The sequence below is a fragment of the Arsenophonus endosymbiont of Apis mellifera genome (assembly GCF_903968575.1).
Lineage (GTDB): Bacteria > Pseudomonadota > Gammaproteobacteria > Enterobacterales > Enterobacteriaceae > Arsenophonus > Arsenophonus apicola.
Genome location: NZ_CAJCFU010000049.1, coordinates 1 through 230,686, shown reverse-complemented (window position 1 = coordinate 230,686; position 230,686 = coordinate 1). Strand labels below are relative to the sequence as shown.

General features: G+C 36.2%; 199 protein-coding genes, 1 tRNA gene, 2 rRNA genes, 1 other RNA gene and 6 pseudogenes (1 of these 209 cut by a window edge). 97 read left to right on the top strand and 112 right to left on the bottom strand.

Annotated features, from left to right (window positions below; translation table 11 throughout):
* The 6 genes from uvrA to H1X92_RS07160 form a co-directional block, all read left to right on the top strand.
* A protein-coding gene (gene uvrA / locus H1X92_RS07185; protein ID WP_180559500.1) for an excinuclease ABC subunit UvrA crosses the window boundary here: on the top strand, positions 1–1,878 show its 3' portion. 957 nt of this gene lie to the left of the window's left edge; only the last 1,878 of its 2,835 coding nucleotides appear in the window; its start codon lies off the left edge, out of view; it ends in the stop codon at positions 1,876–1,878.
* A gap of 508 nt (positions 1,879–2,386) precedes the next feature.
* Positions 2,387–2,872 carry a phenolic acid decarboxylase gene (locus tag H1X92_RS07180; protein ID WP_180559499.1) on the top strand — a complete coding sequence of 162 codons (486 nt, stop codon included), beginning with the start codon at positions 2,387–2,389 and terminating at the stop codon, positions 2,870–2,872.
* A gap of 630 nt (positions 2,873–3,502) precedes the next feature.
* Complete coding sequence (locus H1X92_RS07175) at positions 3,503–4,249, top strand: hypothetical protein (protein ID WP_180559498.1); 747 nt, start codon at positions 3,503–3,505, stop codon at positions 4,247–4,249.
* Positions 4,250–4,470: 221 nt separating this feature from the next.
* A complete protein-coding gene (locus tag H1X92_RS07170; protein ID WP_180559497.1) occupies positions 4,471–4,854 on the top strand; it encodes a hypothetical protein in 384 nt (127 codons plus the stop codon).
* Between the two features lie 60 nt (positions 4,855–4,914).
* Positions 4,915–5,274 carry a hypothetical protein gene (locus tag H1X92_RS07165; protein ID WP_180559496.1) on the top strand — a complete coding sequence of 120 codons (360 nt, stop codon included), beginning with the start codon at positions 4,915–4,917 and terminating at the stop codon, positions 5,272–5,274.
* A gap of 276 nt (positions 5,275–5,550) precedes the next feature.
* On the top strand, positions 5,551–6,561 hold the full coding sequence (locus tag H1X92_RS07160; protein WP_180559495.1) for a calcium-binding protein: 1,011 nt from the start codon (positions 5,551–5,553) through the stop codon (positions 6,559–6,561).
* Positions 6,562–7,082: 521 nt separating this feature from the next.
* On the opposite strand, the gene H1X92_RS07155 is transcribed toward H1X92_RS07160, so the two are convergent.
* The 4 genes and pseudogenes from H1X92_RS07155 to dnaB form a co-directional block, all read right to left on the bottom strand.
* Positions 7,083–8,306, bottom strand: coding sequence for a filamentous hemagglutinin N-terminal domain-containing protein (locus H1X92_RS07155; protein WP_180559494.1), 1,224 nt, complete (start codon positions 8,304–8,306; stop codon positions 7,083–7,085).
* A gap of 288 nt (positions 8,307–8,594) precedes the next feature.
* Positions 8,595–9,790 (bottom strand): annotated as a pseudogene (locus H1X92_RS07150) (amino acid aminotransferase).
* A gap of 57 nt (positions 9,791–9,847) precedes the next feature.
* Positions 9,848–10,933, bottom strand: coding sequence for an alanine racemase (alr, locus tag H1X92_RS07145; RefSeq protein WP_180559493.1), 1,086 nt, complete (start codon positions 10,931–10,933; stop codon positions 9,848–9,850).
* A 31-nt stretch (positions 10,934–10,964) separates the two neighbouring features.
* On the bottom strand, positions 10,965–12,374 hold the full coding sequence (gene dnaB, locus H1X92_RS07140; RefSeq protein WP_180559492.1) for a replicative DNA helicase: 1,410 nt from the start codon (positions 12,372–12,374) through the stop codon (positions 10,965–10,967).
* Between the two features lie 346 nt (positions 12,375–12,720).
* On the opposite strand from dnaB, the gene H1X92_RS16080 reads away from it, so the two are divergent.
* Complete coding sequence (locus H1X92_RS16080) at positions 12,721–12,849, top strand: hypothetical protein (protein WP_255498984.1); 129 nt, start codon at positions 12,721–12,723, stop codon at positions 12,847–12,849.
* Between the two features lie 239 nt (positions 12,850–13,088).
* Here H1X92_RS16080 and dusA read toward each other — a convergent pair whose 3' ends face one another.
* On the bottom strand, positions 13,089–14,123 hold the full coding sequence (dusA, locus tag H1X92_RS07135; RefSeq protein WP_180559491.1) for a tRNA dihydrouridine(20/20a) synthase DusA: 1,035 nt from the start codon (positions 14,121–14,123) through the stop codon (positions 13,089–13,091).
* Positions 14,124–14,604: 481 nt separating this feature from the next.
* Between dusA and H1X92_RS07130 the strand changes: the two genes are divergently transcribed.
* Positions 14,605–14,742, top strand: a complete 138-nt coding sequence (locus H1X92_RS07130) for a pentapeptide repeat-containing protein (protein WP_180559490.1) — start codon at positions 14,605–14,607, stop codon at positions 14,740–14,742.
* Between the two features lie 1,068 nt (positions 14,743–15,810).
* Here the strand turns inward: H1X92_RS07130 and H1X92_RS07125 are convergent.
* The 3 genes from H1X92_RS07125 to H1X92_RS07115 all read right to left on the bottom strand — a co-directional run bounded on the left by H1X92_RS07125 (position 15,811) and on the right by H1X92_RS07115 (position 17,900).
* Positions 15,811–16,308 carry an RloB domain-containing protein gene (locus H1X92_RS07125; RefSeq protein ID WP_180559489.1) on the bottom strand — a complete coding sequence of 166 codons (498 nt, stop codon included), beginning with the start codon at positions 16,306–16,308 and terminating at the stop codon, positions 15,811–15,813.
* 7 nt (positions 16,309–16,315) lie between these two features.
* Entirely contained in the window at positions 16,316–17,554 is a 1,239-nt protein-coding gene (locus H1X92_RS07120; RefSeq protein ID WP_180559488.1) for an AAA family ATPase, read from the bottom strand.
* Between the two features lie 163 nt (positions 17,555–17,717).
* Complete coding sequence (locus H1X92_RS07115; protein WP_180559487.1) at positions 17,718–17,900, bottom strand: hypothetical protein; 183 nt, start codon at positions 17,898–17,900, stop codon at positions 17,718–17,720.
* Between the two features lie 437 nt (positions 17,901–18,337).
* On the opposite strand from H1X92_RS07115, the gene H1X92_RS07110 reads away from it, so the two are divergent.
* Positions 18,338–19,060 carry an alpha/beta fold hydrolase gene (locus H1X92_RS07110; RefSeq protein ID WP_180559486.1) on the top strand — a complete coding sequence of 241 codons (723 nt, stop codon included), beginning with the start codon at positions 18,338–18,340 and terminating at the stop codon, positions 19,058–19,060.
* An 88-nt stretch (positions 19,061–19,148) separates the two neighbouring features.
* Here the strand turns inward: H1X92_RS07110 and H1X92_RS07105 are convergent, their stop codons facing one another.
* Positions 19,149–19,358: a hypothetical protein gene (locus tag H1X92_RS07105; RefSeq protein WP_180559485.1), complete on the bottom strand. Its 210-nt coding sequence runs from the start codon at positions 19,356–19,358 to the stop codon at positions 19,149–19,151.
* A gap of 406 nt (positions 19,359–19,764) precedes the next feature.
* Here H1X92_RS07105 and H1X92_RS07100 point away from each other — a divergent pair, with 406 nt between their 5' ends.
* The 3 genes from H1X92_RS07100 (at position 19,765) to H1X92_RS07090 (ending at position 21,739) form a co-directional block, all read left to right on the top strand.
* Complete coding sequence (locus H1X92_RS07100; RefSeq protein ID WP_180559484.1) at positions 19,765–20,025, top strand: hypothetical protein; 261 nt, start codon at positions 19,765–19,767, stop codon at positions 20,023–20,025.
* A 257-nt stretch (positions 20,026–20,282) separates the two neighbouring features.
* Positions 20,283–20,552 carry a hypothetical protein gene (locus tag H1X92_RS07095; protein WP_180559483.1) on the top strand — a complete coding sequence of 90 codons (270 nt, stop codon included), beginning with the start codon at positions 20,283–20,285 and terminating at the stop codon, positions 20,550–20,552.
* A gap of 950 nt (positions 20,553–21,502) precedes the next feature.
* Entirely contained in the window at positions 21,503–21,739 is a 237-nt protein-coding gene (locus H1X92_RS07090) for a hypothetical protein (RefSeq protein WP_180559482.1), read from the top strand.
* Here H1X92_RS07090 and H1X92_RS07085 read toward each other — a convergent pair.
* Positions 21,706–22,791: an LLM class flavin-dependent oxidoreductase gene (locus H1X92_RS07085; RefSeq protein WP_180559481.1), complete on the bottom strand. Its 1,086-nt coding sequence runs from the start codon at positions 22,789–22,791 to the stop codon at positions 21,706–21,708. The two genes, H1X92_RS07090 and H1X92_RS07085, sit on opposite strands and share 34 nt — an antisense overlap.
* A 331-nt stretch (positions 22,792–23,122) precedes the next feature.
* Positions 23,123–24,241: an LLM class flavin-dependent oxidoreductase gene (locus H1X92_RS07080; protein WP_180559480.1), complete on the bottom strand. Its 1,119-nt coding sequence runs from the start codon at positions 24,239–24,241 to the stop codon at positions 23,123–23,125.
* Between the two features lie 298 nt (positions 24,242–24,539).
* Here H1X92_RS07080 and H1X92_RS07075 point away from each other — a divergent pair, with 298 nt between their 5' ends.
* The 3 genes from H1X92_RS07075 to H1X92_RS07065 all read left to right on the top strand — a co-directional run bounded on the left by H1X92_RS07075 (position 24,540) and on the right by H1X92_RS07065 (position 26,896).
* Entirely contained in the window at positions 24,540–24,776 is a 237-nt protein-coding gene (locus H1X92_RS07075; protein WP_180559479.1) for a hypothetical protein, read from the top strand.
* Positions 24,777–25,440: 664 nt separating this feature from the next.
* On the top strand, positions 25,441–25,797 hold the full coding sequence (locus H1X92_RS07070; RefSeq protein WP_180559478.1) for a hypothetical protein: 357 nt from the start codon (positions 25,441–25,443) through the stop codon (positions 25,795–25,797).
* Between the two features lie 424 nt (positions 25,798–26,221).
* A complete protein-coding gene (locus H1X92_RS07065) occupies positions 26,222–26,896 on the top strand; it encodes a PipA/GogA/GtgA family type III secretion system effector (protein ID WP_180559477.1) in 675 nt (224 codons plus the stop codon).
* 148 nt (positions 26,897–27,044) lie between these two features.
* Here H1X92_RS07065 and H1X92_RS07060 read toward each other — a convergent pair whose 3' ends face one another.
* Positions 27,045–27,671, bottom strand: a complete 627-nt coding sequence (locus tag H1X92_RS07060) for a beta/gamma crystallin domain-containing protein (RefSeq protein ID WP_180559476.1) — start codon at positions 27,669–27,671, stop codon at positions 27,045–27,047.
* 480 nt (positions 27,672–28,151) lie between these two features.
* Here H1X92_RS07060 and H1X92_RS07055 point away from each other — a divergent pair, with 480 nt between their 5' ends.
* Both H1X92_RS07055 and H1X92_RS07050 read left to right on the top strand, forming a co-directional pair.
* Positions 28,152–28,385: a putative hemolysin gene (locus tag H1X92_RS07055; protein ID WP_180559475.1), complete on the top strand. Its 234-nt coding sequence runs from the start codon at positions 28,152–28,154 to the stop codon at positions 28,383–28,385.
* Positions 28,386–28,690: 305 nt separating this feature from the next.
* Entirely contained in the window at positions 28,691–29,110 is a 420-nt protein-coding gene (locus H1X92_RS07050) for a hypothetical protein (protein ID WP_180559474.1), read from the top strand.
* A gap of 612 nt (positions 29,111–29,722) precedes the next feature.
* Here the strand turns inward: H1X92_RS07050 and H1X92_RS07045 are convergent.
* From H1X92_RS07045 to H1X92_RS07035, 3 genes are all read right to left on the bottom strand, one after another.
* On the bottom strand, positions 29,723–29,932 hold the full coding sequence (locus H1X92_RS07045) for a hypothetical protein (protein ID WP_180559473.1): 210 nt from the start codon (positions 29,930–29,932) through the stop codon (positions 29,723–29,725).
* A gap of 257 nt (positions 29,933–30,189) precedes the next feature.
* Positions 30,190–30,420: a sulfurtransferase TusA family protein gene (locus H1X92_RS07040; RefSeq protein ID WP_180559472.1), complete on the bottom strand. Its 231-nt coding sequence runs from the start codon at positions 30,418–30,420 to the stop codon at positions 30,190–30,192.
* Positions 30,421–30,423: 3 nt separating this feature from the next.
* Positions 30,424–31,476, bottom strand: a complete 1,053-nt coding sequence (locus H1X92_RS07035) for a YeeE/YedE family protein (protein WP_180559471.1) — start codon at positions 31,474–31,476, stop codon at positions 30,424–30,426.
* Between the two features lie 309 nt (positions 31,477–31,785).
* Between H1X92_RS07035 and H1X92_RS07030 the strand changes: the two genes are divergently transcribed.
* On the top strand, positions 31,786–32,706 hold the full coding sequence (locus H1X92_RS07030; protein WP_180559470.1) for a LysR family transcriptional regulator: 921 nt from the start codon (positions 31,786–31,788) through the stop codon (positions 32,704–32,706).
* Positions 32,707–32,755: 49 nt separating this feature from the next.
* Here the strand turns inward: H1X92_RS07030 and H1X92_RS07025 are convergent, their stop codons facing one another.
* The 6 genes from H1X92_RS07025 to efp all read right to left on the bottom strand — a co-directional run bounded on the left by H1X92_RS07025 (position 32,756) and on the right by efp (position 39,487).
* Complete coding sequence (locus H1X92_RS07025; RefSeq protein WP_180559469.1) at positions 32,756–33,355, bottom strand: FMN-dependent NADH-azoreductase; 600 nt, start codon at positions 33,353–33,355, stop codon at positions 32,756–32,758.
* A 237-nt stretch (positions 33,356–33,592) separates the two neighbouring features.
* Positions 33,593–34,105: an Hsp20 family protein gene (locus H1X92_RS07020; RefSeq protein ID WP_180559468.1), complete on the bottom strand. Its 513-nt coding sequence runs from the start codon at positions 34,103–34,105 to the stop codon at positions 33,593–33,595.
* Positions 34,106–34,586: 481 nt separating this feature from the next.
* Positions 34,587–34,901 (bottom strand): quaternary ammonium compound efflux SMR transporter SugE, encoded by a 315-nt coding sequence (gene sugE / locus H1X92_RS07015; RefSeq protein ID WP_180559539.1) that lies wholly within the window; start codon positions 34,899–34,901, stop codon positions 34,587–34,589.
* 822 nt (positions 34,902–35,723) lie between these two features.
* Complete coding sequence (locus H1X92_RS07010) at positions 35,724–37,907, bottom strand: protein-tyrosine phosphatase family protein (RefSeq protein WP_180559467.1); 2,184 nt, start codon at positions 37,905–37,907, stop codon at positions 35,724–35,726.
* 30 nt (positions 37,908–37,937) lie between these two features.
* Entirely contained in the window at positions 37,938–38,333 is a 396-nt protein-coding gene (locus tag H1X92_RS07005) for a CesT family type III secretion system chaperone (protein WP_180559466.1), read from the bottom strand.
* 587 nt (positions 38,334–38,920) lie between these two features.
* Complete coding sequence (gene efp / locus H1X92_RS07000; RefSeq protein ID WP_180559465.1) at positions 38,921–39,487, bottom strand: elongation factor P; 567 nt, start codon at positions 39,485–39,487, stop codon at positions 38,921–38,923.
* 44 nt (positions 39,488–39,531) lie between these two features.
* Here efp and epmB point away from each other — a divergent pair, with 44 nt between their 5' ends.
* Positions 39,532–40,554 carry an EF-P beta-lysylation protein EpmB gene (gene epmB / locus H1X92_RS06995; protein WP_180559464.1) on the top strand — a complete coding sequence of 341 codons (1,023 nt, stop codon included), beginning with the start codon at positions 39,532–39,534 and terminating at the stop codon, positions 40,552–40,554.
* A 62-nt stretch (positions 40,555–40,616) separates the two neighbouring features.
* Here epmB and H1X92_RS06990 read toward each other — a convergent pair whose 3' ends face one another.
* From H1X92_RS06990 to H1X92_RS06975, 4 genes are all read right to left on the bottom strand, one after another.
* Positions 40,617–40,958, bottom strand: a complete 342-nt coding sequence (locus tag H1X92_RS06990) for a DUF4156 domain-containing protein (protein ID WP_180559463.1) — start codon at positions 40,956–40,958, stop codon at positions 40,617–40,619.
* 366 nt (positions 40,959–41,324) lie between these two features.
* Positions 41,325–42,971 carry a chaperonin GroEL gene (groL, locus tag H1X92_RS06985; RefSeq protein WP_180559462.1) on the bottom strand — a complete coding sequence of 549 codons (1,647 nt, stop codon included), beginning with the start codon at positions 42,969–42,971 and terminating at the stop codon, positions 41,325–41,327.
* Between the two features lie 47 nt (positions 42,972–43,018).
* Positions 43,019–43,312, bottom strand: a complete 294-nt coding sequence (locus H1X92_RS06980; protein ID WP_032116137.1) for a co-chaperone GroES — start codon at positions 43,310–43,312, stop codon at positions 43,019–43,021.
* Positions 43,313–43,508: 196 nt separating this feature from the next.
* A complete protein-coding gene (locus H1X92_RS06975) occupies positions 43,509–43,988 on the bottom strand; it encodes an FxsA family protein (RefSeq protein ID WP_180559461.1) in 480 nt (159 codons plus the stop codon).
* A 381-nt stretch (positions 43,989–44,369) separates the two neighbouring features.
* Here H1X92_RS06975 and aspA point away from each other — a divergent pair, with 381 nt between their 5' ends.
* The 5 genes from aspA (at position 44,370) to H1X92_RS06950 (ending at position 49,946) form a co-directional block, all read left to right on the top strand.
* On the top strand, positions 44,370–45,794 hold the full coding sequence (aspA, locus tag H1X92_RS06970) for an aspartate ammonia-lyase (protein WP_180559460.1): 1,425 nt from the start codon (positions 44,370–44,372) through the stop codon (positions 45,792–45,794).
* Positions 45,795–45,928: 134 nt separating this feature from the next.
* A complete protein-coding gene (locus H1X92_RS06965) occupies positions 45,929–47,245 on the top strand; it encodes an anaerobic C4-dicarboxylate transporter (protein ID WP_180559459.1) in 1,317 nt (438 codons plus the stop codon).
* 165 nt (positions 47,246–47,410) lie between these two features.
* Positions 47,411–49,171: a protein-disulfide reductase DsbD gene (locus tag H1X92_RS06960; RefSeq protein WP_180559458.1), complete on the top strand. Its 1,761-nt coding sequence runs from the start codon at positions 47,411–47,413 to the stop codon at positions 49,169–49,171.
* 2 nt (positions 49,172–49,173) lie between these two features.
* Positions 49,174–49,746 carry a division control transcriptional repressor DicD gene (gene dicD, locus H1X92_RS06955; protein WP_180559457.1) on the top strand — a complete coding sequence of 191 codons (573 nt, stop codon included), beginning with the start codon at positions 49,174–49,176 and terminating at the stop codon, positions 49,744–49,746.
* A gap of 124 nt (positions 49,747–49,870) precedes the next feature.
* Positions 49,871–49,946: transfer RNA gene (locus tag H1X92_RS06950), tRNA-Phe, on the top strand.
* Between the two features lie 458 nt (positions 49,947–50,404).
* On the opposite strand, the gene H1X92_RS06945 is transcribed toward H1X92_RS06950, so the two are convergent.
* The 18 genes and pseudogenes from H1X92_RS06945 to treB all read right to left on the bottom strand — a co-directional run bounded on the left by H1X92_RS06945 (position 50,405) and on the right by treB (position 80,480).
* Positions 50,405–55,567: a S8 family serine peptidase gene (locus H1X92_RS06945; RefSeq protein WP_233458140.1), complete on the bottom strand. Its 5,163-nt coding sequence runs from the start codon at positions 55,565–55,567 to the stop codon at positions 50,405–50,407.
* A 457-nt stretch (positions 55,568–56,024) separates the two neighbouring features.
* Positions 56,025–56,498, bottom strand: a pseudogene (locus H1X92_RS06940) (DUF5625 family protein).
* A gap of 822 nt (positions 56,499–57,320) precedes the next feature.
* Positions 57,321–57,512: a hypothetical protein gene (locus tag H1X92_RS06935; protein ID WP_180559455.1), complete on the bottom strand. Its 192-nt coding sequence runs from the start codon at positions 57,510–57,512 to the stop codon at positions 57,321–57,323.
* Positions 57,513–57,543: 31 nt separating this feature from the next.
* Complete coding sequence (locus tag H1X92_RS06930) at positions 57,544–57,912, bottom strand: DUF5625 family protein (RefSeq protein ID WP_370520677.1); 369 nt, start codon at positions 57,910–57,912, stop codon at positions 57,544–57,546.
* Positions 57,913–58,853: 941 nt separating this feature from the next.
* Positions 58,854–60,716, bottom strand: a complete 1,863-nt coding sequence (locus H1X92_RS06925) for a glycoside hydrolase family 3 protein (RefSeq protein WP_180559454.1) — start codon at positions 60,714–60,716, stop codon at positions 58,854–58,856.
* A gap of 160 nt (positions 60,717–60,876) precedes the next feature.
* On the bottom strand, positions 60,877–63,267 hold the full coding sequence (locus tag H1X92_RS06920) for a GNAT family N-acetyltransferase (RefSeq protein WP_180559453.1): 2,391 nt from the start codon (positions 63,265–63,267) through the stop codon (positions 60,877–60,879).
* Complete coding sequence (locus H1X92_RS06915; RefSeq protein WP_180559452.1) at positions 63,267–64,568, bottom strand: lysine N(6)-hydroxylase/L-ornithine N(5)-oxygenase family protein; 1,302 nt, start codon at positions 64,566–64,568, stop codon at positions 63,267–63,269. The genes H1X92_RS06920 and H1X92_RS06915 overlap by 1 nt, the downstream gene beginning before the upstream one ends.
* Positions 64,569–64,647: 79 nt before the next feature.
* The gene (locus tag H1X92_RS06910) at positions 64,648–66,141 is read right to left on the bottom strand and encodes a pyridoxal phosphate-dependent decarboxylase family protein (RefSeq protein ID WP_370520676.1); all 1,494 of its coding nucleotides are present in this window, start codon (positions 66,139–66,141) and stop codon (positions 64,648–64,650) included.
* 206 nt (positions 66,142–66,347) lie between these two features.
* On the bottom strand, positions 66,348–67,121 hold the full coding sequence (gene fhuF, locus H1X92_RS06905) for a siderophore-iron reductase FhuF (RefSeq protein ID WP_180559450.1): 774 nt from the start codon (positions 67,119–67,121) through the stop codon (positions 66,348–66,350).
* Positions 67,122–67,177: 56 nt separating this feature from the next.
* The gene (locus tag H1X92_RS06900; protein ID WP_180559449.1) at positions 67,178–67,993 is read right to left on the bottom strand and encodes an ABC transporter ATP-binding protein; all 816 of its coding nucleotides are present in this window, start codon (positions 67,991–67,993) and stop codon (positions 67,178–67,180) included.
* Positions 67,993–69,039, bottom strand: a complete 1,047-nt coding sequence (locus H1X92_RS06895) for a FecCD family ABC transporter permease (RefSeq protein ID WP_180559448.1) — start codon at positions 69,037–69,039, stop codon at positions 67,993–67,995. The genes H1X92_RS06900 and H1X92_RS06895 overlap by 1 nt, the downstream gene beginning before the upstream one ends.
* A 3-nt stretch (positions 69,040–69,042) precedes the next feature.
* Complete coding sequence (locus H1X92_RS06890) at positions 69,043–70,053, bottom strand: FecCD family ABC transporter permease (protein WP_180559447.1); 1,011 nt, start codon at positions 70,051–70,053, stop codon at positions 69,043–69,045.
* Entirely contained in the window at positions 70,040–71,083 is a 1,044-nt protein-coding gene (locus H1X92_RS06885; RefSeq protein ID WP_225505979.1) for an iron-siderophore ABC transporter substrate-binding protein, read from the bottom strand. Before H1X92_RS06885 ends, H1X92_RS06890 begins: the two co-directional genes overlap by 14 nt.
* Positions 71,084–71,112: 29 nt before the next feature.
* Positions 71,113–73,314, bottom strand: coding sequence for a TonB-dependent siderophore receptor (locus H1X92_RS06880; RefSeq protein WP_180559446.1), 2,202 nt, complete (start codon positions 73,312–73,314; stop codon positions 71,113–71,115).
* 38 nt (positions 73,315–73,352) lie between these two features.
* Positions 73,353–75,185, bottom strand: a complete 1,833-nt coding sequence (locus H1X92_RS06875; protein WP_180559445.1) for an IucA/IucC family protein — start codon at positions 75,183–75,185, stop codon at positions 73,353–73,355.
* A 443-nt stretch (positions 75,186–75,628) separates the two neighbouring features.
* A complete protein-coding gene (gene pgmB, locus H1X92_RS06870) occupies positions 75,629–76,279 on the bottom strand; it encodes a beta-phosphoglucomutase (protein ID WP_180559444.1) in 651 nt (216 codons plus the stop codon).
* Positions 76,276–79,005 (bottom strand): glycoside hydrolase family 65 protein, encoded by a 2,730-nt coding sequence (locus H1X92_RS06865; RefSeq protein ID WP_180559443.1) that lies wholly within the window; start codon positions 79,003–79,005, stop codon positions 76,276–76,278. The genes pgmB and H1X92_RS06865 overlap by 4 nt, the downstream gene beginning before the upstream one ends.
* A gap of 41 nt (positions 79,006–79,046) precedes the next feature.
* A complete protein-coding gene (treB, locus tag H1X92_RS06860; RefSeq protein WP_180559442.1) occupies positions 79,047–80,480 on the bottom strand; it encodes a PTS trehalose transporter subunit IIBC in 1,434 nt (477 codons plus the stop codon).
* A 743-nt stretch (positions 80,481–81,223) separates the two neighbouring features.
* Between treB and H1X92_RS06855 the strand changes: the two genes are divergently transcribed.
* The 4 genes from H1X92_RS06855 to H1X92_RS06840 all read left to right on the top strand — a co-directional run bounded on the left by H1X92_RS06855 (position 81,224) and on the right by H1X92_RS06840 (position 86,388).
* Entirely contained in the window at positions 81,224–82,597 is a 1,374-nt protein-coding gene (locus H1X92_RS06855) for a glycosyl transferase family 2 (protein WP_180559441.1), read from the top strand.
* Between the two features lie 40 nt (positions 82,598–82,637).
* Complete coding sequence (locus H1X92_RS06850; RefSeq protein WP_180559440.1) at positions 82,638–83,912, top strand: glycosyltransferase; 1,275 nt, start codon at positions 82,638–82,640, stop codon at positions 83,910–83,912.
* Positions 83,912–85,336, top strand: a complete 1,425-nt coding sequence (locus H1X92_RS06845) for a radical SAM protein (protein ID WP_180559439.1) — start codon at positions 83,912–83,914, stop codon at positions 85,334–85,336. The genes H1X92_RS06850 and H1X92_RS06845 overlap by 1 nt, the downstream gene beginning before the upstream one ends.
* Positions 85,337–85,578: 242 nt before the next feature.
* Positions 85,579–86,388: a hypothetical protein gene (locus tag H1X92_RS06840; protein ID WP_180559438.1), complete on the top strand. Its 810-nt coding sequence runs from the start codon at positions 85,579–85,581 to the stop codon at positions 86,386–86,388.
* 707 nt (positions 86,389–87,095) lie between these two features.
* Here the strand turns inward: H1X92_RS06840 and H1X92_RS06835 are convergent.
* On the bottom strand, positions 87,096–87,971 hold the full coding sequence (locus H1X92_RS06835; RefSeq protein WP_180559437.1) for a LysR family transcriptional regulator: 876 nt from the start codon (positions 87,969–87,971) through the stop codon (positions 87,096–87,098).
* A 1,586-nt stretch (positions 87,972–89,557) separates the two neighbouring features.
* On the opposite strand from H1X92_RS06835, the gene H1X92_RS06830 reads away from it, so the two are divergent.
* On the top strand, positions 89,558–91,579 hold the full coding sequence (locus tag H1X92_RS06830; protein ID WP_180559436.1) for an NADPH-dependent 2,4-dienoyl-CoA reductase: 2,022 nt from the start codon (positions 89,558–89,560) through the stop codon (positions 91,577–91,579).
* A gap of 337 nt (positions 91,580–91,916) precedes the next feature.
* Here the strand turns inward: H1X92_RS06830 and H1X92_RS06825 are convergent, their stop codons facing one another.
* Positions 91,917–92,873 carry a TerC family protein gene (locus tag H1X92_RS06825; protein WP_180559435.1) on the bottom strand — a complete coding sequence of 319 codons (957 nt, stop codon included), beginning with the start codon at positions 92,871–92,873 and terminating at the stop codon, positions 91,917–91,919.
* A gap of 531 nt (positions 92,874–93,404) precedes the next feature.
* Here H1X92_RS06825 and H1X92_RS06820 point away from each other — a divergent pair.
* The 5 genes from H1X92_RS06820 (at position 93,405) to H1X92_RS06800 (ending at position 95,905) form a co-directional block, all read left to right on the top strand.
* Positions 93,405–94,070, top strand: a complete 666-nt coding sequence (locus tag H1X92_RS06820; RefSeq protein WP_180559434.1) for a DedA family protein — start codon at positions 93,405–93,407, stop codon at positions 94,068–94,070.
* A 224-nt stretch (positions 94,071–94,294) separates the two neighbouring features.
* Complete coding sequence (locus tag H1X92_RS06815) at positions 94,295–94,591, top strand: DUF883 family protein (RefSeq protein WP_180559433.1); 297 nt, start codon at positions 94,295–94,297, stop codon at positions 94,589–94,591.
* A 1-nt stretch (position 94,592) separates the two neighbouring features.
* Positions 94,593–95,000, top strand: coding sequence for a phage holin family protein (locus tag H1X92_RS06810; protein ID WP_180559432.1), 408 nt, complete (start codon positions 94,593–94,595; stop codon positions 94,998–95,000).
* Positions 94,987–95,283 (top strand): YqjK-like family protein, encoded by a 297-nt coding sequence (locus H1X92_RS06805; protein WP_180559431.1) that lies wholly within the window; start codon positions 94,987–94,989, stop codon positions 95,281–95,283. Before H1X92_RS06810 ends, H1X92_RS06805 begins: the two co-directional genes overlap by 14 nt.
* A gap of 226 nt (positions 95,284–95,509) precedes the next feature.
* The gene (locus H1X92_RS06800) at positions 95,510–95,905 is read left to right on the top strand and encodes a DoxX family protein (protein ID WP_180559430.1); all 396 of its coding nucleotides are present in this window, start codon (positions 95,510–95,512) and stop codon (positions 95,903–95,905) included.
* Between the two features lie 58 nt (positions 95,906–95,963).
* Here H1X92_RS06800 and H1X92_RS06795 read toward each other — a convergent pair whose 3' ends face one another.
* Positions 95,964–96,881 carry a LysR family transcriptional regulator gene (locus H1X92_RS06795; protein ID WP_180559429.1) on the bottom strand — a complete coding sequence of 306 codons (918 nt, stop codon included), beginning with the start codon at positions 96,879–96,881 and terminating at the stop codon, positions 95,964–95,966.
* A gap of 113 nt (positions 96,882–96,994) precedes the next feature.
* Here H1X92_RS06795 and H1X92_RS06790 point away from each other — a divergent pair, with 113 nt between their 5' ends.
* The 11 genes from H1X92_RS06790 to dagF all read left to right on the top strand — a co-directional run bounded on the left by H1X92_RS06790 (position 96,995) and on the right by dagF (position 105,818).
* Positions 96,995–97,696 carry a pirin family protein gene (locus tag H1X92_RS06790; RefSeq protein WP_180559428.1) on the top strand — a complete coding sequence of 234 codons (702 nt, stop codon included), beginning with the start codon at positions 96,995–96,997 and terminating at the stop codon, positions 97,694–97,696.
* A 197-nt stretch (positions 97,697–97,893) separates the two neighbouring features.
* The gene (locus H1X92_RS15860) at positions 97,894–98,523 is read left to right on the top strand and encodes a BglG family transcription antiterminator (RefSeq protein WP_225506115.1); all 630 of its coding nucleotides are present in this window, start codon (positions 97,894–97,896) and stop codon (positions 98,521–98,523) included.
* A gap of 51 nt (positions 98,524–98,574) precedes the next feature.
* Entirely contained in the window at positions 98,575–99,828 is a 1,254-nt protein-coding gene (locus H1X92_RS15855) for a BglG family transcription antiterminator (RefSeq protein ID WP_233458139.1), read from the top strand.
* A 488-nt stretch (positions 99,829–100,316) separates the two neighbouring features.
* Complete coding sequence (locus H1X92_RS06780; protein ID WP_180559427.1) at positions 100,317–100,655, top strand: transcriptional antiterminator; 339 nt, start codon at positions 100,317–100,319, stop codon at positions 100,653–100,655.
* Positions 100,656–100,675: 20 nt separating this feature from the next.
* Positions 100,676–101,041 carry an SFCGS family glycine-rich protein gene (locus H1X92_RS06775; protein ID WP_026821393.1) on the top strand — a complete coding sequence of 122 codons (366 nt, stop codon included), beginning with the start codon at positions 100,676–100,678 and terminating at the stop codon, positions 101,039–101,041.
* On the top strand, positions 101,041–101,337 hold the full coding sequence (locus H1X92_RS06770) for a DUF4312 family protein (RefSeq protein ID WP_180559537.1): 297 nt from the start codon (positions 101,041–101,043) through the stop codon (positions 101,335–101,337). Before H1X92_RS06775 ends, H1X92_RS06770 begins: the two co-directional genes overlap by 1 nt.
* A 27-nt stretch (positions 101,338–101,364) precedes the next feature.
* Positions 101,365–102,156 carry a DUF4311 domain-containing protein gene (locus H1X92_RS06765; protein WP_180559426.1) on the top strand — a complete coding sequence of 264 codons (792 nt, stop codon included), beginning with the start codon at positions 101,365–101,367 and terminating at the stop codon, positions 102,154–102,156.
* Between the two features lie 2 nt (positions 102,157–102,158).
* On the top strand, positions 102,159–102,809 hold the full coding sequence (locus tag H1X92_RS06760; protein WP_180559425.1) for a DUF4310 family protein: 651 nt from the start codon (positions 102,159–102,161) through the stop codon (positions 102,807–102,809).
* A 27-nt stretch (positions 102,810–102,836) separates the two neighbouring features.
* Positions 102,837–103,976 (top strand): amidohydrolase/deacetylase family metallohydrolase, encoded by a 1,140-nt coding sequence (locus tag H1X92_RS06755; protein ID WP_180559424.1) that lies wholly within the window; start codon positions 102,837–102,839, stop codon positions 103,974–103,976.
* On the top strand, positions 103,960–105,075 hold the full coding sequence (locus H1X92_RS06750; RefSeq protein ID WP_180559423.1) for a DgaE family pyridoxal phosphate-dependent ammonia lyase: 1,116 nt from the start codon (positions 103,960–103,962) through the stop codon (positions 105,073–105,075). Before H1X92_RS06755 ends, H1X92_RS06750 begins: the two co-directional genes overlap by 17 nt.
* Positions 105,075–105,818 (top strand): 2-dehydro-3-deoxy-phosphogluconate aldolase, encoded by a 744-nt coding sequence (gene dagF / locus H1X92_RS06745; RefSeq protein WP_180559422.1) that lies wholly within the window; start codon positions 105,075–105,077, stop codon positions 105,816–105,818. The genes H1X92_RS06750 and dagF overlap by 1 nt, the downstream gene beginning before the upstream one ends.
* A gap of 103 nt (positions 105,819–105,921) precedes the next feature.
* On the opposite strand, the gene rnpB is transcribed toward dagF, so the two are convergent.
* Together rnpB and rsmI are read right to left on the bottom strand one after the other, a co-directional pair.
* Positions 105,922–106,296, bottom strand: an RNA gene (gene rnpB / locus H1X92_RS06740) — RNase P RNA component class A.
* A 67-nt stretch (positions 106,297–106,363) separates the two neighbouring features.
* Entirely contained in the window at positions 106,364–107,260 is an 897-nt protein-coding gene (rsmI, locus tag H1X92_RS06735; RefSeq protein ID WP_180559421.1) for a 16S rRNA (cytidine(1402)-2'-O)-methyltransferase, read from the bottom strand.
* A 59-nt stretch (positions 107,261–107,319) separates the two neighbouring features.
* Between rsmI and H1X92_RS06730 the strand changes: the two genes are divergently transcribed.
* From H1X92_RS06730 to dolP, 4 genes are all read left to right on the top strand, one after another.
* The gene (locus tag H1X92_RS06730) at positions 107,320–109,008 is read left to right on the top strand and encodes a penicillin-binding protein activator (protein WP_180559420.1); all 1,689 of its coding nucleotides are present in this window, start codon (positions 107,320–107,322) and stop codon (positions 109,006–109,008) included.
* Between the two features lie 112 nt (positions 109,009–109,120).
* Positions 109,121–109,501, top strand: a complete 381-nt coding sequence (locus tag H1X92_RS06725; RefSeq protein ID WP_180559419.1) for a YraN family protein — start codon at positions 109,121–109,123, stop codon at positions 109,499–109,501.
* A 22-nt stretch (positions 109,502–109,523) separates the two neighbouring features.
* Positions 109,524–110,114, top strand: a complete 591-nt coding sequence (gene diaA, locus H1X92_RS06720) for a DnaA initiator-associating protein DiaA (protein ID WP_026821383.1) — start codon at positions 109,524–109,526, stop codon at positions 110,112–110,114.
* Positions 110,115–110,123: 9 nt separating this feature from the next.
* Positions 110,124–110,699: a division/outer membrane stress-associated lipid-binding lipoprotein gene (gene dolP / locus H1X92_RS06715; RefSeq protein ID WP_180559418.1), complete on the top strand. Its 576-nt coding sequence runs from the start codon at positions 110,124–110,126 to the stop codon at positions 110,697–110,699.
* Between the two features lie 639 nt (positions 110,700–111,338).
* Here dolP and mtgA read toward each other — a convergent pair.
* The 8 genes from mtgA to zapE all read right to left on the bottom strand — a co-directional run bounded on the left by mtgA (position 111,339) and on the right by zapE (position 119,261).
* Positions 111,339–112,079 (bottom strand): monofunctional biosynthetic peptidoglycan transglycosylase, encoded by a 741-nt coding sequence (gene mtgA, locus H1X92_RS06710; RefSeq protein WP_225506148.1) that lies wholly within the window; start codon positions 112,077–112,079, stop codon positions 111,339–111,341.
* Positions 112,060–112,716: an isoprenoid biosynthesis glyoxalase ElbB gene (elbB, locus tag H1X92_RS06705; protein WP_180559417.1), complete on the bottom strand. Its 657-nt coding sequence runs from the start codon at positions 112,714–112,716 to the stop codon at positions 112,060–112,062. The genes mtgA and elbB overlap by 20 nt, the downstream gene beginning before the upstream one ends.
* Before the next feature lie 240 nt (positions 112,717–112,956).
* A complete protein-coding gene (arcB, locus tag H1X92_RS06700; RefSeq protein WP_180559416.1) occupies positions 112,957–115,290 on the bottom strand; it encodes an aerobic respiration two-component sensor histidine kinase ArcB in 2,334 nt (777 codons plus the stop codon).
* A gap of 233 nt (positions 115,291–115,523) precedes the next feature.
* Positions 115,524–116,015 carry a ClpXP protease specificity-enhancing factor gene (sspB, locus tag H1X92_RS06695; RefSeq protein WP_180559415.1) on the bottom strand — a complete coding sequence of 164 codons (492 nt, stop codon included), beginning with the start codon at positions 116,013–116,015 and terminating at the stop codon, positions 115,524–115,526.
* Between the two features lie 6 nt (positions 116,016–116,021).
* Positions 116,022–116,663 carry a stringent starvation protein SspA gene (gene sspA / locus H1X92_RS06690; protein ID WP_180559414.1) on the bottom strand — a complete coding sequence of 214 codons (642 nt, stop codon included), beginning with the start codon at positions 116,661–116,663 and terminating at the stop codon, positions 116,022–116,024.
* A 396-nt stretch (positions 116,664–117,059) separates the two neighbouring features.
* On the bottom strand, positions 117,060–117,452 hold the full coding sequence (gene rpsI / locus H1X92_RS06685) for a 30S ribosomal protein S9 (RefSeq protein WP_026821376.1): 393 nt from the start codon (positions 117,450–117,452) through the stop codon (positions 117,060–117,062).
* An 18-nt stretch (positions 117,453–117,470) separates the two neighbouring features.
* On the bottom strand, positions 117,471–117,899 hold the full coding sequence (rplM, locus tag H1X92_RS06680) for a 50S ribosomal protein L13 (RefSeq protein WP_180559413.1): 429 nt from the start codon (positions 117,897–117,899) through the stop codon (positions 117,471–117,473).
* 249 nt (positions 117,900–118,148) lie between these two features.
* Positions 118,149–119,261: a cell division protein ZapE gene (zapE, locus tag H1X92_RS06675; RefSeq protein WP_180559412.1), complete on the bottom strand. Its 1,113-nt coding sequence runs from the start codon at positions 119,259–119,261 to the stop codon at positions 118,149–118,151.
* 223 nt (positions 119,262–119,484) lie between these two features.
* On the opposite strand from zapE, the gene zapG reads away from it, so the two are divergent.
* The 3 genes from zapG (at position 119,485) to degS (ending at position 122,723) form a co-directional block, all read left to right on the top strand.
* A complete protein-coding gene (gene zapG / locus H1X92_RS06670) occupies positions 119,485–119,889 on the top strand; it encodes a Z-ring associated protein ZapG (RefSeq protein ID WP_180559411.1) in 405 nt (134 codons plus the stop codon).
* Between the two features lie 244 nt (positions 119,890–120,133).
* Positions 120,134–121,552, top strand: coding sequence for a Do family serine endopeptidase (locus H1X92_RS06665; RefSeq protein WP_180559535.1), 1,419 nt, complete (start codon positions 120,134–120,136; stop codon positions 121,550–121,552).
* Between the two features lie 97 nt (positions 121,553–121,649).
* Positions 121,650–122,723, top strand: a complete 1,074-nt coding sequence (degS, locus tag H1X92_RS06660) for an outer membrane-stress sensor serine endopeptidase DegS (RefSeq protein WP_180559410.1) — start codon at positions 121,650–121,652, stop codon at positions 122,721–122,723.
* Between the two features lie 55 nt (positions 122,724–122,778).
* Here the strand turns inward: degS and murA are convergent, their stop codons facing one another.
* The 7 genes from murA to mlaF all read right to left on the bottom strand — a co-directional run bounded on the left by murA (position 122,779) and on the right by mlaF (position 127,577).
* Positions 122,779–124,044, bottom strand: coding sequence for a UDP-N-acetylglucosamine 1-carboxyvinyltransferase (gene murA, locus H1X92_RS06655; RefSeq protein WP_180559409.1), 1,266 nt, complete (start codon positions 124,042–124,044; stop codon positions 122,779–122,781).
* 51 nt (positions 124,045–124,095) lie between these two features.
* On the bottom strand, positions 124,096–124,350 hold the full coding sequence (ibaG, locus tag H1X92_RS06650; RefSeq protein ID WP_180559408.1) for a BolA family iron metabolism protein IbaG: 255 nt from the start codon (positions 124,348–124,350) through the stop codon (positions 124,096–124,098).
* Between the two features lie 147 nt (positions 124,351–124,497).
* Positions 124,498–124,782 carry a lipid asymmetry maintenance protein MlaB gene (gene mlaB, locus H1X92_RS06645; protein WP_180559407.1) on the bottom strand — a complete coding sequence of 95 codons (285 nt, stop codon included), beginning with the start codon at positions 124,780–124,782 and terminating at the stop codon, positions 124,498–124,500.
* The gene (mlaC, locus tag H1X92_RS06640; protein ID WP_180559406.1) at positions 124,779–125,411 is read right to left on the bottom strand and encodes a phospholipid-binding protein MlaC; all 633 of its coding nucleotides are present in this window, start codon (positions 125,409–125,411) and stop codon (positions 124,779–124,781) included. The genes mlaB and mlaC overlap by 4 nt, the downstream gene beginning before the upstream one ends.
* Positions 125,412–125,446: 35 nt before the next feature.
* Positions 125,447–125,980, bottom strand: coding sequence for an outer membrane lipid asymmetry maintenance protein MlaD (gene mlaD / locus H1X92_RS06635; RefSeq protein ID WP_180559405.1), 534 nt, complete (start codon positions 125,978–125,980; stop codon positions 125,447–125,449).
* Positions 125,981–125,983: 3 nt separating this feature from the next.
* The gene (gene mlaE, locus H1X92_RS06630) at positions 125,984–126,766 is read right to left on the bottom strand and encodes a lipid asymmetry maintenance ABC transporter permease subunit MlaE (RefSeq protein WP_180559534.1); all 783 of its coding nucleotides are present in this window, start codon (positions 126,764–126,766) and stop codon (positions 125,984–125,986) included.
* Between the two features lie 7 nt (positions 126,767–126,773).
* On the bottom strand, positions 126,774–127,577 hold the full coding sequence (gene mlaF, locus H1X92_RS06625; RefSeq protein WP_180559404.1) for a phospholipid ABC transporter ATP-binding protein MlaF: 804 nt from the start codon (positions 127,575–127,577) through the stop codon (positions 126,774–126,776).
* 305 nt (positions 127,578–127,882) lie between these two features.
* On the opposite strand from mlaF, the gene kdsD reads away from it, so the two are divergent.
* The 10 genes from kdsD to npr all read left to right on the top strand — a co-directional run bounded on the left by kdsD (position 127,883) and on the right by npr (position 134,915).
* Positions 127,883–128,851 (top strand): arabinose-5-phosphate isomerase KdsD, encoded by a 969-nt coding sequence (kdsD, locus tag H1X92_RS06620; RefSeq protein ID WP_180559403.1) that lies wholly within the window; start codon positions 127,883–127,885, stop codon positions 128,849–128,851.
* A gap of 16 nt (positions 128,852–128,867) precedes the next feature.
* Positions 128,868–129,431, top strand: coding sequence for a 3-deoxy-manno-octulosonate-8-phosphatase KdsC (gene kdsC, locus H1X92_RS06615; protein ID WP_180559402.1), 564 nt, complete (start codon positions 128,868–128,870; stop codon positions 129,429–129,431).
* Between the two features lie 16 nt (positions 129,432–129,447).
* Positions 129,448–130,038: an LPS export ABC transporter periplasmic protein LptC gene (gene lptC / locus H1X92_RS06610; RefSeq protein WP_180559401.1), complete on the top strand. Its 591-nt coding sequence runs from the start codon at positions 129,448–129,450 to the stop codon at positions 130,036–130,038.
* A gap of 1 nt (position 130,039) precedes the next feature.
* Complete coding sequence (gene lptA / locus H1X92_RS06605; protein WP_180559400.1) at positions 130,040–130,594, top strand: lipopolysaccharide ABC transporter substrate-binding protein LptA; 555 nt, start codon at positions 130,040–130,042, stop codon at positions 130,592–130,594.
* A 5-nt stretch (positions 130,595–130,599) separates the two neighbouring features.
* Positions 130,600–131,325: an LPS export ABC transporter ATP-binding protein gene (gene lptB, locus H1X92_RS06600; RefSeq protein ID WP_180559399.1), complete on the top strand. Its 726-nt coding sequence runs from the start codon at positions 130,600–130,602 to the stop codon at positions 131,323–131,325.
* A 62-nt stretch (positions 131,326–131,387) separates the two neighbouring features.
* Complete coding sequence (gene rpoN, locus H1X92_RS06595) at positions 131,388–132,827, top strand: RNA polymerase factor sigma-54 (protein WP_180559398.1); 1,440 nt, start codon at positions 131,388–131,390, stop codon at positions 132,825–132,827.
* A 22-nt stretch (positions 132,828–132,849) separates the two neighbouring features.
* Positions 132,850–133,137 (top strand): ribosome hibernation promoting factor, encoded by a 288-nt coding sequence (gene hpf, locus H1X92_RS06590; protein WP_180559397.1) that lies wholly within the window; start codon positions 132,850–132,852, stop codon positions 133,135–133,137.
* Between the two features lie 119 nt (positions 133,138–133,256).
* Positions 133,257–133,724 carry a PTS IIA-like nitrogen regulatory protein PtsN gene (gene ptsN / locus H1X92_RS06585; protein ID WP_180559396.1) on the top strand — a complete coding sequence of 156 codons (468 nt, stop codon included), beginning with the start codon at positions 133,257–133,259 and terminating at the stop codon, positions 133,722–133,724.
* A 67-nt stretch (positions 133,725–133,791) separates the two neighbouring features.
* Complete coding sequence (gene rapZ / locus H1X92_RS06580) at positions 133,792–134,646, top strand: RNase adapter RapZ (RefSeq protein ID WP_180559395.1); 855 nt, start codon at positions 133,792–133,794, stop codon at positions 134,644–134,646.
* Positions 134,643–134,915 (top strand): PTS phosphocarrier protein NPr, encoded by a 273-nt coding sequence (gene npr, locus H1X92_RS06575; RefSeq protein ID WP_180559394.1) that lies wholly within the window; start codon positions 134,643–134,645, stop codon positions 134,913–134,915. Before rapZ ends, npr begins: the two co-directional genes overlap by 4 nt.
* A 299-nt stretch (positions 134,916–135,214) precedes the next feature.
* On the opposite strand, the gene pmbA is transcribed toward npr, so the two are convergent.
* Positions 135,215–136,555, bottom strand: coding sequence for a metalloprotease PmbA (gene pmbA / locus H1X92_RS06570; RefSeq protein WP_180559393.1), 1,341 nt, complete (start codon positions 136,553–136,555; stop codon positions 135,215–135,217).
* Positions 136,556–136,737: 182 nt separating this feature from the next.
* On the opposite strand from pmbA, the gene yjgA reads away from it, so the two are divergent.
* Positions 136,738–137,277 (top strand): ribosome biogenesis factor YjgA, encoded by a 540-nt coding sequence (yjgA, locus tag H1X92_RS06565; RefSeq protein ID WP_180559392.1) that lies wholly within the window; start codon positions 136,738–136,740, stop codon positions 137,275–137,277.
* On the opposite strand, the gene H1X92_RS06560 is transcribed toward yjgA, so the two are convergent.
* The 10 genes from H1X92_RS06560 to mreB form a co-directional block, all read right to left on the bottom strand.
* A complete protein-coding gene (locus tag H1X92_RS06560; RefSeq protein ID WP_225506170.1) occupies positions 137,274–137,564 on the bottom strand; it encodes a barstar family protein in 291 nt (96 codons plus the stop codon). The genes yjgA and H1X92_RS06560 overlap by 4 nt on opposite strands.
* Positions 137,565–138,026, bottom strand: a complete 462-nt coding sequence (locus H1X92_RS06555) for a ribonuclease domain-containing protein (RefSeq protein ID WP_180559391.1) — start codon at positions 138,024–138,026, stop codon at positions 137,565–137,567.
* A 20-nt stretch (positions 138,027–138,046) separates the two neighbouring features.
* Positions 138,047–139,492 (bottom strand): metalloprotease TldD, encoded by a 1,446-nt coding sequence (gene tldD / locus H1X92_RS06550; RefSeq protein WP_180559390.1) that lies wholly within the window; start codon positions 139,490–139,492, stop codon positions 138,047–138,049.
* A 15-nt stretch (positions 139,493–139,507) separates the two neighbouring features.
* Positions 139,508–140,365, bottom strand: coding sequence for a carbon-nitrogen hydrolase family protein (locus H1X92_RS06545; RefSeq protein WP_180559389.1), 858 nt, complete (start codon positions 140,363–140,365; stop codon positions 139,508–139,510).
* Complete coding sequence (yhdP, locus tag H1X92_RS06540) at positions 140,355–144,176, bottom strand: AsmA2 domain-containing protein YhdP (RefSeq protein ID WP_180559388.1); 3,822 nt, start codon at positions 144,174–144,176, stop codon at positions 140,355–140,357. The genes H1X92_RS06545 and yhdP overlap by 11 nt, the downstream gene beginning before the upstream one ends.
* Before the next feature lie 54 nt (positions 144,177–144,230).
* Positions 144,231–145,700: a ribonuclease G gene (gene rng, locus H1X92_RS06535; RefSeq protein ID WP_180559387.1), complete on the bottom strand. Its 1,470-nt coding sequence runs from the start codon at positions 145,698–145,700 to the stop codon at positions 144,231–144,233.
* Entirely contained in the window at positions 145,690–146,286 is a 597-nt protein-coding gene (locus tag H1X92_RS06530) for a Maf family protein (RefSeq protein WP_180559386.1), read from the bottom strand. Before H1X92_RS06530 ends, rng begins: the two co-directional genes overlap by 11 nt.
* Before the next feature lie 42 nt (positions 146,287–146,328).
* Entirely contained in the window at positions 146,329–146,817 is a 489-nt protein-coding gene (mreD, locus tag H1X92_RS06525; RefSeq protein WP_180559385.1) for a rod shape-determining protein MreD, read from the bottom strand.
* A 42-nt stretch (positions 146,818–146,859) separates the two neighbouring features.
* The gene (gene mreC / locus H1X92_RS06520; RefSeq protein WP_180559384.1) at positions 146,860–147,849 is read right to left on the bottom strand and encodes a rod shape-determining protein MreC; all 990 of its coding nucleotides are present in this window, start codon (positions 147,847–147,849) and stop codon (positions 146,860–146,862) included.
* Between the two features lie 103 nt (positions 147,850–147,952).
* Positions 147,953–148,996, bottom strand: coding sequence for a rod shape-determining protein MreB (mreB, locus tag H1X92_RS06515; RefSeq protein WP_180559383.1), 1,044 nt, complete (start codon positions 148,994–148,996; stop codon positions 147,953–147,955).
* Positions 148,997–149,620: 624 nt separating this feature from the next.
* Between mreB and acuI the strand changes: the two are divergent.
* The 12 genes and pseudogenes from acuI (at position 149,621) to H1X92_RS15840 (ending at position 159,678) form a co-directional block, all read left to right on the top strand.
* Positions 149,621–150,597 (top strand): annotated as a pseudogene (acuI, locus tag H1X92_RS06510) (acrylyl-CoA reductase (NADPH)).
* Positions 150,598–150,783: 186 nt separating this feature from the next.
* Entirely contained in the window at positions 150,784–151,281 is a 498-nt protein-coding gene (gene aroQ, locus H1X92_RS06505; RefSeq protein WP_180559382.1) for a type II 3-dehydroquinate dehydratase, read from the top strand.
* A gap of 17 nt (positions 151,282–151,298) precedes the next feature.
* A complete protein-coding gene (gene accB, locus H1X92_RS06500) occupies positions 151,299–151,769 on the top strand; it encodes an acetyl-CoA carboxylase biotin carboxyl carrier protein (protein ID WP_180559381.1) in 471 nt (156 codons plus the stop codon).
* A gap of 10 nt (positions 151,770–151,779) precedes the next feature.
* Complete coding sequence (gene accC / locus H1X92_RS06495) at positions 151,780–153,126, top strand: acetyl-CoA carboxylase biotin carboxylase subunit (RefSeq protein ID WP_180559532.1); 1,347 nt, start codon at positions 151,780–151,782, stop codon at positions 153,124–153,126.
* 126 nt (positions 153,127–153,252) lie between these two features.
* The gene (locus tag H1X92_RS06490) at positions 153,253–153,495 is read left to right on the top strand and encodes a YhdT family protein (RefSeq protein WP_180559380.1); all 243 of its coding nucleotides are present in this window, start codon (positions 153,253–153,255) and stop codon (positions 153,493–153,495) included.
* A complete protein-coding gene (gene panF, locus H1X92_RS06485) occupies positions 153,485–154,927 on the top strand; it encodes a sodium/pantothenate symporter (RefSeq protein WP_180559379.1) in 1,443 nt (480 codons plus the stop codon). The genes H1X92_RS06490 and panF overlap by 11 nt, the downstream gene beginning before the upstream one ends.
* A gap of 31 nt (positions 154,928–154,958) precedes the next feature.
* The gene (gene prmA / locus H1X92_RS06480; RefSeq protein ID WP_180559378.1) at positions 154,959–155,846 is read left to right on the top strand and encodes a 50S ribosomal protein L11 methyltransferase; all 888 of its coding nucleotides are present in this window, start codon (positions 154,959–154,961) and stop codon (positions 155,844–155,846) included.
* Positions 155,847–156,267: 421 nt separating this feature from the next.
* Positions 156,268–157,293: a tRNA dihydrouridine synthase DusB gene (gene dusB / locus H1X92_RS06475; RefSeq protein ID WP_180559531.1), complete on the top strand. Its 1,026-nt coding sequence runs from the start codon at positions 156,268–156,270 to the stop codon at positions 157,291–157,293.
* On the top strand, positions 157,260–157,556 hold the full coding sequence (fis, locus tag H1X92_RS06470; RefSeq protein ID WP_032115641.1) for a DNA-binding transcriptional regulator Fis: 297 nt from the start codon (positions 157,260–157,262) through the stop codon (positions 157,554–157,556). Before dusB ends, fis begins: the two co-directional genes overlap by 34 nt.
* Positions 157,557–158,387: 831 nt before the next feature.
* On the top strand, positions 158,388–158,777 hold the full coding sequence (locus tag H1X92_RS15850) for a hypothetical protein (protein WP_225506177.1): 390 nt from the start codon (positions 158,388–158,390) through the stop codon (positions 158,775–158,777).
* Between the two features lie 71 nt (positions 158,778–158,848).
* Positions 158,849–159,064 carry a hypothetical protein gene (locus H1X92_RS15845; RefSeq protein WP_233458138.1) on the top strand — a complete coding sequence of 72 codons (216 nt, stop codon included), beginning with the start codon at positions 158,849–158,851 and terminating at the stop codon, positions 159,062–159,064.
* Positions 159,061–159,678, top strand: coding sequence for a reverse transcriptase domain-containing protein (locus H1X92_RS15840; protein ID WP_233458137.1), 618 nt, complete (start codon positions 159,061–159,063; stop codon positions 159,676–159,678). The genes H1X92_RS15845 and H1X92_RS15840 overlap by 4 nt, the downstream gene beginning before the upstream one ends.
* Positions 159,679–159,931: 253 nt before the next feature.
* Here the strand turns inward: H1X92_RS15840 and H1X92_RS06460 are convergent, their stop codons facing one another.
* The 6 genes from H1X92_RS06460 to ftsY all read right to left on the bottom strand — a co-directional run bounded on the left by H1X92_RS06460 (position 159,932) and on the right by ftsY (position 166,290).
* A complete protein-coding gene (locus H1X92_RS06460; protein ID WP_310740133.1) occupies positions 159,932–161,503 on the bottom strand; it encodes an AAA family ATPase in 1,572 nt (523 codons plus the stop codon).
* A gap of 272 nt (positions 161,504–161,775) precedes the next feature.
* Positions 161,776–161,961 (bottom strand): AlbA family DNA-binding domain-containing protein, encoded by a 186-nt coding sequence (locus H1X92_RS16230; protein WP_310740135.1) that lies wholly within the window; start codon positions 161,959–161,961, stop codon positions 161,776–161,778.
* A 376-nt stretch (positions 161,962–162,337) separates the two neighbouring features.
* Positions 162,338–163,195 carry an RNA polymerase sigma factor RpoH gene (gene rpoH / locus H1X92_RS06455; protein WP_180559377.1) on the bottom strand — a complete coding sequence of 286 codons (858 nt, stop codon included), beginning with the start codon at positions 163,193–163,195 and terminating at the stop codon, positions 162,338–162,340.
* Between the two features lie 227 nt (positions 163,196–163,422).
* The gene (gene ftsX / locus H1X92_RS06450) at positions 163,423–164,382 is read right to left on the bottom strand and encodes a permease-like cell division protein FtsX (protein ID WP_180559376.1); all 960 of its coding nucleotides are present in this window, start codon (positions 164,380–164,382) and stop codon (positions 163,423–163,425) included.
* Positions 164,375–165,040 carry a cell division ATP-binding protein FtsE gene (ftsE, locus tag H1X92_RS06445; RefSeq protein WP_180559375.1) on the bottom strand — a complete coding sequence of 222 codons (666 nt, stop codon included), beginning with the start codon at positions 165,038–165,040 and terminating at the stop codon, positions 164,375–164,377. The genes ftsX and ftsE overlap by 8 nt, the downstream gene beginning before the upstream one ends.
* Before the next feature lie 5 nt (positions 165,041–165,045).
* Positions 165,046–166,290, bottom strand: a complete 1,245-nt coding sequence (gene ftsY / locus H1X92_RS06440; RefSeq protein WP_180559374.1) for a signal recognition particle-docking protein FtsY — start codon at positions 166,288–166,290, stop codon at positions 165,046–165,048.
* Between the two features lie 213 nt (positions 166,291–166,503).
* Between ftsY and rsmD the strand changes: the two genes are divergently transcribed.
* Both rsmD and H1X92_RS06430 read left to right on the top strand, forming a co-directional pair.
* Entirely contained in the window at positions 166,504–167,082 is a 579-nt protein-coding gene (gene rsmD, locus H1X92_RS06435) for a 16S rRNA (guanine(966)-N(2))-methyltransferase (RefSeq protein WP_180559373.1), read from the top strand.
* Between the two features lie 16 nt (positions 167,083–167,098).
* On the top strand, positions 167,099–167,374 hold the full coding sequence (locus H1X92_RS06430) for a DUF1145 family protein (RefSeq protein ID WP_180559372.1): 276 nt from the start codon (positions 167,099–167,101) through the stop codon (positions 167,372–167,374).
* 47 nt (positions 167,375–167,421) lie between these two features.
* Here H1X92_RS06430 and H1X92_RS06425 read toward each other — a convergent pair whose 3' ends face one another.
* Positions 167,422–167,778, bottom strand: a complete 357-nt coding sequence (locus H1X92_RS06425) for a DUF2500 domain-containing protein (protein WP_180559371.1) — start codon at positions 167,776–167,778, stop codon at positions 167,422–167,424.
* Positions 167,779–167,876: 98 nt separating this feature from the next.
* Between H1X92_RS06425 and H1X92_RS06420 the strand changes: the two are divergent.
* Both H1X92_RS06420 and H1X92_RS06415 read left to right on the top strand, forming a co-directional pair.
* Positions 167,877–168,499 (top strand): annotated as a pseudogene (locus H1X92_RS06420) (lysoplasmalogenase).
* 139 nt (positions 168,500–168,638) lie between these two features.
* Positions 168,639–171,005, top strand: a complete 2,367-nt coding sequence (locus H1X92_RS06415; RefSeq protein ID WP_180559370.1) for a zinc/cadmium/mercury/lead-transporting ATPase — start codon at positions 168,639–168,641, stop codon at positions 171,003–171,005.
* A gap of 105 nt (positions 171,006–171,110) precedes the next feature.
* Here H1X92_RS06415 and tusA read toward each other — a convergent pair whose 3' ends face one another.
* Positions 171,111–171,359 carry a sulfurtransferase TusA gene (gene tusA / locus H1X92_RS06410; protein ID WP_180559369.1) on the bottom strand — a complete coding sequence of 83 codons (249 nt, stop codon included), beginning with the start codon at positions 171,357–171,359 and terminating at the stop codon, positions 171,111–171,113.
* A gap of 199 nt (positions 171,360–171,558) precedes the next feature.
* Here tusA and H1X92_RS06405 point away from each other — a divergent pair, with 199 nt between their 5' ends.
* The 3 genes from H1X92_RS06405 (at position 171,559) to glpQ (ending at position 175,290) form a co-directional block, all read left to right on the top strand.
* On the top strand, positions 171,559–172,230 hold the full coding sequence (locus tag H1X92_RS06405) for a 7-cyano-7-deazaguanine/7-aminomethyl-7-deazaguanine transporter (RefSeq protein ID WP_180559368.1): 672 nt from the start codon (positions 171,559–171,561) through the stop codon (positions 172,228–172,230).
* 528 nt (positions 172,231–172,758) lie between these two features.
* Positions 172,759–174,111: a glycerol-3-phosphate transporter gene (gene glpT / locus H1X92_RS06400; protein WP_180559367.1), complete on the top strand. Its 1,353-nt coding sequence runs from the start codon at positions 172,759–172,761 to the stop codon at positions 174,109–174,111.
* A gap of 102 nt (positions 174,112–174,213) precedes the next feature.
* A complete protein-coding gene (glpQ, locus tag H1X92_RS06395) occupies positions 174,214–175,290 on the top strand; it encodes a glycerophosphodiester phosphodiesterase (protein ID WP_180559366.1) in 1,077 nt (358 codons plus the stop codon).
* 59 nt (positions 175,291–175,349) lie between these two features.
* On the opposite strand, the gene epmA is transcribed toward glpQ, so the two are convergent.
* The gene (gene epmA / locus H1X92_RS06390; protein WP_180559365.1) at positions 175,350–176,330 is read right to left on the bottom strand and encodes an elongation factor P--(R)-beta-lysine ligase; all 981 of its coding nucleotides are present in this window, start codon (positions 176,328–176,330) and stop codon (positions 175,350–175,352) included.
* A 924-nt stretch (positions 176,331–177,254) separates the two neighbouring features.
* On the opposite strand from epmA, the gene frdA reads away from it, so the two are divergent.
* The 4 genes from frdA to frdD are packed head-to-tail and all read left to right on the top strand — an operon-like array spanning position 177,255 to position 180,550.
* Entirely contained in the window at positions 177,255–179,051 is a 1,797-nt protein-coding gene (gene frdA / locus H1X92_RS06385) for a fumarate reductase (quinol) flavoprotein subunit (protein WP_180559364.1), read from the top strand.
* Complete coding sequence (locus H1X92_RS06380; protein ID WP_180559363.1) at positions 179,044–179,778, top strand: succinate dehydrogenase/fumarate reductase iron-sulfur subunit; 735 nt, start codon at positions 179,044–179,046, stop codon at positions 179,776–179,778. The genes frdA and H1X92_RS06380 overlap by 8 nt, the downstream gene beginning before the upstream one ends.
* Positions 179,779–179,787: 9 nt before the next feature.
* A complete protein-coding gene (gene frdC / locus H1X92_RS06375) occupies positions 179,788–180,180 on the top strand; it encodes a fumarate reductase subunit FrdC (RefSeq protein ID WP_180559362.1) in 393 nt (130 codons plus the stop codon).
* Between the two features lie 13 nt (positions 180,181–180,193).
* Complete coding sequence (frdD, locus tag H1X92_RS06370; RefSeq protein ID WP_180559361.1) at positions 180,194–180,550, top strand: fumarate reductase subunit FrdD; 357 nt, start codon at positions 180,194–180,196, stop codon at positions 180,548–180,550.
* A gap of 77 nt (positions 180,551–180,627) precedes the next feature.
* Here the strand turns inward: frdD and H1X92_RS06365 are convergent, their stop codons facing one another.
* Positions 180,628–181,266, bottom strand: coding sequence for a CatB-related O-acetyltransferase (locus tag H1X92_RS06365; protein ID WP_180559360.1), 639 nt, complete (start codon positions 181,264–181,266; stop codon positions 180,628–180,630).
* 658 nt (positions 181,267–181,924) lie between these two features.
* Here H1X92_RS06365 and H1X92_RS06360 point away from each other — a divergent pair.
* The 3 genes from H1X92_RS06360 (at position 181,925) to H1X92_RS06350 (ending at position 184,480) form a co-directional block, all read left to right on the top strand.
* Positions 181,925–182,302 (top strand): SgcJ/EcaC family oxidoreductase, encoded by a 378-nt coding sequence (locus H1X92_RS06360; protein ID WP_441293613.1) that lies wholly within the window; start codon positions 181,925–181,927, stop codon positions 182,300–182,302.
* A gap of 517 nt (positions 182,303–182,819) precedes the next feature.
* The gene (locus H1X92_RS06355; RefSeq protein WP_180559359.1) at positions 182,820–183,485 is read left to right on the top strand and encodes a DUF1007 family protein; all 666 of its coding nucleotides are present in this window, start codon (positions 182,820–182,822) and stop codon (positions 183,483–183,485) included.
* Positions 183,476–184,480 carry a nickel/cobalt transporter gene (locus tag H1X92_RS06350; RefSeq protein ID WP_225506209.1) on the top strand — a complete coding sequence of 335 codons (1,005 nt, stop codon included), beginning with the start codon at positions 183,476–183,478 and terminating at the stop codon, positions 184,478–184,480. Before H1X92_RS06355 ends, H1X92_RS06350 begins: the two co-directional genes overlap by 10 nt.
* Here H1X92_RS06350 and H1X92_RS06345 read toward each other — a convergent pair.
* Positions 184,477–185,268: a sulfite exporter TauE/SafE family protein gene (locus tag H1X92_RS06345; protein ID WP_180559358.1), complete on the bottom strand. Its 792-nt coding sequence runs from the start codon at positions 185,266–185,268 to the stop codon at positions 184,477–184,479. The genes H1X92_RS06350 and H1X92_RS06345 overlap by 4 nt on opposite strands.
* 179 nt (positions 185,269–185,447) lie before the next feature.
* On the bottom strand, positions 185,448–186,809 hold the full coding sequence (gene dcuC / locus H1X92_RS06340; RefSeq protein WP_180559357.1) for an anaerobic C4-dicarboxylate transporter DcuC: 1,362 nt from the start codon (positions 186,807–186,809) through the stop codon (positions 185,448–185,450).
* A gap of 441 nt (positions 186,810–187,250) precedes the next feature.
* Here dcuC and mqo point away from each other — a divergent pair, with 441 nt between their 5' ends.
* On the top strand, positions 187,251–188,915 hold the full coding sequence (gene mqo, locus H1X92_RS06335; RefSeq protein ID WP_180559356.1) for a malate dehydrogenase (quinone): 1,665 nt from the start codon (positions 187,251–187,253) through the stop codon (positions 188,913–188,915).
* 62 nt (positions 188,916–188,977) lie between these two features.
* On the opposite strand, the gene H1X92_RS06330 is transcribed toward mqo, so the two are convergent.
* From H1X92_RS06330 to H1X92_RS16075, 11 genes and pseudogenes are all read right to left on the bottom strand, one after another.
* A complete protein-coding gene (locus H1X92_RS06330) occupies positions 188,978–189,712 on the bottom strand; it encodes a fimbrial biogenesis chaperone (RefSeq protein WP_180559355.1) in 735 nt (244 codons plus the stop codon).
* Positions 189,709–191,046, bottom strand: coding sequence for a fimbrial protein (locus tag H1X92_RS06325; RefSeq protein WP_180559354.1), 1,338 nt, complete (start codon positions 191,044–191,046; stop codon positions 189,709–189,711). The genes H1X92_RS06330 and H1X92_RS06325 overlap by 4 nt, the downstream gene beginning before the upstream one ends.
* Positions 191,047–191,066: 20 nt before the next feature.
* On the bottom strand, positions 191,067–191,351 hold the full coding sequence (locus H1X92_RS15835) for a FimD/PapC C-terminal domain-containing protein (protein ID WP_225507540.1): 285 nt from the start codon (positions 191,349–191,351) through the stop codon (positions 191,067–191,069).
* 6 nt (positions 191,352–191,357) lie between these two features.
* A pseudogene (locus H1X92_RS15830) lies at positions 191,358–193,595 on the bottom strand (fimbria/pilus outer membrane usher protein); the annotation flags it as partial.
* A gap of 115 nt (positions 193,596–193,710) precedes the next feature.
* Positions 193,711–194,439 carry a fimbrial biogenesis chaperone gene (locus tag H1X92_RS06310; protein WP_180559351.1) on the bottom strand — a complete coding sequence of 243 codons (729 nt, stop codon included), beginning with the start codon at positions 194,437–194,439 and terminating at the stop codon, positions 193,711–193,713.
* A 151-nt stretch (positions 194,440–194,590) separates the two neighbouring features.
* Positions 194,591–195,130 carry a fimbrial protein gene (locus H1X92_RS06305; RefSeq protein WP_180559350.1) on the bottom strand — a complete coding sequence of 180 codons (540 nt, stop codon included), beginning with the start codon at positions 195,128–195,130 and terminating at the stop codon, positions 194,591–194,593.
* A 1,252-nt stretch (positions 195,131–196,382) separates the two neighbouring features.
* A complete protein-coding gene (locus H1X92_RS06300; protein ID WP_180559349.1) occupies positions 196,383–197,120 on the bottom strand; it encodes a hypothetical protein in 738 nt (245 codons plus the stop codon).
* Positions 197,121–197,502: 382 nt separating this feature from the next.
* The gene (locus H1X92_RS06295; protein WP_180559348.1) at positions 197,503–198,219 is read right to left on the bottom strand and encodes a hypothetical protein; all 717 of its coding nucleotides are present in this window, start codon (positions 198,217–198,219) and stop codon (positions 197,503–197,505) included.
* Between the two features lie 267 nt (positions 198,220–198,486).
* The gene (locus H1X92_RS06290; RefSeq protein WP_180559347.1) at positions 198,487–199,452 is read right to left on the bottom strand and encodes a hypothetical protein; all 966 of its coding nucleotides are present in this window, start codon (positions 199,450–199,452) and stop codon (positions 198,487–198,489) included.
* A gap of 323 nt (positions 199,453–199,775) precedes the next feature.
* The gene (locus H1X92_RS06285) at positions 199,776–201,023 is read right to left on the bottom strand and encodes a hypothetical protein (protein WP_180559346.1); all 1,248 of its coding nucleotides are present in this window, start codon (positions 201,021–201,023) and stop codon (positions 199,776–199,778) included.
* A 1,016-nt stretch (positions 201,024–202,039) separates the two neighbouring features.
* Entirely contained in the window at positions 202,040–202,330 is a 291-nt protein-coding gene (locus H1X92_RS16075; protein ID WP_180559345.1) for a helix-turn-helix domain-containing protein, read from the bottom strand.
* Between the two features lie 958 nt (positions 202,331–203,288).
* Between H1X92_RS16075 and H1X92_RS06275 the strand changes: the two genes are divergently transcribed.
* From H1X92_RS06275 to H1X92_RS06260, 4 genes are all read left to right on the top strand, one after another.
* The gene (locus H1X92_RS06275) at positions 203,289–204,071 is read left to right on the top strand and encodes a DUF1460 domain-containing protein (protein WP_180559344.1); all 783 of its coding nucleotides are present in this window, start codon (positions 203,289–203,291) and stop codon (positions 204,069–204,071) included.
* Positions 204,072–205,058: 987 nt separating this feature from the next.
* A complete protein-coding gene (locus H1X92_RS06270) occupies positions 205,059–206,042 on the top strand; it encodes a hypothetical protein (protein ID WP_180559343.1) in 984 nt (327 codons plus the stop codon).
* Positions 206,043–206,160: 118 nt separating this feature from the next.
* A complete protein-coding gene (locus tag H1X92_RS06265) occupies positions 206,161–207,303 on the top strand; it encodes a DUF4056 domain-containing protein (protein WP_370520674.1) in 1,143 nt (380 codons plus the stop codon).
* A gap of 236 nt (positions 207,304–207,539) precedes the next feature.
* Positions 207,540–208,337, top strand: coding sequence for a protein bax (locus H1X92_RS06260; protein WP_180559341.1), 798 nt, complete (start codon positions 207,540–207,542; stop codon positions 208,335–208,337).
* A 133-nt stretch (positions 208,338–208,470) separates the two neighbouring features.
* Here H1X92_RS06260 and gntU read toward each other — a convergent pair whose 3' ends face one another.
* Both gntU and gntK read right to left on the bottom strand, forming a co-directional pair.
* Positions 208,471–209,832, bottom strand: coding sequence for a gluconate transporter (gene gntU, locus H1X92_RS06255; RefSeq protein WP_180559340.1), 1,362 nt, complete (start codon positions 209,830–209,832; stop codon positions 208,471–208,473).
* Positions 209,829–210,371: a gluconokinase gene (gene gntK, locus H1X92_RS06250; RefSeq protein WP_180559339.1), complete on the bottom strand. Its 543-nt coding sequence runs from the start codon at positions 210,369–210,371 to the stop codon at positions 209,829–209,831. Before gntK ends, gntU begins: the two co-directional genes overlap by 4 nt.
* 385 nt (positions 210,372–210,756) lie before the next feature.
* Here gntK and zur point away from each other — a divergent pair, with 385 nt between their 5' ends.
* On the top strand, positions 210,757–211,221 hold the full coding sequence (zur, locus tag H1X92_RS06245) for a zinc uptake transcriptional repressor Zur (protein ID WP_180559338.1): 465 nt from the start codon (positions 210,757–210,759) through the stop codon (positions 211,219–211,221).
* Positions 211,222–211,431: 210 nt separating this feature from the next.
* On the opposite strand, the gene lexA is transcribed toward zur, so the two are convergent.
* Together lexA and H1X92_RS06235 are read right to left on the bottom strand one after the other, a co-directional pair.
* Positions 211,432–212,046, bottom strand: a complete 615-nt coding sequence (gene lexA / locus H1X92_RS06240) for a transcriptional repressor LexA (protein ID WP_180559337.1) — start codon at positions 212,044–212,046, stop codon at positions 211,432–211,434.
* A 101-nt stretch (positions 212,047–212,147) separates the two neighbouring features.
* Positions 212,148–212,522, bottom strand: a complete 375-nt coding sequence (locus H1X92_RS06235) for a diacylglycerol kinase (RefSeq protein WP_180559336.1) — start codon at positions 212,520–212,522, stop codon at positions 212,148–212,150.
* Positions 212,523–212,645: 123 nt separating this feature from the next.
* Between H1X92_RS06235 and plsB the strand changes: the two genes are divergently transcribed.
* Entirely contained in the window at positions 212,646–215,096 is a 2,451-nt protein-coding gene (gene plsB / locus H1X92_RS06230; protein WP_180559335.1) for a glycerol-3-phosphate 1-O-acyltransferase PlsB, read from the top strand.
* A gap of 96 nt (positions 215,097–215,192) precedes the next feature.
* Here plsB and ubiA read toward each other — a convergent pair whose 3' ends face one another.
* From ubiA to pgi, 3 genes are all read right to left on the bottom strand, one after another.
* Positions 215,193–216,011, bottom strand: coding sequence for a 4-hydroxybenzoate octaprenyltransferase (gene ubiA, locus H1X92_RS06225; protein ID WP_370520675.1), 819 nt, complete (start codon positions 216,009–216,011; stop codon positions 215,193–215,195).
* 70 nt (positions 216,012–216,081) lie between these two features.
* Positions 216,082–216,615, bottom strand: a complete 534-nt coding sequence (gene ubiC, locus H1X92_RS06220) for a chorismate lyase (protein ID WP_180559334.1) — start codon at positions 216,613–216,615, stop codon at positions 216,082–216,084.
* 211 nt (positions 216,616–216,826) lie between these two features.
* Positions 216,827–218,476, bottom strand: a complete 1,650-nt coding sequence (gene pgi, locus H1X92_RS06215) for a glucose-6-phosphate isomerase (RefSeq protein ID WP_180559333.1) — start codon at positions 218,474–218,476, stop codon at positions 216,827–216,829.
* A gap of 269 nt (positions 218,477–218,745) precedes the next feature.
* On the opposite strand from pgi, the gene lysC reads away from it, so the two are divergent.
* Complete coding sequence (lysC, locus tag H1X92_RS06210; protein WP_180559332.1) at positions 218,746–220,125, top strand: lysine-sensitive aspartokinase 3; 1,380 nt, start codon at positions 218,746–218,748, stop codon at positions 220,123–220,125.
* A 70-nt stretch (positions 220,126–220,195) separates the two neighbouring features.
* On the opposite strand, the gene H1X92_RS06205 is transcribed toward lysC, so the two are convergent.
* From H1X92_RS06205 to H1X92_RS06170, 8 genes and pseudogenes are all read right to left on the bottom strand, one after another.
* A complete protein-coding gene (locus H1X92_RS06205; protein ID WP_180559331.1) occupies positions 220,196–221,560 on the bottom strand; it encodes an SEL1-like repeat protein in 1,365 nt (454 codons plus the stop codon).
* Between the two features lie 722 nt (positions 221,561–222,282).
* Positions 222,283–223,131, bottom strand: a complete 849-nt coding sequence (locus H1X92_RS06200) for a hypothetical protein (protein WP_180559330.1) — start codon at positions 223,129–223,131, stop codon at positions 222,283–222,285.
* A gap of 297 nt (positions 223,132–223,428) precedes the next feature.
* On the bottom strand, positions 223,429–224,313 hold the full coding sequence (locus H1X92_RS06195) for a hypothetical protein (RefSeq protein ID WP_180559329.1): 885 nt from the start codon (positions 224,311–224,313) through the stop codon (positions 223,429–223,431).
* A 549-nt stretch (positions 224,314–224,862) separates the two neighbouring features.
* A complete protein-coding gene (gene aceK, locus H1X92_RS06190; protein ID WP_180559328.1) occupies positions 224,863–226,587 on the bottom strand; it encodes a bifunctional isocitrate dehydrogenase kinase/phosphatase in 1,725 nt (574 codons plus the stop codon).
* A 76-nt stretch (positions 226,588–226,663) separates the two neighbouring features.
* Positions 226,664–227,973: pseudogene (gene aceA / locus H1X92_RS06185) on the bottom strand (isocitrate lyase).
* Positions 227,974–228,031: 58 nt separating this feature from the next.
* Complete coding sequence (aceB, locus tag H1X92_RS06180) at positions 228,032–229,630, bottom strand: malate synthase A (protein ID WP_180559327.1); 1,599 nt, start codon at positions 229,628–229,630, stop codon at positions 228,032–228,034.
* 399 nt (positions 229,631–230,029) lie between these two features.
* Positions 230,030–230,145: ribosomal RNA gene (gene rrf, locus H1X92_RS06175) — 5S ribosomal RNA — on the bottom strand.
* A gap of 180 nt (positions 230,146–230,325) precedes the next feature.
* Positions 230,326–230,686 (bottom strand): 23S ribosomal RNA (locus H1X92_RS06170); the annotation flags it as partial.

Below are 230,686 nucleotides of genomic sequence, written 5' to 3'. Positions count from 1 at the left end.
ATGCTACAATCGTTAGCTAAACACTATAAATTTGATGTCGAAGCCACGTTTAGTTCGTTAGATCCGGCGATCAAGCAAGTGATCTTATATGGCTCCGGCAAAGAAGCAATTGAATTTAAATATCAAAACGATCGCGGCGATGTTACGGTAAGGTGCCATCCCTTTGAAGGGGTGATCCATAATATGGAGCGCCGTTATAAAGAAACCGAATCAATGGCCGTGCGCGAGGAACTGGCAAAATATATCAATAATCGGCCATGTATAGCCTGTCATGGCACCCGTTTACGGCAAGAAGCCCGTTATGTGTTTATTGAAAATACCACCCTACCAGAAATTTCAGATTTTAGTATCGGCCATGCAATGGCATTTTTCCAAACTTTGCAGCTCAGTGGGCAACGTGCACAAATTGCGGAAAAGATTCTGAAAGAAATTAACGATCGATTAAAATTCTTGGTCAATGTAGGATTAAATTACCTGACCCTCTCTCGCTCAGCTGAGACCTTATCCGGTGGCGAAGCGCAACGCATACGGCTAGCAAGTCAAATTGGTGCCGGTTTAGTTGGTGTCATGTATGTATTGGACGAACCTTCGATTGGTTTACATCAACGAGATAATGATCGGCTGTTACAGACCTTGCTGCATTTACGAAATTTAGGCAATACGGTTATTGTGGTCGAGCATGATGAAGATGCGATCCGCGCCGCCGATCATATTATCGATATCGGCCCGGGAGCAGGTATACATGGAGGATGCATCGTTGCTCAAGGCAGCCTGGACGATATTATTAGCAATCCAGATTCATTAACCGGTAAGTATCTTAGTGGTGAGCGCAAAATTGCCATCCCACTCAAACGAGTACCACTCGATGCAGAAAAAATCTTAAAGTTGATTGGTGCCCAAGGTAATAATCTAAAAAATGTCACACTGGAACTACCTGTTGGCTTATTTACCTGTATTACTGGCGTTTCCGGCTCAGGTAAATCAACCTTGATCAATGATACCTTGTTTCCTATTGCCCAGCGGCAATTAAATAAAGCTACCAATGCAACCCCGGCGCCTTATACCGATATTGAAGGATTACAATTCTTCGATAAAGTGATTGATATTGACCAAAGTCCGATCGGCCGAACCCCCCGCTCTAATCCAGCTACCTATACCGGAGTATTTACGCCGGTACGGGAATTATTTGCTGGTGTACCTGAGTCTCGGGCGCGAGGTTATACCCCTGGACGGTTCAGTTTTAATGTCAAAGGTGGACGCTGTGAAGCTTGTCAGGGGGATGGAGTGATCAAAGTTGAAATGCATTTTCTGCCCGATGTCTATGTTCCCTGTGATCATTGCAAGGGCAAACGCTATAATCGTGAAACGTTAGAGATCAAATATAAAGGCAAAAATATTCACGAAGTGTTAGAAATGACTATTGAGGAAGCGCGTGAATATTTTTCCGCTGTCCCCTCGCTAGCGCGAAAATTGCAAACATTAATCGACGTGGGACTTTCTTATATTCGTTTAGGCCAATCGGCAACCACTTTATCCGGAGGTGAAGCACAACGGGTTAAGTTATCTCGCGAACTTTCCAAACGCGGTACCGGCCAAACGCTCTATATTTTGGATGAACCGACCACCGGTTTACATTTTGCTGATATTCAACAACTGTTGCATGTATTACATCAACTCCGTGATCAGGGCAATACAATCGTGATCATTGAACACAATTTAGACGTGATAAAAACAGCCGACTGGATTGTTGATTTGGGTCCAGAAGGCGGTAGTGGTGGTGGTGAGATCTTATTCGCCGGTACACCTGAGCAGATTGTAAAATGTAAGCAATCACATACCGGTCAGTTTTTAAAACCGATCCTAAAACGTGGTTATTAATAAGCCATTATTTCCGCTATAGAAAACTGAACAATCGCCCGGCTCTGCTGCTGGGAGCACTATTGCTCAACATTATTGTTACCAATGACAATCAGAACGGAATATTTGCTATAATAAGAAACGCTTTGTAGTGCTAGTACCTGCCAGCCCCTTTTCACGCTCTTAATCTGTTTGAGTATCGATTTTGATTGATTGCATAAACGCAAAAATTTCCATCCATTCTATTATTAACACAAAATTAACAATGTGAACGCGTTTATCAGCAAAGATAATGTTAAGTTTATCATTTTTATTTATCTTGCTTTTTATCCGAGTTTCAAGTGTCAAAGATAAATAGCGCTTTTCAACTCTATTTTAGCAAACAGTTTATCATTACAGTATTACTCTATATTTAATTAACCCGCTATTAGATTCTGTTAAGACAAAAATTACATTATTGAGTGATTGCGTTATCTGGTTAAAAAATTAATAAATACGATAGTTAACACCCACAAAAAGAGAGTGAAAAATGAACAATTTTGACAAGCATGACTTAACTAATTTGGTTGGCAAACACCTCGTATATACTTATGAAAACGGCTGGCAGCATGAAATTTACATAAAAAACGACAACACCGTGGATTATCGGGTCTGTAGTGGTTCCGCCAGTAACCGATGTGTAAAAGATCAATCTGCCTATATTGTACAGATCGGACTGAACATATATAAAGCATCCTGGACAGAACCAACCGGAACAAGTATTAGTGTAATTTTAAATCTTCGGATCCAATTGTTGCACTGTACCGCATTCTTTCCGCGCTGGGTCATCGAGGAACCAGAAAAAACCGCCTGTTTTCAGAATGACCATCTAAATGAAATGGAAGCCTATCGTGAAGCTGGGCCTACCTACCCGATCGAAATCATGGATGAATTTGCCACCATTACTGCTGTGCATAGTTGTGATTTAAATAATGACGGCGTAATTTCCTGTGCCACTAATGAACAAGCAAAATAACGCTAGTAAAAGCTTCGATAGGCCATCTACCGACTGATATGACAGAATAAAATGTGGATAGTTAAGTTCATCAATATAAAAACTATTTTGTTAACCAAAAGCTATCGCAAACATTTGATACCACGGATGGTGATGAAGAATTTGATAAAGAAAACCGCTAAATCAATTAATGGCTTATATTAAACCAGCAATGCACAAATAACGTGCCGACTTTTTTGCTCATAGTGCCCATGCCATAAAATTGTTAATAATTTGTTATTTTTTTATCAATCCGTTCTATACTATTAGCTCACTAATTATTAAGGAAGAAAATGTTGGCTTTTGCTTCTTATGCCGCCTTCCTCCTTACACAGATCGCGAAAATGGTGAAAAAAGTTGCAAATAGTCATTTAAGAGTAATTTACATGCTTAATATACCCAGCTCTTTATCAGTAAAGGGTAAATGTAAAATACTTTGATTAGTGACTTAAATTACAACTGTTTTTGGGCGGCAATAGAACCGGTTTAGCAAATAAAATAATCGTGTTTGTTAGCGTTTACTTTCTAAAAAATTATATAAAAATCAATATTCTGGGTTAATTAACCCAATAAATATTTTAACATAAATAAAATTTACGAGAGCTATCAATTATGTTTGATAATCTTTTTTATCCCAATAATGAAAAAAGAGCGGTAAGACTGACAGAACTTGTCGCCGACAATTCCACGGCAGTCGGTAATATTTCACAACAACATACCAAATACGAAATAGCAATAAATAACGCAAATGAAGCGATACGCAAAGCATACAAGGTTGTTGGAACACCAGTAAAATTTCATGATATCGATTTTGTCGCAGAGTCAAAAACACATAAAATTTTAATTAGTGTTGCTGACGTCATTACACCGATGCTTACCTATGGCATCGCTAACAAAGCCTTGTCTCTAGCCGCTAAATCATATCTTCTGCAACAAGGGCGTATTGGTGAAGCTGCCTTTATTAAATTAGTAGGTCTACCAAAGTGGTTTAGAGTGGGCACTGTATTCGGTGGGATCGCAGCGGCTGTTCTAGTTCAAGGCATTATTGATTCAGTCACAGGGGCGGTACAACGGAAAAATTTGCAAGACAAAATTAAAGAGTCGGTTGATCCCAGGTTCAAATTAAAAAAAGCTGAACTGACGAATGAAATTGTTATCAGTAAACTGAATGTTGTCACCACGTCAGTTTCAGTCGTCTTAGACGCCTTAGGGCCTGATGTATCGAAAGAGCAGATAGACAAAATCATTGACAATTCGATAAAACGAAACCAAGTTGAACTGAATAACATCGATTCTTTAACCAACACGACTCTGGCTGCTCTTGACAAATCCAGAGGTTCTTGGACCGATGAGGATTAATGGTTACTTAACCAGTATTTAATAGATCTTATTGAATAACAAATCTAGTCACGCAATTTTATCGCCTGAAACCAATGCTCAGTTGCTTGTGACGCTTATTGCGCTAGCGAAAACCAAAGATGATTGCAATGTAATTTTGCTAAAGCTTAAACCGCTATTACCAACATAATGGCAATCATTGGCGTTTTTAAATTAAAACTAATTAATTGAATGAGGTGAAAATGAGCTTTTGGAGTGATTTTGCCGATGGCTTTACCAGTGTCTACACAAAATATCTTCCCGGGTTATTTACCGGCGATACCTATTTCCCAGACAATCCAGTTAGGGAAGCCCGAGCGCATGAAATAGCGGTAGATTGTCAAACCTATGCCAGCAAAAATGCGCTATCGATTAAGGAAATCCAAGACAATGTAGTCGAGTTGAATAATTATCTTAAGGGAATGTATGAAAAAGAAATAAATGATGAAAAGATTAAATTTGAGAAATTCTCCTTTAACACATTAAATTTTGAAATACCAGCAATGATCGCCCCAATTATTACCGCGAACATTGTATCAGAGTCTATAACTGTCGGTGCAACAAGTTACTTAGTCTCTACAGGATAAATCGGCGCAGCAGCGCTTGTTGAGTTAGTTGGATTACCTGCCTCCTTCGAAATCGCTTCTATGGCAGCATCTGGAGGAGCTACCATCGGGGTTGTACTTGCTATCGGTTCGGTGGTTGGAAAAATTAAACGAGATAAACTGCAGAAAGCGATTCATGACGGCTATCAATCTCGCTTTAAACTAGCAAAAGCAGCCAATATTAATCACTCAATTTCTCAATCTATAAAAGTGATCAATGCCAGTATTTCAGAGCTAAAGGGAGTCGATGTGCCTTTCGCTGCGATAGAAGAACATATTTCTGAATTGATAACAAAACAACTAAATAGCATTAACGAAAATAGTCAATATTCAACAATGATTGAGCTACAAAATTTGGATGTAAATCGAGGTTCTTGGACCGATGAGGACGGATCTGTTTAAATAGCTAAATAATGTCTGTACAGATCCAACCCCCTAACCGCATCAAGAAAAATTAAACTGACAACAGCACAGAAAAATTTCGCGCGTAACGACAAAGTCATAACCCTTGGTTGTTAATAAAGTGTGAAAAAAATCATAAAATAGAACGGCTCTTGCTACTAGACTCCTAATCTTAAACTACAGTTAATTCATTTAATTATATTAAATATGAGTTTTAATGCCATTGAGTGCAATGGCATTAATGTTAAATAATTGTAAAAAAAGAGGAAGCACTAAATGGCTTTGACTAAGGAAATAAACGGTACTAATAATGATGACATATTAATAGGTAATCAAGGAAATGATGCCATTTCAGGTGATGCAGGCAATGATATAATATCTGGTAATGCCGGAGATGATACCATATCAGGTAATGCCGGAGACGATACCATATTAGGTGATGCAGGAGACGATAACCTATCAGGTAATGCGGGCAACGATACCATATTAGGTGATACAGGAGATGATAACCTATCAGGTAATGCCGGAGATGATACCATATTAGGTGATGAAGGAGATGATAAACTAGCAGGTAATGCTGGAAATGATATCATATTAGGAGATGCCGGAGATGATGAAATATTTGGTGATGCAGGAAACGATCAAATATCAGGCGGATCAGGAAACGATAGCATATCAGGTGGTTCTGGCGACGATATGCTATCAGGTGGCTCCGGTGATGATACACTAAGAGGTGACTCTGGAAATGATAGAATATTAGGCGGTTCTGGCGATGATACAATGTATGGTGATGCTGGAAATGATATCATGTCAGGAGACTCTGGAAACGATATACTATCGGGTGGTTTAGGTAATGATACCCTATTAGGCGGTTCTGGAGACGATAAAATATCGGGTGATGCAGGCAATGATATAATATCAGGTGGCTTAGGACGGGATACACTAACAGGCGATTTTAGTGATAAACAATCAGAAGGAAATAAAGGAAATGATACTTTTAAGTATCTATCCTTTAATGATTCTCTATCCGCATCACCAGATAAAATAACTGATTTTGAAACTGGTAGCGATAAAATAGATATCTCTTCTTTAAAGAAAATTAATAATTGTGATGTTATGATTAAGTTGGTAAATAAGTTTTCCAAGCAAAAAAATGAAATGATAATTAATTATAATAAAACAGAAAATTTAACCAAATTAATGCTTGATCATGATGGCGACGGACAAGCAGAGTTTCAAATCGACATCATCGGCACCGTTGATCCGGCAAAGGATATTATCATTTAACCTGCAAAAAACTAATTTTAGCCAGCAGCCCACCAACTTATTACTGATTGAGCGGGTTGCTTTACTCAGCACTGCATCTTGTTACGATATATTAATTGGCTACCAATCTTCTTGCTCAAAGCACACTCTCTTATCACCAAGCGCCTTAATTAGCTTGATATGGCGGTCTGTTACTTTTAATCCCTAGGTTCGAAATCCTAGCAACACTTCTGGCACCCAAACTATCAAAGACTTCCTTACCTTTTAGGGTAAGCTGGACTGTATCTAGCCGCAAGGCAGAAATTGTTTATGCACTTTGCGCATTTAATATAGAAATTATTACCGGCAAAAATTCGACTAACGACTAGCCGGGAAGCTAATTTGTAAGCCACTTTTTCCGATTAAACAAATTGCCTTAGCACTGGAGCGATTTCAGCAAACCAGTCTATTTTCATTTGATCTCAGAATTAGGTTTTAGATTTTTGCTGACACAAGTACTCATGCCAGCGCCATTTGTTCTGACAATATATGCTTTAACCTTGTTACTTATCCGGTGTTATTAATTGTGCCGTGATGGTTTCGTTATTGCTGTAGTTAATCACTTGTTTGGCTTCTAGGATCAGATTACCGGTTTGCGTTGAGATAGCCGCCGCATTACTTTCAATCCTTTCACTTGGCTCACCTCTGGCATTTTTCTGCAGCCAAAGATTGTTATAGGCTTCAATTTTAGCGCTTTCACCCTGATTGCTGATGATATTACTAAATAGATGCATATTTTGTTGAGCGGTTATTTTACCTTGATTAATTAGGCTATTGCTTTCAATTAATAGATCTTGCTGAGATAAAATTTCACTAGTTGCAGGGATTATAACGGCTGGCGCTTTGGCAGTTAAATGACGTTTAGTGGTAATATGGCCTAGCGTCAGTTTGCCTTTAGCAGAAACAAATAAATCTCTTTCACTAGTTTTAATATTATCCAGCTTAACTTCACATTTTGGCTCGGTGGCAATTATTTTAACTCGATTGGCATAGATCCCACCCGATCCTGTAATACTAACAGCAAATTGTGGTTTTAGGCTCGGGCTAGTTATTTGGGAAATCTTTCCAGTGTGATAATCAATCGCATTACTGCCTGGCAATAAGCTAATAGTTTTGCCGAGAATACTGGCATTGATAGTAACAGTACGGCTGATCATCTCTGCATAATCTTGACTACCACTATAGAGTCCTTTATTAAGGATCCTAATATCACCTTTTTTCACCCTAAGATGGGCAAATTCGCCTCGTTGATTCAGTGCCGGCTGGCCCGTTGTTAAGGTTAATCCACCAATATTGCTGAAATGACAGCCATCACAGCTGATGCCATTAGGATTAGCGATGATCACATCCGCTTTCCTACCTGCAATTTCCAATTTGCCCTTAAGCTGTGAAGAAGATGAGCCGGTTACTTCATTAATGATCAAGCTTGCTGCCCGCTCAACCAGCTGTTCATTTTTAGCCAGTTGACCAACTAGTTCACTATGAGTGGATCGGATGGCATTGTTCAAGACCGCACCTTGCGGCGGTATATTGAATTGCTGATAGTGATTATGAGAAATACCCGCCTGATTTGGCGCAGCTATATTGATGATAGGAATTTGATTTTTAACCGATAGCTGAGTTTGGTCATTTATCGCTTGGATAGTGGAACTGAAAACCGGCAACAGAGGATAACTGGCAATAAGATAAACTATTTTGGTGCTATAACGAATAATTTTATTTTTCATTGCATTACCTATATTCTATTTTTGCATAAATATGAGGGTGAAAATTAACGTCTCAAAATAGAAAACAAAAATTTAATAGGCAATATATAATAATCAACAATTTAATTAGTTATTCTAATAATGATCATTATTTTTAACTATAATTCAATATGTTAAATTTAATTAATGGTATTTTGTTTTTATTCCTAGAATTAAATATGATTTCTATAATTTTATGTTTAATAAATAAAAGCCAGTGTTTAGATAATCACTGGCTTTAATAGAATCATTGATGGTAATTAAATTTAGTTAACGACTTACTGCGGCAAAAGCCTGAGCAATCCTTTGAACATTATGTTGATTAACACCCGCCATACAAATACGCCCTGTGCTAACCAAATATATCGCGAACTCCTCACGTAAACGCGCAACCTGTTCTGGGCTAAAGCCGGTGTAACTAAACATACCATGCTGCTTTAGTAGGTGATCAAAGTTTTTCTCAGGTAACACATTTTTCAAATTGCTAACTAGCATTGTACGCATAGCAAAGATGCGCTGGCGCATCGATTCTACCTCACTTAACCATTCAGTGCGTAATGAATCATTGGTTAGCACATGTTCGACAATTTTAGCGCCATTTGACGGCGGGCTCGAATAGAGACGACGTACACCCGCCTTTAGTTGGCCAAATACCCGTTCACACTGTTGTTGATTTTGGCAAATAATAGATAGACCGCCAACCCGATCACCGTATAAACCAAAAATCTTGGAAAATGAATTACTGACAAATACCGGTAAGCCAGCCTGAGCCATTGTGCGAATAGCATAAACGTCCTCATCCATACTTTTAGCAAATCCCTGATAAGCCATATCAAGAAAAGGAATAAGATGACGCGCTTTTGCCACTTCGGTTATTTGATCCCATTGCTGCGCTGTTAAATCCGAGCCGGTCGGATTATGACAACATGGATGCATAAAGATAATACTTTTGCTGGCAGTTGTTTGAATGTTGCCAGCATTTCTGCAAATTTTACCCCTTTGGTCTCGACATCAAAATAGGGGTAATAATGGACGTTAATGCCTGATCCCATAAAGATAGAAGCATGATTTTCCCATGTCGGATCACTACACCAAACCTCTGAAGCAGGAAAATAACGATGTAAAAAATCGGCTCCTAGTTTTAAGGCTCCTGATCCTCCAATAGTCTGTACTGTTGCAATACGTTGCTCTTTTATTAGTGGGTTATCCGCACCAAAAAGCAGCTTTTGAACCGCTAACCGATAGTTATGTAATCCTTCCATCGGCAAATAGAGGGAGGCTATAGCGGGTAATTGGTTAAGCTCTGTTTTTGCTTTACCAACAGTTCCAAGTTGAGGAGTATACCCTTTGCCGTCATAATAAAGGCCAATGCTAAGGTTAATTTTATTTTCACGGGGATCCTTATTAAATTCATCCATCAATGATAGGATAGGATCACCCGCAAAGGCATCAACATTCTGAAACACTTAAAATTCTCCCTACTATCAGCACAGCCATTTTTTATTAAATAACCTACGACAAATTTATTCGTCCAGGTATTCCATTGCTACCCGCGAGGTTAGCTTTGTTAGTAATTCATAATCACTGACCCCAGTATATGCTGCCACTTCTTCAACAGGCAATAGTTCTCCCCATATGATCGCTTCATCGCCGACCTTATCTTTACTTTCAAATCCTAAATCTACTGAGATCATATCCATAGAGACTCTACCAACAATCGACACTTTGCGCCCATTTATTAGTATTGGTGTACCAGATGGGGCATTGCGGGGATAACCATCGCCATAACCAATAGCAACTACACCCAGATTGGTATCCTGCTCACTAACCCAAACTCCACCATAACCAACCGGCTCTCCGGCTTTATGTTGACGAATAGCAATTAAATTAGATTTGAGTGTCATCGCTGGTAGGAGACCAAAATCTTTGCCTTGTTTACCTTCTTGTGGTGAAGCACCATACATCATAATGCCAGGGCGCACCCAATCAAAATATGATGCCTGCCATAATAAAATACCGGCGGATGCCGCGATCGATTTTTCACCCGGTTTATCTTTTATAAAAGCATTAAAACAAGCCAATTGCTGATTGGTAGCAGCCGGGAGCCCTGGCTCATCCGCACGGCTAAAATGGCTCATAATATTGATAGGCTTTTGGATATTTTGGCATGCCATCAAGCGCGCATAAGATATTGCTGCCTCTTCAGGTCTAAACCCCAAACGGTGCATACCAGTATCAAGTTTCATCCAAACTTTTATCGGTTTTTCTAATTTAATCTGTTCTAACGTTTCAAGTTGTTCAATACTTTGTACAACAACGTCAATTGCATGCCTAGTGATAATAGGTAATTCAGCCAGATCAAAAAAACCTTCTAATAATAAGATGGGATTGTTGATCCCATTTTCACGTAATGCTATTGCTTCGCTAATACGAGCAACCCCAAAACTATCAGCCAGATCTTTAACTGTGTGCGCTGTTTCTAATAAACCATGCCCATAAGCATTAGCTTTAACGACAGCTATTATGCGGCTATGAACCGCAATTTCCCGAACTCGTTGTAAATTGTGACGCAGAGCGCGGCGGTCAATGACAGCGGTTGCCGCTTTCATTTTACTCTCCGTATTAAATTAAATAGATTGACTATTCGTCGTGGTAGATTGGCCCGGCATAGTTATCAAAACGAGACCATTGTCCATTGAAAGTCAGACGTACTGTTCCAATTGGGCCATTACGCTGCTTACCGATAATAATTTCTGATACCCCTTTAAGATCTGAATTATCGTTATAAACCTCATCTCGATAAATAAACATAATTAAATCCGCATCCTGTTCAATGGAGCCGGATTCCCGTAAATCTGAATTGACCGGTTTTTTATCCGCTCGTTGTTCCAGGCTACGGTTAAGTTGTGATAATGCAATCACCGGCACTTGTAACTCTTTTGCCAATGACTTAAGCGAACGGGAGATTTCGGCAATCTCAAGTGTGCGATTATCGGACAAGGAAGGAACACGCATAAGTTGGAGATAATCGATCATAATTAAACTTAAACCACCATGTTCACGGTAAACACGGCGAGCACGTGAACGGACCTCCGTCGGTGTTAATCCGGCAGAGTCATCAATGTACATATTGCGCTTTTCCATCAACAGTCCCATGGTACTGGAGATACGAGCCCAATCTTCGTCATCAAGTTGGCCAGTACGGATACGCGTCTGATCAACGCGCGACAGGGAAGCTAACATACGCATCATGATTTGATTAGCCGGCATTTCCAAACTAAAAATCAAGACCGGTTTTTGTTCCGTCATTGCTGCATGTTCACATAAATTCATCGCAAAAGTAGTTTTACCCATTGAAGGGCGAGCTGCCACAATAATTAGATCAGAGTTTTGTAATCCTGCGGTTTTTCTATCTAGATCCTGGTAGCCAGTAGATACACCTGTCACACCATCATGAGGCTTTTTATAGAGTTGTTCAATTTTTTCCACGGTTTCCGATAAGATCTCTTCAATCCCTTTCGGACCGTCATCTTTATTGGCTCGGGTTTCTGCAATTTGGAAAACACGTGATTCAGCTAAATCCAGTAACTCTTCACTAGTTCGACCTTGAGGATCATAACCGGCATCAGCGATCTCATTTGCCACCGCAATCATATCACGGACGACAGCACGTTCGCGCACAATATCAGCATAAGCGTTAATATTGGCAGCACTTGGGGTATTTTTAGCTAATTCCGCTAGATAGGCAAAGCCTCCGACACTATCCAATTCCCCTTGCTGCTCTAATGATTCAGATAAAGTAATTAGATCAATTGGTCTACTCTGCTCAAGCAGACGTTGCATCTCAGCAAAAATGGTGCGGTGCGGTCGACTAAAAAAATCTGCGTTAGTTACGCGTTCCGAGACATGATCCCAACGCTCGTTATCTAACATTAATCCACCAAGTACAGATTGCTCAGCTTCTAAGGAGTGAGGTGGCATTTTTAGCCCCTCTATTTGACGATCTTTCTGACCAATAAATACGGTTTCTGCGGAATACTTCTTCGCCATAGCACTTTCTTTACCCATTAATCAATAGAGTCGCTCATCAGTATATGCTATTTACTGCTATTTCGTGACAATTTGATCATTTAATGTGAGATTGAACCTTAAGAATTGTTCCCTGTTATCTTTTACAGAAAATCTGAAAATGTTGCAATGTTCCTCAATCAAACATAGCAAAATATTGGCAATAAATCTGAACTTTCTGAAAAATATTGCAATCATTGCTAATGATTCACTAGTTAAACGTCACCATTAATCAACTGTATTTTCAGATCGTATATTCGCGAACAATTATATTGTTTATTGATTTTTTAATAAGTAAATTTTTTTAATTAAACAGAGTTTAATTATTATGAACAGCTATCCAGAGAACAATACATTTATTAATCATGTTGATAGCAAAGATCGCTTTTCTAGTAATGAATTTCAAACTATTTGTCATTATGCTAAGCAAAAATTTAACACCCTTCTGGAACAATAGGGTAACAATGTTGAATTAGCTGATTTTCTGCAATTAATTAATCTCACTGTACAATTGATGGAAAATAGTTTGCCAAAAATGGGCCAAAACCGGCAAATAAAATGCGAATAAAAATAAAATTAAGGCCGCTTTCATTAGTTAGATACTCTATATGTTCGCTAATTTTGATCGCGCTTTTAGTTCCCTTTAATTAAACCGCCCCCAGGTCTGGCATAGGTAAAATAACCTGGGTTAGTCAATTATTTACCAGTAATAAACTCAAGTGCCTGCTTAACCACAGTCACATCAGCGCCCTTTTTATGGGCATTTTCACTCAAGTGACGGCGCCACTGACGGGCACCAGGAATAGCTTGAAATATGCCCAACATATGACGAGTAATATGACCTAAATAAGTTCCCTGTTTCAACTCGCGTTCAATATAAGGATACATTGCTTGTACTGCAACAATCGGATCAATAACTAGGCTACTTTGGTCAAAAAATTCAACATCAACCTGAGTTAATAATGCCGGATTTTGATAAGCTTCTCGTCCTATCATAACACCATCAAGGTGGTGTAAATGTTGTTTAGCCTCATCAATGTTTTTAATACCACCATTAACCTCAATGGTTAACTGAGGAAAATCTTTTTTCAATTGATAGACACGTAAATAGTCTAACGGCGGTATTTCCCGATTTTGTTTCGGACTTAGACCTGATAACCAAGCTTTACGCGCGTGAATGATAAATAAACGACATCGACTATCTGTCACAATTTTATCAATAAAATCGGTTAAAAAAGCATAACTATCATCATCATCAACGCCAATGCGGGTTTTAACTGTTATCGGGATCGTCGCAGCATCCTGCATTGCTTTTATACAATCCGCTACTAACCCGCCTTCACGCATCAAACAAGCACCAAAACGGCCATTTTGAACACGATCCGAAGGACAACCTATATTCAAATTGACCTCATCATAACCATTTTGCTGAGCCATTTTTGCACATTTGGCCAAGGCCGTAGGCTCGTTACCACCCAACTGCAAAGCAACTGGATGTTCTTCCTCACTATAAGCCAGATAATCACCTTTACCATAAATAAGCGCGCCAGTTGTCACCATTTCGGTATAAAGTAACGCTTCCTTAGTCAATAAACGGTGAAAATAGCGGCAATGGCGATCTGTCCAGTCAAGCATCGGTGCCACGCTAAAACGGTGGTGGTCATGGTAACCTGTAGATGCGGTTAATTCGTTGCCTGGCGTTAATTTTGGGTTAGTTGTATTATCGTGCATTTTTTGCTGTTTTGCTATGTTGTTTTTTATCGCCTCTAAATGGCATCACTGGTTTTTAGCAACCATTATAGAGAGGGTTTATTTGTTTACTTGCTGATTATACCATAGAGAAACATCTATATGTGGAATGGCTCTATATACGCACTGCCATTTCAGACTTGCAACCTAGTAGAAAGTCCTTAACGACTGAGGTTAGGTTATCTATTAATGCATTCATGATGAAATCATAGAAAATTAGTTCCCTCCATAGCGGGGAGTTTTTAAACATCATCTGGTATAAAACTTATATAAAAAATTAAAAAAATTTTATTGGTGACATTATATTGTATTTACATAAATGTTATTGAATTGTAGTTAATTAAGGCTGAAAATGTTTTTTTATAGAATCATTAGAGAATAAATTATGAAATCGTTATTTAAGACATTGACTATTATCTCACTCTTCGGACTTAGCTTTCTTTCTTTAGCTAAGAATAGTGATATGAGTAATTCAGTTTTACAAGGAGCAAATTTAACTAAGGCAAATCTAGCTCAAGCAAATTTGGATGATGTAAAAAAGCAGTTATGTAAGTCCGCTGAATATAGTTCTCCCCCCTTTTGTATCAAGCAATTGAAATGACCAAACAAGTTTTCCCTCCTGCTTCTTGCGCTCCATTTAGCTAAACTAAATCTACCTCTTCAGTTTAAGAAGAGGTTAATTAGATAATTGACTGTTTTTATTGCATGTAAATTAAGATAATAACTGCTATAGAGATAATGATAACTACAAAGATACTAATTAATCTTTTTTTTATAAACCTATCTTAACCGTTTCTCTTGCCAATATTGTGCTGCTAAAGTTTTAGATTGATGTCTAAGACAAAATTAAATTCGCTTCGTGCTAAGTGCTTATCTAAATAAACTCATATTGTTAATGTTTAATAAAAATATCAATTAAATTAGTTATAAGTAAAATTTAATTGACTTTAATGTTAGCTAAACTAATGTTAATGAAAATTTTTATTTATACGGAAAAAAGATGAACAAATTAGGTAAGGTATTAATGACTCTATTTTTTATCGCGGCCAGCGACTTTTCATTTGCAAATCCAATTGATTTTAATTGCTCCAGATCTCAATGACCTTCCATTAACGCTTTCTGAGCGTGGTATGGTATTAAGTGATAAAAATCGTATTATTCCCTGCTCAGAAGTAAAAATTAATTTGCCATCTCTAGATAAATAAACTATATCCCGTTAAATTTATAATCAATGAAAATAAACATATCTCTTTTACCAATGGTGAAAGAGTTAAATAATAAACTTACTTCTATTTTATTATCGATATGTTGATTTTTATTATGTTTAACTTATTGAATTCAAAATTTATTAAAATCATCCGAACAAAACTTATATCAATTATAGTTAAAAATATATAGGAGATAATAGTTTAAGATATAACAAAATAAATAAGAGTAGGCGAGATACTCAAAAGCAATCTACTTATTTAACATTATTAAATAAAATCTTCTATATTTTTAAATATTACTTTAGTTACTAATTATTAGCGTTTAAAATTTTTTCAATACCATGAATGATTAAAAAGCACCAAAAATGGTGCATAGTAATTATTAGTAAAATGATTAACAAAGACAAAAATAAGATAAATTTGATTTTATTAAGAGTAAATTTTTATTTTTCACCGCTTATTTAACGTATTAAAATATTCAAATGTTCAACTTTATTTCTGGCTTTATCTAATAATTCTTTCTTAAATAAAGGGACATAACTTCTACTTTCTGTCGATTTACCAGGTAACATATTCTGCAATTGTGTTCTACATTTTTTACTTTCATCAGATACAGATTTGTCAAGAATCTTTAATAACAAACCTTCAAGACATGGCTCTGAACCTACTAATTTTATATTATTATATTCTGCTTCGTTTATTTTTTCTTTTTTCCACGCTATATCTGTATCGAGCAAAACAACAATTTCATCGTATTCACGTTGTTTCTTATATGATATCGCTTCGTCGATAGGACCATCTGGAGCTTTTCCACCTGCTGAAATCAGACTAATACTGGGTCCAGCAGCCGTAGAATATAATGATTTTAAATGTCCTAAAAATGCTTTCTCAGAGGATCCCTCACCTACTATTAAAAGTGTTTTTCTTACTCTGCGCTTGTTATTTCTAGAAGCCATCATCTATCCCTTATATGCAAATATCTGGAATTCCGCCCAAGGCTCCTGTTATATATTTGTTATATAAATTATCTTGACTTCTTAAACCCTGGATATCATCCATTCTCCAAGCTGTACTCTCACAATCACTCTTCTCTACTAAATATACGTTATGTTTCTTCAAATTATTTAGTACTTCAGGCGTATGGCAACTAAAAATTAATTGGGCATGATTTTTATTTATCTCGTCATCTTTGAACATATTTAATATTTCAGATACCATAATTGGATGTAAATCTCCGTCTAATTCATCGATAACAGCTACACCACCTTTATTTAATGACACTAGTAAATAATAAATAAGTGTAAAAAATTTCTGCGTGCCTGCTGACTCCAACATAAATGGTAATTCAAAATTGTCCTCGTTATTGGTATGTGTACCAAACGGTATAATAATTTTATCTTTTTCACCATTTTCCTCATTAATCCTTTCTCCAATTCTTAACTTAACTCCATCTAAGCCAAAATCCATTTTTTTTATGTAATTTATAGCTTGTGAAAATATTTCCGCATTCTCACTATATCTCTTCGCTGTCTCTATGATACTACCAGTATTAAAATAATTTTTACCATAAATATTTAAATTAGAATGAAAACTCATCGATTCAACAATATAAGAGGCTAGTTTGTTGCTCTTTCTATAGTAATAAGACAAAACCGTCGCATTGGCAGGTATCGTCTCCATTTCACTCTTTTCTAATAAACTTCTCTCATTAACTATTTTCTCAATTGCGTCCTCATTGATTTTTATTTCTTGTTTATCACCTTTGAGCTTTCTGTAGAAACAAGACAAATATTGTCTATTATCAGCCCTCTTCACTTTCAATTCTTCATGTAAAATTTTATTCTGATTAAATTGAATAAAATATTTAAAATAAAAGTTAATATTATTGGGGTCTCTGTTCATAAAAGACACTTCTATTTCAGAAACTTTATCTTCTTTCATCATATACGAAAAAAAAGGTAATCTTTCATTTTTACTTAAGTCTTTGAAAGCAGAAGTGCAAATCCAATGTATAAAAGCTAAAGGCTTAAGTAAATTAGACTTACCAGCACCATTAGCACCCATAACTACCAATACCTTAGTCACTCTTTCCTTTTCAAATTCCACATCATAGTATGTTTCTGGTGAATTCTTTTTAAGAGTAAAGGAGACCTTGGTTTCCTCTTGAAAAGAGAAGAAATTTTTAAATCTATACCATAGCAGCATAAACTTACCTCATTTAAACAAATTTTTGTCTATTTCAGTTGAGTTTATACAAAAAACAAGCGATGTCTATATAAAAAAGTCTCAGATAGATGAAAAATTATTAAAATTAAAAAACATCAGCACCCCAATAGCACACCACAAATTTGTAACTACTTGATTTTTATTAGCCGCTGATCCTATCAAGCATCAGTGCCATGCTAAAACGGCGGTGATTCTGATTACCTGTAGTTGCGGTTAATTCATTGTCTGGCGTTAATTTTAGGTTAGTTGTGTGGTCGTACATTTTCGCTGTTTTAATATGGTTTTTTATTGCTTCTAAATAATATTCCTGGCTAGTAACAACCATTTAATGAAGATTGCTATCAAATGACTCTCTTATACTTAGCGTAACGTCAAACTCTAGATGGTTCTATCTCATACCGTTAAGCACTGGCAATAATTTCAAACAGATAGGAAATAAAAATTTAGTGGGTAACGCAGAATAAACAAAAAGTTAACTTAGTACCTAGGCTATTTGTTCAGAAAAGTTATTTGCCATCCGTCCAAAAACCAACAATGAGAATAACAACAGGTTAAAGGAAAAATGCTGTACTCAAGCAAAGTCATGACAATAAAAGATAAAATAAAACTTAACCTTAACAAATTGTTGCTTTTTAAGCAGGGTATTCTGCTATAGCATCATGCTAATGCTGTATTGCTTATCTCTATGTGGAAAAACAAATATAATTTTTAAATCAAAAAATTATTAATTACATTCAATTCTAACTATAAGATCAATAAATTATGCAATATACTTACCTTTTTATACATGGCTCTTGGCATGATGGACGTGCATGGGGTGATGTTGCCAAAATATTACGTAATCAAGGTTTAAATGTTCATACCCCAACCATCGCAGGCCATGGTTTACAGGCAGATTTTACTACCAGTCATGCTGATTGTGTTGATTCTATCGTTGAATATATTAGGCAACAGGATTTAAAAGATCTGGTTGTGTTAGGCTATAGTTTTGGTGGCACGATTGTACAACGCTTAGCAGAATTAGAATCACCCCGTATAAAGCGTTTGGTTTTTCATAATGCATTTGTTTTACGCGATGGAGAATCGCTTTTCAATACGCTTCCTACTAGCTATCATAAAATTTGGCCAAAAATCACAATTGATAAAAAAATAATGCTACCTTTTGATATTTTTAGAGAATTATTTATTGGTGATGCAAAATTAGAAAAAGCAAAACATGTTTATGATAATTTTTTAACACCATGTTGCGCTGCCAGCCAATACGATAAAGTTCCATTGAAAACATTCGAATCTTTAACTATTCCTCGTAGCATCATATACGCCTCAACAGATAATGCTCTGCCGGTGGGTGAATATGGTTGGCATCCTAAATTTAGTAACCGTCTTAAGTTCTATCGTTTTACTACATTACCAGGAAGCCATGAGGTATTATTTACTAATCCACAAAAACTTGCTAAATGCATTATTCACGCCAGTAGACCTTAAATTTTTTTATTTATTGAAAATAAAACTGAAAATAATACATACAATAAAATATGTATTATTTACAATGATTGTAATAAAGTAAGTTAAATTAAACTTTATGAGGTAAGTTCGATTTACGTGCATTGAGTGGATCACATAAGCTCAAATCTACATGAGGATTAGCTTGTGATCTTGTTTCAGGCAAAAGAAGCGCAGCACAGTCTCTACCAGTAGGTAGTTTGTCTTGAGGAGGATCAGCAAAAACTGGCATATTGATAAAAACAAACGAAAATAAAATAAATAATTTAATTTTTAACATTTTTGCCCCTTAAATTAGAACTGCGATTGTAATGACAGGAAAGATTTATTATAAAAGGCAAATAGTAAGTTTAACAATAAATTTACATTATGTGAGATTTTTCCGATGTTGGTAAAAAATCACTAAAATTTATTGGACTTATTATCTATTTAGAATGTTGCTATAACAAGATAGCCTAGTTTTTTTACAATCATATTGAAAATAATTTTTAAAAATAATGAGTTATGATTAAATAACTACTCGGCTAAGCAAATATGCAGAAACCATTCTTTGACATATTACTTTCATCCCCACGATACAAATATCAATAATTAACATGAAATTTTTTTCTTGCTAATGTTATTTAAATGTTAAAATTATAAGCTAATATTTATTTCGATTTGTATTTAACGTTGGAGAATAATTCATGAAATTATTATGCTATTTATTTGCTAACATTTTGATTTTAGCGTTCAACTTAATTTCAGAGGCTAATGCCGGTAATAAACCCGTAGAGTGCTACGACACCAAGGTAGATAATTTATCGCCGATAGAAGAAAAAACCAAGATCGAATGGTTAATAGAGAATTGCGAACTAAAAAGAAGTGAAGCAGTAAATAATCGTTTAAAAATTTTAAATGGAATGATAAATGGCGCAAAGAATAAAACCAACAGCCAAGCAAATTAATTTTCAATTGTTAAATCCTTTTGACTGTTCTATAGCCGCAAATACCATATTTGTGCGGTGTTAAGCTGACCTCTGAACCAAAGATAATTGCGCTCGTAGCAAGCCATTAATTTTATGGATTATAACTCAACCATTATAGGCTTAATAGGGATGTTATCGATTTAATTTTAAGCCATTTGTTAATAAATATGTTTATATAATGTTAATTTATTGTATGTTTTTAATCATGATGTTCATTTATTGTTGGAGGATAAATTATGAAACCATTATGCAAGATCCATTCTACTACTGCTTTTTTAGAGTTTAGTATTATTGCTATAGCAAAAGATTCCTCACTTAAAAACACTATTCTTATTCCAAAGGGTAACGGAGAATATGCCAGAGTGTCATCCTCCTTTATTAATAGGCCAAACGAAAAAAATGCAGTTGATATTTGCTGGGAAGATCCTACCAAAGGCCCTAGATGTTTCAATGGCGATACAAAAGAAGTATATCCCAATCCTGAAAAATCAAAAATATCTGACTAATTGTAGATATATCTGTTTTTAGTCTTTAAAAAGCTAGATAAACTCATTCCTGAACGCTGTGATCTACTAATATTTCGATTGTTTTAGCAAAGCATCTGCGATCAATACTGACAACTGTGTTAATAATGAGTGACGAAGGGATGGGGGTTTAAGATAAACTTTAACGGTAAAAACATTTTTATAGCCAGCTAAAGAAATTTATTCCTAAATGGTGATAAGGTGGTTGAGAGTAAAAAAACGTGTTTGTTACTAGATTGTAATTTAAAGAGTGCTAATTGTACGTTTAGCTACACTAATCACGAAGGGAAATATTGTTAAATTAACCAGGATATAAAGTGTAAAAACATTAATATCTCTGACAAACTATGACAATTAAAATGTAAAATCGTCCAAGACTGATAGCAGTAGAAAAAAGTTAGTTTAAATCAATAATAAAATAGTAATTAAGAAAAACCCGCTAGCATCCTTCTTTAATAAGATATAGAATTGGTTAATTATTATTAATAATAATGTTATATTTACATAAAATAAAAGTAAACATACAAGCACAAATATCATAGCAATTTTATTGTTTAATTATGATGATTTCTATTATTTATTAAAAAATTAAATTATATTTATAATAATTTTTTTAAAAATTAAGTTATAAAATAATTTTTAATAAATATAGAATATAATAATAATTGGAGATTTATGTAATTAAATATTGAAGAGTCTATATCATTTTATAGATATGTAATAACATTACACAAACTAAACTGAGTAAATGGATTATTTTTATGTTAAAAAATCAAACTAAACAAAAAAATTAACAGGAAAAATAATATATAAATGTGATATTGATAATAAAAATGAATTACTGTTCAATAAAAGTAGATATAAAACAACCTATTTAGCCAAAATAAAAAATTTATAAAACACTATGCATGATATATCTAAGAAGAATTACAATGAAGCTAATTGAAATATGTGAACAAGAGACAAAGCAGGTTAATTACTTTGATATCGAATTAGTTGTTAATGCAGATATTAATTATTTGGCTACTGACCAAGATGGTTTTATTTACGGATATATCTTTAAGCCAGTAATAGATAATAAGTTTAATGCCTGGTTGCCAGCCCAAGAATATACTCCACATCCTAACCCACGTTTTTATAAACGCTGCAGCACTTCATCTCTAAAATAAGGAAACTCATCGAGATAGTTAACGAATGTTAATGCTGTGCCCGCTAAGCCTGCATTGTAGAGTTGTTCTATTCCATTGGCAATATCATCCGGGGTTCCGACCAAAGGATAACCCCCATGCCCAGCTGGAAATTTAAAACGATACAACTTAAGTTCTTCTATTGAAATAACTTTCGAATTGTTTGCCAATAATTTAACAATATGATCTACCGCCTCCCAATCTGCATTCTCCTGGGAATAATAGTGAAGATATTCTTCTGCTTCTTTATACGTTGGACGACAGACAACATAAGAATAAGATACAAAATTAAGCGGCTTTTTTCTCTTTTGCAATTTTGCTTGTTTTTTTATTGATATAATATCTTGTCGCAATTGATTTAAATCTAATGCTAACATAAATAAATAATCTACATTTCGAACAGCAAAATCTTTACCAATGTTAGAACCTGCGCCATTAAAAATAGGAATATTCTTTTGTAATGGCAATGGAAAGCTATATACCTTTTTAAATTTAAAAAATTGACTATTCCAATCAAAAGGGGTTTCGGTTTGCCATAATTTTTTTATTATATCAATCCATTCTTGAGCATGTTGATAACGTTCTTGATGACTATACAATAACTCTCCACCTAATGCTTCATATTCCTGCCTATTCCAGCCACATACCATATTTAACCCAGCTCGCCCACCGCCTATATGATCCATCGTCGCTAATTGCTTTGCTAGAATAACAGGATTATGCAAAGATGTATGGATAGTAGAAATTACTCCGATCTGCCGCGTAGTAGCTAATAATGCGGAAGCCCAGCTTATCGATTCTAAAACATTACTATGAAAATGTGTTTCCCCGTCATAGCCCTTCCAACGACCTAATGGTAATAAATATTCCAGCCCAGCCTCATCAGCAAGTTTTGCTATTTTAAGGTTGTTTTCCCATGAATTAAGCCAACGTTCGCTGACTTTGGTCACCGCCAAACCACTAGCACAATTTATTGCAAAAAGACCCAATTTAAATTTATTTTTGTTATCTAATGGATTAGAAAATTCTGCCATATATTTTATTTCCCTATTGTCATAACATATTAATAAAATAAAAAATATAAAACTATCATCAAATGAGAATAATAAAACATTATCTATTAATTCTTACATTTTAAATTAATGCCTATATCTTTTTATTTATTATTATTTATATTTTAAAGTTAGATAAATTAATTTTAATATTTTTATTATATTTTGATATTAATAATTATTTTATTTAAACAACTTAATAAGTATCAAAACAAATTTAATAAAATTTCATAGAGCATTAATGAACCTAATGATTACAAATATCTGGTCAATATAAGAGCAAAGAACTAAAATCCGTGATTACTCTATTATATTAATATTTATAACTTTCTCTTAATCCTTGTTTTTCTAAACGAGGTAAAACTTCGTCTCTAAAATAGGGAAACTCGTCCAGATAATTAACAAAAGATAATGCTGCACCAGACAATCCAGCATTATAAAGCGCTACGATTTGTTTGCTAATATCGTCAGGTGAACCTATTAACGGATAACCACCAAAGCCGGCAGAAAATCGATTTCGTGCTGAATGCAGTTGCTCTTTTGGAAATGAGTGCGTATTATTAAATGCTAAATTAATAATTTTATCAACAGCTTGCCAATCAGCCTTTTCTTGTGAGTAATAGCGCAGATACTCTTCGGCTTCTTTACGCGTTTGACGGCAAACCACATAACAGAATGTCAATAAACCAAGAGGAGTCTTTCTATTTTGTAACTTTTCTTGTTCTTTTAATTCCTTAATATTTTTTTGTAAATGCGCTATATCCATCATCGAAGTAAATAAATAATCTGCATTACAAATAGCAAACTGCTTGCCTTCATTAGAACCTGCTGCATTTAATATTGGTATTTTTTTTTGTAATGGTAATGGAAAACTATAAACGTCTTTTAATTTAAAAAATTGACCATTCCAGTCAAATGGTTCTTTTCGCCACCACAAATTTTTAATTATATCAAACCATTCGCGACTATAGCGATAACGCTCTTCATGCTGTCGCCAGAATTTTATTCCCAGCCCTTCATACTCGATGGTATTCCAACCGCATACCACATTTAAACCTGCCCTACCATGACCAATATGATCTATGGTTGTTAGCTGCTTTGCAACAACCACAGGATGATGAAAAGAAGTATGTACTGTAGTAAAAATGGCAATATTGTTTGTCAAAGCCAATAAGGCTGACGCCAATATTGTGGGCTCTAATACATTAGCATGAAAAGATGATCCTTTTTCATAACCTAACCATCGAGCAGCGGGTAATATAAACTCTATACCTGCTTTATCAGCAAGTTGGGCTATTTTAAGATTATTTTCCCAGGAATTTAGCCAACTTCCTTTTACTGTTGTCATGGCTAAGCCACCAGAGCAATTAATAGAAAAAATACCCAATTTAAATTTATTATTATTAAACATAGGATTAGAGTTATTCTGCATAAAAAATACCTTTTAATAAGAAGGATATATTAACAGTGAGTATTTATGATGCAAGATACGCAAAAATTAGATAATCTATTTAATTTTTTTATGCTAAAAATTATATAATCTACTTAATAATTTTAATATTATAGTGAATTTGTTATTTCAAAATTAATTATCACTTATTTTTCTTTATTTTATTACAACGATAAAGTGAAAAATTATTATTTTATTCACAAGAAAATCATATTATTACTTTAGTTAAAAATGATCTACTATTAAATATCATTTTCTATAACAATGATAAGGATAAATTATGACACAGTTACTTATAAAATTTACTATTTTTTCTTTTATTATATTTAGTCCGAACACAATTAAAGCTCAAGTTGAAATTAAACATTGGGAAAATAAAGAAAATGGTCTACCCTGTTCGGTTGATATCGATTATACCAAATGCTACCAATTAGAAAATAATCAGACAATTCTGGTCAAAAGCTCTAATTCTGATGAAAATAGTATTGAACAGGACTGGGAGGAAACTATACAATAAAACTATTTTCTCTAATATTACTCGTTTGAAGGATATAAAGAAATTTATTTCTTTATATCCTAATTATCAGGAAAATGTATGTAATTTAACTTTATCACTTTTGATGATAAAAACATTAGCAAATAAAAATAGCTATAGTTTAATTGAAGTAGTAATACTATTAATATCCATGGCTTAATCACATACTGTTTTTATTTATAAATTTTCCCAATTAAGTGTTATTGAATTATTTTGTTAATCACAGAAAATAAAATCTATTTCATCTTTTCCTACCTAATTATCAAATATCGCTTTTTGATGCTAAAATGGAAAAATAGATAAATCAGACGACAAAATTTAATACTAGCTAGTATGCAGACGAGAAAATTGCCGATTGCATAATTTATTTTACCGCTAGTAATAAATTATACCAATAGCATAAACGACAAAACTAATCCTACTTTTGCCAAGAGATCTGTTACTACAGCATTGCACTGTCAACTTTACGGAGCCAACCATAAATAACATACTAATACAAGAGAAATAATTGGACAGACTAAATTCATTTAACATAGTTAAAAATAACCCAGCTACATGGAAAGATCCCGATGAGCAAGCCTAGATCCTAGCTGGGTACGTTGTATCAGAAGAAAAACCTATTATTGAAAGTTCGACTGATAGCCGAATGGATAGACAAGTAAAAAAAGATATTTCAATCGGTTATTACGACCAAGAAAATATTAGACTATTATTTCTATTATTAGACTGCCTTAGTGAAACATTACGCTATTCACCACTCTATCCTAAACAGACAAAAGACAATGGTGGGCAAAGACAAGAGGCGATTGCTAAAAATGAAATTCATATTGTCGCCACAAAAATGGACAAATTTTCCCAAAAACAGCGTCTGTATTATATAGGGGGTTATCAATACCCAGCGCCGGATTGCAAAAAATACAAGATACCGGTTAACTACAAAATTATGCATTTGTTTTTTTACAAACAGAAATGTTGCACAATTCTTCATTATGCTAAGTGGTAGCCAAAACGATAGGAAAATTATATTTTAATTAACTATCGCGGATAAAATTGGCAAAGAGCTGCAATTTCACATTGGTAAGGTTATTTTTGCCGCTTAAACTCTTCTTGTACAGGACAAAAAGAATAAATTTAGCAAAAAAGATTTTAATGGCTTAAAAGAAATTATTGCCGATAAAAGCAGCACACTCTTGCTATATTTAATTAATAGACAAAAAATCATTTCAATAAACAATATTCATTAAATCTGCGATCAATTTATAGTTGATGAAATAAACAGAGAGCGTTAGAAATAAGCTCTCTACTTATTTATGATTTACTATAAAATTATAATAAAAATTGAAATTTATTAGCATAAAAAAAAAATCTTGGTAGGATTAGGATAAAGAAAAATAATCATACATGAAGTTAGAGAGTTAATTTTAAATATGCCGCCAATTGATTTTAATAATAAAATATCCAATTCTCCACTGTATACTCAACCTTCTAATAATAACGATGAAGATTTAGCTGATAAATATCCTGATTTAAAAATTCAATCAACGGATCCATCCCCAACAAGAAAGTCACATGACAAAATTGCAACCAATAGCGATAAACTACATTCATCGGAACATGTTACATCCCTATTTCTATCAAATAAAAAAATTGAATCAGAATCAGATGAAAACCAATACCAGTTATGTCACAAAGAACTATCCACTATCATGACCACGGCCTATGACAAAAGTCCAACTTTTAGGCGATTATTTAATTATGCGTATGAGAGCAATCTTTGCGATGGTGATAAATGGTATTTATCAACTCAAGATGCCTTTAGCACCACCGTAACTATAGAAGAGATAAAAGCTGAAAATGGTAAAAAAATTATATCCCTTACGACCGATCCTGCCAATTGTTCGCGCTTTAACGAGGACTATCAACTAGAAAATGGTAATTATGCTCTGTTTAGTATAACCCGCGCCTTTATGCATGAAATCGTGCATGCATTAACAATGCTTCCTGACGAGGATAATAATCATGCCAGAGGTGCGGTGGTAGAATATACCAATATTGTCCTTAAAGAAATGGGTAATAAAGAACCGGCCAGATTTAAATATTAATATAATGCAGATTAATATTAAGAAATTTTTAGAATATCGCTATGCTAGCTTTTTTGTTTAAATAGATTCAATCTGACAGATATCACATAAGAAATCAATATTTCTGTCAGATTAAAATAATTTCATTTGGTGTTAGAAAAAATTCACTCTAATTATTATTAATATTTAGTTGAAATCTATTTCTTTCAGATTTTTGAAATGATAGCATTGATGGAAAATTTTGATTACATGTCATTATCTCAATTTCGTTATTCGACATATTATATACAAAACTTACTTGGCCATGAATGGCTGGTCTATTTTGATTGCTAATAATAGCAATATTAGCATTATATAAATTCCCATCTTGTGGAAAAGAACCAATACATTGATAGTCTGTATTTGCTTTAATATATATCGGGTTACATAAAAAAGAAATATTAAACACAACTTGATAAAATATATTATTATTGCCTGTGTTATTGTTAAGTTGTATCGCTAATATATCGGTATGCTTAGGAAATACGGTAAATCTCGATAAGCCTTTTATCTCTGATAGATCAGGTGTATCATATTGCCAAATTTTTGTTATATTACCTGGAGCGTTATTAGCCGCATAATCTTTCCATCCTTGAACTTGTGAAAGTCTGCCCACTCTGACAGAATTAAATTTATCATTCAATTCAGTCGGTAGGCGATATTCTTCATTAGATTCAACATATAAAAATCCATCACCAGTATAATTTTTTCCTTTATAAAAAATAACACCCGTTGAAAATAATTCATTATTATTCATAAGTATCCTTTTTTTTATAACTTTTGATTAAATTGATTTAATAATATATAAAATTTCAAATTCATATTTTTCAATATAAAAATTTGATGCAAATTTTATATTATATTTTGTTTAGCCTGGCACAAGTTACTTTTAATAAAAAACACACTTTTATCTAAAATGAATCTATTTTTCAATTAAGTAAAAATGGGAGTAACTTGCAAAAAACAATAAAAGGATAAATATAAAAATAATTATTTAGTCTAGTGATTTAACTTATTTTCACAAATGGATATTTTAAAATTAAATTATTAATGATGAAAGTAATTTAGATATGGATATAATCATCTTACTATTTGTAATAATCGAGAGTTTGCTAACCCTTATAAAAAAATGCTTTTTACCATAACTAATATAGCAATATCTTTTTATATTTAAAACATAATAATTTACATACTATAATTAGTCTATTTGTTCACTACTTGGTTGAGTAAAAAATCTATGAAAAAAATACTATTACTACTAACATATATTTATGTTGTCGGATGTACTAATGCAACAGAATCATCGTCACCCACTAAAGCCATCGGCGTGGCAAATCCTGCCTCAGTTTATTGTATTAAAAAAGGTGGCAAAATTAACATTGTCAAGACAGCTAAAGGCGAAGTCGGTTATTGCCGCCTAGCTAACGGTGTGAGTATTGAAGAGTGGACACTATATCATCAAAATCATTAATAATTTATTGTTCCTAATATAGCAATTGCTACTAACTAAACTTTTCATATGCAAATTGCTACCAATAAAGTTAAAAATCCGATTATTACAAATATGATTATATCTTTTAGAAAAAATAATACCGTCATCCAAAATGTAGCGATAAGGGACACTTTCTTTAGAATAGTTGCAGTTGCATTATTAATGATACTGCCACATATGGCCGAAGTTAATAAAATGTTATTGAAAGGTTAAAATAAGCATCTATTATTAATATCGTTACATAACTATTAATATCGTTAAATAACTATTAATTGAGGTGACTAATGAAATTATTTACAAAACGCGTTGCTATCGCTTCTGTTTTAACATTTGGTTATATGTCAGCTATGGCTAGCCCAATAGGCGGTTTAGGCCTCCCTATCACTGGCTTAGATAAAGTTTTAGAAATATCAGAAAATGTGGCTAATACTGGTGCTGATGCTGTAAATACAGCTACTAATACTGGTGCTGATTTTGTTAATAAAGCCACTGATACTGGTGCTGATGCTGTGAATAAAGCTGCTGTTACTGGTGCTGATTTTGTTAATAAAGCCACTGATACTGGTGCTGATGCTATTAAGACGGGTACAGAGACTGCTAAGACCGCTGTTGGAGAGGTTGCAAGTACTGCTTCAACAGTAACTGATAACGCAGAAATAACAGAAGAGTTAGAAAAAACGAATGTTGTAAAAGGCTTATTGTAAGGCATAATCAAGCAATACAAATAAAGCGTTTAATTAATAAATACCTCTTCATTAAAATTAATAAAGAAGAGGTATTTGTATTATAATATTTAGTGGAAACTAAAAAATAAATATTAATGATCTCAAATTGATGCAACAGATCCTTGTTAAATTATAATTACTCTTTTGCTATTAATAGTTCTTTGATTAAAATTATAAATTATTTAGGCTGTTATCATACTTAACCTACTGCTCATAAATAATATAAGTATCTTAAAATAACAATCTACTAGTAAAATAAATCTCATTATAGATTAATTAGAAAATGCTGCTTAACTTTATATGGTTATAATTAATATACAAATACTTATGTTTAATTGTCTAATTTTCAAATGAAAATAACAAATAATATCATGATTAAATTAGATGAAAATATAACTCAACCAAGCAATGCAGATACTGTTAATTCAACACCAGATTATTAGAAAATAATTTTTACAGTGAGCAATTTTACATTTTTATTGTCGGTACAGCAAAATAAGCCGATAGAATAGCAATCAATCTATAAAATATTTTTAAACTAAAAATATCACTTCAATAACTTATTGCAATGGTCAAATATTAAGCTATTATTTAATAATAATTATCATTATTATTAAATGAGGGGAAAGACATAATGAAACTATTATCTAAACCATTTATTTTTATAATTTTGCTTGGCACCAGTGCTATTTCAATGAGCACAGTGTCAATATCCAGCCAAATTACCGATATTGAGCGAACACAAGAGCAGAGTAACGCGACTGAAAGTTCAAACCCAATATCATCGACAACTGCTGACATTGATTGCAGCCTGCCCCATAATAAAAAATGTTATCCCAAATCAAATGCGCCAGACTCTGTATCAATAAGCGGGACAATTAATCGGGTTATTATAAACCGAAATCCCAAAAATTGAGTGTATGGAAATCCATGCCAGGGACGGTGTTCGTTCATTCCTAGCCGGATTGTTAATTAAATAGCATGATTTAACTTACTAAGCTCTATCTTACCAACTTGAACTCTTTATTAAAAAACCCTATTTATTCCATCTAATTATCTTATTTACCTTTTTTAATAGTAATTTGCCACTGAGCGTTGCCAGTTTGTTGAAAATTAATCACTTCATGACCTGATTTAGCCGCCCACTTCGGGATATTTTCTGTCGCTTGAGCACAATCATATTTAATAATTAAAATATCACCGTTTATCATTAAATCTTTCGCTTTTTGCACTTGAATCAATGGATATGGGCATAACTTTCCCCTAGTATCTAGTTGAATTTCACTCATATTCTATAACCTCTTTGGTTTTATTTGCCATGGACGAATGACAGTAAAATAACTAATGAGCCAACTACCAAATATAATACAAGGAATAAATACCCAACCTTGCCATGAAAACCAAGCGGTATTAACCAATGTATTACCTAGCATGCAGCCACCCGCCAAACCACTACCAATCCCCATTAATAAGCCACCAACAAAACTTTTTACCAATGTGATCCAACCTGGGTTCCTAAATCTGAATTCTTGACTTCCCTTTGCTGCAATAAATGAACCCAACAAAAGCCCGATTAATAAATAGCCAGCCCAGTTAAAAAATTTAAAATTGCCGTCAATCAATAATGTAAAGAATTGCGCGCTGGGTCCGCTAATACCAAGCCCGCCAATTCGACCAGCTGATAAACTTGCCGGCCAGGCTAGTAGCGCAATAATTCCTACCAACATTGCCGTAATAAATGGATGCCAACGTGCTTCAAATAATAGATGGCCAATTCCTCTCTTTTTTGCTGTTATTTTTGCTATATTAATCGGTTTCCACAGTCTGATATGCCTAATGGCTAAATAGATTGTTAGTGATGTTAAAATAGGCATGATTACACAGGGTGATACATGAAAAGTTTGCGTAATTGTTCCGCTATCTAATACCTGAGAGGTAATTGGTGAAAAAAAAGATTTACTGATCGGCAAGCGAACTAACCAACTGGAGAGGATAAAGCCAATAACAGCCATAATACTGCCAACTAAACCTTCAGCTGTTCGATAATAGGCTCCAGTAGAACAAGAGCCTGCCAATGCCATGCCACTACCAAATAGAATGCCACCAACAATGGTTGCTAACCATAAAAATTGGGTATAAGGGAGTATGATTAATTCTAGACTTTGCAATCCAAATAGTCCGACACTCTGAATAGAAATAACGATCAAAATAGCAATTATCATTTGCCCGTCACGGAATAAATAGAAATCTCTTATTCCACCAGCTAAACAAAAACGTCCTCGTTGCATGATAAAACCAAGTAATCCACCCAATACTAAACCAGATATATGAGATAAACTTATCATTAATATCATTCCTAAAATTAAAACAACATTTTATAAAATCGAATTTTTTGAATTCTTGATAAAAAGCACAGTTTTAAATATAGTCTAGTTGTTGGGATTACTTTTCTATTAGCTAAAATAAATTTGTTAAATCAAAGGATTATTTTTTTATTTATGTTTAACACCATATTTAATTAATATTGAGACTAATAAAAACTCTATCCTGCTTTATGCATCATTAAATTTACTAAGTCTTATATTGTTTCTAACATTTAATCTTTCTGTCTATTATTTATAGAGATAATTTTATATCTGAATGGCAATAATCCAATGAAAAGTGTACTAAATAGTCTCCCGGTATTTGTTGCTGCTGCTGAAGCTAACAGTTTCTCTCAAACAGCGGAAAAATTACATCTCACACGCTCATCGGTAGCAAAAAAAATTGCTCAATTAGAAGCAAGACTGGGTATTACCCTGTTTCATAGGACAACCCGCACGCAAAGTTTAACTGAGGAAGGAACGCTATATTATGAATATTGCCGACGTGCCCTCGATGAGATAGAAAAAATAGAAGACATCCTTGACAGTAGTAAGCTTGAAACTTGTGGCAAATTTAGGCTCTCCATGCCGGTATTATTTGGCCATTTATGCATAGCTCCGCTACTCATTTCTTTAATAAAACAGCACCCCAAACTAGAACTAGAAATGTCATTTAACGATCGTATTATTGATCTTATAGAAGAAGGAATTGATTTATCAATCTATATTGGCACACTACCTGATAGCACTAATCTAGTCGCAAGAAAAATTGGCAAACACCGTATGACAATTTGCGCTTCTCCCTCTTATCTTGTTCAAATGGGTGAACCACACACAATTATAGAATTGGCAAAACATTTCGCTGTTGCTTATAGCCATTCAAATCGAATACAAAAATGGCGCCTCAAAGATGATAACGGCGGTATATACGAATTCAGACCGAAAACAAGATTAATGATGGATGACATGCAAGCAATAAAAGATGCGATTATTTCAGATGCAGGTATTGCCTGGCTTCCTGACTGGTTAGTTAGAGAAGAACTGAGCAACGGGCGCCTAAAAGAGATTATGCCTCATGCTAGCCAAATAACTTTCTCTATTTATGCAGTATGGCCAAAAACACCTTACCTTTCGCGTAAAGTGCGTCTTATTGTTGATACTTTAGTTAATGATTTACCCGCTTATATGGAAAAAATTGCCGCGCCAAGCTGAGCAGATTTGTACTCACTGGTATTTTATGCCAGTGAGTACATCATCCAGCTTAAGCTATAAGACTAGCAATTTTTGCCTCAGCATTGGCAATCCCCTGTTCTTTTCCATGTGGTCTCATATCCATTCCTTCGGCATAGATAAACTCCACATCAGTGATACCAATTAATCCTAAAACCGATTTCAAATAAGGCGTCACTGCATCCGTCTGTTGTCCCAAATGGATACCACCACGAGAACTGACAACAACTGCACGCACACCTTCAACTAATCCCATCGGATAAGTTTCAGTATATTTAAATGTAACACCTGCACGAGTAACAAGATCAAACCAATTTTTCAGTTGGGTTGGCACATTCAAATTATACATGGGTGCTCCGATAACAACCATGTCACTCCGTTTTAGTTCAGCTATCAATTTATCTGATAGGGCGACAGCGTTAAAGGCTTTTTCACTGAAATTAGTCGCTCCTCGCATCGAATTAAACAGTTCATTATCCAATACAGGAAGATTAAGCGTGGCTAAGTCACGTATTGTAACTTCATCTTGTAATCCTTTTAATTGTCTTTTCGTCAGAAAAGTATCAATCAAGGAATTTGTTTGAGAATTATTTCCCATGATGCTGGATTTTAAAACAAGAATTTTATTCATAATACACTTCCTACTAAACTTTTATTTTATTATTTCAGCGCTGAAATTTTTATTACAAGCTTGTTACTTACAATGCATTAGATTTTACTACTAAAAAAAATTGTTAGTGTTGAAAGAAAGAATTTATATTGATTCAAATATTGCAACAATAAAAAAATAAAAGCCTCAAGCTAATATTAGTGAGGCTTTTATTTTTTCCAGCTTACGTTAATTATCTAATGTCTAATTGCCAGCAAATTATTTAGCTGTTTTTGTTTTTTTAGGCACTGAAGGTTTTTTCGTTGCTTTTAATTTTTTAGGCTCATTTTTCTTACCTTTTTTAATCGCAATTTTTTTTACCTTCTCATCTTTAGGAATTTCATATTCTAGGAAAATTTTAAGTAAACCATCATATAATTCAGCACTTTGAATTTTGGCATTTTTACCTAACGAATATTGAGCAGAGAACGATCTGTGAGAAATACCCTGATGAAGCCATTCGCCTTTTTTTGGTGTTTCTTCTTTATGATCACCAACAATAAATAATTGCCCATCAGAAAATGAAACATCTAAATCATTTTCAGTGAAACCTGGCACACTGATTATTAGTTCATAATGTTTATCATCAATTTTCTTTAAATTGTAAGATTCACTAGGTAATGCGAGTGGTTTAACACCCGTTAAGTGACTAAATAACTTATCTATTTTATTAAATCTATCTGAAAACAAATCATTTCTCAAATCTGAAAATAAACTTAATGGACGAATCATAATAAATCTCCTAATGTAGCTTAATTAAGCGTGGAAAACGTTGTTCTCTATTATTCTTATAGGAGTTACTACAGATTTTTCCAGTTATTTATTACAATTTAAATACACAGGCAAATAAAAAAACCTAATAAACAAGTATTTATTTAATTGGGCTCTATTGACTGATTTTTAATTTAATATCATCATAAATCAAAGCTTCAATTATCAAATTAATCCTAATGCTAACAAAATTTGGTGGCTACAAATTACAAAAAACACCTCCTTTATTTCCATAGCAAACATTGCGTTCATTGCCATTCTTTTAAGTGTTCTAAAATAGAACAAATTTACCTGAGCTAATTCAGCTCATAGCTTATTTTAGATAAATATTGATTACAATTAGCAAAATTTAGCGCTAAAGAATAAGGCATAAATAAACATTTATGCCCCATATTAATACGCCATAAAAAATAGAAATTTGTCTATAAGAAATAGCTTAAAATTAATTCGCTAGTTTTAAGCCAATTATCCCAGCAAAAATTAGCCCCAGGCTTAATAAGCGGAATAAACTCGCCGATTCACCAAGAAAAATAATCCCAATGGTCGCAGTACCCAGCGCACCAATACCTGTCCAAATAGCATATGCTGTACCGGCAGGTAAGGTTTTCATCGCATAAGCTAATAACCCTATACTGAACAACATGGCAACTAAAGTTATAATACTGGGGGTTAATCGGGTAAATCCTTGGGTATATTTCAATCCTATTGCCCAAACAATTTCAAGTAAACCGGCTATTATTAAAACCAACCAGGCCATCATTCCTCCTAATCACTCGGGGTCGTCCCCAATAAAATGCTATTTCTCAGGCCGTCCTGAACAACAGATGAAACTGAAAAAATTATAACCAGGCAATATTATAACTTCAACATTATGTATGATTACTTAATTGCTATTGAAGATTAGTTTATTTAGTTAAAATTTGATGTTCTATTTCTGTTACTATTTTCTGCAAAAGTGTCATAAATATTAGCCAATTTGCTTAGTTTTGTCACATTTTGGATGATAAATTATGCTTATCTATCCACCACATCAATCGCAGCACCACCCTGGCAGTTTGTCACTTTTGTTACACTCAGTAGAAGTCTGCTGCATGAGGGAATTAAGACTGGCTATTTAACGCACGTTAATTAAACCGTCTGGCTAGCCATTGATACGGGTTGAAGAGTATATATTTTATTCGTTAAACGCTTTAGACTGTTAGCAATCTCTTGCCACTGGCAATATATTATTTTCTAGCGCAATCTTGTCATATTGAAAATGGCAGCGGTAAGGTTGGTTCAGATAATGAATTTTAGACCCCTAAAGCATAAAAAGCATTGATGAAATACGTATTAATCTTTTTACGGCAGAACGATTTGCTTTATCCAACATATTTACCGTAACGTTATCAATAATTAACGATATTGAATTTATACAAAAACTGCAGTTGGCAACAAAAAATAGGCCTGCACTTAACCGCTATTGAAGGAGACTAAAAACAAACCAGCAACAGCATATGTACAGGCAATTATCAGGAAAAGAATAACAACTATTATTACTTAATAAATTATATTAATAACCTAAAATCATCCTCCAAACTTATGAATCTGAGATTGGTTTATTTAATTGTTCAGCTAACACAGCCAGTGTTTGCATTTGCTCAGGTGTTTGAACCATTTTCCGATCACGTGTCGTGCGCATATCTCTAACAATACTCTCTAAACTTTGTTGACTTTCTGGTTTTAATAATTCCATGGTGGCAAGTAGTTGACCGGTACGCCCAACGCCAGCTCGACAATGCATTACTGGTAATAATTTATTTTCATCATTTATCGCGCTGCTTCCTTTTTCCTTATAAAAATTAATTTTTTTATCGACAACCGTATTAACATGCTCGGCTAATTCTTTTAATCCTTCATTACCTGAAGCCGTTAGATCCGGCCAATTAGAAACATGAATAACAGGTATGGTGACTTTAATATTTTGACCTTCATCGGTGACATGCAATAAATAGTCATGATAATCCAATTCGTCAGCCAATTTACCCTCACCTTTATCAATTACCGTCACGGCAACATCACCATATTGGTTGTCTTTTCTAAAATATTCGGGTAATCCGACGCCTGATTGTGGATTAATATCTTTGTCTGATGCTAATACAACTAATGCAGGTGTCCGATTAGCCACCAACATCTTAAAATAATCTTGCAGTGATGCAGGTTTTGGATATTGGCAAGCAATAGCAACATTTTGACCCGCAATTTGTACCCGATTAGCGGCTAGCGGCTGACCATTTGGAGCTGTCACCGCCGTTGCTTTTGCGGTCCAGATATTGCCAAATCGTTGATTCTCAACCTTCTGAATATATTGTGATTTGTCTAGTTTGGCATCACTAAATTCATCCATTAAGCGTTGAAATAAATCTTTAGCTAATATAGCGGCTTTCTGTTGCTCTTCTACCGGCAATGTACGTAGTGGTAATGTCGCTACGGGTACCGGTACCTTTGGATCACTTAACATTCTCTTTAATTTTGCCGGTAGCATATTAGTATCTATCGTATTTTCTAATTTAGTTGTATCTTCATCCATCCTAGCAGATGATCTTTTCTCCCGAGTGTAATTGCCCGCTGCTTTTTCAAATTGCTTAAGTAATTGCAACTGTGATGCATAATTTAATATTTTTTCGCTAGTTGAATTTTTTATTTCACTAACAATCTCTTCTGAACTCAATTTATTACCAGGTTTAGCTACTTCAGTTGCGGCAACCAGAAAAGCGGCACTTTCATATCCTTTAGTAGCGTGTATTACTGGTAATACTTTATTGGGATCATATACTGCTTGACTATTTTTTTGGTAAAGCTCGCTTGAATATTCTTGGCTTGTTTGATTAATACAATCAACAATAACTTTTAAGCCTTCATTATCGATGCTATTTTTTCCTAGCCCATTATTAATATGAATAATAGGCAGTTGATATGAACGGTTACCTTGCTTAATTTCTATTTCATACATATCACAGCAAAATTTACCCAACGATCTATCTTTAGACTGTTCATTAAGTTGAACCGACACACTACCATACTTGCCATTTTGTTTAAAATATTCAGGTAGACCTTTAGCTGCAATGTCCTTATTTGGTGCCAATACAACCAGTATTGGCGTTTGATTATCAGCTAGCATTTTAAAATAACTTTCTAAATACTCCGCTTTAGGATATTCACTAATCATTGCTACATTTTTGCCGCCAATCTGCACACGATTAGCCGGTAATATCCTACCATCCGGCGCTTCAACTCGCGTTGCTTTAGCCAACAAAAGTTTATCATTTTTTTGGCTAGCGAGATTGCTATCGTCATTGCCAATTGTGCTTACCGACGTCGATGACATCAATGTTTTAACTTCACCAGGTTGTAATTTAGCAACCCATTTTTCTGCTGGTATATCCAGAGTGTCTTTCTTGCCTAACGTTGGTAGACGAGAAAGCTGCGGTGGCTCAATTAACTTATTTTTCACCGCAGTTGATTTTGGTGCAAGTTCAGGTGGCGTTCCATCAATGTCAAAATTAAAACCACCATGACGTCGAGTTTTATTACTGTCCTGCTCCGTTTCGGTAGCAAGATGGGTTTTATGTCGTAACAAAACGGTCGACGAATCACTATCTTTGACAATTTCACGCCCTTGATAATAAGTTTTTTGTGTTCCGTCTTGACCGCTCGCTACCTCATTTGAGGCATAATTGATATTAGGTGTTATATTACTATAAATCGGTGAAGTATTAGGCATTATAAAATCCCTTACTTTTAAGTTAATCTATTATTTTTCAGCTACACATTGTTCTGATTTTTCAAGTAATAATCCAAAAATATCAACAATTTCATACTCATTGATCTCATGTAAAGGCAATCTCACCCATAATATAAGATGTTGTTCTTCATTAACTGCGGCAACCGGCTGCCAACGTAGCTGGGTCAAATTATTAAAATGCAATAAGGATAAGAGAGTAATATTTTTTTGCGTTAATTCATTTATATGGCCTAGATCAGTAAAAATATACCAATCAAACTGATTAATTAATCCTAGATAAAAGCGAAAATTATTATCAATAGTTAAACTAAAAGCTTCCTCTTTGGATGTTTTTTCTATTGGCTCAAGGCCAATATGATTAAAAAGTGATGATACTTTTTGGTGGAAAATAGCAAGTTGATGCACTAAACAATACCTCTTATCGATAAATAACTTCTTTACTCACCGCTTTTATTTAGCGTTTTTCTCAGTACTTATTAAATAAAATAAAAAAATGCTATTTAATACCACTCAATCTAAATTAATAAAGCAGAATAAACAGTCCATCTAAACAATTAAAAATTAATTATTATTAATCATCCCCTTTTACAGAAAATAATTATTAGTTACAAATAAAAAACGATACAACTGGCCAGTTTTACACTAATAGAAAAGGGTTCTATCGCATTAATGTAGAATGATTAAATTTATACAGGAGGTAAGGTTTTAGGCAACTAAAGCATAAAGGCATCTACTGGACGGATAACGTGCCCATTGATAGCGATTTGTTGTTCCGGGTATTATGTAATGTTAATTTCGTATTAATTATAGATAGTAACTAATTATTGAAGGCACTGTTGCAAATATCGTGATGCGACTGAACCGAAAATATCGCTAAAACAAAAATAGCCTGAAAATTTCAGGCTATTATTAGCAATAAAAAATGACGCTTCTATCACTCGATGGGTTGTTAACAAGCACCCTTCAACTAAAAGTGGTAGATGAGCTAAATATTATTTCACACGGGAAACATATTCACCGGAGCGGGTATCCACTTTGATTACCTCACCAATTTGCACAAATAGCGGAACTTTTACCACCGCGCCTGTACTTAATGTTGCCGGTTTTCCGCCCGTACCTGCTGTATCCCCCTTTAAACCCGGATCGGTATCAACCACTGCCAGTTCAACAAAATTCGGTGGCGTGATAGTAATAGGCTGTCCATTCCACAATGTGACAACGCAATCGGCTTGATCAATTAACCATTTGGCATTATCAGCGACTGCTTTTTCATCCGCAGCTAGTTGCTCAAACGTCTCATTATTCATAAAATGCCAAAACTCGCCATCATTGTATAGATAGGTCAAGTTCAGATCCATAACATCAGCACTTTCGACAGAATCAGTTGACTTAAATGTTTTTTCTAATAACTTATTAGAAATCAATTTACGGATCCGTACGCGAGCAAACGCTTGCCCTTTGCCTGGTTTGACAAATTCGCTTTCAACAATTGCACAAGGCTCGCCATCTAACATGATTTTAAGACCTGAGCGAAATTCATTGGTACTATAGGTAGCCATGGAAATCCTCTAAATTTTTTAAGTAAAAATGGCATAGCCAAAAAATGTTTAATATTGTAACTCAAAAAAGCCCCGCCAGAGAAGTCTGGCTACAACAACTTGCAGAAGCTGTCACTGATCCTGACGAATTGCTACGATTACTGTCACTACAAAATGACCCGGAATTGCATGCCGGAAGTGCCGCTCGTGCTTTATTTCCACTACGTGTGCCCCACCCTTTTATCGCAAAAATGCGGATCGGTGATGCTAATGATCCCCTTTTACGTCAAGTTATTACTTCAAAATCTGAATTTATTCTTACACCAACATTTTCAGTTGACCCATTAAATGAACACCATAGTCCGATTCCTGGACTATTGCATAAATATCAGGATCGCGTCTTACTGTTAGTCAAAGGAGGCTGTGCCGTTAATTGCCGCTACTGCTTCCGGCGTCACTTTCCGTATGAAGAAAATAAAGGCAATAAACAAAACTGGCAGACAGCATTAAATTACATTCAACGGCATACAGAACTTAACGAAGTTATTTTTTCAGGCGGCGATCCTTTGATGGCAAAAGATCATGAGTTAGATTGGTTGATGTCACAGTTAGAAACTATCCCCCATATCAAACGACTTAGGATCCATAGCCGATTACCAGTGGTTATTCCTGCACGTATTACCACCACACTTTGCCAACGTTTCAATGTTTCTCGACTACAGGTAATTATGGTTACTCATATCAACCACGCCAACGAAATTGATAGCGAGTTTAGCCGTGCAATGGAACAGTTAAAACAGGTAAATGTTACCTTATTAAACCAAAGTGTCCTATTACGCGGCATTAATGATAATGCTGACTGTCTAGCTAAATTAAGTAATAAACTGTTTGAAAATGGAATACTACCTTATTATTTACATTTATTAGATAAAGTCCAAGGTGCCGCCCATTTTATGGTAACGGATGAAGAGGCTCGCATCATAATGAAAGAATTGCTTACTCGTATTTCAGGTTATCTGGTACCGAGATTGACCCGAGAAATAGGTGGCAAACTGAGTAAAACACCGATTGATTTGCAATTACAATAACAATTTAGCTAAATGCTTAAACGCATGACCCTATATTTATTCAGGATCATGCTTAGCATGCGTTATGGACACTTATAAACTTGTCCAATCATTTTACTATCAGTAGGAATAAAACTTGAGAGTAACGTTTCCGTTGGGCTATTAGCTCCATAAATAACATTTCCTCCCATCTCAGCCGCTTTATTACGTAAATCATTTGCTGCACCACGCAGTGAACTAGACTCATTATTTACGCCACTTAGCCAATTACTTTGTGTGCCTGTAACCAGCCCTAAATGCCGACATTCACTTCCAGGCTGGGCATTAACAAAACGAACTTTTTCACCCGCAGTGGTAATTTTATTGGTTGTTGAACAGCCAGCCAAGACTAATACTGTGACACCGAGCAATACTTTAATTCGCATGTTGTTCCTCATTTACTTTTAGCTATATATTAACCAACGCTTACATTACCGAATTTTTCTGCCAAATTAAGCTTATTATCAATAACAACCCAATAGCCAGCCAAAAAGTTTGGCTATCAATGTTCTATACACTGTGTTAACAACATTTTACCCTATTCTAGTAAATATACTCGGTTAAATCATATTATCGCAAAATTAAATCAACTTATGTGAAAAAATAGATTTAAAGCAAGTAATCAGTCGCTAGCAAAGCCTCAATGAAATTAAATCGCAAACAGATAAAATTTGATAATAAAAAACCCTGAGTCAAAAGTTAGACTCAGGGTTCTTCTTGGATAAGGATAATGATGTTAGGATCTTAACACCTTACATCATACCGCCCATACCACCCATACCGCCCATACCAGCAGCAGCACCTAGATCAGCTTTATCTTCTTTTGGTAAATCAGTTACCATCGCTTCAGTTGTGATCATAAGGCCGGCGATTGACGCAGCAAATTGTAAAGCGGAACGAGTAACCTTAGTTGGATCTAGAATACCCATGTCGATCATGTCGCCATACTCTTCCGTTGCAGCATTGTAACCGTAGTTATCTTCACCTTGTTTAACATTGTTAACAACTACCGCTGGCTCTTCACCCGCATTTTCAACAATTTGACGCATCGGTGATTCCATCGCGCGTAGTGCGATACGAATACCAACAGTTTGATCTTCGTTATCACCTTTCAACGCATCTAATACAGTTGCAACCCGGACGAGAGCAACACCACCACCAGCAACAACACCTTCCTCTACTGCGGCACGAGTTGCATGCAACGCATCATCAACACGAGCACGTTTCTCTTTCATTGCAACTTCAGTTGCGGCACCCACTTTAATCACAGCAACGCCGCCTGACAACTTAGCAATACGTTCTTGCAATTTTTCCCGATCGTAATCAGAAGTTGCTTCATCACGTTGTTGTGCTATCTGTTTGGCACGGGCATCAATCTCGCTTTTTTCACCAACACCATCAATAATAGTGGTGGTGTCTTTGTTAATGACGATGCGTTTCGCTTGTCCTAAATTTTCTAGCGTCGCTTTTTCCAACTCCATACCGATCTCTTCAGCGATAACAGTACCATTGGTCAGAATAGCAATATCCTGTAGCATGGCTTTACGACGGTCACCAAAACCAGGTGCTTTTACCGCAGCAACTTTTACAATGCCACGTAGATTGTTTACCACCAATGTTGCGAGCGCTTCACCTTCAACATCTTCAGCAATAATCAATAGTGGTTTACCCGCTTTAGCAACCGCTTCCAACACAGGTAATAATTCACGGATATTAGAAACTTTCTTATCTACCAATAGGATGTAAGGATTTTCTAATTCGGCAGAACCGGTATCTGGCTTATTGATAAAATAAGGAGACAAATAACCACGATCAAATTGCATACCTTCAACAACCGCCAGTTCATCTTCTAAACCGGAACCTTCTTCAACGGTAATAACACCTTCGTTGCCAACCTTTTCCATTGCTTCAGCAATTAATTTACCGACAGTTTGATCAGAGTTAGCTGAAATCGTACCAACTTGTTCAATCTCTTTATTATCAGCGCAAGGTTTAGATAATTTTTTCAATTCTTCAACTGCCGCAGAAACCGCTTTATCAATACCACGTTTTAAATCCATGGGATTCATACCTGCAGCAACTGCTTTTAAACCTTCGCTAACAATAGATTGAGCTAGTACTGTTGCAGTTGTTGTGCCATCACCTGCCGCATCATTCGCCTTAGAAGCAACTTCTTTTACCATCTGGGCGCCCATATTTTCGAATTTATCTTCTAATTCGATTTCACGCGCAACAGACACACCATCTTTAGTAATCGCAGGGGCGCCGAAAGATTTATCTAGAACGACATTCCGGCCTTTGGGTCCTAAAGTAACTTTAACTGCATCAGCAAGAATGTTCACTCCACGAAGCATTTTTGCACGGGCGTCAATACCAAATTTTACGTCTTTAGCTGCCATTGTTTCTTTCCTTTAAATTCATTCATTCTGAAGATCTAAGCGAGAAATTATTTTTCAACAATTGCCAGAATATCACTTTCTGACATAATCAAAACTTCGTCGTTATCAATCTTTTCTGTCTTCACGCCATAGCCGTCGTTAAAAATAACAGTATCGCCAACTTTCACATCTAATGGTTTATTTTCACCGTTTTCTAAGATGCGACCGTTACCAACAGCCAGCACTTTGCCTCGAGTTGATTTACCAGCAGCAGAGCCAGTCAGCACAATACCACCAGCAGATTTAGCTTCAACTTCTTCACGCTTGATGATAACCCGATCATGCAATGGACGTATCTTCATTAATAGATCTCCTATAAATAAAATCCATATAAAGTAAATAAGGATGATACTAGTATGTCTTATTAAACCAGTACCCTGTTTGACGAAATGGGGTCAATTAAAATCAGTTCAAGGGGCTATACAAAAAATTTTTCATTTTTTCTTTCTAGTTAAAAAAACAAAATCGTTAGCATCATTTATCATCATGATCTTATTTTTAAAAAAATTTGTCTTCATGTTTAATGCTGTTGGGTGGAGAATCAGATTTTCTATCAAACTCACCTTCATAAGTCTGCCCTTTTGAAGGGCGGTTGAAATTATCATTCGCTGCCCCGGCAGAATAAAAATGAATATACGGCATAAGCTTCATGACTATCAGTTTTTGGATCGGAGAAAATAGTAGTAACAAACCCAAAAAATCAGTAAAAAAACCAGGTAAAATTAACAGAATGCCGGCAATAACTAGGGCCACATTCTTAATCATTTCCTCGGCTGGATTTTCACCATCAGCTAATTTTTGACGTATTAACAATAAGTTCTTAATCCCCTGACTTTTTACTAAAGAAATGCCAAGGCATGAAGTTAAAACGACTAATATTAAGGTGGTTAATACACCAATACTCTCAGCAACCCTAACAAAAATAACCGCTTCTATATAAATTAACAGGCATAAAAGTATGAATGGAAACCAACGCATACAATTCTCCTAATATTTGCAAAAAAAAACTAGTCTCTTGACTTAGCAAGATAAATTGTCTTCAAAAAACGAATATCACAATATTTGCTTTTTAAACCGTTAATACTTATATGATGCAGATCTATCATATATTTTTCAATGATAAAAAATTTTAATGTTTTTAATGGGTTATGTGAATATGATCACACATATCATATTTAATTCACTAAGATGCATATATAGTATTCCATATTTTGACTCTACCACTATTTCGGAATATATATCACGGTTATAATTAAAATCTTAGTTATTAATTTCAAATCTGACGTTAATATATCTCATTTTTACTATTACATTACATATTCAGTTAGTAAATCGCTATTTAATTTTAAGAAGGTTTGTATGTCTAAAAGTATCCGTTCTGAAGAAGACCTATTAGGTAAACGAGATGTACCTGCTGAAGCCTATTATGGTATTCATACATTGCGTGCGATCGAGAATTTCTATATTAGCGACCGAACTATTAATCATGTACCCGAATTTATTCGTGGAATGGTAATGGTAAAAAAAGCAGCGGCAATGGCAAATAAAGAATTAAAGACCATTCCACAAAAACAAGCAGATGCAATTATTAATGCCTGTGACGAAATTTTGAATAAAGGCAGGTGCATGGATCAGTTTCCAGTAGACGTCTTTCAAGGCGGAGCTGGTACATCTTTAAATATGAATACTAACGAAGTTCTGGCTAATATTGGTCTTGAATTAATGGGGCATAAAAAAGGTGACTACCAATATTTAGATCCCAATGACCATTTAAATAAAAGCCAATCAACCAACGATGCCTATCCAACCGGTTTTCGAATTGCCGTTTATAACTCTATTACTAATTTAATTAAATCAATTACCCTGCTGCAAGAGGGTTTCGAACAAAAAGCCAACCAATTTAAAGATATTCTTAAAATGGGCCGCACCCAATTACAAGATGCTGTCCCTATGACTGTAGGACAAGAATTTCATGCATTTGCCACATTACTAAAAGAAGAAATAAAAAATTTACATCGCGCTAGTGAATTATTACTCGAAGTTAATCTGGGTGCCACCGCAATCGGAACCAGAGTCAATACCGCTGCCGGTTATCAAGAATTAGTGGTAAAAAAATTAGCTGAAGTAACGGAATTGCCCTGCATTCCGGCAGAAGATTTAATTGAAGCAACTTCCGACTGTGGTGCTTATATTACAGTACACGCTGGGCTAAAACGCTTAGCGGTTAAGCTATCAAAAATTTGTAATGATCTTCGCCTGCTCTCTTCCGGCCCGCGTGCTGGTTTAAAAGAGATAAATCTACCGGAGTTGCAAGCGGGTTCATCTATTATGCCAGCTAAGGTCAATCCGGTTATCCCCGAAGTTGTCAATCAAGCCTGTTTCAAAGTTATCGGCAACGATACGTGTGTTACTATCGCGGCAGAAGCAGGACAATTGCAATTGAATGTGATGGAGCCGGCAATCGGCCAAGCCATTTTTGAATCTATTTCATTAATGAATAATTCTTGCCGGAATTTACTGGAAAAATGTATTACAGGCATTACTGTCAATAAAGAAATTTGCGAAAAATATGTTTTTAATTCTATTGGCATTGTTACTTATCTTAATCCATTTATCGGTCATCATAATGGCGATATCGTCGGAAAAATATGCGCTGAAACAGGTAAAAATGTTAAAATAGTGGTATTAGAGCGAGGTTTACTAACAGAAGAGCAATTAGACGATATTTTCTCTGTTGAAAATCTAAAAAATCCTCAATATAAAGCGAAACGCTATGATGATTAAATTAGCATGTTAATTATAAAAATTAATTCGTCTTAATTTTTAAGGCACGCTCTCTGTAAAGAAGCGTGCCTTTTACTTTAGGTTTATACAAAAAATAAACAAAATATTATCAATTATATTAAGGAGTAAACATTATGTTAGCCGTAGAATTTATTATTGTTCTGCTGGCCATCTTTCTGGGAGCACGACTAGGAAGTATCGGTATAGGCTTTGCTGGCGGACTTGGTGTTTTGATGCTGGCAATGTTAGGCGTAAAACCAGGAACAATACCCTATGATGTTATTTCAATTATTATGGCGGTTATCGCTGCTATCTCTGCCATGCAAATTGCCGGCGGATTAGATTATTTGGTTGATCAGACAGAAAAACTACTGCGTAAAAATCCCAAATACATTACCATCTTAGCGCCAATCGTGACCTATTTTCTGACTTTATTTGTTGGTACCGGTAATATTTCATTGGCAACATTACCGGTTATTGCAGAAGTTGCTAGAGAAAATGGGATTAAACCGTGTCGACCCTTATCAACAGCGGTTGTCGCGGCACAAATCGGCATTACCGCATCACCCATCTCTGCGGCGGTGGTCTATATCGCTTCAATTATGGAAAATCCGGCTATGGTTAGTCATACCACTAGCTATATTAGCTTACTAGCCATTCTATTACCGGCAACTTTTTTAGCTATTGTAATGATGTCATTCATTATTTCTTGGTGCTTTGATTCTAAACTTGCTGATGATCAAATTTATCAGCAACGTTTAGCCGCCGGATTAGTAGAATTAAGAGGCTGTCAGGCTAAAAAAATTAAAGCTGGCGCGAAAAAGTCAGTGTTATTTTTTTTGCTAGGCGTGATATGTGTGGTTATTTTTGCCATGATTAACAGCCCCAGCCTTGGTCTAATTGAAACACCACTAATGAATACGACCAATGCAATTCTGATTATTATGTTAAGTGTAGCCACCCTTATCACCCTAAGTTGCCAAGTTAAAACAGAGGCCATCTTAAATTCCAGTACCTTTAAAGCCGGTATGAGTGCCTGTATCTGCATTTTAGGCGTAGCATGGTTAGGCGACACCTTTGTCCAAGCTAACATTGACTGGATCAAAGCTACTGCCGACCAGCTTATTCATAATCATTCATGGATGTTAGCGGTGATATTTTTTATCTGTTCTGCGCTACTCTACTCTCAAGCTGCAACGGCTAAGGCATTAATGCCAATGGCATTAGCGTTAAACGTCAGCCCATTAACCGCTATTGCTTCTTTTTCTGCGGTTTCTGGTCTGTTCGTTTTACCAACCTATCCAACTTTAGTTGCTGCCGTTCAAATGGATGATACCCGTACGACGCGCATTGGTCGTTTTGTATTTAATCACCCATTTTTTATTCCTGGCACAATAGGAGTTTCTTTATCCGTCCTGTTCGGCTTTTTGTTTGGCAGCATCATCCTTTGACTTTGCCAAAATATGATTCAAGGGCCTAAAGTCCTTGAATTTTTATCGTAATAATTAATATTCTTTAAGCAAAATTAGACACTAAAACTTTTCCAATCCATAAACAGTAGGTTATAGTTCAATAATTATCTTATTTTAAACTTAACACCTATTTTAAAATCCATTATGCAGAGACGTCTTCATGTTTTAGGCTACTTACTACTACTTTGTGGGACATTCCTTTTATCAACCACAGCATATGCCATTTTTGAAAACGGAGGAATGAATCGCTTGCTCTCTGCGGATCAAGCTTTCTTGTTTGATTTTGAACAAAAAGAATACAAATTGATATTGAATTGGCAAATACAGCCCGGCTATTATCTCTACCAAAAACAGATTAAATTTCAGCCCAGCCATGCCAAGCTCGGTAAATATCAATTACCAAAAGGAAAATATCATGAAGATGAATTTTTTGGTAAAACCGTTGTTTATTATAATAATTTAGTTATTAATATTCCTATTATCCGTGCCACAGATCAAGCCAGTATTGAAGTGAAATATCAGGGGTGTGCGGCTGCCGGCTACTGCTATCCACCGGAAACCATAATTATTCCTCTTAACACCGTCGTTGCCACAAAAAAATCGCCAGCCAGCGGTAAATTTGTTCAATCAAATCCTAACGCATCAGCGAATAAAACGGCGTACGAAAAAACAGAACAACCCTTTTCACCTTTATGGGCACTACTATTCGGTATTGGTGTTGCCTTTACTCCTTGCGTTTTACCCATGTACCCTTTAATTTCAGGCATTATATTAGGTAAGCAACGCCCGAAAAGTGTAACAAAGATCTTTTGGTTAGCTTTTAGTTATGTGCAAGGAATGGCTCTCACTTATACGCTGTTGGGGCTAATTGTGGCAGCGGCCGGTTTATCATTTCAAGCTGCACTTCAGCACCCCTATGTTTTGATCATAATTTCTGCTCTATTTATTCTACTGGCATTTTCCATGTTTGGTTTCTATAACCTACAGCTACCTTCTTCACTACAAACAAAACTGATTAATTGGAGCGACCACCAAAAAGGGGGATCTTATTTTGGTGTATTCATTATGGGTGCCCTGGCTGGACTTATCTGTTCTCCCTGTACCACTGCGCCACTTAGTGCTATTTTGCTTTATATTGCCCAAAGCGGAAATATATTAACAGGAGGTTTAACACTTTATCTATATGCATTAGGTATGGGGCTGCCACTCATTGGCATAATATTATTTGGCCATCGACTACTTCCACGTAGCGGTCCCTGGATGCAGTATGTTAAAGAAGCTTTTGGCTTTGTGATCTTAGCATTACCCATTTTCTTACTGGAACGAATTTTTGGTGAGATCTGGAGTCTTCGCTTAACCAGTTTATTAATGACTTCATTCTGCATATGGGCACTGATTCTATTACTTAAGAAACATAGCGGCTGGGCGCGTATTGGTCAGATGTTATTTTTACTATTAGCTATCATCGCAGCACAGCCACTACAAAATGGAATTTGGCAAATGTCTGCCATATCACTTCCGCAAGAGCCGTTAGACTTAAAATTTAAACAGGTAAAAAACTGGCAGGAAATCAAACAAGCAATCAGCAATAATAGTGGCAAAATTGTTATGCTTGATTTTTATGCTGACTGGTGTGTCGCCTGTAAGGAATTTGAAAAATACACCTTTCGTGATCCTAAAGTGAAAAGTAAGCTGGATAATATGTTATTACTACAAGCCAATGTGACAGAAAATAGTGCTGAACAAAAATCCCTTTTGCAATATCTCGATGTCTTTGGATTACCCACTATTATTTTCTATGATGATAAGGGCAGTGAATTACCCAATTCCCGGGTTTATGGTTCCATGAATAGCAAAATGTTTTATCAGCATCTAGAAAAAATTACACAACAGCAAGGGAAATAGACATGCAACGTGAGCAAGTACTGAACTCGGTACTACAACTGTTAGAACAACAGGGCCTTAGCGGTAATAGAGAGAGCCTACTAAAAAAACTTAATGTTGACGTTAATCAGTCGCGTCAATTTTGGCCAGATGATGAAGCGCTGCTTTATGATTGTTTACGCTACCATAGTCAACAGATTGCAACCTGGCAACGACAACTACAACTGAATGACAAACTTTCGCCGGAAGAAAAACTATTAGCCCGTTATAACCAGTTAGCCCAAAAAGTTACCGATAATCGCTTTCCTGGCTGCCTATTTATCGCGGCCTGTAGTATTTTCCCCAATCCAGAGCATCCTATTCATCAACTAAGTGAACAGCAAAAACAATTGTCATTTAATTTTAGCCTCGAGCTACTAAGGCAATTAGATATTGACGACAGCGAACAAGTTGCTAAGCAAATGGAGCTGATTTTAGAGGGTTGTCTGAGCAAATTACTGGTTAAGCGAAATATTGCAGATGTTTTGATCGCCAAGCTATTGGCAGAAGATATATTAACGATGGCAAAATGCAGAAAGCATGATGCTTTAAATTAAAAAATAAGCCAAAAAAAGAGAGTCATTATTTTGGTTTAAAAAAACAGCAAATAAGCATAATTTAGCGTTTTTTACCGGAAATACATTGACGACTTGGGTGGAATAAGGTTTAATGCGCCCCGTTGCCCGGATAGCTCAGTCGGTAGAGCAGAGGATTGAAAATCCTCGTGTCGGTGGTTCGATTCCGCCTCCGGGCACCACGTTGCTAACAAGCTGCATTGAAGCTAACTATGCCAATGCCCGGTTAGAAACTTGAGTGCCCAGTTCATCTTTGAGTAACTTTATCACTTTGTGATTTATAGTTGCGTTTAAGCTACTAAGTAACAGGGTTTGCGGTTAACATACACCCTTACCAATCACTATCCATATTTACTTCTTGTTGGCGGTCTTAGTCAAGTTAACCAGGAGCAGTACCATATGCTGCATCTTTAGCCGCATCACTCACTAAAAAATCAGCTACCATCCCTAACTATATTAAACCTTTTATCTGCATGCTATATCCTTTAATATATTGCGTACGGCGCAACTAATCTACCTATATTACCGACAACAATATTCAAAATATTGATAGCGGCAAAGCCCAAGGAGACGCTCCATAAAATCCCAAAATCCTACGCCAAAAACGGCGATGGCTCTAAGCGTCGATGAAAATGAAAAGCTACATTCTTATGTTTATTGACGATTGTCCATTTGCGAACAGCACTGGCGGCAACCTATATTGTCCACCAGCAACACTGAGCATGACGCTATCAGGCTCTGAAGGTTCAAATGAGGCCATGGACTCAACAAGGTGTTCAACATCACTATCTATCAACTGAAGGTGACGACTGCTCGAGAGATCAGGCGATAGCAATGTAGGTTGCACAGCAAAATCATTTTCCGGCCTGTTAACTGTTGCAGGCGGCTCAATACTTCTACGCCTGCGCGCACTATCTGCTTGATCCGGCTCAGACGTGTTCGCTGTCAACGGATCTTGCTCAATAACGGTCAACTGATCAGGTGATGGCACTACCACAGGTTCTACCGTCGGTACCAGCGCCGGTGTCGGCTTAGCAAAAAGAAAATCGTTGGCATCAAGCTGAGCAACATCCAGGGTATCAAGATACAGTAGCTTCACATTCGCGTCGGGGCCATTTGCGCCTTTTAAGAAAACATCAACACCATGGATCTGCGATAACCCATTGATGGTCGCACGATTATTCTTAACAATAATCAGTTGGCTAAAATCACTGATGCCAACTTGGCGCAAGTCAATTTTATCAATACCGTGCCGAAATCCTCTTAATGCATTCTGGTAATCATTAATGCCCTGCTGGGCTTCTACCACAAATACATCTGATGCTGCACTATCACGACTATAAATGGTTCCAGCCAGACTAAATTTCATCTGCCCTTGCGCATCAAGATTAAAATGGATCCCATCACCACCACCTTTGAGAAGCACCGTCCCCAGAGCTGCTTGTGATTGGATCGCAGCAGCATGGCTACTGGTATAAGTAGCTGGCGCAACAAAAGTGGGCTGGAAATTGAAATTCTTAGCACTGATCCCTGCAACAGTCTGTTTTTTTAAGGTAACACTCTGTCTATCACCCAAGTCAACTTTAACATCCTCCCCTTGTTGAGTTAGCCGCAAATCAGTAAATTTTTTGCCACCAAATCCAACCAGATTAACGATCTCTCCACGAACAGCCTCGAAATTGCCGATAACATCACTGCCTGCAGCGCGACGATGAACGACAAAGAAGTCTTTTCCCTCACCGCCCGTTAAGCTATTATTCCCGCGACCACCATTAAGCAAGGCATCCATTTTCCCTGCCACCAGGGTATCATTGCCATCACCGGTAATGATATTCTGGATTTCTGCCGGACGGTTGATATTCAACTCGCGTCCACCAATACTAGCAACGCCTGTCAATAAGTTAACTGACGTATCTTTCGCAACCGCAGCCGCATTAAGGGTATTACGTCCGCCGACGACGCCATTGACAGTATCATCCAGTATAGCGCGACTAGCTTGATCGCTGACCAATTGAGCATACTCATCGGTGTAAAAGTAAGTATTATCTGGCGTGCTTTTACTACCGTACAAACGTAACGACCAGGATTTTAAGGTGACCGGCAAACCTGAGCTCTCACTGGTCATCTGCAAAGTCCAGTTACCGGCTGAGTTTTCAGCAAAATCATGGGTTGACATAAAACGATATCTGAAGCTGCCCGATTGACTGCTGCCCTTATCGCTGGTACTAGCGCCCGGCATACCGGTTGGGATTTTGCCCTGACGATCAAGTAATACACTCTGCGTGCCATCAGGCGAGATCAGTTTGAGCGTCAGATCGCCAAGACGACCCACATCGGCATCAAAATCGATTTCAATATGTTCAATATTTAGCCCCGCTTGCATCGCAATCGATGAGGTCAGCGTTTTGCCGGCGGCCAAGGTTTTTCCAAGCTTATCACTGGAGGCACTGTAAACATACTCGTTAGCGGCAGTGCTTTGTGTCATCCAAGATTCAGCCAGACGGACAGCCGCGCGGGCATCAACGGCACCAAAACCATAATCATGACTGGTATGCATTCCGCCGCTATTCCAGTGCTGCGCTTTATTGTCATGCCATTTGGTCGTGGGGTCGTTAATTTTACGCGCGGACAGAGCAAGGATCTGCTGTACATCCCGATAACCAAGGTTCGGGTTAGCATCTAGCATCAACGCCACAATGCCGGAGACTATCGGCGTCGCAAAACTGGTACCTTGCATGCTGGTATAATCATTGCCAAAAATGGAACCCCGTTCCGTTTTCAGCATATGGCTGGTCGACACCACGTTGCTTCCAGGGGCGGAGATCAGTAAGCTGGCGCCCGGATTCGAGAACGGCGAGGAGCCTATGTGTAATGTCGACAAATCAGCTTGAGCATTGATAGCCCCCACCTGGACAGAAAAACGGTTATTGTTGGTCAATGATCCCTGCGCGCTGCCACCTGCCGCCCGATTATTACCGCCGGAGGTCACAATAACCGTCCCCAATCCACCACGACCATTAGCCGCCGCATATTGCGCATTCACACTGAGCGACGCCGCCGTACTTATACTGCCATCCGGGAAATTACTGAGGGCGAAATCGTTGGCAAATCCCCAACTATTGTTGGCAATGTCAAAATTGGACATATGTCCCAGTCCTGCTAAGTCGGCACCGTCATTAGCCAGATAATAGCCGCCTAAAGTAGCACCATGGGCAACCCCTACGCCACCTTTGTCGTTTTTCGCTGCCACCATCACACCCGCTACCATTGTCGCATGGTTGGAAACCATCTCCGGCATGGTTCCGTTAGTCTGATGAGTCTGCTGCCAGCTTTTATCGACATTGGCGACCAGATCAGGGTGAGCAATATCAAAAATTTCCGGCGCAGTGGCAAACTGACCACCTGGCTCGAACTGACCAATGCGCACCCCTTTACCAGTGTAATCCTGCCAAACTGGTAAAATATTGGCATCACTCAGATACCATTGTTGAGCGGCCAATGGATCAAGCGGCACCTCCGGCGTCAGTAGCGTAGCAACCGCCCGCATCGGCGCAGTTTTGCCGCTCGCTAAGTCCATGACTGATGCCGAAGGGTTACCAGCAGCATCAGTGACGCCATATTTAAAACTAATCAGACCCGAGTAAGTCGCATCCGGGGTAAACGAAACATAGCCCTGGCTGGTAAGAGTGACTTTGCCACCGATCGCATCGCCAACATGGGTGATACTTAAGTTACCCTGACTGTTAAGACGCTGATCGTTAGCCAATAGAGTGGAGGCCGAAATCAGATGCGTACGAGTACGAGAAAAAACCTTACCCTCCTTGTCATGGGTGAGAACATCCTCGACAGGCATCGCATTCGGCGTTTGTAAGTCAACCGCTGAAATATCGGCAAAATTGAGTTTGTGTATGTTCTTTAGCGTTACCGTGCCATCACGCCCAGCAACCTTATCAGCGATTTGATAGCCATTGTCGGTTCGAGTGATCCGATAATCACCGTGATTACCATGCAGGCTGACGATATTAATCCCCTCATCGCCATCAATCATGGCATTCCCATGGCCAACCTCAATAACATCATCGCCGACACTGCCGAAAATCATATCCGCTCCGCCACCAGCATATATAATGCTGCCGCCTTTGGAGGCATAAATTTTATCCCCTTTAGGTCCGGCATAGATAACCGACTTACCGCTCCCGCCAATCAAGGTATTATGCCCACTGCCACCGACCAGCACATCATCACCCATGCCACCTATCAAGGTCGAATGACCAGAGCCGCCTTTCATAAAGACACCATTAGGCCCGCCACTGATGATGGTATCATCGCCACTGCCACCTTCAGCAATCGTTAAACCAGCTTGATCCATATCTAATATCATACCTTGGTTACCGGTGATAATGACCATATCCTGTCCGCCGTTACCATGAATATTTTTGCTATCGTCAGAGGCGCTGATAACAAAAACATCGTTACCCGCACCACCAACATAGGTATTACTGCCAGCACCACCCACCAGCCAACTGCCTGTTTTAGCGGCAATTAACTGGTCATCACCACTGCCGCCATACAGGTTGCTGACACCCAATTTATCTGCATCCAGCGTTTGCGCGCTGTCACTATGACTAGCGTAAGCCGTGGTCGTGATATGGTTAAAAGTCGAAGTCACCCGTGTCCCCAGTCCTTGAGTCGTTAGTGTGTTGCTGACCGGATCAGCGACAAAGTCAACCGCTAACATTTCCCGCGTCTGATCTTGCATCATAAACGATCCACTGGCAACCACCCGGTTACCGTCACGGACTTCGCTTTTACTGGCTGACCGAACACTAATCTGACTGATCCCCAGTTCAGTCAGGGTCTTGAGCTCTCCCGCATCAACTTTGGCATCGTGGCTAACGTCAAGCCAAACCCGTAACTGCTGCCAGATAGGATCACGCTTATCAATCACGCCATCTTTATTGCTATCTTCACTGTCCAAGGCGGCAAAACCATCGGCAAATATTTTTTCGCCCGCCGCCCCGTTGCCACCGGCGCGACCACCATAGTACTCAGAGAACATTTGGCTGACATTTTTTATCTGACCGCTGCCATCGTCAATCACCAGTATGCCAGTTTGCCTATCTGCCCAACCGGTACGTTTAAGCGTGCCACTGTGATCCATATCGAATAACACCCCGTCGCGCATGTCGGTCATGTGCACGCCCTGACCACTCAAATCCAGTAACAGTGGGTCAACATAGGTATTGAAGGTTGTCCGTGCGGATAAACCGTTCAACATGGCAGCGTTTTGTAGACCGACGTCCAGTTTACAGGTATCACCGGGGCGGAAATAGGGTTTGCCGGAGCTAAAGAGGGATGGTTTATAGAACTCGGACAGATAAGCATTCGGTCGGACATTGGTATCCAGTTGTACCGCACCGGGTCGAATGCCGCCGGTCGCCAAACTGGCCATCTGAGAAGAGCTGAAGTCGGTTTTACTAAGTATATCGCCATTGGCAGATATCTTGTGGGTCGGGCTATTTTGAATATAGCCATTGCTCACATTCTGCTGCGCTTGGTTTTCAGCCTGGATCTGTTGCTGCGGTTTTGGCGTAGGATTAATATCAATCTTAATCATACTTTTCGGCGGGATAGGCAGCGGGCCGTTACTACTGATCGGCATAAGCCAGGGCGGCGTATTCATCGTAATATTAGGAATTCTTTTTTCGTATTTATCCCCATTACGGATCAGATCATCCCGAATAATAAATGCCCCCTTTGTTATTAACATCGATTTTAAAGAGGCCGGGTTATGATTAGGCAACAGATTGCCTTCAAAACGCTGACCGTTGTAGCCAATGGAGTTTAAGGAGTAATAGACAAAATCGACACAACTGTTGGCATGCACGCTATATTTGGCAGGATCAAATCCGCCTGATTCTGGTGTTTCTGAAAACTCTTTTAATTTATAATACTGCTCTTTGCTTAAGGCCAGGGTGACCTCATAAGAGGTCTGTTGGTAAGCAGCATTGTCAGTATCCGTTACCCACCCTTCGCCAAAAGGTTCGCCAAGCCTTGATTCAAAACCATAACTTAGCTCCTCGCCTTTGCCGTCACTTAACACATACCACATATGCCCGCCAACGGAGGAATCAATATCGCCCGCCTTATGCTTCTCCTTATCGGCTTGATAAATATATTTGGCTCCCATCGGTGCCACTTTATAGGTAACGGTATATTTTTTATTCATATTTTACTTCCTTGTTAACAGAACACTTCGGTTAAATTTTAGGATCAAAATAGGTGACGTTAACAAAACTTTCGATCCCGTTAAACAGCGCAACATCTTCCAGTGTGCTAATCACCACCGAATAACGACCGGGAGATAACGAAAAGAATTTAATATCCCGCACGGCGGTATTTAGCCTTCTCTCCTGTTAATCGAAAGCCAGCCCTCCATCAGTTCCCTGCGTATTGATTATCTCGTCAAAAAAAACCTGACCATCCTTAACGATCCGCAGCGAAATGGGAATTATCACCCCGGTCTTATCAATGCCACGGAATAACTCAAGCCGCCTAAGCACTTCTTCATAATCTCCCCCTTTATCAAATAACAGAGCAAACAGATAGCCCCCTTGCTTTTTAATTTCAAACTCAACCTTAACCGATTGACCAGCGCGGGTTATATCAATCGGCCGGTAGATACTAATATGTTCAGTACAGGCCACCAGCCAGACACTACTGAACAAAAACATTATTGTGCGCCACATGCTAACTCTTAACTGTCTCGCGAATACCTTCATCTTGTTACTCCCAGCAAAAGCAAATGATGAGAAAACATTCACTGTTAGTTTGTTAATTCTACGCTGGCTTGCTACCCGCTTTTAATTAGTAGCAGGTTTGGCTTTATCCGTTACTTTCCCTGCGCCAAAAGGTTCACCACCCTTTGATTGCAGAACCCTAACTTTGCTTCTCGTCTTTTCCGCCACTTAACAGATATACCCACCAAATCAGCAATCAATATCGCCCATTTGTTGCTTGCTTTTATCAGCCCGATAAACAAATTTGCCCATCGGTGCTACTTTATAAGTGATGGCATATTTATTTTACAGACAGATTATTTGTTACTTTTACCCAACTAATGTTAATTTTTTGATCATAATAAGCTAACTCAACAAAACTCTCGATAGCTTTAAACTCCGAAACTGCTGTACTGGATAAAATTCAGACATTTTGTTAAAACCAGGCCTTTAGCTTAAATACCAACGACAGATAGAAACAAAATTAGGGCAAAAATAGGCAGGCTCAGTTGGGGTTAGTGGTTAAACGGCGCAAGGGTATGAAGGGTGTAAGGCGGGGGTTTTTCACAGTGGCTGACAAAGACAAAATACTTATGGACAAAATCCATCTTTACTGAAAAACGATAAGAGCAAAAAGCGCCAAGCTGACTTAGATGCTGGCTAGAATAATGCCCAAGTAGAACAATTTTCGAGCAATTTAAAGCATGATGGGTTGTTAAAGAAATATTATGCTAATCCAGAAGAAATGAAATAACAGATATTGGATTGCCTTGGTTACTACAACTGAATCCATTTACACCACAAATAACCATTATCACCATGAGTATCTAAGCGTCTTAAAACCATCACATACCACATATGGCCGCCCGATGAAGAAAGTATCTCCCCGGCCTTGTACCCATTCTTATCAGCCTGATAAATATATTTGGCGCCCATCGGTGCCACTTTGACGGTATATTTTTTATCCATATTTTACTTCCTTGTTGACAGAACACTTCGGTTAAATTTTAGGATCAAAATAGGTGACGTGAACAAAACTCTCGATCCCGTTAAACAGCGCAACATCTTCCAGCGTGGTAATCACCACCGAGTAACGACCGGGAGATAATGGCAATAGTTTAATTTCTCGAACTGCTGCGGTATTTATCCTTCTTCCTTCATAATAAAAAGCTCGTCCCCAACCAGTTCCTTTAGTGTTGATTTCCTCATCAAAAAAAACCTGACCATCCTTAACGATCCGCAGCGAAACCGGAATTACCACCCCAGCCTTGTCAATAGCTCCAAACAATTCAAATCTCCTTTCCATTTCATCATGTCCCTCCCCGGTCTCAAACAACAAGGCAAACTGATAATCCCCCTGCTTTTTAATTTCAAACTCAACCTTAACCGATTGGCCGGCGCGGGTTATATCAATCGGCCGGTAGATACTAATATTCAGTACAGGCCACCAGCCAGACGCTGCTGAACAAAAGCATTATTGTGCGCCACATGCTAACTCTTAACTGTCTCGCGAATACCTTCATCTTGTTACTCCCAGCAAAAGCAGATGATGAGAAAAACATTTATTGTTAGTTTGTTAATTCTACGCTTATTACCTGCTTTTAATTGCTAGCAGGTTTGGCTTTATCTGTTACTTTCCCTGTGCCAAAAGGTTCACCACCCTTTGATTGCAAAACCCTAACTTCGCTTTTCGTCTTTTCCGTCACTTAACAGATATGCCCACCAAATCAGCAATCAATATCGCCCACTTGCTGCTTGCTTTTATCAGCCCGATAAACAGATTTGACCCCATCGGTGCTACTTTATAAGTGATGGCATATTTATTTTACAGACAGATTATTTGTTACTTTTACCCAACTAATGTTAATTTTTTGATCATAATAAGCTAACTCAACAAAACTCTCGATAGCTTTAAACTCCGAAACTGCTGTACTGGATAAAATTCAGACATTTTGCTAAAAACAAGGCCTTTTTTGCTTAAATACCAGCGGCAGATAGAAAAAAATTAGGTCAGAAATAGGCAAGTGTTGTTAGGGTTAGTGGTTAAACGGCGAAAAGGTAATCGCCTAGTTTAGAAGACAAAGCGATAGCGACAACAGATAACCGCTTTACATCGGTTATCCTTGCGCATGACCATTTTTGCGCTACCGCGCTTTGTAATAAGAATAACGGAATATTGTAATAAGAATAACGGAATATTTTCAGAGAGTTTAATAATGCATTTTCTTAATGGTCCAATATAAAAACCCTACCCGATTCCTGACTCTGTTTTGACTCACACTTATCAAGGTGTGGGTTGCGGAAATATTTTTAATAAGCTAAACCATATCCATAAGGATAGAGGATACGCTCTAAATTAGGCGTTTTGATATCAACCGGCAATTTACCTGTCGGTGAATTCATTAAGCGCTTGTTGGGGGTGAGAAATAGCGTTCTTAGTCCACTACGGATGTTGGTTTCTAAGTTATTTCTATTTTTATCAGTTTCATCAAAACCCGTAATACCATAAATGGCAATATTGGCTTTCACGCCACGCAAATAAGCAATATCATAAGGATTATTGGTCGATATCACGACCACTGGAATAGCATTACGATTAGCAACATTGAGTATTCGCTGGGCATTAATGGGAGCGTTTTTAAGATTATAAGTGGCTAAAATAATGAGATCTGAATTTTGCATTTTTGTCGTAAATTGCTGCTCAGTTTTATCATCCGCCATCATGGTAACCACATCATCTTGGGTAGCCATATTGATATTTAACTCATCAGCAATAGAGAGTAAATGTTTTTTAATTAATTGATTACGTGCTTTTTCATCGGAAAAAATAACAATTTTATTATTATTTTTTAACTGAAACGGCAGTATGTTACTATTTTTTATTAATGTGATGGCATTGTCTGCCACCATATTCTCAATATCTTTATCTATTTTTGCTGCAACAACTTGTTGTGCTCGCTGAGCAGACTTATCTTGTGCGGAAATTCTATTTTTTAACTTACTAAATACAACCCGGTAAGCTGATTCGCTAATGCGACGGTTTAATTCAGGATCGCTTTGCGCTTCCGTTTTTAAATAGTGATAGAGCTGTTCCAGTTTAGTTACATCCTCAATAGCAGTAATTTTTAATGGCATTAAAATGATGTCATTGCCCGCCAATATGGCTTGTTTAACCACCCAGTTACTATCAAAGTTATTGGCAATAGCGCCCATATCCATGGCATCGGTGATAATTAAACCTTGATAGTTCAATTTATTGCGTAATATCCCGCTTAATATTGGTTTAGAAAGGGTTGCCGGCACACCAACTCGCTGATTATCTAGGGTAGTTAATTTATGGTTATCTAATGCCGGCATCACGATATGCGCTGTGATGATAGCATCGGTATTTCGCATGGTATGCATAAACGGGAGTAATTCAAATTTACGCCATTGTTGCTGACTAATATTAATCGTTGGCAAGGATAAATGGCTATCAGCAGTCACATTACCATGGCCTGGAAAATGTTTAATTGCTGTTAAAACAGCATAGCGATGAATTCCTTGAATATAACCGTTGGCCATTTCAGCCACCAACTGTGGCCGATCAGAATAAGAACGGACACCAATAATAGGATTATTTTGATTATTGTTGATATCGACCACGGGCGCAAAATTAAAATTAAATCCTAAATGCGTAAGTTCATAACCATGGATCATACCAACTAATTCACTCAGTTGTTTAGAACGCGTTGCACCTAATGCCATATTACCCGGCATTTCAGTCCCTACCCTCAATCGTGTGACATAACCACCTTCCTGGTCAACGCTAATAAATAGTGGCAAGTTGCTACGCGCCTGTTGCAACGCATTAATCAGGTTTACCGTTTGAGGCGAGTCAATTAAATTATCTCGAAATAAGATCACTGAACCTAAATGATAATGGTGAATAATGTTGGCGATTTCTGGATTGAGTTTGGTCATTGCCAAAGCATTTTTTTCCGCATCAATCCCCCAATGGCGAAAACCCAACATTAACATCTGTCCTAGCTTTTCTTCAAAACTCATGTTTTCAACTAGCTGTTTGGCTTCCTTCTCTGGTGATTGCCATAGGTCAGCTAATTGTTGATGGGTAATCCCTTTCGCAGAACAAAAAAAACTTAATAGACACAATGATAAAGCTATTTTATTCATTTTTATTCCTATATTACTGGTAAGTAAAAAAGTTTCACTACCTGACTGTTGTACTTAGAGCAAAATAAACTAATATCATCAAATTGATCTAACTTAGCATAATTTTAACAAAAAAACCCCACTTTCATCAGTGAGGTTGTTATTCACTAAAATCAGCAATCTATTGAGCAAACTCAGCGATAGGATTAATCAAATCTTCAGCAAATTGCAAACTTTGCATTGGGTCCAACAAATCCAGCATCTGATGATTGTTAGCAATTTGTAATCGATTTAAGCAGCAACGTTTGATGGTAGGCGTAAATAGAGGATAACGTTTAAATTGCTGAGTAAATTCTGGATGCGCCGATTGATAATCTAAAATACAATTCGCTACCGCCTGCCAGAACTTTTGTTGGGCATAACCAGTTTGTTCATCAAGAATTGCTGCTATATAGCGAAAGACACCATCAAACACGTCCGATAAAATAGTTAGTGTTTTCATCTGTTCTGGCATACTAACTTTTATCCGACTCGCTTTTGCTGGCAAATCCGCCTTTGGATCCATCACCAACACTTCCTCTGCCAAATCTTTCATAAAAATAGATTGTGGAATATGATTTTCTAGCACTAGAATAATATTTTCACCATGTGGCATAAACATTAAATCATAAGCATATAAACAGTGTAAGAGGGGTAATAAGTAACAGTCCAGATAGCGTTTGATCCATTCATCAGCGCAGATGCCTGATGCCGTAATTAGGGCAGGTAAGAAAGCGTTGCCCTGTTGATCATGGTGTAATAATGCCGCCATAGTCATCAATTTCTGCTTGCTGCCAATCAATGGTAAGGGATTTTCTCGCCATAGTGCCGCCATCATTTTTTTATAAGGGGTATCGCTCTGGATCGCTTGTTCATAGTAATGATTTCTAAAACCAATACTGGCAACTTCACGTAATAACCGAAAACCACAATGGCGTAAAACAGCATCTTGTTGCACCAGATCACATAGCCAATCATTAATCGCTGGTGTGGTTACCATGTAATAGGGAGACAAACCGCGCATAAATCCCATATTCAAGATAGATAACGCAGTTTTTACATAATAGCGCTGAGGTTGGCTGCGATTAAATAACGTCCGTATTGATTGTTGGGCCTGATAACAATCTTTGCCTAGGCCTAAATAGATTAGTTTTTGACTAGCAAGCTCATGGGCAAAGATAGACGGTAATTTATTTTGCCACTGCCATGGATGAAATGGCATCAATAGATACTCCTGCGGATCCAATCCAAGCAAAATCAATTGGTGGTTAAAGTCAATTATCTCCTGTTGACTCAACTCTTGCTCAATTAGCTGTTGATAGCTTAGCTGCTCAATACAGGCAAATTGGGCCATACTTTTATGGGCAGCTAACCATATTAAGTGGATACCTGCCGCTGATTCAGGACTGAAACATTGAAAATCCTGTGCATCAAAGCCAATCCGGCCATTGTTCGCGATAAAAACTGGGTGCCCTTCCATCATTTCAGCCTCAATTGTCTGAAAATCAGCATTGACTAAACTATCTACGGCAATACCGCTACGATGATATTTAAATGCACAACTATGTAGTGTACTCATCAACTCTTCCAGATAAGTTGGCATAACACTATCACTGATCCCAAGCTGGTGTTTAAATTCAATAATGAAACGGATAAAGTCGAGTTCGGCCCAATTCTCTGTGTGCATTTTTTGCAGCGAGTCAGCATCAATCAACCAATGATCTAACGCTAATCGTCGCGCACGAAAATAATACTGTACGCCATATTCGTCATTATCCAAACGATAATAGTGATAACCATCTTGATCGATTTTTTCTGTTAATTGTTTTGGCGATAATAAACACTCATGAGCAAACTCAGAAATGGCTTTTCTCACCTGTAAACGATGTACTTTTTGCCAAACCTGCGGATATAAATGCCGTACAAAAGGATTATCGGGCGGAGAAAATTTGATTAATTGCGCTGATTGCAAAGCGATGTGATGCTGTTCTCTGGTACAGAATGCTAAGCCAGCTATCTTATTCACTAATTGCACGGTTTTTTCATAAATAAAACCCGCTTTTATATTCAACCGATGAATTTTTGTATTACGAATATCAGGCTCAACAACAATTCGCTTAACCGCAGGGTTGTTGAAAATAAAAGCGATAACGGTTTGAAAAACACCCCAAGTAAACTGGTTGATTTTTTCCTCTGGTGGCGCAACCAAAATATGCATTCCCATGTCACCTGGGTCGGCACTATAGTGTTGACTGATAAAATCATCTTGTGCCCAATAACACTCGAGTAAAAACACTTTTTTCCCCTGGTAACTACCAGTAAATACCGAATTAGGCTGACGGATTAAGAGATCTTGATAAAATTTTTTCACTTGTTGCGAAGTATAATTTTGCATTCCCCAATAATGCGCATAATTGCGATTAACCCATTGGCTAATAATGCTAATATCTTCATTTAGATCCAGTGGCTGTACTGAAAATGTACCGACATCAGTGACTGTTTTTTTAAACGACGCCATAGCTGCAACAGACATTAATTGACTCCTTCTTGCGCTACGCCAAACTGCTGGAATGCAATACTATTCTCTATTGCATAGTGTTCTTTGCCAGTAATTTCTTTAATTAAATAAGAATTACGATAACAGGCCATGCCAAGATCTGGCGTAATAAATCCATGAGTATGAAGTTCGGCGTTTTGCACAAAAATGCGATTATGATAATCAATACTGTAATTACGTTGTACGTCATAGCGTCCGAACTTATCCCAACGGATCTGGTCACGAATACCATCAATACATTTAGGTATTTGATATTGATAACCCGTTGCTAATACAACAGCTTCGCTTGCCAGTGAAAATGCCGCTTGTTGCTCTTGTTGACATAAATCTAATACCAGCTGTTGTTTTTCATGATCATACTGTAGGTGTTTTAATTCACTGTTGGTATGTAATGCCACAGGCAGCTTGCCATTCAACCGTTTGCAATACATCAGATCAAAAATGTCATTGATAAGTGAACTATTAATTCCTTTGTAGAGGGATTTTTGGCTACGATTGAGTTCATCACGTACGGTGTCTGATAAGTTATGGAAATAATCGACATACTCCGGTGAAGTCATTTCTAACGTTAATTTGCTATATTCTAACGGGAAGAAACGTGGTGAGCGCGTTACCCAATTCAGTTGATAACCATGGATATCAATTTGACTGAGCAAATCATAAAAAATTTCTGCTGCACTCTGGCCACTACCGATGATAGTAATTGATTTCTTTTGCTGTAAACTGGCTTTATTAGCCAGATAGTTATCAGTTCGTACTATTTGCTCTTCAAATGGCTGGCAACATTTCGGTACATAAAGTGAAGGGCCAGTTCCTAATACGAGTTTTTTGCAGCAAAACTGATGGCACTGTCCCGTTACCGTATCACCACAATGTAAGGTGTAGCAATCCAGCGATGGATCATACTTAATATTTTCTAGGCGCAAATTAAAACGCAAATTGGATAATTGCTCTGCTGCCCATTGGCAATATTGGTTATATTCTTTGCGCAATAAAAAGAAATTTTCCCGAATATAAAATGAGTAAATGCGTCCTTTTTGTTTGATATAATTTAGAAAACTTAATGGATGACTGGGTGAGGCTAAAGTCACTAAATCGGCAATAAATGGTGTCTGCATCGAGGAGTTTTCCAACATCATTCCAGGATGCCAATCGAAAGCTGCATTCTGATCAATAAACAGACTATTGATCTCTTTTATTGGTTGAACCAGACAGGCCAATCCCAGATTAAAGGGGCCAATACCAATCGCGATAAAATCATAAATCCTGGTTGTCATAATAACTCCTAACAAAATTGCTCCGTTTAAAAACGGTAATAATTATTTATTTACCTGATGTCTTGTTAGTAAACGCTTACTATGTCAATAAGAAATTGCCATGCTGAATAATGTTATTCATTATTTCTACCAAATGTTGACGTTCCGTTAATGGATTAAGAAAGGTAAATTTCAAGTATTGTCGCCCGTTAATTTTGGTAGCGGCAATAATGCTTTCACCTTCTCGGAACAAGGCCTTACGAATGTTAGCGTTAAGATCATCAATTTTTTCTTGTGACAGAGATTGCGGCGGTATGAAACGAAAAACTAACGTACTGAGCACGGGTTGATGAACAACTTCAAAATGGGAATTTGCTACCATTAAGTGATAAGCAATTTGTGCTGTATCCAATACTTTATCAAATGCCCTACCCAATTGCTCCGCCCCCATCATTCTCAGGGTCAGCCACATTTTTAAGGCATCAAAACGGCGGGTTGTCTGAATACTTTTATTTACCAAATTGGGGATCTGTTCTTGTTCAGCACTTAACGGATTCAAATAATCGGCATGATAGGTTAAATGACAAAAGTGCTGCCGATCTTTAATAAAAAAGGCACCACAACTGACTGGCTGGAAAAATGCTTTGTGATAATCGATAGTAACCGAATCAGCCTGTTCTATTCCCTGAAGTAAATGAGAATGACGCGATGAGACTAATAATCCACAGCCATACGCCGCATCAACATGCATCCACAAACCATATTGCTTGGCTAGATTGGCAATAGCGGGGAGGGGATCAATACTACCAAAATCAGTCGTCCCCGCCGTAGCTACCACCGCAAACGGGATATTTCCTTCAGCCAGGCACTGTTGAATACTCGTTTCCAGTGCCTCAATCGACATACAGAATTTATCATCATGGGGCACTGAAATAATAGCTTGATAACCGAGCCCTAACATAGCTGCTGCTTTTTGGGTACTAAAGTGACTGACCGATGATGTTAATATGCGTAACTTGCGAAAATCTTCCGGTAAGCCATGGATCAAATTTTTATGTTGTCGATCGCGCTGATGACAAAACCAATCACGAGCCAGTAGCATTGCCATAAAATTGGATTGCGTTCCACCACTGGTAAAAATGCCATCTGCACCCTTACCTAAACCCAGCTTATCCACCGTCCAAGCAAGCACTTTTTGTTCAATTAAGGTTGCTCCTGCACTTTGATCCCAAGTATCCATCGATGAATTAATGGCACCAATCAACATTTCGGCGATCACTGCGGGTAAGACTAATGGGCAATTTAGATGAGCAACATATTTTGGATGATGAAAATAAACCGCATCTTTAATATAAAGCCGGTTTAATTCTGCTAAAACTGATGACCAAGAAGATAATGGATTATCTAGATTTACTTTAGAAAATAATTGAGATAAATCATAAGGTAATATTCCACTAAATGGAATTTGTGTTTGCTGCAATATTTTTTTTATCTTAATTATGACGTCATAAGCATTATCAAAATAACATTGTGCATTATCACGATTAAAGAAATATGAATAAAAATGGCTTTCTTTAAAATAGTCCTCCTTTATAAAAGAAGTTGTTGTTGATGGTAATTCAACACACGTTTTAACTTCAATAGGCATTGTATATCCTTACTCTTGTATAGTAATTATCTAAGATAATTGCTCAACATTATTTTAAATAGATTAAATGCCTTACATTAATCATTTAATAAAACTGTACAAAACAAACAAATAATTATTTTTTATTTTAAATAAGCAGTAAATTTAATAAATTAAATTGATGCCATCGTCTCAAGAGGGCAATCATGGCAATTACCTACGCCTGGTAATTTGTTTCGCTGACAGCAGCTACGCCGTTGTATAATATTATTTCTAATAATAACGGTATGATAAAGCGGGTTATCTTGGTTATTTAACATTTTTTTTTCAAAAAAAAGCATATTAATTAAACTATTATACTGATTAGCGTCTAGCTTTTCTTTAAAATTCATTAAATACCAATACATTATGTAGCCAATATTATTCCATAATAAACGGCCATTGATACCACGATAAAATTCTATTTTCTTACATACTGGAATAATATGCTGCTGCAATAGATCATGATAACGCTCTAATAAAGATAAAGGTTTTACCATCCATGCTAGCTGATAATAAACAATATTAGGCCTACCACTAGCATGAAATTCAACGCTAACACGATGATAACTTGTATTAATCGCCTGGGGATACTCTAATAGCATCAACATCATAGGCGGAATCACTAAACCAAAATACCATTGAGCCCATAAAGAATACAGCCCCTTCTGATTAGCATTCTGGCTACTATTACCATAATATTCATATTGATAACGAGCCATTAATGATAAAAACTGTTTTTCCTTTGACCATTGATAAAATTCCATACAGTTGGTAGATATATTTTCTTCATTCACTTTAAATGAAGAATTAAAATGGCTAAATTTACTATCAAATAACTTAGTAATATCTGCTATTTCAATTTTAGGTATAATAGCTATGGAACTATCATTATTTTTATTTCCCATGCCATATTCTCCAATTTTATATTGCCAATACAAAATGTAATAAAATATCTTGTCGATTATTTATTGGTTTTATATTTTGGAATAATTAGTGGTTTACCCGATTCAGGATCTGAAATAATGCGACAGGCTAAACCAAATACATTTTTAATATTCTGTTCGGTAATAATTTTTTCAGGTTTGCCTTCAGCATAGATCTGCCCCTCTTTCATCATAATTAGGCGTGAGGCATAACGTAAAGCCAGATTAATATCATGTAATACCAAAACTAACGTTTTCCCTTGCTGATGCAAACGTTGGCAAAGATCAAGCATTTCAATTTGATGGGCAATATCTAAATAGGTTGTTGGCTCATCTAATAAAATGATCGGAGTTTGCTGAGCAAGTGTCATCGCAAACCAGACACGCTGACGTTGACCGCCTGATAATTCACTGACTAATTTTTGTGCCATAGGCCAAAGATCTACCGCCTTTAACGCATCATGCACCGCCCGTTCATCTTCAGTTGACCACTGTAAGAAAAAAGATTGATAAGGATAACGACCGCGTGAAACGAGTTCATAGATAGTCAATGGTTCTGTGATAACCGCGCCTTGCGCTAATAATGAGAGCTGCCGAGCAACCCATTTAGGTTTAGCGTGGAAAACATCCTTACCATCCAATCGAATTTCACCACACTGCGGTTGCATAATACGGCTAAGGGTTTTTAATAAAGTTGATTTACCGCAGCCGTTAGGTCCGATAATGACACTCAATTCATTATCATAAATAGCTATATTTATCTCTTTAATAATGCTTTTTTTGCCGTATCCAACAGAGACATCATGAGCTGTCAGCCGTGAAGCAACCGAGGGAGAATGAGTGGATGATACCATTAGCTTATTCTCCTAAATTCCATATACAATAAGTACATTAAATAAGTCCCACCAATGGCTGACGTGACTAAACCTACGGTTAAACGCCCCGGCGTTGGCAATATTAACGTAATAAAATCAGCGCTCAGCATTAATAAAGCGCCCACTAGCATCGAACAAAATAGTGCGACACCTTTATGCAAAATGATCCGCCGGGCAATTTGTGGTGCCGCTAATGCGACAAAAGCAACCGGCCCAACAACCAATACCGACAGGGTGGCAAAAATAATCGCTACCAGTATGCTGATAATTTGTACCAAACGAACGGGAACACCGAGTGTAATCGCAATATCATTACCTAAACTGATATAGTTTAATTGTTTACCTAACCAAAACAGAATAGGTATAAAAACCAACATACCACTAATTAGCACCACATCTTGCCAACCGCGATTAGCCAAACTACCACTTAACAGTGAGCGAATTTGTTGTGCCTGCTCAATACGCGTATTAGAAATGGCAAAATCAACTAAAGCCATACATAAAGCCGCAACAGCGATCCCTGAAAGCACAATTTTTACCGTCTGTATTTCACCACTTACGGCACCATTAGCAAGATAAACCAAAAATACGGCAATAATAGCGCCGCTCAGTGCGCCGACAGAAACGGGCACAACATCTGGCCAGAGTAATAGTACCGCCATAATGCCAACAGCGGCGCCGGCATTAATCCCAATAATGTCTGGACTAGCTAATGCGTTACGGGTGGTGATCTGAAAAAGCGCACCGGAAAGCGCCAGCGTCATACCGGCACCGATGGCAACTAATGCTCTAGGTAAACGGATCTGTAATAGAATAAATTGCTGATAGCGGGTTTTCATCTCTAACCAAGGATTATCCATCCCTTCCCGACCAAAGGCTAAAGTGAGATACAAGAACAATACTAACAACAGAAGTAAGAATAAAATTCTACTAGACGTCTGCCGTGAAGGAGTAATAAATCGTATATTGGCTAAACCAAATGTTTTAGTGCTCACTTGTTTAGTTGAAAAATCGATCTGGATCATATTTTACTCTACCATTCTGCTATCAGTTGGTTTTTTAGCTACCCAATAAAGCAAAGGAGCACCAACTAGGGCAGTGATAATACCCACCATCACCTCTTCTGGTGCAATCACTAACCGTGCTATCACATCAGAGATTAACAACAAACATGAACCCGCAAACATGCTATAAGGCAATAGCCAGCGAAAATCACTGCCTATCCAGGCTCGCATTAAATGGGGCGCCGCCAAACCGATAAAAGCAATTGGCCCAGCCATTGCGGTGGCAACAGCGGCTAGCATGCTAACACTTAACAGCGATAATAGACGTGTACGCGCAACATTCCCCCCCAAAGAGTGCACAATACCATCACCAAAAACCATAATATTTAATGCCGCACTCAATGAAAATGTTAAGGTGATAGCCACTAATAAATAGGGGATTAGCCAACTAGCCTCAGTTAATGATGTTGAATTTAAAGCACCCATGATCCAAAAACGGTAATTATCCATCGCTTGCGGGTGGATTAAAATAATGCCCTGCACTAACGCTAGTAAACAAGCATTAATAGCTACACCTGTTAAGATTAGTCTTACCGGGTTAGTATTACGGCTACTACCACTCATAAAATAAAACAGTAAAGTTGATAAACTAGCGCCAATAAAAGCAGCCCAAAAATGAGAGACATTGGTTAATACAGGAACAAAAGAGCAAAAAACAACTGCGGCGGCGGCACCGGCATTAATGCCTAATAAACCGGGATCACCAAGCGGATTACGCAGCAATCCTTGCGCTACTGCGCCTGCTAACGCTAATGCTGCACCGGCCATTAACCCAATAAAGGTACGGGATTCTCGAGCGTTAATGACTAAATCATAATAATTAACCTGACTGTTAGAGCAATAATGTTGCCAAATTGCTGATAACGGCACGGGCTTTGAACCAAAACTTAGACTGACCAAAATACAAAGGCAGGTTAATAGCAACATTAATAGTAATCCCAACACGCGGGTAATTCGTCGCTTAGGGTTTATCATGCTTGGCTAGCTCCTGCTGTAGTAATGACATAAATTTTGGTAATCCCCAGCGTAAACTAAGAGGCGAGCCATACGACATCGACATGACCAACGCTTGATCCGTTAATGGCATATAGACTCCCTGACGAACTGCCCGTATCGATTGGAATAGCGGTTGAGATTCAGTTTCTTGTCGCTCTTTTTCGCTGTTATACCAGGTTAACAAAATATCAGCATCATTCAGTAAGTCGGCATTTTCCAGACCAATATTGACAGCAAAATTACCAAAGGAGGCGGTGACTGTTTTTGCCAATGGCAATAATGACAAACCAATATGAACCAAGGTATCCACTCGCGGATCATTTTTTACATAAATGGACAAACTATTGGCTGTTGTCCCAGCCTTAATATAGGCAAACTGATAGTTTTGTATATTAGGGATGCGATGGCCGGTTGCGACTAACATTGCATCAAGTTCAGCGCTCAATTTTTTTCCCTGCTGTTGTTTATCCAAGGCATTAGCAATTAATTTAATTTGCTGTTGTGATGTTGTCTGCCATGGTTTATCTGGATAGGCGACCACAGGCGCAAAATAAGATAAAGAATTAAAATCCTCTTGTGTGATGCCTGATTGGGTTGCCAGAATTAAATCAGGTTTTAATTTAATAATTTTTTCTATATCCAATTCTGGATACATTTCAATAATCACGGGTAATCGGGCGCCGCGCCGCTCAATTTCTTCCTTAAACCAGGGTAAATATCCTTGCGCATCGCCACCCCAATAATGTGATTCAATCGCTATAGGCACGATCCCGAGTGCTAATAAGATATCCTCGCTACCACTTCCCAATGCCACAATCCGTTGCGGCTGTTGGTTAATTTCTGCTTTTCCTAGCGCAGTAATAATCGTTTTGGGATAGCCGATAGTATCTGACGATAAATTTGTTACTACCGGCGGTTTATCACAAGCAGTTAATAAAATTATCAGCCACATTAATGGCACTGTGAGCCCCATTTTATAAGATGCTAATCGTTGTTGCAGCAGTACCATTATTGATAACCTTTAAATCGATTATTTAATTAAAACTGATAATTTAGGGTCGCTTCAATATTACGAGGAGCACCATAATAATATTGTTTGTAATCACCCAATTGCGTGTAATAAGTTTTATCAAACAGATTATTCAAATTAACCGTTAGCGAAAGCGCCGGTGTAAATTGATAACGTCCCATTAAATTAACAACAGCAAAGCTCGCTTGTTCAACCTTCACTTGCTTCTTAGCTGGCCCATCGAGCAGTTGCCAAGTACTACCTTTCCAATTAACACCGCCGCCAATCGTCAGATTGCTCATCGCACCCGGCAAAGTATAAGTGGTAAACAGTTTAAACAATCTATTTGGCGTTTCTCTATTGATACGTTTTCCATTCGTATCCGTGCCGCGGAACTGGGTATAACCGGCATAAATTTTCCAATCATCAGTGAGCTGACCGCTGACTTCAACTTCAAAACCTCGGGTTTTAACGCCATCAATAGCGTAATAAACCCTGGAGCCATCCGGACGTGGTGGAGCATTACTATCTAATTGGGTAAAGTTATTCTGCCGGATCTCAAATAGCGCTAATGAATAATCAACACTATTATCCATCGCAATACCCTTTATTCCTAACTCAAAATTTTCCCCACTAACCGGTTTTAGTAGCTTGCCATTGCGATCAACCCGACTTTCTGGATCAAAGATTTGGGTATAACTCCCATACACAGAGGTATCTGGCGTAATATCATAAATTAATCCACCATACGGCACAAACTGATCACTATAACTGCCATTTTTTGGCTGATTGAAATCATCACCACGAGTTTTCCAACTGGTTATACGCCCGCCAAGAATAAGGGTTACAGGATCCATTAATGAGAGTTGAGTCACCGCATAACCCGCCGTTTGTTCAATATAGCCTTTTGAACCATAGGTGCGAGACTTTGACCAAGTGGGTTGCGGATAATTCCAATGAGATTGGCTAAAATCGCCTAAGGATTTACAAGTTCCCTTCAGCATACACAACGCACTGTAATAATCGTTTTGAAAATGCTGTTTTTGATAATTAATACCAAAACTCGCATGATGGGTACGGCTGAATAATCCATAATCACCATTAAGTTGTAAATCAAAACTAGTTTGACGGCGACTACCATCAATCAAGGTCATACTCCCTGGATACATACCCTGATTATTGTTAGGATTGGGGTATCCGGTGGTCCATAATACTTTTTGATCGAGGGTATTATTATCGTAAGTAAACGTTCCTTTCATACTCCAATTATTAGTAAATTGATGTTGTAAGCTGGTAAACATGGAGAATGAACGAACCTTGGAAAATGCCCAATCCGGCGCATAACTGGTATGACGCTTATAATCGGTCTTGCGCCCATCGGAGAAGAAAATCGGTAAGCCACCAAACATCCCCTGTCGAGTATGATTAAATTGGTAATCGGCACCTATTGTTAACAAGGTATTGGCAGTTAAGTCCATCTCGACAATGCCATAAAATGGATATCGCTCATGTTGTTCGCGATCAATAAAGGCATTGCCCCGTTGATAAGCGGTAACAAATCGCCCTCTCATCGTACCTGCCGCATTTAGAGGCCCAGACAAATCAAGCCCAGTTCTCCACTTATCCCAGGAACCGACAGCCATTATTACTTCACCACGGAAATCGCGAGTCGGTCGCTTACGGATCAAATTTATTACTGCTGAAGGCTGGCCTGGCCCGACCATCAAACCGGCCGCACCGCGAACAACTTCAATCCGATCGAATAAGATCGTATCCAATAAGTTATCACCATAATTAAAGCGCGTATCATAATAGGTCGCTACACCATCACGCAGAATATTTTTAATCCGCATTCCCCGCGAAGTAAAACTAAAACGATCGCTATCTGATTGACGCACGCTGATGCCAGCAATATTATCCACCGCGCTGGTAACATTTTTAAGATCCTGATCTAGCATTCGTTGCTTGGTAAGTACACTTACACTTTGTGGTGTTTCACGCGCTGAAAGATCTAATCCGGTAGCCGTTGACATCGATGAAGTATTATACATTCTGTTGTCTTCGGTAATACCTTTTGCTTCTGCCTTACCGGTTATAATAATAATATCGTCATTTTTAGCTGACTTTTCTGCAGCTAAAGCAGAATTGTTCCCTGATATAAATAGTGGAACCATCAAAGATAATATCTTCTTCAATGTCACCCTATAGCGATATAAATGTGGGTTAATCATTTTTCTCATCCCATCCCTAAAATTATTTATTGTTATAATTAGTTCGATATTGTTATTGTCTTGTTCATCTGCACCTTAACTGCATAGTTATCACGGAATGCATAGAGAGGATTGCGCAATTTTTCGGCGAATTTCAGATTTTTTTCTCGATCATCAAGATCGATCATCTGTTGATTATTCGCCATTTGTAACCGATTCAGACAAACACGCACAAAATCTGGCTTAAACAGATCAAACTTAGCGAATTTTTCTATTAGTTCTAAATGTTGTGATTGGTAGTTATAGATACACTGAGCCACTAATTGCCAAAATTGACTTTCCGCGAAAGAAAGATGTTTTTGCAGTAGAGGGACAAGATAACGGAAAAAACAGTCAAAAATATCCAGCAGAATATAGTTAATTTTCATCTCATCTTTGACCGTGACATGAAGAAACTCAATTTCTTTGGGTAATTGAATATCACTATTTAAGATAGCAATCTCTTCACCAATATCCTTCATTAACATTTTTACCGGTAGATTGTTTTCTAACACCAACATTAAGTTTTCACCATGTGGCATAAAGACCAAATCGTAGGCAAAAAAAGTATGTAGCAATGGTGACAGATAAACATCTAAATAACGTGAGATCCAATCTGCTACTGTAATGGCAGAATCTTCAATGAGTGCGGCAACAACAGCTTTACCTTGATTATCAAGATGTAATAATGAAGCCATGGTCATCAAACGCTGATCGCTGTTTAAAATGGTCATCGGGCTTTCTCGCCACAATGCTGATAACATTTTTTTATGCGGATTATTGTTCTTAATCGCTATTTCAAAATAAGGATTAAAATAACCTATTGCTGCATGTTCACGTAGGATAGTGAACCCTTTTTGCTGTAAAAATTTATCAGACTGGACTAGATGATTAAGCCATTCATTAACACTGGGTGTTGTTACCATGCTATGTGGATCTAACCCACGCATAAATCCCATATTCAGCACTGATAATGCCGTTTTGACATAATTTTTTTGCGGTTGACTAATATTAAAAAAGGTACGAATAGATTGTTGAGCCAGATAATCATGATGACCTTCGCCCAAATAAACAATATCTTGATTGGCAATATCAGCGGCAAAACTAATTGCAATCCGATGTTTCCATTGCCAGGGATGGAGCGGCATTAAATAATAATCCGCTAAATCTAAATCTAATGTCTGCATATATTGGGCAAATTGCGTGAGCAAATACTTCTCTAATTCTTGTTCCATTAATGCCGAATATGAGAGTGACGATAATGAGGAGAAAACGGTTTTATTACGATGGGCAGCAATCCAGACCAATTTGATTGGATTGGCGCTTTCTGGTGCATAATGTAAATAGTCATCAGCATCAAAACCGATCCTGCCATTATTTGCGATAAATACTGGGTGGCCTTCGGTCATCGCGGTTTCTACTATCTGATAATCAGCTCGTACCAGATCATGTGCCGTGAATCGATTATTTTGATACTTAAACGCATAACCATAAAGTGTGCTGGATATTTCATCAAGATAGATAGGTAGCATTGAGGCAGAAATATCCAATAATGGCAACAATTCAATAATAAGGGCGATGGCATCAATAACTTGTGGTTGACCATTCTTACTCCTACTTATCGAGCTAGGATTAATATCTAAATGATCAAGTTGATAGCTTTGCGCTTGAAAACGATAGTGTGATTGGCCAATCTCAATCGAATAACTATCGCCACAATTTAGTGGCTGAATTATTTTTTCGTGAAAAAGCTCACGTAATATTTTGGTGGCTAGGTGCTGGTTTGCATATAACCAATTCTTTTTAGTCAGATGTGAAGTTTGTGATTTTACTTTTGTACATAGTGAGTTCATTTAATAAAGCCCTTGTATTGCATATCCCTTTCAACATTCATCTATCAACATAAGCCATGATGCTAAAGCTTAATATTTTATTGATTTTTAAAGTAATAATTGAAACCTCTGAATATAGAAACTTGGATATAACCATCCAATTTTAGGTTTAAATTTCGCTCACTAAAATTTAATTATTTAGACTAATAGTTACAATAAATTATAATTAATTGACATTTGTTTACTTATGGAAATGATATAGAGAATCATTCTCATTATCAACTAGAAAAATATTAAGTTTTTTAATCATTACTCTTGCGAATGGAAAAAAACTAAATAATGGGTCAGGCAGGCAACCTATATATTAATGATATTTTAAATAATATCAATACTTGTTGCCTGACCAAAAGAGGGAAGATTTTATTAAATACGCATAATTTTTATCAAATAATTAACATATTTACTTACATACCCAAGAGTTGCTCAAAATTAATTTTTTCAAAACAGTCAACTCGTAAATCAGCACCGACTAAATTGTCTTGTGGCGATATACCAACAGAAAAAATATTCGCTCTATTTAATGCTTCAATGCCAGCTTGTGAATCTTCAAAACCAATCGCTTCACTAGGCGACACATCGATTAAATTGGCCGCAGTTAAAAAGATCTCTGGATCCGGCTTGCCTTTAGACAAAGAGTGAGGATCAACAATAACATCAAAATAATCTTTAATATTAAGTTGCTCGAGGATCATGGTGGCATTTTTAGATGCGGAGGCTATCGCACAAGGAATTTTGTTTTTTTTGGCTTGCTTAATAAAAGACAAAACTCCAGGCAAAATATTTTTTTCTGTCAGTTTACTGAGTAATTGCAGATAGTAATCATTTTTACGGTTCATCAGAATATTTTTTTCTGCCATACTGAAAGCATCAGCTTTATCACCATAACGTAAAATTTTTTCCAATGACTCAACTCTGCTTATTCCTTTCAAGCTTTCATTAAACTTCGCATCAAAATCAATATCTATCTGTTTAGCCAGATATTGCCAAGCTTTGAAATGATAAAAAGCAGTATCGACAATAACACCGTCAAGATCGAAGATCATTCCCTTCTTCATGCAACTACCTCATTTTTATAATCAAAGTTAGCAATTTTACCGGCAAAAATCTGATACGCCTGCTTACCCACCTTTATTTCAGTATCCTGATCACAAGTGATAGATAATTTTTCTTGCGTAATAAAAAATTGGTAATTAACGCCTAAGTGGCACAACTTAAACTGAAGATGCCGCCAATGAGTAGGTAATGAAGGATTGATATCCAATAACGGTTGACGAATATCTACCCCACCATATGTCATAATTGTCATATTGAGGGTAGCGGCCATTACGCCAGTATGAATACCTTCTGCTGTCGTTCCACCTTGAATATCCTGATAGTCAGAAAATAGAGCCTCATTATATAATTGCCATGATAAAGCTGACGATTTAATATTCTCAGCCAAAGAAGCATGGACAATACGAGATAGTGTCGAACCGTGGGAAGTTCGAGAAAAATAATAATTGAAATTTTTTTCTACATAATTATCAGAGGTAGGATAGTTCATTTTATTTAATAAATTTTTTATAACATCTTGCCTAAGGTTATGAAATACCATAAGCAAGTCTGCTTGTTTAGCGACTTTGTAATTATCGGCTGATTTCCCTTCAGCGCGCAGTATTCTGTCTAACCGATAAATATTAACGTATTTATTGCGGTATTTTTGCCAATCAATTTCTTTAAGGGCAAAATAACCATCAAATTGACCTATGATATTTTGCTCATTAATTGACAACGCTAAGTTTTGTTTAATGGTTGTTAATTGCTGCCAGAAATCAGTATTGATATCAACTCGATTTAAAATATTATTTAAATCCGGTTTTGACAGAGACAAAGCTATTATGTCAATTTGATTAAATAACCATGCCACCATTAAATTAGTATAAGCATTATCCTGCAAACCGGCTTCTTTATTGCCTAGACTATATTCATGAAATTCATCTGGTCCCATCACCCCGGTAATATGATATCGATTAGTCGATGCATCCCAGACTGTTTTACTCAGCCAAAACTTGGCAATCTCAATTAATAATTCCAGCCCAAAGTCGATCATAAATGGCTTATCGCCAGTATTTAGCCAATATAACCAAACATTATAAGCAATGCTTAAAGAAATATGACACTGTAAGTGACTATGATCAGGATCCCATTTTCCTGTCAGCGGATTTATATGTAAGGTTTGCGTCTGCTCACTACCATCGTGACCTGATTGCCACGGAAACATAGCACCTTGATAACCGGCTTGTGAAGCCGCATGTTTTGCGGCAGGTAACCGCCGATAACGGTACATCAGTAATTGGCGAGCGGTTGTTGGAAAATGCATAATATAAAATGGCAGAATGAATATCTCATCCCAAAAAATATGCCCTCGGTAAGCTTCTCCATGTAAACCTCTGGCAGTAACAGAAACATCTAATTTATGTTTGCCATTCGTTAATGGGGAACAAGAGCCTAATAGATGATAAGTATGTAAACGCAGAAGTTTTTGCGTCATCATATCACCAGCAATGACAATATCACTTTCCCGCCACAGTGTTTGCCAAGCAAGCTGACTTTCTGCTAACTGAGCGGCAAAATTAGGCAATTGCCATGTATTTACCTGTTGCCAATCTTGTTTAAAAACAGTAGAAATCGCGATCGCTACATTTTTCTCTAACCGATAACAGTTGCCTTGCTCCGCAGAAAAAACCACTTGTTGAACAATACTATTTTCATTTATCCTATTTTCGACACTATCTGGCGCAAAGAAATCACCACTAATTTCTGTCGAAATACCAATACCTATTTTACTTTGATAGGTTTGCGCTAATAAATAGGTTTTGTGTTTATCAGCAATTAAATCTTTTATCTGATAATGATAAGAATTGAGCGAACGATAACGTTCAACACCATAATTAAACGTTCCACCATCTGTTTTGGTACAAATGGTTATTTGATCAGAAAAGTTTAACGGACAAAATTGATATTCAATACTGTAGTGCGTCATTCTTGCCATATTAGTAAATTTTCGACAATCTATTTTTAAGCGACGCCCTGCTTCATCTTCAATTTGTAATTCACTCGATAAAATCCCTGCTTGCAAGTCTAATCGACGATAAAGAGATATGATCTTAAAATCAGTAAGATTAACAAATTTACCTTGGCCAATACGTAGCGAGATATATTGTGCATTGGGTGCATTCACGAAATCTTCATTATGCACTTGGTGACCATTTATTACCGAAATAGCTTGATTATAAAGCCCAGCAAGATAAGTTGCCGGATAGGTATCATCACTGATTACCATTTCAGGTAACGTACCCCTTAATCCTAAATATCCATTTGCAACAGTCAATAAAGACTCAGTGGTATATTCCGCTTTGCCTGGATTATATCCGCAATAATCAATGCTCCAACCTATTGTTTGTTGTTTCTCTGTTAAAGCATTTTTTAATGTTTCTTCAGCATTATCAAGCAAAATATCTGCTCGAATGAAAGGAACATTAAATATTTCAGCAAAACATTTCTCCATATCAACAACATCTTTATTAGCAATTTCTATACAAAATGGCGAATAAAACGCTAACGCATCTCCTTTTAATATTCCACCCTGAATATGGGGAAAATCTAATTTAATTTGCTTAATTAACGCTAATAAATCTAATTTATTAATTTTCTGATAGGTAACCGGATAAGATTTATTATTCATTTGGGCTTGGTAAACCACTAATTCTTGTGGTTTAAAAACAACATGCAAATAATTCATATTCAAATTCACTATTAAAAATATATTAGTCAAATAATCCTTTAATCAGAAATAAGTATGCCTTTTCGTTGTTGATAACGGTAAATCAATATCGTCAATATAATTGGAACAACAATAGCAATGATTGTGGCAAATGAGTAAACTAGCCAATAAATCGGTTGGATAGAAAGAATACCCGGCAATCCGCCCACACCGATACCGTTGGAAAGTACGCCACAAGCACCGCAGATAAAACCGGCAAAAGCAGAACCTACCATAGCGCAGAGCAAGGGAAAACGATAATAAAGATTAACACTATAAAGCGCCGGCTCAGTAACTCCCAGATAAGCAAAGATAGCGGCTGGGATGGTGACTTCACGTTCATTTTCTTTACGACTGACAATAATAATGCCAACTACAGCGGAGGCTTGTGCGATATTGGAAAGCGCAATAATTGGCCAAATTGGTGTTCCACCCTGCGCTTGCATTATCTGCAGATCAATCGCCAACGTAGTATGATGCACGCCACTGATTACTAATAGAGGATAGGTGAAACCAAAAATAGCAGAGCCGATTGGCGCAAAACCACCGAACATGATAATTCTAACTACTTCTGCAATTTCGTTACCTATCATTCGTCCTATGGGACCGAGTATTCCATGGGCCACAAAAACAGAAATGCTCAACGTAATAATAGGAACAATCACAAATTTTAAATAACCTGGAACATAACGACGTATAAATATTTCAAACCAACCTAAAAATAAGCCAGCAAAAATAGCGGGAATAACTTGAGCCTGATAACCTACTTTTTGAATAGTAAATAGATCAAAATCCCAAACAGCAGGTAACTGATTACCTAAATTATAGGCATTCATTAACTGTGGTGAAACTAATGTAATTCCAAGAATAATACCTAATATTGGCGTTCCGCCTATTTTTTTTACTGCTGACCAGCAAATTGCAACCGGCAAAAAATGAAAAATTGCCTCACAGGGCAACCAGAGAAAATCATAAATTGGTTTTAGTGCAGGATAAAATGCCACTAATGGTTGATTATTTACTATTGGCATTTCACCTAAAACATTTCTCAAACCTAACAACAAGCCGCCACAAATAAGCGCAGGCAACAAAGGGAAAAAAATTTCAGCCAGATTAGTTATTAACCGAGTCCAAATTTTTGGCTTCTTTTTAATCGCTATCTTAGCCCCTTTTTCGTCGTCGTCACTGTTTGTTATATCAAATTGTTCTTGAATTGCTTTATAATATTTATCTACATTAGTACCAATAACAATTTGTAATTGCCCTGCTTGATTAAAACAACCTTTAACTTCCGGCAGTTTTTTTAAATCTTCTATATTGGCCTTTTCTGGTTCATGTAAAATAAAACGTAATCGAGTCAAACAGTGGGTAAAACTATTTACATTATTTCTACCACCAATCGTAGAAATAATCTTGTTAATATTAACGTAATTTATTGTGATGTTCTTTAACATAATTTCAATAATTTTTTATTTTTACATAATAAAATATAAAATATCTCATCAATAATCATATTTCATAGAGATCAATCACAAAATAGATATAAAACAAAATGAATATAATTTTTTGAAAAAATATTATTTATTTTGAATAATGTAATGATAATTTTATGATTTTAATAAGCATTAGTATGAGCATTTTCCTTTTTAAAATAAATATAACTTACTTATGTCAATTTACTTTAAAAATAATTTTTCATTATTCTAATTTTTAGAATAAAAAAACAGAAAAAAATTTTACGACACTCAGTTATCAATAGAAATTTCCATCAAAAAAATTTATTAAATTAAAATAACATTCATATTAGTCATTATTATTAAATATAAAAATTGAAACTTTACTAAAGTTGTATTGATAGATGTTATTACTTGGTTTCAGTTATTTTAATAACATTTATCGTTAATCATTTTTTTTGTTCTAATTTAATATTTTTAATAAACTGTTTATATATATCTAATTAATATAAATTTTAATGTATTAAAAGTTGAAATATATTTACAGTTAAATGACAAGTGTTATTTGAAAGATTTTTATTTGTATCTCAATTATCGCAAAAATTACTTTTTCCCTTGTTGCAAATATTTTTATTCGATACTTATCACAAAATATATTAATAATCATTATAAAATAATAAAATATTTATATTATAAATGATAAATATTTTTTTATTCAAAAAAATAAAAGATAGGGAATTAATATGCCTTATAAAAAAAAAGTTATGTTTATTTCATTTGATGCCATAGCTGTTTCAGGTATTACAGTTGAAGCAGCAAAATTAGCATGTTATTTAAATAATAGAGGGTTTGAATCCTTTATTGATTTAGGCTATGACATAAAAATTGATAAAGGAAATTTTGCCAAACCCTATTCTTGTTATGAAAAATCAATTTTTGATAAACATTTTAACTTAGTAAGAATTAATGATATACATTTGTTAAAAAATTACACCACTGAATTTATCGATAAAATAAATAATACTTTAATTAAAGGTACGACAAAAGCTAATTTAAAAGAAAAAAATAGACTACTAGAACAAGTAGATATTGTTGCCGATCAGTTATCTGAATTAATTTTTAATATATGGAATAAACTAGAGATTACTCATTTAGTCATTGAAAATGGAACATTACCTGAAAATATTATTTATACTAAAGCACTATATAAGAGTATAGAAAAATATGGTACACAAAAAAATCTAGCCTGTTTTGTATTATGGCGAGATCATGATCTAATGTGGAACAGCGAAACTTTATCAAAAAAATATGGCCAAGAGCCTTGGTATTATGCGATCAAGCCTATTAAATCAAAATATATAAAATATGTTACGTTAAACAATTCATTAGCTAAAAAACTAAAAGATTGGAGTAAACAAGATATCAATATTGATGTTATACGTAACACTTATTTATTTAATAATAATCATGATAGAATAAATATAAGAGATAGATTTAATATATCAAAAGATGATTTTTTAATTGCTAGAACCACTAGAATTATTCCTGAAAAAAAACTAGAACGAGATATTTATCTAATAAAAAAACTTAACGAATTATATATAAAAAATAATAAATCAAATTATATATATTTAATTATTGCTGGTGATGAAAAAGAAAATAGTGATTATTCACATTATCTAAGGAAATATATAAAAAAATTGGAACTAGATAGTTTTATAAAATTTTCTGGGCCACTACAACATGATTTTATCGAAAATGAAAACAATAAACCAACTATTCAAGACCTCTATTATTCTAGCGATATGGTTTCATTCTTAACATCCTATGATTATGATAGTTATGGTAATCCCATAGGTGAAGCAATTAGTCATAATCGTTGTTATATATCTACAAGTTACGAATATTACCATGAAGTTTATGGTCAACATGGTTTTAAAACTGAATTAATGAATATTTCGCCAAAAGAAGATGGTCTACCGGACGATGATTTTATCCAGCGAGTTTATAATTTAATCAATGATAAAAATAAGACAGCAGCTTTAGTGAAACATAATTTTAATATAGGGAAAAATTTATTATCTAATCAGATAATAAATAAAATATTTAATATCTAGTATTAAAAATGAGTATTTTAACCTTTAATATGGATAATTTATGCGTAAAGAAACCTTCATATCTATTGTATTCCCTTTTTATAATGAAAGTGAACGATTAGAAAGTGTCATAGAATCAATTTATAATCAAAAATTTAAATATAAACTTTTTGATCTTAGTAATGCTGAGTTAATTTTCGTTGATAATAATTCAACCGATGATTCTGTTAACAAAATTATTGCTTGTCAAAACAGATATAACAATCTAGATATTCATATTATTAATGAAAAAATTCAAGGCGTTTCTTCAGCAAGAAAAAAAGGGATGGATTATGCCTCCCTAAGAGCTGAAAAACGGCGGGCTCAATTTAACAACTGGCCAAAACATTATATTGTTTCAGCTGATGCTGATTGTACTGTAGATCAATATTGGCTTGACGAACTTATTTATACAATGATCACCGAAGATGGTGATTTAGGTACCTGTAATTATTTTTATGAAAAAAATGATTTTATCGAGCGACCTAATTTATATAAAGAAATAAATAAGACATTACGCTGTCGTGATTTTTCATTCTCCTTGTTTGGTGGCTTTCCTGATGGAAAAGGATTTGCTGTTGAAAAAAATATTTATGATCTTGTTGGTGGCATTGAAATATTTTACCAATTACAAGATGGTAAATTTGTCGAACATTTATCTGACGATTGGGATTTTGGTATCAAAGTTATTGCTTATGGTGGAAAACCAGTATATTCACCAAAATCATATGTAAAAATTAATAGTCGAAGAGTAGACACCTTATTAAATGATGTTATCCATGGCATCGCCTATGGTGAAAATGGCGTTATTACAATGAAGGATGTAAGGCCATTAGACAATCAATTAAATCATTATCAAGATTTAAGTCTTAATGATGCTGAACAAGCCTGGTTTTATTCAATCAAAGATTATATCCCGAAAAACATTATATTACCGGCGTTATTAAATCCTAATATTTTGATTAATAACCAAGAAGTTATTAAATTTTTCACACCTGACATTGCCAAGGATCTCTATAATAGGATTAAAGAAATCAAAAATGAAACCAGTATTACTGATTTCAAACCCATACATTCTTACAAAACCCCCGCCTTCCGACTCTATTTTGAATTTAAAGAAGAGATATTTAACTCACTTCGCCGTTATGTAGGTGAAGACATAGGTTTTCCTCCTCCGCTTCCTGACTGTTTTAACGCTATAGATAACAAAGATTTTAATAGATTTGTTTATTATTTTTGTGAGGATAGAGAATCAGGAGAGGCTCACAATTATTTTGCTAATGGTGGAGTGTTCTAATGCGAGATACTTATATTGCCTCTCTTAATGATATTGATGAAAAATATCCTAGACCAAATATATGCAATATTTTAAGTAAAAAAGAAAATACAGATTTACTTGAGTATGTCATTAAAGATCCTTTTGGTTGTCATATTTTCCCCGGCGATATTGACAATTATCCCTTAACCTCATTTTTTGATGATATGAATAAGGAGATAAAAAAGGCTGAAAATATTCATCTCTGGGTCTATATTCCAACTTGTCGTTATCGATGCCACTTTTGTCAGTTTCCTACCGTTATAGTGAACCCTAAATCAGCAAAAGCTGACAGTTTATTTAAAGAAATCGTTGATCTTAATATTAAAGAGGCCACGCTTTGGTTAAAACAAGTACCAAATCTTGCTAATGTGAGTATTGGTGAATTTAATATATTTGGCGGTACACCTTCTCTTCTACCTGATAGCGAATTAAAAAGACTAATAAATTTTTATAAAGATAATTTTAACTTCTCATCCACAACTATGCGATTTGAAGGAGAGCCAGGTAGTCTTAATAAAGAATATTTATCGTTACTGAAAGAACTTGGTTTTTCTAAATTATCCTTTGGTACCCAATCATTTCAGGATCATTTAATTAAAGCCTGTGGCAGGAAACATACTGCTGAAGAATGTTTTAAAACCATTGCAGATGCTAATACATTAGGTTTTGAATTAATTAGTGTCGATCTCATTTATGGTATATTTGGTCAAACTGTGGATGATGTAAAAAACGACATGGAAATAATAAAAAGACTCAATATTTCTCATGTTGTTTGTACTAAATTACATATGAAAGAATTTATGCAAACCAGAACTGGCGTATCAGGAGAGAGAGATAGTTTATGGCAGAAAAAAATAATTTCTGACGCAGATAAATCGCTACCCAGTTTAGGGAAACAGTATCAAATGCGCGATTTAATAGATAAATATCTAGACAGGGAATATAACGAGCACCCGACAATGTATTTTTATAAGAAAAATACTTATCCTGAAAAATGGAAAAGCCTTATTACTGATCTTAATAAACAATACCCTGAGATAGCGATCGGATTAGGTGGAAGCTCAAAATCTATCTCCTCTGAAATGATAAATATAACAAACTATAAACAATACAAAGAATCTATCACTAAAAGCCAACTACCTTGTCACTCCATTAGAGGTTTTTCAAACAATCAAAAAAGAATAAATGCTTTTAAAATGGCATTATCTAGCTTGATCCCAGTAGATGATAATGTTTATAAAACAAAATTTGCTGGGGAAAGTTTTTTTACCAACAAAACTATTAATAATGCACTAACAAAATTACAGCTGAGAAAACTTATTTTTATTGATAATAATAAGGTTTTTTTAACTAAAGAAGCGGCAATATTAGTTGAATCCATTATTAACACCCAATTTAGTTAAGATGGATTAATTAAAAAAATCAACCCTATTTATTGGATGCCGTATTTCAGGTATGGCTTACAGAGGTGATAACGTTATTATCACGTCAGATGTATAAGCCGTTATTAATAAGTAGAAGCCCATACTTTACGATGGTCACACTATATCATAGCCAATAAGCATCATACCGGATGCCTAATGACATAATGTTTAGCAAGAAGCTATAGCCGGACATCTACGGCAAAAATGTAAGGAAATCATTGATGGAAAAAAAATATAACTTACCCTTACCCGTTTTCAGTCTGTATTACATTGCAATTGACACCGAAGCAGGTGTTACACCAGAGCAATTTGAAACATTCGTTCGCCAAAAAGGTGTCTATCTTCCATGCTATCCTGGTTGGCGCTGGACGCTATTGCGTGGTCTGCGCGGTGAGCGAGTTGGACAATATCTGATGCTGTTTGAAATAGACAGCGTTGAACATCGTAATCGCTATCAATTATGTGACGGCAATAAAACAGAATTAGCCAATCAATTCTGGCAGGCACAACCACAAAAAATACATAAAATCCTTGCTGAATGGCAACGTTATGCTACTTTTAGTGAAATTCCCACTATTTACACGGATTATCAACTACTAGCGGAAAATAAAAAAAGCACTGTCTGTCATGGCCCACGCTATTTGGAACGACCTAACCAAGAGTCTATCGCCAGAATAATTGGCATCCACAACCTAGCACTCAAGCCTGGAATTATGGCAAAAACTTTTGAAAACTTTATTGCTGAAAACCATCATCGAATAGAAGATTATCCAGGATGGAAATTTCGCTTGTTAAAAGGTGAGTGCGGAAATCGTCTAGATCAATATGTGGTAATGATGGAGATTGAAAGTTTTGCAGCACTTAATCTATTTTATCCCAAACCAGACATAGCCACTGATGAGGCTTTTCATTTTGCGCGCGCACATCAGGACACTAAACTTATGTATAAAGAGTGGAAACAATTTGCCTCCTTCTCTGGCTCTCCTCAAATTTATACTGATTATTTGTCAGTAGCAGAAAGTTTAGCTTAAAGTAACAAACCAGAAGTTCAACTTGCAGTTATCAAGCTTCATAATCAGACCATCCCTGCTTATCACTGCTTTGCGATATCATTATCGATGATAAATAAGAATATTTTTAACAGTACTAAATAATAAATTTATCAACATCTTAAAGCATGAAAATTATTCAAATTGTTAATTGCTTATCGTATGAAAGTTTAGTGTTTTTTATAAGCTATTTAAAAAAAATATTTTCGTTAACTAAAGTTTTTTCAAACATCGATAATATGATGTTGCGAAGAAAAACAATAATTTTCTAACTTACCATACTTAATAAAATATTATATAAATATTGAATTATTTTAAATTTATTTTTATATTCAATTGTTAAAAAAAATTTATCTTATAATTTATTAAAATTACTCTACAAAATTAATCATGAATTAAAATTACTAATAAATAGTTATTAAATAAAAAAATTAACTCATTATTTCATTTAAATTAATATATATAAATCATTGGAATAATAAAAGATAATATAATCATTTATTAAAATGATAATTAAATAAAAACTGACAACAATTAAAAACCAATAAATGTCGCTCAAGGAAACAATAAATATCATGTAATAAATAAAAACCAGAAGATAAATTTCAAATAGAAACTTGATACAGAAAAACTGCTATATTATATATTTTTGGTTTAATATTAGATTCCCTGGTGTTTATTACATCATATTAATCACATATTAAATCTATAAGCCATTGTAAAGATTCTTTTTTTTCAGCCTTATAATATAATTTTCCTCGAAATTCTATATTGAAAGGTGCAGGAGGAATAGCAAAATTCACCTTATGTTGCTTACCTAATGATATATTTTTATTGGATTTAGGAATAAACGAAATACCTTTCCCATCCCCTAATATCTGAAAAACATCATCAATACTTGAAACTGAAATTATATTTTTCTTATGCTTATCCATTAATAAATTTTTTATTCTCTCAAAACCTTTCGATAACAACATACTTTCTGTTTGTATAATATTATTATTAAGCAGTAATTCCATTTTATCTTTATAGTTATTTATAATATTTTCAGCTGCACCTAACTCTAACTTAGAAGATAGTGCTAAGCTTTCAATATTAGTAGGTAAATTCTCCTCTTCTCTTGAACCAATAAAAATATCAGCCTGAATACGACATATAATATCTGATATTAAATGATTAGAATACTTCTTAATATCAACAAGAATTCCCGATTCAATTGAGTCTATTTTTGATATTACTGATGCCAGATCAGGAAAATATGCATCATCTGTCGCTATATTAATAACAGACTCTTTTTTACTAGAAAAACCTAAAATTAATTTTTTTGTTGTAGCACTTACATCCTGATAATGTGGAAATAATTCTTGATATAATTTTTCCCCATTAGAAGTTAATCTTGCTCCTCTTCCTGAGTGTCGAAAAAGTTGAACACCTAACTGCCCCTCTATTTCCTTCATTCCCTTACTAAGGGCAGAAGGAGATATACATAACTCATCTGCCGCTTCTTTAAAAGTTCCTTTTTGGGCAATAGTTATAAATTGCTCAACTCTTTTTGAGAAAAACATATTATCTCCTATATGAAAATCTGATAAAAATAAATTTTTTACGAAAAACATATTATCTTCTCTATAAAAAATTAGATAGAAGCAAAATTTTATTAAAAAAACAACTCAAAACCTATAAATAACCAGTTCAATAATTTTTATATTTTTAGAATTCTCAATGTAATAATATATAGTGTAAGCTTTTATTTCATCCTAATATAGCTACATATAACTTCTCCCTATCAATTGTTATTACTTCTTATAACTTATAAATAATAAAATGTCACATACCTTTTTTTCATTTATTGTTTACTTATCATCAATTTGTAATCATTTATAAGAATAATAATGAAATTTTTAAAATTTAAAAATTTATCATATTTAACCACTTATAATAAACTGTATAAAAACACATATATTTTTCATTTTTAAAAATTAAAAATTGTGATATTGTAAAATTAATAATTCTTAGTGCATTTAAATAAAAAAATAAATAACTAGAATATATACATTACAATTAAAAAATTGTAATGTATATTTTATTTTACTATGGTACATCACAATATTTTAAATTTATTGAATTTTGTAACAAAAGATCATGTAATGTTTTTTTGTTATAACATTACCTTCTTTGGTTTATTGATTAAAACCAAATACTAGGTATTACATTAATCTTTATATTATAGAGTTAATTAAAGATAAAAAATTTATTGTTAATAAAGAATATAATTAATTTCATATGAAAAATTACTCATCCGAATTATATTTCTAGAGATACTCATCATATTGTAACATTAATTTTTTTATTCTTTATTTTCGATTAAAGCCATTTTTCTTCTTATGACTACCTATTTTTTTATAAAAAGCTAAAACTTTTTAGTTTTATCTTACTTATCCTAAATCCAGCAATACCTCAACATAATCAGATTGACCTTAATAGTTAAGAATATTAACACTAAAATAAAATAACAAAGAACGACCGAATACCTTGTAAACCTATTTTGATTAATTCTCGCACAACTAACTTTTTTCTACTTAAATTTCAGCTAAGTTTCAAAAAAATCTTATCCATATAATAAAAGCAATAATATAACAATTTCTTAGTCTACTCCCAAAGAACGTAAGTAAAATGAATACAAAAATTGTCAATTATTATAAATAACTTTTCTAAATCAATACATTAAAATTACACAATCATGCATACCAAATATGTGGTTTATAACTGTCCTGTAAAATTTAGTTGATATCGCTATGTGACAATAGATCTATGAAGAAGCACAATTATATCAAATCTCCAATCATTCAAATGTGACCCTACACTAAAATTAATAACATTTAACTACCAAAAGAATGAAAATTGCATTTTTAGGCTGTTACAACCTTATTTTTAACCTAATTATAATTAGTAGAGGACTTTATGAGTATCGATTAATCAGAAAGCATACTTCAGTAACTATGATAAAAATTACAATTTATTAATAATAATATAGTCTTTCAACTATTAATATGAATTAAATTTAGATAATGTTTCTACAATTTGCGTTGCAATTAGCTATTAAGTAATAACAATAATCCTATACTAAGAACTCATCATAAGGAAAATGGATATGCATCTCTTTCCTCATTTATTTAAGCCATTAGACTTAGGTTATACGCAATTAAAAAACAGAGTAATTATGGGCTCTATGCACACTGGACTAGAAGAGCATCCTCAAGCTAGTGTTAGGCTAGCCACGTTCTATGCAGAAAGGGCAAAAAATAATATTGGATTAATTATTACTGGCGGCATCGCCCCTAATCACCCTGGCAGCCTTACCAAAGATGGTGCAACCCTAATTAGTAAGAAACAAATTATTCACCATCAAAAGATTACTAATGCGGTGCATCAAGCAGGAGGGAAAATCGCCTTGCAAATCCTTCATGCTGGCCGTTATAGCTACCATCCTGATCTAGTTGCACCTAGTGCATTACAAGCGAGTATTAATCCCTTTTTGCCTAAACCACTCAGTCATACTGCAATTTTACAAACAATTGAAGACTATGCCCATTGCGCTGAACTTGCTTCGCTGGCAGGCTATGATGGTATAGAAATTATGGGTTCAGAAGGTTATTTAATTAACCAATTTATTACTCAATATACAAATCATCGTGAAGATTTGTGGGGCGGTAGTTATCAAAATCGGATCCGATTTCCGATTGAAGTTATTAAAGCTGTTCGACAACGAGTAGGCCATAATTTTATTATTATTTACCGATTATCTATGCTTGATTTAATTGAAAAAGGATCCGATTGGAGTGAAATAGAACACTTAGCAAAAGCAATCGAAATGGCTGGAGCATCGATGATCAGTACCGGTATTGGCTGGCATGAATCGAGGATCCCGACTATTGCAATGATGGTACCAAGAGCAGGCTTTACTTGGGTCACTAAAAAATTGATGGGAAAAATATCAATTCCTTTAATCTGCGCTAATCGCATCAATTCGCCTGAACTAGCCGAGCAGATTTTATCTGATGGCTGTGCTGATTTAGTCTCTATGGCGCGGCCTTTTCTTGCTGATTCAGAATTTATGACTAAAGCGGCGGAAAATCGTGCGGATGAAATTAATACCTGTATCGCTTGTAATCAAGCCTGTTTAGATCAGATATTTGTTGGTAAGCAAGCATCATGTTTAGTTAATCCGCGCGCTTGTCATGAATTAGACTTTCCATTTCGACCAGCATTAAAACCAAAAAATATTGCGGTTATTGGCGCCGGTCCAGCGGGATTATCATTTGCTATAACCGCAGCAGAGCGTGGCCACCATATTACCCTATTTGAGCAAGAAAGTCAGATCGGTGGTCAACTAAATCTTGCTAAACAAATCCCTGGAAAAATAGAATTCCAAGAAACAATTCGTTACTTTCAACGCCAACTGACACTAAAAAATGTTACTATTCATTTAACTAACAAAGCCTCAGCCGAACAACTGGTAAACTTTGATGAAATCATCATTGCTACCGGCGTACTACCTAAAAAAATCCACATAGAAGGCATTGATCACGACAGTGTCGTGAATTATTACGATGTACTAAAACACCATATTACCATCGGTTCGCAAGTAGCAATTATTGGCGCTGGCGGGATCGGCTTTGATATCGCACAATATCTTTGTCAAGAAATAGATAAAAGTAGCCAAGACATTGATGCATTTACTCATCAATGGAACATTGATACAACGATCACACAACCAGGCGGTATTTATCCTAAAGGAGAACATCAACTTGCTTCTCCTAGTAAAATTTATCTGCTACAACGAAAATCAACGCGTGTTGGTGAACAACTTGGCAAAACAACCGGCTGGATCCATCGCTTAAACTTACTACGTTATGGCGTTACTATGATGAATGGTGTTAGCTACCAGAAAATTGATGATCAGGGATTGCATATTTACCATAACAAGCAAAAAAAGTGTTTGCCTGTTGATAACATCATCATCTGTGCTGGCCAAGAATCCCTTCGCACTTTAGCCGACGCACTATACAAATTAGGCAAAAAACCCCATATTATCGGTGGTGCTGATATTGCCGTAGAACTTGATGCACGGTGTGCTATTGATCAAGGAATGCGCCTTGCATATGCAATATAAAGAAAAACACTAATAATCGCCGATAATTAGTCTTTGCTTTATGCTTTACTAAGCTTGCATGTATGATATAAGACAGTAACCAACATGTTTTTTTCTATAATCATGGCAAATTGTTTTTATGGTTATAAAATGTTGTATCTACGTTAGTTAGGATAAAAAAAGATACCACCATATACAAAAACAGATTTATTAGATAAACAACTAACTAACCCTTTTATTAATAAATTAACTAGCAGAACAAATTTAGCTAATAGAGAAATAACAATATCCCTTTTTACCATTTTTAATTAATATTAAGGGATACAGTATTATAATATTTAAAACTATTATTTAATTATTAAATATGTTTTTTATATTTATTAAAGATATAATTAAAGAACATTGTCAATGTTAAAATAGCCGCAACAATAGTCAGTGAAACAGCGGTAGGAATGTGAAATACATCCATTAATAACATTTTTATGCCAATAAAAATTAAGATAATAGACAGTCCGTACTTTAGCATAGAGAATTTTTCAACAATACCTGATAAAACAAAATACATCGCCCGCAAGCCTAAAATCGCAAATAGATTTGAAGTCAATACAATAAAAGGATCCGTTGTTACTGCAAAAATAGCCGGGATGCTATCCACCGCAAAAATAATGTCACTAATCTCAACTAAAATTAATACCATAATCAACGGTGTCGCCAATAAAATGCCTTGTTGACGAATAAAAAAACGCTCATCATGTAAAGTATTTGTCATGCGTATATGAGAACCGAGCCATTTCACTAATGGTTTTTTATCAATCGATTGATCATTTTCTTTAACAAAGAACATCTTAATACCAGTGAAGAGTAGAAAAATGCCAAAGAGATACAAAATCCAGTGGAACTGTGAGACTAGCCAACTACCTGTAAAGATCATGATAGTACGCAATACTATCGCTCCCAATACACCATAGATAAGGACTCGGCGCTGTAAATTCACCGGAATTGAAAAATAATTAAATAACATTAACCAAACAAATACATTATCAACAGCTAATGCTTTTTCTAGTAAATAACCGGTTAAAAAAGCCATTGTTTGGCGGTTAGCAATCATTAGGCTAGTTGTTTGTTTAAAATAAAACCATAAACCTAAGGCAAACAACAATGCCAAACTAATCCAAATTAAACTCCATATAATCGCCTGTCTTACTGTTATTTCCCTTCCCTTATGCTTACCCTGTAAAGAAATATCAATAAGTAACATAACCGCAATAACAATAGTAAAGATTGCCCATAATACGGGAGTACCAACAGTATGCATATTAGCTCCTAGAAACGAAAAACGGCCGAACCCCACAGAAGGCTCAGCCGTTATAATCCATTTTAGTCTTCATAGGTTTCTATTCCACTAATTTAAATTATAAGTAAACCTTGCCTACTGGCAAGGTCTCACTTACAACACAAAAGCGACTTAGAAATTCACCTGTGATGCCCGGTTACCGGGTGCATAACACCGTAATGACGATAAACCGGCTGAAGAAGTTACTCCCCTTTGCTAGCTAATAAAATAAAAGATCTGCTACCAAAACACAAGATGTTGGTAAATGTATTTCATGAATTGTAAAAAAATAAAATATTAAATAGAAAGTCAATTTCACCGAAAATTTACTATTTAGTTATTTATGATTTTGTTAGAGTATCACATTAGTCTAATATATTATGCTTATACCTGAATTTAATATTTAAAGCTCATATACAAGCTTTTTAACTAGGATTGCATTATCTCTAATAAGGGATAATAGATAATAACTGCCAATTAGGTTTAAAGATAACGGTATTTAGGAAACACTTGATGGAATTAGTTAAAGAACTTTTTTTTGCACTCTGGCATCAAGATTACAATATGCTAATGAATCCTTCATTAGTATGGGCTATCTACATTATATTGTTTGCAATATTATTTTTGGAAAATGGAATATTACCTGCCGCTTTTTTACCTGGTGACAGTTTGCTTATCCTAGTCGGTGTCCTAATAGCCAAAGACACGATTAATTATCCATTGACAATCATTATCTTAACCGCAGGTGCCAGTTTGGGTTGCTGGATAGGATATCTCCAAGGTAAATGGCTAGGAAACAATAAAATCGTGCAAAGCTGGCTCTCTCATCTACCTGAACATTATCACCAACGTGCTTATAGCCTTTTCCATCGCCATGGCTTGGCAGCGCTGCTTATTGGCCGCTTTCTTGCTTTTATCAGGACAATTCTACCTACCATTGCCGGCCTATCCGGTTTACCTAATGGACGCTTTCAGTTTTTTAATTGGCTTAGTGGGTTACTTTGGGTATTGATTTTAACCACTATTGGTTATGTATTCGGTAAAAGTCCACTCTTTCAATACTATGAACGCCAAATCATGAGTATTTTGATGCTGATCCCGGTTGTCTTGCTTTTTATTGGTCTAATAGGCAGTATAGCCGTAGTACTAAAGAAAAAATTTAATCGCCGTAATCCTTAAATCCAACTTAATTTATGCTGTTGCCTACTTTCCTGGTAACAGCATTCCTTTCAATCAAACTTTTTATCAAATTTTTATACCAATATAGTTATTTTTATATTTCAATATAACAAATTTTAAATTACCTTTAATGAGATATAGATTGATTTTATTGGATCTTTTACTATTCTCAAAGAACAAGAGTAGTAAAAATTAACGATCTTTATTGAAAAGAGGTTAACGTTATGAAAAATACCGAAAACCTACGTACAGAATTAAAATCATTAGCTGATTCTTTGGAAGAAGTTTTGAACAATACAGAAAATAAGTCCAAAGCAGAAATTGATAAAATTCGCCGTAAAGCAGAAAAAGCGTTAAACGATTCTCGCCAAAAACTGAGTGATGTCAGCAGCAAAATTATTGATCAAACCAAGGAGGTTGCTGGCCGGGCTGATGATTATGTACATGAAAAACCATGGACCGGTGTTGGTGTAGGTGCCGCTGTCGGGCTGGTATTAGGCATTTTACTGGCTAGACGTTAACATGCGAGAAAATCAACATCCAAATGGACCGGCTAAAGGCTTGCTAACTACCTTACAACGGATAGGTTCTATTCTTGTTAATATGGTTGAGACGCGACTGCAACTCATTGCAGTCGAGCTCGAACAAGAAAAGCAAACCTTTGTCCAACTGATTTTATTAGCCGGTACCACATTACTATTGATCGCATTCGGCCTGATGAGTTTGCTGGTATTAATTTTTCTTATGGTTGATCCCGCCTATCGTATACAAGTGGTTGCTATTACAACAGCTGTTTTACTTATCCTGGCATTATTAGGTACTTGCTGGACATTAAAAATAGCCCATCGCACGTCTCTATTAGCGGCAACCCGTGAACAATTAAAGCAGGATATCAAACAGTTAAAACAGGATGAACATGAAACTGAGTAAAGCGAAACAATTGGCATTAAAAAAGCAGCAATTGTTAACCAATATTCAGCAGCAGCGTAATGTGCTGTCCGCAACTTCTGAGCATTGGTTAGCAATTACTGCACCCTATGATCGTACCTGGCAAAAGATGCTAGCTTTCAAACCATTGGTTATTGCAAGTTTTTCATTAATTGCACTCTATCATATTCGTCATCCTAAAAAACTTTATCGCCTCAGTCGACGCGCTATTGGTATTTGGGGAATAGCAAAAACTTTACAAACATTTATAGCAAAAAAAGCGTAACCGATTGGCAAATTCGAAAAAAACTTCCTCCTATCAATAACAAATTATCCTCCATTAATTCATTCAATTTTTTTGCATAATAGATTGAATTTTTCTGGCTAGTATTTTTAATAATCTAGGCTTTACTATAAATAAAACAGCAATTAATTAATTCTTGTTTGGCAGTCAAACGTTCACTACAGATTAAAACCCTTACTTTAAATAGTAAGCTTTAAGAAGGATGTATATGAAAAACATAGAGAATATCACAATCCTGGTGGCTCGTATTTTAATGCCACTGTTATTTATTTTTGCCGGCTATGGTAAGCTTGGCAGTGGTTATATTGAAACCCAGCAATATATGCATGCAATGGGCGTGCCGGCTTTTTTACTGCCATTAACTATTTTATTAGAGCTTGGCGGTGGCATCGCGATCCTATTTGGTTTTTTAACGCGAACCACAGCTATTTTTACCGTTGCTTTTAGTTTGTTAACCGCTTTTATTTTTCACTTCAACTTTGCCGAAGGCGATAACCAATTGATGTTTTTAAAAGATCTCTCTATCGCTGGCGGTTATATGCTATTAGCCATTCTCGGGCCAGGCAAATTCAGTATCGATCACTGGTTAAATAAAAAATGGTAATATAACGTTTGGGCGATCATATTACCATCGCCCATAAGTAAAATTTAACCAACTATTTTTAAGCTAAATGATCGGTATTGTGATCACTATTAAACAACTGTGGAATTTGACGCAAGCACCAAAATTTAGCTTCACCAATTTTGCCACGATGCCAAGCCATAATAATATTCGTCTCATGGCTATATTCTGATCCGACGACACGTAATCGCCCCTCTTTAATATCTTTTTCAACCAACCTATAAGGCATAGTCGCAACACCCAATCCTGCTAATAAAGCACGACGTTTTTCATCAAGCGAACTTACTGTTAATCGCTGCTGTTTATCTAATAACTGTACCGTTAAGACTGGTCGTTCTTTGGCGGTATCTGCAATAGCAATTCCACGATATTTAATCCGTGTCATGTCGGAAAGTGGCTCTGGCTCTTGATGAATAGGATGCTCAGGACTAGCAACATAAACATTATTGATAGTACCAAGTAAACGACTATTAATTTCAGGTGAAGAACGAAAATGCAAATCAGGTGCAATCACAATATCTGCTTTACCGGTTTCTAAACATTCCCATGCGCCGGCTAACACTTCAGTTAACAAACTGAGCTGAGTTTCCGATTTTTGTGCTAATTTATCGACTAAAGGGAAAAGTGTTGAGACCGGGATCAATACTTCACAAACAATGGTAAGATAGGGTTCCCAACCACGCGCCAAGGCTTCAGCATCAACCACAAGTTTATCGGCCGCTTCTAACAATAATCGCCCCCGCTCCAACAACATCCGTCCAACATCAGTAAAACGTGTCCGATGGCCAGAACGATCAAAAAGCTCCACATCGAGCTCTTCTTCCAATTTTTGCATCGTATAACTTAATGCAGAAGGGACTTTACCTAATTCATCAGCTGCTGCTGCAAAACTTCCGCGTCGATCAATCGCATTCATTACGCGTAACGCATCTAATGTTAGTGCACGCTCTTTACTCATAAAAAATCTCAATCAAGAAATTTGAATGTTTAACTCAGATTAACTAGCTAACAATTTTTCGTCTAGTTAATTATTATTTTTTCATCATAAATTATCTGAAAGGTAAAATTACTATGATAATTCCTAGATTAGAAAAAGAGTGTGGTCATGCTGATTTTGGTTGGTTACAAGCACAGTATACTTTCTCTTTTGGTCACTATTTTGATCCTAATTTTACCCATTACGGTGCTTTGCGAGTATTAAATCGAGAAATTATCGCGCCAAAAGCCACCTGTCGAGCCAAAAGCTATCCCAATATCGATATCATTAATTTGGTTTTACAGGGCGACGCTGAGTTCCACGATAGTGAAGGAAATTGCATTCATCAATCAGAAAATGAGTGCTTACTTTTCTCTCCGATCCATAACATAAGTTATAGCGAACACAATACTAATCACGAAAAACCATTAATCCAATTACAATTATGGATCAATGCCTGTGTTGAATATTTCTGCCAACCACCACAAAAACGTAAACTGATTAATAATAACTCATTGACATTACTTGCTTCACCAAATGGTTCGGAGAATAGCTTAAAAATCCGACAACAAACTTGGGTTAGTCATATTTATTTAAAAACAGAACAAAATATGACACTTAGCCTGAAAGGGAAAAAGAGTTATCTATATTCGATTACAGGAATAGTAAAATTAGAAAATAACAATCACAAAATTGCTTATATTGACTATAGTGATGGTGCATTTTTGATGCAGGAACAAAAGGTAAAATTAACTGCCCAAACAGATTTTCGTGGCATGTTGGTTTATTTAAATTAAACATAAAATTGATAACTTTCAATAAAGTATTTAATAAAAAGATCGACAACCAATAAAAGTGATAGAATAAATATAGTTGTTTTAATAGATATAATTTATTTGGATGTCAGTGATAACCTTTTCATCAAGTTTTTAACTAGGATATCATCTTCAATCACCAACAACTTTTCTATTTTATTAATTGAAAGGTATAACTCGTGGCTGTGTTTACAAATCAACGTATTCATCAAATTTTTACTAATATTCAGACCGAAATTGTATCGCAAGAAGAACTTGCCAAGCGTTTTGGTGTTTCAACGCGAACCATACGTTCAGATATTAACGAATTAAATGAATATTTGCAGGGCTATGATGCGTGCATCGTTTATGAGCGCGGTAACGGATACCATTTAAAAATTAATAATGAAGCCCTTTTTGCTACCATCAAAACGGAAAAAATAGCCGATGATGAAAATATTCCCCGCACCGCAAGAGATCGGGTTGATGCATTATTATTAAAGCTTTTAATGTTGCCATTACCCGTTAAACTTGATGATATTGCAGAAAAATGGTTTATTAGCCGCGGTACTATACAGCAGGATATGAGTATCGTCAGAGAATATTTACATAAACATGACATCCAACTGGAAGGCATTCCACATCAAGGGATACGATTAAGCGGGGATGAATGGGCAATTCGTACTTGTATTACCGAAATATTATGGCGGCGTTTCTCACAGGAAATAAATAAAGACATTGTTAAATTTAGTCTGACCTATCTTGATAATATTGATTTAACCTATATTGATAAAGTACTACAAAATAGCCTTAGCCGTTTTGATATTTGACTGACTAACGAAGGCCACCAATATCTTATCTTTAATTGTGCTACCACTATTTTGCGTATTACTCGTGGCCGTGAATTAACCACTTTTATCAATAACGAAATGGATCCTGTTATTCAGAACGCAGTGAAAGAAATTTCTAACGGGTTGATTTACTTTCTCGGCGGTGATCTATCAAAAGCTGAACAAGCTTACTTATGCACACAACTAGCTGCCCAACGTATTATTGGTAATGAACAGCCCACGCAAAAAACAGGTTTACATACCAAATTGCTTGATCATATTTTGCAATATATAAACGACTCCTATAATTACGATTTACGTAATGATGAGAAATTAAAACGTGATTTGACCACCCATCTCGCCACTTTATTGACTCGTTTACAATTTAATATTAATACACCCAATCCTTTACTTAACGATATCAAACAATTTTATCCTTTTGCTTATGATGTCACCCTCGATGCACTACGCAGTGCCAGTACCCTACTCCCTTACCCAATAAGTGAAGACGAACTTGGTTATCTGGCAGTCCATATTGGAGTAAGTTTGGAATGTAATTATGGTACCAGCCACCATCACCCAACACAGGTACTAGTCGTTACTGATTCAGGCAACTCAACAGTACGCGTTATAGAAACCAAAATTATGCGTGAATTTCCACAACTAAAATTTAATCGTGCGCTATCGTTACAAGAATATGAAGCCTTAGAGAACATCGATGAAGACTTTGTCATCACCACTATCCGATTAGCGGAAAAAAATAAGCCGGTAGTGAAAATCGCTCCCTTTCCAACTCCCTATCAATTGGAGCAAGTCGGGCGTCTTGCGATGATCAACCAAACCAAACCTTATATTATTGAACGATTCTTTGATGAACGTTATTTCATCATACTTAATGAAAAAATTAGCCAAGAAGCACTATTTAAAAAAATTTGTAAAAAACTCCAAGTCGATGGTTATGTCACAAACGATTTTTATCCATCGCTGATCGAACGCGAATCTATTGTGTCAACCTTACTGGGCGGAGGTATTGCCTTACCTCACTCATTAGGTTTATTGGCAAATAAAACGGTGGTTGTTACCATAATTTCACCACAAGGAATCGAATGGAATGCAGAAACTAAGGAAGTTGCTAATGTCATTTTTCTGCTAGCTATTAGTAAAGCAGACTATGAAGAAGCAATCGCTATTTATGAGTTATTCGTTACTTTTGTCAAAGAAAAAGCGACCAAAAGGCTAATTAATAGTAGAAATTTCAATGACTTTCAGGTTATTGCCAAGGATAGCCTAAGTCGTATTAATTAATAATTTCCACTTAATAGTGGAAAAGTGGAAATAATAAGCTAAAAGTGCCATTTTTAGTGATCATTATCATAAGACAGGTAACTTTTTTATCTTTTTGGCTCGCCTCTTGCTCTTAGTTTGCTTTAAATTGGCAAGCTAAACTTCCAGAAACCTATTATTATTTAGCTGGCTATTTCCACTTAACCAGCTCACTAAATAAACAAATAATTAATCAACTTTACATTACCTAATCTACTGAAATAAAACAAAAATAATAATATTGCAACGTATTGAATAACAATAAAAATAATAAAAAATCTACCCTTGATTTAGTTAAATTTCCAGTTTGATTAAAATTAATTCATTATTTTGGTCTTTATTTTTCCAGATATTTGCCAGTTTAAAGTGGAAATGTTTCCTCTCCAAAACCATACTGGAAAGAACTAAAGTTATTCACAATAGCAAAAGACTGGTTTTATTTTAATTTCCAAATGGGATAGCGAAAGTTTATGAGTGAATCCTCAATTGTTTTTAATGTCGCAAAAGATAACCTGGATGTAGAGACTGTCACCAATAAATTAATTTCTATTATCGATGGCTGGCTAAAAGCGGAAGGGGCCCATACAACTGATGTTCAACAACAGATGCTACGTTCTCACGTTAAAGCAATGGTAGAGAGAGCAAAAACAGGTGAGTCTCTGCCTGAAGTGGATGTCTCACTGTTTGAAGAAATATCGCCTGAATCTATAGCCTTGGCCGAGAAAGTTGTTAATACCTTGCCTGGCCTGGCATACGAAGAGGCTTATCTGCTCTCAGTTCATTTTGAAGTAGCACGTTCTAACTCTTAAAGATAATAGGAGAATTAAATATGAAACAGATCCATGTCGTTATTGGTGATCGTTTAGGCAAAGGACAAAAAGTGGCTGCCGGTGTTGAAGCTGCTGGTGGTAAAGCAACCGTCATTCCTGGCGTTGCTGCTGATATGAAGTTAGGCGACGTAATGAAAGAGCATAATGCAGACCTAGGGATCTCATTCTGTGGTAGTGGCGGTGCAGGTGCCATCACTGCACAGACTAAGTATGGTTATAAAGCACGTTATGGTATGCGTTCGATTGAAGAAGGCGAAACGGCGATTGCAGATGGCTGTAATGTCCTCGGGTTTGGTTTTATGGATAAAGAAGAGTTGGGCGAACGTTTAGTCAAAGCATTTAATAAGAAACATGGCAATGCATGATGAAACAGAAAATGGAAACATCTGTACGTGTTAATGGTCAAGGGAATTCCCGACAAAAAGCACTTGCTGATGCACTAAGTTCAATACAACGTACCATACTAAAAAACACTGATAACATTCTGCTACGTATCGAACCGAAAGACATCACTGTTATCAGTGCTAAAGTAAAAACGACAACAGAAAGGTTTCTTTTTTTATTCTTACCTCGCAAGCGTGAATATTTCTCTGTTGTTTTAGATGTTTCATTAGATATCACCTTGCTAAATGTTAAAGAAATCACATTTACCGATGAATAATCGGTATCTTGATTTGGAGAAAAAGTCATGGGCGAGACAACGTCTTTTTTAGAAATACTCGGCATGTCCCTAATTATCGGTGGCTTATGTGGTTTTGGCCTCGGTGCAGGTGCTGCGCGTATGTTTCACGCACCCACCGTTCAAGGTATGGGAGCTTTCCGTACATTAGGTGAATTAAATTCCTGTGAAGGCGATCCTGCTTCTCACTTTTCATTCGGCTTAGGTTTTTTCTTCAATGCTTGGGCATCATCTGTTGCTGCTGGTGCTTTTACGCAAGACGTTGATCACCGAATTATACCCAACTGGGGTACCGCCGTTTTGATGATCAAAAACCGCAATGTCGCAGAAACAATGCATAATCCGAAGAAAATGGCTATTGCCTGTGCCATTATCGGTGCCATAGTGGTTGCTTTCTTAAATACAACGGCTTCTGCTGTGCCTGCTGCGCTACAAACAACGGCAATTAATGTCTTAGTCCCTGCGGCAAATTTATTAGTCGAAATCGTCATGCCGGTTATCTTCTGGTTAGCCGCCATGGATGCTGGTCGGCGTTCTGGCTTTTGGGCAACGCTGTTTGGCGGTTGTGCACAACTTGTTATGGGCAATGCCATTCCAGGTCTGGTACTTGGGATTTTAATTGGTAAAGGCGTCGACGATAGTGGCTGGACAAAAATTACCCGCACTATGATGATAGCAGTGATTTTATTGTTCGTACTCAGTGCCTTCTTCCGCGGATTTGATATCAAAATACTCGAATCTTTCCATCTTGGTGCACCAAACTGGCTGCAACATATCCACCAAATCATGAGTGGAGAATAATTATGACAACGGAAATCAATAAAAAAGACTTTTGGTATGCAGAGTGGTCATTTCCTCTGTTTGTTGGACTTCTATCCGCCGGTATCTTTGCCGGCACCCATATGTATGTCGTTTATGGCTTTGGCGCTTTCAATGAAGTTGCCTTTGTGGCTATGCTACGTTCTGGTCTTGATACCGGTGTCTTTGGTGCAGTGGCGGCATTTGGTGCTAGTTTCCTCTTTGCCCGTATTATTGAAGGATCACTGGTAGGGATCTTGGATATCGGTGGTGCGTTGCAAACTGGACTTGGTTTAGGCGTACCAGCGCTATTACTTGCTAGTGGTATGGACTTTTTGGTCACCAATTTCTGGGCATCGCTGATGACCGGCTTAGTATTAGGTATCGTTATTGGTTGTATCATTATCTTCGCCCGCAAATTTACCGTTGGACAAACTAATTCCACCTTCGGGGCTGATGTCATGATGGGTGCAGGTAACACCTCTGGTCGGTTTTTAGGGCCGTTGATCATCTTAGCCGCGATGGCAGCCTCGATTCCAATTGGTATCGGTTCGCTGATTGGTTCGCTACTTTTTTATATTTGGAAAAAACCGATTGCCGGCGGAGCAATACTCGGTGCGATGGTTCTGGGCTATTTCTTCACTATCGCCGCCTAAATTAGTAAGAAAATAAAGAAGGCTATTATGAACGATCTCATTATCAAACAAGGGAAACTTATCAACGACCAGATCGTTGATATCTTAGTACGTGATAGCAAAATTGTTGCCATTGGCCCAGATGCTGCCAAAGGACAACAAGCAACTAAAATGATTGATTTAAAAGGCCAACTCTATATTAGCGCTGGCTGGATCGATGCCCATACCCATTGTTACCCAGAATCACCGATTTATTTCGATGAACCCGACTTAGCCGGCGCATCCTGCGGGGTTACCACACTAGTAGATGCTGGTAGTGTCGGGGCTGACGATATTGATCACTTTTTTGCTGTTACACGTAAAGTCAAAACCAATGTTTATTCACTGCTTAATATCGCTAAAACAGGTATTATTGCTCAAAATGAATTAGCCGACATGCAGCAAATTGATGAAGCTAGTTTACAAAAAGCTATCGATGATCATCCAGACTTTGTCGTCGGGATAAAAGCACGCATGAGTAAAAGTGTGGTTGGTGAAAATGGTATAACTCCGCTTGTCAAAGCAAAAGCGATGCAGAAAAAAAGTGGGTTACCATTAATGGTGCATATTGGTAATAATCCTCCCAATCTCGATGATATCGCTGATTTGTTAACCAAAGGTGATATCATTACCCACTGTTTTAATGGTAAACCTAATCGTATTTTGGATGATAATGGCAATTTAAAGCCATCGATTCAACGCGCTCTTGCCCGTGGCGTGATCCTGGATGTGGGTCACGGTGGTGAAAGTTTCAGCTTTAAAGTTGCGGAACAAGCAATGCGTATTGGAACTTATCCCGATATTATCAGTTCCGATATTTACCACAAAAACCGTATCAATGGTCCAGTTTATAGTCTGGCTTTCGTAATGACCAAATTTCTTTGTATGGGGTTCTCAATACAACAAATCATTGATTGTGTTACGAAAAAAGCTGCAGACCTGCTTCATTTGCAAGGTAAAGGCTATCTAGACATTGGTATGGACGCAGACTTCACTATCTTTGATCTCAAAGAAGAGCGTACTCAACTTTCTGATGCAGAAGGTGAAGTACGCATTGGTAGCCATAAGTTTGTGCCTGTTGTTGCCATTGTTGGCGGTAAAGAAATCGTTTCCACAGAAAGTGAGTCTGAATATGCAATCGATTTATGAACAATATCAACTCAAAAATGTCATTAATGCCTCCGGTCGCATGACAATGCTAGGTGTTTCAACGCCCAAAGCAGAAGTTACAGAGCGCGTCGGTTATGGACTTAATCATTACTTTGAAATCAAAGATCTGGTAAATAAAACCGGGCAATATATTGCCAAGCTACTTAAGGTGGAAAATGCGGTGGTTGTTTCTTGCGCCTCAGCAGGAATTGCGCAATCCGTCGCGGCCGTGATAGTAAAAGATAATGCCGATTTACTTTATAATCTTCACACTTCTCATCAACCTGTTGCCCGTGAAATTGTCATACCAAAAGGACATAATGTTAATTATGGGGCACCAGTTGATACCATGGTTGCACTTGGTGGGGGTGAAGTTGTCGAAGCCGGTTATGCTAATGAGTGTAGTGCTGCCCAAGTTGCTGCTAAAATTACCGATCAAACCGCAGCTATTCTTTATGTAAAATCGCATCACTGCGTACAAAAAAGTATGTTAACGGTAAAAGAAGCGGCACTAGTTGCTAAGAAACATAAAATCCCGTTAATTGTCGACGCCGCCGCAGAAGAAGATCTAATGGCTTATTATCAAGATGGCGCTGATTTGGTGATCTACAGCGGAGCTAAAGCAATTGAAGGTCCAACTAGCGGCCTAGTTATTGGTAAACATCAATACGTTGAGTGGGTTAAACAACAAAGTAGCGGCATTGGTCGCGCAATGAAAGTTGGTAAAGAAGGTATTTTAGGTCTAACACTGGCGATTGAACTTTACCTAACTGCCATAAAAGAAACCGGTAAACAAATGGTTGAGCGGATGTCTGACTTTATCAGTGAGCTCAACAAAATCAAAGGTGTCAAAGCCCAAATTGTTTGGGATGCAGCTGGCCGTGATATTGCTCGGGCAGAAATAAGCTTCGATCAAAAAGCCATTGGTAAAACCACTTACGCCATGATGGCAGAATTGAAACAAGGCGATACCGCTATCTATTTTCGCGAATATAAAGCCAACGAAGGGAAAGTTGAGGCTGATATCCGTAGTGTTACTAACGAACAAATGAAAACAATTGTCTCACGCATACGCCAAGTTGTTACTGGAGTCAAATAATGGGAAAACAATTAACCCCTAATTTTTATCATGATCGTGTTTGTCTGAATGTTCTGGCAGGCTCTCACCAAAATGCTAAAGAAATTAATCAAGCTGCTGAAACTTATGTCGTGGTTGGCGTGCTGTCGAAAAACTATGCTGACTTAAATAGTGCCATCGAAGATATGGCTAAGTATGCTGATGAAATTGATAATGCGCTTTCTGTCGGTTTAGGTGCAGGCGATCCTAATCAATCTAATATGGTTTCGCAAATTGCTAAAGTTATTCAACCTCAACATGTAAACCAAGTATTCACTGGGGCGGCAACCAGTCGTGCACTATTGGGCCAAGAACAGACTATCGTTAATGCCCTTATTTCACCCACTGGCCAAGTTGGTAAAGTAAAAATTTCTACTGGACCGCTAAGCTCAAATTATCCTGATGCCATTGTTCCTGTTGAAACGGCAATTGCAATGCTAAAAGATATGGGCGCAAGCTCAGTGAAATTTTTTAATATGGCAGGATTAAAATATCGCGAAGAGTATCAAGTTGTTGCCGAGGCTTGTGCTAGCTGTGATTTTTACCTTGAACCAACCGGCGGTATCGACTTAGACAATTACACGGAAATTCTTAAAATCGCATTAACTGCTGGCGTAAAGAAAATTATTCCGCATATTTATAGTTCTATTATCGATAAAGCAACCGGTAATACCCGTCCTGAGGACGTCAAAAAATTACTTGAAATGACTAAGCAGTGTTTATAGACGCTATTGATAATAAATAATCGGTTTATCAATTCTATTGCATTTTAAATAGTTAAAAAGTAAAACCCCATTGTGAGTAAACTTACAATGGGGTTTTTTAATGGTTTAGAGTCAGCCGATAAGCCGGGTTCTGTCGTGGACAACCATTCATCTAGGCCAGCACTTGCGCACTGACTCAAGCAGCCTACCCGGGTTCGATGCGGGCCGCATCTAATGAACCCCTATTTGGCCTTGCTCCGGGTGGAGTTTACCGTGCCACAAACTGTTGCCAGCTGCGCGGTGCGCTCTTACCGCACCCTTTCACCCTTACCTGTGCTTTAATAGCCATCGGCGGTTTGCTCTCTGTTGCACTAGTCGTAAGCTTTCGCCTCCCAGACGTTATCTGGCACCTTGCCCTATGGAGCCCGGACTTTCCTCCCCTTTATTATCAATTACCTACGGTAACCAACAACAAAGCAGCGGTCGTCTAGCTAACTCCAACGCCAAATTATAGGGATTTAACATTAATTTGTATAGTTATTTATAACAGCTGGCCAACTGCTAATCTACTTGATTGCACTATCAGCGCTAACTTGTTGCTCAAGGGCATGCTTATATAATGCATTCTTCTTTAAACCATAAATTTCTGCGGTAATGGCCGCCGCTTTTTTTAACGGTAATGATTGTTGTAATAATGCTAACGTTTTCTTCACCTCAGAGGAAATGGCTGCATTAGCCTCCTTTGGTGCTCTATACCCTTCAACCACCAAAACCATTTCGCCGCGATAACGATTTTCATCTACTTTTACCCAGTCAAGTAGTTCTCCAACCGGCAAACCATGAATAGATTCCCAGGTTTTTGTCAATTCCCGCGCCAAAATAACATAACGTTCAGCGCCCCAAATAGTTACCATATCCGCTAAGGTGTCTAACAAACGGTGGGGTGACTCATAAAAAATTAGTGTTCTAGACTCATCCATTAGCTCTTGCAATACCTCTTGTCGACTCTTGCGTTTTGCCGGTAAAAAACCTTCATAACAAAAGCGATTTGAAGCAATTCCGGCCGCAGAAAGCGCTGTAATTGCAGCACAAGGCCCTGGCAAGGGAACCACCCGAATGCCAACTTGTCGACAATATTTTACCAAATGATAACCAGGATCATTAATTAATGGTGTTCCAGCATCAGAAACTAACGCTATACTTAGTCCCTGTTTTAATTGCGGAATTAATTGATCTGTTTTCTGCTGTTCATTATGATCATGTAAGGACATCATGCGGGTATCAATAGCAAAGTGCTGCAATAATAAACCCGTACGCCGGGTATCTTCCGCGGCAATAAGATCCACCTGCTTAAGGATCTGCAATGCACGCAGAGTGATATCGTCCAAATTACCAATTGGAGTTGGTACAATATATAGCGTTGATACCATCTCTACCTCTTTAGCTTGATTTGGTTCATTCATTGTTTCTTCCGAATAACCGATTAAAATTGAGCAATGATAATTACATCACTGGACAAAGTATGCGTTCTTTAATTTTTGTTAAAAAAGGTTTGATCTGTATAGCAATACTATCCTCACTTTTATTAGTGGGATGTCATTCCTCAGTAAATCAAAGTGAACCAACTACCGATACATCTATACAGACCAGCTCCGAAAGCAACCATTATCAATCAATTATTGATGCTGCTAATGGTACACCATCTGCGGAAGCTTTACGCGCCTATATTGCGCAAGAACCACTCTTAAAAGATCAGGTTCGTCACCAAAAGAATATTGATGATTTTTGGCAAATGTTAATCAATATGCCGGCTGAACAAATTCAAAAACTCGACGTTAGGGCGGATGAAAATGTTTTACAGGGTTGGGTTGATCTGCTTGATCTCTACCATAATAACTACCAAGATCCAGCGGCATTACATAATGCATTTAACGATTGGAAAATACGCTATCCAGCCAACCCAGGTGTTAAAACTTCCCCAACAGCACTAATACAAATCATTCATCACTCTTCAATCAGTAGCAACCCTAAAATTGGTCTATTCTTGCCTTTAAGTAATAATGGCAAAATATTTGCTGAAGCCATTTTACAAGGTTTCCTTGACGCCCAAAAAGGGTTACCTATTAATAAGAACGCAATAACCAGCTCATCTGAGCAAAACAATCAAAATAGTGATACTGTTCAAAGTATTATTGATTCAATTACTAACAGTAGCAATAATATAGCGCAAGAAAACAGTCTACAAACCCCATCGCTTGTTATTGACAATGCGCCTATTAATAATCAACAGGTTAAAGTATACGATACCAATACTCAATCGATTGAGACACTAGTTCGACAAGCCGAGCAGGATGGCATTACTTTAGTTGTCGGGCCATTGTTAAAACCGGATGTTCTTAAAGCTATCCAAATAGATACTCCATTAAATTTATTAACATTAAATGAATTAGATAATCATAAAATGCCGCTTAAAAATAATGTCTGTTACTTTTCTCTATCGCCAGAAGATGAGGCGATCAATGCGGCTCGCCATATTGCAAAACAAGGTAAACAAGCACCATTGCTGCTGATCCCGGCTTCACCTTTTGGGGAACGTATCGCAAATGTATTTGCTCAAGAATGGTTAAAATTAAGACAAACTTCTGTACGTAAACAAAGCTTTGGTGATATTAATAGCCTAAAAGCCCGAACTACTCAGAGTACTGGCATACGTATGGTAGGCACACCAATAGTGCTTGCCGAACAGCAATCATCAATTACCAACGATCCGGCTGAGACTATTGATGCCGTGTATATTGTGGCCACAAGTGATGAATTATCATTGATTAAACCGATGATAGATATGGCAACTGATAGTCGCACACGTCCAACGCTTTATGCTAGTTCTCGTAGTCATCAAACTGGTTTAAGTACCGATTATTATCTGGAAATGGAAAATCTGCAATTCAGCGAAATCCCTTTACTCGCTGGTGCTAATTCCGCTTTACTAACCCAAGCTAATCAACGACTCTCGGCTGATTATTCCTTGATTCGTCTTTACGCCATGGGAATTGATGCTTGGTTATTAGCCAATCATTTCAATCAACTACAACAACAAAATATCGAGTTAAATGGTGCCACAGGCAAACTAAGCGTAGATAGTGACAATTGTATTATTTTTCGTACCCTGCCGTGGTTAAAATTTCAACAAGGAAAAGTTCAGTTGATCTAATAAATTGTAAGTTAAAAGTAAAATTTATCAGTCAATAGATAAAAATAGAGTAAAATAGTGACTAAAGTGTCATCTTAACAGCATTTTCACCTGACAGATAAGGATATCCGCTATGCTTAAATCGCCAAATTTATCTTGGATACAAGGACGCCATTTCGAATACAAAGCCAAACAATTCTTACAACAGCAAGGGCTGCAATTTATTAGCCGCAATGTGAGTTTCGCGGTTGGAGAAATTGATTTAGTTATGAAAGATCAAAACATCTGGGTATTTGTTGAAGTACGTTTTCGCCGCCATGATAACTTTGGTAATGCATTAATATCAGTAACTTTAAGTAAACGAAAAAAATTACTTGCAGCCGCTAAATTATGGCTACTTAAACATAATGAAAACATAGAAACCGCTTTATGTCGTTTTGACATTTGTGCTACGACAGGAAATCAGTTTGAATGGTTACCAAATGCCTTTAGTGACTATGATACCATCCACTAATTATATGTAAGTAGGTCTTAACGTGTTGGAGAAAATAAAAGCCTGTTTTACCGAAAGTATTCAAACACAAATTGCTGCTGCTGAAGCATTACCCGATGCTATTTCTCGGGCAGCGATTATGATCGTTCACGCCTTACTAAATGGTAATAAAATTTTATGTTGCGGCAGTGGCGGCTCGGCAGTTATTGCACAACGCTTTGCAACCAGTATGATTAATCAATTTGAAGCTGAGCGTCCAAGTCTTCCCGCTTTATGTCTTAACACAGATAATGCAATTATAACCTCGATCGCTAATGGCCAAAAACCGGAAGAAGTGTATGCTAAACAAGTGCGTGCATTAGGCCAATCTGGTGATGTACTCCTGGCAATTGCTACCAAGGGTGATAGTCGCGTTGTGATAAAAGCGGTTGAAGCTTCACTAGCACGTGATATGACTATTGTGGCCTTAACCGGTCATGATGGAGGAGAATTAGCCGGCTTACTAGGCACACAGGACGTAGAAATTCGAATACCTTCGCAAAGAAGCATTAGAATCCAAGAAGTTCACCTATTAACAGTTAACTGTTTATGTGATCTAATCGATAATACACTTTTTCCGCATCAAGATGACTAAGGAGTAATAATGAGATTATTTCCTCTAATTACCATAATATGCAGTACCCTTTTGTTACAAGGATGCCTTGGTGCTGCTGTAATAGGCTCAGCGGCGGTCGCTACAAAAAGTGCGACGGATCCGAGAAGTGTAGGCCGCCAAGTCGATGATGGAACATTAGAAGCTCGCGTTAGTGCTGCTATTAACAAAGATCAAGACATTACTCGTAATGCTCGTATTATTACTACGGCTTATGAAGGTAAGATACTACTTACCGGCCAAGCGCCTGATCTTGCATTAGCTGAAAGAGCGAAGCAGATAGCAACCAAAGTAGAAGGTGTTGAAGCGGTTTATAATGAAATCCGCCAGGCAATGCCAGTTGATCTTGGTACGGCGTCTAAAGATACCTGGATAACAACCAAAATAAAATCGCAAATTCTTACCAGCGATTCGGTTAAATCATCAACTGTTAAAGTTATTACAGAAGCTGGGGAAGTGTTTTTACTTGGCATTCTAACCCAACAAGAAGGAGCTGCGGCAGCAAAAATTGCTAGTGAAACAGATGGCGTGAAACGTGTCACGACGGCATTTACTTATCTTAATTAATCTCCTTTCTCGAGCAACTTAAGAAGTTATCGCTTTGTTAACGACCCGGCAATCATTTGTCGGGTAGCAATTCTTAGCATAGTCACTAGCTGTATTTTATCTATATTAAGAGCGACTCAATATTTGGACTAGTTTTATAATAATTTAAAAAATCGTGTAGATTAACTTTAGCTACTTACCTTCAATATGAGCACTTTGTATCGAAATTTAATCACAGTTGTAAAGTGTTTAAATTGATCGATCTGGAATTATGATCACTATTTCTTGAACAACAATTTATCTTAAAAGAATATTACTCAGGGTAAATATTACGTACTCGGCAATACTGCCTGGCTGAATTGGTAGGAGCATAGCTAGCAGTGCGGTTCCATATAACTCTATTTTAAGGTAACGGTTATATTTAATTGGAAAATAACAAAATTTATAACACCTAAATTTGCTTAGACCATACATTGACTATTTTGCTAGTTTATACACAGAGGTATCGGTTTTTTGCTGAAACTTAATTAGCTATTTTACATTTAAAATAACAAAAGTTATGACCTAGCAAAAATAATAAAAAAATAAAATAATTTACCTTTGTAAATAATAAAAATCCATAAAAAATAAAATTTTCAATATTATCTACTAGCACTAAAATTAATCAGCAATGAAGTCATATTTTTTCAGAAAATTCTTACCACCTAACTGCTGCATTTGCCGCAGTATCCAAGCTTGTTTTATTAATAAACCATTAGATGGTCTTTTTACTTGATAAACTAAAGGATTTGGCAAAACCGCCGCTAAAAGAGCAGCTTCAGCTTCATTTAATTGATTTGCCTGCTTTTTAAAATAATATTTTGCAGCTTCTTCTACGCCAAAAATACCTTCACCGAACTCAGCAATATTCAAAATCGTCAAAATCCGCTTTTTAGACCACATAACTTCAATTATTGGCGTCATAATAGCTTCAATCCCTTTACGTAACCAGCTTCGTCCATCCCATAGCCAAAGATTTTTTACTACTTGTTGAGTTATAGTTGAAGCTCCTCTGACAGGTTTTTTGTTAGCCGGATTTTGGTTGATGGCGCTTTCTATGGCCTGAAAATTAAATCCCCAATGATTTGGAAAATTTTGATCTTCTGCGGCAATAGCTGCAATTAACATGTTGGGCGAGATAGCATTAATTTCCACCCAAGTGGAGCGAGATACATAAGAAAAATTTAATGATAACCAAGCATTAATTTCTCTTTCTACCATTACCATCGAACAGGGAACAGGCAAAAATTTAAAAATTACAATCGTTATTGCCAGCATGAAAATAAGATTAATAATGCCCTTTTTAACCAATGCCACAATAATAATAAGTAAGCTGACATAATTAACAGCTAGCCATTTCAATGACTTTTTTTACTAATTTATTAATCCCTTGCCATGCTTGATTGGGTGATGATGCTGACATATAAGCGGGTGTTGTTATTACTTTATTATCTTCATCAACTACAATATCATCAAAGGAACAAATAATATGTTCTCCTCCCATTTGTTCTATTTGAGCAATGGTTTTTTTATCATTGCCAATGGTTAACTTTACCGTTTTATTTAGAATTTTAGGTAGCATAACAGGTGCTATACACATCAACCCCATGGGCTTCCCTTGTTCATGTATTTTTCGACAAAATGTTAATAAATCTTTATCTATTTCACAATCACTTCCTTTAATAGCAAAATTAGATAAATTCTTTGCTACCCCAAATCCACCAGGAATAATAACTGCACTAAAGTTATTAGCATCAGCAGAGGCTAAAGGCGCTATTTTTCCACGAGAAATACGCGAAGATTCTACCATTATGTTCCTTTTTTCTTGTTTTTCTTTTCCATTTATATGATTAATAACATCTAGTTGCTCTCGATCAGGCGCTAAAAAATACATTTCAACATTGTTTTGACTTAAAGATAACATAGTGAGTACTGACTCATGGATTTCGCTACCATCGAATACACCACATCCACTTAAAATTACTGCAATAGGTTTCATTTTTGACTCCATTTGTAGTAGATTGTTACTCATTCATTTAATGTGATAACATGGAACTTAATCACAAATTTTAATGAATCTTGTAACAAAAACGATTATATTTGTTATGTTGATTGGCTGACAAAAAATCAAGATTTCTATTTTACTCACCATCTACATGCACTCATATCATAATTGGTGAGTAGAAAACGATTTCCCTGGTGTTGGCGCAATATTCGCGCACCCCAACTTCGGTTGGGGTTATTTTTTTTCAGCTACAGCTAACCATCGCTTCAAAACCTTAACATCTTTTTGCCAATCTACTTTTAATTCATCAAACCATTCTTGGATAACATCCCACCAGGCTGGCAAATCAGGGGATTGTATCTGTTGAGCTAACTGCTGGAGGTGGCGCAAACCAACTGCACCCGCAGCACCTTTAATTTTGTGGGCTTGGGCAACAATGCCATTTCGATCTTTAGCCACAATATTAGAATCTAGTAAAGATAGATATCCTGGCATCACATTTTCAAAGATCTTTATGCTGTCTTCAATCAGTTTTGGACCAACTAATTCGAAATATTGGTTAAGCATATTGAGATCTAATACCTCATCATGATTAGCAACTTCTTTTAGCGGAATGTTGATGGCATTGTTTTTACAATCAGTTAAATACTTCTCAATAATCTTTATTAATGCACTTACAGAGAGTGGTTTACTTAATACATCATCCATACCTGCCGCAAGATACTCTTTTTTATCTTTCAATACATTAGCCGTTAATGCAATTAAAGGTGGAAGTTGATTATTAGCATAGTTTTGACGAAGCTGACGTGCAATATCGAGACCGGTCATATCAGGTAGTTGAATATCCAACAAAACCAAATCGTAACGACCAATCTTGAACATTTTTAATGCATCCTTACCATTCATAGCAACATCAACGGTATGGCCTAATTTTTCTAATACAGATCGTGCGACGATAATATTTAATTCAATATCCTCCACCAAAAGGATATGCAATTTAGGTAGTAAAACAGCTTCTGGAGTTGGCATTTCAATCGTTTTTGCAACAATTGGCGCTATCACTGATACAGTGAAGCAAGATCCTACCCCTAATGTACTAGCGACCTGTATATCTCCTCCCATGCTTTGCGCTAACCGCTTAGAAACAGCAAGACCAATCCCCGTACCCGTTTCTGGCCGACCACCAGCACTACCTTTTACCTGATAGTACATAGCAAAAATTTTTTTTTGCTCTTCTTTTGGGATCCCAATGCCACTATCAATAACCTGAATAAAAAGCTGCTCATGTCCTTCATACCAAATACGAACCTTGATCTCACCTTTTTGGGTAAATCTCACAGCATTACCAATTAAATTCCATAGTATTTGGCGTAACCGTGTTGCATCGGTAATGATCTTACTCGGTAAATTTTCTTTTACTTCAAGGATAAATTTTAAATCTTTAGGTTGTACTAAAAGCCCCGATAAATTTTCAAGGTCAAAAATAAATTCATTAAAATCGATTGGTTGACTATCTAAACTAACTTTGCGCCGTTCAATCTTATCCATCTCAATAATGTCATTGAAAATATTACCTAAAGTGATGGCACTGACGTGAATAGTTTTCAAATAATTTGTCTGTTCATTGGTTAATTCTGTATCGAGTAATATACGACTCAGCCCAACAATCCCATTAAGCGGCGTACGAAGCTCATGGCTGATGGTTGAAATAAACGTTGTCTTATCCCTGCTAGCATTTTCTAACGCTTCTTGATAATGTTTACGCTCGGTTATATCGCGTCCAAACCCTACTAATCCATGACGTTTTCCCACCCGATCATAAAAAGGGACTTTACGTATTTCAAAACATGCTTTCCGCCCATCTGGGTATACCAACCATTGTTCATAGGTCAATGACACATTATGACGAAATACTTTTTCATCAGTTTCAAGTTCTTTCTCTGCAACTTCCTCACCATAAATTTCACGATAAGTTAGTCCAATAAGCTGCTTTTCACTACGACCTGTCAATAATTCCATTGCTCTATTACAACAAGAGAAATCATTATTTTCATCACGATAATAAACAAGATCAGGTGATGCATCTAAAAATGATTGTAATAATATAGACTGCTGTTCGAACTCGAGTTGTGTCTGCTCTCGACGTTTCATCTCTTTTTGCAATTTTTCTAATAATTCTAAATGCGCCTTTTGTACTTTTTCACGCTCTGCAATTTCCAAATTCAGCTGAGCAATATTCCCTTTAAGTTTGTCAGTAAGCTCAGCATCACGCTTACGCATAACTTCTAATTTATCAACCATAGCTGATAAACGACGTCGAGACTCTTCTAGTTGCTCGACAACTACAGAAAGAAAATAGACCGCCCAAGGCGTAATAATCAATCCAAAAAAGATAGAGCGAACCAAATCAATATTATGAATATTGCCATATAATAAAATATCAACCGCTATCTGTAATACCATGGCTAATACAACAAGTGCTGTGGCTAACAGTAAGGAAAATCCTATCAAGCCAAGCTTCATCATTAAATCAACATAATACTGAGCAAGTCCTTTAAGCAGCTTCATACACACTCCGATACCGAAAATCAGCTTAAATCATAACTTATATAGATAAAAAGCAGAGGGATCTAACATACATTATGAGGGATAAATTACATTTAGATTTTCATAAACAATGAATTAACTTATAAACTAAGTCTTATAATTATCAGATAAATAAAAATTTAATAAACAAAAAATAGAGATTTAAAAATAAAAAAAGGGCAGTATTTTATACTCCCCCTCAATCATAATATAACTTATTTAATAACACGTAGTGTCGGGCGTCCTTTTGGTGGCGTCGGCGGCTCATCATCAGAAGAGGAAATCGATGTTATTTCTTGCGCTTCATTTGATAATTCAGTATCACTGACAAGCACTAAATTTTCACTTTGAGCAATAGAATCACCTGCGCCACTCTCATATTCTGGCTCAGGTTCAAACATCATTCCTGCTCCATTTTCGCGCCCATAGATAGCAATAATTGCGCTCATAGGCACTTCAACATGGCGAGGAACACCACCAAAACGGGCATTGAAGCTGACGCTTTCATTTGTCAACTCTAAATTACCGACGGCAGAAGGTGTAATATTTAAAATAATCTGTCCTTTATGAGCATATTCCATCGGTACATTTACACCAAAAATATTAACATCCACAACTAAATGAGGTGTCATATTATTGTCGAGAAGCCATTCATAATGAGCCCTAAGAAGATAAGGACGACGTGGCGACATTCCTAACAACTCCATAATAAATTAACCTGTGGTAGATAAACGCATCTCACGTTCAGCTTCAGTTAGTGAAGCAAGGAAAGAGTCTCGTTCAAATACACGTTCCATATAAGAACGAATGCCCTCTGTTTCTTTTCCTTTGGGGATGTCGATATTCCAAAAAGGTAAACGCCACAAAAGGGGAGCTAAATAGCAATCAACCAGACTAAATTCTTCACTCATAAAAAACGGCATCTCTTTAAAAATTGGCGAGATTGATATCAATTCCTCTCTTAACTGCTTACGGGCAGCATCTGCTTGAGGATCTTTATTTTCAATCTTATACATCAAAGAATACCAATCTTTATCTATCCGATGCATCATCAAACGACTACTACCACGAGCCACTGGATAAACCGGCATCAATGGTGGATGCGGAAAGCGTTCATCAAGATATTCCATAACAACGCGGGAATCATACAATGTTAATTCTCTATCGACCAGCGTTGGTACTGTTTGGTAAGGATTTAGATCAATTAAATCTTGAGGCAAATTACCTGCTTCAACATTCTCAATCTCAACGCTCACGCCCTTTTCTGCCAATACGATCCGCACTTGATGGCTAAATATGTCGGTCGGGCCGGAAAACAGTGTCATTACCGAACGTTTGTTGGCAGCGACAGCCATGAAAACCTCCAAGTTTTATTAAAAAAGAACAAACAGCCATAATATAACAATAAGGCCATTCTCACATGTTTAAAACGCTTGTAAACCAATTCATTCAGTTAACAGGCATCTTTTCATTGATTCATTGAACTGCAATTAACACATGTCATTTCCACCAAATTTGGTGAGAAATAGATAAGAAATTAATGACCTATAGTCTATCAGATTTTGGTCAATATGGGGGAAAGTTTGACAAGATTTTATGATAAATGTACAAAATTAGAACAATTTTTTATTGAAAAAAATAATAATAAAAAAAATTAAATTAAGAATGGCAAGATAATATAAATTTATAATATACGAAAAACCCGCCTAAAGGCGGGCTTTATGTTAATAATTTGTTGCAAAAACAAGAAATTAACGTTTAGAGTATTGTGGACGACGACGTGCCTTACGCAGCCCCACTTTCTTACGCTCAACAGAACGCGCATCACGAGTAACAAACCCAGCTTTACGTAGTTCAGAACGTAATGTCTCGTCATATCCCATCAATGCACGTGTAATACCATGACGGATTGCACCTGCTTGACCAGAAATACCACCACCTTTAACGGTAATGTATAAATCCAGTTTTTGTAACATATCGACCAATTCTAACGGTTGACGAACAACCATTCGCGCCGTTTCGCGGCCAAAATACTCCTCAAGGCTGCGTTGATTGATAGTAATATTACCGCTACCTGGCTTAATAAAGACACGTGCGGAAGAGCTTTTGCGGCGACCAGTGCCGTAGTATTGATTTTCAGCCATTGCCTATATCCATCCCGATTAAATGTCAAGAATTTGCGGCTGCTGTGCCGCGTGGTTGTGATCACTACCCGCATAAACTTTCATTTTACGGTACATCGCACGACCAAGAGGTCCTTTGGGTAGCATACCTTTAACCGCAATTTCAATTACACGTTCAGGGTGACGGGCAATCATTTCTTCGAAGGTCGCTTGTTTGATACCACCGATATAACCAGTATGGCGATAGTAGATTTTGTCTTCACGCTTGTTACCAGTAACAGCAACTTTTTCTGCATTAACAACAATGATGTAATCACCAGTATCGACATGCGGAGTATATTCCGCTTTATGCTTGCCGCGTAAACGACGAGCAATTTCAGTTGCAAGACGGCCTAAAGTTTTTCCATCTGCATCAACAACGTACCAGTCGCGTTTTACGGTTTCTGGTTTAGCTGTAAAAGTTTTCATTAAAGCTTACCCATATATAAGTTACATGTTGGCGAACACTCATATTTTATATAAATACTTCAGCATGTTCACGCTAGTTGTGTCCAGTGAATCCTACCCCTTCGAGTAGTCAAACTGACATTAATGCAAGATTTTTGGGAAATAAAAAACTTGCTGTAACGTGGGGTGGCGAGATTATAGAGAAGTTTTTGCCAAAAATCGACCCAAAAATAAATTTTCTCAGTAATTTATTGTATTATTACTCGCTAATCAAGCTAGATGAGGTAATTTTAGGTACTCCTCACTCTGCATTTCCTGCAATCTTGATAAACAACGTTGATATTCAAAACGTAATAAATGTCCTTGGTAAAGTTTATCCATTGCAACCTCGGCATTTATAATCAACTTAACTTTTCGCTCATAAAATTCATCAATTAGAGCAACAAAACGCCTAGCTACATCTTCATGGATTTCGGACATCATCGAAACATTATACAGTAATACAGTATGATAATCTTTCGCTAAAATGATATAGTCATTTTGACTACGTGCATCTTCACATAATGCTTTAAATTCAATTGATAAAATACCTTCTGCGGTACAAATTGCCGGCATAGTACGATGATTAATCTCAAGGATAGGGAATTTATCTCCAGGTTTACCCGCTAATTTAATAAATATCTCATCCATCCTATTGCAGCTCTCTTCATCAATTGGCGTAAGATAAAGATCCGCTTGTTTCAAGGTACGTAAACGATAATCAATACCTGCATCAACATTTATAATGTCACAGTATTTTTTAATTTGTTCGATAGCAGGTAGAAAACGTGTTCGTTGCAATCCATTTCGATAGAGTTCATCGGGTGGAATATTAGAAGTTGCTATTAAACAGATTCCTCTGGCAAATAAAGCTTTTAATAACGTTGACAAAATCATTGCATCAGTGATATCAGAGACAAAAAATTCATCAAAGCATAAAACATCAGTCTGTTTTTTAAATCTCTCGGCGATAATTTCTAATGGATCTTGCTGACCTTGTAACTCAATCATTTCATTCTGTACTCGCCACATGAAGCGATGGAAATGTAAGCGTAATTTTCTGCCATCTGGTAAACTCTGATAAAAGAGATCCATCAGCCAGGTTTTTCCTCGGCCAACACCACCCCACATATATAATCCGTGGATAGGCGCACAATTCTTATATGATTTCTTAACAAATAATTGACCAATTTTATTTCTCAATGATAATTGGGATGTTCTGTTTAGTAGCTGATGATGAATAATATCTAAACGTGCTATCGTTGTGCTTTGCACCTCATCAAATTGATAATCACCGGTAGCCAAAAACTGATGGTAAAGTTTAGTGGGAGTCAGCAATGCCATTAACGTGATACTCCTTAAAAGGTCATAATTTTATTGGCCAATGAAACCTATCATAAACATTATATCGATAATTTTTCTTACTTTAATACCTCAGAATAATATGAAATCATTAGCAACAACTTTTCCTGCTTTCACTTATCTCCTTTTAACAGGTATAGTGACTGCTATAATGTGAATTTATTTCTATGAAAATAAATGTTGTTTTGTTAATGAAGGAGTCACCATGACTTGGGAATATGCACTAATCGGTCTAATTGTAGGTTTCATTATTGGTGCACTAGTAGTTCGCTTTGGCAATACCAAGCTACGTAACCAACAAGCTTTGCAAGCCGAACTTGAAAAGAAAAACCATGAATTGGAAGAATATCGTAAAGAATTAGTCAGCCATTTTGCGCGTAGTGCAGAATTACTCGATAACATGGCGCAAGATTATCGGCAACTCTATCAGCATATGGCGAAAAGTTCTCATGACCTCATGCCTGATATGCCAATACAAAACAACCCTTTTAACTACCGTTTGACTGAATCAGAATTAGATAATGATCAAGCTCCCGTTAATTTACCGCCCAAAGACTACTCTGAAGGCTCTTCTGGCTTATTTCGCTCAATGAAAGAAAAAAAAAGGTAAATTAGGTTACCTATATTAATAAAATTGCATCGTTACCTAATTTTGATGGTAGTGCATCCGCCTGATAGATCCATTTTGTTATAAAAAATTAATATCATGTAAATACATGTAAAAATACAATTACCACTATCGGTTGGCTGAACTTTTTTGCATAATTTATAGTCTTAGACCTGCTGAGGCCTTTTCTATCCAGGAAGCAAATTACCTTAAAATAAATTAGGTATGTAAGAGAATTGAATTCATGATGAAAAAAGAGAAACATTTTTTAACTATATTAGCTATGAGTATCAGTCTTTCACTCATAAGTATACCTGCAGTAAGTTATTCTGCATCAATGCCACCAGTTACTTTATCATCTGGTCAAGAATTACCTAGCCTAGCCCCTATGCTAGAAAAAGTACTTCCTGCCGTAGTTAGTATTCGTGTATCTGGAACACGTGTTCAAAATCAACAGTTACCCGAAGAATTTAAATTCTTTTTTGGGCCCAATTTCCCTTCACAGCAACAGAGTATTCGCCCTTTTGAAGGATTAGGTTCCGGGGTCATTATTGATGCTGAAAAAGGTTATATCCTAACTAATAACCATGTCATCGATAATGCTGATAATATTCAAATTCAGCTTAATGATGGCAAAGAAATTGATGTTAAACTTATTGGCCGTGATCCTCAAACAGATATCGCCTTGTTACAAATCAAAGATTCGAGCACAGCAAATCTAAAAAAATTGAACTTAATAGCGATAAAAATAGCTGACTCCGATAAACTGCGGGTTGGCGATTTTGCTGTTGCTGTTGGTAACCCTTTTGGCTTGGGTCAAACGGCAACATCCGGTATTATTTCTGCATTGGGTCGCAGTGGTTTAAATGTAGAAGGTTTGGAAAATTTTATTCAAACTGACGCTTCTATTAATAGAGGTAACTCAGGTGGCGCATTGGTTAATCTAAATGGTGAGCTTATTGGTATTAATACCGCTATTTTAGCACCTGGCGGGGGTAATATTGGTATTGGCTTTGCCATTCCATCCAATATGGCTAAATCCCTTAGCGATCAAATTATCAAACATGGTGAAGTAAAACGTGGATTATTGGGGATCAAAGGCACAGAAATGACCTCTGATGTAGCAAAAGCCTTGAATATTGATGCACAGAAAGGGGCATTTGTCAGTGAAGTAATCCCAAATTCTGCCGCAGCTAAAGCAGGCATTAAACCTGGTGATGTTTTGGTTTCAATTAATAACAAATATATCAATAGTTTTGCCGAGTTGAGAGCTAAAATTGGCACCAGTGAAATTGGTAAACAGATTACTATCGGACTACTGCGTAAAGGCAAGCCGATGGAAGTAAACGTTGTCTTAGAAGATAGTGAAACCAGTAGTACAAAGGCCGAAGTTTTAACTACTTCTCTGATGGGTGCCACTTTAAGCAATAGTACAATTAGGGGTACAAAAGGTGTCAAGGTCGATAGCGTTTCGCCTAATTCACCTGCAGCAATGCTTGGTTTGGCAAAAGGTGATCTTATTGTTAATGCCAACGAACAACGGATAGAAAATATTAATCAACTTCGTAAAATTATTGAAACTAAGCCTACCGCTTTAGCATTAAATATTTTACGTGGTGATCAAAATATCATCTTATTACTTCGTGGTAATAATATATTCAATTAATCATCCAACAAACAGGTACAATTAACTACCGTACCTGTTTTTATTTATGGTATCCTGCTATTTTATTATCTCGTTCGCTTATTACAGAATACTTACTATGTTCATCAAGCTTTTTCGTGCCGTTATTGTAGGGCTTGTTATCGCTGCTATTTTGCTAGTGACAATTCCATCTATTCGCCCAAAAGGACTCACTGATCTCCTTGACGGTAAAAAAGATGATCAACCTATTAGTTTTAGTAAAGCGGTACGTAGAGCAGCACCGGCAGTAGTCTATGTTTATAGCAGCGGTACCGGTAGTTTTTCCCAGAATGGACGCGAATTAACCGCACTAGGCTCTGGTGTCATTATGAGTAGTAATGGTTATATTATTACTAATAGACATGTCGTTAATAATGCAGATCAAATTCAGATTGCACTACCTGATGGGTTAATTTTTGACGCGTTAATTGTTGGCTCAGATAGCTTAACAGACCTGGCTGTTTTAAAAATAGACGCCGAAAATCTTCCCGTGATACCGATTAATCCACATCGTAAAGCACACGTTGGTGATATCGTGTTAGCCATCGGTAATCCCTATAATTTAGGACAAACGGTAACACAAGGCATTATTAGCGCCACCGGACGTGTAGGACTAAGCCCCACCCGCCGACAGAATTTTCTACAAACAGATGCATCTATTAATCATGGAAATTCGGGCGGAGCACTAATTAATACTGAAGGCGAATTAATGGGTATTAATACCCTCTCATTCGATCATTCAGAAAATGGTTTTACACCTGAAGGGCTAGGTTTTGCTATTCCAACTGAATTAGCAGCTAAAATTATGGAAAAACTTATTCGCGATGGACAGGTGATCCGCGGCTTTATCGGTATCACTGCGCGGGACTTACCTCGTATTCGCTCTAACAATAACGATATTAATCAAATTAAAGGGTTACGAATTTTCCAGGTTGCGCCAAATGGTCCAGCAGAAAATGCTGGTATTCAAGTCGGTGATATTATTATTTCTGTTAATGGCCAGCCGGTTATCTCCGCTGCTGAAACCATGGATCAAGTCGCTGAAATTAATCCTGGCAGTATCGTCCCAATCGTACTACTACGCAACGACAAAACAATCACTGTTCACGTTAAAATCGAAGAATACAATGAAGGAAAATCATTACTACAATAAGTAAGAACCAGTAATCTAACTAAGCTACTGATTTTTACCTTTGTACAATAGTGGGTTATTTTTTATCTGCGCTAATACGCTCTATATTTGCCCCTAAACTACGTAGTTTCTCTTCTATTCTTTCATATCCACGATCGATATGATAAATCCGATCAACAATTGTTTTTCCTTTCGCGACACAGCCTGCCAGCACTAAACTAGCTGATGCCCGCAAATCCGTAGCCATTACTTGAGCACCCATAAGTTGTTTAACACCATGACAAACAACGGTATTTCCTTCTATTTCCGCATGGGCTCCCATACGGATCAACTCTGGGATATGCATAAAACGATTTTCAAAAATAGTTTCCGTTATTGTACTAACACCTTCAGCCACCAAATTAAGTAAGCTAAATTGCGCCTGCATATCTGTTGGAAAGCCAGGATGCGGCTCTGTTCTGATAGTCACTGCTTTTGGTCGCTTACCATGCATATCCAGTTGGATCCAGTCCTCACCAATTTCAATCTCTGCCCCCGCTTCCCGTAATTTAGCTAATACTGCATCCAATGTAGCCGGTTTAGTATTGCGGCAAATAACTTTTCCACCAGAGATAGCAGCGGCAACAAGGAAAGTTCCTGTTTCAATGCGATCAGGTAAAATTCGATAAATACCACCACCTAAGCGCGCTACACTGTCAATAATAATGCTGTCGGTGCCCGCACCCGTAATTTTTGCTCCCAATGAATTTAAAAAGTTAGCTGTGTCTTCAACTTCAGGTTCACGAGCGGCGTTTTCAATGACGGTTTTTCCCTCTGCTAGGGTTGCAGCCGTCATTATAGACACAGTGGCGCCAACACTAACCTTATCCATAACAATATTGGCGCCTTGCAAACGACCCTCAACCGAGGCTTTAACATAACCTTCGTCTAAAGTAATTTTTGCGCCAAGTTGCTCAAGTCCAGCAATATGCAAATCTACTGGACGTGCACCAATCGCACATCCTCCCGGTAAAGACACCTGACCTTGACCGAAACGAGCAACTAATGGTGCCAAAGCCCAAATAGATGCACGCATCGTCTTGACTAATTCATAAGGAGCACAAAATTTATTAATACCACGTGCATCCACAAAAATAGCACCATTACGTTCAACTTTGGTACCTAACTGATTAAGTAATTCAATTGTTGTATCAATATCTTTTAACTTTGGCACATTTTGTAATTCAACGGGTTCTTCTGCCAATAATGATGCAAACAATATCGGTAGTGCTGCATTTTTTGCACCAGAAATCGAGACCTCTCCCATCAAACGAGTTGGTCCTTTTAATCGAAACTTATCCATCAAGAAATTCTCTATGAGTAATATTTATATTATTAATGCAGAAGTATAGTCTTAAAAACCATTGAGCTTACGATCTCTTGTCCATTCTGCAGGGGTATAAGCTTTAATTGATAATGCATGAATCCGATTATCTGCAATATATTCCATTAGCGGCGCATAAATCACTTGCTGCTGCTTAATCCGACTCATGCCATTAAACATTTCACCAACAGCAATTATTTGAAAATGGCTACCATCGCCATTGACGATCACTTCATCAAGTTTCAATTGTTCTATTAATACTTGCTTTATTTCATTTGTATCCATAATTAAACTCAATTCTAACATTAAAAGATAATGTATCTATCCTAATCGATCTATTATCTACTGCAAATCAAGCAAACGCCCTTGGCATAAAAAATGCGCAAGAGCGACTGCTTTATATATAAGCTAGTTTTAAAATTTATAACCTGATTAGTTTATAAAACTCTCAAGTTTATAAAGCCTGATAAGCGTATTAAAACGTTCACTAATACCTTCAAATACCAATTTATTCTCTGACCGCTGTTCTGACTTTAACCTAACAAACATAGCAAGTCCGGTAGAATCGATATGAGATAACTGGGAAACATTAATTGCATTGATACCTTTTAGTAACTGATTTCTCTGTTGCCAAAAAGCAGGCAAAGTATCACGATCAAGCTCACCATTTAAAATCAACGTATTACCATTCTGCTCCCAGGTTAATATGGGTTTCATGATTTTTTATTTTCCAAGGTGATCGGATTTTTTGCGCTACTGAGCAATTCTTGCGTCAAGCCGTCAATACCTTTGGTACGTAAAATATTAGCCCACTCATTTTGTTTAGTGGTAATTAAACTGACGCCTTCAGTAATCATATCATAAGCTTGCCAATAGCCTGTTTTACTGTTTTTACGCCATTGAAAATCAAGACGCACAGGAGGTCGCCCCTGTGGATCGGTAATCGTTACCCGAATAGCAACTACATTCCTATCACCTAGTGGTTGTTCAGGCGCAATTTGATATTGTTGACCATGATACATTGCCAAAGCCTGGCCATAAGCCTGTTCCAAATAGGCTTCAATTGCTTGAAAATAAGCATCCCGTTGTGAAGGCGTTGCACTACTATAATAAGATCCTAAGACTAATGCGCCAGCATATTTAATTTGGACATAAGGCATAAGTTCTTCACGAACAACCCTGCGTAAGTAATCTGGATTTTGCCGGATCATTGGTTGCTCATTTTTTAAGCGTGTAAAAGTTCTAGCGGCGGCTTCTTGCATCAGTTTATATGGGTTGGTTTGATCTATCGCCATCGCAAACGGAGCAACCACTAATAAAGCCACTATTAAGAAACGTTTAAGCATAAAATAGGTTCCTTCTCGTCATATTAGATTATTCATTATGGTGTCGCGGAAGATTTTTCGTTATTGCCGGAAACTGAGCTTGCCCTATTTGAACGATTAGGATCGCCACTTCTATATAATAATTGCCCAATTAAATCTTCCAATATTATGGCCGATTTCGTATCTTCAATGCGTCCACCTTCTTTAAGAAAGGTAACGCCCATATCTGGATCATAAAAACCCACATTCAGTGCTAAAAACTGTTCACCTAATAATCCAGCGGTGAGTATTGATAATGAGCTGGTATCAGGAATATTGTCATATTGACTAAAAATCGCTAAGGTAACACGTGGAGTATAAGTTTTCTTATCCAACATAATATCGACTATTCGGCCAACCACCACACCACCTATCTTTACCGGTGAATTGACTTTCAATCCACCTACATTGGTAAAAGAAGCTGTAACTTTATAAGTCGGTTGATTTCCAAATGATTTAATATCTGCAACTTTTAAACACAAAAAGACAATCGCAGCTAATGCAATCAAAACAAATAGTCCAACTAGAATTTCACTTTTCTTACTTTGCATGAATTAATTCCCAAACATCAGTGCAGTAAGCACAAAATCTAAACCCAACACAGCTAATGACGAATGTACAACAGTTCTGGTTGTTGCGCGACTGATCCCTTCCGATGTTGGGATTGCATCATAACCATTAAATAAAGCGATCCAACTGACCGTAAAAGCAAATACCACACTTTTAATAAAACAGTTGAGAATATCCTTTTTCCACTCAATAGCAGATTGCATCGATGACCAAAAAAAGCCCTCATCAATTCCTTTCCAATCGACACCAACTAGTGCACCTCCTAATATGCCCACTGCGACAAAAATCAATGCCAGTAATGGCATACTAATTAGCCCAGCCCAAAAACGCGGCGCAATCACTCGGCGTAGAGGATCAACTGCCATCATTTCCAAACTTGAGAGCTGCTCTGTGGCTTTCATGAGTCCTATTTCTGCTGTTAATGCAGAACCCGCTCTGCCAGCAAATAAAAGCGCTGTCACTACCGGCCCTAATTCCCTTAATAAAGAAAGGGCTACCATCATGCCAAGACTGGACTCAGCACTAAACATGGTCAAGACTAAATATCCTTGTAAACCAAGTACCATGCCAATGAATAATCCCGATACAGCAATAATTAATAAAGATAAGACTCCTACATTGTAGAGCTGTTTTATTAATAATGGCCATTGTTTTGCAAATTCAGGTCTACCAAATAAAGCCCGAAATAACAAATAGCCTGCACGGCCAAATGTCGCCACCACAGCCAATGAACGACGGCCTAATGCTGCTAGTGTATCAATTAGTATCATCCCATTACCCTAATAAATCTGCTGCATAATTTCCTGCCGGAAACTTAAATGGTACTGGACCATCTGCTATACCATCAAGAAATTGCCTAACCCGCGCATCCTTATTTTGTTGCAATTCTTTCGCTGTACCTTCAGCAATGACATGTTGCTCTGCAACAATATAAGCTTTATCCGCTATACTTAACACTTCTGGTACATCGTGAGAAACAATAACGCAAGTAATACCTAATGCCTGATTAAGTTCATCAATAAGTTTAACCAAAACCCCCATGGTTATCGGATCTTGCCCAACAAAAGGCTCATCAAATAGAATTAATTGTGGGTCAAGGGCAATAGCCCGTGCTAACGCGGCTCGTCTTGCCATACCGCCTGATAATTCAGCTGGCATAAGATTGGCTGCGCCTCTGAGTCCAACAGCTTCTAGCTTCATCGTAACAACTGTTTGAATAATTTCTGCTGCTAAAACAGTATGTTCACGTAAAGGAAAAGCAACATTGTCAAAAACATTCATATCAGTAAACAAGGCACCAGACTGAAACAACATACTCATTTTCTTTCGAGCGGCATAAAGTTCTGTGCTTGATAGTGTTGGAATATTAACACCATCAAACCAAATTTCTCCCTTATCTGGCCGTAATTGTCCACCAATCAAACGTAGCAAAGTTGTTTTTCCAATACCTGATGGCCCCATAATTGCCGTAATTTTTCCCCTGGGGATCGTCAAGCTCATATCGGTAAAAATCGGCCGTTGACCCCGAATAAAAGACATATCTTTGATTTCTATGATATTATCTACAGACTTCTTCATGACGATAATAGCCTTTCTGTCTAACTATCATTTAAGTATATTTACTCAGTATGGAACATATTACCTAAAAACTACCATATATTCGCTATCAATATTATTGCCAATTTTACTTTTGCTCATTACATGGTCACAATAAACAAATTCTCAAATGTCATCATAGTGAAAAATGCTATTTTTTTAATAATATGATGTACGGATAATACAATGTTGGCTGTAATATAAAACGAATGATATGAAAAAACAGCCTTACCAAAGAGCTATTAACCCATATAATTAAATTACTTATATCAAATTGGTAAATAAAAATGTCGGAAATTGATTTTCAAAAAACAGCAAAAAAGGTATTGGAAATTGAACGTAGTGGACTTGCCAATCTGGAGCAATATATTAATGATGATTTTAACCAAGCTTGTGAGCTGATTTTCACATGTGCTGGCAAAGTGGTAATTATGGGGATGGGAAAATCAGGCCATATTGGCCGTAAAATTGCAGCCACATTAGCCAGTACTGGAACACCTGCATTTTTTGTCCATCCAGGAGAAGCTAGTCATGGTGACTTAGGCATGATTAGCAGTAAAGATATTGTTCTAGCTATTTCTAACTCCGGTGAGTCAAATGAAATATTAGCACTCATTCCGGTGTTAAAACGCCAACACATTGCGCTAATTTGCATGACAAAAAACCCTGCAAGTAGCATGGGCAAAGCGGCAGATATTCACCTTTGTATCAAGGTGCCACAAGAAGCTTGCCCATTAGGTCTAGCGCCAACAACAAGCACAACTGCGATGCTCGTTATGGGAGATGCCATTGCTGTCGCTTTACTTGAAGCTCGTGGTTTTACTGCTGAAGATTTTGCACTCTCTCATCCCGGTGGCACATTAGGACGTAAACTTTTATTAAGAGTGAGTGACTTAATGCACACAGGGAAAAATATTCCTAATGTCCCGAAACAAGCAACATTACAGCAAGCATTAGTGGAAATTACGCACAAAAAACTTGGCATGGTGGTGATTTGTAACGAAGATATGCAGATTGAAGGTATTTTCACTGATGGTGACTTACGACGTGTCTTTGCAATGAATATTGACTTAAATAATGCCAAAATTGCCGATGTAATGACAACTGGGGGTATTAGAGTAAAACCTGATATGCTAGCGATTGACGCCTTAAATTTGATGCAACACCACCATATTACTTCATTACTGGTAGCAAAAGCAGATAAACTTGTGGGTGTTATTCATCTGCATGATCTTCTGCAAGCTGGCATCATATAATTATTGGAAATAATACATGAATGATCACAATAAAATAACAACTTGTTATGGCCCAGTAGAACAGCATATTGTTGAAAAAGCACGTCTGATAAAATTACTCATTTGCGATGTTGATGGTGTTATGACAGATGGCTTAGTTTATATGGGAAATAATGGTGAAGAGCTAAAAGCATTCAATGTAAAGGATGGTTACGGTATTCGTTGTTTACTAACCTCAGCGATTGAAGTTGCCATTATTACCGGGCGAAAAGCCAAATTATTGGAAAATCGTGCCAAAACGCTCGGTATCAATTATCTTTACCAAGGGCAAAGTGAAAAAAATTTAGCTTATAATGACCTGATGACCCGATTAAAACTCCAACCTCAACAAATTGCTTATATTGGTGATGATTTAATTGACTGGCCTGTCATGTCCCAGATAGGGCTTTCGGTTGCCGTAGCTGACGCGCATCCAATGTTGTTAAGTAAAGCGCATTATGTTACATATCAAGCAGGAGGCAAAGGTGCGGTACGTGAAATATGTGATCTTATCCTGCTTGCTCAAGACAAGATAGAAAATGCCCACGGTTTATCAATATAGGCAAAAATGAAACAACATGAGCAAATTTAAGTTTTGTCTTAACATTATATTAACACTGATTGTTTTAGCACTTATTGGCTGGAACTTAGCTGATTTTAATCAATCAAAAACGCCTGCTATGATTGATAACAGTCAACCAAATTATCAAACTGGCAATGCCGTTACCCATGTCTATGATCCAATGGGTAAATTGGCTTATAAGTTGATAACGGATGAGACACACCACTTTTCCAGCAATAAAATCACTTGGTTCATTAATCCAGTATTAACAACCTACGACCCAAAGAGTATCCCAACTTGGGCCATACGAGCCAATAAAGCTAAATTAACAAATGACAACATGCTCTATTTATATGGTAATGTTCAAGTAAATAGCTTAAATCCAACTTCAGATTTACAAAAAATTTTGACAGAAAATGCCATCGTTAACCTAATTACCCAGGATGTTTCATCCAATGATAAAGTCACGGTAATTGGTATCGGTTTACGATCAGTGGGTATGAAAATGCGCGGTAATATGCGAACCCATACCGCAGAGTTAATTGAAGATGTTAAGACCTATTACGAAATCCCAAATAAGCAGACCGCTCCCGAAGGAAACCACTAAAATGATATTGGCAAAAAAGATTTTCCTTAATATAGCACTTACTAGCTCAATATTTATATTAAGCTTGCCAGCAATGGCGCTGAAAAGTGACTCTCAACAACCCATTCAGATTGATTCAGTCAAACAGTCACTTGATTTAGAAAAGAATATTACTACATTTACAGAAAATGTTGTCATAAAACAAGGTTCTATAGATGTTCGAGCTGATAAAGTCGTTGTTACTCGTCCAAACGGCGATGCTAAAAAAATGGTTGTCGAAGCCTATGGTACGCCAGCGACCTTTTATCAATTACAAGATGATGGTAAACCAATCAAAGGCCACAGCGATAAAATGCGTTATGAAATGGAAAAAGAGCTGGTTATTTTAACGGGTAATGCTTATCTTGAACAACTAGATAGTAATATTAAAGGTGACAAAATTACCTATTTAGTCCCAACCCAACAAATGGAAGCGTTTAGCGATAAAGGGAAACGAGTAACAACCATATTGTTACCTTCCCAATTACAAGAAAAAGGCCCTGGTGTGAAAAACACAAATGATAGTAAGAGTAAATAATAAAAATGGCTAAATTAACTGCGAAACAGTTGGCAAAAACATACAAAAACCGTAAGGTTGTCGAAGATGTTAGCCTAGAAGTCAGTTCAGGTGAAATCGTTGGTTTACTAGGGCCAAACGGTGCAGGTAAAACGACAACCTTTTATATGGTAGTTGGTATCGTTCCTCGTGATATTGGAAAAATTACTATTGACGATGAAGATATCAGTTTGCTACCGCTGCATGAACGGGCTCGTAGAGGAATAGGCTATTTACCACAAGAAGCCTCAATATTTCGTCGGCTAAATGTTTACGATAATCTGATGGCAGTATTAGAAATTCGTAAAGATTTAACATCTGAAGAAAAACAACAACGCGCCGAAGAATTGATGGAAGAATTTAGTATTACTCATTTAAGAAATAATCTCGGTCAATCACTTTCTGGTGGGGAGCGCCGCCGAGTGGAAATAGCACGGGCATTGGCGGCTAATCCTAAATTTATTCTCTTAGATGAACCTTTTGCTGGTGTTGATCCGATTTCCGTATTAGATATAAAAAAAATAATCCAACACTTGAGAGATTATGGTTTAGGCGTGTTAATAACCGATCATAATGTCAGAGAAACATTAGATGTTTGTGAACGCGCTTATATTGTCAGTCAAGGTCATCTTATCGCTCATGGAACCCCTAAAGCGATTTTAGAAAATGAGCAAGTCAAACGCGTCTATTTGGGAGAAGGTTTCCGCCTCTAACCGTGACTCATTAAAGTTGTAAATTTTTTATTATGTTATTCCCAAGAGGTTAAGCCAATTTTATGAAACAGAGTTTGCAACTCCGACTCAGTCAGCAGTTGGCGATGACACCACAGCTACAACAAGCTATTCGTTTGTTGCAACTTTCAACATTAGAACTTCAACAAGAAATTCAGCAAGCACTTGAAACCAATCCTTTACTTGAACAAGATGACCTCTACCAAGAAATCGAAACATCAGATATTAATGATAACGAGCCAGCGGCACTAGATAGTTTTGAAGCAATTGAACAAAATGAGATGCCTAACGAATTGCCTTTAGATACTAACTGGGAAGAAATTTATATTTCAGATAGTCATTCAAAGCTAACCAATAATTTTAGCGACAATGATTTTACCCTCTACCAAGGGGAAACGTTACAAACATTGCAAGATTATTTATCCTGGCAAGCATCGTTAACCCCCTTTACTGAAATAGATGCAGCAATTGCTACCGCCATTATTGATGCTATCGACGATTCCGGCTATTTTAGCACCACTATTGAAGATATTTATACCGGTTTAGCGCTAAGCGATATTACCCTGGAAGAAGTAGAAATTGTATTAAAACGGATCCAACACTTTGATCCGATTGGCGTTGCAGCAAAAAATTTACAAGACTGCTTACTTATTCAGTTATCAGCGTTACCTAACGAGACTCCTTTTCTAAAAGAAGCTAAACTAATAATTAACGACCATTTAGAATTACTTGGCAATCGTGATTTTCGGCAACTTAGCCGGAAAACTAAATTAAAAGAAACGGCTTTGAAAGAAGTTATCGCTATGATCCAACGATTAGATCCTAAACCTGGACAAATCATTCAAACTAAAGAACCACAATATATTGTCCCAGACGCTCTAGTTCGTAAAATAGATAATGACTGGCAAGTAGCCCTTAATACTGAAAACATTCCACGCTTAAAAATCAATCAACATTATGCTTCTCTAGGCAAATACTCTAATAATGAAGAAGATAACCAATTCATCCGTAACAACTTACAAGAGGCGAAATGGTTAATAAAAAGTTTAGAAAGTCGTAATGAAACTTTATTAAAAGTTGCCCAATGTATTGTTGAAAATCAGCAAGAATTTTTTGAATATGGTGAAGAGCATATGAAACCTATGGTACTAGCGGATATTGCTTATCAGGTTGATATGCACGAATCGACGATTTCCCGTGTTACATCACAAAAATACCTTTATAGCCCAAGAGGTATTTTTGAACTGAAATACTTTTTTTCTAGCCATGTTAACACTGATACAGGAGGAGAAGCGTCTTCTATTGCTATACGCGCGCTAGTAAAAAAACTCATTGCGGCAGAGAACCCTGTAAAACCCTTGAGTGATAATAAATTAACGAGCATACTAGCAGAACAGGGTATTCAAATTGCTCGTCGTACAGTTGCTAAATATCGAGAGTCTCTATCCATTCCACCCTCTAATCAGCGTAAAAAACTGATTTGAATTAACTGAGAAGGAAGATACTATGGAATTTCAAATTACTGGACAAAATATTAAAATTACCGAAGCATTACGCCAAACCGTTGAAGAAAAATGTTCAAAATTCGAACAATACTTTGACCATATCAATGGTCTTCATGTAATTTTAAAAGTACAGAAATTTAATCAAATTGCTGAAGCAACGGCGAAAGTGAATGGAGCGGAACTCCATGCTTCTGCTCAAGAAGATGATATGTATGCTGCTATTGATGCCATGGTAGAAAAAATGGCACGCCAGCTTACTAAATATAAAGAAAAATTGAAACAACATTAATTTGTGTTATTAAACAACAAGGGCATATGACACTAAATATAGATTATTGATGCTAGTATCGTTCATACCAGATATTGATTATGGATATCTGGTATAATTGCCCAAAGTGAATAAATCCAATGAATAGTGAAAAAAAATTATCATTAAGCTCGGTATTAACACCATCATGTACACTAAATAATGTACATTGTACGAGTAAAAAACGAGCACTAGAGATTATCAGTGAAGTTGCTGCTATTGAACTAAATGTGCCTGAAAATATTGTTTTTGACTCTTTACTAACCCGTGAAAAAGTCGGCACAACCGGTATTGGTGGGGGTATTGCAATACCTCATGGCAAATTAAATGACAGTAATTCATCCGACGCAGTGGGTGTATTTCTTCATTTGGATGAACCTATTGCTTTTGATGCTATTGATAATCAGTCTGTTGATTTGCTGTTTGCATTATTAGTACCTTCAGAGCAATGTAAAACCCATTTACATACGCTCTCTTTAATTGCCAAACGGTTGGCTGACAAAAACTTATGTCGTCGTTTAAGGGCTGCGCAAAGTAATGAAGAACTCTATCAAATCATTACTGAATAACGGTTTTAAAAAATCTATGCCAAAAATAATGATTTTTTATTGTGAACAAACTTAAGGAGTATTACTCATGGTGCTGATGATAGTCAGTGGCCGCTCTGGTTCAGGTAAATCTGTTGCTCTACGAGCACTGGAGGATATGGGTTTTTATTGTGTTGATAATCTGCCCGTTATTTTACTACCAGAATTAGCCAATACACTGGCTGAACGACAAACTTCAGCTGCTGTGAGTATTGATGTTCGTAATATGCCTGCCGATCCGGCAATTTTCGAAAAAGCGTTAAAAAATCTACCGGCTAATTTTTCCCCGCAATTACTTTTTCTTGATGCAGATCGTAACACTCTGATCCGAAGATATAGCGATACACGCCGGCTACACCCACTCTCCAGCAAAAAGTTATCATTAGAAAATGCGATTGATGAGGAAAATGATTTATTAGAACCCTTGCGTTCACGAGCTGATTTAGTCATCGATACCTCTGAAATGTCAGTGCATGAACTGGCTGAAATGCTAAGAGCTCGTTTATTAGGTAAGCGAGAACGTGAATTGACTATGGTATTCGAATCCTTTGGCTTCAAACATGGTATTCCGATCGATGCAGATTATGTCTTTGATGTACGTTTTTTACCTAATCCACACTGGGATCCCAAATTACGTCCTATGACAGGTCTCGATCGTCCTGTTGCCGCCTTTCTTGACCGACATACAGAAGTGCATAATTTTATTTATCAAACACGTAGTTATCTTGAATTATGGTTACCCATGTTAGAATCGAACAATCGTAGCTATTTGACGATTGCTATCGGTTGTACCGGAGGTAAACACCGTTCAGTTTATGTTGCCGAACAATTGGCTGATTATTTTCGTTCAAGAGGAAAAAATGTTCAGTCGCGTCATCGAACGTTGGAAAAAAGAAAATCATGACCGTTTATCATCGCATTATTATAAAAAACCAGCAGGGTATGCATGCCAGGCCAGCAATAATGCTTTGTGAACTGATCCAACAGTTTGAATCTACGGTACTCTTGCGTAACTGCCATAATATTGAAGCTCAAGCAGATAGTGTCATAGCGATGTTGATGCTAGATTCAGAGCAAGGTAGTTATATCGATCTTGAAGTAACGGGTCCAGATGAAGAACAGGCATTGGCAGCAATTATTCAACTTTTTCAGCACAAACTTGAAGATGACTAATCAATTTTCTATCGAAATGTCATGATATCGACATTATTCGTCAGCAAAATCACCTTTCATTACTGTTAAGCTCTATCAGCTAACTCCATTTCTTAAAAAGCTAATATTAAAACGTTGAGGCAAATTGCAGCTAATGTCATTTTGCCACAACTTAAATGCTAGTGAGCTAACGGCAACAAAATAGCTGTCTCTATCGTGCGGCCAATGTTGGCTGTTGCGATAAGATGCACGTTACCTTAATCGGCTAGTTTTTGCCCATTTTCGCATTCTTCATTAGCAATTTATTAGCAATAATTGGTTTACTGCCCAGCTACATGCATTTCTGACAATAAAACCGAACCACATTGAATATTACTACGCGTTTCGATATCGTTGGCTATTGTTACAATATTAGCCCACATCTGTTTTAAATTACCGGCAATAGTAATTTCACTGACAGGATATTGTATTACTCCGTTTTCGACCCAAAATCCGGCCGCTCCTCGAGAATAATCCCCCGTTACCATACTCACTCCCTGCCCCATCAATTCAGTGACAACCAATCCTGTCCCCATTTCTTTTAATAAAGCAGCAAAATCTAATCCTTGGCCGGCAATATGCCAATTATGGATACCACCAGCATGACCAGTACTCTGCAAGCTAAGCTTACGTGCTGAATAAGTGGTCAATAACCAAGTTTGTAATATTCCTTGCTCAATAATATTACGTTGAGTGGTATTAACTCCTTCACTATCAAAAGGAGATGACGCAAGCCCCCCAATTTGATGAGGATTTTCTTGAATGGTTAACCAAGCAGGAAAAATTTGCTTACCCAGGCTGTCTAATAAAAAAGAGGATCTTCGATAAATACTGGTACCACTAATCGCACCAACCAGGTGAGCAAACAAACCAGTTGCGACCTCAGCAGCAAAAATGACCGGTGTTTTCATCGTTGATAATTTACGCGGCGAAAGCCGGGCTACAGTTCGGCGAGCGGCCTCCTGTCCAACCCATTGCGGTGATTGTAAATCCTCTAAGCGGCGGGCAATGGTATAAGCATAATCTCGCTCCATCCCATCATTCTCCTGCGCAATCACACAACTTGACATTGAATGGCGGCTGGAGCAATAGCTCTGTAACATTCCGTGAGTATTACCAAACACTCTGATACCATAATGACTATTAAAGCTTCCTCCTTCGGTATTTTTAATCCTCTTATCCGCATTTAAAGCAGATATTTCCGCTTCACTTGCCAATTTGATTGCCTTTTCGGTATCAATATCAAAGGGATAAAAGAGTTTTAAATCAGGCGATTGATAAGCCAAAAGTTCAGCGTCTGCTAAACCAGCAAAGGGGTCTTCTGAAGTATACTGGGCAATATCAATAGCGGCTTGCACCGTACGCTTAATGGCTTCCGGATGTAAGTTAGTCGATGACGCGCTGCCTTTACGTCGCTTATGATAAACCGTGATGCCGAGCGCACCATCACTATTAAACTCAATATTTTCAGTTTCACCAAAACGGGTACTTACACTGATACCTGTTGATTTATTAATAGCCACTTCAGCTGCATCACAATGGGCTGTAGCGTAAGATAATGCATATGCAACTGTTTCTTCTAATTGTTTACGTTGTAATAAAACCTGTTCAGTCAAACTCATTGATATCATCCAAATATAGAAAATAAAATCAACTCAACCAATACCTATCTGCAGCAGAAAATAAATCCTCTATAGCATTAAATCTATTTTCCCAGTTACAATAGAGATAAGATGTTAACATACCAGACGACAGATTATTCTAAAATAAAATAATTCTGCGTTTTACTAAGAGGAAAGCCGCGATGGCAAAACAGCCCAATAACTGGTTCGATGATAACGCCGATAATATCGATAAGGATGAAATCATCTGGGTCAGTAAAAGCGAAATCAAGCGTGATGCCGAAGCGCTAAAAAAGCTGGGAGCTGAACTGGTTGAACTTAGTAAACATGAACTAGAACGAATCCCCCTTGATGATGAACTACTAGCAGCCGTTGAATTAGCGCAAAAAATTAAGCGTGAAGGACGACGACGCCAGTTACAATTTATTGGTAAATTACTCAGAGCGCAAGATCCTCAACCTATTTATGATGCGTTGGATAAGCTGAAAAATCGGCACAATCAACAAATCGCTATATTACATAAGCTTGAGGCTTTACGTAATCAATTACTAGAAAATAGCGATAATGCGATTGAAGATGTAATAGGTTTATTTCCCTTAGCCGATCGTCAACAGCTACGTACATTAATTCGTAATTGCAAAAAAGAAAGAGAGACAAATAAACCGGCTAAAGCTTATCGCCAACTCTTTCAGTACCTAAAAACACTATCTGAAAGCGCCTAGACTGGATCAGACTGGGAGGCTCGGCAATGAAATATTAATTGCCCTCCCAATGTGTGTTCCGCTTCTCTAAAAACCGTTATTACTTCAGCAAATTTTGTTAACTGATGTTGATTTATATGAGAAAAAATAACCTCTACCGGTAAAGCAATTTCCCCAGTCAACACATCCCACAGGGCATCCAAATTTTGGCCAAACCATTTTGGCAATTCAAAAACCAATATCGCTTTTTGATAGAAATCAGCCAGATTGTCTATTTCACGAAAATCAAACTCAACACAATGCATCATTTAATTCACTCTTGAAAAGGTTTTATAATGATCTAAAGTTACATAAATCAATCCATCTGATGAGTAAAGCAGTCGATCACTACCTCGATGACCACAGTGATAATTGATATCAGCTTCATACCATTGGCGATCTGGCGCAAAAGGTAGTAATTTTTCTCGATTATTGTATCTATCGCCACCAATCGCTTTACCCGGCACAACCTGACATAAATTACCTTCTCTTGGGCTCCAGCCATTTTGTTGCGCTTTTCTTTTCGTAATATAAAAGTCAGGTAATCTATGATATTGCCGTAGATAATTAACCACATTTTGCTGTGCTGTTAACTGGTCAATATTGTGCACAGCTGTTGGCCTTTCCGCTTGGCCGATAACTTTTGCCTGCTGCAGACTATTCCATTTAAAGTAAACACCTGCCCCTATTAATATGGCTAATATTACCGAGATAACAATTTTTTTATTCATCCAATAATCCAAAAATTTTATTATGTTGTTCCACCAACCGTCATACTATCGAGCTTTAATGTTGGTTGGCCAACACCAACAGGAATACTTTGCCCTTCTTTGCCACAAACACCTATCCCACTATCAAGTTTGAGATCGTTGCCAACCATGGAAATCTGCTGCATTGCTTCTTTCCCCGCACCGATTAATGTTGCTCCTTTTATCGGCTGCGTGATCTTCCCTTTTTCGATCAAATAGGCTTCCGCAGTGGAAAACACAAATTTGCCTGAGGTAATATCAACTTGTCCACCAGCAAAATTAGGTGCATAAATTCCACGCTCTACACTGGCTATTATCTCTTCAGGAGTTGACTGTCCCGCTAACATATAGGTATTTGTCATCCGAGGCATCGGCAAATGCGCATAAGATTCACGGCGACCATTGCCAGTTGGCAAAACCCCCATCAAACGTGCATTCATTTTGTCTTGCATATAACCTTTTAAAATACCATTTTCAATCAAAACATTATATTGACCTGGCACCCCCTCATCATCAATGGCTAAAGATCCTCTACGCCCGACTAGCGTCGCATCATCAACTACGGTACAAAGTGGTGAAGCAACTTGTTGACCGATTTTGCCACTAAAGATGGATGTTCCACGACGATTAAAATCGCCTTCAAGACCATGGCCGACTGCCTCGTGTAGTAAGACACCTGGCCAGCCAGCACCTAGCACCACAGGCATTGTTCCTGCTGGCGCAGCAATTGCAGCAAGATTAACCAATGCTATGCGTACAGCCTCGCGGGCATAATATTCCGCCCGAGCCTCACCCTGAACTGTTTCAAGAAAATACTGGTAACCATAACGACCACCGCCGCCACTAGCCGCACGCTCACGCTTGCCATCATGTTCGACTAGCACACTGACAGATAAACGTACTAGTGGGCGAATATCAGCCGCCAAAGTGCCATCTGTTGCAACGATAAGAATATGTTCATAAACGGCAGATAGCGTTACATCAACCTCTTGCACGCGAGGATCTTCGGCTCTAGCAATTTGATCAACACGCCGCAGCAAGGCTATTTTCTCTTCAGGACTCATTGTTTGCAGAGGATCAATCGCAGAGTATAAATGTTTAAAATCGACCTGATTAATTAGAGATACTTTGCCTTGTCCACCTTGATTTACAATGCTTCGTGCTGCATTAGCGCTTTGCTGTAATGCCTGTAAAGTGATCTGATCAGCATAAGCAAACCCGGTTTTATCATCACGAATAGCGCGAATACCTACACCCTGATCAATATTGTAGGATCCTCTTTTTATAATACCGTCTTCCAATCCCCATGCTTCATGACAACTCGACTGAAAATAGAGATCGGCATAATCTAAATGTCGCTCTGCAAGTGATGCTAAAATATCTTGCAAATGTTGATGATTAAGATCGTTTGATGTTAGCAAATATTCACTAACAGAGGTTAAACTCATATTTATTTACTCTTTCTATTTCGTTTCATGTTCAATCAATGGCATCAAACTGGTACAGAAGCGATTATGTTTTACGACTTTCATCTGCTCACGGACACCGATTAGCCTTTCTCTCGCTTTATCAATATTAAGGGTTAATGCACTCACTGCATCTGCATTTTCTTGCACAATATTACCCCAGCTATCAACCACCATTGAGTGACCCCAAGTACGACGTTGACCATGTACACCTATTTGTGCAGGCGCTAAAATAATACATTGATTTTCAATTGCACGGGCTTTTAAAAGTGTCTCCCAGTGTGCTTCACCAGTTAAACGAGTAAAAGCAGCGGGCACAGCAATAAGATCCGCCCCTTGCTTTCTTAATGCCTGAAATAGGCTGGGAAAACGTAAATCATAACAAATCGTCAGTCCTAAACGGCCAACCGGCGTATCAACGACTGTAATATGTTCACCTCGTTGATAAATTGAAGATTCATTATAAATACCCTGTTCATCATCAATAATATTCACATCAAACATGTGAATTTTGTCATAACGAGCGCGAATTTCACCATTTTCATCAAATAACAGACTACTACTCGTTATAAGTTCAGGATCTTCTCGACTAATTAGTGGCATAGAGCCTACCAATATCCATACTTGATATTGGCGAGCCATTTCAGCAATTGCGCTTTGTAAAGGACCTTTACCCTGTAATTCAGCAAAATTACGGTAACTGATATTATCACTAAACAACAGTGCATTTTCCGGTGTTAAAACCACTTTTACACTATTCGGCAATTGTTTAATCTGTTGCTCTATCTGCGCAAGGTTATGTTTAGTATTTTTACCACTACACAATTGTAATAGTGCAATATTGTCACTTGTCATCCTGTTGATTCTCCTTCAATTGACGCAAAGTTTCATCAATTTTTGGTTGTTCCAGACTACCGGTAATTCGATAACGAATAACCGATATTTTACTCCATAATGGCCCCAATACTCTAGTGGCGGCAAACACAGCTGCACCTGCTAGTGGATTAACCGCAAACGCCGTCGCAACACCTACCGTGGCTGAAATTTCAGGGGTAATGATAGCTTCTAAATTCATATCACGACGGACTAAATTAATTTTGCCATGTATTGCAATATCAGCCATTAAACCATCAATAGAAAAATCATCGGTATTTAAGATGCCATTTTTTATATTGGCTCTGCCACGAATGGAATCGAACGCAAAGTCATTACTAAAAGTATCACTAAAATCCAGTTGCAATTTACGCAGCAGTGCGTCGAAACTAACAAAACGTAACAACTGACCTGCACCACCACCACCCATCTGAGCAATTGCTCCCTTAGTCAAATTAAAACTCAGATTACCATTCAAACTATTAACATCCAGTTGCCATGGCACTGTTGCCCAATTTAAATCAAAATCAATTTTAAAGGGTGCCTGTTTAATAGGCACTTGTATGCCGTAATAAGCAGCCAGATCATCAAATCGGTTACCTTTTAATATCCCTCTTATGCTGGTACTGTTCTGTTGATCTGCATACCATATACCAGAGATTTTCAAATTAGTGGCACTATTTATTAACGATCCCTCTTTTAAAATAAGTGTTTGTCTATTCCGGATAATTTGCGCTTTAAGCTCACCAAGTTTATAGCCGGCAACCCAGCATTCCGAGCAATAAATATCCATATTGGGCCAAGCAGAAATATCATATCTTTGCGCAATGTTATTTGTTGCCACGTCATCTTGCTGTTGGGATGAAATTTCTGGATTGAAATAAAGATAGTTGATCCTAGCTTGCCAGTTACCTTGCTTCGGAATAGTTAAGCTTCCCTTTAACATATCACTCTGTGCAACAATTTTCGTCAATTCCGCCGTTTTATTAATGGTAAATACCATATTATCCCATTGCTGTTTAGCAAAAGTGATCTTTGGTAAGTTAACAATAGCAATATCCGGTAGCACAAATGATTTACCATAATTTTGTGGCGCTAAGTTTAGTGAAGAAAATAAAGCCAACCATGAAAACCATTTTGGATCACTAATTTCAGGTAAATTGATCATAATTAACGAGCTGTTCGGCAGAACAACCCGTTTGGGTATGTAAGGCTGAATAGCACCTTTTAGTAAACGGACTTGCTTGTCAGTAAATTGCCATTCAGTATTAAAGCTAATTTGCTGACCAACATCGCCATAAATTTGCAATTGCCGGGTATTACCACTAGCACGAATTTGCATATCAGCTAATTGCCTTAGTTGCTGAGAATCCAGACCAGGAAGTTGGCTGCCAAGCTGGCCTAATTTACTATTAAGAGCAATGGATAAGGTAGGATTTTGCTTTAACTGATTGGGCAATTGAATATTAACCTGTCCTTGCCAGGCTGTGCTACCCGCCAAGTAACGTGTAATCGATTTAGGCAAAATAGCTATTTTTTTAGCTTGCCAATTACCGTCAACATTAACAATAATCTGGTAATTCTGTCGCTGATCGGTGGTATTAAATGTTAAATTTATTGGTTGACCAAACCATTGAGCTTGCAATTTTTCACTTTTCAAATCACCATTAAGAAAATAAAAACGTCCTGTTAATTGTTTCAACTGACTATCAATAGCTGTGATATCGACATCATTATTATTAAGATCAACTTGACCACTGGCAATCACACTGCCACTATTCTCCTCCAACGGAATATTAAGCACCAATTTACCATTAATATTACCGCCTATTTTCACTGCATCTAATGCCTTACCAATCGAACCCTCCATTGGGCTGTGGTTAAAATAATTACGGATCGCTTTTCCATCGCCGCTAACATTTGATTTTATTGATAATTTCGACTGACTATAATCAGCAATACTTGCGCTAAGATCCAACGCTGTAGCATCCCCTAATTTCACACTAGGCGCCGACATCCAAAGTCCATTACGTTCAAAATTAAGATCGATATCTAAATCAAAAATTGTCGGCCAATCAGGTTGATATTTAAAAGTTGCGTTTCGTAGTGGCACAAAAACTTGAAATTGCCCGTTATTCTTTTTAAAAGGAAAATCAGCCGGATCACCATGAAAAATCATAGTGGCAGCGTCAACATGGCCGGCAATAATTGCTTTTGTTAGATAATCAGTTAAATCTTTGCCCATTAAGGTTGCGGGAAAATAACGCCATGCTTCACCCGCATCGGTCAATTGCGCGCCAAGCAAAATACTTAATATCGGTGGCTGATCTTTTATTGCTAGATAACGAAAATCACCGGTTGTCGATAGTGATTTTGCTTGCAACTGCAAATTCTCACTCCAAATCTGGCGTGAATTGTCTTCTTCTGACCAAGAAATTGTTCCCTGTCCGGTAGAAATTTCTAATGGTGCTTTAAACATCGGCGCATATTCAATAAAACTGTTATTTAAGTTAAATGAAAATACCCCTCCTTGCTGACTCCCGCGTAATGAACCACTAAAATGGCTAACTGAAGGCAAATCTTTCCAACGTATCCAGCTAATATCTTGCCAAGTTACATCAATTAACGCCTTTTCTGGCTTATCAGGAGTAATATCCAATGCAAGTGCGATGAGTTGACCTTTTGGCTGACGTTTTTGCCAATCACTGATAAATTCAGGCGTGAAAAAAGAGAAAATAGGCAAAATAGATCTTAATCGTTCTAATTGAATATTATTAACCCGTATACGCCAAAGATTTTCATCTGCTGTTGATTGGGGTAAATAGAGTAGAGAAATTTGGCCTTCAAGCCATTGTTGTTGATCGGTTTTTAATTGTTGTAACTGTGGAATATTAAATAACCAACCATTTTCTTGGCGATGCAGGGTCAGCAATAAATCATCAACAGTCAACTGATGCTCTTGTTCATCAACCTGCCAATTTGCCTGTCCCTGATGTAGCTGTAGTTGCCCCCCTTCGATACGGCTATCTTTGATCGTAATCCAGCTAGAAAGACTAAACACTGCATTCTGTAATCCAGTACTATCCCGTAACCAACGACTTAACCAAGGGCGCAAATTAACATTATCTGCCTGTAAGTAAACCGTTCCTTCATTAATGACACCATTTTTATTACGAAGGTTGAGTTTAATTTGAATGGCATCCTGATCTTGCTGCTGTTGCACACTATCAAGATTGACAAATCCTTGTGCTCGATGATATTCATTTTGATTTAACCAGGTTAGCTCCGGGATCTTTAATGTTCTTTTTTCTGCTGATGGCGTTAAAAAAGTGATTCGACTTTCTTTTAGCGTAAAATAATCAAATTGCTTTAAAAACAGTTCATCTAAGGCATCTAAATCAAAATGACTAAAATCACCTTCACTGACAAATTCTAGTGGTTTATAACAATCTGCATTTAATTGATAGAAAATAATATCGCGAAAACGTAGATGTAAAGAAAATAGTGAACGCCATATATCAAATGAAAACTTTACTTTCTTTACCTTGATATTTACTTTCTCAGTGGTGACACTGACATCAGAAATCGTTAATACCGGCCCAAAAGAGACCCATTCACCTTCAATATGACCTATTTTAAACGGTATTCCCGTTAGCGTTTGAATTTGTCCTTCAAGTTGATTTCGATATTCATTAATTTGAGGAAGAAAAAGACGCAATCCAATAATGGCTAACGCCATAATAAGTACTATTACTGTGCTTATGGCTACCAATACCTTAGGTAGTCGCTTCACCCATCTCTCCTTCCAAAAGAAGTTACTACAATGACAATCTAGCCGTTAGCATAACTACATCATAACAACATCAAACTGTTCCTGACTATACAGTGACTCAATTTGGACTTTGACCGATTTGCCAACAAAAATTTCTACTTCCGCCAATACATGAGATTCATCACCATTTAATGCCTCAACAACCGCGGGTGAAGCATAGACTAAGAAACGATTGGCATCGATAGTACGATTTATACGAACAATTTCACGTAAAATTTCATAACAGACTGTTTCTACCGATTTTACCGTTCCTCTACCCTGGCAAGTTGGGCATTCATTACAAAGAACATGTTCAAGGCTTTCTCGCGTTCTTTTGCGAGTCATCTCTACCAATCCTAGTTGAGAAAAACCATTAATAGTGGTTTTGACCCGATCTTTCAATAATGATTGCTCCAGCGATGCCAAAACACGGCGACGATGCTCAGGATCAAGCATATCAATAAAATCGATAATAATAATACCACCCAAGTTGCGTAACCTTAACTGTCTCGCTATGGCTTGTGACGCTTCAATATTGGTATTAAAAATGGTCTCTTCCAAGTTACGGTGACCAACAAAAGCACCGGTATTAATATCAATGGTGGTCATCGCTTCAGTTTGATCAATAATCAGATAGCCACCTGATTTTAATTCAACCTTACGTTCTAAAGCACGTTGGATCTCTTTCTCAACATCATATAGATCTAATATTGGTAATGGCCCTTGATACAGTTCAAGTTTTACTGTCATTTCAGGCACATATTCATCAATGAAATCTTTTAATGAAACAAAAGTCAGTTTTGAATCAACCCGGATCCGGTCTAATGAAGCACCGGCAAAATCACGAATAATACGATGTGCTAAAGCCAGTTCGCCATAGATCTGCATACGAGACTTATGACGTTTTTTACGTTCAACAATTTTAGACCATAAACGCTTCAAGAAGGCAGCATCTTGAGCCAATTCATCATCACCTACCCCTTCTGCCGCAGTACGAATAATGAAGCCACCATTTTCATCACAAAATAGTTCAACAATACTTTTCAAACGTTCTCGTTCTTCTTCACCTTCAATGCGTTGGGAAACACCAACATGAGAAGCGCCTGGCATAAAAACAAGATAACGGGAGGGTAATGTGATATCTGTTGTTAAACGTGCCCCTTTTGTACCAAGCGGATCTTTAACCACCTGTACCATAATATCTTGCCCTTGCCGAACCAGTTCGCCAATATCACGCACATGAAAGTTTTTTTGTTCATCACCGGCAATGCATTCGGTATGCGGCATAATATCAGAGGCATGAAGAAAAGCAGATTTTTCCAAGCCAATATCAACAAAGGCCGCCTGCATACCGGGCAAAACTCGACTCACACGACCTTTGTAAATATTACCTACAATTCCTCTTTTAGCTTCACGCTCAATGTGAATTTCCTGTAACACGCCACCATCAATATAAGCCACCCGCGTTTCAGAAGGGGTTACATTGACTAATAGTTCAGCTACCATAGCTCTTGTTCCTATTATTTAACGCTAGAAATTTAGTCAATAATTCATCTGTTTCAACTAACGGTAACCCCACTACGGCGTGGTAACTTCCGACAATCCGCCTAACAAAACAGCCACCTTTACCCTGGATAGCATAAGCTCCTGCCTTGTCCATAGGTTCTCCCGACAAGATATATTGATCGATTTCTTTATTTGTTAACTGTCGCAATGTTACTTCGGTGACAATTAAATCATACAATGTCTTTTGTTTATCTGAGAACGCAATTGCAGTCATCACTTGGTGTGTTCTGCCAGAAAGTTGTCTTAATATTTGCGCAGCATGATTTTCATCTTTAGGCTTACCCAAAATATTTCCATCATTTACAACAATAGTATCCGCCCCTAACACTGGATAGGGTTTCGTTGCCATATCAGCACCCGCTTGTGATTTTTCACATGCTAAACGAATTACATATTCACTTGGTCTCTCTCCTTCACACCATAATTCAGATATTTCAGGATGAATAATGTCAAATAGCCATCCTAGCTGTTCAATTAACTTACGCCTTCTTGGCGAAGCTGACGCTAAATAGATTCTATTTACCATAGAAAAAACTCTCAGAAAAAATAGACAATTGACTGTCCATTTTTAACGAACTAAAAACTGACGTCGAACTTTGCGCAATAATAAAAACATCCAAGGCCACAAAATGGCATTAATCAAACAATTCCAGAATATTTCAGGATGAAATAAAACAAGAGAAGAAAGAAACTCTGCCCAGAATATCGTAAAATTCATAACCACTGATAATCCAGCAATAACAAGTGATTGTTGCCACAGTGCCATATTACGAAGAAGCTGATGTTTATACGATACTAAATAACAAATCATACTATAAGCTAATGCATGTACACCAAGCGCTGACCCTTGGATCAAATCCATTAAGATCCCCAAAAAAAATCCCGTACCTACACTAACTCGATGTGGCAAAGCCATAACCCAATAAATTAAAATTAAAGCTAACCATGTAGGCCGATAATAAATAAACTGCTCAGGCCAGGGCATTTGCTCCAAAATTATTGCAATTAAAAAGGACAGCCAAATGATCCACCGCCCATTACCACGGTATTGATCCACTCTATGTTTCCTTTAGTTGCCTTGATTTCACGGTAGCAATTCCTATTGAGCGACCAAAGGAGGTTGCTCGACATTTTTTTTCATTTCTGTAGATGGTAGCTGTGGCCCTTGAAGCTCGTTTGGGCCTGGAAGCACCTGGGGCAGAATCTTCATTAAACGCTCATTTGCTGCTCGATATACTTCTGATGGAGGTAAAGGATGAGAAGGATCGCTAGAGTTTCCCCATAGCAATAAGAGATAGCGTAGTCTTTGTAAATCTGCGGTAGGTCGTGCATGAATAATCGTATAAGCGCGTTGGGTATCATGCTTTACGGAAGAGACAATCGCAACGGGATAACCTTCGGGAAAACGTCCGCCTAGACCAGATGTGACTATCACATCACCAATACGTATATCAATATTATCGGGTAAAGGTTCAAGTTGAAGATCATCACTACATCCTGTACCCACTGCAATAACCCTAATATCATTACGTAATACTTGGATAGGTAATGCATGTGTTGTGTCACAAATCAGTAAAACACGGCTATTAAACTGGCTCACTGCGATAACCTGCCCAACAACACCTTTATCACTAATAACAGGCTGGCCTTCATAAACACCATCATGTAAACCTTTATCAATCACAATTTGATCTCGATAAGGCGTATTTGCACCTGAGAGCACTTGAGTAACCATCATGTGTTCGTCCTGACGTAGAGGTGACCCCAACAGCTCACGTAATCTAGCGTTTTCCTGTTTAAGTTGCCCAAGTAATAAATTATCTGCTTTTTTTAATAAAACCTCTTTCTTCAATGCCTTATTTTCAAAAAGAAGTTGATCTCTTCTTGCCAATGCGTCTGAAATATTATCAAGCAGTTCTCGCGGACCACTGGCCAAAAAATAAAAAGGACTAACAGCCGTATCTAAATAACTACGTATTTTATTAAAAGTATCAAATTGACGATCAAAAGCAACCAACGCGATTGCAACAATGATCGCAATAATAATACGCAATTGTAGGGATGGCCCTCGACTAAAGATCGGCTTCATGAGTTATTTTGATAAAAAATAAATAAACGTTAAACATTAACATCGCTTTACATAAAGTAAGGAGGAGCGCCATCCTTAAGTTCCTCCTTCTATTGGCTAACGTCTAGTCATCACTAAACAGATCACCGCCATGCATGTCGATCATTTCCAATGCCTTACCGCCACCACGTGCAACGCAAGTTAATGGATCTTCAGCGACAATAACGGGAATGCTTGTTTCTTCCATTAAAAGACGATCCAAATTACGCAACAACGCACCACCACCGGTTAACACCATGCCTCGTTCGGAGATATCAGAAGCTAACTCTGGTGGACATTGTTCCAAAGCCAACATAACGGCACTAACAATACCAGTTAAAGGTTCCTGCAGCGCCTCAAGTATCTCATTCGAGTTAAGGGTAAAACCACGTGGTACACCTTCAGCCAAATTACGACCGCGCACTTCAATTTCATAAACTTGATCTGTAGGATAGGCTGAACCGATTTCGTGTTTAATTCGCTCCGCAGTTGCTTCACCAATTAATGAACCATAATTACGACGAACATAATTAATAATGGCCTCATCAAACCGGTCACCGCCGATACGTACCGATGATGAATAAACAACACCATTTAATGAAATAACAGCAACTTCTGTCGTTCCACCACCAATATCAACCACCATTGAACCCGTTGCTTCGGAAACAGGCAAACCAGCCCCAATTGCAGCCGACATGGGTTCTTCAATTAAGAAAACCTCGCGGGCGCCAGCACTCAGAGCCGACTCCCGGATTGCACGACGTTCTACCTGGGTCGCACCTACAGGTACACAAACCAAGACGCGTGGACTTGGACGCATAAAGCTATTGCTATGAACTTGTTTGATAAAATACTGTAACATCTTTTCAGTAACATAAAAGTCCGCAATCACGCCATCTTTCATTGGACGAATAGCCGCGATATTACCCGGCGTCCGGCCTAGCATCTGTTTTGCTTCATGACCGACTGCAGCAACGCTCTTAGGTGAGCCTGCGCGATCTTGACGAATAGCCACAACTGATGGTTCGTCTAACACAATACCTTGTCCTTTGACATAGATGAGAGTATTGGCGGTACCCAAATCAATAGACAAGTCGTTGGAAAACATGCCACGAATTTTTTTAAACATAACGAAAGGATAATCCTGCAAGCTGGAAACGAATGAAAATCCGTCTACTTTACCAACCACATGAAGCGACGACAAGGTGTTAATTAAATCGCTTCAATAAAAAGTGGCTAATTTTTTTACAATACAAAAACCGTTATTACTGCTTATTTTCTATAATCGATTACAGTATAAAGTAAACAACACCCTCATAAAAAAAATCACTTAATGCATTTAATATAAAACTTTCTAACAAGAAAATTAACTCATTTACATTAAAATAGATCACTGTATTAAGTTTATATGACGCTACAATAATTATTAGTTGACATATGCTTCAAAGCAAGGCCAATTCACTTTTTAATATTACCTTAAAGTATAAAAGTCTTCCATGTTAATACTTTATTAAAGTAACAACAAAAAATAATTTAAATGTAAATATTAATTCTGCACGTTATTATTTATAGAAGAAAAAATTTCTTTACGACTAAATATAATAAACCTGTATTCTGCCTGATAACTCCCTATTGGCGCTAGTAAAAAAAACATATTTACAATTTATTTATCATTGAGACTTTTATCCCCGCCGAAATAACGAAAATAACTTTATACTGAAGCATCCTTATACATATTTAAAGGCCACAAATTATGAAAGCGCTACTACTAGAACAAGAAAATCAACTATTAAAAGCTAGTATAAAATCGATCGACGACACACTTTTGCCTTCTGAAGACGTTACTGTAGATATTTATTGGTCTACACTAAATTACAAAGATGCTTTAGCTATTACCGGTAAAGGAAAAATTATCCGCCAATTCCCGATGGTACCAGGTATCGATTTTGCCGGTATTGTTAAGTCTTCAACAGATCCAAAATTTCAAGCCGGCCAACAAGTTTCACTGACTGGTTGGGGAGTTGGTGAAAACTATTGGGGTGGATTAGCAGAACAAGCCCGAGTACCAGCCGCATGGTTAACAGCTATTCCTGAAAAAATAACGATGCGACAAGCCATGATAATCGGTACTGCAGGTTTTACGGCTATGCTCTGTATCATGGCTTTGGAAGAAAATGGAGTAACCATTGATAAAGGCAACATTGTTGTAACAGGCGCCAGTGGTGGTGTAGGTAGTACCGCAATACAACTTCTTGCTAAACTTGGCTATTCCGTCACCGCAGTAACTGGTCGAGAAAGTAATATCGAATATTTAAAAGCGCTTGGTGCTAAACAAGTGCTGCTACGTAAAGAGTTTACTACTATACCTCATCCTTTAAAAAACAGCGCTGGGCAGGCGCTATTGATACCGTTGGCGGCAATATTTTAGCTACCGTTATTTCACAAATGTGCTATTCAGGGACGGTAGCAGCCTGTGGTCTGGCCGCTGATACTATGTTATCAACAACAGTAATGCCTTTTATTTTACGTAATATAAGGCTACAAGGGATCGACTCTGTAATGGTTCCAGCGATAAAACGTCCACAGATATGGCAACGGTTAGCCAATTTATTACCTGATAGTTTTTATCAATTAACAACAACAGAGATCCCATTAGAAAAAGTGATTGATTATGCCAATAAATTAATAAATAACCAAATTACTGGCCGGACACTGGTAAAAATACGTTAAATGTTTAATATTCGAGGCAACTTTGTGCTGTTTAGACTAAAATTTTGCTGCTAATTGCTATGAAATGTTTATAATATCGCTCTTTGTCGTCAAAATAAACGTTTCCATTATGAGAAAAAGATGACAAACTATTAACATCACGTTATGTTGTCAAATTGACAATTATCAGTTGGAGAGACCCGCAAAATGGCAAAAGATTTCCACATTTTGCTGCTAAATGGCCCAAATTTAAATATGCTGGGGACGAGAGAGCCAAGATTCTATGGTGCTGTTACACTTCAGGATATTGTTAACCAAACGAGCCAAAAAGCAAAACAATTAGGAGTTAAATTAAGTCATTTTCAATCTAATGCGGAACATGAGCTTATTGATAAAATCCATCAAGCTCAAGGGAAAGTCGACTTTATATTAATTAACCCAGCAGCATTAACGCATACTAGTGTAGCATTACGAGATGCAATATTAAGCGTTGCCATTCCTTTTTATGAGATCCACCTTACTAATATTTATGCACGTGAACCATTTAGGCATCACTCTTATCTCTCCGATATTGCAAACGGCGTCATTTGTGGCTTTCGAGCTGATGGTTATATTTTTGCATTAGAAGCCGCGGTTAAATTCTTATTGAGTATTGAAGAATTAGAAACCATTGATGAACCCAAACCTAATAAATGTAAAGAATAAAAATACGGAATTAACTTATGGATATTCGTAAAATTAAAAAATTAATTGAGCTTGTTGAAGAATCTGGCATTTCTGAACTAGAAATTTCGGAAGGTGAAGAATCAGTGCGTATCAGCCGTACAATCGTGCAGAATTTACCAACTTTACAACAGTATATGGCAGCGCCCACCTCGCATCAACCAGCTTTAGCAAACGCCATAGCACCTTCTCAAATTTTACCTGAAACAACCAATGAGCAAAAAGCAGAAATCAGTGGTTATACTGTTCGTTCACCAATGGTAGGTACCTTCTACCGAGCGCCTAGTCCGGAAGCAAAACCATTTGTTGAAGTTGGCCAAACGGTTAAGGTAGGAGATCCTCTATGTATTGTCGAAGCGATGAAAATGATGAATCAGATCGAAGCTGACAAAGCAGGTGTAGTTAAAGCAATTCTCCTAGAAAATGGAGAAGCGGTTGAATTTGACGAGCCATTGGTTATCATCGAATAACGAGGCATCTATGCTGAAAAAAATTGTTATCGCCAATCGTGGCGAAATAGCTTTACGCATTTTACGTGCCTGTAAAGAACTAAAAATAAAAACTGTCGCCGTGCATTCTACCGCCGATCGCGATTTAAAACATGTATTACTTGCTGATGAAACCGTCTGTATTGGGCCTGCCGCTTCAGCTGAAAGTTATCTTAATATCCCAGCGATAATCTCTGCAGCAGAAATTACTGCTGCAGAAGCCATTCATCCTGGTTATGGTTTTCTATCTGAAAATGCCGACTTTGCCGAAAAAGTGGAACGCTCTGGATTTATATTTATTGGTCCTAAACCAGAAACCATTCGACTCATGGGGGATAAAGTTTCTGCCATTGAAGCCATGAAAAAGGCGGGTGTTCCTTGCGTTCCAGGCTCAGATGGACCTTTAGGAAATGACATCAAAACCAATAAAACGATTGCTAATCGAATTGGCTACCCGGTTATAATTAAAGCCTCTGGTGGTGGTGGTGGCCGGGGTATGCGTGTTGTTCGTAATGAAAGTGATCTAGAACAAGCCATTACCCTGACGCGCGCTGAAGCGAAAGCGGCTTTTAATAATAGTATGGTTTATATGGAGAAGTTTCTGGAAAATCCACGCCATATTGAAATTCAAGTACTTGCTGATGGTCAAGGCAATGCGATTTATTTAGCCGAACGTGATTGCTCAATGCAGCGTCGTCATCAAAAAGTCGTTGAAGAAGCGCCGGCGCCAGGTATAAAAATTGATATGCGTAAGAGCATTGGTGAACGCTGCGCAAAAGCTTGTCTTGATATTGATTATCGTGGTGCCGGTACCTTCGAATTTCTTTATGAAAATGGCGAGTTTTACTTTATTGAAATGAATACGCGTATTCAAGTTGAGCATCCTGTGACAGAAATGATCACTGGGGTTGATCTGATTAAAGAACAGTTAAGAATTGCTTCCGGCTTACCTCTATCTATTAAACAAAAAGATGTTAGAATTCATGGGCATGCAATAGAATGTCGTATTAATGCCGAAGATGCCAATACCTTCTTGCCAAGTCCAGGTAAAATTACTCGCCTGCATATTCCTGGTGGTTTTGGTATACGCTGGGAATCACACATTTATGCCGGTTACACAGTTCCACCTTACTATGACTCTATGATTGGTAAGCTGATTACTTATGGGGAAACTCGCGAAATTGCTATTCTTCGGATGAAAAATGCCTTATCTGAATTAATCATTGATGGCATTAAAACTAACATAGAATTACAACAAAAAATTATGGATGACAGCAATTTTTTCAAAGGTGGTACCAATATCCATTACCTGGAAAAAAAACTCGGATCACAGGAATAAACTTTTCTATTTACCTTTCATTGCAATAGGGTACTGAATGTACCCTTATTTTTGATAACTTTTCTGCATATAATCTTTAACCAATATATAAATCCTCAGATTAAATTTTTACTACCAGGAGAACCAATGGACAAACGTTTTTTGCAATCCAACAAAGAAGCTCGTTGGTCAGTTTTTCTTACCGTGGCTTATTTATGTAGTTGGATTATAACTGCCTACCTCCCCGGTGAAAAAGTAGGTATAACAGGGATGCCATTATGGTTTGAACTTTCATGTTTATATTTACCGCTGATTTTTATTTTACTTTGTATCTTAATGGTTAAATTTATTTTTAAACAAATGTCATTGGAAGATAAAGATGCAAATTGAAATCCTCTTACCACTTATCGGTTATTTATTATTGGTTTTTTTACTATCTATTTATGCCTATCAGCGACGCCAAAAAGGCGAATTTTTGCATGAATACTTTCTAGGTAATCGCTCTATGGGTGGGGTAGTTTTAGCGATGACTATCACCGCAACCTATATCAGTGCGAGTTCTTTCATAGGTGGTCCTGGAGCAGCCTATAAATATGGCCTTGGCTGGGTGCTACTTGCCTTAATTCAGGTGCCTACTATTTGGCTTTCGCTTGGCGTTTTAGGTAAAAAATTCGCCATCTTAGCACGTCGCTATCATGCGGTAACACTTAATGACATGCTGTATGCTCGTTTTCAAAGCCGTTTACTGGTATGGCTCGCTAGCGTTAGTCTGCTGGTCGCTTTCTTTGGTGCGATGACGGTTCAATTTATCGGTGGAGCTCGTCTGCTCGAAACGGCGGCAAATATCCCCTATGAAATAGGGTTATTAATATTTGGCATCTCTATTGCACTTTACACTGCCTTTGGTGGCTTTAGAGCCAGTGTCCTTAATGACACCTTACAAGGCTTTGTTATGTTATTAGGAACAATTATTCTGCTGGTAGCTACTATTCACAAGGCAGGAGGCCTAGCCACAGCAACAGAGGCGCTAAAAACAATTGATCCCAAACTGATTACGCCACAAGGTGCTGATAATATCTTTAGCATGCCATTTATGTTTTCCTTTTGGGTTTTAGTTTGTTTTGGGGTTATTGGCTTACCACATACTGCTGTCCGCTGCATTTCCTATAAAAATAGCCAAGCGATGCACCGAGGGATCATTATCGGCACCATTGTAATGGTTATTTTAATGTTAGGAATGCATTTAGCGGGAGCATTGGGGCGAGCCATTTTACCGAATTTAACTATTCCAGATCAGGTCATCCCGACATTAATGATCACAGTCTTACCTCCATTCGCCGCAGGAATTTTCTTAGCAGCTCCGATGGCTGCCATTATGTCAACAATTAACTCACAATTGCTTCAATCTTCAGCAACTATCATAAAAGATTTATATTTAAATATTGCACCAAATGAGATAAAAAAAGAGAAAAAATTAACCTGGATCTCAAGTGCTTCTACCCTCATTCTTGGGGCTTTATTACTATTAGCCGCCTGGCACCCACCACAAATGATTATTTGGTTAAACTTACTGGCTTTTGGTGGATTACAAGCTGTTTTTCTTTGGCCATTAATACTTGGACTTTATTGGGAAAGAGCAAACCGTTTTGGTGCATTAAGCTCAATGATCATAGGCGCCCTTTCTTACACATTATTTACGGCCTTTGATGTTAAAATTTTAAATTTTCATCACATCGTACCATCACTATTATTGAGTTTGATTGCTTTTTTAATTGGTAATTATGTTGGTGAGAAAAAATTATTATCTACAGCGATAAAATGAACTAATAACCCACGATTTCAAGAGAATATTTATGCCTTGGATACAAATACGTCTGAATTCAACAGCCGAGCATGCAGAAGCCTTAAGTGATATATTAACGGAAGCCGGAGCGGTTTCTGTCACCTTTCAGGATAGTTATGACAACCCTGTTTTTGAACCCCTACCAGGTGAAACTCGTCTTTGGGGAGATACTGATGTTATTGGTTTATTTGATGCCAAAAGCGATATGGAGCAGGTTATTAGTCAACTTGAAAGTCACTCCTTATTGGGTAAAAATTTTGTGCATAAAATTGAACAAATAGAAGATAAAGATTGGGAGCGTGAATGGATGGATAATTTCCATCCCATGCGTTTTGGAGATAAATTATGGATTTGTCCTAGCTGGAGTGATACACCAGATACCAATGCAGTCAATGTCATTTTGGATCCTGGCTTGGCGTTTGGTACCGGCACACACCCTACCACATCACTCTGTTTAGAGTGGTTAGATAGCTTAAATTTGACAGACAAAACGGTTATCGATTTTGGTTGTGGCTCAGGCATACTGGCTATAGCCGCACTTAAATTAGGTGCAAAAAAAGCCATTGGTATTGATATCGATCCACAAGCTATTCTTGCTAGCCATAATAACGCCGAACAAAATAATGTCGCCGATAAATTAGTTCTTTATTTGGCAAAAGATCAACCGAAAGATCTAAAGGCGGATATAGTTATTGCCAATATCTTAGCGGGTCCCTTACGCCAATTAGCGGATGTAATCGGAAGGTTAACCAATCCAAACGGTCTACTTGGACTATCTGGAATATTAGCCAGCCAGGCTGAAGGCGTTATAACCGCTTACCAACAACAGTTTAATATTGAGCCAATAATAGAAAAAGAAGGCTGGTGTAGAATGACGGGAATAAAAAAAACGGATTAACCCTTAAGCAGGATTAGCGTAATTTATACGCTAATTCCGGTAATAAAAACTTTTCGAATAGTCTATTTTAGTAAAAAATCAGGCAATGATAACGACCATAAATCTAATAATGTTTATTGTTTAAGTAATATATTATCTTTTAATACCCATAATAAAATAATTATTTAAGGTTGATTTTTATACAATCAACAGAGATAATCTAACCTAACAAGGAATTTACGATAAAGAATAACAAAATTTGAAAACAAATCAGAAATTTTCATTATCTTGATTTTTATGAATATTATTTGTCATCAGAAAAAATCAAGTTAAAATTTTTCAAAGAAATATCAATTTGCTCAAAGTTTGTCCTTTCATATCTCGTAAAAAATGCGTAATATACGCGCCCTTGCAGTCACAGGATGGTCTTCTTTTATCGTCTATGTATATTGGTCAATATCAGATAAAAAACTGCCTCGTTGCAGCACCAATGGCGGGTATCACCGATAGGCCTTTTCGGTCACTGTGTTACTCAATGGGTGCTGGTATGACAGTTTCGGAGATGCTGTCTTCCAATCCTCAGGTTTGGAAATCGGACAAATCCAGATTGAGAATGATCCATAGTGATGAATTAGGTATTCGTTCTGTGCAAATTGCAGGTAGTGATCCCGATGAAATGGCAGCAGCTGCACGAATTAATGTTGCTAATGGTGCTCATATCATCGATATCAATATGGGTTGCCCTGCCAAGAAAGTGAACCGTAAGTTAGCAGGTTCAGCATTATTGCGCTATCCGGAGCTGATTGAGAAAATTCTATTAGCTGTTGTGAATGCGGTTGATGTTCCTGTTACATTAAAGGTTCGCACTGGTTGGTCACCTGAAGAACGGAACTGTATAAAAATAGCCCAACTGGCCGAACGTTGTGGTATTCAAGCTGTAACTATTCATGGCAGAACTCGTTCCTGTTTATTTAATGGTGCAGCTGAATATGACAGTATTCGAGCAGCTAAGCAAAATGTTACTATTCCTATTATCGCTAATGGTGATATTACTGACCCGCTTAAAGCCAGAGCAGTGCTTGACTACACTGGGGCTGATGCCTTAATGATTGGTAGAGCTGCTCAGGGAAGACCCTGGATCTTTCGGGAAATCCAGCATTACCTGGAAACAGGTGAGTTACTGCCACCTATGCCTATTGCTGAGGTGCAGTGCTTAATGCAAGCGCATGTTAAGGAGCTGCACGACTTTTACGGTCCAGGCAAAGGAATCCGCATCGCACGCAAGCATGTCTCTTGGTATTTAAGAGAACATGCACCTGATGACCAGTTTCGGCGCACATTCAACACCATAGAGGATGCCAGTGAACAACTGGAGGTGTTGGAGGCATATTTCGAAAAATTTTGCGTAAATCAAAGAAAAGAGCTGACAGAACTATGTTCGAACAACGCGGAAATTCTGACGTACTAACCGTTGCTACTGTAAATTCACAAGATCAAATAACTCAAAAGCCATTACGTGATTCAGTTAAACAAGCACTGAAAAACTACTTTGCCCAACTTAATAACCAGGATGTCAATGACTTATATGAATTAGTATTGGCTGAAGTGGAAAAACCATTATTAGATATGGTAATGCAATATACCCGTGGAAATCAGACCCGTGCTGCATTAATGTTAAGTATCAACCGTGGAACGCTACGTAAGAAATTGAAAAAATATGGTATGAATTAACTATAGGTTATTAGCATACTGATTAAAAAAGCACTTTTATATTTTATTTAAGTGCTTTTTTGTTATTGTTTATACCCTACTTACTGAACATGGATATAAATAAAAGACAAAATGAAAACATGATGGAACAGTAGATAATGGCGTATCTAAACGAAAACTGGCAAAATCCAATTACTCTATGTTGAAATCAACGCTATAAACCGTTACATCCAATTGATTGCACTAGCGGGCAATCTGATCTCAATGCTTAGTTTCAAGTTCTACAGAATCTAGCATAAATTTGCTGATACTAAGAATATGCCATCGTTCTTTAGCAAACACACTGAAAAAATATCCCTTAACTAACATCAATTAAATTTTTTTAAAATCTTACTCAATAGCAATCAACAAAACCTAAAGTTTTATAAATAGGGTTAATGCTAATATTTATTAACGTGATAACTAGAAATAAAAATACGCCATAAATTATTACAGATCATTGAATAATATAATTTAGGTTGCACTTAAATCATCAGAAATGTTATAAATTGTACGCCCTATGTATAGGCGTAGGGGTGATGTACAGTTTGTCAACTCCCGGGCAGCAACCATGACTGCATTCCGCACAGAGGCTGGCTAACAAGTGGATGATGCTCATAAGGGTCTCCATGATATTAATTACATTATACAGTGTTTCTAACATTTGCGGTGAAATGCACTATTTGACTCTTTTGTAGTTCTTTGTGTATGAGAAGGTTGGATAAAGACCACTTTGTTAAGCCGGGGCGATGTTTTTCTGAACGACCGCAATTCAAAATCGCTCCGGTTTCACAATTCTTGAGAACTCATAATATGGAATTCCGTGAACATCCTTGGTTTAGAAAGCGTGGTTATCTTCATTTCGATAAACCTATTTCAGTTGAGCACGCTTTGGATATCGTAACCAATCCCCACACCGTTGCAACTCATTCTTTCTTACCTTTCATTACTTTTACTGCAACTACTTATAAAGTACAAAAAGATAAAGGCACAAACGCTATAAATAAAACCCTCAAAGAAAGACCAATAGCGTATTCCTCTCACGTTGATAGCCATATATTCTCTTATTACGCTGCAATCCTTAATAAGCTATATGAAACAGAGTTACAGACTCATGGTATTTCAAAAAAAGTATTAGCCTTCAGAGCAGCATTAAAAAAAAAAGTAATATTGAGTTTGCATATGAAGCCTTTCAGGAAATAAAAAAAAGAGGTGATTGTATTACAGTTGTTTTAGATCTATCGAAATTTTTCGATACTCTTGATCATTCGTTATTGAAAGATGCGTGGTGCAGATTGCTTGCCACTGACAAGTTGCCTGAAGATCATTATGCTGTTTTTAAAGCAATAACAAAATTTTCTAAAGTCGATAAAAATAAAGTATATGATTTAATCGGGATTTCTAAAATAATGCCAGACATATTAAGAAAACCAGGAAACAAATCTGTTCTTTTGAAGATTTCAGGAATAAAATCAGAAAAGCTAATTTGATAACACCTAACAAAACTAATTTTGGAATCCCGCAAGGTTCACCAATTAGCGCTCTTTTATCGAATATATATATGCTTAACTTTGACATTGAAATGAATAATTATGTTTCATTATTAGGTGGTGTATATTTTAGATATTGTGATGATATGCTTTTTATTGTCCCTTCACATGAAAAAAATAATGTTGCTGACGAAGCCCAAAAAAGATTGCTCAAACTCAAAGTTTCACTTAATACCAAAAAAACAGAAATTAGAAAATTTGTAGCTACGCCATCTAAAATAAAATGTGATAAACCTCTGCAATACTTAGGGTTTATATTTGATGGTGATAATATTTTTCTGAGGTCATCATCTCTTTCACGTTACTCTGATAGGATGAAACGTGGAGTACGTCTTGCGAAAGCAACGATGAAACGTAAGAATAAAATCAGAAAATTTAAAGGATTGCCTAAAAAGGAACTATTCAAAAAAAAAATCTATGCCCGTTATGCTCATGTAGGTAGACGGAATTTTTTAACCTATGGATATAGAGCGTCTCGCATAATGCATTCAAATTCAATAAGAAAACAATTAAAGCCTCTATGGGAAAGATTACAGAAAGAAATTAACAAATAAAAAGTTGATGATATTAAATTATTTGCTCTCAACTAGGCGCCTCATTTTGGATTTTTCTCCAGCACTTAATGTAATTTTGTAATTTCGCATCAGGTACCTTGCCTTATGTGTTCAACTATGTCCGCTCCTCGCTCATAGCTGACTGTAAGATTTGATTGCGTTCTGACGAGAAAGCTGTCAGCTCAGATTTGAGTTAATACAATTAAGTAGAGGTAAAAATCTTATAGCCTAAAAAATAGTCAATATTTTAACATTACTCATTCAGAACCGTATATCCTTGCTTTGGTGAGTGTGGCTTATTCGGAAAAGCTAAACTCAGCACACCCTTCTCAACCATTTCTTTTAAATGACTTTGACGCAAATTTTGAGGAGTACGATTTGTTAATCGACTCAAAATAGATTTAGCAACATAATGTCCTTTACATAACTGAATTAAAACATTTCTCATTTCATTCGATGTAAGCCTTTTCTTTTTTATAGGCAATTGTGCTAGTTGAAAAAGTCGCTGCTTAAAGTCAGGAGATAAAACCTCAAGATCATCAACAAAAGGTCTATCTAGCAACCTACTGATAAGCCTGCCATTGTTATCCCTATTATCTACCTCAGTATTGATAGGGATGTTTTCTGTGCCACTATCCGTTAAGCTGCCGCCGTTATGCGTTAAGCTGCCGCCGTTATGCGTTAAGCTGCCGCCGTTATGCGTTAAGCTTTCGCCGTTATGCGTTAAGTTGGTATCAGAAATAATCGAATTAGAAAACACTTCTTCAGGAGTTGGAATTCCCATTCCCGGCAGAGAATATGACTTATCACGTTTTTCCCCACTAGAAACTAAAAATCCCTTAGTTTCTAATCGAGGTAAGGCTAAAGTAACGTCCCTGGGGTGTTTACTGGTCAATTGACAAGCTCTTGAATGATTTATCCAGCCCTCAATTGCAGCCGTACTGACAATCATTCTTTCAAAATCATCAAGCTCATTAAATTTCCCTGAAAATTTATCTTGTAGGAGATCTGCTATATGTTCAGGAATTAGACTCACAGTCGAAAGTTTTAATAATGTTTGCTCTGAGGGTGACAATGTTTCATATAAATTAGGGGTTATCCAATTCACAGATTGCCACCCACTATATATTTTAGGGATACCTGAACCCGCCCGTTCACTAGCACCAATATTTAAAAACATTTGATGCATACGGCGATTAGGGCAATCACTATCACCACCTTTTATTGCGATCTCTTTCGGTACTCTCATTAACCCAGGATTTCTAAAACCAAACATATCTGGCCGTTTTACAACTAATATAGATGCTCGCCCGGTAAAGTCAGCATGTACTAATGTATTCACAAGCGCTTCCCTTAAAGATACATGTATTTGAGTATCCCCTTTTCTAACCCCATCCTTGATTTCAAAAGGTATTTTTAGATCAGTTATTAATTTACGATACACCCTACGATAAAAATCAAAAACATTACCAGACCAAGTACCATCAGGACATAACCTATCAATCCATCTTTTCTCTGTTTTAGCTTCAGGCCGTTCTTGATAATCCACAAAATAATTAGGAGCGGCATCCTGAATTGCTTGCCAAGTTCCAAACATCAAAACTCCTGCCAGAGTTAGCCCCTCCTCACCGGTTTGTCTATCTTTTTTCCAGCCACCAATTTTTTGTAGAAACTTTAGCGTGGTTAATTCTAAGAAGGGATGTCGAGGCTTGGAAATTGCTAACAATTGCTTATATGCACTTAAAGTTTTAATATCAATATCGTTCAAATCAAAACCTTTGATTATCTTATCATCGCGGCTGTCTTCAACCTGTTCCGCTAGCATTCTTTTAACTTCTTCTTTCGAACACTTAATATCAGCTTTACCTAACCGCTTATAAGTATTGTCTATCGGGTTATTTTTAAAAAAAATGGGTTTTTGGTGACGTGTAATGCCTGCGGGATCCTAATAGCTACAATTTGTTTGCCATTAATATTGAACTCATGAAAATCTTTTAAACTTAATAGGTTATAGCTAACTTTGGAATGATTATTTAAAGTATCAAATAGCTCTTTTTTATTTTAGCTACATTATTCATACCTACAGGCAAAAATGAATTATCTTGCTCTTTCACACCTAAAATAATATATCCACCCACCATGAGTGTTAGCCATCGAACTAAATGTAGGCCAAAACTCTTTTGGTAGTTTACCTTTCCCATCCTGGCCTTGAGCTGGTTTAAATTCAATTTCTTCAGACTCAGCCAAAGCTTGTATATCCAATAAATCAGTAAGTTGAATCATTTTTATCCTGTTTTTTTAATAGAAAACAAGCAACAACATATAATAACGAGCATTAATATATTCTATCATCATTAACGAACGTGTTATTCATACATGTTCAAATGAAATATATTAAATATAAACACGCGCAGAACATCATTGACAGGTAAAAATTAGATAATATTTAGGAAGTAATGAGACAAGCGCTACTTATACATCCATTGCAAAAAAGGCGCTTACCTTATAGGTAAACGCTTTTTTATTTAACAGCTAACAAACAAAATAAATCAGCCATTACTTTTATTTTTCAATAACTTTTCATATAGTTATTGCCAAACTTTAAATTAGCCAAAAATTTCAGCTAAATATTTATTATGCTAGCGCGGATTATTTTAATTTAAGCTTCCATCACTAAGCGAAGTTTTTTCATGGCATTTTTTTCTAATTGTCGAACTCGTTCAGCAGATACACTATATTTATCGGCTAAATCCTGTAAAGTTGTTTTATTCTCGTCATCGAGCCAACGCGCACGAATGATATCCTGACTCCGCTTATCCAAGCTGGACAGTGCTTGCGTCAATTTATCAGTAGCATGGTTTTCCCAATTATCTTCCTCAATGCTATCGGCAAAATCAGAAGATTTATCCTGTAGATATAAAACCGGTGCAATAGTCGTATTTTCACCACTATCATCATCGTCATTCATGTCGAATGCCATATCTTGTGCAGCCATTCGCGACTCCATTTCACGAACATCCTTGCTGGTTACACCTAATTCCTTGGCAACCATATCAACTTCACTTTGATTAAACCAGCCGATACGTTTCTTATTCTTACGCAAATTGAAAAAAAGCTTACGTTGAGCTTTGGTGGTTGCAACTTTAACTATCCGCCAATTACGCAATACATATTCATGAATTTCAGCTTTGATCCAATGAACAGCAAATGAAACTAAACGTACGCCAACTTCAGGATTAAAACGACGAACAGCTTTCATTAGGCCAATATTACCTTCTTGGATTAGATCCGCTTGTGGTAATCCATAACCTGAATAATTACGCGCGATATGAATAACAAAACGTAAATGAGAAAGAATAAGCTGTTTAGCCGCGTTTAAATCACCATGATAATGCAGCCGTTTTGCATATTCTTGTTCTTCCTCTGCTGTTAGCATCGGATAAGCATTAGCTGATCGCACATAAGCTTCAATGCTACCTTGTGGAATTAATGCTAATGATTGCATATCTTTGGTCATTGATATCCTCTTTGAATTCAATAAACTAAGAGTTAGTTCTAAAATAAAAAGTTTATATTTGAGCAGAATTCCATTGCTCAGCGATTAATCTGATATCGAGTAGTTTACCACTGCTTGGTATCGAAGAAAATTGCCTTGACTTAATTACATTGAACTTTTAACTTCGACACAATGACAGCATAAAAGTTCAATATTGATTATCCAATCACTTTTACTGCTGAAAATGATCACTCTGGCGTAAAACGTCTTAAATGTTGAACTGTAGCAAGCCAAGCCGCTAACCAGCCAATCATCGCGGCAACCAGTATAACTAATAGCACTTCATCCCACAAAAGCCCTTGAATATGAAATGTAGTACCGAATACACCCGCTACTTGGGTAACTATATCGCTCAGTTGCCATACCAATAGTGCAGAAAGTATTAATGAAAGTAAAGCGCCAAAGAATCCCAGTATAATACCACCATTTAAAAAAGGGCGCATAATAAAACCATCTGTCGCCCCGATCAACTTCATGACATTAATCGTATCCCTACGGGCAAAAATATTTAGTCTTATACTATTGCCTATCAATAAAAACACCGCCATAACCATTAAAATACCAATCACCAATGCAATCTGGCCGATCAGACCCGTTAATGCGGCTAAACGAGTAAACCAACTTTCGTCCATGCGAACATCTTCAATTCCAGCTAATTGACCTATTTTATTACGCAGGTTTATCAATGATTGTGAATTTTGAAAATCAATTTTAGGTGTGATAATTGCTACTGCGGGTAAAGGATTTTCTTCTAATAGATCTAATGCTGTGCCAAATCCTGACCAATTACGAAACTCAATCATGGCTTCTTCCCGCGATAGATAATTAACACTTTTAACACCGTCTAATTGCCTAAGACCAGCGACTGTCTGTTCAGCCCCTTTTTCATCTAAGGATTTATCCAAATAAACGGTTAATTGGGGTGTCGGGTACCATTGTTGCGCTGCTTGTGAAACATTTTTCCAAACAATATAACAAAGACTAGGCAGCGTTATCGAGATCGCAATAACAGCCACCGTCAAAAACGTAGCCAAAGGCTGGCGTAACATATCTGCTAATGTATTTAGCCAAGCGTAGCGCCATTGCTCTCGCCAGCCCCCCTTTAATGCTTTGGCTTTAGCTGTTTTATGGATAGGTTTTTTAGCCATTCTGACCTCCTATCATTCTCCCTTCGTTTAATGTCAGAATAGCATAATGACGACGCGCAATAAGCTCAAGATCATGAGTGGCGACTAAAACTGTCACACCGACGCGATTGAATTCTTCAAACAATCGCATGATACCTTCAGATAATTCATCATCCAAATTACCCGTTGGTTCATCTGCTAGCAATACACTAGGCTTATTAACAATGGCTCGAGCTATACCTATCCGTTGTTGTTCCCCACCTGATAATTGGATTGGATAACTTTTCGCTCTATTAAGTAAACCTACTTTATCTAGCGCAGCAGAAACTCGACGACGAATGTCCTCAGAGCTGGCACCGGCAATAATCAGCGGCATAGAAACATTGTCGTAAACGTTTCTATCAAATAACAAATGGTGATCTTGAAAAATCATGCCAATTTGTCGACGTAAAAAGGGGACTTCCCGTTTTTTTAAGCGACTAATGTCGTGACCGCCAAACCAAATATGGCCAGTACTAGGGCGTTCAATACCACAAATTAACTTTAATAAGGTACTTTTCCCCGCCCCGGAATGACCGGTAAGAAACGCCATTTCTCCAGGATGAAGATGAAAATCAATGCCCTGGAGTGCTTGCTTACCACCACGATAAGCTTTACTAACATGTTCAAAGCGAATCATTGATATTAATCCTCTCGGACAAAAAGCGCCTCGATGAAATCATGAGCTACAAATGGCCGGAGATCATCAATGCCTTCACCAATCCCGATATAACGAATTGGGATCTTAAACTGATCAGCAATAGCAAAAATCACGCCGCCTTTAGCTGTACCATCAAGTTTAGTCAAAATAATACCGGTTATACCCACTGCCTCATGAAAAATTTTAGCCTGATTAATTGCATTTTGACCAGTACTCGCATCTAAGGTTAGCATCACTTCATGAGGTGCATGTTGATCAAGTTTTTGCATAACTCTGACAATTTTTTTCAACTCTTCCATCAAATGTACTTTGTTTTGCAATCGTCCAGCAGTATCTGCAATCAATATATCAATCCCTTTCGCTTTCGCCGACTGAATGGCATCAAAAATAACCGATGCAGGATCGGCTCCAGTATGCTGAGCAACAACCGGGATATTGTTACGCTCTCCCCAAACTTGCAATTGTTCCACCGCTGCTGCCCTAAATGTATCTCCAGCGGCTAACATTACCGATTTACCTTCGGCCTGATATTGACGGGCTAACTTACCAATTGTTGTGGTTTTACCAACCCCATTAACCCCAACCATCAATATGACATAAGGTAGCTTATTTTCTATAACCAATGGCTTCTCAACAACAGATAAGATAGTGGCCATTTCTTCGCGCAATTTGCTATATAGCATCGCAGCATCATTCAACTCTTTACGATTAGCATGAGTAGTTAAACTATTTATAATCTTGCGTGTTGTTTCTAGCCCCACATCAGCGATTAAAAGTTGTTCTTCCAATTCATCGAATAGATCATCATCAATTTTTTTACCGCGAAAAAAACTAACAAAACCGACACCCATATTCTGCCGCGTTTTTAATAAACCCCGCCTTAACCGCGAAAAGAAATTCTCTTTTGCCGGTTTTTTTTGCTGTTGCATCAACGGTGTTTTTTTCTGTTCATCTCTTGCTTGTAAAGTGACAGTATGTTCACTAAGTGTAACAATTTCTGCGGCTTTAACGTCGACTGTTTGATATTGACTATTTTCTTCTTTTACTGTTTGAGGCTGCACCTTTTCTGCTTTTACAGACGGCTTTGATGCCTCTATGACATCCGTCAACCCTTCAGCCTTGTCTTCTACCGTCGGTTCAGATTGTTGCGCTGTCTCTTTTTTTTGCACTTCATTTTCAGATCCCAACCCTAGCCAGGAAAAAAAACTTTTTTTTCTCTTTTTAGCCATCTGCCATTACACTCCTAGCGGTAAAAAATGTGGTGTAACCAAGGTAAATAATAAAATATGTTGGCAGTGTATCATTTGATTTGCTTGCAACACATATCTGACACCTATTTCATGTTAAATTAGCGATAATTTTCATGTTGTACATACTGACGATAAACATTGGTATTATTATCACCTATATTAACAAACTGTAATGACTAAACTATGTAAATTATGGCAAGAAAAATACAATCTGCATCACGTGGCCAAATTCGTATCATTGGCGGGAAATGGCGAGGACGTAAACTACCTGTTTCTGATAGTGAGGGCTTACGTCCCACAACAGATAGGCTCAGAGAAACTTTATTTAATTGGCTAATACCTGTGATTCAAGAGGCTCGTTGTCTTGATTGTTTTGCTGGTAGTGGCGCTTTAGCTATTGAAGCACTTTCTCGCAATGCCGCTTCCGCTACTTTAATTGAATTAGAACGCCCTATTGCAACACAACTTGTGGCCAATCTCGCTAAATTAGAAGCAAAAAATGCGCAAGTAATTAATAGCGATACATTAAACTATTTAGCACAGGCTGGCACAGCCTATGATGTCATTTTTCTTGATCCACCTTTTCGTAAAGGTCTCTTGCAACAAACAGCTTTACTATTAGAACAGAATGGGTGGTTAACCGAAAACTGTTGGATCTATGTTGAGGCAGAAGCAGAAGCTAATTTAGCCATGTTACCTAAAAATTGGCAGCTTCATCGTAAAAAAGTTGCCGGGCAAGTCGCTTACTATCTTTATATCCGTCATCAATGATTAACTGGAAGATATCATGTTAATAAATGCTGGAAAATTATTAATGGTTTTTGTTTGGGGTTTTATGATTTTTAATTTAATCCATCCGTTTCCTAAACCATTAAAATATTTTATCGATGTAGCAATGATATTTATGATTTTTATGCATGCTATGCAAGCCATTTTTTTGCAAGCCGCTTTTGCAAAAACAGAAAAACATCCTCGTTGGCTGCAAATAAAAATATTTCTATTCGGCGTTTTTGAACTTTTAGCCTGGCAGAAAAGACAAAAAAACGACAAATTGCAACAATAAACCATAAGCGATTACAAGAGCCATGCCTAATTGGCTAATAAATTTAGTTATTTTGCATTGGCTTTGATTTCAAAGCGAATAAATCTTGTTCCCTGTATATAAAGGGTACCTTTATCTCCTTTTTTAATCACATTGTATTCCTTTTCCGTTTTAACAAAAATCTTTATCACTTCACTAGTTGATAGACGCCGAAAATAAATTTCATAACGAAAAGTTTCAGGAATAACAACCTCTCGTTGACGTGAGCGCATATTAGGATAGGGATAATCTTTCTTGTCAATAATCTCAACTTGATAGCTGATAATCGGCGAATTATCATTAATTACATTTTGTCGACGCTGATCAAAAAAACGTTTCGTCGCTAGCATAATAATGGTAATAACGAATATAACCGATTTATTCACAATATTTTCCAGGCTTTCATCATTTATGTCATTATTATTGTCTATCCTCTAATAGGATCAATAATTTCTAATTAATCTTTTTAGCTTGTGGGGAAACAATGATTAGTTGGCCATTTCTTGCTGTGTTATTTTCTGGTTGGCTCTATATTGATGCTGCCTATCGCGGCCCACAATGGCAATGCTGGCTGTTTCGTCCAGTTACGCTATTATTGCTAGTATTTTGGGCCTGGAGTGCCGATATTACTGATACTTCCGGCTACCTGATCATAGCGGGGTTATTCGTGATGCTGATGGCTGGCAAATGCTTTCGAGTGAACGCTTATTACCCGCTATTTTCTTGTTATCTCTTAGCTTCCTACTTTATACCATCAGTTTTGCTCTGCAAATGAGCTTCTCTTTCTACTTGCCATTACTAGCTATCTTGCTGATCCTGAGTGTTATTGTATTATTTATAATCTGGAGACCGGCAGGGTCACTACGGGCGCCTGTCATTTTTCTACTAATAATGTCATTTATTATGGCATGGATAGCGGGTGAACAATATTTTGGTCTAGCAAGAGAACATAATTTCTCCATTATGATAGGCGCATTTTTACTTTTTATTGCTAACAGTATCTGGCTGATCGCCAATTTTCGTTATCCATTTAAAGCGTCTAAAGCGACAATTACTGCTTGCTATTTTATTGGTCAGTTTTTAATTGTACGTTCGCTTTATTTATAAGTTTGATAACTATTTTTTTGCTAATAGCATTTTTTATCAAAAAATCCCCTCTTTTATGTTTGACTTTAGAGTTAACTCTAAAGTGTAAAGTAGCTCACAGAAACGAAATTTTAAGTTGAGTGCATTAAAAGGGGATACTATGTGTGCACATACCCATAAACAACATAAGCATACTACACGATGTTGCACAATTAGCGGTTGTTGTAGCGCTAAAAAGAAAGTTAATGGTCACAAGCAGAGCAAAAAAACAGTATCACAATCAGTAAAACCGTCAGCTGATGAAGAACATCACCCTGCGAAAAGTCACGCTAATCTTACTGATCTGCATGTACGCAATGATACCAATAAACATAACTGTGTAAGTGAACATTCACTTATTTCTAAGGAAAGCAATGCTTTTATATCAAAAGGAAAGCAGCGCTTCCATTGGATTGTAAGCGGTATGGACTGCGCAAGCTGCGCGCGTAAAATTGAAATAGCCGTCAGTAAGGTCAATCATGTTAAACAAGTAAAAGTGCTATTTACAACCGAAAAATTGATTGTCGATGCTGATCATGATGTTCGTGATGATGTAATCAAAGCTGTGCAACAAGCTGGCTTCAAATTATATCACCTCAATACAGCTGAGTTAGCAGCAAAAAACAGGCAAAATAATCCATTTAGTGAATCTAAACGTATCATTATTTTACTATTTTTAATGCTAATCAGCTGGGTAATTTCCTTCATTGATGTAAAAATAGGACAAATTGCTTTTATTCTAACAACATTATATGGACTCTATCCGATCACTGTTAGAGCAATACAGTTAATACGCTCAGGTACTTTTTTTGCGATAGAAACACTCATGAGTGTGGCAGCAATAGGCGCATTATTTATTAATGCCAGCGAAGAGGCCGCGATGGTACTGTTGTTATTCATGTTAGGAGAAAGATTAGAGTCATATGCCGCAGGACGCGCGCGGCGAGGCATTAGTAGTTTAATGGCTCTTATTCCTGAGCAAGCGTCGCTAATTAAAAATGGGGTAAAGATCACTGTTCCTGTCTCAACTCTGCAACCAGGCGATATCATTGAAATTGTTCCCGGTGGCCGTTTACCAACCGATGCTGAATTACTGAATGAATTTGCCAGCTTTGATGAAAGCGCACTAACGGGTGAATCAATGCCTGTTGAACGAAAAACAGGCGAACAAGTACTGGCAGGTGCACTTTCCATCGATCGCGCTATACAAATGAAAGTGGTATCCGAACAGGGGCAAAATGCAATCGATCGCATTATGATATTAATCGAGGAGGCTGAAGAGCGCCGCGCACCGATTGAACGATTTATTGATCGTTTTAGCCAAATTTACACGCCCACTATTATGTTAATCGCTATATTGGTTATTATTATTCCCCCGCTATTTTTTGCTCAACTTTGGGATGTATGGCTCTATCGTGGCCTAACTTTGCTATTAATCGGCTGCCCTTGTGCCTTAGTGATCTCTACGCCAGCGGCAATTACTTCTGCCCTGGCCGCAGCAACCCGTCGAGGTGCACTGATTAAAGGTGGCGCAGCTTTAGAGCAATTAAGTTCAGTCACCCAAGTGGCCTTAGATAAAACGGGTACGCTTACCGAAGGAAAACCGCAAGTTACAGACATCATAACAGCTGAAACCGTGGCTCAGGAAACACTATTGCAATTTAGCGCTTCAGTCGAAAATGGCTCACACCATCCCTTAGCAAAAGCGATTTTGGCCAAAGCTGAAGCACTAGAAATTAATGTTGAACCCGCCGAAAATCATAAAGCATTGGCCGGTATTGGGGTGGAGGGTTATTTGGCAGGTAAACATATTCTGGTATCAGCACCGAATAAACTGGCTGACGATATATTAACCATAAAATGGCAACAAACGGTAAAAAAACTTGAAAATCAAGGCAAAACCGTTGTGGTGGTATTAGTCGATAATAAGCTACTTGGCATTATTGCAATGCAAGATACATTACGCATAGATGCGTTTGATGCTGTTAATAAGCTGCGAAAACTTGGTATTAAAACTGTCATGCTAACGGGGGATAACCCACTGGCAGCTAAATCAGTTGCCCAAAAAATTGGTTTAGATTATCGGGCGGGACTGTTACCTGAAGATAAAGTCAATGCAATTATATCGCTCAGTAAAACCGATCATACCCTGATGGTTGGTGATGGTATTAATGATGCTCCCGCAATGAAAGCGGCTAATGTTGGTATTGCCATGGGTAATGGAACGGATGTCGCGCTTGAAACCGCTGATGCGGCATTAACACATAATCGGCTAACTGGATTAGCCGAGATCATTATGTTGTCGCGAGCAACCAGAGCCAATATTCGTCAAAACATTTCTATCGCCTTAGGACTAAAAGTCATCTTCCTTGTGACTAGTTTATTAGGCATAACCGGCTTATGGATGGCTGTTTTAGCGGATTCTGGTGCTACGGCACTAGTGACCGCAAATGCACTGCGCTTATTAAAGGCACGTCAGACAGAATAAACTTTTTATTAAATATTATTTATATATTGGATAAAGGAGAGGCATATTGCGATAACCTCTCTTTTTCAATATATTATTTTATTTAACAGCGTTTCATTTTTAGTATTAATTCACTTTTTTGCGGATCAAATAACGGTACGGAGTTTGCTCAATCTCTTCAGCTAAAAGTTGATGTTGCATGAAACGACAAAAGGCAGGAATATCACGAATTGTAGCCGGATCATCAGCAATAATTAATAACGTTTCACCTTCAGCCATCTGACGAACCATTTTTCTTATCATCATCATTGGTTCAGGACAACGTAATCCTTGTGTATCAAGGGTTCGATTTGGATTAGTAAAAATATCTGGCATAGGTATTTCGTTTTAAAGCCTCTTCAATAGCTTGGCATTATATTACAAATCAAATAAATTCTCCTGCCATTTATTAAATAAAAATAGATAAGAAAATTTTACTATTCATTTTGCTTTAATCTTATCTCAGGCGTATGATGCACTGCGTAAATTAAATTGTCATGGGTTCCCTCACCCCATTTAACCAAAAAGGTATAATATGTTCGAATTGACGCCACAACAGCGAATTAAGGCTCTCATCTGGCTTTCCTTTTTTCATATTTTGATAATTAGCTCAAGTAATTATCTGGTACAACTGCCGATTACCATTTTTGGCTTTCATACCACATGGGGAGCATTTACTTTCCCTTTTATTTTTTTGACAACGGATCTAACTGTACGTATTTATGGTGCTGCTCTCGCTCGCCGGATTATTGCTGCGGCTATGCTGCCAGCGCTTTCTGTCTCCTACATTCTGTCGGCACTTTTTTACCAAGGACAATGGCAAGGGTTTATTACACTAAATGAATTTAATTTATTTGTTGCCCGTATTGCGCTAGCAAGCTTCATGGCTTACGCTTTAGGCCAAATTATGGATATTTTCGTGTTCAATAAATTACGTAATTATCGTCGTTGGTGGATTGCGCCAACTGCTGCAATGTTTTTCGGTAATCTACTAGATACGATTGCTTTCTTTTTTATTGCATTTTATCGCAGCACTGACCCTTTTATGGCGACAAACTGGGTGGAAATTGCTTTAGTCGATTATAGCTTTAAGTTATTTATTTGTATGTTATTTTTTCTTCCTGCTTATGGGTTGATGTTGAACTTCATTCTAAGCTACTTTTTCCAGGGTCAACACGCAAAGAATTGTTATTTAGCTAGCAGATAATAATTAAGTTGAATCAAGTCAAAATATGCCTAATTGAATATCTGTTTAACAATAAAGCCATTCATTGAGTGGAGAATAACAATGTCCACTCAGTGCAAAATCGTGCAACCCACAGAACGCTCAGCAATAATTTCCGCTAGGGGAGAGTTATTCGCTTAAATCTGATATTTGATACTGACTTTATAAGCGATCATCTATCACAATATAAACAATTTTTAATCAATAATGTTTATTAAGAAACAAAACGAGCATTCATAGTGATTTTTGATAGCAGAACTCAAAAATTTATGACGAAGTTCACACTTATGCTTGAATAATTAAAAAATTATTTCTATGGCCGATATATATTTTGTCTGTTTACGCACAAATTTATAACATTTTCGCATTCATATGCAGACATATGCATTAACATGAGTTATCTTAGCGCGCGATTAAGAAAGAAGACTGAATAATAACGTCTCACATTTTTCGTTTTAGCAATTGCTTATTACTTGATAGCAATAATTTAAATGCTATCGGAGGGGAATTATGTTAAGTATTTTCAAGCCAGCACCACATAACAAAAGAGTTCCGGCAGATCAAATAGATCCACTATATCGCCGCCTACGTTGGCAAATTTTCTTTGGTATATTCTTTGGTTACGCTGCTTACTATCTAGTTAGAAAGAATTTTGCCTTAGCAATGCCCTATTTAATTGAGCAAGGTTTTTCTAAAGGTGATCTTGGTTTTGCGCTATCTGGTATCTCAATTGCGTATGGTATCTCAAAATTTATCATGGGTTCCATCTCAGATCGTTCAAATCCGAGAGTATTTTTACCTGCTGGGCTAATTTTATCCGCCGCTGTGATGCTGATTATGGGCTTTGTGCCTTGGGCAACTTCAAGCATTATGATCATGTTTGTTCTACTCTTCCTGTGTGGTTGGTTTCAAGGTATGGGATGGCCTCCCTGCGGCCGAACAATGGTTCACTGGTGGTCACAAAAAGAACGTGGTGGTATCGTTTCGATTTGGAACTGCGCACATAATGTTGGTGGTGGCATCCCACCTTTATTATTTATATTAGGTATGGCATGGTTCCACGACTGGAAAGCAGCGTTATATATGCCAGCTTTTGCTGCCATTTTAGTTGCTATCATTGCTTTTGCTCTAATGCGTGATACTCCACAATCCTGTGGTTTACCACCGATTGAAGAATATAAAAATGACTACCCACCTGATTATACCGCTAAAAATGAAAAAGAGCTGACCGCAAAGCAGATCTTTATGCAATATATTTTGCCTAATAAACTGCTTTGGATGATCGCTTTTGCTAACGTTTTTGTTTATTTACTACGTTATGGCGTTCTTGACTGGTCGCCAACTTACTTACGTGAAGTTAAACATTTTGCTATGGATAAATCCTCGTGGGCTTATTTCTTATATGAGTATGCAGGTATTCCTGGCACACTACTTTGCGGTTGGATGTCAGATAAAGTTTTTAAAGGGAATCGTGGTGCCACTGGCGTATTTTTTATGGCATTAGTAACCATTGCAACCGTTGCCTTCTGGCTTAATCCTCCAGGAAATCCTCATATTGATATGGCTTGCATGCTAATTATTGGGTTCTTGATCTATGGCCCTGTTATGTTGATTGGTTTACATGCACTTGAATTAGCTCCTAAAAAAGCCGCTGGCACTGCTGCTGGTTTTACCGGTTTATTTGGCTATCTGGGTGGTTCGGTAGCGGCAAGTGCTATCGTGGGTTATACCGTTGACTATTTCGGCTGGAATGGCGGCTTTATGGTAATGATTGGCGGTAGTCTGCTATCTGTTATTTTATTGTTTATCGTGATGTTAGGTGAAAGTAAACACAAGCGCCAAATGATGGAACAACATGGCTAATTTTTTTCATAAATCTACTATTTTTAATTAATAAACTCGGCCAACAGGGGAAACTTCACTTTATCGCTGATTTCCCCAATCATAATAAAGAGAATTATACTAATGAATATAAAATTAAATACCTTGGTTGCTAGTATGTTATTAGTTATGTCGATGTCAACAATTGCCCAATCTAATGCAAAAGTCGTTATTGCTCATCGTGGTGCAAGTGGTTATCTGCCTGAACATACATTACCCGCCAAAGCAATGGCTTACGCGCAAGGTGCCGATTTTCTTGAACAAGATCTGGTAATGACAAAAGATAATGAGCTAATTGTACTACATGATCACTATCTTGATAACGTAACAGACGTTGCTGACCGCTTTCCAGGCCGTGCTCGCAAAGATGGTCGCTTTTATGCCATTGATTTTACCTTACCAGAAATTCGTTCACTCAAATTTACTGAAGCCTTTGAAATCAAAGACGGTAAAAAGGTGCAAACCTATCCTAACCGTTTCCCGATGGGAAAATCCAACTTCCATATTCATACTTTTCAAGAAGAAATTGAATTTGTCCAAGGTTTAAATAAATCAACCGGCAAAAACATAGGCATTTATCCTGAAATTAAAGCACCTTGGTTTCATAAGCAAGAAGGAAAAGATATTTCGACTAGGGTGTTAGAAGTACTGAAGCAATATGGCTACAGCAACAAAAGCGACAATGTTTATCTCCAATGTTTTGATGCTAATGAATTAAAACGTATTAAAAAAGAGCTTTTACCTAAATTAGGTATGGATTTAAAACTGGTTCAATTAATTGCTTATACTGATTGGCATGAAACCTATGAAGAGCAGCCTAACGGTAGCTGGACTAACTATAGCTATGATTGGATGTTCAAACCAGGCGCAATGAAAGAAGTGGCTAAATATGCTGATGGGATAGGACCAGATTATCACATGCTTATTAGTGACAACTCCAAGCCTGGTAAAATAAAGCTTACTGCTATGGTTAAAGATGCACACAAAAATAAGTTAGTCGTTCATCCTTATACCATTCGGATTGATAAGCTACCAAATTACGTGAAAAACGGTGAACAACTGTTTGATATTATCTATAACAAAGCTAACGTCGATGATGCCTTTACCGATTTCCCTGATCGTGGGGTAAAATTTTTGCAAAAGCAGCATCAACATCAATAACAACCACCAATAAACTCAGCGGTAACAATTTACCGCTGATTACTATTAGCTTACTAATATTAAGCCCGCTCGATAGAAAAAGAGATAACATCACTGATTTTTTCTGCATTCAACGCCAACATAACTAAACGATCAATGCCTAAAGCAACGCCTGAACAATCAGGAATGACTTTATCTAATGCAGCAAGGAGACACTCATCAATAGGCTGTTCTGGTAAACCCATTTTTTCACGAATTTGGTTATCATGCTCAAAACGTTCTCTTTGTTCTTGTGCATCTGTCAACTCACGAAAACCATTAGCCAACTCAATACCCTTAAAATAAACTTCAAAACGTTCAGCAACCCGGTGATCTTCTTTACTAATTTCGGCTAATGCTGCCTGTGAAGAAGGGAAATGATAGATAACGGTGGGTTTATCTTTACCTAAATTAGGTTCAACTCCCAAAGTAAACAAAAATTGTAACAACACATCCTTGTCTTCTTCTGTTTCTGCGTTATTTAAACCCAACTTCACTGCTGCATCACGCAATTGTTTTCTTTCTGATTCCGGTGCTAATGGATCAATATTTAGATAGCGCTGAAAAGCCTGTTGATATGATATCCGTTCAGTTGGTTGGCAGTCCAAAATCTGTTGCAGCAAATCATCCACTTCATCAATAAGTCGGTACATGTCATAATGAGGTCGATACCATTCAAGCATAGTAAACTCTGGATTATGGTAACGTCCCTCTTCTTCATTACGAAAAGCTTTAATTATTTGGTATATAGGCCCACTGCCAGCCGCTAGCAAACGTTTCATATGATACTCCGGACTGGTTATCATATACAATTTGGTGCTGTCAGCGATCACTGGAGCAATAAATTGGGTTTCAAACGGCGAAAGATGAATATCTGTTACCGTGAATTTACTTAATATAGGCGTCTCTACTTCTACTACTCCCCGATCGATGAAAAAACGTCTGATTTCAGCAATAATTTTGGCTCTTTTCAGTAAGTTATTGATAGACGCGCTTGGTTGCCAATTCACTATCTCACTCATTGTAAAAACTCCAAAAAAGAATAAAGCGCGCTAGTTTACTCGCCTGTAAACAAATAAACAAATGTTTCATATCGTTAATCTCATCACTAGGTTTTTAACAAAAATAAGCTAACCCTTAGTTGAATAGTAAGAGAACTTGAAAATATTAATTAGTTGAAAGAAATAATTAACATTAGTTATAAGTTGATATAACTATTTTCTATATCATCTCCAATTTAGCTGAATAAAGAAAATATTTCAACTGAAAATCATCATACCATAAAAAACAAATTCAAATAATATCAATATGTTAAAAGTATTAAGAAGTTATTTTCAGCTGTAAGATTAATAAAAATACTAAAAATAATCATTTTAATGCATTAGTACAAATATTTATTATTAAATAATGCATTTATTTATAATGATTTTATAAACACAAAAATATCATAAATATGACTAAAATTACCTTATTGCTCATGGAAATATTATTAATGAATATATTTTATTGATGATAAAAAAACCTAAAATGGAATAATGTTATATACCAATAAATGAACATATAATTATGCTATTTTTATTAAATAAAAATCATATTATTTATTATGTTAGCAACAAAAATTTGCTACTAATGCTTGTTTGAAACTTATTGAAAAATCATTATCAATAAAAATAAAACCAACTCTAAATCCATTAAGGTAACAAGATAACATATAACCTTAATTATACTCATTTTATGGTCAAAAATAGCGAATTTTTAAACAAATCTATTCGCTCTCACTTTTTATAAACAAAATCCTAGAAAACTTATACCTGAATCAAATCTCTGTCGGTAACAATTTGTTATAAATTGCTAAATAATAATTTATTGTTAATTATTAATCATAATTAAATAACAATGCCATAACAACATGAAGTTTATTTCAATTAGTAATGGAGAAGCATAGTGTGCAAACCTTTAATGCTGATTTAGCCATAATAGGAGCTGGTGGAGCAGGTTTAAGAGCAGCAATTGCTGCTGCTGAAGCTCATCCCCATCTGAAAATTGCCTTGATTTCAGAAGTCTACCCCATGCGCAGTCATACCGTTGCTGCAGAAGGTGGCGCTGCTGCAATCGCTCAATCCCATGATAGCTATGATTATCACTTTAATGATACGGTTTCAGGAGGAGATTGGTTATGTGAACAGGATGTAGTTGAATATTTTGTCAAACACTGCCCAACAGAAATGACACAATTGGAATTATGGGGATGTCCATGGAGTCGTAAAAAAGATGGAACTGTGAATGTCCGCCGTTTTGGCGGAATGAAGATCGAGCGCACTTGGTTTGCTGCTGATAAAACCGGCTTCCATATGTTACATACTTTATTTCAAACTTCACTCAAATACCCACAAATCCAACGATTCGATGAACATTTTGTATTAGACATTCTTGTTAATGAAGGACGAGTACATGGCCTAGTTGCTATTGATATGATGGAAGGCGCTCATATTCAAATTAGCGCAAATGCCGTTATTATGGCCACCGGTGGTGCCGGTCGGGTTTACCGTTATAATACTAACGGTGGAATTGTTACTGGTGACGGCATGGGTATTGCGTTACGCCATGGCATTCCATTACGTGATATGGAATTTGTCCAATACCATCCAACTGGTTTGCCAGGCTCTGGAATACTCATGACTGAAGGCTGTAGGGGCGAAGGTGGGATCCTCATCAACAAAGATGGCTATCGTTATCTGCAAGATTATGGTTTAGGGCCTGAAACTCCACTAGGTAAACCAGAAAATAAATATATGGAATTAGGTCCACGAGACAAGGTTTCTCAAGCTTTTTGGCATGAATGGCGTGCAGGACGCACAATAAAATCATCTCGCGGTGATGTTGTACATCTTGACTTACGTCATCTGGGGGCAGAGAAACTACATGAACGTCTGCCTTTTATTTGTGAATTAGCCAAAGCTTATGTCGGCGTCGATCCAGTTACAGATCCTATCCCTGTCCGCCCAACCGCGCACTATACAATGGGAGGTATTGAAACGGATCAGAAATGTGAAACATCAATTAAAGGTCTGTTTGCTGTGGGCGAATGTTCATCTGTTGGCTTACATGGTGCAAACCGCCTAGGTTCTAACTCCTTAGCAGAATTAGTCGTTTTTGGACGATTGGCTGGCACCGAAGCGGCTAAATATGCCACTGAAGCCCCTCCAGCAAATAATAATGCTATTGAATTAAAAGCGCGTGAGATTGAGACCAATTTAACCAAGCTATTCAACCAAAAAGGTAAAGAGAATTGGGCTAACATCCGTGATGAAATGGGAATAGCAATGGAGGAAGGCTGTGGCATCTATCGAACACCAGAATTAATGCAAAAAACCATAAATAAATTAGCCGAACTTAAAGAACGCTTTAAACAGATTGAAATTACAGATCATAGCAGCGTCTTTAATACTGATTTGCTCTATACTATCGAATTAGGATTTAGTCTGGATGTAGCAGAATGCATGGCTCACTCTGCTTTCTATCGCCAAGAATCTCGTGGCGCCCATCAGCGTCTGGATGAAGGCTGTACTGAACGTGATGATGTTAATTTCCTAAAACATTCTCTTGCCTATTACGATTCACAAGGCGCGCCGCATATAGCTTATCGTGATGTAAAAATTACCAAATTAGCACCCGCTAAACGAGTATATGGTGGTGAAGCAACAGCACAAGAGCAAGCAAATAAGGAGCAAGCGAATGGCTAAGATGAAAACACTGAAAATGGAGATCATGCGCTATAATCCTGAAACAGACGATGTCCCTTATCCTGTCACTTATGAAGTTCCTTATGACGAACAAACCTCTTTGCTGGATGCTCTCGGTTACATTAAAGACCACTTAGCATCGGATCTCTCGTACCGCTGGTCTTGTCGCATGGCCATATGTGGCTCTTGCGGTATGATGGTTAATCAAGTGCCTAAATTAGCCTGCAAAACTTTTTTACGGGACTATACCGATGGTTTAAAAGTAGAAGCATTGGGAAATTTTCCTATCGAAAGAGATTTAGTGGTAGATATGACCCATTTTATTGAGAGCCTTGAAGCGATTAAACCCTATATTATTGGTAATAATCGTAAAGTTAGTGATGGCCCTAATAAACAAACACCTAGTCAAATGGCGAAATACCATCAATTCTCTGGCTGTATTAATTGTGGTCTCTGTTATGCTGCTTGCCCTCAATTTGGTCTTAATCCAGAATTTATCGGCCCTGCGGCGATCACACTGGCACAACGTTATAACCTCGATAATCGCGATAAAGGCCAAAAAAAACGCATGCCATTACTAAATAGCGATAATGGGGTATGGAGTTGTACATTTGTCGGTTACTGCTCTGAAGTATGTCCTAAACATGTTGATCCTGCTGCGGCAATTCAACAAGGAAAAGCAGCAAGTGCTGAAGATTTTATTATCGCTATGTTGAAACCAAGCTAAGGAAAAAAAATGACGACAAAACGTAAGCCCTATGTTCGCGAAATGTCATCAAGTTGGTGGCAACAGATTGAATTTTATCGTTTTTATGTTATCCGTGAAGCAACCGCCATCCCACAAATTTGGTTTAGCTTAGTCGTGCTTTATGGCGTTTTTTCATTACAAGCCGGTCCTGAAAGTTGGTCTAACTATGTTGCCTTGCTCCATAATCCTATCGTTTTACTAATTAATATTTTCACTTTAATAGCGACTTTATTTCATACAAAAACCTGGTTTGAACTGGCGCCTAAAGCGGTCAATATTGTGATAAAAAATAAAAAAATAGCCCAAGAAAGCATCATAAAATTATTCTGGGGTATCACTTTTCTAGTAACAGTCATTATCTTAGCTGTAGCGCTAATATAATCTAAGGAGAACAATGATGAATCACCCTCCTAAACGTTCTGATGAACCTATTTTTTGGGGATTATTTGGTGCTGGTGGTATGTGGAGTGCAATTGTCTCTCCCGCTATTATTCTTTTGCTAGCAATTTTAATTCCTTTAGGTTTAGCGCCAGAAATGTTCAGTTATGAACGCATTCTGACATTTTGCCAAAGCTTTATTGGTCGTATTTTTTTACTATTAATGATCATTTTGCCTATTTGGTGTGGGCTACATCGACTTCATCATGGCATGCATGATCTAAAAATAGCAATTCCGGCTGGTAAATGGATTTTTTATGGTGCTGCTGCCATTATTAGTGTGATTGCTATTATTGCTATCATCAAACTCTAATCAATAACTAATCTAATAATAAAGCCAGATCATATCCAACTATCTGGCTTTTATATTTGTTATACATATTGACTAGTTTAACTTATAGACAGGCTAGCAACCGCTCGTTCCAGTTCGTCAATATTATTAGCCGTCAAATACGGACGAATAACTGCAAAATCTACAGTACTAAGCCGGTAAATATTTAGGGCTAAAAGCCGCGAGATCACCAAAGGCTCAAAGCGCTGTCTGACCAATTTAGCTGGATTGCCGGCTAATATAGTATAAGGTTCAACATGGGTGGTAACCACACTACCCGCTGCTACGATAGCACCTTCACCAATAGTAACTCCCGGCATCAGCATGGCACGCATGCCAATCCAGCAACCATTATCCAAGTGAGTATCACCTCGCGCTAAATAGGCTTGCTCAATAGTTTGCATGAAGGGATAAATACTGAACCAATCAGTCCGATGAGTATTGTTGCCCCCCATCAAGATCACTACTTCAGCAGCAATGCATACATAATCACCTATCCAGAGTTGATCAACGGTGCCCAGTGGCGTCCACCGTTGACTAATACTATCGCCATGCAGATAGCGAACCACACTTTTCTCAAAACCGTCATCCCAGCATTGGCTGTAATAACTATTTATACCTTTAACGTGAATATTAGGGTTAGTAACTGTTTGGTGGAGCAATTCTACTTTAGACCAATGTTTAATTTTATCTGGCATGGTTTTTAATCTCTAATAGGGTTAAAAGCCACGGAACGTTATTCCGCAGCAGTGAAAGCACGTTCAACCTTCATTGCGTTATTAAGCGATACGGGGATGATGTAATAGAGGATAGATTGGCATAATAATTACCTACAATAATTAATATTAGCTATTGAGCGTTATAGGCTTCAAAGGTTAATAGTTTATCCAATTGGCTTTTGTCCTTGGGCCAACTGTCCAATATCATTACAATTACCTTTTCACTCAATTATAACTCAATCAAAAGATAAGTAACCAGCGGCAAAAATTGCTGTTAGTTTAAGTAACCATTGTACTAATCATATTGACTAATCTAATCTTTAATTGCGCCATAATCAGCATAGACAAAAAACAATTTCAGTTAACCATATGAAATGGATTTATAAATTAAAATTTTAAAAGAATAGGCTTGGAAAAAAGTTTCAGTGAAAATTTCAATTTTTTACCGATTCTGACTATTGCTGAAATAGATTACTAAACATATAAAAAATTATTTCTATATGAAATAATAATCATACTAAAATATCACAAAAATAATACTTACTAGCGAGACGTTTATGAGAAAACTGAATTTTTTACTATTCCATTAACTTTACTTTCTAGCTATACATTCGCTCTAGATACGGCGCCCAAATGTATAAAGGTAGATCAACAACAAATTGCTAGTTTATTCAATCGTTGGAATGATTCATTAAAAAGTGGCGATGCAAAAAAAGTTTCGGCGAACTACCTCGCAGATGCAGTATTATTACCAACTATATCAAGTCAGGTTCGTTTAACGGATGCTGAACGTGTCGACTATTTCAAACACTTTTTAGCCAAAAAACCAGTAGGAAAAATTGATAACCGAACTATTCGTATTGGTTGTAATAAAGCAATCGATATCGGTACTTATACTTTTACTTTTAAAGATAAATCCACTGTTTCTGCTCGTTATACATTTACCTACGTCTGGGATGGTAAAGAGTGGAAGATATCAACCCATCATTCATCGGAAGTACCAGCAAATAAGTAAAAATTTTTTTAATTAGCTAACCACTTTAAGTAACGCTATTCAAAGGTGACTGATTAGATAGTCACCAATTTAAATTTAAAATAGCCTCAAAAGATCAACACTATTTTTTCCATTACTTCACCTTGTCCATGCTGTAGGCTGACTCTCATTTTATAAATACATCCCTGTATTATTAAACTTCCTTGTTCTCTATTTTTAACCTAATCATTTAAATGACTTCCAATCGTTTAAAACGTTCGATATAAACATTTATGATTAGCAAAAACTATTGATGCACAAATATCGATCGAATAAAGCGATTGATTAATCTAGTTAGGATAGAAAGAGATGTTTTAAACAACAATATATTTATTATTAAAGGAATATAATCCACTATTGCGCAAAAAAATTTAAGTAAATATAAGTAATAAACCTTTTAACCAATTAAATAGCAAAGTAACATTTAATTAGCAAAGAAAATTGACAGCATAAAATATGCTATTTTCAGTTAATCAAAATATCCTATTCGATGGCTCAAATGTGTTATTACAAATTAGTAACCATAGTGAAAATTTTTCTACAACGTTTGCTAGCAGCTTTAGCATTATGCTATTCAATAACGGTTTTTGCTCATCCCCACAGTTTTATTGATATGCAAAACCAATTACAAATAAAAGATGGTCACCTTATTGCGATGAAAATGACTTGGGTTATGGATCCCATGACATCAGCTGATTTACTTTATGATGCACAACAGGCAAAAGAAAGTGATGAAGTGTGGAAGCAATTAAGTGCAGAAGTCATGGCTAATGTTATTAAGCAACACTATTTTACCTCTCTATATGATAAGAATAAGTTAATAAAATTTCGCTTTTACCCTAAAGAGTATCACCTATCGCGCAAAGGCAACCAAGCCGTGCTCTCTTTTACGTTAGAATTAGCTAAACCAGAACCTATAACAGGTAAGACATTAACCGTAATGACTTATGATCCGAGTTATTATGTTGATATGACTTATCGCAGCAAAAAGCAAATTTCATCGCTAACTGATACCTTATCTCAATGCAAAATTCAACTGATAACACCTAAGCCCAGCGCATCGATGATTAACTACGCCCTTTCTCTTGATAAAGGAGAAACTCCACAAGAAGACCTTAGTCTCGGCCAACAATTTGCGCAAAAGGTAAACATAATATGTCAATAATGCCCAATAAGCCTGCAATCAATCTATTTAATAAGAAATACGCTATATTAATCGGATTATTTAGTTTCATTTTTATCGTATTGTCATTTTATCTGTACAAATATTGGCATCTTGGATTACAACTAGCGATCACTGGGCAGCGAGAACTTAATCAACATCTTTCTTCTCTTCTGATGCGCGTGGCAAACTCGCCAACTGAAGCAGGCTTATTACTGGTTGGTTTTAGCTTTTTATATGGTTTATTACATGCTTTGGGACCCGGGCACGGAAAAATCATTATTACCACTTATATTGCCACCCATTCTTCACGACTAAAAAAAAGTCTTACCCTTACGTTATTAGCATCCTTATTACAGGGAGCTATTGCTATTCTTTTAACATCGATTGTCCTCGGATTATTCCAGCTATCTAGCCGACACTTACATCTAAGTAGCTTTTGGTTAGAAAAATTAAGCTACGGCTTGGTTTTTTTTCTTGGTCTATTATTATTTCTAAAAGCGATTTCTCGACTGAGAAAAATATTTAAAAAATCTCGGTATGCTCCCTATCAATTTACTAAAATTCATTCGCCCACCCAACCTCAACATTCTCATGACTGTAATTGTGGTCACAAACATGTATTGTCTGATGAAGAATTACAAGGCAATTGGCGAACTCAACTTGCTGTTATTGCTGCAATGGGGGCACGTCCTTGCTCTGGCGCATTAATTGTTCTACTTTTTTCCTATGTAATCGGTGTTTATTTTTGGGGAATTATTGCCGCTCTAATGATGGCCTTAGGAACCGCAATAACTATTAGCGGAATTGCATCACTGGTCCATAGCGCCCGTCATCTAGCAATTCGCTATTCAAAATGGCAAGGATTTAAAATCAGCCCTTACTGGACTTTAGGAATGATGTTAATAGGCGGCATAGTGTTAACCATTGTGGGATTACTTATGTATCAAAGTGTTGAAATTCCAAAAACAATGGGTTCTTATATTTTTGGCCGTTAAAAGTAGTACCATAATTTTATACTCATCATAATGGCACTTGATAAAATAAATAATAGCGTTAGATACTGCAAAACACGATCAGATAAATGCAACATTAAATATTTGGCCAGCGGCATAGTAATCAATGACCCTACACATAGGATAAAAGCAAGAACAATATGAGTATGCCCATCGCGCATATAGGCTATTGCTGATGAACCTGATAAAATAGTGGTGACAAAAATCGCGGTGCCAATCGCTTGTTTAATTGATAATTTTAAATAACGTAATAATAGTGGCAATACAACAACACCACCTCCTACTCCAGTCGCACCAAGCACTACCCCAGCAGCGATAGCAGGCAACAGTAAAGATCTTACGTTAATAGTGTTATTTTTTTCCAACTGATTTAACGAAAATGAAAAAAATATACGATAAATAAAGAGAAAAAGGGAATAAATAATCGCGACTACAATAAGGATATTAATGGCTAATTCAACTTGCTGTTGATAACCTTGCCATTGACTAAAATAAGTTACTAAAAAACTTGTCAATACTGTGGCTGGTAACATAATAACTAACACAGCCACAGCACTTTTAATCGGAACATTGCCTAAACGAAAATGCATATAAGAAGATGAGATTTTCATTAGCATAGAAAGAAAATTGGCGGTTGCAACTGCAGACAAGGCATCCATACCAAAAAAATAAGTTAAAATCGGTAATACAATAACTCCCCCACCAACGCCGGTTAAGCTAATAATTAATCCCAAAATTGCGCCAATTATCAATTCTGCTACCAAAAACATGATTAATTACCTTGCATGGAGAATTTACATTAGCTATCAATCAGTTCGTCACGACATGTGAAAGTTAATGATAAAAATCAATTCCAAATCATGAGATTAAAATATGGCTAACACACTCAATAATCAAAGCCGGAACACGGTTACAAACATGGATCCGGATTTGATATAACTGGGAAAATTTATACAGGATGAACTGGAACTAAAACTTCAGTTGCAATAATAACAACCAATAATCCAACTAAAACTGGAATAGACGTACGTTTAACCACTTCAAAAGGTGAAATTTTCGCCATTCCTGACACAGCAACCACCACACCTGACACCGGAGACATTGTTCGACCAAGATTAGAGGCCTGTAACATAGGGATAACTAGGTAAGTCGGATTAATTCCCATTTGTGCGGCTAACCGTGGGATCAATTCAACAAAAGAGTAAAATGGTGCATTACCGGAACCCGTTGTCATTGCCGCCAACATAGTAATCACCACCAACACAATCATCATTACAATAGCGCCAGACCCAAAAGATTGTGATAAATTAATTAACGAGGTAATAAATCCGATAGTACTTAACCCTTGGGCAAATACGCCGGCAGCCACCAGCAGTACAACAACTGAGACAAATGCATCAGTCATACCACGATAACAAACATCTAACCCATCAAATACCGTTTTTACCCTAAAATAGCGCACAAATTCAATTAAGCTCGTTAGAATAATGCAGCCAACGATAATAGTAATAATATGTAATTGAGGTGCCCATTTACCATCAAAAATTAATACCCCAATAATGGGCGTAAAAGGTAAAATAGCATAATAGTCAGGTGCTTTGGTCTTTATTTCATTAACATCAAGTTTTTCTGTTTTTACCTGTTCACGTTTATCAAGGTAGCGTTGCCAAAAAAAGTGGCTAATGGCCATAGCAATAATAGCAATAATCGAAATAGGCAACGTGGTTTTAAAAGCAAAATCAATTAGTGGCATGCCTGATGCTTTTGCTGCTAATACAACATCACCTGATGTAGGAGCCAAAATTATTGCAGCTGGTGAGGCGCAAATTGCTGCTGCAGCGCCACGACTAATTCCGACATTAACCATAATCGGAAATAGGGTTGCCATCAATAAGACACCCAGTCCTGCTGCAGAAGACACTGCTAATGACATTAAGCAAGCGACAATATATGCCGCAACCATGAGTGCATAAGGTGAATTGATCATTTGTAATGGCTTAGAAGCTATTATGACCACAACATCATTAGCCCCAATATGGGTCATATAGGCAGCAAAACCACATAAGATCATAATCATCATGCCTAAATCACCACCACGGCTCATCAGTAGGTATTTGATATATTCTAAAATATCGGTGGTTTTCCAACCCGTCACTGGCACATCATTAGGTAATATATTTTTACCCATAATAGCGCTGATAATAAGCAGCAATATGCCGCCAATCATTAAAACACCGGTAGCTGAATAGCCTTTAATAATATAACGACCTATTCCAATCGTAACTAATACACCCATTAAGAGTTCCATCATTTTACTCCTCTGTATCTACCCCAAGGCCGTCAAAAATAGTAATAAAAATTTATTTAATCATTATGAATATTATTTATTTTAATAATAAAGTAACGATGAAAAAACAATTTACCGATTAAAGTTTGATTAATAACAGTATTACCCCAAACTTCTCCTATTTTATCAGCATAAAAAGCTTGCATTTAAGCATTATTATCAATTTTTTTATCTTTATTTATCTATTTTTAGAACACTAAAAGGACTTTATTTATACCTAATTATAAGTATTTTTTATAAAAAATTAAACTTTAACTACTATTTAACAATCAAAAATATAAAAATACTTCATAATAAACAATAGATTACATCATTAAATATATAATTATTGCGCAGTATGCAACAGAATACCATAATTAATTTTTATGTTTGATGTGATCATCGATAATTAAGGTACATTTTCATATGAAGAGATCATTAAAATATACAGCTGTAATTATTTGTCTATTAATAATTATTTTTTTAATTTATTTATTTAGACCAACAGCTTCATACCCGATCAAAACTTCAACCAATGAACCTACTGTTAATATTGTACTTATTGGTGCTGGTATCATGAGTGCCACACTAGCAACATACTTAGCCGAATTGCAACCAGATTGGCAAATCCGCATGTATGAGCGACTAGATAGTATTGCAGGTGACACGTCTAATGGCTGGAATAATGCTGGGACCGGTCATTCAGGCTTTATGGAAATGAACTATACGCCAGAAAAAAATGGGCAAATCGATATCACTCAAGCAACAGAAATTGCCAATCAATTTGAAATTTCTAAACAATTCTGGGCTTACCAATTAAAACATCGCGTTCTTCATCAATCCCAAACTTTTATAAATCCTGTTCCACACATTGCCTTTGTCTGGGGAAAAGATGACGTTAATTTCTTAGCAAAACGCTATGCAGCCATGATCAAAAATCCTATGTTTTATGGCATGAAATATTCTACCTCTGCGGACGAAATTAAATCGTGGGCACCACTAATTATGGAAGGGAGAGATGAAAAACAACCTGTTGCAGCAACGCGTATGGATATTGGCGCTGATGTAAACTATGGTGAAATAACCCGTCAGTTAGTTGCCAATCTGCTTAAACATCCCAACTTCAAATTACAGACCAGAACCGAAGTGAACGCAATTAGCCGTAATGATGATGGCACTTGGAGTATCGGTTTTAAGAATCTCACAACCGGCGAAGAGAGTCACATAAAAACGCGTTTAGTCTTTATTGGTGCAGGTGGTGCAACGATAAAATTATTACAATACACAGGGTTAGAAGAAGCAAAACAGTATGCCGGATTTCCGGTCGGTGGTGAATTTCTGGTTACCGATAATCCTGAGGTGGTCGATAGGCATACCGCAAAAGTTTATGGAAAACCAGCACTTGGCGCTCCCCCTATGTCAGTTCCTCATATTGATACCCGCTATTTAGAGGGTAAAAAATATGTGCTATTTGGCCCTTTTGCTACTTACTCAAATAAATTTCTCAAATATGGTAGCCAACTCGATCTTTTTGCTGCTACTAATGACAGTAATATAATTTCCATCATTGCTATTGGCATCAAACACTTAGATTTAGTGAGATATTTAGTCAGTCAATTAATGTTAAATGATGAAGAACGTTATCAGTCTTTGTTAGAATATTATCCTAACGCCAAAAAAGAAGATTGGAAATTAGTTATCGCTGGGCAACGAGTGCAAATCATAAAGAATGCCAAAAACAAACCCGTTACATTACAGTTTGGTACTGAAACTTTTATCTCGAATGATAAGACCGTCTTTGGTTTGCTTGGTGCTTCACCTGGCGCATCAACCTCCCCTTATATTATGTTAAATTTATTAGAAAGAGCATTTCCCGATAAAGTCAAAAATCAGTGGAATGCCAAATTACATGAAATCATTCCATCCTATGGCCAACATTTAGAACAAAATCCAACATTACTTAATCACATCCGCCGATACACCAGTGAAATATTAGGCCTTAATTATATTGTTCCGCAACAGGAACAAACTAATCAGCCGATGATACCCAAACAACAGCAAGCAAATACTAGGTGCTCTTTTGTTAAATAAAAACTTATTGCCCATATACAGATCAGACTGATAGCTTTTAATTATTAATATAGGCAAGCAAACTAGGGTGTTTGAAAAGTGGTTACTTCTCGAACAGAAAAACCTGCGTCATTCAGATATGAAAAAACTATCCGTCCAGCCTGCTGAGAAATGGGTTGTTCAAATGGATATATACGCTCTGAGAATGGCGGGATCATCATATCCATCTGTTGTTTAATCCAATAGCGCTTATGCGGACTCTCAAAAAAGATTTGTGAGAAAGAAATATGAAAAGGTAATGGATTTTTGCAGACCAATACCCATTCTTGGCCCTTTTGTAGCAGTTTAAAGGTGATTTTATCTGCTAACTTTGCAGGAAAATCAGCTAGTTTTGTCGGGCGATAAAACAATTTTAATTGGGTATTCATTGCCAAGCTTACTTTAGGATTTTCCTGCTTTAACGCTTGATCAAGCAAATTAGGTGGTATTTCATACAAATTTAACCAAAAAACTGACTCTCTATCATCTGGTAAAGGATCACCATTATAAATAATCCTAATAGCTTGGATCTTTTGCGCTGCTAGATGAAAAACCGAAGCAAGCACCACAAAAGGTGTTTCTGCTTGTGGATCGGCTTCACCGTGATCAACCCAGTTTTGGACAATAACCGGATAACTATTAGTATTAGCTAACAATACCGAACGTTCTTTATCACCCTGATGGTAAATAACTCGGGTCATATTAGCCATGATCCCGGCTTTAGCTGTTATCAACCAGAATAGTGATAAGTATGCGACAACAACGGTTAATCGCTTCATTGTACTTTTACCAATACATATGCCGTAGCATGTATTTTTCCTGGTTTAATAACTTGACCTGGCAATTGCTGCAATACTGCTGTGTATGAGTGTAAGTAATGTGTATAACCAGAAATTGAAGGCCCCAAATTTTTAGCATCTCTAAGCACAGGATACCAACCGGCACTTTCTCCACTTGGCCCCATACCAGTAATACCGGGTTGAGCGACAAATACCATCGGTTGTTGAGTAACGCTACTACGTAATGTAATACCAACCCCGGTTGCTAATGTAGGATCAACGCCATAATTATCTGAAACTAGAGCCATTACACCACCTTGAGAATTAATTAAATTTAAACCTTGTGCGGCGCGATAAGCACCTGGTGAAACCTGAATACCAATTGCTGTTTGCCCGCCGCTGGTACCTGAGTTTACATTATCACTACATTCGATTTGGACAGAGATATCAGCTTCTCTGGTACCACCTGCCAATAACTCTTGGCTAGAAATAGTTGGAAAAAGCACTAATGGTGTCGCATTTCTAGCCACACAAGTAGCATTGTTACTCAGTGTAATAGACTGACGCAAACCATAGCCAAAACCATTATCTACTCCCCAAAAACGAAAATTATAGGCGGAATCTTCGCCTTCATTGTCATGTATAATTCCCGGTCCAACAAATTGAATATAAGCATTAGGCTGAGTACATTGATAATTTGTACCTGTTGCACTGGCATAACCTAATCCGCCTTTACCTAACCCACCAAAATAATTTGAAGCCGCATTATTGGGTGGAATTGTACTAACACGATAGAGTTCCACTTGCATTGGCGGGATATCTTGTAATCGAATATGTATTTTACCTTTTCCTGGTTGGCTTCCTTCAACCAGTAAATAAGTTGTAAGCGGAACCCTTTTCCAACTACGTTGCACCACAACACCAGCCATGGTTTGTTTTATACCAACGTAAGCAAGCCAAGATGCATATACACCAGGCAATCCATCAATAAGACCCGTTTCATGAAATCCACCGACTCTATCATCACCATTGGTTGCTACCAGAAAATAAAGCTGAGGCAGATCAGCCTCATCACAGATCCATAATACCGAAGAGGCATTCGCGCCACCAAAAGTATAAGCGGTTAGTGGAACAACAATAGAAGCCATTAAAGAACCAACTGGCTGAAAATAAGTATCCGTTAGATTAACGCGACCAAATAGCATCTGGGCTGAACGATTATCCTCAGTCTGAGAAACACCTGTTATTCTACAATTTGCGCTCACAGTGAACGATAAAGTAAAAAGGGTTATGATTAATAAATACGTACTTAACCAATATGAAGTATATTTCATTATCTCTCTCCACTTGCGGGTTAACGTTGCACGCACATAGCCGTTAATTTCGTTATAGGCTGTTTAGCTAATACATGACCCGTACTCGAGTAATCTAGATAACAACGTTCAGAGGCCGCCTCTCCCCATTTTAACAGTAGCGTACCTGAAGCTTGTTCCGTTCTGACATATACTTGATTATTTTGACCAACCATACCAATCACATTATTTTCTTGGTCAAAAACTTCCGTACCAATCGGTAAAAGAGAATGATCGGTTAGCTGTGCTTTAATCAATAAGGCATAACCTGCACGGGTTTTAAACATGACTTTAACCGCGGCGCCAGCATAAGAAGCCACTTGTTTTTCATTCTCATTTAATTCAAAATTTTCCGCCATTCCTTGTGGATCGATAATAATCTTATTATAACGATATGGCGTTATAGATGGGACTAATGCATAGCCATTGTCATCAATTACTGTTCCTTGTGCATTCAATACAGCCGCACCAGATGCGCCTTTAGCTTCAACTAAAGCAAAGGTGTCTCCTAAATAAGGGCCAAACGTAATCCCACCACTATGAAGCGCTAAAGCGCCCTGAGCATTAGCGCCCGCCTGCCAATAGTTTTTGCCCTTAGATGCATTAATACTCAAATTAGTATTAGAAAAACGTTTCTGTAAGCTACCATTAACGGTTGATTGGTCATACTGCCTTACATAACTGGCGCCAACACTATAATTTATGTTTTGTTGTTCATTCGCCGTTCCTGACAACATTACCTGATATTGATCACCAATATTTCCACCATGGGTATAACTACTACTTACTGTCGGCGTATAACTAGAATATTGACTACCCAATGGAAAAGAGAAAGAAACGGAGGTGGAGGTCTCTTCTTTGCCTAGATGTCCACTTGATTCGGCCAACTGCTGTCTAGCAACAACAACATTCATTGTTAAACCATTATCAAACGCTTTATTGTAGCCTAATTGCAACTGACTATCGCGCGGACGGTTATCACGATAATTTTGGATTGAGCCTGAAAGAAATAGATTACCAAATTCATTTAATTGCTGACTTAAGGTCAGTTCAAGCCGATTAAGTTGTCTATAAGTTGAAGAACTCCATGCTGTGCCACGAGTAACGGCTTCACGGATGCCTAAAACATCTGAAAGTTCGCGATAACCGTCTGTCGAATAACGATAACCAGCCAATGAAATTGTAGTATTAGTTATATTAAAAGTGCGGCTATAAGACAGATTAGCCATCCAACCCTGAAGGCGTATAGAACCATCAGCTGATTGATTATCGATAGGAACAACTGAATTAGAATAAGTGGTATTAAACCCTAGGGCTCCAAATCGACTACCATAGACACCCCCTAACATAATGGCCTGATATTTGTCAGCAACCCGCAAACCTGAACTAACAGAGAAACTATTACTCAAGCCATACTGATAAATAGCATCAGCAAAAACCGAATCTTGGCCAATATTACGTGTTCGGCCAACAGAAAAATTATAGCGATAACTACCGGGACGTAGAGATTCAGGCACCGCTTAAAATGGCACACTAAAACGCCGGACTGAACCGTCTGCCTCGCTAATTTCCACATCAAGATCACCGTTATAACTGGTAGGGTAGAGATCGGTAATCGAGAAAGCACCCGGTGAAACTGTCTTTTGGTAAATTTGATTACCATTTTGTTTAATAGTAACGGTTGCCGTTGTATTAGCGACTCCTTGTACAACCGGCGCATAACCACGCAAGGAATCAGGTAAAGTCCGCTCATCACTGGCAAGGGCTAGCCCATTAAAATTCAAACCAGAAAAGAATTTTCCTTGGGTAACCAATTGACCTAATGACAGCATCCCTGCGATAGCGGGAAAAGGACGTTGCAAATAACTACGGATGTTACTCCATTTAGCGCCCGACTGGCGCGAATATGTGTAATTGGATTGTTGCCGATATTGCCATATACCAAAATTCATACCACCATTTAAAGAGAGGTAAGCAATATCTTGATCTTTAACATTGTTATCATTATTAATATGATAATAATTTCCAATATAGTTAAGAAAAAAAATAGAATTACCCGCATCTAATAAATTAGGATCAATATAACCTCTTGGAATATTCTGTAATCCATCGTCAGGAATGGTTAAGTCCAGTCGTAAATCTGATAAAGTTAATTTGACCTGGCTACCAGCAATATATTCCGGCAAAAAAATACAACTTTGAGCGGATTTTTTATCCGTTAATTTTACTATTATCCCAGCTTGCTTGATCGTCGCTAAATTAAAACATGGGCCAACTGTGTGATTTTTATTTTTAACAAAAGTTATTTCTTTAGATTGAAAAAAATGATTATTAATATAAATGTCAACTTTATATTTACCAGGAATAATTGAATTAGCCTGATTAAATTGAGCTAACATTGTCGGGCTTACTACCCCACCACGAAATAAAGTTGGATCAAAAGTATAAGTCTCATTTGTTGAATAGACTAAAGTAGGAACAAAAGTTAATAATAATACATATTTTGTCGGCCGGAAATGACAAAATACCATTCGCCCTATTAACATAGACTTATAAATCATTAGTAATCCAATAGGGCAGTACATACTTAATTTCCTACTAACAAATAAAAATAGCAAAATAAAATATATTTATCTTTGGTTATTATTAAGCAAATAAAGGTAATTCAGTAACAACATCAACACCATAATCGTTCAATAGAGTAAGGCGTATAATATTTTTTGCGTTACGGTTAATAGCCCGCGGTAATTTCCATCGTGTCGTTGATTTAGGTGATAACATAATAGAATCCGCTAATTTAAATGACTGGCCATTAGCAATTAATGTCGCAGAATGAACAACGGCATAATACCCAGTAGGGTTTTCAACAACTATTTGCTCATTACTCTGTTTAAATATCAGTTTATCCGCCAGTTGATTTATATCATCTGACAAGTTTTTAGGCCGATAAAAAATTTTTATTCGTGTATTAAATAATAATACTAATTTATTAGCCTGATGCTGTTGCTCATTAAAAGCTGGAACCTGACTAAAATTAAAATAGAAAAGGGACTCCCTATCTTTAGGAAGTTTATCATCTACAGACATTAATCGTATTATTTGTCCTGATTTAGCTTCTATCCGAAAAATTTGCGGATTAACAATAAAAGGCATCTCTGTCATTTCTTTGCTTGAATTCTTATTACTATTCTCCAACCAAACTTGAATAACATTCGGATGATTATCATTATTAGATAATTGTATCGTTTTATCTTTCATTCCTTCATAATAAATAATACGTGTTCCTGTCATTACCACATTAGCATGGCCATAAGACATTAAACTAGTAAAAAACAATGTGATAATAGCAATAAATGAAGTTAATATATTACTCATTTTAAAATCCAAATAATCATTACTTTATAGTCAATAAATATCTGTAACAAAATTATATTTAATAAATATTTAGTAATTAATAATTTCTCTAAAATCAATTATTGCTGAAAATATTGCTATTTTCAGCTTAAAATAAAATGATCAGCAGAAATTATAAATAACCCACTGTATATTCGACCATCGCTTTTACCTGACCGGCCTTTGCGTTACCATTTTCAGAAATATATTGCACCCCAAATGTATGAGAAGCTGTAGTTTCATCTTTTTTAAGAACTAAACCTGGAACACTAGTCTCACCATTTAATACCACTGGAGTTGTTCCACTTTCATTGGTAGTAATCTGAATTGCGACATTTTCTGCCCCATTATCAGCAGAAGTTACCAAATTAGCTAAATTACCCGCAGTGGTTACATTGTGCCCTAAAAATTTTGTTTTAATATCAATATTACCACTAGTGGGTGCAGTACAATTTTTTATTATCACTGTAAATGGTGTTAAGCCAGCAGTGCTACCTGCGGTAGATAGCTGAGTAACAGAAACGTTAGGTAAAAGAACTATTGAATTAGTCTCTTTATTAACTTCGGTTTCACATGTTTGTGCACTTACCTCTCCCTGGAAAGTGATTGTCGGAGCAGCATTAGCAGCAACAGGCATAACACTAATAACTAACAGTACTAATGGGAATTTCATAAATACCTCAATGTTATTAATACAACATCAATCTATTATTATTTATAAAAATAAAAGATAGCGTTATGAAATAATTTCTTAACGGTAATATTTAATTTTATTAAATAAGAATAAATTAATAGGTGAAAACACAGTAACTATAAATAAATAACTTATTTTGTATTTGCTATTATAAGGGTTTAGATAAATATCGCTTTAAATAAATTCATCGATAAAAAAATACTTACAGTTAATGAATATTAAATCACTATCTGTAAGTTTCTTTAATTATGCAATTTTCAGTCATCAATATCAATCATAATGAATAAAAAAGAAATAAATGTTTATTTTATTCATTGATATTAATATTAAATCCCACAAAACTATTTAACACCAACAATAAAACCCAACAAAATTAATGGATTTAGTTTATTACACATATATTTTGCGAAATTTCACTTATAAATAACAAAATACTCATTAAAATTAGCAAAATATTTTTATTCTATACACGGTAATTGGTCATAACAATTTAATATATAAGAAAAATTTTGCTTTTTCACTAATGCATAAAATCTTTTTCGCCAGTAGAAAAATACCATTAAAATCATATATTAAATAAGAAAAATCAATAATTTATTCAATAAGTTAACTATAATAACAGTATAACTTTTTGATATTATTAATAGAAAAATAAAAAAATGATAACTATCAGAATTATCTGTAATTTTATATTAATCAATATTTATTATTTTTTGACTAATTCAATATAAAAAATATATTCTAATCAAAAAATACATTTTGTTACTTTTTATAAACAGCACAAAATGCTAATTAATATTTTCTTATTTAAAGTAAGACTGAATTATAATTATCACTGTAAGTAATAGTTCAATGTAGTAACTTTATTTTTAATATTTTAAATGGCTAACCTAAATAAAATTGCTCACATACTTTAACACAAGCATTATGTAAAATAGTCAATACAATAAAATTTCAGATAACTTTAAAATTATTAAATCTACTTATTAGTTTACAATAGGTATTAGGTATAATTTAGGTAGAATTATCACAATAAATTCTACCTATAAGAAAAAATCACCATCTGAAATATAAAAATTCCTAAACAAATAAACGAATAATTTCAACTATTAGCTTTTTAATAGTGAACATTTCTATCCAAGTTATTATTTATATTATGATTTACATTACCATTAGGCCAAACAGAGTTGTTATTTACATCACCATTAGGCCAAACGGAGTTATTATTATTCTAGTTACCACCCTGTTCACCTCCATTGTTATTACCCTGGCTACCTCTATCTCTATTATGCTGCCCATCCCAGTTATTATTACCTTGCCCACCGCCATTGTTATTACCTTGCCCACCGCCATTATTAATTTGGCCTCCACCATTGTTATTACCCTGCCCGTTACCATCACCGCCTAAGGTTGTAACCTTAAAAGAATTTAAAAAAACCGAATTTTCTTTTGCCCAACTTTTTGTATCATCATAAAAAAGATTGCTTGCTCCAACTCTTCTCATAGCCACATCGCCACTGCCTGTCGGGCCTATTTTATAAATTCTTACAGCAAATTTGTGTGTTATCGGATCCCAGCGTCCACTAGTCCAGCAAGTAGACGTAGCATCTAAATTATTAATCCAGCCCTTTGACGGAAAAAGCATTTTTCCACACATTGAATTAATACCTAATGCATAACCAATCCCGGCAATGTTTGTCTTATATACTCTCACACCATCAATATCTGTAGCGAATTCACCATATGCTCTTCCACCAGTAGTCATATTTTTTACGTTAGAACACTGATAAGTTTTAATTAAATCGGTTGTGAACGTATCTAATAATGTACCTACAGGCATATCATCGGTCACAATAATATCTCTCCCATTGACCTTTATCTGTCCACCAATCTCAATACATTGAGCAAAAACCGATGTGGTATAACCAAAACTATAAGTAAGTAGCATAATCAAAGATAAATTTTTCATAAACATGTTCCTTATTAAAATAGATTTCAAAAGAAAATTATTTAAAGTTATAAATAGATTTACTTATAAAATGAATAGATAGAGATAATTATATAAATTAATTTATTAATTGAACTGCCATTAAAAAATATTAAATTTCATGACTTGCTATAAATTATAAATAACTTACAACAAGATATTATTTAATAAAAATAGCTTTTTTATTTCATTTTATTGATTTGATATATGCAGCATTATCATTATTGATAATAAATTACCTTTAGTTCTGTTTACATTTCAATATAAAAGATTTTATTTAATAATGTAGATAAACATTAAAAAAACAAATCCCTATAACTAAATAACTTTCGGTTATATGTAGGTTAATAACCTTTATTTCAGATTAAAAATTATTATTATTAGTATTATGACTCATGCCATTATTTCCATTATTAGGCCAAATATGATTATGATGATTATCTTTATCAATATTGTTGTTATTATGTTGATTACTATTATTGTTGTTATCCTGGTTACTATTATTACCTGTTGTTGCAACGTTAAAAGCATTTAAAAATACCGGATTTTCCTCAGCCCAATTATTATGGTTATTATATGACAAAATAGTGGCACCAATTTGTTTCTTGGTTACAGTTCCACTTGCCGTCGGCCCTATTTTATAGATCCTGACCTTAAAATTATGGGTTATCTGGTTCCAGGTATGGCTAAACCAACAAACAGCAATATTATCTATATTATCTCGCCAACCTTTAGATGGAAAGATCATACCACCACGACACATTGTTTGAACGCCAAGCGAATAACCAATCCCTGCAACATTGGTTTTATACACCCTAATACCATCTATAGTCGTTGAAAATTCACCATACAACTTTCCTCCGGTAGTCATATTTTTGGTATTATTGTCATCACAATGATAAGTTTGTAGTAAACCGATGGTAAAAGTGTCTAATAAAGAACCGATAGGAGTATCATCATGTACAATAATATCTCTGCCATTTATTGTTAATGGCCCCCCAACAGCAATACATCCAGCAAAAGATAAAGCACTATAACTTAAACTAGATACAGCCAAAAGGATCCATAACATATTTCTCATAAGCACCTCTTTTATTAGGGTAGATTTGCGTGTTTAATCTTTAACATTTATAAATAAATTTACTAAAATAGAGTTTTTATAAAAATCGATTTAGTAATTAAAATTTTATTAAAAAATAATATTAATAACATTAGTTAATTTTTTTTTATCTGTATATTTATTGCCACTAGAGATAAAATATAATTTTATCTAAACATTAATAAAAATCTTTTATCTAGATATTTAAAAAATTTAATCAATTATACCAGAAAATATTGTTATTCAAAATTACAAATCATTATTGTCACTTTCATTAGCGTTATTATTTGCGTTATTATTTTCATTATTATTAGTGTTGTTATTGTTGTTATCATTGACGTTATTATTAGTGTTATTATTGGCATTATTATTGGTGTTGTTATTAGCATTATTATTGGCGTTATTATTGATGTTATTATTGATGTTATTATTGGCATTGTTGTTCATATTTTTATTAATATCTATATTGTTATTATTAGGCCAATTATGTTGGTGATAATGTCTATGATAGTGTTGATGATGATGTTGAATATTGCCACTTAGCTTATTATCATTTGATTTATTATCATTTATTTTATTGTCATTTGGCTTATTACTATTATCTATTGTTGTTACTCTAAAACTATTTAAAAATACTGGATTTTCCTCAGCCCAGATGCTGGTATCTTTGTATGCCAAAATAGTTGCGCCAATTTGTTTTTTTTCAACAATTCCATTTGCTGTAGCACCTATTTTATAGATCCTGACCTCAAAATTATGAGTTATCTGATTCCAAACCTTATTTGACCAACAAACATCGATATTATCTACATTATCTCTCCAACCTTTAGTTGGAAAAACTATATCTGGACACATTGTTTGAACACCAAGTGTATAACCAATTCCTGCGATATTTGTCTCATATACCCTGATACCTTTTATTAGGGTCGCAAATTTACCATAAAGTTTGCCACCGCTAATCATATTTTTAGTATTATTATCACAACGATAAGTCTTAAATGAACTTGATGTGAAGGTGGCTAACAAAGTACCAATAGGTGTATCATTTTGAACAGTAATATCTTTTCCATTTATTGTCAGCGGTCCACTAATAGCATCGCAAATACCAAAACTCATTAAGCGATTAAAACTAAAAAAATCATTAAAATGAGCTAAAGCAAAAGTTGTATAACAAAAACTAGAAATAATAAAAATAATTATCAATATAATCCTCATAAATTTTCCTTTCATTAAAATAGAGTTATAATAATTAATATTTAAAATAAAAACATTACCATACAACTCAATTTTTAATTAATAATTTTATTAAATTAGGGTTTATCAAAGTAGATAAATTTAAAACAATTTACAAATAAAACTCAGGAGTATTAAAAATATCATTTAATTATACATTCGACTAAATTAATGCTTTCTTCAAATATATTCAATAAAGGTAGAGCTAAATCAATCGACCCACCCTACCTATATATTTTATATATTTATAAAAATATTATTGTAATCTTTCATAAATAAATATTTACCAAAGAGTGATATTATTTTTAATGACTATATTGATAGTTAAACCTAATATTATTACTATTACCACTTTTATTTACATTGCTGCTTCTATTGGTATTACTACTTCTATTGGTATTAGTGCTGTTATTAGTGTTAGTACTGCTATTGGTGTTGGTACTGCGATTGGTATTACTACTACTATTGGTGTTACTACTACTATTTATATTAGTACTCTCATTAGCATTGGTACTTTCATTGGCATTAGTACTCTCATTGGCATTAGTACTCTCATTGGTATTAGTACTCTCATTGGCATTAGTACTCTCATTGGTATTAGTACTATTATTGGTATTGCCTTCCTGCCCACTAGTTCCACTTTCACCACCGCTATTATCTAGCGAACCATTATTATTGCCTTGCTCACTACTATTGCCCTCCTGCCCACTAGTTCCACTTTGACCACCGCTATTATCTAGCGAACCATTATTATTGTCTTGCTCACTACTATTACCTTCCTGCCCACTAGTTCCACTTTGACCACCGCTATTATCTAGCGAACCATTATTATTGCCTTGCTCACTATTATTACCTTCCTGCCCACTAGTTCCACTTTGGCCACCGCTATTATCTAGCGAACCATTATTAATGTTATTATTGCCTTGGCCGGCACTATTATCAATTGAGCCATTATTATCCGGCTTATTATCATTAGTATTCAACGTCACAACTCTAAAATTATTTAAAAAAATTGAATTTTCATGTGCCAATGTATTTTGGTTATTAAACGCTAAAATTGTGGCTCCAATTTTTTTCTTTTCAACAATACCACTTCCTGTAGTAGGGCCTATTTTATAGATCCTGACCTCAAAATTATGTGTTATCTGGTTCCAAATATCTTCATTCCAACAAGTTGCTATATTATCTAAATCTTCCCTCCAACCTTCAGTAGGAAATGATAAATCACCACACATCGATTGAACACCAAATGAATAACCAATACCTTCAATATTAGTCTTGTATACTCTGATTCCATCTATATAAGTAGCAAAATCACCATAAGCCCTTCCACCTGTTCGCATATTTGCTGTATTATTATCATCACAACGATATGTTTGAAAAGAACCTAATGAAAAAGTATCTAATAGTGTAGAAACAGGGGTTTCATTTTTTACAACAATATCTCTTCCACTTATTGTTAGTAGTCCTGCAACAGCGTTACATTTCGCAAAGGCTAGATTCATATAATAAAAATTACAGATAATAAAATTAATTAATAATATGATCCTCATATGTGTTTTCCTTTTTTAAATAAAATTATGAATAATCATAAATAAATTCATCACAATATATAAATTAAATTATACATTTCAAATCAATCATTACATTAAAATTTAATCTATTAACTCATATTTTTTTAAATTAAAATTACTGAACGTTATATATCTATAAATAAAAATTTAAACATAATAAAAATACTATTAAATTATTAAAAAAATAAATTAATATCTTCTTATAATAATAAGATATATTATTAGAATAATAAGAGTCGCTTTAACTATGTTTCAAAAAAATTAATTATCTATTCATTATATTGATACAAAAAATAAATCATCACAACAATAAAAAAGAATAAAAATTTTATCCTATTAGGAACCTTATTACTTATTAACATTATTCTTATTATAACTGTGGACTAAGATATCTTATTTATACTAGTAACGAAAGTGCTATCTAACAATTACCTAAAAATATCATATATAACAATAAATTGTACAATTTGCTTTTAAATCACAGTATTATATTATTATAATCAACTGTTAATAGTAGTATTATTTTTTATCTTTATTAGCTGGATATTACTATAACTAAAATAATTTTATTCTATATGTATAAAAATTTAATAACTCAAAATTTATATCTCATGATTATTTTATTTTAAAAGTTTGATTGAAATAAATATAGCAAAAAATATATTTTATAATTGTTAGTATACAAATTGAATTTATTATGTTTATGTTGAGTTATTGTCAAAATACAATAAAACAATTTATGTAGTACAAAGTTATTGAATAGAATACTCAACTTTGGCAAAATTTTATATTGTTTAATTTGATATGATTAATAATATGAATATTTAAATTAATATAAAGTTATTAAATATAGTATTATAACAAAATTGATATTATTAAATATTGAAATCATTGACTATTCTAAAAATTAATTTATAAAAACATCGTAATTTAAAAAATAAAATATCTTAAATATTTACAATAAAAATACAAAGCTCAATATAATCTATATTTGATTATTCTAAAATAACACTTTCTGCTAACAATGAAAATTCATCAAATTGTGCATTCTTCTGCTTCATTTTTGATTCGTTTTCTATTAATTCTGCAAAAAATGAATCTATTGGTATATTTAATGCTTGAGTAATTGAATATAATGTATTTACTTTAATATCATTGACCCCACGTTCATAACGTGAGAGCTGTTGTTGACTAACGCCAATTTTTTCAGCTAATAATTCTCCAGAAAATCCTTTTTCTTTTCGTTTAAATTTAATCATTTTACCTATATTTATATTGAAACTCATACATTATCCTTGTATAGAAATAAAAATTGTGACTAGTAAACAAGACTTCGTCTAAATAATGAATAACGTTATTATTTACTCTTCTTAATATAGAAAAATCAACGACCATTTACCACCCCTCAACTTAATAAATGATTAACCTTAATAGCATTGATAGTTATTCTATTGTCAATGTTCTAATAGAAAATTTTATTTAATGATTTTCAATAAACAACTAACAATATAAAAACATGATATTTAATAGGCAGTTATCTTATCATAATAAAATTTTTAACTTTTAGTATTGCTAGATTCTTAACATTTAATAACTCATTAATAAACTTACATTAACAATACTTAATCTGTAATATTGTCACTTATACTCACTAATCGTGACTTTTCCAATGAGTTATCTATTAAACTACCATTCAATGGTTTAATAATACTATAGCAAAACTACATTAATAACTATCCAGATGCTATTAATTACACAATCATCACATTATATAAATAACAATTACATCATCATTCATTAAATTAATATAAAAATCATTTCTCTAACCTTCTTAAACTTTATAAAATGAACTATTAACTATAAAAAATCAATATAATAATATAAAATCATAGATAAATTCAAACTCAATCCTATCTATTGCAAATAATCAACATTTTTAAAATTAATACCATTTATTACTTTCATCTCTTTTAATCAAATAACAATAATGAAAATAAATATTTGCATAAAATAACTCACAATATAAAGCCATTAAAGATTGGTTATAGAAAAAATATTATTTCAAAAAAATCATATTGTTAATTAATTTTGTATAAATAAAATTTTATATCATTTCATTATTTTTTATATCATAAAGTTATATAATAAAACTAAAAATTATTAGTTGAATAAAACATATTTTTATCAATTTTATAAAAATCTGATATCATCTGTGATCCATCGTATGGCAATAAGGAGATTTTTATGCTCAAATATATAATTATGTTCTTAACTTTTATCTCATCTAGTCACGTTGTAGCCTATAACATAGAAATTGATAAAAAAACGGAACAAAAATTAGATAAAATAATCTCGACTAAAGTTATTCCTAATCAATATGCTGAAAGAAGCGATCTATTAAATGAAATATCAGCTTCTTTCCTAAATACACCTTATAAAGCCAATACACTTGTCGGTTCACCAACTATACCGGAAGATTTAGTTGTCAATTTCAATGGCGTTGATTGTTTTACTTTACTGGATTATATACAAGCAATTAGTCATTCAACCAACAAACAAACATTTTTACAAAATCTGAAAAAAACACGCTATACAGATAGCAATGTTAGTTACTTAAAAAGAAAGCATTTCTTCTCTGATTGGTTTGCTAATTCTCCACAAAATGCCAATGATATTACAAATAAAATAAGTGATGACTATATTACCGTAACTAAACATCTTAATCTTAAGTCTGATGGTAGCAAATTTATTCCTGATTTAAATATCATCGAGCGTAAAATTAATTATATTCCATCAGACAAAGTAAACTCACATACATTACAAAAATTAAAAACCGGAGATTACATAGGAATTTATTCAAAGCTGGATGGCTTAGATGTTTCTCATGTCGGCATGGTTATTAAAAAAGGAGAGCAAATTTTTTATCGCAATGCATCATCACTTGCAAAAAATATGAAAGTTGTTGATACACCTCTACTTGATTATATTCGCTCACGGCCAGGTATTATTGTTTTGCGTTCCATTTAACAGTTTAAATTTTGATTTATACTCTTTGATATTATAAGTTCAAAGAGTATCTATCTTTTTAAAAATATTAGCAAAAAACCATAGTTCAAAATAAATCAAGCTATTTATTCTAGTCAACAATTGCCACATTTACTTTCAATATCCGAAATTAGCCAAATCAATTAACAATAATATAAATAAAATAATTCAAAATAAGAAAAAAGCTTTTCATTCAATAAAAAACTATTATTCTTATAGTAAACAGTACTAAATCAATAATATTTTTACTATAAAAAAGTCAGATAAAACACTCAATATTAGATAAGTTAAAAACATCCTATATTTAAAAAATCCGCCATTAACAAAAATAACCATAGTAATTATCAAATAGATAACTAATTAAGCAATCGATGAGAAATTTGTGACACCAGTCGTTGCTCTTATTTATTTAATCAATTCAAAAAATTGGTTACGATTAAGCTAACCAAAAAGCTTTTAAAAAATATTTATTCAAATAATTTTAAAAATATTTACATATTAAGCACTAAAAAATCCAATTTCTACTACAATCACTTGATGAAGCAAATTACTATACAATTCGTTCACATTATCATGGCACATTTAAACAAGTTTTATATGTTTTAGTTAATTAAAATTTAAAAAATAGATAATCCTAAATACAAGTTAATTTTGATATGACTATAGCCTCTCAATCAGAGTTATATTTTCATAAAAAAATTTATAGGATTTTTATGAAAAAATAGAATAATTTGATTTTCTATATTGAAAATATAATCTGAATGCTTTTAACTACAAAAACTGACCATAATTAAAAAATTAGACAATAATTTATATTTCTACAATTTTATAGGATATGCAATGCGACTAACAAAAAAATATTTAATAAATAATAATATAGCTGCGTCACTCCCTTAACCAAAATCAGCTATTCCCGTTTGCTTACTCTACTTTTCAAACATTTTACATATCAAATGGTGTCTTTAATCAATGAAATCTATTCGCCTTTATAAATTATTGTTACTAATAATGACTTTTACTCTGCCATACTCGAGTTTCGCACAAGAGCGACCATTATTATCAATCACAGTCAATGAGTCCTCTTATCAGCAGCAACGCGATGATGATCTATCCCGGCCAGCGGTACAGAGCGAGTCTCGTATTTTGCCAATTTGGGGTAATGAAGCACGAGCTCGTGGTTATGATCTACCTGAACCATTTGGTATTGGTTATGGCTATATGAACCTACGGCAGGACGTAGTCGTAGATAAAATTAATTTTATCTCACCAAAATACCCAGGATTTTCTGATTTAATAACAATAAATGCCGGCCATACCCGCGAGAAAAATGAATCGCATATGTTAAAATTAGATACTTGGGTATTACCTTTTTTAAATATATATGGCGTTTATGGCAAAACCAAAGGTTCCTCGAAAACCAAATTGGCTGGCGTTTATTTGGGGGATGCAGAACTAGATTTTGCACGAAATATGCCTTTCGTATTAGATTTTGAAGGGAAAACCTACGGTGGTGGCGTGGTTCTAGCTGGTGGCTACAAGCAATTCTTTGCTACTTTAGATGCTAATTATACGCGTACTAACCTTGATATTTTAGATGGGGATATAAGTGCGTTAGTTATTACGCCGCGCATCGGCTACGAGTTTACTTTTCAGCCTTTATTATCAGGACAAGGCAATACCAAAGTACATGTATGGGTAGGTGCTATGTATCAGGATATAACTCAACGCTTTAAAGGCAATATTAGTAATCTGAATTTACCTGAAGAATTCGCCGGATTAGTTAAATTGCTTGATGATCCTAATATGAAATTTGATGTTAAACAACATCTTGCGCACAAATGGAATAGTACGATGGGTGCTAGAATCGAAATTACTCGTCACTTTAATATTTTAACTGAGGTGGGATTTAATAATCGCAATAGTTTTTATATCTCGGGCGAATTTCGTTTTTAAATAAAATAATATTACTCATTAAGTTGATTGATTTATGTACTTCTGGCTTATACCATCAATCTTTAAAAAAGATAATTCAGTTAAACAGTACAGATTGCTGTATGTGAAAGATTGGAGGTTGAATTTGAAATTATTTGTTCAGATTATCTGCCTTTGCATTTTCTTAATCGGTTGTAAAGAAAACGCAACAACTTCAATAACCATACAGCCAGTACTCAAAACAGAAACTCACGAAGAAGCACACAGGGTTTGGCCTGTTATGCAATCAATAACACCACCGCAAGGCTTAAGACCTTGTTGTGCTTTTGGTTATAATCTCAAAGTTAAACTTTGGCAAATACCAATCCCTTTTTATCGAATTGAAAATATTGTTGAAGCAAACAAACTAGGTGAACATCATTATAATGATAGCTTTTGGGGGACATTAACAGCCCTTAGCGGACTTAGTAAAGAAAAATTAGGCATTCTTTATACAGAAAAAGGAGGGTTTATTGACATTGCCCATGTAAAAGATACTGCAGATTATACCCTATATCTTTTTACTGAAATTTTTGCTCATCTGGGAGAAAATTATCAAATACAACTGGATGATGAATTAGCTACCCGCAAAATACAACTTTTTGCCACCAAACCATCAACTTCCTATCTTGAACGTTATACACTAAGTGCTTACCTCGCGGCTGAGTTAGCATTTGAATTAGCTGCCTGGCATGAAATTGCTCAAAGTTATGGCTATGAATCTGTACCTGGTTTTTCTGAATGCATTTCCGCTTTTTCACCTGAAGATCTCTATTCCAACTTGTTAGGCGCTCGTCTTGCCCTGACACTAATTTTACAAGGTCAAGCAAGTTCAGTATCACAATCTAGTACTGCTATGGCTAAAATATTACCATTAGCACTAAAAGAATTAGGTGCTTACACTAAAAAAGAAACCCAACAAATGTTCGATCAGGAAGATAATCTATGGTGGAATAGCAAAATGCATGTACCTGAAAAATTTCTGTTGCTAAAACGAGACTATGAAACCAGTAGTACACGTATGCCAGTCATGCCACCTAAAAATATCCAACACGGACACAAACTGTCACTTCCTCAGAATTATAAACATTATAATTTATCCCAATTTGCGCAACTACAACTGTGGCCAACAAAATATTCTACTGTGTTACCCGCTAAAAATGGTTACTGGACGCGTGAAGACTTTTCACAAATAGCGAAATTTACTGAAATTCGCGATAATTTAGCGCTAAAGCAGCAATAAAATGATTAATTTATGCTAAAAATAGAGTAGTTCACTAATTAATTAATTAAATTTAACTTTTTTATATATTAAAAAATGCAACTTATTGTAAAATAAAAATAATATTATTTTTCATTAAAAATAACAAATTAAAACTAAAATATAACTAATATATGGCTAATAATGAGTAGCACTTGTTAAATTTATCTGCTAGGATTTGTGCAATTTTTGTTCAACTTGAAACGAGGAGAAGCGCCATGCCCTCTCGAACGATGAGGACTAACGCCGTCTTCGCTTTCTTGATGTTATTGTTATCAACTAGTTTTAGTTATTCATCAACCAGTACGAGTTTGTCTCTAAATGAGTATTATTACAAACCTGTGCAGACAAAAGAACTAACTCGTCTGCCTGATATGCGCAAATACCCATCAGGAGCAGCTCGCAAGAAAGCGTTTTTAAAAGCAATTGTCCCAATAATTGAAAAATACAACTACAAGATCATGAAAGATCGTCAGTGGTTATTATCCAAGCGTTACAATAAAAATTGGAATGCAGCCGATAAACAACGACTAAATCAGATTTGTACCAGTTATAATATACAATGCAGTTCCCCTGCTAGCTTAAACTGGAACAATCTGCTAAGTCGTGTAGATATTATTCCTACCCATTTTGTTGTTACCCAAGCAGCAACAGAATCAGGTTGGGGAGCTTCTGGCTTAGCACAGAAAAATAATAACTTGTTTGGCATGAAATGCGGTCGTAAGTGTACCTATAGCAAAGGTACCATCAAAGGCTATGCGGTATATTCATCTGTCGATGCATCTGTCTATGCATACTTAAAGAATTTGAATACTAATAATGCCTATCAATTATTACGCAATTCACGCGCACAGCAGCGTAGAACTCAGAATTCATTAAATACTAGTGTATTAATTGATCATCTGAAAAACTACTCACAACTTGGAAGAGAATATAATCGTTATTTACAACAGATGTTCTCTAGTAACGAAGAATTAATCACCCAAGTTCAACAGAATATGCCAAAACATATTTGATCGACTTTGCTGTAATAATTACTAAAAATAAAATCCATACATAATAAATGTATGGATTTTATTATTTTTTTAATATAAACACACTGATCCCTAACAGAATAGCATCATTTAAAATTCGGTTTATTCGCTAGCATCAAAGAAAAACAAAAAATAGCATCCCTATAATCGCACCAACTGTCCCTAGAATGGTTTCCATTAAAGTCCAAGTTTTTAATGTTTGGCCCTCGCTAGCACCAGTAAATTTACTAAATAACCAAAACCCAGAGTCATTTACGTGGCTTAGTACAATTGATCCGCCAGAAATACAAACTGCCAAAGCAGCTAATTGAGCGCCAGAATAACCTAACTCACTGATAACCGGCAATATAAGCCCAATAGTTGTTAAACAAGCTACCGTCGCTGAGCCTTGAATAATACGTACAGCAGCCGCTAAGACAAAACAAGCCAATGCGATTGGTAAACCAGTATTCATTAACGCATTACCTAATACTGGCCCAACACCTGAATTTACTAAAACTTGCTTAAAAACGCCTCCAGCGCCTGTTATGAGTAAAATAATTCCTGCCGGTTGGATCGCTGCGGAGCAGATTTCCATCACTTTTTCTCTATTCATACCATAGCGAAACCCTAAACCATAGATAGCAAATAGACAAGCTAACAGCAATGCTATAAATGGGTGGCCAATAAACTCTAACCATTGCTCTGCAACAGAATCTTTTACCAAAAAATAATTACTTAATGTTTTCAATCCTACCAACGCTAAAGGAAATAGTACGATTAATAAGCTGAATGTAAAACTTGGCATTTTTCCTTTTTTGCTCTTATTACCTTGATAATTTTCAGGTAACGCAATAAAAACATGTTGGCTAATAAAATTACCAAATAATGGGCCAGCGATAAGCATTGCAGGGATCGCTGCACATATGCCAATTAAAATCATCCAACCAAAATCAGCATTCATCTGAGATGCAACCAACATTGGCGTTGGGCCCGGAAGTAAAAATGCAGCAGCAGCAGCTACTCCAGCAAAGAGCGGGATAGCTGTTTTAACAACATTCCCGCCTAAACGGTTAGTAATGGTAAAAACAATACCAATTAATAATACTATGGCGACATCAAAAAAAAGTGGCAATGCACAAATTAATCCTGTAATACCTATAGCTAAATTAGTCCGCTTTTCACCAAAACAAGTTATTAATTTTATCGCAATTTGCTCTAATGCGCCCGTTTCATGGAGTATTCGTCCAAACATGGCGCCCAATGCCACAACAATTGCTAAGAATCCTAATGTTCCTGCCATACCTTCTTGCATTGTTTCTATAATTTTTTTAACCGGCATGCCAGAAAACAGTCCCGCTAAAATAGAAACTACCATCAATGCAATGAAAGCGTGTAATCTTGCATACATAACCAGAAACAACAATAAAAAGACTGCACCTGCTGCAGTCAAGGTCAATATCAGCATATTGAATGTTTCAGGAATAGGCGTGTTCATCTATTTTCCTTAGTAATAATTTCATCAATTAATTTTACTGTATTATCAATAACCTCAATTAATGGTGGCTTAATATCGATGACATACACATCTTTTTCATCATTACTGGGTACTTCCAAAGTGTCAAACTGCGAGACCAACATATTTGGTTTGAAAAAATGATTTTTACGCTTTTTTAATCGGCCTTCTATTAACTTAAAGTCTCCTTCAAGATAAAGGAATGACAGATGTTGATTTCCATCTCTTAAAATATCTCGATATTTTTTTTTCAAAGCGGAACAAACAATTAAAGAAACACTATTTGTTCTTTGCATAGCAAAAATAGCATCATTCAATGCTTTAAGCCAAGGCAGTCGATCAGAATCATTCAAAGCATGGCCAGCCGACATCTTTTCAATATTGGCACGTGGATGCAAAAAATCACCATCTAAAAACGCAGCTCCTGTTTTCTGAGCGATCCCACTCGCAACTGCAGATTTACCACTACCAGATACCCCCATCAGTATAAAAACATGGTGTATTTTTTTGGTATCACTCATTAAAAACTCCGTTAAAAATCAGGCAATATATAAAATCTTACTGATAATTATCAGTTATAAAAAAATAATATAATAGATTTGTGATAGGAATCTCAGTAAAGAGGCGGATCTGAGCACAAGTAAAACTCGTTATCGGTTTTATAGCTCTTAATATAACCAGCAATAATTAATATTAGTTCCGTTAGCTCGTTGAAATTAATCATTTTAATTACGATTGACTATATGTGCTATTTTCCAATTTAGTATCTATTTATAACAATAGAAAATAAAAAAACATTATTAGAAAATAGTAAAAGATATTATTTATTTTAGAACTATGGTAGATATCAAAAAGTATAAATATGATAATATCATTATTATAATGATCTTCACCTTAGGATAATTCATGACAAAGCAAGATCAGGAAAAAATACTGTCCCAAGCTAAGAAAATATGCCAAGCGCGTAACGTACGTTTAACGCCACAAAGAGAAGAGGTATTGCGCCTTGTAGCAGCTCAACCTTGTGCTATTAGTGCTTATGATTTGCTTGACCTACTTAGAATTTCTGAACCTCAAGCTAAACCACCAACCATATATCGTGGCCTAGAATTTCTCTTAGAACAAGGATTTATTCACAAAATAGAATCAACAAATAGTTATGTTATTTGTCATCATTTTGAGGATCCTAAACATACTTCAGTTATGTTAATTTGTGACAGTTGCGGCAGTGTCGCCGAAAGTAATGGTCAAACAGTAGAAACCGCTATTATAAAATTAGCCAAACAGACTGGTTTTCAGTTATCTCATACCGTTGTTGAAAGCCATGGACTATGCTCGCCTTGCTACAAAATCGAGAAAAAATCCTGTTAAAACTATGCATTATTAAGGTTAAATAGAGATACAAAGGCCAGGCGTATGAACAATCGGCCTTTATTAAAAAATCAATAAAAATTTAAAATATCTTACTTAATACTTATTAGTTATAAATCAAACAAACTAGAAAATAATAATATTTTTTTCAATAAATTAAACTGAATTAACTTAAAAAATTAATTAGATATAAAATGACTAAAAATTTGACTAAAATGAATCACTACTACGAATAATACCAACAGCGAGTCCTTCAATAGTTAAGTTTTGTGTCCGCAAATCCACAATAATTGGCTCAAATTCAGGATTTTCAGCAATTAATTCAACTTTACTACCCGCTTGCTTGAAACGTTTAACCGTCACTTCATCATCAATACGTGCAACAACAATTTGCCCATTATGTACCTGTTGTGTTTTGTGTACAGCAAGTAAATCACCATCCATAATTCCGATATTTTTCATGGACATACCATTAACACGCAATAAAAAATCAGCACTAGGTCTAAAAATAGTAGCATCAATCCGATAATGGCTTTCGATATGTTCTTGGGCAAGTAATGGTTCTCCTGCCGCCACCCGACCAATAAGTGGTAACCATTCATCCTCATTTTCTTCTTGTAGTAGCCGGATACCGCGAGAAGCACCGGAAACAATTTCGATCACGCCTTTACGTGCCAAAGCCTTTAAATGTTCCTCTGCTGCATTTGGTGAACGAAAACCTAAACTTGTTGCAATTTCAGCGCGTGTGGGAGGCATACCCGTTTGCGAAATGTGTTCACGCACCAGATCATAGACCTGCTGCTGCCTCAACGTTAATTCTTTCATTTCGCCCCCTATTTATTTGCATTCGCACATTGTCACTGTAAGTATATACAGTTATATCAAGATTTTAAACTGAAAAATGTGTAAAACCCTATTTTTTATAACTAGCTCACGAAATAATGATTACTGATCACAATTGCCCAAATAAAAATAGCTAACCAAATTGAAATAAAAACAGCCGCTGAGCCCATATCTTTTGCCTTACCAGAAAGTTCATGTAATTCTGTACCAATTCTATCAACCACTGCTTCAATCGCACTATTTAATAATTCAACAATAGCTATTAATACCACTGAACTTATAAGTAGTAACCGTTCAATCCATTGTACATCAAGGAAAAAAGCCACACTGATGGCAATAATCACCATAATTGCTTCTTGTCTAAAAGCGGCTTCACTCTTCCAAGTTGACCTTAATCCTTTGAGCGAATAACCGGTTGCTTTAATAATTCGGGTTAGTCCCGTTGTTTGATTTGCCATAAAATTTACTCTCTAGATATAGTTCTATATGGGATTTAGTATAATTATTATCTTTTAAACAGATATTAATTACTATTTCTGATATGCTTGGGTAGGATTCAAATAAGAGGCTATCGCTCATCTATGTCATTTTGGCGTAAAATTTACTACAATCTATTAGATTTACCAATGAAATTATTGGTAAAAAGTAAACTCATACCAGCAGATCCAATTAAAGAATTGCATCTTGATACGACACGTCCTTTTCTATATGTATTACCTTATCATTCTAAAACAGACTTATTGACGTTACGTCAACAATGTTGTTCTATTGGTTTACCTGATCCACTTGATCCGATTGAAATAGACGAAATTAAATTACCTGCCTATGTCTTTATCGATGATGGCCCGCGTGTCTTTCGTTATTATTCGCCAAATCCACGTAAAGATTCCGTAAAAACGTTTACGGCTTATCTTGATCTTCATTGCCATAATCCCGAACTAAACATTCAGATGCTACCCGTATCAGTGATGTTCGGTCGAGCACCTGGTCGAGAAGGCCACTCACCAGCGCCTCCGTTACGTTTACTTAATGGTATTCAAAAATTCTTTGCCGTTATCCGGTTAGGACGTGACAGTTTTGTTCGTTTTTCACCCACTGTCTCTTTGCGCCAAATGGCTGGCGAATATGGTACTGATAAAATTATTGCCAACAAACTTGCTCGAGTCGCCCGCATTCACTATTCACGGCAACGATTGGCAGCAGTTGGCCCCAAACTTCCTGTACGCCACGATCTATTCAATAAGCTGTTAACTTCAAAAGCAATTGAAAAAGCAGTTGAAGATGAGGCTAAAGCAAAAAAAATCTCACTAGATAAGGCAAAACATAATGCGATTGCCATGATGGAAGAAATTGCCGCTAATTTTTCCTATGAAGCGATCCGTATTACTGACCGCGTACTTAGTTGGACATGGAATCGACTTTATCAAGGAATTAATGTGCAACATGCCGAACGTGTACGCCAATTAGCGCAAGATGGCCATGAAATTGTCTATATTCCTTCTCATCGTAGTCACATGGATTATCTATTGCTCTCTTACGTACTTTATCATCAAGGCTTAGTTCCTCCTCATATCGCCGCTGGTATCAATCTTAATTTTTGGCCTGCTGGCCCAATTTTTCGTCACTTAGGTGCTTTTTTCATTCGCCGCTCCTTCAAGGGCAATAAACTTTACTCCACCATATTTCGTGAGTATCTCAGTGAACTGTTTGCTCGTGGTTATTCAATTGAATATTTTGTCGAAGGCGGCCGCTCTCGAACAGGCCGACTACTGGAACCAAAAACTGGCACGCTGTCAATGACCCTACAAGCAATGCTACGAGGTGATTCACGTCCAATTACCATTGTCCCTATTTACATTGGCTATGAGCATGTATTAGAGGTTGCTACCTACGCTAAGGAACTAAAAGGGGCAGCAAAAGAGAAAGAAGGATTTTTTTCAATGTTAAGAGGTTTACGCAAATTGCGTAAACTAGGACAAGGTTATGTTAATTTTGGTCAACCGATTGCGCTAACACAATATTTGAATAAACATGTTCCAGAGTGGCGTCAATCTATTGATGCCATTGAGCCCCAACGTCCAACATGGCTAAATTTAACCGTGACTCGGCTAGCTCATAAAATTATGGTTAGAATTAACAACGCCGCTGCCGCTAATGCGGTAAATTTATGTTCAACGGTGTTGTTAGCCTCACGCCAGCGTGCATTAACCCGAGAACAACTGATTGAACAAATAGAATGTTACCTTCAACTATTAAGAAATGTGCCTTATAGTGGTGATAGCACGACACCAAATAAAACTGCCGAGCAGCTATTAGAAGACGCATTGCAATTGGATAAGTTTGAAGTCGAACATGACAGTATGGGTGATATTGTCGTATTACCACGTGAAAATGCAGTATTGATGACCTATTATCGAAACAATATTATGCATTTACTAGTTTTGCCTTCCTTAGTAGCCAATATCGTATTGCATAATGAAAATGTTCAACGTCAGGAAATTGGTTATCAAGTTGCACTCATCTATCCATTCTTAAAAGCAGAACTCTTCATGCGATATAGCATTGAAGAATTGCCTGAATCTATCGATATTCTGTTGGATGAATTGGCACGCCAACAACTAATACTATTAACAGCAGAAGGTTTTGTAACTATCAATCCAGCTCGTATTCGCCCTCTTCAGCTTTTAGCTGCTGGTATTAAAGAAACGCTACAGCGCTATGCAATTACACTTTCGCTACTCAGTACCATACCTGAAATTAGCCGAGGAATACTAGAAAAAGAGAGCCGTATTCTCGCTCAACGTCTGTCTGTACTGCATGGTATCAACGCCCCAGAATTCTTTGATAAAGCTGTTTTTTCCACACTGGTAAATACATTAAAACAGGAAGGTTATATTAATAGAGAAGGTGATGCGATTATCAGCGCAAATGTACAACGACTTTATCGTATTATCGCTAAGTTAATATCTCCTGAGGTTTGTTTAACCATTGAAGGAGTCAAACACGTTACTCATGAGCCATTGCCTGAATAAATCATCTTTATATCAATATAGTAACGTAAAACGATTTAGACTGAAATCGCCCAAAACCACACTCAGGATAATCACTTGAGATTATCCTTTTTTTAATTAAAAATAATTTAATAAGATACCAATAAATAATACCAACCCCACATAATTGTTATTCATAAATGCTTTAAAACATAATGCTGGTTGACGATTGGCAATGAGTTTTTGTTGATGGATAAATAAGCCTACTACGAATATCAAACTAGCAAAATAAGGCACCCCCAAATCTAGCTGTTGCCCTATATAAAATAACAGCAAAACCATAGCTAATTGTAAAATACCAATAATCAATTTATCAAAATGAGCAAAAATAATTGCGGTTGATTTTATTCCAATTTTAATATCATCACTACGATCAACCATGGCATACTGGGTATCATAAACAATAGACCAAATGATATTAACCAGAAATAATAACCAACACTCCAAAGGTAAGGACTCACTAACTGCTGCATACGCCATTGGAATTGACCAACCAAACGCAGCACCCAGAACAATCTGTGGAAAATGGCTAAATCGTTTGATAAATGGATAAATCCAAGCTAATAATAACCCAATCACCGATAACCAAATAGCCATTTGATTTAAGGCCAACACTAATATAAATGCGATAATAACCAATGAGAAAAATAGCGTCTTAGCTTCTTTTTCTGTTACCTCACCATTTGGCAGAGGGCGCTCTCGGGTTCTGGCAACATATCCATCAAATTTTCTATCCGCAAAATCATTAATAACACAACCAGCGGCACGCATTAAAAAGACACCCACAGTAAAAACCAACAAAATAAAAAGATCTGGTAACCCTCGGCTTGCTAACCATAATGCCCAATAAGTAGGCCATAGTAATAGTAAAATACCTATCGGTTTATCAATACGCATTAAGCGAAAATAGGCTCGCCATTTATTCAATTTCAACGTCGTTTGCCCTGCCAATCTATTTATCTCCTTATTATTTTGTATAGATAGGTGAATCTGGCAAAAAAAGTTCAGTTAATAGTAAAGGCTTAGCCGATAATCTTAATAACGAACGCCTTACCCAACAATTATTCTGTATGCCTAAATTAATATAATCACGAGTTAAATTATTTCTACTAAACAAATGGTGTCCTAATGGCACATTGCCTAAATTTATTAACTCACATTCAGGACCCGTCAATGTCTCTTCTGGGATCACTGTCCGCCCATATAACCATGGGCAACCATCACCAAAAAGTACGACTTCACGTAACCAATAGCGCTGGCTATTAGGCAAAAGTTGAGCTTCTTCGTCCTGACTATCTAATAAAATAAAACCTTCTTGATAAGGTTTTACCGTGACGTGCTGACAATAGCGAGCAAGACGCTGAGTCATTGAACCTAATTCGGTTAACCAATTATATATTGGATCCGGTACGTTAATTTCTTGTGCAGAAAACCAATTAATCGATTGATTGCAAAAAAGTGACTGATTTTTTATATGGCTTATTTTTACAGCTACGCCCATAGAATACTTCTCTCATTCTATCTGGAAATTTAAAATAGAAGATATCATGTTAATAATGAATGAAATGATAGGATCTACTAATTTATATAAAAAGTTATCCCTGATTGCAAAATTTTTATTAATTTTGCAATCTTTATATTAGCAAGAAGTGATCTATCTGGCAGTTTATTTACTATAACCAAAACCTGCTGTTACAGACTTTGGTAAAAAATTATTGGCGCCAAGCTTTAAAACAATTAATCAATCCATTGGTAGAGGTGTCATGACTATCAATTTTAGCCTGAGTTGCCAACTCAGGTAGAATACGACCGGCTAATTGCTTACCAAGTTCGACACCCCATTGGTCAAAACTAAAAATATTCAATATAGCACCTTGCACAAAGATCTTGTGTTCATACATTGCAATCAAAGCACCTAATGTATAAGGCGTAATTTGATTAACGAGGATAGAGTTAGTGGGACGATTACCTTGGAAAACTTTATAAAGCGCAACATAGCCCATTTTAGCCGGATCTTGGCCGGCAGCTTTAAATTCTTCGTCCACTTCAAGCCGATTTTTGCCAAATGCTAACGCTTCTGTTTGAGCAAAAAAATTAGACATTAATTTGTTATGGTGATCACTTAATGGATTATGACTAATAGCAGGTGCAATGAAATCACAAGGAATAAGTTTGGTACCTTGATGGATCAACTGATAAAACGCATGCTGACCATTAGTTCCTGGTTCACCCCAAATAATAGGCCCCGTTTGATAACTCACTTTTTCGCCATTACGATCTACATATTTACCATTTGATTCCATATTGCCTTGTTGAAAATAAGCGGCAAATCGATGTAAATATTGATCATAAGGTAAAATGGCCTCGGTCTCTGTAGCAAAAAAATTATTATACCAAATACCAATTAACGCTAATATTACTGGAATATTATGCTCAAAAGCCGTCTCAGCAAAATGGCGATCCATTGCATGAGCGCCACTTAGTAATTGCTCAAAATTATTAAATCCGATGGAAAGAACAATCGAGAGACCAATAGCAGACCACAAAGAGTAACGACCGCCAACCCAATCCCAGAATTCAAACATATTTTGGGTATCGATGCCAAATTTAGCCACTTGTTGTTCATTGGTTGATAAAGCAACAAAATGTTTTGCGATCTGACTCTCATCCTCCGCGACATCTAAAAACCATTTTCGGGCAGTTAGGGCATTAGTCATTGTCTCTTGGGTGGTAAACGTTTTAGAGGCAATTAAAAATAATGTTGTTTCAGGTTTAATTCTTTGCAATGTTTCAGCAATATGGCTGCCATCTATATTGGAAACAAAATGCATATTTAAATGATTTTTGTAAGGTCTAAGTGCTTCTGTCACCATATATGGGCCAAGATCAGAACCACCAATACCGATATTAACAACATCTGTTATTGCCTGACCAGTGTATCCTTTCCAATCACCATTAATGACACGCTCACTGAAACAACGCATTTTATCTAACACAGCATTAACTTGTGGCATAATATCAACACCATCAAGCTTTACTGGGCTATTGCTACGATTACGTAAAGCAATATGCAAAACGGCTCTATCTTCAGTTCTATTGATTTTCTCGCCAGAGAACATACTATTAATTGCACTGCTTAACTTTGTCTCTTTTGCTAAATCCAGTAATTTATGCAAGGTGTCATCAGTTATTCGATTTTTAGAAAAATCAACCAAGATTTGGTCATTAAAAGTGAGTGAAAACTTAGCAAAACGGTCAGCATCATTAACAAAAAGATCACGCAGATGGATATCTTTTATTGTTTGATAATGTTGTTCTAATTCGTGCCATGCTGCTGTTAGACTTGGATTAATGTTTTCCATTGAAATACTCTCTATCTTTCTTCAAATCAGATTTGCAACTATTAATGATTGGATAGTAACTCATTCACACCATCAATTTAACTTCTTTTAATGCCTTCCGCTGGTTAATTTAATCACATCGTCGCATCATTGATCGAATATCGATCAAATTGATAATCTTTTTGTCATTATAAAAATTATTGATTTTGCTAAAAATAAATTGACCTTCAGACAATAACTCGATAAAGGTAGATTAATTGTTCGCCATTTAAATATATGGGGATAGCATTATGCACCCAGTTTATACCGTCTGCGCAAATAAAAAATTTATTATTGCCAAGTTTGGTGGCACCAGTGTCGCTAATTTTGATGCTATGTGTAAAAGTGCCGATATCGTTATTACAAATAAAAATGTGCGAATTGTTGTACTTTCAGCTTCGTCAGGCATTACCAATCTACTACTCAACCTTACTCAAGCGTATAATGACAATAGACGTAAGGCGCTATTAAAACAAATTAGTCAGCTTCAATACACAATAATGAATCGTCTAGATAATTCTGCTGACATTCAACCAACTATTGACCACTTACTGGAAAGACTTACTACTTTATCTGAAGTTACGGCCCGACAACCACTTACCGCACTAGAGATTGATGAAATTGTCAGCTATGGTGAACTGATGTCAAGCTACCTATTTGTTGAAATTCTACGACAAGCTGGAGTAAACGCAACCTGGTTTGATGTTCGTAATATTATGAAGACCAATGATAAATTTGGTAAAGCCGAACCCAATCAGCAACAATTAAAGCAACTAGCAGATAAATATCTACAACCTAAGCTACAAGAAAGCCTGATTGTGACTCAAGGTTTTATAGGCCAAGATGCGGCAGGCCGAACAACAACATTAGGGCGCGGAGGTAGTGATTACACCGCTGCACTAATCGCGGAAGCGCTATCCTTTACCCAGGTTGATATCTGGACAGATGTAGCGGGTATCTACACGACCGATCCGCGTATTGTTGCTAGTGCCAAATCGATTAGCGCTATCACTTTTAACGAAGCAGCCGAAATGGCTACATTCGGCGCCAAAATCTTACATCCTGCAACATTGTTACCCGCTATTCGAGCAGGAATACCCGTCTTTGTCGGTTCAAGCCAAATGCCAGAAGAAGGTGGCACCCTTATCTGCACCAGTACCGAGAAACTACCTCAATTTCGAGCACTAACTCTACGACGAAAACAGACACTCCTCACTTTGCATAGTCTGAAAATGCTCCACGCGCGCGGATTTCTTGCTGAAGTATTCACACTATTATCGCAACACCATATTTCTGTTGATCTCATTACTACATCCGAAGTGAGTATCGCTTTAACGCTGGATACCACCGGCTCTACCAGCACCAATGGAAATCTATTGACTGAGACTTTAATAACGGAATTAGCCAAATTATGTCGTGTAGATGTTGAGGAAGGGTTAGCACTCGTTGCCATTATTGGTAACAACTTATCGCAAATAAATGGTCTAGGAAGTCAAATTTTTAGCGCACTAGCGACTTATAATATTCGTATGATCTGTTATGGCGCTAGTAGTCATAATATTTGTCTACTGGTAGCCGATAAAGAAGCAGAAACGATTATTCAAATACTGCATAAAAATCTTTTTGAATAACCGAGATATTATCACCGCTTAAAATGACAAATTGAGCGGTGAGATTGACTTTTTGCCAATGAAAAGTTAGTTAGTCATATTTTTCTGATAATTTCAAATCTGTTGGCTTGATAACTAAACTCGTTTGTAGTCGTTTAAGATTTTCTTTAGCAGTAACATTATTAAGCTTTGCAGCAGTTGCAAACCACATAATAGCGCGGAAAATATTTTTTCTTAATCCCTGACCGGTAGCATATAAGACCGCTAAATTATTTTGTGCATCGGTCTCTTGTTTATAGGCAGCAGATAAAAACAGTTCACTGGCTTTTTGTGGATTTTTTTCAGTACCTATGCCATAAAAATAAAAAAGTCCCAGCTGATTTTTTACATGGGGTATTTTTTGTGCTGCTTTTTGCATTAAGCTAAATGCATTTTTAGGCTGCTTATTAATACCTTTACCAGCTAAATAGAGTTGCGCCAGTCGGTATTGCGCTTTAGCTTCACCACTATTTGCCATGATCTGATACAGTTGTGCCGCTTTAGTAAGATCTTTCTTTATACCAATGCCCTTTTCATAATAATAAGCGACTTTTAAACTTGCATCAGCATAGCCAGCATCCGCTAATACCTGATACCACTGCCTAGCTAAAATAGCATTCTGCTCTACTCCATAGCCATGTTGATAAAATTCGGCAAGATGATACTGTGCATCGATATGTCCTTGTTCTGCGGCTCGCTTATACCAATAAAAAGCCTGATAATTATTTTTTTCTAAATACTCTCCATCATCATAAATAAATCCCATATTATATTGAGCAATAGCATCACCGCTATATGCTGCACGCCGATACAATTCAATAGCATAAGCAGGATTTTTTTTAACCCCATAGCCTTTCTCATAAATCTGGGCTAAATTATTCAATGCACCTAAATCACCCAGATCAGCACTTTTCTCATACCACTCTCTGGTTTTCTTATAATCTTGACTAACACCAAATCCATTCTGGTATAAATATCCCAGAACAAATTGAGCATAAGCATCCTGCTGCAAGGCAGCTTTTTCATACCAATTTTTAGCTTGTTTATAATCTTTATCTACCCCTAATCCAACAGTATACATATAACCTAAACCAGATTGAGCATAAGGATCACCTTTGTTTGCACCCCGCTGCAACCAGGTTACCGCAGCTTTATAATCTTTTTTTCTTTGATTAATCACTCCCATATAATAAAAGGCATCGCTATTGCCTTCTTTAATTGCCTTTTCGAACCAAAAATTAGCTTTGCCAATGTCTTCTTGTATATCTTTTGAGCCATAAAGATATGTTATCGCAACATTCATTATGGCGTTCATCTCACCTTGCGAGGCTTTTTTTAATTGTTGGCTAAATGTGTCGTTTTTCTCTTGTTCAACAGATTGCGTATTAATTGCTATATTCATGTCAATTTGTGGCAAAACATCACTCTTTGCCAATGAAAAATTTAATAATATCAAGCAAGTTATAAATAATTTTTTTTCATTTAGTTCACTATCCAAATATTAATTTGAACCAAAAAACACGAGGATGAAAACTATATTATAAAACAGAAAATGTTAATAATATTTTTACATTTTTAAAATAAAATTACCCTCAACACTATTGTATTAAATAAATTTTATTCCTCTTCACACCTATTATATTCATCTTTACATCGCTTATTGACTAATTCATTACCGTAGCCAAATTAACTAAGCTAATTACCAAATTTTTTCTAATGAAACTGACTAACTCAATAAAAAATTTTTCTTTCCTTTCGTTAATTTTTTTAATTTTCTAAATAATCCAAACTTTATGTAATCAAATTAGAAATTGATAAAGTTGCCAGCAATTAAAATAATGAAAAAATAGCAAAAAAATAATCAAAACCTCTTATTTTATTATATGCTAATATTTGAAATTTTTTAGTTAAAACATCTAGCTATCTAAATAGTGGTAATTGCATAATTAAATATATTTAAATAAAAATAAAATTTAATTGTAATAAAAATGATTCTATTCTACTAAAAGGATATGTTCATTACTAAATAATCAGGAAAATTTATTAAAACATTTACAAATAGTTAACTAAATGGAACTGTTAAAACACTAATATTAATCAGTTAACCCTCTTTAAAGAGGATTAAAAAGTAAATTTAATTTATGTATCTTTATTTATTATATTATTACAATAGTCTACAAATGCACCTGGATTTATGACCAATTGCTTAGATAATACCGCTTCTACTTTATCCCTCATATCATTAAACTGTTTCTTTATTGCTATAGCTAGGTTTTCTGTTTTACTATCATTCGCTAATTCTGCAATAATTGGCGCATAATATATAGAAATACCACTAAAATAATCAAAACACTTCATTTTAGCCTTAATATAGGTTTGCAATAATTCTTGATTTTCAGCTAAGTTAACTAGTATTAATGAAGAAAAATCTGCTACCCCTAAACGCTTTTGATTACTTTTGGTAACACCCGCAATATTAAACTCTGTTTTTTCTTCATTATTAATCGTTAATTTAACATTATCCTTTATAAAATTAATAAGTTGTTTTTGTTCTATATCACTATTAGTCTTTAAAAATTGAGAACCATTCATTAAAGGTATCTTTAATGCATTATGTAATTCGACCATTGGATCATCAAAAATAGTAAAATTTTGACTAAATATATCCTTTACTGACAGCTTTATTTGATTATTGTATTCCCCAGCGATATCTATCTGAAAATCATATCGATGTTTTTCACCAGCAAGCTTAGCAAGCTGACTAAAGGCTAAAATTTTGTTGTAAGTTGTTTTAGGAATATTATTTGTAGTTGAATTAGATAAAATCTGTAACTGCTTTTCTATTTCACCTTTATGAAAAGGCGAGCCCCAATTGTTCATTGCTTGTGATAATTTATCAAAATCAGTCACTAACACTAACTTTGCTTTATCTGTCTCTATCTGTTGAATATGAAAAAAATTTTTAATACGTTCCAGAGTAACACCCATCAATATATCCTTAAAAATAGTTGTCCATGTCAATAAAAATACTCGGCTTAGCTATTTTACAGATATAAATAAAATGGCATTTATATTTAAAAGCCAAATTTTTATAAAAATAAATTTTACAATAATAAATTATTATTAATTATCACCTTACATTAATTTATTTTAAATAAAAATGAATTTGCATGATAGGAAGGTTATGCCGTGTTCAATAAGCAAAACATAACCCCCAAAAGAGTATATACTCATCAATGCTCTTTTGGGTAAAAACAATTTAAATCACCAATGTAAATACTATATTTACTTCATTAGCATATAACAATGTTCAATAATGTTTTCTGTATCTATATTCTTTTGATTAAATAAATTAAATAAGGTTTGCTCAGTATTCTCTCTAACTTTATCAAATTCGCCCTTTAAATTTTGTGCCATTTCAAAGGAATTATGGCAAGCTAGTTCAGAAAAAATTGATGATAAAGATGAAGCAGTCGCAGAAAAATAATCAAAACATTTCATTTTTGCCATAATAAAAGCCTGTAAGAATTGCTTATTTTCCATCAAATTTTGCCGTACCTCTAAAGAAAATTTAGCGATATCTAAACGTTCCTGATTTTTATCTTCAATCCCTTGCAGTCTAAAGCTTTGTGAATCATTATCATCTATAATCAATGCCAATTCTTTCTGCATAAAGGAATGGATCTCTTCTTCTGACATACTGCTTTTGGCAGCCAAATATTCAGAAGAATTTGTTAAGGGTACTTTCATTGCACAAAATAGTTCATACATCGGCTCGCCAAACCAGATAGATTCCTTATCCAATACATCTTTTACCGATAAAGTTATTTGGCTAAAACCATTATAGGAGTCAACCTTTGACATATCCAAATATGGAGAAAGTTGTATTTTAAAATCATTTCGATGTGTTTCACCTGCCAATGTAGCAAGCCTAATAAATGCTGATAGCTTAGCATAAACCGTTTCGGTATTATCAATAGATTGATGATGGGACAAAGTTTGTAAATGTCGCTCAACTTCATCTTTATCAGATGGATCACACCATTTTGTCATGGCTAAAGATAATTTATCAAATTTATTTGCTGTTGCCGGTTGTTCTGTTTTATTTGTCGAATTAACTGTAGAATTAAAAAAACTTTTAATACCATCAATGATATTTATATTACTCATTTACATCTTCTTAGAAATTAATTTCAATTAATTAAAAAAACGTCATATTTTCTCATTAAGAATGGTAACTTATTAAAATACGAATAATACCAGAAAACGATTCTCCAATAATCTGTTTAATTCCAAGTTAGGTTAATAATAAAATTAAAACTTATTTAATCAAATGTTTATATTACAAAAATAAATATTTTACTTTATGTCTGATTAATATTATTAAGCGATCAATTAAAAAAACAATTGGTTAATCATTGCTCAATAATAATTATATTTAACTAAAAAAATAGTATGTTTGAATAGATATTATTCAGTAAAAATTTTTTAATTAACAAAAAACAACTCCTCCGATGAAAATTTATTGCTATTTCGTTCATAATAAATAGAAATTTATTCTAACTGTGAGCCCTAATTACCTGAAAAAAACGACAATTAATAACAAAAAAACAAAATCAAAAGCTCTAATAATCGCATATCATTCGTCTCACAAGTTCAATCATTAAGTCGAGGTTTAACTCTATTTGAATATAGTATATATAACTGTATTTGCTTATATTAAAATGTGCGTTGACTAAACCTTTGCTTTACCGGATAAGCAAAAACATCGGCTATATACCCCTGACATATTTTATTTTGTAATGATTGCCAATATTCTGTACTAAATAGATCAGCATGATGCATTTCAAAATATTTTTTAATAACAGGATCATTACAAAGAAAATGGCGAAACTCTTCGGGAAATACATCATGTTCAGCAACACTATACCATGGTTCGTCAGCCATCTCTTGCTCCGGATAAAGCGGCTCTGGTATTTTACGAAAATTCATCTCAGTCATATAACAAATTTCATCATAATCGTAAAAAACCACTCGTCTATGACGAGTAACGCCAAAATTTTTAAATAACATATCACCTGGGAAAATATTTGCTGCAGCTAACTGTTTGATAGCATTGCCATAATCTTCAATGATCCATCTTAATTCTTCACCTTTAACTTGATCGGTATAAATATTCAGCGGGATCATCTTTCGTTCCATATAGAGATGACGGATCAAAATCTTATCGCCTAAATCTTGAAGTTTGGAGGGTATCTCACGCCATAATTCCGCCATCAATTCTTCACTAATATGTTTTTTTGCGATAACAAAATTTTCAAACTCCTGGGTGTCCGCCATTCTACCAACCCGATCATGCTCTTTAACTATCCGATAGCATGCTCTTACACGCTCCTGCGTAACTTGCTTTGGTGGCAAAAAGCGATCTTTGATCACTTTAAAAACTCGCTCAAAAGAAGGAGAAGTAAAAACTAGCATTACCATACCTTTGATTCCAGGCGCAATAATAAACTGCTCTTGTGAAAAGTTTATAAAAGCCAGATATTCTCGATAATACTCGGTTTTTCCATGTTTCTGACAGCCAATTGACATATACAATTCGGCAATAGACTTTCCTGGTAAAATATCTCTTAACCAAAAAACTAAGGCAGCAGGAAATGGAACATAGACCATAAAATAGGAACGGGCAAAACCAAATATAATACTGGCATTGTTATAATTAGTCAGACAAGTATCAACATAAATACCACCTTGCTCATTATTATGGATTGGCAATAAAAAGGGATAAACAATTTTACCAATCATTATTTTACCTACGACCCAAGCCGCTTTATTGCGATAAAATAATTCATTTGCTATTTCAAATTTGACGTCAGCTAATTGTTCAGCAGAAAATGTCTTTTTAAGATAGTTAACTATATAATTCACATCTCTTGGTAAATCTTCCCAAGCTATACGAAATGGAATATCTATTAAAATATTTTCTATTGTTTTTTTAAGTCCCATATGAATAGAAAAACAGCGGGATAACGGACGCGGGGTATCACAAAAACGATTTACTGGCTGTGAAGTAAAAATAAATAAATTGGTAGGTGTCAAATCACAATGCTGAAATAATCGACAATAAACTGAATTAAAAAAACTTTCTGCAATTTCAAAACGTGGGTAATCTTCTAACAGTCTGATATAAAACTGCTTAATTTCAGCTAATAATGGCTTAGTAAACTCAGTAGTTAAATTCATCTGTCCAAGTTGTTTAACAACTAAATCAACATGATGATCATATAGATTAATTCGCTTTTTCATCGCTTCTTGTACACCATGCCAATCAGCATCCTCAAAACGTTGCTGGGCACTTGATGTTACCTCCAAAAAACGGCCATACTGCGCATCAAAGCCTTGTAAAATTGTCTCGGCAATTAACTCTGCTGAGCTTAAGGTCATAAATGGCGCCCTCATTTCGGCAAATTAAACTTTACTAGCATCAAATCCATCAGGCTAAGTAACATAAGCAGTATATTTAAAACTGCTGTTCTTCAGTTGATCCTGTTAGTGCCGTAACAGAAGAAGTTCCACCTTGAATAATAGTTGTTACTTTATCAAAATACCCCGTGCCAACTTCCTGCTGATGGGAGGAAAACGAGTAACCCTGCTTAGCTGCTGCAAACTCCTTTTCCTGAATTTTCTCAACATAATGTCTCATTCCTTCACCTTTTGCATAGGCATAAGCTAAATCAAACATGTTAAACCACATACTATGAATACCAGCCAAGGTTATAAATTGAAATTTATATCCCATTTCAGATAACTTTTCTTGAAAACAGGCAATGGTTTTATCATCTAGATTTTTCTTCCAATTGAAAGATGGAGAACAGTTATAAGCCAACAGCTTATTAGGATATTTAGCATGAATAGCCTCGGCAAATATTTTAGCTGCACCTAAATCTGGTGTTGATGTCTCACACCAGATCAAATCAGCATAAGGTGCATAAGCTAAGCCGCGACTAATGGCTTGTTAAATTCCTGCCTGAGTGCGAAAAAATCCCTCTTGCGTCCGTTGCTCGTGAATGATGAATTTTTCATCATAAGGATCGCTATTTGAGGTCAGTAAATCTGCCGCTTCAGCATCGGTACGAGCTATCAAAACCGTTGGAACACCACAAACATCAGCCCCCAAACGTGCTGCAATTAACTTTTGAATAGCTTCATGTGTCGGCACCAATACCTTACCACCCATATGGCCGCATTTTTGGCAGCAGCGAGCTGATCTTCAAAATGCACAGCTGCAGCACCTGCTTCAATTAATGCTTTCATAAGTTCAAAAGCATTCAATATGCCACCAAAACCTGCCTCCGCATCAGCAACAATTGGTAGAAAAAAATCAATATATTTAGCATCATCTGGATTTATATTATTTGCCCATTGAATTTGATCGGCTCGACGAAAGCTATTATTAATCCGCTTGACAACTTCAGGGACTGAATCAACAGAATAAAGCGATTGATCTGGATACATATTCGCAGCAGAATTAGCATCAGCTGGCACTTGCCAACCCGATAAGTATACTGCTTCTATACCTGCCTTTGCTTGCTGCAACGCCTGACCACCGGTTAATGCACCTAGCGCATTGACATAATCTTTCTTTGATTTGCCATTAATTAATTGCCAAAATTTATCTGCACCATTGCGCGCTAATAAATAATCAGGATTTATAGAACCGCGTAATTTAACAACATCTTCTGCACTATAATTGCGAATAATTCCTCTCCAACGGGGAGAAGAACGCCATTCTTCCTCAGGTTGAGCAATCTGTTGTGATCTGGTCGTTATCATTGTTATCTCCCCACATACGAGTTAATTAGATATTAAATAGCTAAAATATTTTCTTTCAGTTAAGTTGCTGGTAACCCGCCAAGGTCAAAAATTCGATCAACTCATCCTGAGTGGTAATAGAGATCATCAATTCCACTGCCTCCCGAAAACGACCATGTTGAAAACGAACATCACCTAGCTCTTGCTGAATAGTGTGTAACTCTTCATCCAACATATCTAAGAACAATTCTTTTGTTACTTTTTGTCCATTAGATAATCGTTTTTCATGACGGATCCATTGCCAAATAGAAATACGCGAAATTTCCGCAGTTGCAGCATCTTCCATTAATCCATAGATCGGCACGCAGCCATTTCCAGAAATCCAAGCTTCAATATATTGAACCGCAATGCGAATATTCGCTCTCATACCCGCTTCAGTACGCTTACCACGACAAGGCTGTAATAATTGTTCAGCTGTAATAGGTTCGTCATTCTCACGTATAACATCTAGTTGATTTTTTCTTCCCGCTAATTCCTCATTAAAAACAGAGATTGCAATATCCGCTAAAGCAGGATGAGCAATCCAAGTTCCATCATGACCATTTTTAGCCTCTAATTCTTTATCTGCTCTAACCTTCGCCCATACTGCTTCATTCTGTTTTAGATCTTTAGTTGGAATAAAAGCCGACATTCCTCCCATAGCAAAGGCACCACGACGATGACAAGTCTTAATTAGTAAACGGGAATAAGCATTTAAAAAAGGTTGTGTCATTGTTACTACCTGCCGATCCGGTAGTACCCGATCACGGTATTCTTTTAGCGTTTTAATATAACTAAAAATATAATCCCAACGACCACAATTAAGTCCAACAACGTGATGACGCATATAATAAAGGATTTCGTCCATTTGAAAGACGGCGGGTAGTGTCTCAATCAGTACAGTCGCTTTAATTGTACCCAGGGGTAACCCGTACCGTTCTTCGGTATAACTAAATACTTCACTCCACCATTGAGCTTCTTTATAAGATTCTAATTTGGGGATATAGAAATAAGGGCCGCTCCCTTTTTGCAATAATTTTTTATAGTTATGAAAGAAGTAAAGCGCAAAATCCAATAATGCCCCTGGAATTGCTTTTCCCCGATATAAAATATGTTTTTCAGGTAAATGTAAGCCTCGTACACGAGCCATCAAAACAGCCGGATCAGACTTCAATTGATAAACTTTGCCTTGCGGATTAATAAATGAAATAGTGCCATTAACAGCATCACGTAAATTAATTTGTCCTTCAATCAATTTTTCCCACGTAGGTGAAAGTGAGTCTTCAAAATCAGCCATAAAAACTTTTACATTAGCATTCAAGGCATTAATAATCATTTTACGTTCTACTGGACCGGTTATTTCGACTCGTCGATCAAGTAGATCCGCAGGAATACCTTGTATTTTCCAATCATCCCTCCTGATTGAAATAGTTTCTGTCATAAAATTCGGCAAAATACCTTGATCGATCTGTAGTTGTCGCTCAACCCTAGCCTTAAGTAAAACATCACAATTTTCAGCAAACTGCTCAACTAACGCTGTTAAAAAATCAACCGCGGCTGGTGTCAAAAGTTGTTCTTCTAGTACGCCAAATGGTTGCAAAAAAGTTAATTCATTGATCGCTGCCTGCTGATCCATAGAGTATCTCCTTTAATATAAGGTACACTTGCTAAAGACTATCTCAAAACCAGCAAAAATCAAAAACCCTTCCATTTTCAAAAAAAACATCTATTTTATTGAAAATAAAGGATTTATTGAAAAATATGATAAAGATAATTATCTCAAGTTAAGGCAATGAAAATGTTGCATATTTATTATATAAATGTGCATTTAATGGATTAAATGTAATATTACAAGAAGAAATAAGTGGAAAAACTTTTTAGCCTAGTTTTTTTAGTTTTTTCTCGATTCCTAGCAAATCAAAAAAATTTACAAATAAGATTTTCTAATTAATAAAAAACAAACTAAATTGTTTTACGATATAACTAGCCAAACGTCAAAAAGCCACCCTTAGGTGGCTTTTTAAACATAATTAACGTCTGGCAGCTCCCTACTCTCACATGGGGAGACCCCACACTACCATCGGCGCTACGGCATTTCACTTCTGAGTTCGGCATGGGATCAGGTGGCACCACCGCGCTATTACCGCCAGACAAATTCTTTTTTCGCTATCCTGTTTCGTTACGCTACTGCCTCGGGCGCTCATCTCGGCTGCCTCTCGCTATGCGCAGGCCATCTCGCCCGTTGACTTCTAGCGCCGTAACCGCTTACAGGCACCAATCTCTGAACAAGCTAAAATCTCTTCTCTCTTCTCAAAACACCTTCGGTGTTGTCAGGTTAAGCCTCTCGGGTCATTAGTACTGGTTAGCTCAACGTATCGCTACGCTTACACACCCAGCCTATCTACGTCCTCGTCTCGAACACCCCTTATAGGACATTACTGTCAGGGAAGACTCATCTTGAGGCAAGTTTCCCGCTTAGATGCTTTCAGCGGTTATCTCTTCCGCACTTAGCTACCAGGCGATGCCATTGGCATGACAACCTGTACACCAGTGGTGCGTCCACTCCGGTCCTCTCGTACTAGGAGCAGCCCCCCTCAATCTTCCTTCGCCCACGACAGATAGGGACCGAACTGTCTCACGACGTTCTAAACCCAGCTCGCGTACCACTTTAAATGGCGAACAGCCATACCCT

What these genes read in the sequence shown, in the direction of transcription:
- rsmD (WP_180559373.1), top strand. Translation starts at nt 166,504, where the DNA reads ATGGCAAGAAAAATACAATCTGCATCACGTGGCCAAATTCGTATCATT.
- H1X92_RS06915 (WP_180559452.1), bottom strand. Translation starts at nt 64,568, where the DNA reads ATGACAACCAGGATTTATGATTTTATCGCGATTGGTATTGGCCCCTTT.
- dolP (WP_180559418.1), top strand. Translation starts at nt 110,124, where the DNA reads ATGAGATTATTTCCTCTAATTACCATAATATGCAGTACCCTTTTGTTA.
- H1X92_RS07010 (WP_180559467.1), bottom strand. Translation starts at nt 37,907, where the DNA reads ATGCCTAATACTTCACCGATTTATAGTAATATAACACCTAATATCAAT.
- H1X92_RS06355 (WP_180559359.1), top strand. Translation starts at nt 182,820, where the DNA reads ATGTGTTATTACAAATTAGTAACCATAGTGAAAATTTTTCTACAACGT.
- rpsI (WP_026821376.1), bottom strand. Translation starts at nt 117,452, where the DNA reads ATGGCTGAAAATCAATACTACGGCACTGGTCGCCGCAAAAGCTCTTCC.
- H1X92_RS06345 (WP_180559358.1), bottom strand. Translation starts at nt 185,268, where the DNA reads ATGTTTTTGGTAGCAGAATTGATAATTGGCGCAATTTTGGGATTAATT.
- H1X92_RS06295 (WP_180559348.1), bottom strand. Translation starts at nt 198,219, where the DNA reads ATGAGAAATATGTTATGGATCCTTTTGGCTGTATCTAGTTTAAGTTAT.
- H1X92_RS06805 (WP_180559431.1), top strand. Translation starts at nt 94,987, where the DNA reads ATGAAACTGAGTAAAGCGAAACAATTGGCATTAAAAAAGCAGCAATTG.
- arcB (WP_180559416.1), bottom strand. Translation starts at nt 115,290, where the DNA reads ATGAAGCTGCTTAAAGGACTTGCTCAGTATTATGTTGATTTAATGATG.
- H1X92_RS06490 (WP_180559380.1), top strand. Translation starts at nt 153,253, where the DNA reads ATGGACAAACGTTTTTTGCAATCCAACAAAGAAGCTCGTTGGTCAGTT.
- H1X92_RS07080 (WP_180559480.1), bottom strand. Translation starts at nt 24,241, where the DNA reads ATGCAGAATAACTCTAATCCTATGTTTAATAATAATAAATTTAAATTG.
- H1X92_RS06895 (WP_180559448.1), bottom strand. Translation starts at nt 69,039, where the DNA reads ATGATCCAGATCGATTTTTCAACTAAACAAGTGAGCACTAAAACATTT.
- H1X92_RS07110 (WP_180559486.1), top strand. Translation starts at nt 18,338, where the DNA reads ATGCAATATACTTACCTTTTTATACATGGCTCTTGGCATGATGGACGT.
- ubiA (WP_370520675.1), bottom strand. Translation starts at nt 216,011, where the DNA reads ATGCGTATTGATAAACCGATAGGTATTTTACTATTACTATGGCCTACT.
- H1X92_RS06795 (WP_180559429.1), bottom strand. Translation starts at nt 96,881, where the DNA reads ATGAGTAAAGAGCGTGCACTAACATTAGATGCGTTACGCGTAATGAAT.
- H1X92_RS06305 (WP_180559350.1), bottom strand. Translation starts at nt 195,130, where the DNA reads ATGAAATTCCCATTAGTACTGTTAGTTATTAGTGTTATGCCTGTTGCT.
- sspA (WP_180559414.1), bottom strand. Translation starts at nt 116,663, where the DNA reads ATGGCTGTCGCTGCCAACAAACGTTCGGTAATGACACTGTTTTCCGGC.
- H1X92_RS06460 (WP_310740133.1), bottom strand. Translation starts at nt 161,503, where the DNA reads ATGCTAGCGGAACAGGTTGAAGACAGCCGCGATGATAAGATAATCAAA.
- H1X92_RS06235 (WP_180559336.1), bottom strand. Translation starts at nt 212,522, where the DNA reads ATGGCAAATCAAACAACGGGACTAACCCGAATTATTAAAGCAACCGGT.
- mreC (WP_180559384.1), bottom strand. Translation starts at nt 147,849, where the DNA reads ATGAAGCCGATCTTTAGTCGAGGGCCATCCCTACAATTGCGTATTATT.
- kdsD (WP_180559403.1), top strand. Translation starts at nt 127,883, where the DNA reads ATGTCGGAAATTGATTTTCAAAAAACAGCAAAAAAGGTATTGGAAATT.
- H1X92_RS06965 (WP_180559459.1), top strand. Translation starts at nt 45,929, where the DNA reads ATGTTAGCCGTAGAATTTATTATTGTTCTGCTGGCCATCTTTCTGGGA.
- lptC (WP_180559401.1), top strand. Translation starts at nt 129,448, where the DNA reads ATGAGCAAATTTAAGTTTTGTCTTAACATTATATTAACACTGATTGTT.
- H1X92_RS06925 (WP_180559454.1), bottom strand. Translation starts at nt 60,716, where the DNA reads ATGAATAAAATAGCTTTATCATTGTGTCTATTAAGTTTTTTTTGTTCT.
- mreB (WP_180559383.1), bottom strand. Translation starts at nt 148,996, where the DNA reads ATGTTTAAAAAAATTCGTGGCATGTTTTCCAACGACTTGTCTATTGAT.
- ftsY (WP_180559374.1), bottom strand. Translation starts at nt 166,290, where the DNA reads ATGGCTAAAAAGAGAAAAAAAAGTTTTTTTTCCTGGCTAGGGTTGGGA.
- H1X92_RS06815 (WP_180559433.1), top strand. Translation starts at nt 94,295, where the DNA reads ATGAAAAATACCGAAAACCTACGTACAGAATTAAAATCATTAGCTGAT.
- H1X92_RS06990 (WP_180559463.1), bottom strand. Translation starts at nt 40,958, where the DNA reads ATGCGAATTAAAGTATTGCTCGGTGTCACAGTATTAGTCTTGGCTGGC.
- lexA (WP_180559337.1), bottom strand. Translation starts at nt 212,046, where the DNA reads ATGAAAGAATTAACGTTGAGGCAGCAGCAGGTCTATGATCTGGTGCGT.
- efp (WP_180559465.1), bottom strand. Translation starts at nt 39,487, where the DNA reads ATGGCTACCTATAGTACCAATGAATTTCGCTCAGGTCTTAAAATCATG.
- H1X92_RS06875 (WP_180559445.1), bottom strand. Translation starts at nt 75,185, where the DNA reads ATGAACTCACTATGTACAAAAGTAAAATCACAAACTTCACATCTGACT.
- H1X92_RS06290 (WP_180559347.1), bottom strand. Translation starts at nt 199,452, where the DNA reads ATGAGGATTATATTGATAATTATTTTTATTATTTCTAGTTTTTGTTAT.
- dusB (WP_180559531.1), top strand. Translation starts at nt 156,268, where the DNA reads ATGTATATTGGTCAATATCAGATAAAAAACTGCCTCGTTGCAGCACCA.
- H1X92_RS07030 (WP_180559470.1), top strand. Translation starts at nt 31,786, where the DNA reads ATGAAAAGTGTACTAAATAGTCTCCCGGTATTTGTTGCTGCTGCTGAA.
- pgi (WP_180559333.1), bottom strand. Translation starts at nt 218,476, where the DNA reads ATGGAAAACATTAATCCAAGTCTAACAGCAGCATGGCACGAATTAGAA.
- epmA (WP_180559365.1), bottom strand. Translation starts at nt 176,330, where the DNA reads ATGAGTGAGATAGTGAATTGGCAACCAAGCGCGTCTATCAATAACTTA.
- H1X92_RS06310 (WP_180559351.1), bottom strand. Translation starts at nt 194,439, where the DNA reads ATGAGTAATATATTAACTTCATTTATTGCTATTATCACATTGTTTTTT.
- ibaG (WP_180559408.1), bottom strand. Translation starts at nt 124,350, where the DNA reads ATGGATACAAATGAAATAAAGCAAGTATTAATAGAACAATTGAAACTT.
- accB (WP_180559381.1), top strand. Translation starts at nt 151,299, where the DNA reads ATGGATATTCGTAAAATTAAAAAATTAATTGAGCTTGTTGAAGAATCT.
- H1X92_RS07045 (WP_180559473.1), bottom strand. Translation starts at nt 29,932, where the DNA reads ATGTCAGCAGTTGTCGATGATATTGGGTTTGAACTTTCAGTCGCGTTA.
- H1X92_RS07060 (WP_180559476.1), bottom strand. Translation starts at nt 27,671, where the DNA reads ATGAATAATAATGAATTATTTTCAACGGGTGTTATTTTTTATAAAGGA.
- H1X92_RS06975 (WP_180559461.1), bottom strand. Translation starts at nt 43,988, where the DNA reads ATGCGTTGGTTTCCATTCATACTTTTATGCCTGTTAATTTATATAGAA.
- H1X92_RS06380 (WP_180559363.1), top strand. Translation starts at nt 179,044, where the DNA reads ATGGCTAAGATGAAAACACTGAAAATGGAGATCATGCGCTATAATCCT.
- zur (WP_180559338.1), top strand. Translation starts at nt 210,757, where the DNA reads ATGACAAAGCAAGATCAGGAAAAAATACTGTCCCAAGCTAAGAAAATA.
- H1X92_RS06665 (WP_180559535.1), top strand. Translation starts at nt 120,134, where the DNA reads ATGAAAAAAGAGAAACATTTTTTAACTATATTAGCTATGAGTATCAGT.
- H1X92_RS06885 (WP_225505979.1), bottom strand. Translation starts at nt 71,083, where the DNA reads ATGGTACTGCTGCAACAACGATTAGCATCTTATAAAATGGGGCTCACA.
- panF (WP_180559379.1), top strand. Translation starts at nt 153,485, where the DNA reads ATGCAAATTGAAATCCTCTTACCACTTATCGGTTATTTATTATTGGTT.
- mqo (WP_180559356.1), top strand. Translation starts at nt 187,251, where the DNA reads ATGAAGAGATCATTAAAATATACAGCTGTAATTATTTGTCTATTAATA.
- H1X92_RS15835 (WP_225507540.1), bottom strand. Translation starts at nt 191,351, where the DNA reads ATGTTTAAAACCCGTGCAGGTTATGCCTTATTGATTAAAGCACAGCTA.
- H1X92_RS06770 (WP_180559537.1), top strand. Translation starts at nt 101,041, where the DNA reads ATGAAACAGAAAATGGAAACATCTGTACGTGTTAATGGTCAAGGGAAT.
- alr (WP_180559493.1), bottom strand. Translation starts at nt 10,933, where the DNA reads ATGAAAGCGGCAACCGCTGTCATTGACCGCCGCGCTCTGCGTCACAAT.
- mlaF (WP_180559404.1), bottom strand. Translation starts at nt 127,577, where the DNA reads ATGAAGAAGTCTGTAGATAATATCATAGAAATCAAAGATATGTCTTTT.
- dicD (WP_180559457.1), top strand. Translation starts at nt 49,174, where the DNA reads ATGCAACGTGAGCAAGTACTGAACTCGGTACTACAACTGTTAGAACAA.
- rplM (WP_180559413.1), bottom strand. Translation starts at nt 117,899, where the DNA reads ATGAAAACTTTTACAGCTAAACCAGAAACCGTAAAACGCGACTGGTAC.
- H1X92_RS06830 (WP_180559436.1), top strand. Translation starts at nt 89,558, where the DNA reads ATGCATCTCTTTCCTCATTTATTTAAGCCATTAGACTTAGGTTATACG.
- H1X92_RS06545 (WP_180559389.1), bottom strand. Translation starts at nt 140,365, where the DNA reads ATGACAAGTGACAATATTGCACTATTACAATTGTGTAGTGGTAAAAAT.
- H1X92_RS06365 (WP_180559360.1), bottom strand. Translation starts at nt 181,266, where the DNA reads ATGCCAGATAAAATTAAACATTGGTCTAAAGTAGAATTGCTCCACCAA.
- treB (WP_180559442.1), bottom strand. Translation starts at nt 80,480, where the DNA reads ATGTTAAAGAACATCACAATAAATTACGTTAATATTAACAAGATTATT.
- fis (WP_032115641.1), top strand. Translation starts at nt 157,260, where the DNA reads ATGTTCGAACAACGCGGAAATTCTGACGTACTAACCGTTGCTACTGTA.
- lysC (WP_180559332.1), top strand. Translation starts at nt 218,746, where the DNA reads ATGCACCCAGTTTATACCGTCTGCGCAAATAAAAAATTTATTATTGCC.
- H1X92_RS07130 (WP_180559490.1), top strand. Translation starts at nt 14,605, where the DNA reads ATGAGTAATTCAGTTTTACAAGGAGCAAATTTAACTAAGGCAAATCTA.
- gntU (WP_180559340.1), bottom strand. Translation starts at nt 209,832, where the DNA reads ATGAACACGCCTATTCCTGAAACATTCAATATGCTGATATTGACCTTG.
- H1X92_RS07055 (WP_180559475.1), top strand. Translation starts at nt 28,152, where the DNA reads ATGAAAAAAATACTATTACTACTAACATATATTTATGTTGTCGGATGT.
- H1X92_RS07095 (WP_180559483.1), top strand. Translation starts at nt 20,283, where the DNA reads ATGAAACCATTATGCAAGATCCATTCTACTACTGCTTTTTTAGAGTTT.
- H1X92_RS06415 (WP_180559370.1), top strand. Translation starts at nt 168,639, where the DNA reads ATGTGTGCACATACCCATAAACAACATAAGCATACTACACGATGTTGC.
- H1X92_RS07075 (WP_180559479.1), top strand. Translation starts at nt 24,540, where the DNA reads ATGACACAGTTACTTATAAAATTTACTATTTTTTCTTTTATTATATTT.
- H1X92_RS07025 (WP_180559469.1), bottom strand. Translation starts at nt 33,355, where the DNA reads ATGAATAAAATTCTTGTTTTAAAATCCAGCATCATGGGAAATAATTCT.
- H1X92_RS06760 (WP_180559425.1), top strand. Translation starts at nt 102,159, where the DNA reads ATGACAACGGAAATCAATAAAAAAGACTTTTGGTATGCAGAGTGGTCA.
- H1X92_RS07100 (WP_180559484.1), top strand. Translation starts at nt 19,765, where the DNA reads ATGAAATTATTATGCTATTTATTTGCTAACATTTTGATTTTAGCGTTC.
- H1X92_RS06765 (WP_180559426.1), top strand. Translation starts at nt 101,365, where the DNA reads ATGGGCGAGACAACGTCTTTTTTAGAAATACTCGGCATGTCCCTAATT.
- H1X92_RS06325 (WP_180559354.1), bottom strand. Translation starts at nt 191,046, where the DNA reads ATGAAATATACTTCATATTGGTTAAGTACGTATTTATTAATCATAACC.
- H1X92_RS06835 (WP_180559437.1), bottom strand. Translation starts at nt 87,971, where the DNA reads ATGTTTTTCTCAAAAAGAGTTGAGCAATTTATAACTATTGCCCAAAAA.
- H1X92_RS06790 (WP_180559428.1), top strand. Translation starts at nt 96,995, where the DNA reads ATGATAATTCCTAGATTAGAAAAAGAGTGTGGTCATGCTGATTTTGGT.
- H1X92_RS07175 (WP_180559498.1), top strand. Translation starts at nt 3,503, where the DNA reads ATGTTTGATAATCTTTTTTATCCCAATAATGAAAAAAGAGCGGTAAGA.
- elbB (WP_180559417.1), bottom strand. Translation starts at nt 112,716, where the DNA reads ATGAAACCTATTGCAGTAATTTTAAGTGGATGTGGTGTATTCGATGGT.
- rsmI (WP_180559421.1), bottom strand. Translation starts at nt 107,260, where the DNA reads ATGAATGAACCAAATCAAGCTAAAGAGGTAGAGATGGTATCAACGCTA.
- mlaC (WP_180559406.1), bottom strand. Translation starts at nt 125,411, where the DNA reads ATGCTTAAACGTTTCTTAATAGTGGCTTTATTAGTGGTTGCTCCGTTT.
- H1X92_RS06820 (WP_180559434.1), top strand. Translation starts at nt 93,405, where the DNA reads ATGGAATTAGTTAAAGAACTTTTTTTTGCACTCTGGCATCAAGATTAC.
- dnaB (WP_180559492.1), bottom strand. Translation starts at nt 12,374, where the DNA reads ATGGCGAAGAAGTATTCCGCAGAAACCGTATTTATTGGTCAGAAAGAT.
- kdsC (WP_180559402.1), top strand. Translation starts at nt 128,868, where the DNA reads ATGAATGATCACAATAAAATAACAACTTGTTATGGCCCAGTAGAACAG.
- H1X92_RS06530 (WP_180559386.1), bottom strand. Translation starts at nt 146,286, where the DNA reads ATGGTAAATAGAATCTATTTAGCGTCAGCTTCGCCAAGAAGGCGTAAG.
- hpf (WP_180559397.1), top strand. Translation starts at nt 132,850, where the DNA reads ATGGAATTTCAAATTACTGGACAAAATATTAAAATTACCGAAGCATTA.
- H1X92_RS06350 (WP_225506209.1), top strand. Translation starts at nt 183,476, where the DNA reads ATGTCAATAATGCCCAATAAGCCTGCAATCAATCTATTTAATAAGAAA.
- H1X92_RS06285 (WP_180559346.1), bottom strand. Translation starts at nt 201,023, where the DNA reads ATGAGGATCATATTATTAATTAATTTTATTATCTGTAATTTTTATTAT.
- H1X92_RS16230 (WP_310740135.1), bottom strand. Translation starts at nt 161,961, where the DNA reads ATGATTCAACTTACTGATTTATTGGATATACAAGCTTTGGCTGAGTCT.
- H1X92_RS07165 (WP_180559496.1), top strand. Translation starts at nt 4,915, where the DNA reads ATGGCAGCATCTGGAGGAGCTACCATCGGGGTTGTACTTGCTATCGGT.
- H1X92_RS06560 (WP_225506170.1), bottom strand. Translation starts at nt 137,564, where the DNA reads ATGATGCATTGTGTTGAGTTTGATTTTCGTGAAATAGACAATCTGGCT.
- rpoH (WP_180559377.1), bottom strand. Translation starts at nt 163,195, where the DNA reads ATGACCAAAGATATGCAATCATTAGCATTAATTCCACAAGGTAGCATT.
- degS (WP_180559410.1), top strand. Translation starts at nt 121,650, where the DNA reads ATGTTCATCAAGCTTTTTCGTGCCGTTATTGTAGGGCTTGTTATCGCT.
- H1X92_RS06840 (WP_180559438.1), top strand. Translation starts at nt 85,579, where the DNA reads ATGGAAAAAAAATATAACTTACCCTTACCCGTTTTCAGTCTGTATTAC.
- aroQ (WP_180559382.1), top strand. Translation starts at nt 150,784, where the DNA reads ATGGCAAAAGATTTCCACATTTTGCTGCTAAATGGCCCAAATTTAAAT.
- dusA (WP_180559491.1), bottom strand. Translation starts at nt 14,123, where the DNA reads ATGCACGATAATACAACTAACCCAAAATTAACGCCAGGCAACGAATTA.
- epmB (WP_180559464.1), top strand. Translation starts at nt 39,532, where the DNA reads ATGTTTAATATTGTAACTCAAAAAAGCCCCGCCAGAGAAGTCTGGCTA.
- H1X92_RS06980 (WP_032116137.1), bottom strand. Translation starts at nt 43,312, where the DNA reads ATGAAGATACGTCCATTGCATGATCGGGTTATCATCAAGCGTGAAGAA.
- frdC (WP_180559362.1), top strand. Translation starts at nt 179,788, where the DNA reads ATGACGACAAAACGTAAGCCCTATGTTCGCGAAATGTCATCAAGTTGG.
- groL (WP_180559462.1), bottom strand. Translation starts at nt 42,971, where the DNA reads ATGGCAGCTAAAGACGTAAAATTTGGTATTGACGCCCGTGCAAAAATG.
- H1X92_RS06430 (WP_180559372.1), top strand. Translation starts at nt 167,099, where the DNA reads ATGTTAATAAATGCTGGAAAATTATTAATGGTTTTTGTTTGGGGTTTT.
- glpQ (WP_180559366.1), top strand. Translation starts at nt 174,214, where the DNA reads ATGAATATAAAATTAAATACCTTGGTTGCTAGTATGTTATTAGTTATG.
- sspB (WP_180559415.1), bottom strand. Translation starts at nt 116,015, where the DNA reads ATGGAGTTGTTAGGAATGTCGCCACGTCGTCCTTATCTTCTTAGGGCT.
- ptsN (WP_180559396.1), top strand. Translation starts at nt 133,257, where the DNA reads ATGAATAGTGAAAAAAAATTATCATTAAGCTCGGTATTAACACCATCA.
- H1X92_RS06845 (WP_180559439.1), top strand. Translation starts at nt 83,912, where the DNA reads ATGCGAGATACTTATATTGCCTCTCTTAATGATATTGATGAAAAATAT.
- H1X92_RS06865 (WP_180559443.1), bottom strand. Translation starts at nt 79,005, where the DNA reads ATGAATTATTTGCATGTTGTTTTTAAACCACAAGAATTAGTGGTTTAC.
- glpT (WP_180559367.1), top strand. Translation starts at nt 172,759, where the DNA reads ATGTTAAGTATTTTCAAGCCAGCACCACATAACAAAAGAGTTCCGGCA.
- H1X92_RS06775 (WP_026821393.1), top strand. Translation starts at nt 100,676, where the DNA reads ATGAAACAGATCCATGTCGTTATTGGTGATCGTTTAGGCAAAGGACAA.
- pgmB (WP_180559444.1), bottom strand. Translation starts at nt 76,279, where the DNA reads ATGAAGAAGGGAATGATCTTCGATCTTGACGGTGTTATTGTCGATACT.
- ubiC (WP_180559334.1), bottom strand. Translation starts at nt 216,615, where the DNA reads ATGGGCGTAGCTGTAAAAATAAGCCATATAAAAAATCAGTCACTTTTT.
- H1X92_RS07170 (WP_180559497.1), top strand. Translation starts at nt 4,471, where the DNA reads ATGAGCTTTTGGAGTGATTTTGCCGATGGCTTTACCAGTGTCTACACA.
- H1X92_RS07050 (WP_180559474.1), top strand. Translation starts at nt 28,691, where the DNA reads ATGAAATTATTTACAAAACGCGTTGCTATCGCTTCTGTTTTAACATTT.
- zapE (WP_180559412.1), bottom strand. Translation starts at nt 119,261, where the DNA reads ATGGCATTGCTGACTCCCACTAAACTTTACCATCAGTTTTTGGCTACC.
- rpoN (WP_180559398.1), top strand. Translation starts at nt 131,388, where the DNA reads ATGAAACAGAGTTTGCAACTCCGACTCAGTCAGCAGTTGGCGATGACA.
- dcuC (WP_180559357.1), bottom strand. Translation starts at nt 186,809, where the DNA reads ATGATGGAACTCTTAATGGGTGTATTAGTTACGATTGGAATAGGTCGT.
- H1X92_RS06300 (WP_180559349.1), bottom strand. Translation starts at nt 197,120, where the DNA reads ATGAAAAATTTATCTTTGATTATGCTACTTACTTATAGTTTTGGTTAT.
- H1X92_RS06855 (WP_180559441.1), top strand. Translation starts at nt 81,224, where the DNA reads ATGCCTTATAAAAAAAAAGTTATGTTTATTTCATTTGATGCCATAGCT.
- H1X92_RS06825 (WP_180559435.1), bottom strand. Translation starts at nt 92,873, where the DNA reads ATGCATACTGTTGGTACTCCCGTATTATGGGCAATCTTTACTATTGTT.
- H1X92_RS06195 (WP_180559329.1), bottom strand. Translation starts at nt 224,313, where the DNA reads ATGAGTAATATAAATATCATTGATGGTATTAAAAGTTTTTTTAATTCT.
- H1X92_RS07040 (WP_180559472.1), bottom strand. Translation starts at nt 30,420, where the DNA reads ATGAGTGAAATTCAACTAGATACTAGGGGAAAGTTATGCCCATATCCA.
- H1X92_RS07105 (WP_180559485.1), bottom strand. Translation starts at nt 19,358, where the DNA reads ATGTTAAAAATTAAATTATTTATTTTATTTTCGTTTGTTTTTATCAAT.
- lptA (WP_180559400.1), top strand. Translation starts at nt 130,040, where the DNA reads ATGATATTGGCAAAAAAGATTTTCCTTAATATAGCACTTACTAGCTCA.
- H1X92_RS06555 (WP_180559391.1), bottom strand. Translation starts at nt 138,026, where the DNA reads ATGAATAAAAAAATTGTTATCTCGGTAATATTAGCCATATTAATAGGG.
- H1X92_RS06260 (WP_180559341.1), top strand. Translation starts at nt 207,540, where the DNA reads ATGCCCTCTCGAACGATGAGGACTAACGCCGTCTTCGCTTTCTTGATG.
- H1X92_RS06800 (WP_180559430.1), top strand. Translation starts at nt 95,510, where the DNA reads ATGAAAAACATAGAGAATATCACAATCCTGGTGGCTCGTATTTTAATG.
- H1X92_RS07065 (WP_180559477.1), top strand. Translation starts at nt 26,222, where the DNA reads ATGCCGCCAATTGATTTTAATAATAAAATATCCAATTCTCCACTGTAT.
- plsB (WP_180559335.1), top strand. Translation starts at nt 212,646, where the DNA reads ATGTCATTTTGGCGTAAAATTTACTACAATCTATTAGATTTACCAATG.
- mlaB (WP_180559407.1), bottom strand. Translation starts at nt 124,782, where the DNA reads ATGAAACCCATATTAACCTGGGAGCAGAATGGTAATACGTTGATTTTA.
- H1X92_RS07125 (WP_180559489.1), bottom strand. Translation starts at nt 16,308, where the DNA reads ATGATGGCTTCTAGAAATAACAAGCGCAGAGTAAGAAAAACACTTTTA.
- tusA (WP_180559369.1), bottom strand. Translation starts at nt 171,359, where the DNA reads ATGCCAGATATTTTTACTAATCCAAATCGAACCCTTGATACACAAGGA.
- H1X92_RS15850 (WP_225506177.1), top strand. Translation starts at nt 158,388, where the DNA reads ATGGAATTCCGTGAACATCCTTGGTTTAGAAAGCGTGGTTATCTTCAT.
- H1X92_RS06330 (WP_180559355.1), bottom strand. Translation starts at nt 189,712, where the DNA reads ATGAAGCGATTAACCGTTGTTGTCGCATACTTATCACTATTCTGGTTG.
- H1X92_RS07085 (WP_180559481.1), bottom strand. Translation starts at nt 22,791, where the DNA reads ATGGCAGAATTTTCTAATCCATTAGATAACAAAAATAAATTTAAATTG.
- H1X92_RS06935 (WP_180559455.1), bottom strand. Translation starts at nt 57,512, where the DNA reads ATGGATAAAAAATATACCGTCAAAGTGGCACCGATGGGCGCCAAATAT.
- H1X92_RS06810 (WP_180559432.1), top strand. Translation starts at nt 94,593, where the DNA reads ATGCGAGAAAATCAACATCCAAATGGACCGGCTAAAGGCTTGCTAACT.
- H1X92_RS16075 (WP_180559345.1), bottom strand. Translation starts at nt 202,330, where the DNA reads ATGAGTTTCAATATAAATATAGGTAAAATGATTAAATTTAAACGAAAA.
- H1X92_RS06275 (WP_180559344.1), top strand. Translation starts at nt 203,289, where the DNA reads ATGCTCAAATATATAATTATGTTCTTAACTTTTATCTCATCTAGTCAC.
- H1X92_RS06270 (WP_180559343.1), top strand. Translation starts at nt 205,059, where the DNA reads ATGAAATCTATTCGCCTTTATAAATTATTGTTACTAATAATGACTTTT.
- ftsE (WP_180559375.1), bottom strand. Translation starts at nt 165,040, where the DNA reads ATGATTCGCTTTGAACATGTTAGTAAAGCTTATCGTGGTGGTAAGCAA.
- H1X92_RS06405 (WP_180559368.1), top strand. Translation starts at nt 171,559, where the DNA reads ATGTTCGAATTGACGCCACAACAGCGAATTAAGGCTCTCATCTGGCTT.
- H1X92_RS06200 (WP_180559330.1), bottom strand. Translation starts at nt 223,131, where the DNA reads ATGGGTGTTACTCTGGAACGTATTAAAAATTTTTTTCATATTCAACAG.
- H1X92_RS07070 (WP_180559478.1), top strand. Translation starts at nt 25,441, where the DNA reads ATGGATAGACAAGTAAAAAAAGATATTTCAATCGGTTATTACGACCAA.
- npr (WP_180559394.1), top strand. Translation starts at nt 134,643, where the DNA reads ATGACCGTTTATCATCGCATTATTATAAAAAACCAGCAGGGTATGCAT.
- H1X92_RS06725 (WP_180559419.1), top strand. Translation starts at nt 109,121, where the DNA reads ATGCTTAAATCGCCAAATTTATCTTGGATACAAGGACGCCATTTCGAA.
- H1X92_RS07020 (WP_180559468.1), bottom strand. Translation starts at nt 34,105, where the DNA reads ATGATTCGTCCATTAAGTTTATTTTCAGATTTGAGAAATGATTTGTTT.
- H1X92_RS07120 (WP_180559488.1), bottom strand. Translation starts at nt 17,554, where the DNA reads ATGCTGCTATGGTATAGATTTAAAAATTTCTTCTCTTTTCAAGAGGAA.
- H1X92_RS07160 (WP_180559495.1), top strand. Translation starts at nt 5,551, where the DNA reads ATGGCTTTGACTAAGGAAATAAACGGTACTAATAATGATGACATATTA.
- fhuF (WP_180559450.1), bottom strand. Translation starts at nt 67,121, where the DNA reads ATGGGAAATAAAAATAATGATAGTTCCATAGCTATTATACCTAAAATT.
- sugE (WP_180559539.1), bottom strand. Translation starts at nt 34,901, where the DNA reads ATGGCCTGGTTGGTTTTAATAATAGCCGGTTTACTTGAAATTGTTTGG.
- accC (WP_180559532.1), top strand. Translation starts at nt 151,780, where the DNA reads ATGCTGAAAAAAATTGTTATCGCCAATCGTGGCGAAATAGCTTTACGC.
- murA (WP_180559409.1), bottom strand. Translation starts at nt 124,044, where the DNA reads ATGGATAAGTTTCGATTAAAAGGACCAACTCGTTTGATGGGAGAGGTC.
- H1X92_RS07090 (WP_180559482.1), top strand. Translation starts at nt 21,503, where the DNA reads ATGAAGCTAATTGAAATATGTGAACAAGAGACAAAGCAGGTTAATTAC.
- dagF (WP_180559422.1), top strand. Translation starts at nt 105,075, where the DNA reads ATGGGAAAACAATTAACCCCTAATTTTTATCATGATCGTGTTTGTCTG.
- H1X92_RS06890 (WP_180559447.1), bottom strand. Translation starts at nt 70,053, where the DNA reads ATGATAAACCCTAAGCGACGAATTACCCGCGTGTTGGGATTACTATTA.
- H1X92_RS06900 (WP_180559449.1), bottom strand. Translation starts at nt 67,993, where the DNA reads ATGGTATCATCCACTCATTCTCCCTCGGTTGCTTCACGGCTGACAGCT.
- H1X92_RS16080 (WP_255498984.1), top strand. Translation starts at nt 12,721, where the DNA reads ATGAACAGCTATCCAGAGAACAATACATTTATTAATCATGTTGATAGC.
- lptB (WP_180559399.1), top strand. Translation starts at nt 130,600, where the DNA reads ATGGCTAAATTAACTGCGAAACAGTTGGCAAAAACATACAAAAACCGT.
- H1X92_RS06750 (WP_180559423.1), top strand. Translation starts at nt 103,960, where the DNA reads ATGCAATCGATTTATGAACAATATCAACTCAAAAATGTCATTAATGCC.
- aceB (WP_180559327.1), bottom strand. Translation starts at nt 229,630, where the DNA reads ATGGATCAGCAGGCAGCGATCAATGAATTAACTTTTTTGCAACCATTT.
- H1X92_RS06920 (WP_180559453.1), bottom strand. Translation starts at nt 63,267, where the DNA reads ATGTCTGTTGCAGCTATGGCGTCGTTTAAAAAAACAGTCACTGATGTC.
- gntK (WP_180559339.1), bottom strand. Translation starts at nt 210,371, where the DNA reads ATGAGTGATACCAAAAAAATACACCATGTTTTTATACTGATGGGGGTA.
- H1X92_RS06755 (WP_180559424.1), top strand. Translation starts at nt 102,837, where the DNA reads ATGAACGATCTCATTATCAAACAAGGGAAACTTATCAACGACCAGATC.
- rapZ (WP_180559395.1), top strand. Translation starts at nt 133,792, where the DNA reads ATGGTGCTGATGATAGTCAGTGGCCGCTCTGGTTCAGGTAAATCTGTT.
- prmA (WP_180559378.1), top strand. Translation starts at nt 154,959, where the DNA reads ATGCCTTGGATACAAATACGTCTGAATTCAACAGCCGAGCATGCAGAA.
- frdD (WP_180559361.1), top strand. Translation starts at nt 180,194, where the DNA reads ATGATGAATCACCCTCCTAAACGTTCTGATGAACCTATTTTTTGGGGA.
- ftsX (WP_180559376.1), bottom strand. Translation starts at nt 164,382, where the DNA reads ATGGCTAAAAAACCTATCCATAAAACAGCTAAAGCCAAAGCATTAAAG.
- aspA (WP_180559460.1), top strand. Translation starts at nt 44,370, where the DNA reads ATGTCTAAAAGTATCCGTTCTGAAGAAGACCTATTAGGTAAACGAGAT.
- H1X92_RS06780 (WP_180559427.1), top strand. Translation starts at nt 100,317, where the DNA reads ATGAGTGAATCCTCAATTGTTTTTAATGTCGCAAAAGATAACCTGGAT.
- yjgA (WP_180559392.1), top strand. Translation starts at nt 136,738, where the DNA reads ATGGCAAAACAGCCCAATAACTGGTTCGATGATAACGCCGATAATATC.
- rng (WP_180559387.1), bottom strand. Translation starts at nt 145,700, where the DNA reads ATGGTAGCTGAACTATTAGTCAATGTAACCCCTTCTGAAACGCGGGTG.
- H1X92_RS06850 (WP_180559440.1), top strand. Translation starts at nt 82,638, where the DNA reads ATGCGTAAAGAAACCTTCATATCTATTGTATTCCCTTTTTATAATGAA.
- H1X92_RS07180 (WP_180559499.1), top strand. Translation starts at nt 2,387, where the DNA reads ATGAACAATTTTGACAAGCATGACTTAACTAATTTGGTTGGCAAACAC.
- aceK (WP_180559328.1), bottom strand. Translation starts at nt 226,587, where the DNA reads ATGACCTTAAGCTCAGCAGAGTTAATTGCCGAGACAATTTTACAAGGC.
- H1X92_RS06880 (WP_180559446.1), bottom strand. Translation starts at nt 73,314, where the DNA reads ATGATTAACCCACATTTATATCGCTATAGGGTGACATTGAAGAAGATA.
- pmbA (WP_180559393.1), bottom strand. Translation starts at nt 136,555, where the DNA reads ATGAGTTTGACTGAACAGGTTTTATTACAACGTAAACAATTAGAAGAA.
- H1X92_RS07155 (WP_180559494.1), bottom strand. Translation starts at nt 8,306, where the DNA reads ATGAAAAATAAAATTATTCGTTATAGCACCAAAATAGTTTATCTTATT.
- H1X92_RS07115 (WP_180559487.1), bottom strand. Translation starts at nt 17,900, where the DNA reads ATGGTTGTTACTAGCCAGGAATATTATTTAGAAGCAATAAAAAACCAT.
- H1X92_RS06960 (WP_180559458.1), top strand. Translation starts at nt 47,411, where the DNA reads ATGCAGAGACGTCTTCATGTTTTAGGCTACTTACTACTACTTTGTGGG.
- tldD (WP_180559390.1), bottom strand. Translation starts at nt 139,492, where the DNA reads ATGAGTTTAACCTCTGTTAGTGAATATTTGCTAACATCAAACGATCTT.
- zapG (WP_180559411.1), top strand. Translation starts at nt 119,485, where the DNA reads ATGACTTGGGAATATGCACTAATCGGTCTAATTGTAGGTTTCATTATT.
- mlaD (WP_180559405.1), bottom strand. Translation starts at nt 125,980, where the DNA reads ATGCAAAGTAAGAAAAGTGAAATTCTAGTTGGACTATTTGTTTTGATT.
- H1X92_RS06730 (WP_180559420.1), top strand. Translation starts at nt 107,320, where the DNA reads ATGCGTTCTTTAATTTTTGTTAAAAAAGGTTTGATCTGTATAGCAATA.
- H1X92_RS07035 (WP_180559471.1), bottom strand. Translation starts at nt 31,476, where the DNA reads ATGATAAGTTTATCTCATATATCTGGTTTAGTATTGGGTGGATTACTT.